Annotated in this window: 210 protein-coding genes, 3 tRNA genes, 2 pseudogenes and 1 riboswitch (1 of these 216 cut by a window edge); of the genes and pseudogenes, 113 read left to right on the top strand and 102 right to left on the bottom strand. The window is 70.7% G+C overall.

What is annotated here, in order from left to right; translation table 11 throughout:
* Positions 1 to 83: 83 nt before the first annotated feature.
* The gene (locus AC2D8W_RS12415) at positions 84 to 2,261 is read left to right on the top strand and encodes a TonB-dependent receptor domain-containing protein (protein ID WP_484671789.1); all 2,178 of its coding nucleotides are present in this window, start codon (positions 84 to 86) and stop codon (positions 2,259 to 2,261) included.
* Between the two features lie 75 nt (positions 2,262 to 2,336).
* On the opposite strand, the gene AC2D8W_RS12410 is transcribed toward AC2D8W_RS12415, so the two are convergent.
* From AC2D8W_RS12410 to AC2D8W_RS12400, 3 genes are all read right to left on the bottom strand, one after another.
* Complete coding sequence (locus AC2D8W_RS12410) at positions 2,337 to 5,543, bottom strand: error-prone DNA polymerase (RefSeq protein WP_484671788.1); 3,207 nt, start codon at positions 5,541 to 5,543, stop codon at positions 2,337 to 2,339.
* 79 nt (positions 5,544 to 5,622) lie between these two features.
* The gene (locus tag AC2D8W_RS12405) at positions 5,623 to 7,197 is read right to left on the bottom strand and encodes a DUF6504 family protein (protein WP_484671787.1); all 1,575 of its coding nucleotides are present in this window, start codon (positions 7,195 to 7,197) and stop codon (positions 5,623 to 5,625) included.
* On the bottom strand, positions 7,109 to 7,903 hold the full coding sequence (locus AC2D8W_RS12400) for an ImuA family protein (protein WP_484671786.1): 795 nt from the start codon (positions 7,901 to 7,903) through the stop codon (positions 7,109 to 7,111). The genes AC2D8W_RS12405 and AC2D8W_RS12400 overlap by 89 nt, the downstream gene beginning before the upstream one ends.
* Positions 7,904 to 8,053: 150 nt before the next feature.
* Here AC2D8W_RS12400 and AC2D8W_RS12395 point away from each other — a divergent pair, with 150 nt between their 5' ends.
* Complete coding sequence (locus AC2D8W_RS12395) at positions 8,054 to 9,172, top strand: WD40/YVTN/BNR-like repeat-containing protein (RefSeq protein ID WP_484671785.1); 1,119 nt, start codon at positions 8,054 to 8,056, stop codon at positions 9,170 to 9,172.
* The gene (locus AC2D8W_RS12390; RefSeq protein WP_484671784.1) at positions 9,169 to 9,432 is read left to right on the top strand and encodes a ubiquitin family protein; all 264 of its coding nucleotides are present in this window, start codon (positions 9,169 to 9,171) and stop codon (positions 9,430 to 9,432) included. The genes AC2D8W_RS12395 and AC2D8W_RS12390 overlap by 4 nt, the downstream gene beginning before the upstream one ends.
* Here the strand turns inward: AC2D8W_RS12390 and serA are convergent.
* Both serA and AC2D8W_RS12380 read right to left on the bottom strand, forming a co-directional pair.
* Positions 9,429 to 11,003, bottom strand: a complete 1,575-nt coding sequence (gene serA / locus AC2D8W_RS12385; protein WP_484671783.1) for a phosphoglycerate dehydrogenase — start codon at positions 11,001 to 11,003, stop codon at positions 9,429 to 9,431. The two genes, AC2D8W_RS12390 and serA, sit on opposite strands and share 4 nt — an antisense overlap.
* Before the next feature lie 77 nt (positions 11,004 to 11,080).
* A complete protein-coding gene (locus AC2D8W_RS12380; RefSeq protein WP_484671782.1) occupies positions 11,081 to 12,250 on the bottom strand; it encodes a phosphoserine transaminase in 1,170 nt (389 codons plus the stop codon).
* Between the two features lie 186 nt (positions 12,251 to 12,436).
* Between AC2D8W_RS12380 and AC2D8W_RS12375 the strand changes: the two genes are divergently transcribed.
* Complete coding sequence (locus AC2D8W_RS12375; RefSeq protein WP_484671781.1) at positions 12,437 to 13,333, top strand: DMT family transporter; 897 nt, start codon at positions 12,437 to 12,439, stop codon at positions 13,331 to 13,333.
* 31 nt (positions 13,334 to 13,364) lie between these two features.
* Here the strand turns inward: AC2D8W_RS12375 and AC2D8W_RS12370 are convergent, their stop codons facing one another.
* Both AC2D8W_RS12370 and AC2D8W_RS12365 read right to left on the bottom strand, forming a co-directional pair.
* Positions 13,365 to 13,823: a hypothetical protein gene (locus tag AC2D8W_RS12370; protein WP_484671780.1), complete on the bottom strand. Its 459-nt coding sequence runs from the start codon at positions 13,821 to 13,823 to the stop codon at positions 13,365 to 13,367.
* A gap of 85 nt (positions 13,824 to 13,908) precedes the next feature.
* Positions 13,909 to 14,244, bottom strand: a complete 336-nt coding sequence (locus tag AC2D8W_RS12365; protein ID WP_484671779.1) for a hypothetical protein — start codon at positions 14,242 to 14,244, stop codon at positions 13,909 to 13,911.
* Positions 14,245 to 14,474: 230 nt separating this feature from the next.
* Between AC2D8W_RS12365 and AC2D8W_RS12360 the strand changes: the two genes are divergently transcribed.
* Together AC2D8W_RS12360 and AC2D8W_RS12355 are read left to right on the top strand one after the other, a co-directional pair.
* Positions 14,475 to 16,388 (top strand): ATP-binding protein, encoded by a 1,914-nt coding sequence (locus tag AC2D8W_RS12360; RefSeq protein WP_484671778.1) that lies wholly within the window; start codon positions 14,475 to 14,477, stop codon positions 16,386 to 16,388.
* Positions 16,389 to 16,533: 145 nt separating this feature from the next.
* Positions 16,534 to 16,944 carry a hypothetical protein gene (locus tag AC2D8W_RS12355; RefSeq protein ID WP_484671777.1) on the top strand — a complete coding sequence of 137 codons (411 nt, stop codon included), beginning with the start codon at positions 16,534 to 16,536 and terminating at the stop codon, positions 16,942 to 16,944.
* A 79-nt stretch (positions 16,945 to 17,023) separates the two neighbouring features.
* Here AC2D8W_RS12355 and AC2D8W_RS12350 read toward each other — a convergent pair whose 3' ends face one another.
* Positions 17,024 to 17,836 carry a PhzF family phenazine biosynthesis protein gene (locus AC2D8W_RS12350; RefSeq protein WP_484671776.1) on the bottom strand — a complete coding sequence of 271 codons (813 nt, stop codon included), beginning with the start codon at positions 17,834 to 17,836 and terminating at the stop codon, positions 17,024 to 17,026.
* 137 nt (positions 17,837 to 17,973) lie between these two features.
* On the opposite strand from AC2D8W_RS12350, the gene AC2D8W_RS12345 reads away from it, so the two are divergent.
* The gene (locus AC2D8W_RS12345) at positions 17,974 to 18,231 is read left to right on the top strand and encodes a hypothetical protein (protein ID WP_484671775.1); all 258 of its coding nucleotides are present in this window, start codon (positions 17,974 to 17,976) and stop codon (positions 18,229 to 18,231) included.
* Positions 18,232 to 18,237: 6 nt separating this feature from the next.
* Here the strand turns inward: AC2D8W_RS12345 and AC2D8W_RS12340 are convergent, their stop codons facing one another.
* Positions 18,238 to 20,595 carry an FtsK/SpoIIIE family DNA translocase gene (locus AC2D8W_RS12340; protein WP_484671774.1) on the bottom strand — a complete coding sequence of 786 codons (2,358 nt, stop codon included), beginning with the start codon at positions 20,593 to 20,595 and terminating at the stop codon, positions 18,238 to 18,240.
* Positions 20,596 to 20,736: 141 nt separating this feature from the next.
* On the opposite strand from AC2D8W_RS12340, the gene AC2D8W_RS12335 reads away from it, so the two are divergent.
* Positions 20,737 to 21,144, top strand: coding sequence for a hypothetical protein (locus tag AC2D8W_RS12335; RefSeq protein WP_484671773.1), 408 nt, complete (start codon positions 20,737 to 20,739; stop codon positions 21,142 to 21,144).
* Positions 21,145 to 21,173: 29 nt separating this feature from the next.
* Here AC2D8W_RS12335 and AC2D8W_RS12330 read toward each other — a convergent pair whose 3' ends face one another.
* Positions 21,174 to 22,046 (bottom strand): dienelactone hydrolase family protein, encoded by an 873-nt coding sequence (locus tag AC2D8W_RS12330; RefSeq protein WP_293482075.1) that lies wholly within the window; start codon positions 22,044 to 22,046, stop codon positions 21,174 to 21,176.
* Between the two features lie 132 nt (positions 22,047 to 22,178).
* On the opposite strand from AC2D8W_RS12330, the gene AC2D8W_RS12325 reads away from it, so the two are divergent.
* From AC2D8W_RS12325 to dnaJ, 3 genes and pseudogenes are all read left to right on the top strand, one after another.
* The gene (locus tag AC2D8W_RS12325; protein ID WP_484671772.1) at positions 22,179 to 22,640 is read left to right on the top strand and encodes a hypothetical protein; all 462 of its coding nucleotides are present in this window, start codon (positions 22,179 to 22,181) and stop codon (positions 22,638 to 22,640) included.
* Between the two features lie 148 nt (positions 22,641 to 22,788).
* Positions 22,789 to 24,747 (top strand): annotated as a pseudogene (gene dnaK / locus AC2D8W_RS12320) (molecular chaperone DnaK); the annotation flags it as partial.
* 182 nt (positions 24,748 to 24,929) lie between these two features.
* Positions 24,930 to 26,084: a molecular chaperone DnaJ gene (gene dnaJ / locus AC2D8W_RS12315; RefSeq protein WP_293482077.1), complete on the top strand. Its 1,155-nt coding sequence runs from the start codon at positions 24,930 to 24,932 to the stop codon at positions 26,082 to 26,084.
* A 207-nt stretch (positions 26,085 to 26,291) separates the two neighbouring features.
* Here dnaJ and AC2D8W_RS12310 read toward each other — a convergent pair whose 3' ends face one another.
* A complete protein-coding gene (locus tag AC2D8W_RS12310; RefSeq protein ID WP_484671771.1) occupies positions 26,292 to 28,205 on the bottom strand; it encodes an outer membrane protein assembly factor BamB family protein in 1,914 nt (637 codons plus the stop codon).
* 131 nt (positions 28,206 to 28,336) lie between these two features.
* On the opposite strand from AC2D8W_RS12310, the gene AC2D8W_RS12305 reads away from it, so the two are divergent.
* The 6 genes from AC2D8W_RS12305 to AC2D8W_RS12280 all read left to right on the top strand — a co-directional run bounded on the left by AC2D8W_RS12305 (position 28,337) and on the right by AC2D8W_RS12280 (position 33,345).
* Positions 28,337 to 28,413 (top strand) — tRNA-Arg (locus tag AC2D8W_RS12305).
* 48 nt (positions 28,414 to 28,461) lie between these two features.
* Entirely contained in the window at positions 28,462 to 28,791 is a 330-nt protein-coding gene (locus tag AC2D8W_RS12300) for a GIY-YIG nuclease family protein (protein WP_484671770.1), read from the top strand.
* A 195-nt stretch (positions 28,792 to 28,986) separates the two neighbouring features.
* The gene (locus tag AC2D8W_RS12295) at positions 28,987 to 31,347 is read left to right on the top strand and encodes a TonB-dependent receptor (RefSeq protein WP_484671769.1); all 2,361 of its coding nucleotides are present in this window, start codon (positions 28,987 to 28,989) and stop codon (positions 31,345 to 31,347) included.
* Positions 31,348 to 31,446: 99 nt separating this feature from the next.
* Complete coding sequence (locus AC2D8W_RS12290) at positions 31,447 to 32,166, top strand: HupE/UreJ family protein (RefSeq protein ID WP_484671768.1); 720 nt, start codon at positions 31,447 to 31,449, stop codon at positions 32,164 to 32,166.
* Positions 32,163 to 32,834, top strand: coding sequence for a hypothetical protein (locus AC2D8W_RS12285; RefSeq protein WP_484671767.1), 672 nt, complete (start codon positions 32,163 to 32,165; stop codon positions 32,832 to 32,834). Before AC2D8W_RS12290 ends, AC2D8W_RS12285 begins: the two co-directional genes overlap by 4 nt.
* Before the next feature lie 34 nt (positions 32,835 to 32,868).
* A complete protein-coding gene (locus AC2D8W_RS12280; protein WP_484671766.1) occupies positions 32,869 to 33,345 on the top strand; it encodes a hypothetical protein in 477 nt (158 codons plus the stop codon).
* A 9-nt stretch (positions 33,346 to 33,354) separates the two neighbouring features.
* Here AC2D8W_RS12280 and AC2D8W_RS12275 read toward each other — a convergent pair whose 3' ends face one another.
* Positions 33,355 to 33,870, bottom strand: a complete 516-nt coding sequence (locus AC2D8W_RS12275; protein WP_484671765.1) for a hypothetical protein — start codon at positions 33,868 to 33,870, stop codon at positions 33,355 to 33,357.
* Between the two features lie 203 nt (positions 33,871 to 34,073).
* Between AC2D8W_RS12275 and AC2D8W_RS12270 the strand changes: the two genes are divergently transcribed.
* From AC2D8W_RS12270 to AC2D8W_RS12260, 3 genes are all read left to right on the top strand, one after another.
* Positions 34,074 to 34,805 carry a PEPxxWA-CTERM sorting domain-containing protein gene (locus AC2D8W_RS12270; RefSeq protein ID WP_484671764.1) on the top strand — a complete coding sequence of 244 codons (732 nt, stop codon included), beginning with the start codon at positions 34,074 to 34,076 and terminating at the stop codon, positions 34,803 to 34,805.
* 192 nt (positions 34,806 to 34,997) lie between these two features.
* A complete protein-coding gene (locus AC2D8W_RS12265) occupies positions 34,998 to 36,380 on the top strand; it encodes a pyridoxal-phosphate dependent enzyme (protein ID WP_293482102.1) in 1,383 nt (460 codons plus the stop codon).
* A complete protein-coding gene (locus AC2D8W_RS12260) occupies positions 36,377 to 37,552 on the top strand; it encodes a cystathionine gamma-synthase (RefSeq protein WP_484671763.1) in 1,176 nt (391 codons plus the stop codon). The genes AC2D8W_RS12265 and AC2D8W_RS12260 overlap by 4 nt, the downstream gene beginning before the upstream one ends.
* A gap of 4 nt (positions 37,553 to 37,556) precedes the next feature.
* Here AC2D8W_RS12260 and AC2D8W_RS12255 read toward each other — a convergent pair whose 3' ends face one another.
* Entirely contained in the window at positions 37,557 to 38,210 is a 654-nt protein-coding gene (locus tag AC2D8W_RS12255) for a PEPxxWA-CTERM sorting domain-containing protein (RefSeq protein ID WP_484671762.1), read from the bottom strand.
* A gap of 392 nt (positions 38,211 to 38,602) precedes the next feature.
* Here AC2D8W_RS12255 and AC2D8W_RS12250 point away from each other — a divergent pair, with 392 nt between their 5' ends.
* Positions 38,603 to 40,108 (top strand): MFS transporter, encoded by a 1,506-nt coding sequence (locus AC2D8W_RS12250; RefSeq protein WP_484671761.1) that lies wholly within the window; start codon positions 38,603 to 38,605, stop codon positions 40,106 to 40,108.
* A gap of 1 nt (position 40,109) precedes the next feature.
* On the opposite strand, the gene AC2D8W_RS12245 is transcribed toward AC2D8W_RS12250, so the two are convergent.
* The gene (locus AC2D8W_RS12245; RefSeq protein ID WP_293482106.1) at positions 40,110 to 40,868 is read right to left on the bottom strand and encodes a hypothetical protein; all 759 of its coding nucleotides are present in this window, start codon (positions 40,866 to 40,868) and stop codon (positions 40,110 to 40,112) included.
* A gap of 22 nt (positions 40,869 to 40,890) precedes the next feature.
* Positions 40,891 to 41,247, bottom strand: a complete 357-nt coding sequence (locus AC2D8W_RS12240) for a VanZ family protein (protein WP_293482107.1) — start codon at positions 41,245 to 41,247, stop codon at positions 40,891 to 40,893.
* 71 nt (positions 41,248 to 41,318) lie between these two features.
* Here AC2D8W_RS12240 and AC2D8W_RS12235 point away from each other — a divergent pair, with 71 nt between their 5' ends.
* The gene (locus tag AC2D8W_RS12235; protein WP_484671850.1) at positions 41,319 to 41,963 is read left to right on the top strand and encodes an HAD-IA family hydrolase; all 645 of its coding nucleotides are present in this window, start codon (positions 41,319 to 41,321) and stop codon (positions 41,961 to 41,963) included.
* Positions 41,960 to 42,253, top strand: a complete 294-nt coding sequence (locus tag AC2D8W_RS12230; RefSeq protein WP_293482108.1) for a 4a-hydroxytetrahydrobiopterin dehydratase — start codon at positions 41,960 to 41,962, stop codon at positions 42,251 to 42,253. Before AC2D8W_RS12235 ends, AC2D8W_RS12230 begins: the two co-directional genes overlap by 4 nt.
* Before the next feature lie 17 nt (positions 42,254 to 42,270).
* Here AC2D8W_RS12230 and AC2D8W_RS12225 read toward each other — a convergent pair whose 3' ends face one another.
* Entirely contained in the window at positions 42,271 to 42,666 is a 396-nt protein-coding gene (locus AC2D8W_RS12225; protein WP_484671760.1) for a Tat pathway signal protein, read from the bottom strand.
* Between the two features lie 89 nt (positions 42,667 to 42,755).
* Between AC2D8W_RS12225 and pseB the strand changes: the two genes are divergently transcribed.
* Both pseB and pseC read left to right on the top strand, forming a co-directional pair.
* Entirely contained in the window at positions 42,756 to 43,808 is a 1,053-nt protein-coding gene (gene pseB, locus AC2D8W_RS12220) for a UDP-N-acetylglucosamine 4,6-dehydratase (inverting) (protein WP_484671759.1), read from the top strand.
* A 1-nt stretch (position 43,809) separates the two neighbouring features.
* Complete coding sequence (gene pseC, locus AC2D8W_RS12215; RefSeq protein WP_484671758.1) at positions 43,810 to 44,973, top strand: UDP-4-amino-4,6-dideoxy-N-acetyl-beta-L-altrosamine transaminase; 1,164 nt, start codon at positions 43,810 to 43,812, stop codon at positions 44,971 to 44,973.
* A gap of 14 nt (positions 44,974 to 44,987) precedes the next feature.
* Here pseC and AC2D8W_RS12210 read toward each other — a convergent pair whose 3' ends face one another.
* Complete coding sequence (locus tag AC2D8W_RS12210) at positions 44,988 to 46,700, bottom strand: hypothetical protein (RefSeq protein ID WP_484671757.1); 1,713 nt, start codon at positions 46,698 to 46,700, stop codon at positions 44,988 to 44,990.
* Between the two features lie 153 nt (positions 46,701 to 46,853).
* Here AC2D8W_RS12210 and AC2D8W_RS12205 point away from each other — a divergent pair, with 153 nt between their 5' ends.
* From AC2D8W_RS12205 to AC2D8W_RS12185, 5 genes are all read left to right on the top strand, one after another.
* The gene (locus AC2D8W_RS12205; RefSeq protein WP_293482113.1) at positions 46,854 to 47,570 is read left to right on the top strand and encodes a two-component response regulator ChvI; all 717 of its coding nucleotides are present in this window, start codon (positions 46,854 to 46,856) and stop codon (positions 47,568 to 47,570) included.
* Positions 47,539 to 49,167, top strand: coding sequence for a stimulus-sensing domain-containing protein (locus AC2D8W_RS12200; protein ID WP_484671756.1), 1,629 nt, complete (start codon positions 47,539 to 47,541; stop codon positions 49,165 to 49,167). The genes AC2D8W_RS12205 and AC2D8W_RS12200 overlap by 32 nt, the downstream gene beginning before the upstream one ends.
* Positions 49,164 to 49,601: an HPr kinase/phosphorylase gene (locus tag AC2D8W_RS12195; RefSeq protein WP_484671755.1), complete on the top strand. Its 438-nt coding sequence runs from the start codon at positions 49,164 to 49,166 to the stop codon at positions 49,599 to 49,601. The genes AC2D8W_RS12200 and AC2D8W_RS12195 overlap by 4 nt, the downstream gene beginning before the upstream one ends.
* A gap of 61 nt (positions 49,602 to 49,662) precedes the next feature.
* On the top strand, positions 49,663 to 50,067 hold the full coding sequence (locus AC2D8W_RS12190; protein WP_484671754.1) for a PTS sugar transporter subunit IIA: 405 nt from the start codon (positions 49,663 to 49,665) through the stop codon (positions 50,065 to 50,067).
* Between the two features lies 1 nt (position 50,068).
* The gene (locus AC2D8W_RS12185) at positions 50,069 to 50,344 is read left to right on the top strand and encodes an HPr family phosphocarrier protein (protein WP_293482986.1); all 276 of its coding nucleotides are present in this window, start codon (positions 50,069 to 50,071) and stop codon (positions 50,342 to 50,344) included.
* A 79-nt stretch (positions 50,345 to 50,423) separates the two neighbouring features.
* Here AC2D8W_RS12185 and AC2D8W_RS12180 read toward each other — a convergent pair whose 3' ends face one another.
* The 6 genes from AC2D8W_RS12180 to AC2D8W_RS12155 all read right to left on the bottom strand — a co-directional run bounded on the left by AC2D8W_RS12180 (position 50,424) and on the right by AC2D8W_RS12155 (position 56,299).
* Positions 50,424 to 51,296 (bottom strand): ParB/RepB/Spo0J family partition protein, encoded by an 873-nt coding sequence (locus tag AC2D8W_RS12180; protein ID WP_484671753.1) that lies wholly within the window; start codon positions 51,294 to 51,296, stop codon positions 50,424 to 50,426.
* Between the two features lies 1 nt (position 51,297).
* Positions 51,298 to 52,122 carry a ParA family protein gene (locus AC2D8W_RS12175; RefSeq protein WP_293485749.1) on the bottom strand — a complete coding sequence of 275 codons (825 nt, stop codon included), beginning with the start codon at positions 52,120 to 52,122 and terminating at the stop codon, positions 51,298 to 51,300.
* Positions 52,106 to 52,801: a 16S rRNA (guanine(527)-N(7))-methyltransferase RsmG gene (gene rsmG, locus AC2D8W_RS12170; RefSeq protein ID WP_484671752.1), complete on the bottom strand. Its 696-nt coding sequence runs from the start codon at positions 52,799 to 52,801 to the stop codon at positions 52,106 to 52,108. The genes AC2D8W_RS12175 and rsmG overlap by 17 nt, the downstream gene beginning before the upstream one ends.
* Positions 52,798 to 54,657, bottom strand: coding sequence for a tRNA uridine-5-carboxymethylaminomethyl(34) synthesis enzyme MnmG (gene mnmG / locus AC2D8W_RS12165; RefSeq protein ID WP_484671751.1), 1,860 nt, complete (start codon positions 54,655 to 54,657; stop codon positions 52,798 to 52,800). Before mnmG ends, rsmG begins: the two co-directional genes overlap by 4 nt.
* Positions 54,658 to 54,734: 77 nt before the next feature.
* Complete coding sequence (gene mnmE, locus AC2D8W_RS12160; protein ID WP_484671750.1) at positions 54,735 to 56,072, bottom strand: tRNA uridine-5-carboxymethylaminomethyl(34) synthesis GTPase MnmE; 1,338 nt, start codon at positions 56,070 to 56,072, stop codon at positions 54,735 to 54,737.
* Positions 56,069 to 56,299, bottom strand: a complete 231-nt coding sequence (locus AC2D8W_RS12155) for a DUF6489 family protein (protein WP_293485757.1) — start codon at positions 56,297 to 56,299, stop codon at positions 56,069 to 56,071. Before AC2D8W_RS12155 ends, mnmE begins: the two co-directional genes overlap by 4 nt.
* A gap of 94 nt (positions 56,300 to 56,393) precedes the next feature.
* Between AC2D8W_RS12155 and AC2D8W_RS12150 the strand changes: the two genes are divergently transcribed.
* Positions 56,394 to 57,089, top strand: coding sequence for a dienelactone hydrolase family protein (locus AC2D8W_RS12150; RefSeq protein WP_484671749.1), 696 nt, complete (start codon positions 56,394 to 56,396; stop codon positions 57,087 to 57,089).
* The gene (locus AC2D8W_RS12145) at positions 57,089 to 58,057 is read left to right on the top strand and encodes a quinone oxidoreductase family protein (protein ID WP_484671748.1); all 969 of its coding nucleotides are present in this window, start codon (positions 57,089 to 57,091) and stop codon (positions 58,055 to 58,057) included. Before AC2D8W_RS12150 ends, AC2D8W_RS12145 begins: the two co-directional genes overlap by 1 nt.
* Before the next feature lie 441 nt (positions 58,058 to 58,498).
* Here AC2D8W_RS12145 and rho read toward each other — a convergent pair whose 3' ends face one another.
* The 4 genes from rho to hemE all read right to left on the bottom strand — a co-directional run bounded on the left by rho (position 58,499) and on the right by hemE (position 62,752).
* Positions 58,499 to 59,890 carry a transcription termination factor Rho gene (rho, locus tag AC2D8W_RS12140; RefSeq protein WP_484671849.1) on the bottom strand — a complete coding sequence of 464 codons (1,392 nt, stop codon included), beginning with the start codon at positions 59,888 to 59,890 and terminating at the stop codon, positions 58,499 to 58,501.
* A 311-nt stretch (positions 59,891 to 60,201) separates the two neighbouring features.
* Complete coding sequence (locus AC2D8W_RS12135; protein WP_293485765.1) at positions 60,202 to 60,672, bottom strand: CopD family protein; 471 nt, start codon at positions 60,670 to 60,672, stop codon at positions 60,202 to 60,204.
* Complete coding sequence (gene hemH / locus AC2D8W_RS12130) at positions 60,669 to 61,706, bottom strand: ferrochelatase (protein WP_484671747.1); 1,038 nt, start codon at positions 61,704 to 61,706, stop codon at positions 60,669 to 60,671. The genes AC2D8W_RS12135 and hemH overlap by 4 nt, the downstream gene beginning before the upstream one ends.
* Positions 61,703 to 62,752, bottom strand: coding sequence for a uroporphyrinogen decarboxylase (gene hemE, locus AC2D8W_RS12125; RefSeq protein WP_484671746.1), 1,050 nt, complete (start codon positions 62,750 to 62,752; stop codon positions 61,703 to 61,705). Before hemE ends, hemH begins: the two co-directional genes overlap by 4 nt.
* Before the next feature lie 494 nt (positions 62,753 to 63,246).
* Here hemE and AC2D8W_RS12120 point away from each other — a divergent pair, with 494 nt between their 5' ends.
* The 4 genes from AC2D8W_RS12120 to coaE are packed head-to-tail and all read left to right on the top strand — an operon-like array spanning position 63,247 to position 66,114.
* Entirely contained in the window at positions 63,247 to 64,101 is an 855-nt protein-coding gene (locus tag AC2D8W_RS12120) for a pyruvate, water dikinase regulatory protein (RefSeq protein WP_484671745.1), read from the top strand.
* Positions 64,098 to 64,688 (top strand): Maf family protein, encoded by a 591-nt coding sequence (locus AC2D8W_RS12115; protein ID WP_484671744.1) that lies wholly within the window; start codon positions 64,098 to 64,100, stop codon positions 64,686 to 64,688. Before AC2D8W_RS12120 ends, AC2D8W_RS12115 begins: the two co-directional genes overlap by 4 nt.
* Entirely contained in the window at positions 64,685 to 65,527 is an 843-nt protein-coding gene (gene aroE / locus AC2D8W_RS12110; protein ID WP_484671743.1) for a shikimate dehydrogenase, read from the top strand. The genes AC2D8W_RS12115 and aroE overlap by 4 nt, the downstream gene beginning before the upstream one ends.
* Complete coding sequence (gene coaE, locus AC2D8W_RS12105; RefSeq protein ID WP_484671742.1) at positions 65,524 to 66,114, top strand: dephospho-CoA kinase; 591 nt, start codon at positions 65,524 to 65,526, stop codon at positions 66,112 to 66,114. The genes aroE and coaE overlap by 4 nt, the downstream gene beginning before the upstream one ends.
* A gap of 599 nt (positions 66,115 to 66,713) precedes the next feature.
* Here coaE and AC2D8W_RS12100 read toward each other — a convergent pair.
* Complete coding sequence (locus AC2D8W_RS12100; RefSeq protein ID WP_293483148.1) at positions 66,714 to 68,126, bottom strand: helix-turn-helix domain-containing protein; 1,413 nt, start codon at positions 68,124 to 68,126, stop codon at positions 66,714 to 66,716.
* Positions 68,127 to 68,286: 160 nt separating this feature from the next.
* Here AC2D8W_RS12100 and AC2D8W_RS12095 point away from each other — a divergent pair, with 160 nt between their 5' ends.
* A complete protein-coding gene (locus AC2D8W_RS12095; RefSeq protein ID WP_293483149.1) occupies positions 68,287 to 68,670 on the top strand; it encodes a MerR family transcriptional regulator in 384 nt (127 codons plus the stop codon).
* Positions 68,671 to 68,697: 27 nt separating this feature from the next.
* On the opposite strand, the gene purH is transcribed toward AC2D8W_RS12095, so the two are convergent.
* From purH to AC2D8W_RS12075, 4 genes are all read right to left on the bottom strand, one after another.
* Positions 68,698 to 70,290: a bifunctional phosphoribosylaminoimidazolecarboxamide formyltransferase/IMP cyclohydrolase gene (purH, locus tag AC2D8W_RS12090; protein WP_484671741.1), complete on the bottom strand. Its 1,593-nt coding sequence runs from the start codon at positions 70,288 to 70,290 to the stop codon at positions 68,698 to 68,700.
* 24 nt (positions 70,291 to 70,314) lie between these two features.
* A riboswitch (ZMP/ZTP riboswitch) is annotated at positions 70,315 to 70,399 on the bottom strand.
* Positions 70,400 to 70,405: 6 nt separating this feature from the next.
* The gene (locus tag AC2D8W_RS12085) at positions 70,406 to 72,073 is read right to left on the bottom strand and encodes a heparinase II/III family protein (RefSeq protein ID WP_484671740.1); all 1,668 of its coding nucleotides are present in this window, start codon (positions 72,071 to 72,073) and stop codon (positions 70,406 to 70,408) included.
* Between the two features lie 11 nt (positions 72,074 to 72,084).
* Positions 72,085 to 72,744 carry a ribulose-phosphate 3-epimerase gene (gene rpe, locus AC2D8W_RS12080; RefSeq protein ID WP_293483152.1) on the bottom strand — a complete coding sequence of 220 codons (660 nt, stop codon included), beginning with the start codon at positions 72,742 to 72,744 and terminating at the stop codon, positions 72,085 to 72,087.
* Between the two features lie 113 nt (positions 72,745 to 72,857).
* A complete protein-coding gene (locus tag AC2D8W_RS12075; protein ID WP_484671739.1) occupies positions 72,858 to 74,093 on the bottom strand; it encodes an RsmB/NOP family class I SAM-dependent RNA methyltransferase in 1,236 nt (411 codons plus the stop codon).
* A 52-nt stretch (positions 74,094 to 74,145) separates the two neighbouring features.
* On the opposite strand from AC2D8W_RS12075, the gene AC2D8W_RS12070 reads away from it, so the two are divergent.
* Entirely contained in the window at positions 74,146 to 74,340 is a 195-nt protein-coding gene (locus AC2D8W_RS12070) for a DUF1674 domain-containing protein (RefSeq protein WP_484671738.1), read from the top strand.
* A gap of 377 nt (positions 74,341 to 74,717) precedes the next feature.
* Here the strand turns inward: AC2D8W_RS12070 and AC2D8W_RS12065 are convergent, their stop codons facing one another.
* The 8 genes and pseudogenes from AC2D8W_RS12065 to AC2D8W_RS12030 form a co-directional block, all read right to left on the bottom strand.
* Entirely contained in the window at positions 74,718 to 75,797 is a 1,080-nt protein-coding gene (locus tag AC2D8W_RS12065; RefSeq protein WP_484671737.1) for a terminase small subunit-like protein, read from the bottom strand.
* Positions 75,798 to 75,895: 98 nt separating this feature from the next.
* The gene (locus tag AC2D8W_RS12060; RefSeq protein WP_484671736.1) at positions 75,896 to 76,882 is read right to left on the bottom strand and encodes a hypothetical protein; all 987 of its coding nucleotides are present in this window, start codon (positions 76,880 to 76,882) and stop codon (positions 75,896 to 75,898) included.
* A 13-nt stretch (positions 76,883 to 76,895) separates the two neighbouring features.
* Positions 76,896 to 77,648 (bottom strand): hypothetical protein, encoded by a 753-nt coding sequence (locus AC2D8W_RS12055; protein ID WP_484671735.1) that lies wholly within the window; start codon positions 77,646 to 77,648, stop codon positions 76,896 to 76,898.
* Positions 77,596 to 78,108 (bottom strand): DUF488 domain-containing protein, encoded by a 513-nt coding sequence (locus AC2D8W_RS12050; RefSeq protein WP_484671734.1) that lies wholly within the window; start codon positions 78,106 to 78,108, stop codon positions 77,596 to 77,598. The genes AC2D8W_RS12055 and AC2D8W_RS12050 overlap by 53 nt, the downstream gene beginning before the upstream one ends.
* A 175-nt stretch (positions 78,109 to 78,283) precedes the next feature.
* A complete protein-coding gene (locus tag AC2D8W_RS12045) occupies positions 78,284 to 78,595 on the bottom strand; it encodes a hypothetical protein (RefSeq protein WP_484671733.1) in 312 nt (103 codons plus the stop codon).
* Positions 78,582 to 78,890, bottom strand: coding sequence for a hypothetical protein (locus AC2D8W_RS12040; protein WP_484671732.1), 309 nt, complete (start codon positions 78,888 to 78,890; stop codon positions 78,582 to 78,584). Before AC2D8W_RS12040 ends, AC2D8W_RS12045 begins: the two co-directional genes overlap by 14 nt.
* Positions 78,887 to 79,558 carry a hypothetical protein gene (locus AC2D8W_RS12035; RefSeq protein ID WP_484671731.1) on the bottom strand — a complete coding sequence of 224 codons (672 nt, stop codon included), beginning with the start codon at positions 79,556 to 79,558 and terminating at the stop codon, positions 78,887 to 78,889. Before AC2D8W_RS12035 ends, AC2D8W_RS12040 begins: the two co-directional genes overlap by 4 nt.
* Positions 79,559 to 79,991: 433 nt before the next feature.
* Positions 79,992 to 80,126 (bottom strand): annotated as a pseudogene (locus AC2D8W_RS12030) (orotidine 5'-phosphate decarboxylase / HUMPS family protein); the annotation flags it as partial.
* Between the two features lie 83 nt (positions 80,127 to 80,209).
* Between AC2D8W_RS12030 and AC2D8W_RS12025 the strand changes: the two are divergent.
* Positions 80,210 to 80,776 (top strand): hypothetical protein, encoded by a 567-nt coding sequence (locus AC2D8W_RS12025; protein ID WP_484671730.1) that lies wholly within the window; start codon positions 80,210 to 80,212, stop codon positions 80,774 to 80,776.
* Between the two features lie 49 nt (positions 80,777 to 80,825).
* Here the strand turns inward: AC2D8W_RS12025 and pyrF are convergent, their stop codons facing one another.
* The gene (pyrF, locus tag AC2D8W_RS12020) at positions 80,826 to 81,551 is read right to left on the bottom strand and encodes an orotidine-5'-phosphate decarboxylase (protein WP_484671729.1); all 726 of its coding nucleotides are present in this window, start codon (positions 81,549 to 81,551) and stop codon (positions 80,826 to 80,828) included.
* A 47-nt stretch (positions 81,552 to 81,598) separates the two neighbouring features.
* Here pyrF and AC2D8W_RS12015 point away from each other — a divergent pair, with 47 nt between their 5' ends.
* On the top strand, positions 81,599 to 82,279 hold the full coding sequence (locus tag AC2D8W_RS12015; RefSeq protein ID WP_484671728.1) for a MarC family protein: 681 nt from the start codon (positions 81,599 to 81,601) through the stop codon (positions 82,277 to 82,279).
* Between the two features lie 572 nt (positions 82,280 to 82,851).
* On the opposite strand, the gene AC2D8W_RS12010 is transcribed toward AC2D8W_RS12015, so the two are convergent.
* On the bottom strand, positions 82,852 to 83,652 hold the full coding sequence (locus AC2D8W_RS12010) for an SDR family NAD(P)-dependent oxidoreductase (RefSeq protein WP_484671727.1): 801 nt from the start codon (positions 83,650 to 83,652) through the stop codon (positions 82,852 to 82,854).
* Positions 83,653 to 85,035: 1,383 nt separating this feature from the next.
* Here AC2D8W_RS12010 and AC2D8W_RS12005 point away from each other — a divergent pair.
* From AC2D8W_RS12005 to AC2D8W_RS11995, 3 genes are all read left to right on the top strand, one after another.
* Entirely contained in the window at positions 85,036 to 86,973 is a 1,938-nt protein-coding gene (locus tag AC2D8W_RS12005) for a potassium transporter Kup (RefSeq protein ID WP_293482385.1), read from the top strand.
* Between the two features lies 1 nt (position 86,974).
* Complete coding sequence (locus tag AC2D8W_RS12000) at positions 86,975 to 87,346, top strand: hypothetical protein (RefSeq protein ID WP_484671726.1); 372 nt, start codon at positions 86,975 to 86,977, stop codon at positions 87,344 to 87,346.
* Between the two features lie 67 nt (positions 87,347 to 87,413).
* Positions 87,414 to 88,643, top strand: a complete 1,230-nt coding sequence (locus AC2D8W_RS11995; protein WP_293482383.1) for an argininosuccinate synthase — start codon at positions 87,414 to 87,416, stop codon at positions 88,641 to 88,643.
* A gap of 12 nt (positions 88,644 to 88,655) precedes the next feature.
* On the opposite strand, the gene AC2D8W_RS11990 is transcribed toward AC2D8W_RS11995, so the two are convergent.
* Complete coding sequence (locus AC2D8W_RS11990) at positions 88,656 to 88,862, bottom strand: KTSC domain-containing protein (protein WP_293482382.1); 207 nt, start codon at positions 88,860 to 88,862, stop codon at positions 88,656 to 88,658.
* A gap of 139 nt (positions 88,863 to 89,001) precedes the next feature.
* Between AC2D8W_RS11990 and AC2D8W_RS11985 the strand changes: the two genes are divergently transcribed.
* The 5 genes from AC2D8W_RS11985 to AC2D8W_RS11965 all read left to right on the top strand — a co-directional run bounded on the left by AC2D8W_RS11985 (position 89,002) and on the right by AC2D8W_RS11965 (position 95,308).
* Positions 89,002 to 89,409 carry an MAPEG family protein gene (locus AC2D8W_RS11985; RefSeq protein WP_484671725.1) on the top strand — a complete coding sequence of 136 codons (408 nt, stop codon included), beginning with the start codon at positions 89,002 to 89,004 and terminating at the stop codon, positions 89,407 to 89,409.
* Between the two features lie 80 nt (positions 89,410 to 89,489).
* Positions 89,490 to 90,068, top strand: a complete 579-nt coding sequence (locus tag AC2D8W_RS11980) for a CC0125/CC1285 family lipoprotein (protein ID WP_293482380.1) — start codon at positions 89,490 to 89,492, stop codon at positions 90,066 to 90,068.
* 150 nt (positions 90,069 to 90,218) lie between these two features.
* Positions 90,219 to 92,264, top strand: a complete 2,046-nt coding sequence (locus tag AC2D8W_RS11975) for a caspase family protein (protein WP_484671724.1) — start codon at positions 90,219 to 90,221, stop codon at positions 92,262 to 92,264.
* A gap of 68 nt (positions 92,265 to 92,332) precedes the next feature.
* Positions 92,333 to 93,793, top strand: coding sequence for an SH3 domain-containing protein (locus tag AC2D8W_RS11970; protein ID WP_484671723.1), 1,461 nt, complete (start codon positions 92,333 to 92,335; stop codon positions 93,791 to 93,793).
* Between the two features lie 381 nt (positions 93,794 to 94,174).
* A complete protein-coding gene (locus tag AC2D8W_RS11965; RefSeq protein WP_484671722.1) occupies positions 94,175 to 95,308 on the top strand; it encodes a PIN domain-containing protein in 1,134 nt (377 codons plus the stop codon).
* A 28-nt stretch (positions 95,309 to 95,336) separates the two neighbouring features.
* Here the strand turns inward: AC2D8W_RS11965 and AC2D8W_RS11960 are convergent, their stop codons facing one another.
* On the bottom strand, positions 95,337 to 95,540 hold the full coding sequence (locus AC2D8W_RS11960; protein WP_484671848.1) for a helix-turn-helix domain-containing protein: 204 nt from the start codon (positions 95,538 to 95,540) through the stop codon (positions 95,337 to 95,339).
* 178 nt (positions 95,541 to 95,718) lie between these two features.
* Here AC2D8W_RS11960 and AC2D8W_RS11955 point away from each other — a divergent pair, with 178 nt between their 5' ends.
* The 6 genes from AC2D8W_RS11955 to AC2D8W_RS11930 all read left to right on the top strand — a co-directional run bounded on the left by AC2D8W_RS11955 (position 95,719) and on the right by AC2D8W_RS11930 (position 101,659).
* Positions 95,719 to 96,210: a hypothetical protein gene (locus AC2D8W_RS11955; protein ID WP_484671721.1), complete on the top strand. Its 492-nt coding sequence runs from the start codon at positions 95,719 to 95,721 to the stop codon at positions 96,208 to 96,210.
* A gap of 179 nt (positions 96,211 to 96,389) precedes the next feature.
* Positions 96,390 to 96,674, top strand: coding sequence for a hypothetical protein (locus AC2D8W_RS11950; protein ID WP_484671720.1), 285 nt, complete (start codon positions 96,390 to 96,392; stop codon positions 96,672 to 96,674).
* Entirely contained in the window at positions 96,674 to 99,292 is a 2,619-nt protein-coding gene (locus AC2D8W_RS11945; RefSeq protein WP_484671719.1) for a hypothetical protein, read from the top strand. The genes AC2D8W_RS11950 and AC2D8W_RS11945 overlap by 1 nt, the downstream gene beginning before the upstream one ends.
* Positions 99,293 to 99,651: 359 nt before the next feature.
* On the top strand, positions 99,652 to 99,948 hold the full coding sequence (locus tag AC2D8W_RS11940; RefSeq protein ID WP_484671718.1) for a hypothetical protein: 297 nt from the start codon (positions 99,652 to 99,654) through the stop codon (positions 99,946 to 99,948).
* An 11-nt stretch (positions 99,949 to 99,959) separates the two neighbouring features.
* The gene (locus AC2D8W_RS11935) at positions 99,960 to 101,213 is read left to right on the top strand and encodes a tyrosine-type recombinase/integrase (protein WP_484671717.1); all 1,254 of its coding nucleotides are present in this window, start codon (positions 99,960 to 99,962) and stop codon (positions 101,211 to 101,213) included.
* The gene (locus AC2D8W_RS11930; protein WP_484671716.1) at positions 101,210 to 101,659 is read left to right on the top strand and encodes a hypothetical protein; all 450 of its coding nucleotides are present in this window, start codon (positions 101,210 to 101,212) and stop codon (positions 101,657 to 101,659) included. Before AC2D8W_RS11935 ends, AC2D8W_RS11930 begins: the two co-directional genes overlap by 4 nt.
* Before the next feature lie 200 nt (positions 101,660 to 101,859).
* Here the strand turns inward: AC2D8W_RS11930 and AC2D8W_RS11925 are convergent, their stop codons facing one another.
* Together AC2D8W_RS11925 and AC2D8W_RS11920 are read right to left on the bottom strand one after the other, a co-directional pair.
* A complete protein-coding gene (locus tag AC2D8W_RS11925) occupies positions 101,860 to 103,344 on the bottom strand; it encodes a hypothetical protein (RefSeq protein WP_484671715.1) in 1,485 nt (494 codons plus the stop codon).
* A 2-nt stretch (positions 103,345 to 103,346) separates the two neighbouring features.
* Entirely contained in the window at positions 103,347 to 105,761 is a 2,415-nt protein-coding gene (locus tag AC2D8W_RS11920) for a phospholipase D-like domain-containing protein (protein ID WP_484671714.1), read from the bottom strand.
* 78 nt (positions 105,762 to 105,839) lie between these two features.
* On the opposite strand from AC2D8W_RS11920, the gene AC2D8W_RS11915 reads away from it, so the two are divergent.
* From AC2D8W_RS11915 to AC2D8W_RS11895, 5 genes are all read left to right on the top strand, one after another.
* Positions 105,840 to 106,661 (top strand): DUF7946 domain-containing protein, encoded by an 822-nt coding sequence (locus tag AC2D8W_RS11915; protein WP_484671713.1) that lies wholly within the window; start codon positions 105,840 to 105,842, stop codon positions 106,659 to 106,661.
* A gap of 89 nt (positions 106,662 to 106,750) precedes the next feature.
* Positions 106,751 to 108,364 carry a class I SAM-dependent DNA methyltransferase gene (locus tag AC2D8W_RS11910; RefSeq protein ID WP_484671712.1) on the top strand — a complete coding sequence of 538 codons (1,614 nt, stop codon included), beginning with the start codon at positions 106,751 to 106,753 and terminating at the stop codon, positions 108,362 to 108,364.
* Complete coding sequence (locus AC2D8W_RS11905; RefSeq protein WP_484671711.1) at positions 108,357 to 109,697, top strand: restriction endonuclease subunit S; 1,341 nt, start codon at positions 108,357 to 108,359, stop codon at positions 109,695 to 109,697. The genes AC2D8W_RS11910 and AC2D8W_RS11905 overlap by 8 nt, the downstream gene beginning before the upstream one ends.
* Before the next feature lie 70 nt (positions 109,698 to 109,767).
* Positions 109,768 to 110,721, top strand: a complete 954-nt coding sequence (locus tag AC2D8W_RS11900) for an SIR2 family protein (protein WP_484671710.1) — start codon at positions 109,768 to 109,770, stop codon at positions 110,719 to 110,721.
* A gap of 22 nt (positions 110,722 to 110,743) precedes the next feature.
* The gene (locus AC2D8W_RS11895) at positions 110,744 to 113,890 is read left to right on the top strand and encodes a type I restriction endonuclease subunit R (RefSeq protein WP_484671709.1); all 3,147 of its coding nucleotides are present in this window, start codon (positions 110,744 to 110,746) and stop codon (positions 113,888 to 113,890) included.
* Between the two features lie 117 nt (positions 113,891 to 114,007).
* On the opposite strand, the gene AC2D8W_RS11890 is transcribed toward AC2D8W_RS11895, so the two are convergent.
* From AC2D8W_RS11890 to AC2D8W_RS11880, 3 genes are all read right to left on the bottom strand, one after another.
* Positions 114,008 to 114,082 (bottom strand) — tRNA-Gly (locus AC2D8W_RS11890).
* 103 nt (positions 114,083 to 114,185) lie between these two features.
* Positions 114,186 to 114,926 carry a DUF6065 family protein gene (locus tag AC2D8W_RS11885; protein WP_293482389.1) on the bottom strand — a complete coding sequence of 247 codons (741 nt, stop codon included), beginning with the start codon at positions 114,924 to 114,926 and terminating at the stop codon, positions 114,186 to 114,188.
* Positions 114,927 to 115,059: 133 nt separating this feature from the next.
* Positions 115,060 to 115,785 carry a PEPxxWA-CTERM sorting domain-containing protein gene (locus AC2D8W_RS11880; protein ID WP_484671708.1) on the bottom strand — a complete coding sequence of 242 codons (726 nt, stop codon included), beginning with the start codon at positions 115,783 to 115,785 and terminating at the stop codon, positions 115,060 to 115,062.
* Positions 115,786 to 116,020: 235 nt separating this feature from the next.
* Here AC2D8W_RS11880 and AC2D8W_RS11875 point away from each other — a divergent pair, with 235 nt between their 5' ends.
* From AC2D8W_RS11875 to AC2D8W_RS11860, 4 genes are all read left to right on the top strand, one after another.
* Entirely contained in the window at positions 116,021 to 116,527 is a 507-nt protein-coding gene (locus AC2D8W_RS11875; protein WP_484671707.1) for a prolyl-tRNA synthetase associated domain-containing protein, read from the top strand.
* Positions 116,528 to 116,599: 72 nt separating this feature from the next.
* Positions 116,600 to 117,508, top strand: coding sequence for a tetratricopeptide repeat protein (locus AC2D8W_RS11870; protein WP_484671706.1), 909 nt, complete (start codon positions 116,600 to 116,602; stop codon positions 117,506 to 117,508).
* Between the two features lie 13 nt (positions 117,509 to 117,521).
* On the top strand, positions 117,522 to 118,178 hold the full coding sequence (locus tag AC2D8W_RS11865) for an LON peptidase substrate-binding domain-containing protein (RefSeq protein WP_484671705.1): 657 nt from the start codon (positions 117,522 to 117,524) through the stop codon (positions 118,176 to 118,178).
* 9 nt (positions 118,179 to 118,187) lie between these two features.
* Entirely contained in the window at positions 118,188 to 118,388 is a 201-nt protein-coding gene (locus AC2D8W_RS11860) for a Trm112 family protein (RefSeq protein ID WP_484671704.1), read from the top strand.
* A 26-nt stretch (positions 118,389 to 118,414) separates the two neighbouring features.
* Here AC2D8W_RS11860 and AC2D8W_RS11855 read toward each other — a convergent pair whose 3' ends face one another.
* Positions 118,415 to 119,662, bottom strand: a complete 1,248-nt coding sequence (locus AC2D8W_RS11855) for a UbiH/UbiF/VisC/COQ6 family ubiquinone biosynthesis hydroxylase (protein ID WP_484671703.1) — start codon at positions 119,660 to 119,662, stop codon at positions 118,415 to 118,417.
* Between the two features lie 153 nt (positions 119,663 to 119,815).
* Between AC2D8W_RS11855 and AC2D8W_RS11850 the strand changes: the two genes are divergently transcribed.
* From AC2D8W_RS11850 to AC2D8W_RS11840, 3 genes are read left to right on the top strand one after another with little or no spacing between them, the layout of a single operon-like run.
* Positions 119,816 to 120,928, top strand: a complete 1,113-nt coding sequence (locus AC2D8W_RS11850; RefSeq protein WP_484671702.1) for an HlyD family secretion protein — start codon at positions 119,816 to 119,818, stop codon at positions 120,926 to 120,928.
* A complete protein-coding gene (locus tag AC2D8W_RS11845; RefSeq protein ID WP_484671701.1) occupies positions 120,925 to 122,547 on the top strand; it encodes a DHA2 family efflux MFS transporter permease subunit in 1,623 nt (540 codons plus the stop codon). Before AC2D8W_RS11850 ends, AC2D8W_RS11845 begins: the two co-directional genes overlap by 4 nt.
* A 15-nt stretch (positions 122,548 to 122,562) precedes the next feature.
* Positions 122,563 to 123,171 carry a TetR/AcrR family transcriptional regulator gene (locus AC2D8W_RS11840; protein WP_484671700.1) on the top strand — a complete coding sequence of 203 codons (609 nt, stop codon included), beginning with the start codon at positions 122,563 to 122,565 and terminating at the stop codon, positions 123,169 to 123,171.
* Positions 123,172 to 123,328: 157 nt separating this feature from the next.
* Here the strand turns inward: AC2D8W_RS11840 and AC2D8W_RS11835 are convergent, their stop codons facing one another.
* Complete coding sequence (locus AC2D8W_RS11835; RefSeq protein ID WP_484671699.1) at positions 123,329 to 125,185, bottom strand: M3 family oligoendopeptidase; 1,857 nt, start codon at positions 125,183 to 125,185, stop codon at positions 123,329 to 123,331.
* A 195-nt stretch (positions 125,186 to 125,380) separates the two neighbouring features.
* Complete coding sequence (locus AC2D8W_RS11830; RefSeq protein WP_293482315.1) at positions 125,381 to 126,103, bottom strand: helix-turn-helix transcriptional regulator; 723 nt, start codon at positions 126,101 to 126,103, stop codon at positions 125,381 to 125,383.
* An 81-nt stretch (positions 126,104 to 126,184) separates the two neighbouring features.
* On the opposite strand from AC2D8W_RS11830, the gene AC2D8W_RS11825 reads away from it, so the two are divergent.
* From AC2D8W_RS11825 to AC2D8W_RS11790, 8 genes are all read left to right on the top strand, one after another.
* Complete coding sequence (locus AC2D8W_RS11825; protein WP_484671698.1) at positions 126,185 to 126,904, top strand: glutathione S-transferase family protein; 720 nt, start codon at positions 126,185 to 126,187, stop codon at positions 126,902 to 126,904.
* 277 nt (positions 126,905 to 127,181) lie between these two features.
* Positions 127,182 to 128,672, top strand: coding sequence for an RNA polymerase factor sigma-54 (rpoN, locus tag AC2D8W_RS11820; protein WP_484671697.1), 1,491 nt, complete (start codon positions 127,182 to 127,184; stop codon positions 128,670 to 128,672).
* Between the two features lie 130 nt (positions 128,673 to 128,802).
* Positions 128,803 to 130,647, top strand: coding sequence for a winged helix-turn-helix domain-containing protein (locus AC2D8W_RS11815; RefSeq protein ID WP_484671696.1), 1,845 nt, complete (start codon positions 128,803 to 128,805; stop codon positions 130,645 to 130,647).
* Between the two features lie 90 nt (positions 130,648 to 130,737).
* Positions 130,738 to 131,697 (top strand): calcium-binding protein, encoded by a 960-nt coding sequence (locus AC2D8W_RS11810; protein ID WP_484671695.1) that lies wholly within the window; start codon positions 130,738 to 130,740, stop codon positions 131,695 to 131,697.
* A gap of 114 nt (positions 131,698 to 131,811) precedes the next feature.
* Entirely contained in the window at positions 131,812 to 132,429 is a 618-nt protein-coding gene (locus AC2D8W_RS11805; protein WP_484671694.1) for a YceI family protein, read from the top strand.
* Between the two features lie 98 nt (positions 132,430 to 132,527).
* Entirely contained in the window at positions 132,528 to 133,223 is a 696-nt protein-coding gene (locus AC2D8W_RS11800) for a DUF2490 domain-containing protein (protein ID WP_293482319.1), read from the top strand.
* A 14-nt stretch (positions 133,224 to 133,237) separates the two neighbouring features.
* On the top strand, positions 133,238 to 133,870 hold the full coding sequence (locus tag AC2D8W_RS11795; RefSeq protein WP_484671693.1) for a hypothetical protein: 633 nt from the start codon (positions 133,238 to 133,240) through the stop codon (positions 133,868 to 133,870).
* Positions 133,871 to 133,984: 114 nt separating this feature from the next.
* Positions 133,985 to 134,548, top strand: a complete 564-nt coding sequence (locus AC2D8W_RS11790; protein ID WP_293482321.1) for a hypothetical protein — start codon at positions 133,985 to 133,987, stop codon at positions 134,546 to 134,548.
* 66 nt (positions 134,549 to 134,614) lie between these two features.
* On the opposite strand, the gene AC2D8W_RS11785 is transcribed toward AC2D8W_RS11790, so the two are convergent.
* The 6 genes from AC2D8W_RS11785 to AC2D8W_RS11760 all read right to left on the bottom strand — a co-directional run bounded on the left by AC2D8W_RS11785 (position 134,615) and on the right by AC2D8W_RS11760 (position 140,948).
* Entirely contained in the window at positions 134,615 to 135,340 is a 726-nt protein-coding gene (locus AC2D8W_RS11785; protein WP_484671692.1) for a response regulator transcription factor, read from the bottom strand.
* A complete protein-coding gene (locus AC2D8W_RS11780) occupies positions 135,341 to 136,981 on the bottom strand; it encodes a sensor histidine kinase (protein WP_484671691.1) in 1,641 nt (546 codons plus the stop codon).
* Positions 136,982 to 137,069: 88 nt separating this feature from the next.
* Positions 137,070 to 137,315: a MoaD/ThiS family protein gene (locus AC2D8W_RS11775; RefSeq protein WP_293480415.1), complete on the bottom strand. Its 246-nt coding sequence runs from the start codon at positions 137,313 to 137,315 to the stop codon at positions 137,070 to 137,072.
* Between the two features lie 2 nt (positions 137,316 to 137,317).
* On the bottom strand, positions 137,318 to 139,603 hold the full coding sequence (locus tag AC2D8W_RS11770; RefSeq protein WP_484671690.1) for a xanthine dehydrogenase family protein molybdopterin-binding subunit: 2,286 nt from the start codon (positions 139,601 to 139,603) through the stop codon (positions 137,318 to 137,320).
* Positions 139,600 to 140,085, bottom strand: a complete 486-nt coding sequence (locus AC2D8W_RS11765) for a (2Fe-2S)-binding protein (RefSeq protein ID WP_293480411.1) — start codon at positions 140,083 to 140,085, stop codon at positions 139,600 to 139,602. Before AC2D8W_RS11765 ends, AC2D8W_RS11770 begins: the two co-directional genes overlap by 4 nt.
* On the bottom strand, positions 140,082 to 140,948 hold the full coding sequence (locus tag AC2D8W_RS11760) for an FAD binding domain-containing protein (protein WP_293480409.1): 867 nt from the start codon (positions 140,946 to 140,948) through the stop codon (positions 140,082 to 140,084). Before AC2D8W_RS11760 ends, AC2D8W_RS11765 begins: the two co-directional genes overlap by 4 nt.
* A 180-nt stretch (positions 140,949 to 141,128) precedes the next feature.
* Between AC2D8W_RS11760 and AC2D8W_RS11755 the strand changes: the two genes are divergently transcribed.
* The 4 genes from AC2D8W_RS11755 to AC2D8W_RS11740 all read left to right on the top strand — a co-directional run bounded on the left by AC2D8W_RS11755 (position 141,129) and on the right by AC2D8W_RS11740 (position 144,817).
* On the top strand, positions 141,129 to 141,752 hold the full coding sequence (locus AC2D8W_RS11755) for an exopolysaccharide biosynthesis protein (RefSeq protein WP_293480407.1): 624 nt from the start codon (positions 141,129 to 141,131) through the stop codon (positions 141,750 to 141,752).
* Positions 141,753 to 141,784: 32 nt separating this feature from the next.
* Entirely contained in the window at positions 141,785 to 142,414 is a 630-nt protein-coding gene (hpf, locus tag AC2D8W_RS11750) for a ribosome hibernation-promoting factor, HPF/YfiA family (protein ID WP_484671847.1), read from the top strand.
* A gap of 69 nt (positions 142,415 to 142,483) precedes the next feature.
* Positions 142,484 to 142,948, top strand: a complete 465-nt coding sequence (ptsN, locus tag AC2D8W_RS11745) for a PTS IIA-like nitrogen regulatory protein PtsN (protein WP_484671689.1) — start codon at positions 142,484 to 142,486, stop codon at positions 142,946 to 142,948.
* 6 nt (positions 142,949 to 142,954) lie between these two features.
* Positions 142,955 to 144,817 (top strand): sulfatase-like hydrolase/transferase, encoded by a 1,863-nt coding sequence (locus AC2D8W_RS11740; RefSeq protein ID WP_484671688.1) that lies wholly within the window; start codon positions 142,955 to 142,957, stop codon positions 144,815 to 144,817.
* A 7-nt stretch (positions 144,818 to 144,824) separates the two neighbouring features.
* On the opposite strand, the gene AC2D8W_RS11735 is transcribed toward AC2D8W_RS11740, so the two are convergent.
* The 7 genes from AC2D8W_RS11735 to AC2D8W_RS11705 form a co-directional block, all read right to left on the bottom strand.
* A complete protein-coding gene (locus AC2D8W_RS11735; RefSeq protein WP_293480400.1) occupies positions 144,825 to 145,082 on the bottom strand; it encodes a DUF1150 family protein in 258 nt (85 codons plus the stop codon).
* A gap of 111 nt (positions 145,083 to 145,193) precedes the next feature.
* The gene (locus AC2D8W_RS11730; RefSeq protein ID WP_293480398.1) at positions 145,194 to 145,616 is read right to left on the bottom strand and encodes an Hsp20 family protein; all 423 of its coding nucleotides are present in this window, start codon (positions 145,614 to 145,616) and stop codon (positions 145,194 to 145,196) included.
* A 109-nt stretch (positions 145,617 to 145,725) separates the two neighbouring features.
* A complete protein-coding gene (locus tag AC2D8W_RS11725) occupies positions 145,726 to 146,118 on the bottom strand; it encodes a GtrA family protein (protein WP_293480397.1) in 393 nt (130 codons plus the stop codon).
* Positions 146,115 to 146,840 carry a class I SAM-dependent methyltransferase gene (locus AC2D8W_RS11720; RefSeq protein ID WP_484671687.1) on the bottom strand — a complete coding sequence of 242 codons (726 nt, stop codon included), beginning with the start codon at positions 146,838 to 146,840 and terminating at the stop codon, positions 146,115 to 146,117. The genes AC2D8W_RS11725 and AC2D8W_RS11720 overlap by 4 nt, the downstream gene beginning before the upstream one ends.
* Positions 146,840 to 147,796, bottom strand: coding sequence for a glycosyltransferase family 2 protein (locus AC2D8W_RS11715; protein WP_484671686.1), 957 nt, complete (start codon positions 147,794 to 147,796; stop codon positions 146,840 to 146,842). The genes AC2D8W_RS11720 and AC2D8W_RS11715 overlap by 1 nt, the downstream gene beginning before the upstream one ends.
* Positions 147,793 to 149,154 (bottom strand): hypothetical protein, encoded by a 1,362-nt coding sequence (locus AC2D8W_RS11710; protein WP_484671685.1) that lies wholly within the window; start codon positions 149,152 to 149,154, stop codon positions 147,793 to 147,795. Before AC2D8W_RS11710 ends, AC2D8W_RS11715 begins: the two co-directional genes overlap by 4 nt.
* A 9-nt stretch (positions 149,155 to 149,163) precedes the next feature.
* Positions 149,164 to 149,724: a hypothetical protein gene (locus AC2D8W_RS11705; protein WP_484671684.1), complete on the bottom strand. Its 561-nt coding sequence runs from the start codon at positions 149,722 to 149,724 to the stop codon at positions 149,164 to 149,166.
* A gap of 230 nt (positions 149,725 to 149,954) precedes the next feature.
* Here AC2D8W_RS11705 and AC2D8W_RS11700 point away from each other — a divergent pair, with 230 nt between their 5' ends.
* Positions 149,955 to 150,644: a glutathione S-transferase family protein gene (locus AC2D8W_RS11700; RefSeq protein WP_484671683.1), complete on the top strand. Its 690-nt coding sequence runs from the start codon at positions 149,955 to 149,957 to the stop codon at positions 150,642 to 150,644.
* A gap of 38 nt (positions 150,645 to 150,682) precedes the next feature.
* Here the strand turns inward: AC2D8W_RS11700 and AC2D8W_RS11695 are convergent.
* Together AC2D8W_RS11695 and AC2D8W_RS11690 are read right to left on the bottom strand one after the other, a co-directional pair.
* A tRNA-Ala gene (locus AC2D8W_RS11695) sits at positions 150,683 to 150,758 on the bottom strand.
* A gap of 152 nt (positions 150,759 to 150,910) precedes the next feature.
* Complete coding sequence (locus tag AC2D8W_RS11690) at positions 150,911 to 151,369, bottom strand: TIGR02300 family protein (RefSeq protein ID WP_484671682.1); 459 nt, start codon at positions 151,367 to 151,369, stop codon at positions 150,911 to 150,913.
* Between the two features lie 124 nt (positions 151,370 to 151,493).
* Between AC2D8W_RS11690 and aroA the strand changes: the two genes are divergently transcribed.
* Entirely contained in the window at positions 151,494 to 152,819 is a 1,326-nt protein-coding gene (aroA, locus tag AC2D8W_RS11685) for a 3-phosphoshikimate 1-carboxyvinyltransferase (protein ID WP_484671681.1), read from the top strand.
* A 173-nt stretch (positions 152,820 to 152,992) separates the two neighbouring features.
* Here the strand turns inward: aroA and AC2D8W_RS11680 are convergent, their stop codons facing one another.
* Positions 152,993 to 153,391, bottom strand: a complete 399-nt coding sequence (locus AC2D8W_RS11680; RefSeq protein ID WP_484671680.1) for an endonuclease domain-containing protein — start codon at positions 153,389 to 153,391, stop codon at positions 152,993 to 152,995.
* A 155-nt stretch (positions 153,392 to 153,546) separates the two neighbouring features.
* Here AC2D8W_RS11680 and cmk point away from each other — a divergent pair, with 155 nt between their 5' ends.
* The 5 genes from cmk (at position 153,547) to mscL (AC2D8W_RS11655) (ending at position 157,633) form a co-directional block, all read left to right on the top strand.
* The gene (cmk, locus tag AC2D8W_RS11675; RefSeq protein ID WP_484671679.1) at positions 153,547 to 154,212 is read left to right on the top strand and encodes a (d)CMP kinase; all 666 of its coding nucleotides are present in this window, start codon (positions 153,547 to 153,549) and stop codon (positions 154,210 to 154,212) included.
* 150 nt (positions 154,213 to 154,362) lie between these two features.
* Entirely contained in the window at positions 154,363 to 156,072 is a 1,710-nt protein-coding gene (gene rpsA / locus AC2D8W_RS11670) for a 30S ribosomal protein S1 (protein ID WP_293480379.1), read from the top strand.
* 186 nt (positions 156,073 to 156,258) lie between these two features.
* Complete coding sequence (locus tag AC2D8W_RS11665) at positions 156,259 to 156,549, top strand: integration host factor subunit beta (protein WP_293480377.1); 291 nt, start codon at positions 156,259 to 156,261, stop codon at positions 156,547 to 156,549.
* A gap of 144 nt (positions 156,550 to 156,693) precedes the next feature.
* Positions 156,694 to 157,134, top strand: a complete 441-nt coding sequence (gene mscL, locus AC2D8W_RS11660) for a large-conductance mechanosensitive channel protein MscL (RefSeq protein ID WP_293480375.1) — start codon at positions 156,694 to 156,696, stop codon at positions 157,132 to 157,134.
* A gap of 88 nt (positions 157,135 to 157,222) precedes the next feature.
* Entirely contained in the window at positions 157,223 to 157,633 is a 411-nt protein-coding gene (gene mscL, locus AC2D8W_RS11655; RefSeq protein ID WP_293480373.1) for a large-conductance mechanosensitive channel protein MscL, read from the top strand.
* A 34-nt stretch (positions 157,634 to 157,667) separates the two neighbouring features.
* On the opposite strand, the gene AC2D8W_RS11650 is transcribed toward mscL (AC2D8W_RS11655), so the two are convergent.
* On the bottom strand, positions 157,668 to 158,225 hold the full coding sequence (locus tag AC2D8W_RS11650; RefSeq protein ID WP_484671678.1) for a hemerythrin domain-containing protein: 558 nt from the start codon (positions 158,223 to 158,225) through the stop codon (positions 157,668 to 157,670).
* 51 nt (positions 158,226 to 158,276) lie between these two features.
* The gene (locus tag AC2D8W_RS11645) at positions 158,277 to 158,834 is read right to left on the bottom strand and encodes a hypothetical protein (RefSeq protein WP_484671677.1); all 558 of its coding nucleotides are present in this window, start codon (positions 158,832 to 158,834) and stop codon (positions 158,277 to 158,279) included.
* Between the two features lie 64 nt (positions 158,835 to 158,898).
* On the opposite strand from AC2D8W_RS11645, the gene AC2D8W_RS11640 reads away from it, so the two are divergent.
* The 5 genes from AC2D8W_RS11640 to AC2D8W_RS11620 all read left to right on the top strand — a co-directional run bounded on the left by AC2D8W_RS11640 (position 158,899) and on the right by AC2D8W_RS11620 (position 164,010).
* Positions 158,899 to 159,543, top strand: a complete 645-nt coding sequence (locus AC2D8W_RS11640) for a phosphoribosylanthranilate isomerase (RefSeq protein WP_484671676.1) — start codon at positions 158,899 to 158,901, stop codon at positions 159,541 to 159,543.
* A 16-nt stretch (positions 159,544 to 159,559) separates the two neighbouring features.
* A complete protein-coding gene (trpB, locus tag AC2D8W_RS11635) occupies positions 159,560 to 160,780 on the top strand; it encodes a tryptophan synthase subunit beta (RefSeq protein WP_484671675.1) in 1,221 nt (406 codons plus the stop codon).
* Positions 160,777 to 161,604, top strand: a complete 828-nt coding sequence (gene trpA, locus AC2D8W_RS11630) for a tryptophan synthase subunit alpha (protein WP_484671674.1) — start codon at positions 160,777 to 160,779, stop codon at positions 161,602 to 161,604. Before trpB ends, trpA begins: the two co-directional genes overlap by 4 nt.
* Before the next feature lie 5 nt (positions 161,605 to 161,609).
* A complete protein-coding gene (gene accD, locus AC2D8W_RS11625) occupies positions 161,610 to 162,530 on the top strand; it encodes an acetyl-CoA carboxylase, carboxyltransferase subunit beta (protein WP_293480361.1) in 921 nt (306 codons plus the stop codon).
* A 142-nt stretch (positions 162,531 to 162,672) separates the two neighbouring features.
* Positions 162,673 to 164,010, top strand: a complete 1,338-nt coding sequence (locus AC2D8W_RS11620) for a bifunctional folylpolyglutamate synthase/dihydrofolate synthase (RefSeq protein ID WP_484671673.1) — start codon at positions 162,673 to 162,675, stop codon at positions 164,008 to 164,010.
* A gap of 248 nt (positions 164,011 to 164,258) precedes the next feature.
* On the opposite strand, the gene trxA is transcribed toward AC2D8W_RS11620, so the two are convergent.
* The 10 genes from trxA to AC2D8W_RS11570 all read right to left on the bottom strand — a co-directional run bounded on the left by trxA (position 164,259) and on the right by AC2D8W_RS11570 (position 178,751).
* Positions 164,259 to 164,588, bottom strand: a complete 330-nt coding sequence (gene trxA, locus AC2D8W_RS11615; protein WP_293480358.1) for a thioredoxin — start codon at positions 164,586 to 164,588, stop codon at positions 164,259 to 164,261.
* An 84-nt stretch (positions 164,589 to 164,672) separates the two neighbouring features.
* The gene (gene addA, locus AC2D8W_RS11610) at positions 164,673 to 168,173 is read right to left on the bottom strand and encodes a double-strand break repair helicase AddA (protein ID WP_484671672.1); all 3,501 of its coding nucleotides are present in this window, start codon (positions 168,171 to 168,173) and stop codon (positions 164,673 to 164,675) included.
* Positions 168,170 to 171,157 carry a double-strand break repair protein AddB gene (gene addB, locus AC2D8W_RS11605; protein ID WP_484671671.1) on the bottom strand — a complete coding sequence of 996 codons (2,988 nt, stop codon included), beginning with the start codon at positions 171,155 to 171,157 and terminating at the stop codon, positions 168,170 to 168,172. Before addB ends, addA begins: the two co-directional genes overlap by 4 nt.
* A complete protein-coding gene (locus AC2D8W_RS11600; RefSeq protein ID WP_484671670.1) occupies positions 171,154 to 171,888 on the bottom strand; it encodes a nucleotidyltransferase family protein in 735 nt (244 codons plus the stop codon). The genes addB and AC2D8W_RS11600 overlap by 4 nt, the downstream gene beginning before the upstream one ends.
* Entirely contained in the window at positions 171,885 to 172,973 is a 1,089-nt protein-coding gene (gene amgK / locus AC2D8W_RS11595; protein WP_484671669.1) for an N-acetylmuramate/N-acetylglucosamine kinase AmgK, read from the bottom strand. The genes AC2D8W_RS11600 and amgK overlap by 4 nt, the downstream gene beginning before the upstream one ends.
* Complete coding sequence (gene tsaE, locus AC2D8W_RS11590; RefSeq protein WP_484671668.1) at positions 172,970 to 173,416, bottom strand: tRNA (adenosine(37)-N6)-threonylcarbamoyltransferase complex ATPase subunit type 1 TsaE; 447 nt, start codon at positions 173,414 to 173,416, stop codon at positions 172,970 to 172,972. Before tsaE ends, amgK begins: the two co-directional genes overlap by 4 nt.
* The gene (locus AC2D8W_RS11585) at positions 173,413 to 174,282 is read right to left on the bottom strand and encodes a 1-acyl-sn-glycerol-3-phosphate acyltransferase (RefSeq protein ID WP_484671667.1); all 870 of its coding nucleotides are present in this window, start codon (positions 174,280 to 174,282) and stop codon (positions 173,413 to 173,415) included. The genes tsaE and AC2D8W_RS11585 overlap by 4 nt, the downstream gene beginning before the upstream one ends.
* Positions 174,283 to 174,307: 25 nt before the next feature.
* Positions 174,308 to 175,876, bottom strand: a complete 1,569-nt coding sequence (gene pgi / locus AC2D8W_RS11580; RefSeq protein WP_484671666.1) for a glucose-6-phosphate isomerase — start codon at positions 175,874 to 175,876, stop codon at positions 174,308 to 174,310.
* A gap of 123 nt (positions 175,877 to 175,999) precedes the next feature.
* Entirely contained in the window at positions 176,000 to 176,620 is a 621-nt protein-coding gene (locus AC2D8W_RS11575) for a thioredoxin family protein (RefSeq protein WP_484671665.1), read from the bottom strand.
* Positions 176,621 to 176,648: 28 nt separating this feature from the next.
* Positions 176,649 to 178,751, bottom strand: coding sequence for a protein-disulfide reductase DsbD family protein (locus AC2D8W_RS11570; RefSeq protein WP_484671664.1), 2,103 nt, complete (start codon positions 178,749 to 178,751; stop codon positions 176,649 to 176,651).
* Positions 178,752 to 178,883: 132 nt separating this feature from the next.
* Between AC2D8W_RS11570 and AC2D8W_RS11565 the strand changes: the two genes are divergently transcribed.
* Positions 178,884 to 179,276, top strand: coding sequence for a hotdog family protein (locus tag AC2D8W_RS11565; RefSeq protein ID WP_484671663.1), 393 nt, complete (start codon positions 178,884 to 178,886; stop codon positions 179,274 to 179,276).
* A 59-nt stretch (positions 179,277 to 179,335) separates the two neighbouring features.
* On the opposite strand, the gene AC2D8W_RS11560 is transcribed toward AC2D8W_RS11565, so the two are convergent.
* The 5 genes from AC2D8W_RS11560 to AC2D8W_RS11540 all read right to left on the bottom strand — a co-directional run bounded on the left by AC2D8W_RS11560 (position 179,336) and on the right by AC2D8W_RS11540 (position 185,296).
* Positions 179,336 to 180,139 (bottom strand): SapC family protein, encoded by an 804-nt coding sequence (locus AC2D8W_RS11560; RefSeq protein WP_484671662.1) that lies wholly within the window; start codon positions 180,137 to 180,139, stop codon positions 179,336 to 179,338.
* 134 nt (positions 180,140 to 180,273) lie between these two features.
* A complete protein-coding gene (locus tag AC2D8W_RS11555; RefSeq protein ID WP_484671661.1) occupies positions 180,274 to 180,801 on the bottom strand; it encodes a GNAT family N-acetyltransferase in 528 nt (175 codons plus the stop codon).
* An 11-nt stretch (positions 180,802 to 180,812) separates the two neighbouring features.
* Positions 180,813 to 181,691: an N-carbamoylputrescine amidase gene (gene aguB / locus AC2D8W_RS11550; protein ID WP_484671660.1), complete on the bottom strand. Its 879-nt coding sequence runs from the start codon at positions 181,689 to 181,691 to the stop codon at positions 180,813 to 180,815.
* Positions 181,691 to 182,680: an agmatine deiminase family protein gene (locus AC2D8W_RS11545; protein WP_484671659.1), complete on the bottom strand. Its 990-nt coding sequence runs from the start codon at positions 182,678 to 182,680 to the stop codon at positions 181,691 to 181,693. Before AC2D8W_RS11545 ends, aguB begins: the two co-directional genes overlap by 1 nt.
* A 123-nt stretch (positions 182,681 to 182,803) precedes the next feature.
* Positions 182,804 to 185,296, bottom strand: a complete 2,493-nt coding sequence (locus AC2D8W_RS11540; protein WP_484671658.1) for a TonB-dependent receptor — start codon at positions 185,294 to 185,296, stop codon at positions 182,804 to 182,806.
* A 206-nt stretch (positions 185,297 to 185,502) separates the two neighbouring features.
* Between AC2D8W_RS11540 and AC2D8W_RS11535 the strand changes: the two genes are divergently transcribed.
* Positions 185,503 to 187,041 carry an ArnT family glycosyltransferase gene (locus AC2D8W_RS11535; protein ID WP_484671657.1) on the top strand — a complete coding sequence of 513 codons (1,539 nt, stop codon included), beginning with the start codon at positions 185,503 to 185,505 and terminating at the stop codon, positions 187,039 to 187,041.
* On the opposite strand, the gene msrA is transcribed toward AC2D8W_RS11535, so the two are convergent.
* The 3 genes from msrA to AC2D8W_RS11520 all read right to left on the bottom strand — a co-directional run bounded on the left by msrA (position 187,016) and on the right by AC2D8W_RS11520 (position 189,101).
* Positions 187,016 to 187,588 (bottom strand): peptide-methionine (S)-S-oxide reductase MsrA, encoded by a 573-nt coding sequence (gene msrA, locus AC2D8W_RS11530; protein ID WP_484671656.1) that lies wholly within the window; start codon positions 187,586 to 187,588, stop codon positions 187,016 to 187,018. The two genes, AC2D8W_RS11535 and msrA, sit on opposite strands and share 26 nt — an antisense overlap.
* Before the next feature lie 134 nt (positions 187,589 to 187,722).
* Positions 187,723 to 188,391 (bottom strand): 3-oxoacid CoA-transferase subunit B, encoded by a 669-nt coding sequence (locus AC2D8W_RS11525; protein ID WP_293480330.1) that lies wholly within the window; start codon positions 188,389 to 188,391, stop codon positions 187,723 to 187,725.
* Positions 188,391 to 189,101 (bottom strand): CoA transferase subunit A, encoded by a 711-nt coding sequence (locus AC2D8W_RS11520; protein ID WP_484671655.1) that lies wholly within the window; start codon positions 189,099 to 189,101, stop codon positions 188,391 to 188,393. Before AC2D8W_RS11520 ends, AC2D8W_RS11525 begins: the two co-directional genes overlap by 1 nt.
* A 107-nt stretch (positions 189,102 to 189,208) precedes the next feature.
* On the opposite strand from AC2D8W_RS11520, the gene AC2D8W_RS11515 reads away from it, so the two are divergent.
* The 5 genes from AC2D8W_RS11515 (at position 189,209) to AC2D8W_RS11495 (ending at position 194,099) form a co-directional block, all read left to right on the top strand.
* On the top strand, positions 189,209 to 191,053 hold the full coding sequence (locus AC2D8W_RS11515; protein ID WP_293480326.1) for a monovalent cation:proton antiporter-2 (CPA2) family protein: 1,845 nt from the start codon (positions 189,209 to 189,211) through the stop codon (positions 191,051 to 191,053).
* An 80-nt stretch (positions 191,054 to 191,133) separates the two neighbouring features.
* The gene (locus tag AC2D8W_RS11510; protein ID WP_484671654.1) at positions 191,134 to 192,066 is read left to right on the top strand and encodes an iron-containing redox enzyme family protein; all 933 of its coding nucleotides are present in this window, start codon (positions 191,134 to 191,136) and stop codon (positions 192,064 to 192,066) included.
* 41 nt (positions 192,067 to 192,107) lie between these two features.
* A complete protein-coding gene (locus AC2D8W_RS11505; RefSeq protein ID WP_484671653.1) occupies positions 192,108 to 192,302 on the top strand; it encodes a hypothetical protein in 195 nt (64 codons plus the stop codon).
* A 68-nt stretch (positions 192,303 to 192,370) separates the two neighbouring features.
* Positions 192,371 to 193,324, top strand: coding sequence for an isopenicillin N synthase family dioxygenase (locus AC2D8W_RS11500; RefSeq protein ID WP_484671652.1), 954 nt, complete (start codon positions 192,371 to 192,373; stop codon positions 193,322 to 193,324).
* 19 nt (positions 193,325 to 193,343) lie between these two features.
* Positions 193,344 to 194,099, top strand: coding sequence for a sulfite exporter TauE/SafE family protein (locus AC2D8W_RS11495; protein WP_484671651.1), 756 nt, complete (start codon positions 193,344 to 193,346; stop codon positions 194,097 to 194,099).
* On the opposite strand, the gene AC2D8W_RS11490 is transcribed toward AC2D8W_RS11495, so the two are convergent.
* On the bottom strand, positions 194,100 to 194,861 hold the full coding sequence (locus AC2D8W_RS11490) for a PEPxxWA-CTERM sorting domain-containing protein (RefSeq protein WP_484671650.1): 762 nt from the start codon (positions 194,859 to 194,861) through the stop codon (positions 194,100 to 194,102).
* Between the two features lie 221 nt (positions 194,862 to 195,082).
* On the opposite strand from AC2D8W_RS11490, the gene AC2D8W_RS11485 reads away from it, so the two are divergent.
* Positions 195,083 to 196,762 (top strand): sensor histidine kinase, encoded by a 1,680-nt coding sequence (locus AC2D8W_RS11485; protein ID WP_484671649.1) that lies wholly within the window; start codon positions 195,083 to 195,085, stop codon positions 196,760 to 196,762.
* Complete coding sequence (locus AC2D8W_RS11480) at positions 196,762 to 197,391, top strand: LuxR C-terminal-related transcriptional regulator (protein WP_484671648.1); 630 nt, start codon at positions 196,762 to 196,764, stop codon at positions 197,389 to 197,391. The genes AC2D8W_RS11485 and AC2D8W_RS11480 overlap by 1 nt, the downstream gene beginning before the upstream one ends.
* A gap of 9 nt (positions 197,392 to 197,400) precedes the next feature.
* On the opposite strand, the gene AC2D8W_RS11475 is transcribed toward AC2D8W_RS11480, so the two are convergent.
* The 5 genes from AC2D8W_RS11475 to AC2D8W_RS11455 form a co-directional block, all read right to left on the bottom strand.
* Positions 197,401 to 199,206, bottom strand: coding sequence for a M2 family metallopeptidase (locus AC2D8W_RS11475; protein WP_484671647.1), 1,806 nt, complete (start codon positions 199,204 to 199,206; stop codon positions 197,401 to 197,403).
* A 110-nt stretch (positions 199,207 to 199,316) separates the two neighbouring features.
* Positions 199,317 to 199,943 carry a carbonic anhydrase gene (locus tag AC2D8W_RS11470; RefSeq protein ID WP_293480309.1) on the bottom strand — a complete coding sequence of 209 codons (627 nt, stop codon included), beginning with the start codon at positions 199,941 to 199,943 and terminating at the stop codon, positions 199,317 to 199,319.
* Positions 199,943 to 200,590 (bottom strand): maleylacetoacetate isomerase, encoded by a 648-nt coding sequence (gene maiA, locus AC2D8W_RS11465; protein WP_484671646.1) that lies wholly within the window; start codon positions 200,588 to 200,590, stop codon positions 199,943 to 199,945. Before maiA ends, AC2D8W_RS11470 begins: the two co-directional genes overlap by 1 nt.
* Entirely contained in the window at positions 200,587 to 201,273 is a 687-nt protein-coding gene (locus tag AC2D8W_RS11460; protein WP_484671645.1) for a fumarylacetoacetate hydrolase family protein, read from the bottom strand. The genes maiA and AC2D8W_RS11460 overlap by 4 nt, the downstream gene beginning before the upstream one ends.
* A 68-nt stretch (positions 201,274 to 201,341) precedes the next feature.
* Positions 201,342 to 201,575 carry a hypothetical protein gene (locus AC2D8W_RS11455; RefSeq protein ID WP_484671644.1) on the bottom strand — a complete coding sequence of 78 codons (234 nt, stop codon included), beginning with the start codon at positions 201,573 to 201,575 and terminating at the stop codon, positions 201,342 to 201,344.
* Positions 201,576 to 201,852: 277 nt separating this feature from the next.
* Here AC2D8W_RS11455 and AC2D8W_RS11450 point away from each other — a divergent pair, with 277 nt between their 5' ends.
* The 6 genes from AC2D8W_RS11450 (at position 201,853) to AC2D8W_RS11425 (ending at position 206,876) form a co-directional block, all read left to right on the top strand.
* Positions 201,853 to 202,050 (top strand): YdcH family protein, encoded by a 198-nt coding sequence (locus AC2D8W_RS11450; RefSeq protein WP_484671643.1) that lies wholly within the window; start codon positions 201,853 to 201,855, stop codon positions 202,048 to 202,050.
* 57 nt (positions 202,051 to 202,107) lie between these two features.
* Positions 202,108 to 203,097 carry a TerC family protein gene (locus tag AC2D8W_RS11445; protein ID WP_484671642.1) on the top strand — a complete coding sequence of 330 codons (990 nt, stop codon included), beginning with the start codon at positions 202,108 to 202,110 and terminating at the stop codon, positions 203,095 to 203,097.
* A gap of 153 nt (positions 203,098 to 203,250) precedes the next feature.
* The gene (locus AC2D8W_RS11440) at positions 203,251 to 203,619 is read left to right on the top strand and encodes a DUF2200 domain-containing protein (protein ID WP_484671641.1); all 369 of its coding nucleotides are present in this window, start codon (positions 203,251 to 203,253) and stop codon (positions 203,617 to 203,619) included.
* Between the two features lie 463 nt (positions 203,620 to 204,082).
* Positions 204,083 to 205,291: a CaiB/BaiF CoA transferase family protein gene (locus AC2D8W_RS11435; RefSeq protein WP_484671640.1), complete on the top strand. Its 1,209-nt coding sequence runs from the start codon at positions 204,083 to 204,085 to the stop codon at positions 205,289 to 205,291.
* Between the two features lie 333 nt (positions 205,292 to 205,624).
* The gene (locus AC2D8W_RS11430; RefSeq protein ID WP_484671639.1) at positions 205,625 to 206,044 is read left to right on the top strand and encodes a DUF350 domain-containing protein; all 420 of its coding nucleotides are present in this window, start codon (positions 205,625 to 205,627) and stop codon (positions 206,042 to 206,044) included.
* A 1-nt stretch (position 206,045) separates the two neighbouring features.
* Positions 206,046 to 206,876, top strand: coding sequence for a S1 family peptidase (locus AC2D8W_RS11425; RefSeq protein ID WP_293479608.1), 831 nt, complete (start codon positions 206,046 to 206,048; stop codon positions 206,874 to 206,876).
* Here AC2D8W_RS11425 and AC2D8W_RS11420 read toward each other — a convergent pair.
* Positions 206,873 to 207,823: an ABC transporter ATP-binding protein gene (locus AC2D8W_RS11420; protein WP_484671638.1), complete on the bottom strand. Its 951-nt coding sequence runs from the start codon at positions 207,821 to 207,823 to the stop codon at positions 206,873 to 206,875. The two genes, AC2D8W_RS11425 and AC2D8W_RS11420, sit on opposite strands and share 4 nt — an antisense overlap.
* Positions 207,824 to 207,915: 92 nt before the next feature.
* Here AC2D8W_RS11420 and AC2D8W_RS11415 point away from each other — a divergent pair, with 92 nt between their 5' ends.
* Positions 207,916 to 208,218: a zinc-finger domain-containing protein gene (locus AC2D8W_RS11415; RefSeq protein ID WP_484671637.1), complete on the top strand. Its 303-nt coding sequence runs from the start codon at positions 207,916 to 207,918 to the stop codon at positions 208,216 to 208,218.
* Positions 208,219 to 208,279: 61 nt separating this feature from the next.
* Positions 208,280 to 208,777, top strand: a complete 498-nt coding sequence (locus AC2D8W_RS11410; RefSeq protein WP_484671636.1) for a hypothetical protein — start codon at positions 208,280 to 208,282, stop codon at positions 208,775 to 208,777.
* 530 nt (positions 208,778 to 209,307) lie between these two features.
* On the opposite strand, the gene dnaN is transcribed toward AC2D8W_RS11410, so the two are convergent.
* The 4 genes from dnaN to hrcA form a co-directional block, all read right to left on the bottom strand.
* Positions 209,308 to 210,426 carry a DNA polymerase III subunit beta gene (gene dnaN / locus AC2D8W_RS11405; RefSeq protein ID WP_293485305.1) on the bottom strand — a complete coding sequence of 373 codons (1,119 nt, stop codon included), beginning with the start codon at positions 210,424 to 210,426 and terminating at the stop codon, positions 209,308 to 209,310.
* 171 nt (positions 210,427 to 210,597) lie between these two features.
* Positions 210,598 to 211,263: a PEPxxWA-CTERM sorting domain-containing protein gene (locus tag AC2D8W_RS11400; protein WP_484671635.1), complete on the bottom strand. Its 666-nt coding sequence runs from the start codon at positions 211,261 to 211,263 to the stop codon at positions 210,598 to 210,600.
* A gap of 293 nt (positions 211,264 to 211,556) precedes the next feature.
* Positions 211,557 to 212,183 (bottom strand): nucleotide exchange factor GrpE, encoded by a 627-nt coding sequence (grpE, locus tag AC2D8W_RS11395; RefSeq protein WP_484671634.1) that lies wholly within the window; start codon positions 212,181 to 212,183, stop codon positions 211,557 to 211,559.
* Between the two features lie 42 nt (positions 212,184 to 212,225).
* Complete coding sequence (gene hrcA, locus AC2D8W_RS11390; RefSeq protein WP_484671846.1) at positions 212,226 to 213,251, bottom strand: heat-inducible transcriptional repressor HrcA; 1,026 nt, start codon at positions 213,249 to 213,251, stop codon at positions 212,226 to 212,228.
* Between the two features lie 161 nt (positions 213,252 to 213,412).
* Here hrcA and rph point away from each other — a divergent pair, with 161 nt between their 5' ends.
* Positions 213,413 to 214,126: a ribonuclease PH gene (rph, locus tag AC2D8W_RS11385; RefSeq protein ID WP_293485183.1), complete on the top strand. Its 714-nt coding sequence runs from the start codon at positions 213,413 to 213,415 to the stop codon at positions 214,124 to 214,126.
* A gap of 359 nt (positions 214,127 to 214,485) precedes the next feature.
* Here rph and AC2D8W_RS11380 read toward each other — a convergent pair whose 3' ends face one another.
* Together AC2D8W_RS11380 and AC2D8W_RS11375 are read right to left on the bottom strand one after the other, a co-directional pair.
* Positions 214,486 to 214,725, bottom strand: coding sequence for a helix-turn-helix domain-containing protein (locus AC2D8W_RS11380; RefSeq protein WP_293485182.1), 240 nt, complete (start codon positions 214,723 to 214,725; stop codon positions 214,486 to 214,488).
* 12 nt (positions 214,726 to 214,737) lie between these two features.
* Positions 214,738 to 215,274, bottom strand: a complete 537-nt coding sequence (locus AC2D8W_RS11375; protein ID WP_293485181.1) for a DUF2975 domain-containing protein — start codon at positions 215,272 to 215,274, stop codon at positions 214,738 to 214,740.
* Between the two features lie 420 nt (positions 215,275 to 215,694).
* Here AC2D8W_RS11375 and rdgB point away from each other — a divergent pair, with 420 nt between their 5' ends.
* The gene (gene rdgB, locus AC2D8W_RS11370) at positions 215,695 to 216,294 is read left to right on the top strand and encodes an RdgB/HAM1 family non-canonical purine NTP pyrophosphatase (protein WP_293481400.1); all 600 of its coding nucleotides are present in this window, start codon (positions 215,695 to 215,697) and stop codon (positions 216,292 to 216,294) included.
* Positions 216,291 to 217,445 (top strand): radical SAM family heme chaperone HemW, encoded by a 1,155-nt coding sequence (hemW, locus tag AC2D8W_RS11365; RefSeq protein ID WP_484671633.1) that lies wholly within the window; start codon positions 216,291 to 216,293, stop codon positions 217,443 to 217,445. The genes rdgB and hemW overlap by 4 nt, the downstream gene beginning before the upstream one ends.
* A gap of 5 nt (positions 217,446 to 217,450) precedes the next feature.
* Here the strand turns inward: hemW and AC2D8W_RS11360 are convergent, their stop codons facing one another.
* On the bottom strand, positions 217,451 to 218,284 hold the full coding sequence (locus tag AC2D8W_RS11360) for an AraC family transcriptional regulator (RefSeq protein WP_484671632.1): 834 nt from the start codon (positions 218,282 to 218,284) through the stop codon (positions 217,451 to 217,453).
* Positions 218,285 to 218,370: 86 nt separating this feature from the next.
* Between AC2D8W_RS11360 and rsmI the strand changes: the two genes are divergently transcribed.
* The 3 genes in view from rsmI to AC2D8W_RS11345 are tightly spaced (at most 23 nt apart) and all read left to right on the top strand, a layout consistent with a single transcriptional unit that may run on beyond the window.
* Positions 218,371 to 219,249 carry a 16S rRNA (cytidine(1402)-2'-O)-methyltransferase gene (gene rsmI / locus AC2D8W_RS11355; RefSeq protein ID WP_484671631.1) on the top strand — a complete coding sequence of 293 codons (879 nt, stop codon included), beginning with the start codon at positions 218,371 to 218,373 and terminating at the stop codon, positions 219,247 to 219,249.
* Complete coding sequence (locus AC2D8W_RS11350; protein ID WP_484671630.1) at positions 219,246 to 219,617, top strand: YraN family protein; 372 nt, start codon at positions 219,246 to 219,248, stop codon at positions 219,615 to 219,617. Before rsmI ends, AC2D8W_RS11350 begins: the two co-directional genes overlap by 4 nt.
* Before the next feature lie 23 nt (positions 219,618 to 219,640).
* Positions 219,641 to 219,754, top strand: partial view of a transglutaminase family protein gene (locus AC2D8W_RS11345; RefSeq protein ID WP_293479622.1) — the start only. It continues 702 nt past the right edge of the window; the window shows 114 of its 816 coding nt (coding positions 1-114); it begins with the start codon at positions 219,641 to 219,643; its stop codon lies beyond the right edge, outside the window.

Here is a 219,754-nt window from a genome sequence, read left to right as displayed (position 1 = left end):
CCCCGGTCCAAAGTCCCGCCCCGGTAAGCGTCGACACTCACGCCCGCGCGGGTGCGAGCCCGGCGGCGTCAGGGGACAGTCTCTTGCTTCAGCGTACCTTCTGGCTCTCCACGGCGGCCTGCATCGCCCTGGCCCTCCCGGCCGCGGCCCAGGCGCCGCCCGCGAGCCCGGCCCGGCCCGAAGCCCCGCCGAACACCGTGGGCGAGGTCAGGGTCGAAGGGACCGCGCCGCCGGTGCGCACCTCGATCGACCGCCAGAGCTATTCGGTCACCAACGACCTGCAGGCGACTGCGGGCTCGATCAGCGACGCCCTGCGCAACGTCCCCTCGGTGGAGGTCGACGTGAACGGCAACGTCAGCCTGCGAGGCGATCCCAACGTCACCATCCTGATCGACGGCAAGCCCTCGGGCCGGTTCCGCGGCGAGGGCAAGGGCCAGGCCCTGCAGAGCCTGCCCGCCAGCCAGATCGACCGCGTGGAAGTGATCACCAACCCCTCGGCCGCCTTCAACCCCGAGGGCAGCGCCGGGATCATCAACCTCGTCACGCGCAAGAGCGCCCCGCCCGGGCTCGGCGGCAGCGTGCGGGCGAACGTGGGCTCGGGCGGCCGCCAGAACGGCGGCCTCAACCTCACGCGCAAGGCGGGGCCCGTCACCCTCAACGGCGGCCTCTATCTGCGGCATGACTCCCTGCAGCAGACGTTCCGCAGCGACCGCCGGTTCCAGGATCCGCTGGCGCCCGGCGACATAACCCAGACGCTGCGGATGGGCAGCGCGGGGACCGTGAACGTGGCCGGGGTGCGGGCCGGGCTGGACTACGACCCGGACCCGAAGACCCGGATCAGCCTCGAGCTCGACTACAGCGGCGTGACCTTCGCCACGGACCTGCTCGAGAACCTGCGGCAGACCACGGCCGCCGGCGCGACGCGGGCGGACTACGACAACAGCGCCGGCCTGAGGCAGGACCGGGACAGCCTGGAAGGCCAGGTGAGCTATCGGCGCAAGTGGGCCGAGGATCATGAGTTCACGGCCAGCCTGTCGCGCGAGCGCAACGACGAGGACCGCACGCGCCCGATCCTGCGCACCTTCCGCACGCCGGCCACGGGCCCGGTGTTCGAGCTCAGCGACAACCGCAACCGCTTCTGGAACACGCGACTGAAGGCCGACTATTCCCGGCCCACGCCCGGCGAGGGCAAGCTGAAGCTCGGCTATGCCTGGGATTCCGATGACAACGACTATCGGCTGCTCTTCATCCGTGGACCCGGAACAGGCCCCTACGTCATCGATCCGGCGCGCTCGAACCTCTTCCGCTTCGACCAGCAGGTGCACGCCGCCTACGTCACCTACGAGCGGCCCCTGGGCGACCTGACCGCGCTCGCCGGCCTTCGCGCCGAGGCCACGCTGATCGATCTCGACCAGCCGACCCAGGGCGTGCGCGCCTCGAACGACTATGTCCGGCTCTATCCCAGCCTGCACCTCAGCCATCAGCTCAGCGAGGCCCAGCAGCTGAAGGCGAGCTACTCGCGGCGCGTCCAGCGGCCGCAGGCGCAGGACTACAATCCGTTCCTGGTCTACGTGAACCCGACGAACCGGTTCCAGGGGAACCCCGACCTCAGGCCGCAGGTCACGGACTCGTTCGAGGCCGGCTACCAGTACCGCAAGCAGGGGACGATCCTGCTCGCCACGGGCTACTACCGGCGCACCCGCGACGGCGTGAACGACGTCTACCGCGACCTGGGCGGCGGCGTGATCCTGCAGTCGAAGGCCAACGTCGGGCGGGCCCAGAGCGCCGGGGTCGAGCTGGTCGCCAACGGTCGGCTGCCGGGGCGCGTCACCTACAACGTCAGCGGCAATGCGCTCTGGAACGAGATCGACGCCCGGGACCTGGGGTTCGGCGCGGGCGTCCGCTCGGCCTACACGGTCTTCGGCCGCGCCTCGCTGAGCTGGCAGGCGACGGACAAGGACTTCCTGCAGCTGCAGGGCTTCATGAACGGCAAGCAGCTCCTGTCGCAGGGCTACCGCAAGCCGCAGGGCGGCCTGAACCTGGGCTACCGGCGCAAGTTCAACGACCAGCTGTCGGGTGTCGTGACCGTGCAGGACCTGCTGAACACCCAGGGCTTCTCGACGGTGATCGACACGCCGCTCTTCCGCGAGCGGAGCCGCGGAGAGTCGGGCAACCGCGCGGTGCTGGTGGGCTTCACCTACACCTTCGGCGGCCGCCAGCGCGACCAGGGCTTCGACTTCGGCGGCCCGGGTCCCTCCTGAGCCGCGGCCGCGCCCTTCCGGAGCCTGCGGCGAGACCGGGACGACAGCGTTTGAGATCGGGGAAACGCCGGCCCGTCAGTGGAAATCGCGGCTGCGGATGAGGCGGCCGGTGACGTTGGAGCGGACGGCGATCCTGGCTTCGTCGTCGCGCAGCTCCGAGAGCCGGGCCGAGAGGTCGGTGAAGCGCTGCGCCACCAGGTGGACGACGCCGTCGACGCTCTGCACCTGGCCGTGGACGACCAGGAACGCGGCGCTCATCACGGTCCTGCGGTTCGCCTCGAAGGCGTCGCGCCAGACGACGACGTTGGCGATCCCCGTCTCGTCCTCCAGAGTCATGAAGACGACGCCCTTCGCGGTCCCAGGCCGCTGGCGCACCAGGACGAGGCCGCCCACGGCCAGGCGGGTGCGGTCGCGCACCGACACCAGCGTGGCGCACGTCACCACCCGCTGCCGGGTCAGATCGGCGCGATAGAAGCTGACCGGGTGCGCCTTCAGCGACAGGCTGGTGGTGCGGTAGTCCTCGGCCACGTTCTGCGGCAGGCTCATGAAGGGCAGCTCGACCTGCGCCTCCTTCAGGCTCTGGCGCAGGAGCAGCGGCGCGGTCCGCTCGGCCCCCCATTCGGGCGACAGCCCCTTCACCGCCCACAGCGCGTCGCGCCGGGTGTAGCCCAGGCTCGCGAAGGCGTCGGCCTCGGCCAGCAGCTCCAGCGCCCGGCGGCTGAGGCGGCCCTGCCGGGCGAAGGCCTCGATGGTGTCCGCGCCCGCCGCCCGGGCGGCCACCAGCGCCTCGGCGTCGTCCTGGCGGAAGCCCTTGATCTCGCGCAGGCCCAGGCGCACGGGGCGCAGCCTCTCGCGCGGATCGTCCTTGGCCTCGAGCGTGCAGTCCCAGTCGCTGAAGCCCACGTCCGGCGGCCGCACCTCGACGCCGTGCTCGCGGGCGTCACGGACCAGCTGCGCCGGCTGGTAGAACCCCATGGGCTGGCTGTTGAGCAGGCCCACCAGGAAGGCGTCGGGGTGATGGCGTTTCACCCAGGCCGAGGCGTAGACCAGGATCGCGAAGCTGATGGCGTGGCTTTCGGGGAAGCCGTAGCTGCCGAAACCCTCGATCTGCTTGAAGCAGCGCTCGGCGAACTCGCGGTCGTAGCCGCGCCGCACCATGCCCTCCACGAACCGGACGCCGTACTCGCCCACCGTGCCCATGTTGCGGAAGGTGGCCATCGAGCGGCGCAGGCCGTCGGCGTCGTTGTCCGAGAACTCGGCTCCCACGATGGCCACGCGCATGGCCTGCTCCTGGAACAGCGGCACCCCGAAGGTCTTGCCCAGGATCGATTCCATCTCGTCCTGCGGATACCCGGGGCCCGGCCGCGGATAGGTGACGGGCTCGATCCCCTGCCGGCGTTTCAGGTACGGGTGCACCATGTCGCCCTGGATCGGGCCCGGCCGGACGATCGCCACCTCGATGACCAGGTCGTAGAACTTCCGCGGCCTCAGGCGCGGCAGCATCGACATCTGGGCGCGGCTCTCCACCTGGAACACGCCCACGGAGTCGGCCTTGCAGAGCATGTCGTAGACCGCCGGGTCCTCCTGCGGGACGTGGGCCACGTCGGTGACGAAGCTGCCGTCCGGCAGCGGCGGCAGGAGGTCGAAGCTCTTCTTCAGCGCCGTCAGCATGCCCAGGGCCAGCACGTCGACCTTCATCAGCGCGAGGGCGTCGATGTCGTCCTTGTCCCATTCGATGAAGGTGCGGTCGGGCATGGCGGCGTTGCCGATGGGGACGGTCTCGTCCAGCCGCCGCTTGGTGAGGACGTAGCCGCCCACGTGCTGCGACAGGTGCCGCGGGAAGCCCAGCAGCTCCTGCGCCAGCGCCGTGGCGCGGCGGATCTCGGGCGCGTCGGGATCGAGGCCGCACTGGCGGATGTGCGCGTCGGGCACGCCGTCGCCGTAGGAGCCCCAGACGGTCCCGGCCAGGGCGGCGGTGATGTCCTCGGTGAGGCCGAGCGCCTTGCCCACCTGGCGGATGGCCATGCGCGGGCGGTAGTGGATCACCGTCGCCACGATGGCCGCGCGGTGGCGGCCGTAGCGGCGGTAGACGTACTGCATCACCTCCTCGCGCCGCTCGTGCTCGAAGTCGACGTCGATGTCGGGCGGTTCGCCGCGGTTCTCCGAGATGAAGCGCGAGAACAGGAGGTCCTGGTCGGGCTTGGTGGGATCGACCGAGGTGATGCCCAGGCAGAAGCAGACGCAGGAATTGGCCGCCGAGCCGCGTCCCTGGCACAGGATGTCCTGCTCGCGCGCCCAGGCGACGATGTCGTGCACCGTCAGGAAGTAGTTCGGGTAGTCGAGCTTCTCGATCAGGTCGAGCTCGTGGGCGACCACCTTGCGCACCTTCTCGGGCACGCCGGCGGGATAGCGCCACGCCGCGCCGGCCCAGGCCAGGTCGCGCAGGTGCTGGATGGCGGTCTTGCCCGGCGGCACCGGCTCGTCCGGGTATTCGTAGCGGAGCTGGGAGAGGTCGAAGCCGATCCGTTCGGCGATCTCGACGCTGCGCTCGGCCGCGCCCGGGAACTTCGCGAACAGGCGCGCCATCTCGTCCGGCGTCTTCAGGTGGCGCTCGGCGTTGGCGAGCAGGCGCAGGCCGGCCTCGTGGACGGTGCAGGTCTCTCGGATGCAGGTGAGCACGTCCTGCAGCGGCCGCCGCTCGGGGCCGTGGTAGAGGACGTCGTTGGTGGCCACCATGGGCGCGCCCGTGCGGTCGGCCAGGGCCGCCAGCCGCGACAGCCGCTGCAGGTCGCGCGCGCCGTAGCGCCGGGCCGCGGCCAGCCAGACGTCGGGCAGCGCGCGGGCGATCCCGCGCAGGCGATCCTCGAAGGCGGCGTCCAGGCGCTCGGGCGGGACCACGAGGACGAGCTGGCCCTCGGCCTCCTGCATGAAGTCCGCCCAGTGCAGCTCGCACTCGCCCTTGGCCGACCGCATCTGTCCGGCGGTGAGGACCCGGGTGAGCCGTCCGTAGGCCTCGCGGTCGGACGGATAGACCAGCAGGCTGGGCGCGCCGTCGGCGAAGTCGAGGCGGCAGCCGGTGAGCGCGCGGACGGACGAGCCCTGCTTGCGCAGGTCCTCCTGCTGGCGCCAGGCGCGCACGACGCCGGCCAGGCTGTTGCGGTCGCAGATTCCCACCGCGTCCAGCCCCAGCGCCTGGGCGCCCACGACCAGCTCCCACGGATGCGAGGCGCCCTGCAGGAACGAGAAGTTCGAGGTGGCCTGCAGCTCGACGTAGCGGGTCATGGGGCCGCGCCTTCCATGCGGCTGTCGGCCCGGTTTCGCGCAGCCAAAACCGGGATGACAGCAGGATGTGGAGGCCGCGTCACGGAAACAGCCCGTGGAGCCACCACTTCGCGGGCTCGCCGGCGTGGTAGAGGCCCGAGCGGAACAGCCAGAAGCGGCCGCCCTCGGCGTCCTCCACCCGGTAGTAGTCGCGCACGTGGCGGACCGAGACGTCGCCGATGTCCTGCTTCCACCATTCCTGGGCGATGCGCTCGGGCCCCTCCGCCCGTCGGATGCGGTGCAGGCGGCCGCGCCAGCGGAACTGGCTGGGCGGGTCGTCGGGGGTCAGCGCGATCACGGCCTCCAGCGGCTCGGGCTGGCGGAAGAGGCGCACGGGGCGCGGCGTCTCGCGGTCCCAGGGCCGGGCCTCGGCGGGCCTCTCCAGGGGCAGGTCGCGGCCGGCGGACAGCTCGGGCACATGGCTCTCGCGCGGGCGGACCCGGAACACCCGCGTAGGGCCGAGGCGGTTCACCAGCCGGTCCACGAGGGGCGCGAGGCCGTCCTCGACCGCGGGGTCCTGGCCCGCGTCCAGCCGCGCCTGCCGACCCGAGACCGCCTCGACGGCGTAGGCGCAGATCGTCACCGACTCCACGCCGAAGCCGGGATCGACCGTCTCGAGCTTGGGCTGGAAGAGCCGCGCGATGCGCTTCGCGTCGCGGCCCGCCAGCGACAGGCCCACGGCCACGGACGGCGCCTTGCCGTCGACGCGGTGGAAGGCGACCTCGAAGCGCCGCGCGCCGCGGCCCTCCCGTTCCAGCCGCGCGCAGAGCTTCGCGGTCACGTCCTGCGTCACCCGGGCCATGTCCTCGGGCGCGCTGATCGGCTCGAAGAACGCCAGCCGCGCCACCCAGGGCGTCGGCGGGCGGCGGAAGGCCAGCGCCTCGGCGCCGCGGCCCAGGGCCTGGTCCAGCCGCTCCAGGACGTGGCGGCCGAACCGGCGGCCGAGCGGCGCGCGCGGGATCTCCATCAGCTGGCCCACCCGGCGCAGGCCCAGCCGGGCGATCTGGGCGGCCGCCTCGGGCTCGAGCCGCAGCGCCTGGGGCGGCAGGGGCGCGAGCAGCTCGCCCTGGCCGTTCGGCGGTGCGATGGTCCCGTCCGCGCCATGGTGGGCCAGGGCCCAGGCGGCGCCGGGCGTGTCGGCGATGGCGAGCCGGAACGGCAGGCCGTTGGCCGCCAGGCGGCTCCGGAGGTCGTCCATCAGCTCGGCCTCGCCGCCCCACAGATGCGCCACGCCCGAGATGTCGAGGAAGACCCCGTCCGGCGCGTCGGCCGCCGCCGCGGGCGAGAAGCGCACGCACCAGTCGACCAGCTCGCGCAGAGCCTGGGCGTCGGCCTGCGGCTCGGCGTCGGCGACCTGCAGCTCGGGGACCAGGGCGGCCGCGTCGGTCGCCTTCTGCCCCACGTGCAGTCCCAGCGCCGCGGCCTCGCAGGACACCGCCGCCAGCCGGCGCGCCTGCTTCACCGTCTCCACGAGCGCGAAGGGGGCAGGCGATGAGGACGTCCCGCCGGCGCCGGGCTGGGCCGCGTCAGGCTGCGCGGCGACGGTCTGCGGGTTGCGCCGGCGCCAGTTCGCGATCGCCCAGGCGGGCGACCAGGCGCAGAGGATGCGCGACATCGCCTGCCTCCCAGGAATAGGCCGCATCGGCCTCGAGGATCCATGCGCCGGGACGTCCCCCGCGGCAGCGCTCCAGCGCCACTTCGAACCGTGGGGGGCCCAGCCCGAACTCGCCCGGCGGCGGTTCCGATCGGGCCGACGCCACCCTCCAGCGACTGGCGGCCACCGAGCCGGCGCGTTCGACCTTGGCCGGCCCGCCGAACGGCCGGCGCTTGATGACGAAGCCCGTCGACCCGCGCCGCTCGCAGGCCAGCTGCAGCCGCCGGCCCGCCGTCAGGTCCACGGCCTCCACCTCGCCGAACACCGCCGCGACGCCCGCGGTGGCCAGCGCGTCCTCCATCACCGCCAGCACCTCGGCCTCGTCGCGGGCGCAGACCTGGATCAGGCGCTCGGGCGGAAAGCCCAGGCCGTCGAGGCCCGGCGCCCAGAGGTCGTCGCGCCGGAAGACCCAGACCGCCTCGCCGCCCTTGGCGAGCGGAGCCGCCGCCAGGGCCGCGAACCCCGCCGGCGCCGCGGAGGTTTCGGCTTCCAGACCCGGCCCGACGATCTCGTGCCAGCGCCCCAGCGAGAGGCCGCCGCCCGGCAGGCAGCCGTCGATCTCGGTCGCTCCGAAAGGCAGCGCGCCGGCCGCCGCGCGCCCGCCCGTCTCGAGCGCCGCGACCTTCGCCCGGATCGCGGCGAGCTTCTGGCCGCGAAAATCGGACATGGCTTCGGGACTCCTTTTGTTCCACTTTCGTTCTAGGCCTGAGAACGCCGGAGTCAAGGCTCGGGTTCGAGGCCGCGGCTCATCGAGATTCCCGTCCGGGGGATGTCGGCCTAGGCTCGCCGCGAACGTCCTTGAAGTGGGAGGTTCCGCATGACCGACGCCATTCGACTGCTGATCGGGACGCGAAAGGGCGCCTGGATCTACGAGAGCCGCGACCGGGCGGCCTGGTCCGTGGAAGGCCCCCTGTTCCTGGGCCAGATCATCAACCACTTCGTCCAGGACCCGCGCGATCCCGGCGTCCTGCTGATGGCCGCCTCGACGGGCCACCTCGGGCCCACCATCCTGCGCTCGACCGACGGCGGGAAGAGCTGGACCGAGGCCAGGACGCCGCCGGCCTTCCCGAAGGGCGAACCGCACGGGCGCTCCGTGGACCACTCGTTCTGGCTGGAGCCCGGACACGCCTCCGAGCCCGGCGTCTGGTGGGCGGGCGTCTCACCGCCGGCCCTCTTCCGCAGCGGGGACGGCGGCGACACATGGGCGGGCGTCGACGGCCTGAACCAGCACCCCATGGTCATGGAATGGTTCCCCCCGGAAGGCGGCACGCCGGACGGCGCGATCCTCAACCAGGTGGTGATCGACCCCCGCGACGCGCGGCACATGTACCTGGCCACGTGCTCGGCCGGCGTGCTCGAGACCCTGGACCAGGGCCGCACCTGGCGCCCGTTGAACCAGAACGTCCGCTGCGACTTCCTGCCCGACCCCTATCCGGAGTTCGGCCAGGACAGCCACTACATCGCGCTGGCGCCCACCGACCCTGATCGCATCTGGCAGCAGAACCATTGCGGGATCTACCGCCTGGACCGCCCCGGGGAGCGCTGGACGCGGATCGGTGAAGCCATGCCGCCGGACGTCGGCGACATCGGCTTCACCATCATCCCCCACGCCCGCGACCGCGACACCGCCTGGGTCTGGCCGATGGACGGGACCGAGGCCTGGCCGCGCACCAGCCCGGGCGGACGACCCGCCGCCTACCGCACCCGCGACGGCGGCGCGTCGTGGGAGCGGCAGGACCGGGGCTTCCCCGCCGCGCAGGGCTGGTTCACCGTCAAGCGCCAGGCGTTCTGCGGGGACCGCGGCGACCCCATGGGCCTCTACATCGGCACGACGGGGGGCGAGATCTGGATGAGCGGCGACGAGGGCGGGAACTGGCGGCAGATCGCAGCCCATCTTCCCGAGATCTACTCGGTGACGGTCGCCACCGGCTCATGATCCGCGTCTCCATCCCCTCGCAGCTCATCGCCTACACGAACGGCGCGACCCGCGTGGAGGCCGAGGGGGCGTCCGTGGCCGAGGTGCTGGACGACCTCGACCGGCGCTTTCCCGGCCTGAAGTTCCGCGTGGTGGACGAGCAGGACCGCATCCGCCGGCACGTCCGGATCTTCGTCGGCCCGGAGGAGGCGAAGACCGTAGACGTACCGGTCGGTACCGGCGCCGAAGTCCTGCTCTTCGGCGCCCTCAGCGGCGGCTAGAACTTCAGGACGCGGGCTTCCTTCACGTGCGGAAGGCCCTGAATCTTGCCCAGCAGCTTGCCGTCGGGCTCCTGGTCCACGCCCACCAGCGCGATCGCGTCGTCGCCGGCGTCGATGCGGCCCAGGTTGAAGGTGGCGATGTTCACGCCCGCCTCGCCCAGCAGGCCGCCCAGCGCGCCGATGAAGCCCGGCTTGTCCAGGTTGTTCACATAGAGCATGCGCGGCAGGAACGGGGCGTCGAGCTCCATGCCCTTCACCTCGACGATGCGCGGCGCGCCGGCCATGACCGAGCCCGCGAACGAGCGCTTGCCCTTCTCGGTCTGGACGGTGATCCGCATCAGGCTCTCGTAGATCGGCGAGTCCTCCTGGCGGCTTTCCGAGACCGTGATGCCGCGCTCCTTCGCCACCGCCGGCGCCGAGACCATGTTGATCTCGGCCAGCATGGGCCGCATCACGCCGGCCAGGGCGGCGGCGCTCATGGGCTTGGTGTTGAGCTTGGAGATCTCGCCCTCGAAGGCGATGTCCACGGCCTTGATCCCGTAGTCGAGCATCTGCCCAGCCAGCGAGCCCAGCTTCTCGGCCAGCGCCACGAACGGCTTCAGGCGCGGCGCCTCCTCGGCGGTGACCGAGGGGCTGTTCAGGGCGTTGGTGACGGCGCCGGTGAGCAGGTAGTCGCTGATCTGCTCGGCGACCTGCAGGGCCACGTTCTCCTGCGCCTCGTTCGTCGAGGCGCCGAGGTGCGGGGTGGCCACGAAGTTGGGCGCGCCGAACAGGACGTTCTCCTTGGCCGGCTCCTTCACGAAGACGTCGAAGGCCGCGCCGCCCACGTGCCCGCTCTCCAGGGCCGCGCGCAGGGCCTCTTCGTCGACGAGGCCGCCGCGGGCGCAGTTGATGATCATCACGCCCTTGCGGCACTTGGCGATGTTCTCGGCCGACAGGATGTTGCGGGTCTTGTCGGTGAGGGGCGTGTGCAGGGTGATGAAGTCGGCGCGCGCCAGCAGGTCGTCCAGCTCGACCTTCTCGACGCCCATCTCCACGGCCCGCTCCTCCGAGAGGAAGGGGTCGTAGGCGATGACCTTCATCTTCAGGCCCAGCGCGCGGTCGGCGACGATGCCGCCGATGTTGCCGGCGCCGATCAGACCCAGGGTCTTGGCGTAGAGCTCGACGCCCATGAACCGGCTCTTCTCCCACTTGCCGGCCTGGGTGGAGGCGTCGGCGGCGGGGAGCTGGCGGGCCAGCGCGAACATCATGGCGATGGCGTGCTCGGCGGTGGTGATGGAGTTTCCGAACGGGGTGTTCATCACCACGACGCCGGCGGCGGTGGCGGCCGGGATGTCGATGTTGTCGACGCCGATCCCGGCGCGGCCGATCACCTTCAGGTTCTTGGCGGCGGCGATGACGTCCTTGTTGGGCTTGGTGTCCGAGCGGACGACGAGGCCGTCATAGTCGCCGATGACGGCGATCAGCTCCTCCTTGGAGAGGCCGGTCTTGATGTCGGTGTCGACGCCGCGCTGGCGGAAGATGTCGACGGCGGCGGGGCTGAGGCTGTCGGCGATGAGAACGCGGGGCATGAGAGTGCTCCTGTGGAAGCGCGCTCCCGGCCGGGCCGGGAGGCTCGATGTCGATGGATGAAGGCCGCGCTGGCGGCTCAGGCGGCGAGGAGTTCGGCGGCGACGGAGGCGAAGGCCCAGTCGAGCCACGGCGTGAGCGCGTCCACGTCGGACGTCTCGACCGTGGCGCCGCACCAGATCCGCAGACCGGGCGGGGCGTCGCGATAGCCGCCGATGTCGAGGGCGACGCCCTCCTTCTCGAGCAGCGAGGCCAGCTTCTTGGCGAAGTCGGCCTGGGCGTCGTCCGAGAGGCCGGCGATCCGCGGATCCACGACCTTCAGGCACACCGAGGTGTTGGACCGCGTGGCCGGATCCTCGGGCAGGAACTCCACCCAGGGGGTCTTGGCCACCCAGTCGGCCAGGATCGCAAGGTTCGCGTCGGCGCGGCGGCGCATCTCGGCCAGTCCGCCGATCGCCTCGGCCCACTTCAGGGCGTCGACGGCGTCCTCGACGCACAGCATGGACGGCGTGTTGATGGTCGAGCCCTCGAAGATCTCGAGGTTGACCTTGCCGCCCTTGGTCATGCGGAAGAGCTTCGGCATCGGCCAGGCCGGCGTGTAGCTCTCGAGGCGCTCGACCGCGCGCGGGCCCAGGATCAGGACGCCGTGCGCGCCTTCCCCGCCCAGGGCCTTCTGCCAGGAGAAGGTCACCACATCGAGCTTGGCCCAGTCGAGCGCCTGGGCGAACGCCGCCGAGGTGGCGTCGCAGATGACGATCCCCTCGCGGTCGGCCGCGATGAAGTCGGCGTTCGGCACGCGAACGCCCGAGGTGGTGCCGTTCCAGGTGAAGACCAGGTCGGCGTCCTTGCGCACCTTGGCCAGGTCGGGCAGCCGGCCGTACGGCGCGGACAGGACCTCGGCCTCGATCTTGAGCTGCTTGGTGACGTCGGTCACCCAGTCCTTGCCGAAGCTCTCGAAGGCCAGGAGCTGGACCGGCTTCGGCCCCAGCATCGACCACATGGCCATCTCGACGGCGCCGGTGTCGGAGCCGGGCACGATGCCGATCAGGAAGTCGTCCGGGACCTGCAGCACGGCGCGCGTGCGGTCGATCGCTTCCTTCAGGCGCGCCTTGCCCAGCTTCGACCGGTGCGATCGGCCGAGGACGGCGTTGGCGAGCGTTTCGGGGTTCCATCCGGGGCGCTTGGCGCACGGGCCGGACGAAAATTCAGGGCGAGCCGGGCGCATGGCCGGCTTCGGCAGGGTGTTCACAGCGATGTCTCCTATCCTCGCAGATAGGCAGCGCCCCGTTGGGAGGGCGTGGCCCGCGGGCCAAAAGCCTCGGTTTGCGCCGCGGCGCAAGCGAAAGTTCGTTCACGAAACCTGAAGCGCGGCCATTTGCGCCGCCGCCGCCCGCGGCGGGGTGGCGGCGGCTACGACGATGTGATCCAAGCCCGCATGCAATCGCGCGCGGGCTTCGACTGGGCGGTGATGGCCCTGCTCGTGGCCATCTGGGGGTCCGGCTTCGCCTTCCTGAAGGTGGCCACCGAGCACATCGATCCGCTCTGGACCTCGGCCATCCGCACGGGCGTGGCGACGCTGACGCTCGCCGTGGCCCTGGTCGTGAAGGGCGATCGGTTGCCGCCGCTCCGGCACCCGGCGTGGCGGGCCTACCTGTTCCTGGGCGCGGTCGGCATGGCGATCCCGCTGGGCTTCTTCGCCTATGCGTCGCAGCGCACGCCCAGCGCCGTGGTGGCCATCTGCAACGGCGCCTCGCCCATCTTCACCGGCGTGCTCGCCCATATCTTCCTGGCCGGCGATCGCCTGACGCCGCGCAAGACGCTGGGGATCGCGATCGGCTTCGCGGGCCTCGTGGCCCTGGTCGCGCCGCGCCTCGCGGCGGGCGCGTCCGTCGAGGCGCTGGCGCTGTCGGCGGCGCTGTTCGGATCGCTGCTGTACGCGATCGCCAACGTGGCCACGCGCACGGCGCCGCATGTGTCGGCCTCGGTGGGCGCGCTGATGATGGTGGGGTGGGCGTTCGTGGTCGCCATCGGCCTGGCGGCGGCGTTCGAGGCGCCGCCGGCCTGGCCCATCCCGACGCCGTCGCTGGCCGCCGTGCTCGTCCTGGGCGCGGTGTCCACCGGCCTCTCGAACATCGGCTACGTCTTCCTCGTCCAGCGGCGAGGACCGCTGTTCATGTCGATGTCGATCTATCTCGCGCCCTGCATCGCCACGGCCCTGGGGATGGCGATGCTGGGCGAGCGGCCCGGGTGGCCGGCGTTCGTGGCGCTGGGCTTGATCCTCGCGGGCGTCGCACTGGCGACGATGACGCCACGGTGGCCGGCGCGGTCGTGAGGACGGAGCGCCGCGGGCGTTCCAGGCGGCGTCAGGCCGCGTCCTGCTGCGCCAGCTGGGTCGCCCGTGCGCGGGCGCGCCGGACGCGCGCGCGCCAGGAGGTCGCCGTGCCGATGATCAGGCACCACACGACCCCATTCCAGTTGATGTTGTTGATGAGCGCGATCCAGTAGTCGACCGGCCGCTCCATCACGATCAGGTACGAATGCAGGGCGAACTGCGCGGCGTAGAAGAGCATCGCGCCGCCCATCCAGGGCGCGCCGAAGCGGAGGGTGATCGCCAGCAGGGCCAGCGCGGCCAGGCCGTCGTTGCCCAGGCGGACGACCTCCCCGAGGTCGGCGAGGTGCCGGCCGGCGAGATAGCCGACGGCGACGTTGACGATCACGACGCCTGCGGCCAGGCGTTCGGCGGCGCCGCCCTTCCAGAAGGCGAAGATCCCGGCGAAAACCGAGAAAGCCTGAAGGGCCAGGTAGAGCAGATGCCCGGACATGATCAAGCGCCCCTAATGCACACCAGGGGCGCCCAACCAGTTAAAGTCTTGCAACGATCGGTCGCGCGACCGGCCTAGCGGCCGATCAGCCGACCTCGCGCATCGTCGTGACGGAGTGGTCGACCGCTTGCGGCGGCTTTTCCATGTTGTCCATCTTCGTACGGATGCCGAGGCGGAGCTTGGCCTCGTTGAGCTCGGTATGGACAGCGACCATGGCGGTGCGAGCTTCGCTCAGCGCCTTGATGGCTTCCATCATCTTGACCTGCACGTCGTCGGCGAAGACCAGCGACGCGTTCACGTCCTTGCGGGCCTTCAGCATTTCGCTGAGCAGCTCGGCGGCCTCAACCATAGCACCGTCCACCGCCGCTTCGGTGATGAACAGCTTCTTGGCCACGCGCTGGGCCACGAAGACCTTTTCCATTGATTGCACCCCTAGAGTTGACCCGACACTCGTTAAGGTAAAGCAGAGGTTACCGCACACGCAACCGATTCAGTGGTTGTTAACCATAATTTTGCCCGCGCAGGGTTGTGCCGTGGCCGAAATGGCACAGCTTTGCCGCCGTTGGCATGGCCGGGCGGCGCCCACGCTGGGTTGCAGTTTGGCCCACGGAAGCGAAGCGTTAGGACTCGGCGCGCTAAGACGGGCGCGTCATGCCGGGCCTGTGGGACAACCCGAACGATAGCGCGGAGCGCGCCGCCGCGCCCACGGCGACGTTCCATGCCCGCGTCGCCGGGGTGGGGCTCATCACCACCGTGGTGGTGCTCGTGGCGGCGTGTCTCACCTTCATGCTGCAGCAGTGGGCCGTAGCCCGCACGCAGTCGCATCGCTTCCACGAGGAACTGGCCGAGATCACGGCGCAGGTCGCGGCGCCGTCCGTCGCCTCGCCCGACCCGCGGGCGCTGGCGGCCGCCCTTGCGACCCTCAAGGTCAGCAAGGACGTGATTTCGGCCAGCGTCGTGGACGCGGAAGGCCGCCGGCTCGCGGCGATCGCCACCCGCGCGCCGCCCAAGGGCGGCGCCACGGAGGTCATCACGCGCACGGTGACGCTCGGAGGCAAGCCTGCGGGGCAGGTCAGCGTGACCGTCGAGCAGCCGTCCCTCGCGCCCATGCTGCCGCAGTTCATCGCGCTGACGTTCGTCCTGCTGTTCGGCGGCGTCGGCGTGGCCCTGTTCCTTGCGCGAAGCCTCGCGCACAACGTCATACGCCCGGTCCAGGCGCTCTCGCAGGGCATGCACGAGGTGGCGGCGACCGGCAGCTTCACGCCCGTCCCGGTCGACGCCTCGGACGAGCTGTTCCAGAGCCTCACCGAGAGCTTCAACCACCTTCTGGCGAAGCTCGCCGAGCGGGAGGACGACCTCAAAGCCGCCATGCGCGAGCTGGAGGTGGCGCGGGACGCCGCCAACGCCGCCAATGTGCTGAAGACGCAGTTCCTGGCCAACATGAGCCACGAGATCCGCACGCCGCTGAACGGCGTGCTGGCCATGGCCGAGGTCATGGCCATGGGCGACCTGGCGCCCGTGCAGCGCGACCGCCTCGACGTGATCCGCCGGTCCGGCGGCCTTCTCCTCGCGGTGCTGAACGACGTCCTCGACCTGTCCAAGATCGAAGCCGGCAAGCTCACGCTGTTCGAAGAGGATTTCGACATCGAGGCCGCGGTGGACGCCGTGCGCGACAACTTCGTCGTGATGGCCGAGGCCAAGAGCCTGGACTTCCAGGTCGAGGTCGACGACGCCGCGAAGGGCTGGTGGCGCGGCGACGCCGACCGCCTGCGGCAGATCATGGGCAACCTGCTGTCCAACGCCGTGAAGTTCACCCCGTCCGGCGCCGTGTCGCTCCAGGTCGACGTCGCGGCCTCGGGCGGCCTCAGGCTGACGGTCAAGGACACCGGCGTCGGCATCTCGCCCGAGAAGCTGCCCAACCTGTTCGAGAAGTTCACCCAGGCCGACAACTCCGCCACCCGCCGCTTCGGCGGCACGGGCCTCGGCCTCGCGATCTGCCGCGAGCTGACCCAGATGATGGGCGGCTCCATCGAGGTGGAGAGCCAGGAGGGCCACGGCTCGACGTTCATCGTCGAGGCGCCGCTGGCGCGCGGCGGACCGGCGGCCTCCCAGGCGTCCGAGTCCGGACCGGGCTCCGAAGACGCCAACCTCCGCATCCTCGCGGCCGAGGACAACCCGACCAACCAGCAGGTCCTGGCCGCGGTCCTGGGCTCGCTGGGCATCGAGGTGCACATCGTTCCCGACGGCAAGGAAGCCGTGGAGGCGTGGCGCACCGGGACCTACGACCTGATCCTGATGGACATCCAGATGCCGGTGATGGACGGCATCGCCGCCGCCGCCGGCATCCGGGCGGCCGAGCGGTCGAGCGGCCGCCGCCGCACGCCCATCGTCGCGCTGACGGCCAACGCCCTCAGCCATCAGGTCGAGGAGTACCTGGCCGTCGGCATGGACGCGCACGTCGCCAAGCCGATCGAGATCGCCAAGCTGTACGACGCCATCTCCGGCGTCCTGAACGCCGCCGCCACCGACGGCGTGTCCCCCAGTCAGGCCGGCGTCGCCGCCTGATCTCGGATTTATTCGCCTCTCCAATTCGTAATGTAGATGAATGACTTCCGACTGGGCGGCTCAGAACTGCTTCAGCCGTCGGGTGTTTTTATCCGCTGCATGGAAGCCGGCTCCCCCCGGCCTCCGCACGGATAGGAGATACGCCATGAAGAAGTTCGCTCTCACCGCCCTCGCCGCCGCGGCCGCCATGACGGCGCTGCCCGCCGCCGCCCAGCCTTATGGCCGCGACCACGACCGTTACGAGCGTTACGAGCGCAGCGACCGCCACGCGAGCGGCTGGCAGCAGCAGCGCGACTGGAACCGCGGTTTCGAGATCAACCAGAGGCAGCGGGTGCTGGACCAGCGGATCGACCGCGGCCTGCGCCGGGGCGACCTGACCCGCAGCGAAGCCGCGCAACTGCGCCAGCGGTTCAACCAGATCGTGCGCATCGAGGCCCGCTATCGCCACAACGGCCTGAGCCGCTGGGAGCGCAATGACCTCGAGCAACGTCTCGCCTCGCTCGAAGCGAACGTGGACCGCAACCTGCGTGACGGCCAGTACGCCTATCGCCGCTAAGGTGTGACGCTCCGCCCGCCGGTCTGGCCAGCGGAGACCGACGCGCCCTCGGGAACTTCCCGGGGGCGCGTTCGCGCGTTCAGAGGCGCAGGCGGCTCTCGACCACCGTCACGGCGCGGCCGCGGATCAGCACCCGCGCCCCCCGATGCTCGCACTCCAGATCGCCGCCTCGGCCCGGGTAGGCCTGGTGGAACCTCACCGTGTCGCGCCCGAGCTTCTGCGAGAACAGCGGGCTCAGGATGCAGTGCAGCGACCCCGTCGCGGGGTCCTCGGGGATGCCGGAGCCGGGGGCGAAGAAGCGGTCGACGACATCGCACGGGGCGTCCCTGCCGGCGATCGCCGCCACGCCCACGTTGCCGCGTCCGCCGGTGGCTGCGCTCGAGACGGCGTTCAGCGCCGCCAGGTCGGGTTTGAGGCCCCGCACCGTCGCTTCGTCGTCGAACACCGCGACGAGATAGGGGCCCGCCCAGACCTCCGAGGGCGTGGCGCCCAGCGCCTCGGACAGGCCGTCCGGGACGTCGGTCCGCACCGGCGGCTGGGCCGGGAAGTCCATCTCGTAGCCGTCGCCGCGACAGGCGACCGTCAGCGGCCCCGACGCGGTGTCGAAGACGAGGCGGTCCGCCGTCAGCCCCAGTTCGGCCAGCAGCACATGCCCGGACGCCAGGGTCGCATGCCCGCAGAGCGGCACCTCCAGAAGCGGCGTGAACCAGCGCAGGCCCAGGCGCGCCGGATCCGGCGTCCGCAGCAGGAACGCCGTTTCGGCCTGGTTGTTCTCGGCCGCGAGCGCCTGCATCCAGGCCGTGTCGGGCCAGGCCTCGAAGGGCTCGACCACGCAGGCGGGGTTGCCGCGAAACGGGGCGGACGCGAAGGCGTCCACGGTCCACTGGCGCACGGGCGGCCTCCTTCGGTTGGCGCCTCGCACTTGCGGCGGCGGCCGCGCTTCGGCAAGGGCCAGTTCCGCGCCGCCGGACCGGGCCGCCGCCCGCCCCCGTCGCTGCACCCTCACGGGCTCGAGGCCGTTACATGCCCATGGACATGATCGAAGACCTGGAACGGCGCGCCGCCGAGGCCGAGGCGGCCGGCGACGCGGAGACGGCCGAGCTGCTGCGCGAGGCGATCGGACGGCTCCGCAGCGGCGATTCCGCCCTGCGCGAGCAGGCGCCGGGGAAGATGGGGCTCGGATCCAGCCAGGAACGCTATGCCGCCGCCGACCGGCGACAGGGCCTGCCGAAGCGGCCCGACCCGCTGACGCGCGGCCACAGGCCCGGCGGGCGCCGCCGCGGCTGATCGCGGCTACGGCGCGGCCGAGACCAGGATCTCGCGCTTGCCGGCGTGGTTCGCGGGGCCGACGACGCCTTCCTGCTCCATGCGCTCGATGAGCGAGGCGGCGCGGTTGTAGCCGATCTGCAGGCGGCGCTGGATGTAGCTGGTCGAGGCCTTGCCGTCGCGGGTGACGACGGCGACCGCCCGGTCGTAGAGGTCGTTGCCGTCCCCGTCGCCGCCGCCGTAGCCGCCCCCGTCGCCGTCGCCGTCCTCGTCGTCGCCGCCGGCGGTGACCTCGTCGAGGTAGGCGGGCTGGCCCTGGTCGCGCAGGAACCTGGCCACGGCCTCGACCTCGCCGTCCGACACGAACGGGCCGTGCAGACGCGTGATGCGGCCGCCGCCGGCCATGTAGAGCATGTCGCCCTGGCCCAGCAGCTGCTCGGCGCCCTGCTCGCCCAGGATGGTCCGGCTGTCGATCTTCGAGGTGACCTGGAAGCTGATCCGCGTCGGGAAGTTGGCCTTGATGGTGCCGGTGATCACGTCCACGGACGGGCGCTGAGTGGCCATGATCAGGTGGATGCCGGCCGCGCGCGCCATCTGCGCCAGGCGCTGGACGGCGCCTTCGATGTCCTTGCCGGCCACCATCATCAGGTCGGCCACCTCGTCGATGATGACCACGAGGTACGGCATCGGCTCGGGCCGGATCTTCTCGCTCTCGAAGATGGGCCGCCCGGCGTCGTCGAAGCCGGTCTGCACCGTGCGCTCGAAATGCTCGCCCTTGGCGATGGCCTCGCGGGCCCGCTCGTTGAACGAGGCGATGTTGCGCACGCCGATCTTCGACATGCGGCGGTAGCGGTCCTCCATCTCGCGGACGGTCCACTTCAGCGCGACGATGGCCTTCTTGGGATCGGTGACGACGGGCGCCAGCAGGTGCGGGATGCCGTCGTAGACCGACAGCTCCAGCATCTTGGGATCGATCATGATCAGCCGGCACTGCTCGGGCGGCAGCCGGTAGAGGATCGACAGGATCATGGCGTTGACGCCCACCGACTTGCCCGAGCCGGTGGTCCCCGCGATCAGCAGGTGGGGCATCTTGGCGAGGTCGGCGATGTAGGGCTCGCCGCCGATCGTCTCGCCCAGCACCACCGGCACCACCTGGCCGCCGCGCTCGTACTCGGGCGCGGCGAGGAGCTCGCGCAGATAGACCGTCTCGCGCCGCTGGTTCGGCAGCTCGATCCCGATGGCGTTGCGCCCGGAGACCACCGAGACGCGGCAGGCGGCGACGCTCATGGAGCGTGCGATGTCGTCGGCGAGCGCCACGACGCGGGCCGACTTCACGCCGGCGGCGGGGACCAGCTCGTAGAGCGTGACCACGGGGCCGGGCCGGATCTGGTCCACCTGGCCGCGGACGCCGAACTCGGCCAGCACGCTCTCGAGCAGCTGGGCGTTCTGGCGCAGGGCGCCCTCGTCGTACTGCGCGGCGCGGGCGGGCGCCTTGGTGAGCATGGACAGCTCGGGCAGCTGGAAGCCGCCCTCCTGGGCGAAGGCGAAGGTGGCCTGCGCCTCCTTGACCTCGCGGGCGCTCTCCTTGGGCGGGGCCTTCGGCGCCTTGACGGTGAGGGTGCGCTCGTCCACGGCGGCCTCGGGCTCGTCGTCGGCCGCCGCTTCGGGGACGACCGGCGGAGCCGCGGCGCGGTCGCGGCGGGCCACCTTGGCGGCCGCCACCGGCTCGGGTCGGGCCGCCTTCAGCTTCGGCTTGGGCGTGAGCGCGTGCGACAGCCAGTCGGCGACCCCGCGCGCGTCCAGCCGCGACAGCCCCAGGCTGTAGCCATAGGCCACGGCCCCGGCGAGGCTCAGGACCAGTCCCGCGATGAGGCCGCCCTGGGGAATCCGGGCGTACCCGATCAGGCCCGACAGGCCGGCCAGGAGCGAGTCGCCCCAGAACCCGCCCAGCCCCTTGGCCAGCGGCCAGGCGGCCGGGACCGGCGCCCAGGCCAGCGCGCCGGCCAGCATCAGCACGCCCAGGGTCCCGATGGCGGCGCGCAGGCGCAGCCGGGCGCGGGAGGCGTCGGGGTCGGGATCGGCGACGCGGGACAGGCCGACCGTCACGATCAGGAGCGCCAGCAGGCCGGCGGCCACGCCCAGCGACTGCACTCCGATGTCGGCCAGCACCGCGCCGCCGCCGCCGAGGGCGTTCGTCGGCTGAAGCGGGCTTGCGGCGTTCAGGCTCGGATCCGCCGCGTTGTAGGTGGCGAAGGCCGCGGCCAGGGCCACGCCGAACGCCGCGGTCACGCCGCCGCGCAGGCGCGCGGTCGCGGGATGCCGCCAGGTGAGACTGCCGATGTGGAGCGCCAGCTCCCAGCCGGTCTTTCGCGCCACCCGCGCCATCGAATCCCCACGCTCCGAACTGCCGAACACCCCTTTCTGCCGCCGCGACCGTTAATCGCGCGTTTACCGTGATCGCGCCGCGGCCGGACGGGCTTCCGCAGGGCGGGCCGGCGCATTAGGGTCCGCGCCATGTCCTGGTCGATGCCCCGTCCCGTCCTGCAGCTCGTGGCGACCGCCCTCGTCGTGGCGTGCCTCGGCGCCTTCGCGCTGGGCGTGTTCACCGCTCCGGCCCGCGGCCGCCTGCCCGGCGACGGTCCCGTGGGCAAGGGCGCGGCCGTGCTGCAGGCCCAGGAGGCCACGCCGCTCATCGACGAGAGGATCGGCGGCGCGCCGACGCCCGAGGAGCTCACGCCCGAGGAGCAGGCCGCGCTCGAGGCCGAGGAGAAGGCCAAGGCCGAAGCCGCCGCCCTCGCCAAGGCCGAGGCCGAGAAGGGCGCTCCGGCCGGCCCGGAAGCCGCGGCGGCCGTGACGCCCGCGCCGCCGCCCGCGGTGGTCGAGGCGGCGCCCGCGCCGACGCCGCCGCCGAAGGTGGAAGAGCCGGTGTTCTAGGCGGCGCAGCGCCGCTCCGCCGCCCGCCCCTACACGCCGTTCTTCTTGAAGAAAGCCAGCATCTTGCCCCAGGCGTCCTCGGCCGCCTCCTTGTTGTACGAGGGCCGATAGTCGGCGTGGAATCCGTGCTGGGCGCCGGGGTAGACGATGATGTCGCTGCCGGTCTTGCCCGCGGCCGCGAGCGCCGCCTTCATCTTCTCGACGTCCGTCAGCGGGATGCCGTTGTCCTTCTCGCCGTAGAGGCCGAGCACCGGCGCCTTCAGCTCGGGCGCGAGGTCGAGCGGATTGCGGTTCGACGCGTCCCCCGGCGACATCCCGGACGTGAGCCGGCCGTACCACGCGACGCCGCACCTGAACTCCGCGAAGCGGGCGCAGGCCTCCCAGGTCACCGCGCCGCCCCAGCAGTAGCCGGTGACCGCCACCCGCTTCGCGTCCGCGAAGGACTGCGCCTTGAGCCAGTCGAGCGCGGCCTTGATGTCGCCGGTCACCTGGGCGTCCGTGGCAGTGGCCACGATCTTCATGATCGCGGGGAAGTCGGTGAGCTTCGACGGATCGCCCGCGCGGACGAAGAAGTCGGGCGCGATCACCACATAGCCGGCCTTGGCGAGGCGCCGGCAGGTGTCGCGGATGTACTCGTGCAGCCCGAACACCTCCGAGATCAGCACCACGCAGGGGAACCGTCCGTTGCGGGCGGGACGGGCGACGAAGGCGGGGATCTCGCGGTCGGCCGCCTTGATCGTCAGCTCGCTCTGCACGAGGTTCGTCCCGTCGGTCCTGATCGGCTCCGCCTGGGCGGACCAGGCGGCGACGGCGTAGCCGCCGGTCAGCGCCAGGGTCAGGCCGCGGCGCGACAGGTGCAGGTCCTCGGGGCGCGTGCCGTCCGGGCGGGTTAGGGTGACCATGGCGTTTCCTCCAGCATTGGGGCCGTCGCCGGCGCCGGTCGGCGGCCCGGACCCCGCAGGACCATCAGGGGCCCGCCGGGAGTTGATGGGTTTCGCCGTCGAACATCAAGGCCGACCGCCATGAGCCTGCGCATGAAACCCCTGGCCGTCCGCCGCCTCACCGCCGGCGAGCGGGCGCTCGGCGCGGAGGTGTTCGGCGAGGCGCTGGATACGGACCGCGTGAGGATCCTCGCGCTGCCCGCCTGGAACCGCGCGTTCGTCACGGGGACGCGGCTGGTGGTGTGGCCGGCCGCCACGGCGCCCCTCGACTTCGCCGACGAGCCGCTCCGCCGGCAGGCCGTGTTCGTCCATGAGCTCACGCACGTCTGGCAGGCGCAGCGGGGCGTGGGGCTGCTCTTGGCGAAGATCAAGGCGGGCGATGGCGCGGCGGCCTACGCCTACGACCTGGAGCGCGGGCCGGGGTTCGCGCGGCTGAACATCGAGCAGCAGGCCATGGTCGTGGAGCACGCCTTCATCGCCTCGCGGGGCGGCGAGACGCCGCACCCGGCCGAGCTCTACGCCGCAGCCGCCACGAACTGGCGGGGCGTCGCATGACAAGCCCCTGTCGAGATTGGGGCTTTGCCCTTGCAGGGCCCCCGAGTTTCCCCATATCCGCTCTCGACACCGGCCTTCGCCCGAAGCAGGGCCGGACGGGACGTAGTCGAACCGGGGGCGTCGCTATTCTCGGGCGCTTCATCAGAAGGCCCACCCGCGGCGTCCGCCAACAGGAGCGAGCAGACGACTGATGAGCAAGATTATCGGCATCGACCTCGGCACGACCAATTCGTGCGTGGCCATCATGGACGGCAAGACGCCGAAAGTGATCGAGAACGCCGAAGGCGCGCGGACCACGCCCTCGGTGGTCGCCTTCCAGGATGACGGCGAGCGCCTCGTGGGCCAGCCCGCCAAGCGCCAGGCGGTCACCAACCCCTCCAACACCCTCTTCGCGATCAAGCGCCTGATCGGCCGCAACTTCGACGACCCCGTGGTGTCGAAGGACAAGGGGATGGTGCCCTATGACATCGTCAAGGGTCCGACCGGCGACGCCTGGGTCAAGGCCCAGGGCAAGGACTACTCGCCCCAGCAGGTGTCGGCCTTCATCCTGCAGAAGATGAAGGAAGCCGCCGAGCAGCACCTCGGCGAGAAGGTCGAGAAGGCGGTGATCACCGTCCCGGCCTACTTCAACGACGCCCAGCGCCAGGCCACCAAGGACGCCGGCAAGATCGCCGGCCTGGAAGTCCTGCGCATCATCAACGAGCCGACGGCGGCCGCGCTGGCCTACGGCCTCGAGAAGAACGACGGCAAGAAGATCGCGGTCTACGACCTGGGCGGCGGCACCTTCGACGTCTCGATCCTGGAGATCGGCGACGGCGTCTTCGAGGTGAAGTCGACCAACGGCGACACCTTCCTGGGCGGCGAGGACTTCGACCTGCGGCTCGTCGACTACCTGGCCGACGAGTTCAAGAAGGAGCAGTCGGTCGACCTGCGGAAGGACAAGCTGGCCCTCCAGCGCCTGAAGGAAGAGGCCGAGAAGGCGAAGAAGGAGCTGTCCAGCGTCACCCAGTACGAGGTGAACCTGCCCTTCATCAGCATGAACGCCTCGGGCCCGCTGCACCTCAACATCAAGCTGTCGCGCGCCAAGCTCGAAGCCCTCGTCGAGGACCTGATCCAGAAGACCGTCGGCCCCTGCGAGCAGGCGCTGAAGGACGCGGGCCTGAAGAAGTCCGACATCGACGAGGTGATCCTGGTCGGCGGCATGACCCGCATGCCCAAGGTCGTCGAGACGGTGAAGGCGTTCTTCGGTCGCGAGCCGCACAAGGGCGTGAACCCCGACGAGGTCGTGGCGCTGGGCGCCGCCGTGCAGGCGGGCGTCCTGGCCGGCGACGTCAAGGACGTGCTGCTGCTCGACGTGACCCCGCTGACGCTGGGCATCGAGACGCTGGGCGGCGTGTTCACCCCGCTGATCGAGCGCAACACCACGATCCCCACCAAGCGCAGCCAGACCTTCTCGACCGCGGACGACAACCAGTCGGCCGTGACGATCCGGGTCTTCCAGGGCGAACGCCCGATGGCGCAGGACAACAAGCTGCTGGGCCAGTTCGACCTGGTCGGCATCCCGCCCGCCCCGCGCGGCGTGCCGCAGGTCGAGGTCACCTTCGACATCGACGCCAACGGCATCGTCCACGTCACCGCCCGCGACAAGGCGACCAGCAAGGAGCAGTCGATCCGCATCCAGGCCAACGGCGGCCTCTCGGATTCGGACATCGAGGCCATGGTCAAGGAAGCCGAGTCCAACAAGGCCGACGACGAGAAGCGCAGGGCGGCCGTCGAGGCCAAGAACCAGGCCGACGCGGTCATCCACTCGACCGAGAAGGCGCTCGCCGAGCATGGCGACAAGGTGGGCGAGGCCGACCGGTCCGCCATCCAGTCGGCGCTCGACGACCTGAAGGGCTCGCTGGAGGGCGGCGACGCCGAGGCGATCTCGGCGAAGACCCAGACCCTCATCCAGGCTTCGATGAAGCTGGGCGAGGCCATGTACAAGGCCCAGCAGGGCGACGACGGCGGCAGCGCCGACGGCGCCTCGTCCCAGGGCGGCTCCTCTGACGACGTGGTCGACGCGGAGTTCGAGGAAGTCGACGGCGACGGCAAGAAGTCGGCGTGACAACGCGCCCCATGGCGTCCGGACCTGCCTCACGGCATGAAGGCGTCATTGGGGTCGTCGCCGCCGCCTTCGCGGTTGCTGAAGCAACAGGTTCCCCCGCCCGCTCGGTCTTGCTAAGCCTTGCAGCCGGGCGGGGGGCCACCCACTTCAATTCACACCAGTTTTCGAGCGCCTGACGACTCATGCGGGACTATTACGAGATCCTGGGCGTGGAGCGCGGCTGCGACGAGGCCGCGCTGAAGTCCGCCTTCCGCAAGCAGGCGATGGAGCACCATCCCGACCGCAATGGCGGATGCGAGGATGCGGCCAGCCGGTTCAAGGAGATCAACGAGGCCTACTCGGTCCTCTCCGATCCCCAGAAGCGCGCCGCCTACGACCGCTTCGGCCACGCCGGCGTCAACGGCCAGGGCGGCATGGGCGGCGGCCAGTTCCACGACGTGGGCGACATCTTCAACGAGGTGTTCGGCGACGTCTTCGGCGACATGTTCGGCGGGCGCGGCCGGCAGGCGCGCGGCGGTCCGGCGCGGGGCAACGACCTGCGCTACGACCTGGAGATCACCCTCGAGCAGGCCTATGCCGGCTCCGAGGTCGAGATCACCGTCCCCGTGACCATGACCTGCGAGCCCTGCGAGGGCTCGGGCGCCAAGCCCGGCACCAGCCCGACCACCTGCACCACCTGCCACGGAGCCGGCCGCGTGCGGGCCAGCCAGGGCTTCTTCTCCATCGAACGCACGTGCCCCCGCTGCGGCGGCTCGGGCCGCATGGTGATGGACCCGTGCGTCGAGTGCCGCGGCGCCGGACAGATCCGCAAGACCCGGACCCTGGCGGTGCGGATCCCCGCGGGCGTCGACGACGGCGCGCGCATCCGCTTGGCCGGCGAGGGCGACGCCGGCCTGCGCGGCGGGCCGCGCGGCGACCTCTACATCTTCGTCTCGGTGAAGCCGCACGAGCTGTTCGAGCGCGACGGCCTCGACCTGCTGTGCACCGTGCCCGTGCCGATGTGCACCGCGGCGCTGGGCGGCGAGATCGAGGCGCCGTGCCTGATGGGCGGCGCGGACTGCGACGGCGCCTGCAAGATCGAGGTCAAGGTCCCCGAGGGCGCCCAGACCGGCCGCACGGTTCGCGTGAAGGGCCGCGGCATGCCGTCGCTGCGCGGACCGCAGCGGGGCGATCTGGTGGTCGAGCTGTTCGTCGAGACGCCCACCCACCTGACCGCGCGCCAGAAGGAACTGATGCGCGAGCTCGCCGGCCTCTGCGGCGAACAGCAGCACCCGAAGGCGGCCGGCTTCACCGGCAAGGCCCGGAAGTTCTGGGACAGCGTCCTGGGCCAGGCCTAGGGTCCGCATTCAGTACCCGCCCATCCCGGCGAAGGCCGGGATCCAGATGGAATGGTTCAGACGCGGGTTCCGCAAGCTTGGAGCCCCTCCAACCACGACCTCGCACCAGGATCTGGGTCCCGGCATTCGCCGGGACGGTCGGAAGCTGTTGAGATCGCGAGCTGCGCGACGACCCCTCCCGCGCCGCGGGAGAGGACGCGAAGCCCCCTACTTTTTCGGCCGGTACGCCACCAGCACATTGCCCCCCGTCTGGCCGAAGCTCGCGTAGCCCGAGGGCACGAACAGCATGCCGTCGCCGGCGAACGGCCCGGCCGCGTCGATCGAGCCGCCCTTGCCGTCGATCCCGTTCACGGTCTTGAACGGAACGGCCGTGTCGTGCGTGGCGAGCAGCTTGCCGGTCGCCGCCTCGAACACGTGGAACCGGCCGTCGAGGCTGCCGGCGAACACCGCCCCGTCCACCACCAGCGGCGGCGCCGAGAGTCCGTGCCGGATCGCGCAGCCCGCCACGCGGGTCTTGCGCTCGCCGGAGCAGTCGGGCGTCGACGTCCACGACCAGGCGAGCTTGCCGCTGGCGATGTCGATGGCGTAGAGGCCCGCCGCGTTCAGCGGGGCCGGGACGCCCGGATCCGAGATCGGCGCGAACACGCGCACGCCGTCGGTGGCGATGCCCCAGTGGACGCCGCCCAGGGCCGAGCCCTTGCCGAACTGGTGGCGCCACACCTTCCTGCCGGTGCCCGCGTCGACCGCCCAGACCTCGCCCGATTTCTGGCCGCCCAGCACGAGGCTCTTGCCCCTGCCCTTCCACAGGAGCGGCCCGCCGCCGAAATCGTGGTCGAGGAGCACGCTGCCCTCGCCGGCGAAGAAGCAGTTGGGGTTGATCTTCTGGCCGGGCTTCGGCGCGCCGATGGGGCAGGCCATGTGCCAGATGTCGTTGGCGAGCGCCTGGAACACCCACTTGGTCTTGCCGGTCTTCAGGTCGATGGCGACGAGGGAGTCGGTGGTGCCCGGGTCGGGCGGCGAGGTGCCCTCCCCCGTCGAGGTGTAGGCCACGCCCGCCTTCAGGTCGACCGAGGGACTGGACCAGATCGGGGCGCCCGAGGGCCCGAACATCTCGACGCCGGCCGAGTTCTTGCGGCCCAGCGGCTTGGCGTCGGGCATGGTGTGCCAGGTCCACAGCAGCTTGCCGTCCGCGGCGCTGACGGCCGCCACCGCCCCGTGCGTCTTGCAGCATTCGTAGCCCTGCCGCATCGCCAGGCCCACGTCGGCGGCCGAGATCGGGACCAGGATGCGATCGCCCGCGAAGAGCGGCGTGCCCGACAGCGGGACCTGCTTGTCGTGCCGCGGATCGACCCGCCACAGCACCTTGCCGTCACGGGCGTCGAAGGCGGTGAGGTGACCGCTGTTGTCGCCGCCCACCAGCGCCCAGGGCCCGTTCGGACCCAGCCGGCCGTAGGCGAGGCTGGCGCGCAGGTTCGACGGCGTCTGGACGGCCCACTTCACGCAGCCGGTCCGGGTGTCGAGCGCCAGCAGGTGCCCGGCCTGGCCGGCCGGATAGAACAGCGTGGACCCGACCACGACGCCCTGCCCCCGGAGGCCCGAGGTGCGCGGCAGGGCCAGCGCCCAGGCGACCTCGAGGTTGGCCGCGTCGCGGGTGCTGAACCCCGCCTGCGCGGCCGTCATCCGCCGGGAGTTGTCGGTGTCGACGCCGAAGCCCACCTGGGCGGGCCTGGCCGAGAGGTCGACGGCGCGCTTGTCCTCGGCGCACCGATTGCCGTCGAGCCAGGCCGTGCCGACCGGCCCCTCGGGCGCGGCGAGATAGGCGACCACGTCGCGGATCTGGCGGCGATCCATGCCGTCGCCGATCGGCTTCATCACGCCGGTGGTGAGCGCCGCGGCGATCTGCTGGGCGCTCATCTTGCGCAGGGCGCTGAACGCCGGCGTGCGGCTGCCGGCCTCGGGCGCGTTGTGGCAGGCGGCGCAGAGCTGGTCGTAGACCGCCTTGCCCGGCGGCTCGAACCCGTCGGTGGCCTGCGCCTGCGCCAGCCCCGCAAGGCCCATGCCCGCCAGCACCGCCGCCGCGGCGGCCACGCCCGCCCCAGCCAGAGGTTTCCAGACGCCCATTGCCGTTTCCCCAACTCTTCTTGGCGCGGAGGCTAGCGTCCCGGACATGCGTCAGGATTGCCCGCCTGAAATCACCGTACCGGTTTGCGGCCGCGCGCCCTTTCAGCTAGAGACACGCCTCCGCTGAAGACGCACCCGTAGCTCAGCTGGATAGAGCGTTGCCCTCCGAAGGCAAAGGTCACACGTTCGAATCGTGTCGGGTGCGCCAGCGGCTTCGATGTTTCATGACGATGGTCCAGGTTGGCTTGGCGAGGCCTTGCGCGCCGCGCGCACGCTGAGGGCGACCACGTGCGGCCTGCCTGGCGCGGGGCATTCGGTCTACGTGGTGCTGCTGCGCGATCGCCGCCGGGCCGAGCCTTGGGGCCTCTACGTGGGCCAGACCGCGCGCGACCCCGACCTGCGGTTCGACCAGCACAAGGCCGGCTACAAGGCGAGCGGCGCCGCGCGGCGTTTCGGCGTGCGGCTGCTGCCGGACCTCACCGCCCATCTGAACCCCATGCGGCGGTGGGAGGCGATCGACCTGGAGGCGGCGCTGGCCGAGGCGCTCAGGCGCGCCGGCGTGGCGTGGGTCGAGGGCGGACACTGAGCGCGCGCCCTCCCGTTAACCTCCTGACAAGGAATTGTGGCGGTGCGGCCACGCTCGGTGAGAAAGCGGCGGCCCGCTCGCGATACGTGTAACGGTGTTGCGCGCATCGCCTAGCGGGGGCGGGGGGCGGCGCGTAGCTGTCCGGCCAATCAGACGGCCCGAGAGCCGTCGCAAAAAGGTCGGAGAGAGAACGAGATGACCCTTCGCAAGCTGATGCTCGCCTCGTGCGTGAGCGGCCTGGCCCTGGCGGTCGGCATGCCCGCCGCGGCGCAGACGGATGTCGCCGAGGTCGAGGAGCTGGTGGTCACGGCGCGCAAGCGCGACGAGGCGCTGATCGATGTCCCCTTCTCGGTGGCGGCGCAGACCGAGCAGGTCATGCGCGACCGCGGCGTGACGAACGTGGAAGAGCTGTCGCGCACCGTCGCGAGCTTCACCGTCCAGAACCTCGGCCCCGGCCAGAGCCAGGTGGCGATCCGCGGCATCTCGGCCGGCCAGATCGTCCGTGACCAGCCGGGCGTGAAGGAACAGGTGGGCGTCTACCTCGACGAGAGCGTGATCTCGCTGTCGCTGTTCACGCCGGACCTGGACCTCTTCGACCTGAACCGCGTCGAGGTGCTGCGCGGCCCGCAGGGCACGCTCTACGGCTCGGGCTCGCTGTCGGGCACGGTGCGCTACATCACCAACCAGCCGACCACCGACCGCTTCGAGGGCGTGATCGAGGGCACGGTCTCCAAGGTCGAGCATGGCGACGTCGGCTACAACCTGAAGGGCACGATCAACGCGCCGATCAACGACATGATGGCGCTGCGGGTGACGGCCTATACCGAGCAGTTCCCGGGCTTCATCGACGCCCTGCAGCCCGGCGGCGGCGTCGAGCGCGACGTGAACGACGGCGTGCGCCGCGGCGTCCGCGCCGCGCTGCTGATCAAGCCGAGCGAGAACCTGACGATCACCCCGCGGGTGCTGTACCAGGACATCGACGTGGACGGCTTCAACCGCGTCGACATCTACAACATCCTCGCCAACGAGTTCACCACCACGCGCCCCCGCGCGCGCCTGGGCGGCCTGAAGCAGTTCACCCAGCTGAAGGAGAAGTTCGAGGACGAGTTCTTCCTCGCCGACCTGAACGTCCAGATGGACTTCGGCGGCCTGCGCCTCACCTCGATCTCGACCTTGACCGACCGCGACGTGCTGGTCCTGCGCGACGCCACCGCGCTCACCGGCTCGATCACCGGCGGCTCCATCGGCCTGCCGCAGGCGGTCTACACGATCGACGCGCCGCTCTACGACACCACCGACGTCCAGAGCTTCACCCAGGAGGTGCGCCTCGCCTCGACCGGCGAAGGCCCGCTGCAGTGGGTGGTGGGCGCGTTCTATTCCGACATCGACCGCGACTACGCCCAGGACCTGCGGGTGGTGGGCTTCAGCGCGGCCACGGGCATCCCGACCGCCAGCGACCGCGCGCCGACGGACAGCCTCTATTTCTCCACGGTTCCCTACAAGCAGAAGCAGATCGCCGCGTTCGGCGAGGCCACGTTCTCGGTGACCGAGCGCCTGGATGTGACCGCCGGCCTCCGCTACGCCGACTACGAGGAAAGCCGCGAGCTCACCTTCGACGGGATCTTCGCCGACAAGACCATCGAGGTCCCGGGCAAGACCAAGGCCGACAGCTGGGCGCCGCGCCTCATCGTCGCCTACGAGGCGACCGACGACGTCACCCTGAACGCGCAGGTGTCCAAGGGCTTCCGTCTGGGCGGCATCAACGACCCGCTGAACCGCCCGCTGTGCACCCCCGCCGACTTCGCCACCTTCAACGCCCTGTCCCAGCCGAGCTTCAAGAACGAGACGGTCTGGAACTACGAGGCGGGGATGAAGGCGCGGTTCGGCGGCGGCGCGGGTTCGCTGACGCTGGCCGGCTTCTACGCCGACATCGACAACCTGCAGGCCACCATCGACGCCGGGTCGTGCTCGTCGCGGATCATCGCCAACGTGCCGTCGGCCAAGTCGGTCGGCTTCGACGCCGAGTTCGCCTACCGGCTGACCGAGAACTTCGATGTCGCCGCGACGGCCTCGTACAACGACGCCGAGCTGACCTCGAGCCTGCTGGACTCGGCCGGCCAGCCGATCCAGGGCCTGCGCGACGGCAACCGTCTCCCGACCGTGCCGAAGTTCCAGGCCTCGCTCAGCGTCGGCTACGAGCGGCCGCTCGCCAGCGGCGCCGAGGTGTTCTCGAACCTCACCGTCCAGCACGTGGGCAAGCGCTACACCCAGGTGTCGGACCAGGAGAACAACCCCCGTTCCGTGGCCCTCTTCCCGAACGTGGGCGGCCAGCCGGCCGCCAGCCTGATCTTCCCGCTGGAGCTGCCGAGCTACGAGGTGGTGAACCTGCGCATCGGCGTCCGGGGCGACGGCTGGGAGGGCGCCCTGTTCGTCAACAACCTGGGCGACGAGCGGGCGAAGCTGGCCATCGACCGCGAGCGCGGCCTGCGGGCCCGCTACGGCTTCCTGACCAACGCGCCGCGCACCTGGGGCGCGACCCTGCGGCGCGAGTTCTAGTCACGCCGCGCCGTCACGGCGCGGACAGACCGACGAGGGCGGGACCAAGGTCCCGCCCTTTGCGTGTCTGGCGCCTCGCCTGCCGGGGCGAAGACCGCTATGGCTGGCGCCATGGGGAAGGGCCAGTCGCGAGCCGCCGCCGTCCTGCTCGGCCTCTCGGCGCTGGCCTGGGCCGGCGCGGCGATGGCGCACAACATCGGCGGGACCGACGCCGCCTTCGTGGCCGCCACGCGGGGCCCCGACCCGATCCCCTTCGCCTACCTCGGCGCCAAGCACATGGTGACGGGCTACGACCACCTGCTGTTCCTGGTGGGCGTCATCTTCTTCCTGTTCCGGCTGAAGGAGATCGCGCTCTATGTGAGCCTCTTCTCGCTGGGCCACTCGATCACGCTGCTGGCGGGCGTGCTGCTGAGGCTGGAGGTGGAGCCGCACCTCGTGGACGCGGTCATCGGGCTGTCGGTGGCCTACAAGGCCTTCGACAACCTCGGCGGCTTCCGGACGGTGTTCGGCCGCCAGCCGGACACGCGGATCGCCGTGCTGGGCTTCGGGCTGATCCACGGCTTCGGCCTGGCCACCAAGCTGCAGGCGCTGAACCTCAACCCCGACGGCCTGGTCGTGAACCTTGTCGCCTTCAACATCGGCGTCGAGCTGGGCCAGATCGCGGCGCTGTCCCTTATCCTGGTGGCGATGACCTACTGGCGGCGCTCGAAAACCTTCCGGCCGATGGCGGCCGGCGCCAACGTCCTCCTGATGCTGGCCGGGTTCGTGCTCGCCGGCGACCAGATCGCCGGCTTCATCCTCGACGGAGCGGTCTCATGAGCGAGCCACCGACCCTCTCGCGCGGCCGCCTGCTGGCCGTCACCGCGGCCACGCTCGCAGCGGCGGTCCTGATCGTGCTGGGCGTGATCCTGCCGGCCGAGTTCAACCGGGATCCGCTGGGCGTCGGCAAGCTCTCGGGCCTGTCGCGGCTCTGGGCGCCCGACGAGGTGGAGGTCGACGCCCGGAGCGGCGGCGCGGCGCGGGCGCGGGAATACGCGGCGCCGTTCCGGACCGACGTCGTCGAGATCCCGCTGGGCGGCTTCCTGGACGGGGTCGAGAAATCCGAGCTCGAGTACAAGGTGAAGATGGCGAAGGACGCCACCCTCATCTACGCCTGGGAGGTGGTCGGCTCGGCCGATGCGCGCGACTTCCACTATGACCAGCACGGCCACACGACGCCCGCGCCGGGACAGCCGATGACGGTGGCCACCTACCGGCAGGCCTTCGGGCTCAGGCAGCAGGGCGCGCTCACCGCGCCCTTCGACGGCATACAGGGCTGGCAGTTCTCGAACTCCAGCGAGAAGCCGGTGGTTGTGCGCCTGCGGCTGGCGGGCTTCTACGAGCTCGTGCCGGCGGGCCAGCCGGGCAACGAGGCCGGGATCGTCGCCAACGTCCCCGCGGCCCAGGCCCGGCCGGATCGGGCCGGGGCTGCAACACCTTCGCCATAATCCGGGCGTTCCGTGGCGGGACAGGAGTTCCCGCATGCGCGTCGCCGCCGTCCTCGCCCTCGCCCTCGCCGCGTCGCCGGCTGCCGCGGCGGAGCCTCCGCAGGCCACGGCCGCGGCCGCCGGCGGCAGCGTCGGCGACCAGATCGCCGAGTTCCTGCGGACCTCGCCCGCCGCGCCGATCGAGGAGGGCGTCGCCGGCGTGACGCCCCGCGACGACGGCGCCGACGATCGGAGAGTCCACGGCGAGGTCGCGGTCGCCGTCGGCACGGGCGGCTACCGGAGCGTCTACATGCGCAGCGAGATGCCCCTGGGTCGGACCGGCCGGCTCAGCCTGGCCTTCGGCGACGAGCGCTCGCGGCGCGGGGGCGTGCGGGGCCCGGACGCCGGGCCGCCCTACGGCGCCTTCGGCGTCGACCGACAGCGCTGCGACCTGGAAGGCCTGACGCCGCCGCGCGCCCTGGACGTGATGGGCGGTCCGCACGGCCGCTGCGTGCGGCCGCCGAGCTGGTAGGCCGGCGCCCTACTTCTTCTCCGGGGCGGCGGGCAGGGGATCGCCCTCCGCCGGCCCCTGCGCCTTCATCTGGGGCTCGATGACGAACTGCTCGTGGCAGGCGACGCAGACCTCGTAGATGCGCCCGCCCTCGTCGAACACCGCCTTCTCGTCGTGCTTTTCGGCCGCGGCCCGGGCCAGCATGGCCCTCTCGCTGAGCATGCGGGAATACTTGTTCCAGTCGGCCTCGGGCGCTCGCGTCCGGCCCGGCATCTGCAGCACGTTGCCGGCCTCCACCAGCATGGTCGCGCCCGTCACCAGGACGTCCCACCCCTCGTCGGTGGTGGGGTAGAGCGAATGCTCGCCCTTCTCGTCGACCATCGTCCCCGAGTTCTTCCAGATCATGAAGGCGGCCGGGTCCACGAAGTGGCCCATGAACTCGTTCATGGGGATCTCGGTGTTGAACTTGGCGCCGGGCGCGCCCCCCTTGCCCGGCGAGCAGGCGGCCAGGGCGGCGGCGGCGGCGAACAGGATCAGGCGTCTCAAGGCGTACTCCATCTCGTCGCGTCGCAGACTAGCGGCCTTGCGCGCGCCGCGCACCGTACTGAACCGTAGCGACGGGGTTACACGGGCGCCGACTCCCGCGAGAGGCGAACATCGTTTCCCGGGCGGCCCTCTGCGCATAGGATGTCTGCGACACGACCATCGCCCGCTGACACGGGGCCGGCGAACCCTGACGGGGAGCTACGATGCGACGTCTCCTGGCTGGCGCCATGGCCGCTTTGGCCGTGGGCGGGGCCGCTCATGCAGCAGACTATGTTGTCGTCAACGTCTCGGGCACGGCCATGCCGTGGCTGTGGGAAGATGGCGGCCTCAACACCGACTACCAGTTCGGGATCCAGGACGGGACCGGACCCGCGATCTTCGACTTCGCCGACCTGGGCATCGGCGAAGGGGACGACTTCGGCATCCTCTTCGTGCCGGGCGGCCTGATCGATGTGTTCGGCAACCCGCCCAGCGTCGACAACCGCGGCGACACGGCGACCGGCATCAAGAACGACGCCCTGGGCTTCTCGGGGACCGCGTTCCCCAGCCTGTACATGTCGGGCGAGTACCAGACCGAAGCCCACGCCGGGGTGCACCTGGGCGCCCTCGTCGGGACCTACGCCGACGACGCCGGCAGCGTCCTGGGCCCCTTCTCGCTGGGCACCGTCTTTGACGACGGGTCCTGGCTGGTCGGGTTCTCGACGTCGCGGGGCGCCGGGATCACCCGCCTGCAGTTCGGCGTCAACGACGACATCTTCGCCGACAACACCGGGTCGTTCCAGGTGTGCGTGGACCGGGCGGACGACGCCTGCTTCAACGCCTTCTACGGCAACGGCGGCGGGGTGGTTCCCGAACCGGGGACGTGGGCCTTGATGATCGCCGGCTTCGGCCTGGCGGGCGCGACTCTGCGCCGGCGGCGAGCCCTCGCCGCCTGAACGCGCGGGGGGAGGCCGGCTGGTCCGCATGGCCGGCCTCCCGACGCGCACTCATGCCCTCGCAAGCTGCGCATGAGGGCAGAATGATGCGCCTTGCGCTGACGCGACGCCTGATGTCTACCTCCGCGGGCTGAAACCTCGGCAAACGGCCGCCGTTTGCCGTAGAGTGCGTCGTCCCCCCGCGAGGCCCCCTTGACCACCCAACCGACGCCGCCCCCCGCGGCCACCGCCCTGGAGCTCATCGGCCGCACGCCGATGGTCGAGCTGCAGGACTTCGACACCGGCCCCTGCCGCCTGTTCGTGAAGCTGGAGAGCGCCAACCCCGGCGGCTCCATCAAGGACCGCATCGCCCGCTCGATGATCGAGGCGGCCGAGGCGGACGGGTCGCTGAAGCCGGGCGGCGTGATCGTCGAGGCCACCGCCGGCAACACCGGCCTGGGCCTCGCCCAGGTCGGGATCCTCAAGGGCTACAAGCTGCTCCTCGTGGTGCCCGACAAGATGGCGCGTGAGAAGATCCAGCACCTGCGGGCCATGGGCGTCGACGTGCGGATCACCCGCTCGGACGTGGGCAAGGGCCACCCGGAATACTACCAGGACATGGCCGCGGCGATCGCGGCCAAGCTGAACAACGCCGTCTACATCAACCAGTTCTCGAACCCGGCGAACCCGCTGGCGCACGAAACCTCCACCGGCCCCGAGATCCTGGAGCAGATGGGCGGCGACGTGGACGCGGTCGTGGTGGGCGTGGGCTCGGGCGGCACGCTGACGGGCCTGGGCCGCTTCTTCCGCAAGGCCTCGCCGAAGACGAAGATGGTCCTGGCCGATCCCGTGGGGTCGATCCTCGCGCCCCTGGTCGAGCGCGGCGAGAAGGTCGAGCCCGGCTCTTGGGTGGTGGAGGGCATCGGCGAGGACTTCATCCCCGACAACTGCGACCTCGACCTGGTGGCCAAGGCCTACGAGATCCCCGACGCCGAGAGCATCGCCACCGCCCGCCTGCTCCTGACCAAGGCCGGCATCCTCGGCGGATCCTCGTCCGGGACGCTGCTCGCGGGCGCCCTGCGCTACTGCCGCGAGCAGACCGAGCCCAAGCGGGTGGTCACGCTCGTGTGCGACACTGGCAGCCGCTACCTCTCCAAGGTCTACAACGACAGCTGGGTCGCCGAGCAGGGCCTGGTCGACCGCGAGCTGCACGGCGACCTGCGCGACCTGATCGCCCGCAGCACGGGCGACGCGGTCACCGTCGGCCCGGACGACACCCTGCTCACCGCCTACAACCGCATGCGCGCCGCCGACGTGAGCCAGCTCCCCGTGCTGGACGACGGGCGCCTGATCGGCCTGATCGACGAGAGCGACCTGCTGGAGGCCGTCGAGGACCGCCGCCAGGACCAGCGCTTCCGCCAGCCCGTCGCCACCGCCATGACGGCCAAGCTGCACACCCTGCAGGCGGGCGAGCCTCTCGACGCCTTGCTTCCGATCTTCGAGCGTGACGAGGTGGCGATCGTGATGGAGGGCCGCGAGTTCCTGGGCCTCATCACGCGCATCGACCTGATCAACTACCTGAGGCGCGCGGCGTGACCGACGAGACTTCCAGGGGCCGCAACCGGCTGGACTTCGCCACGCGGGCCATCCACGGCGGCCAGGCGCACGATCCGACGACCGGCGCCGTCACGGTGCCGATCTACGCCACCTCCACCTACGCCCAGTCCAGCCCGGGCGTGCACCAGGGCTTCGAGTACTCGCGCAGCCACAATCCCACGCGCTTCGCCCTCGAGCGGGGCGTCGCCGACCTGGAGAGCGGGACGCGCGGATACGCCTTCGCCTCGGGGCTGGCGGCCATGGCGACGCTGCTGGACGTGCTGGACGCAGGCGACCACGTGATCGCGAGCGAGGACCTCTACGGCGGCTCGTTCCGGCTGTTCGACAAGGTGCGCGCCCGCTCGGCCGGTCTCGCGTTCAGCTACGTCGACCTGGCCGACGTTTCGGCGATCGAGGCGGCGATCACGCCGCGCACCCGCATGGTGTGGGTGGAGACGCCGACGAACCCGCTGCTGCGCCTCGCCGACCTGGAGGCGATCGCGGACCTCTGCCGCCGCCGCGGCCTGATCGCGGCCGCCGACAACACCTTCGCCAGCCCCTATGTGCAGCGCCCGCTGGAGCTGGGGTTCGACGTGGTGATGCACTCCACCACCAAGTACATCGGCGGCCACTCGGACGTGGTCGGCGGCGCCCTGGCGGTGGGCGACAACGCCGAGCTTCGCGACCAACTCACGTTCCTGCAGAACGCGGTGGGGGCGGTGGCCTCGCCGTTCGACAGCTTCCTCACCCTGCGGGGGATGAAGACCCTGGCCCTGCGCATGCAGCGCCACTGCGAGAACGCCCAGGCCATCGCCGAGTGGCTGGAGGCGCGCCCCGGCGTGGGCCGCGTGATCTACCCCGGCCTGCCCAGCCACCCCCAGCACGACCTGGCGCGGCGGCAGATGCAGGGCTTCGGCGGCATGATCACCGTGGTGCTCGACCGCGACCTCGAGGGGACGCGGCGGTTCCTGGAGCGCACCCGCCTGTTCACGCTCGCCGAGAGCCTGGGCGGCGTGGAGAGCCTGATCGAGCATCCGGCCATCATGACCCACGCCTCGATCCCCGCGGAGACGCGCGAGCGGATCGGCATCTCGGACGGCCTGGTGCGCCTGTCGGTCGGCGTCGAGGACGTGGGCGACCTCATCGCCGACCTGGAGCAGGCGCTGGCCTGAGTCCTCAGGCGGCGGCCGTGCGCCGCCGTGTGCGGACCGCCGTCCCCACGGCGCCGAAGCCGAGGATCATCATCGCCCACGTGGCAGGCTCGGGAACGCCGCCCGTGGGAATGGCCGTCACCTCGAAGGCGATGTTGTCGATCCCCACGTCGTAGGCGTCCGGCCCCCACTGGATCCGGATGCCGTCGGAGCGGGTGAGGTTTGACGCGAACGACTGGTGCGTAAGGCCGATGATCAGGTTGGGGAAGGCGCCCAGCACGTCGCCGTTCCCCCCGAGGAGGGTGACCTGCGAGCGTCGGTTGTCCCCGCCGTAGGAGCCCAGGTCGAAGCCCAGGAGGGTGACCTGGAAACCCGCCAGGGGGCGGAGGAAGACCTCGCTGACCGCGCCCGGATCCCCCCAGGCCACGCCGTGGAGGTCGCTGTAGACGTTCCACCACGACAACGACCCGCCGTTGGGCTGGGACCGCCTGTACTCGACGTCCAGCTGGCCGGCGATGTCGCCATAGCTCTGCAGGATGCTCGCGTAGTTGCTGCATCCGCCCGAGCAGGCGCCCCCGTCGAAGGTGAGCACGTCCGCCGCGGCGATGGTCGGCGCGGCCGCCAGCACCGTTGCGATCGCCGCCCCGATGGCGGTCGCGGTCTTGATCCCGAATGACATGAAAACCCCTGCCTGCTGTCAGCGTCGGGCGATGCTGGCCCGCGGCGGCCGGGCCGCGCATCCTGCAAACGGATGATCCCCAGGAGGCGAGTGCCCGCCTGCACCGGGGCGCCGATCGCCGCTCACGCCCCCGGCGCCGTGATCGTGACCGGGCGCCGCGCGCCCACGTCGATCGCACGAAATCACCCCGGAACCGGGCGTTGAGCCGCGCGATCGTTCGCCTCGGCCAGGATCTGGGGGCGCGCGCTTCCCGCGCCTCCCGCAGCGCCCCGAACGACTACGCCTGTTTCGACGCCGAAACACGGGCGCGGCGCGATTGACGACCCTGCGGGCCTGCGGTTGGCTGACGGGATCGAGCGCCCGCCAGAGGCGCCATCCGGAGGAATGTCGAGATGACCACGGCCCTCGCCGCGGCCGATCGCCTGCCGCTTCGCACCAAGCTCGCGTTCGGCGTGGGAAGCGCCGCCGAGGCGATCGCGCTCTATGCGGTGCTCACCTACGTCATGCTGTTCTACAACCAGGTGCAGGGCGTCCCCGCGCACTGGGTCGGCATCGCCATCTTCTGGAGCCTGATCCTCGACGGGCTGACCGAGCCGATCGTCGGCTCGTGGTCCGACCGCACGAAGTCGAAGCTGGGCCGGCGGCACCCGTGGATGTACGCCGCCCCGTTCCCGATCGCGCTCAGCTTCTACTTCATCTTCGTGCCGCCGGCCGGCCTCAGCGAGCTGCAGCTCGCCATCTGGTGCGGGGTGTGGGTGGCGGTCCTGCGGCAGGTGATGACCTTCTTCCATACGCCGCACCTGGCGCTGGGGGCCGAGCTGTCGCCGCACTACACCGAGCGCTCCAAGGTGATGGCCTACGTCAGCTTCTTCAGCTGGGCGGGCGCATCGTCCATGGCCTGGATCGCGCTGACCTACTTCTTCCCGAGCACGCCCGAGTACCGCAACGGCCTGCTGAACCCCGAGCCGTGGAGCACCTTCGCCCTGGTGTTCGCCATCGCCATCGTGGTGGTGCTGTTCGGGTCGGCGTGGTTCACCCGCGACCGGATCCCGTACCTGCCGCAGCCGGCGGCCGACACGCCCAAGTTCAGCGCCGCGGAGTTCATCAGCGACATCTGGAAGGCGCTGCGGAACGTCAACTACGTCTGGCTGCTGGTGGGCTACTTCTTCCTGTCGATGATGATCGGCCTGCGCGAGAGCCTGCGGATGCACGCCGCGCTCTTCTACTGGCAGTTCACCACCGAGGAGCTGCGCTACTTCATCATCGGCAGCTTCGCCGGCTACGTGACCGCCTTCATCTTCGCCGCGAAGATGCACGGCCGCTACGACAAGCGGCGGACTGCGATCATCTCGTGCCTGATCTACTCGGTGGTCCCGGCGATCCCGCTGGCCCTCGGCATGGCCGGCGTCCTCACGCCACAGACGCCGAACCTGCTCGCCATCCTGATCGCCATGGGCGCCGTCGGCTATGGCGCCGCCGCGGTCATGAGCATCAGCGTGATGTCGATGCTGGCGGACATCGCCGACGAGAACGAGCTGCGCTTCGGGGTGCGCCAGGAGGGCATCCTCTACTCCACGCGGGCGCTGTCGGCGAAGATCGACCAGGCGATCGGCTCGCTGCTGGCCGGCTGGGTGCTGGTGGCCATCGCCTTCCCCGAGAAGGCGAAGCCGGGCGAGGTGGATCCGGGCGTGCTCTACAGCCTGGCGGCCTGGGACGGCGTTCTGGCGGCGATCCCGGGGGTGATCGCGGCGCTCTGCTACGGCCGCTACCGGATCAACAAGGAGACCTACGAGGCCACCCGCGCCGCGCTGGCGGCGCGCCGGGTGACCCCGCCGGCCTCGGCTCCGCCGACCGTGGCGGGCGGGCCCGCGGCGGCGGTCGTCACCCCGGCGGAGTAGTTCAGCCGGGCCGCATCGCTTCCAGCAGGCTGCCGGTGTAGGCGGCGTGGCCCACATGGGTGAGCCGCGCCGAGACGTCCGCCCAGATCTCGCCGCCCAGGTCGCGCCAGCGGCGGCAGAAGGCGTAGTCCTCCGACAGGTACTGGCCGGTCTCGGGCTCGATCATGGTGTCGAACACCATGACGGCCTCGGGCGCCTGGGCGTCGGCCATGTCGCGCATCTTGGCGCGCAGCTGCGGATAGGCGTCGAACAGGCGCTGCATCGCGGCGCGCCGGATCATCAGGAAGCCCGTTCCGCCGTAGGCCACCTGAGCGTAGCCGTCGTTCACCTCGATGCTGTTGTCCGGCGTGGGCAGGAAGCGGACCACGTAGCCGATGGCCGCCGTCTGCAGGTCCTTCACCCCGGCCAGGGCCGCGCGGCGCACCTTCTCCCAGTCGATCTGCTTCAGCGGGCAGACGGCGGCGATGACGTCCTTCTCGGCCTCCAGCAGGCGGAAGACGTTCTCGGGCCGGAAGCCGATGTCGGCGTCGATGTAGAGGATGTGGGTGGCCTGCGGATGCGCCAGGAACTGGGCCGCCAGCCGCGAGCGGCCGCGCGTGATCAGGGCCTCGCCGCCCATCATCTCCACGTGCAGGCCGATCCCCTTCACCCGGCAGGCCTCCTGCAGGTCGAGCAGGGACTTCACGAAATAGAGGTTCAGCTGGCCGCCGTAGCAGGGGACGGCGAGGTAGATGTACGGGGACGGGCTCTGGGACGGCATGGCGGCGACCATAGTGGCGCCCTCAGGCCCGCGCCATACGCCGCACCGCCAGGAAGCCCGCGACGGCCAGCCCCACGCCCAGGGCGTCGGCGGCGAGATCCATGGGATCGGCGTGCCGGCCCGTCGGGGCGAGGCCCTGCAGGACTTCGATGGCCAGGCCGTAGGCGAGGGCGAACGCCGGAATGGCGAGCACCCGCCGCGGGGCCAGCGCATAGCCGGTCGCGGTCAGGACGAACCAGGCGGCCGTGTGCTCGAAGCGATCGCCCGTGCCGGGGTCCGGCAGATCCTGCGAGGGCAGGAGGCACAACACGAGCAGGATCGCCGCGGCCAGGGCGTAGAGGGCGAGCCTGAGGGGTCGCGCGAAACGGTAGGGGAGCATCAGCCTCACTTGCACCGGCAATCATGGCCCCCTAGCGTCCGCGCCGCGAAGAATTGATGCAGGAGCTGTGCGTGGCGGTCGAGGCGGTGATCTGGGATTTCGGCGGGGTCTTCACCTCCTCGCCCTTCGAGGCCTTCAATCGCCTGGAGGAGGAACTGGGCGCGCCGAAGGACCACATCCGGCGGGTGAACGCCACCAACGGCGACCACAACGCCTGGGCCCTGTTCGAACGCAACGAGATCGACACGGCGCGCTTCGACCAGCTGTTCCTGGAAGAGTCTACCGCCCTGGGCTTCCCGATCCGCGGGGCGGACGTCCTGCCGAGGCTGTCCGGACAGCTTCGCCCGCGCATGGTCGAGGCGCTGAAGGCCTGCAAGGTCCAGTTCAAGGTGGGCTGCATCACCAACAACGTGGTGTCCGAGCACTCGCCGGGCCAGGCCGAGGGCCAGCGGATGGCCGGCGCCATGGCGACCGTCATGCCCCTGTTCGACGCCATCATCGAGAGCAGCAAGGCGGGCGTGCGCAAGCCGGACCCGCGCATCTACCTGATGATGTGCGACCTGCTGGCGGTGCAGCCGGAGAACTGCGTCTACCTCGACGACCTGGGCATCAACTGCAAGCCGGCCGCCGGGCTCGGCATGAAGGCCATCAAGGTGGTGGACGTCGACCAGACGCTGGCCGAGCTCTCCGCGGCGACGGGGCTCGAGTTCCCGTGACCCGGCCGGCGAAGATCGGCGCCGAGGCGGCCCTGGCCGGCCTTCCGGGCTGGCGCAGGGTCGAGGGCGACCGCGACGCCATCTGCAGAAGCTTCCGGTTCAAGGACTTCAACGAGGCCTTCGGCTTCATGACGCGCGTGGCGATCCGGGCCGATCAGCTCGACCATCACCCCGAGTGGTTCAACGTCTACAACCGCGTCGACGTGACCCTGGCCACTCACGACGCCGACGGCGTGACCCAGCTGGACGTGACGTTGGCGACGTTCATGAACGAGGCGGCCGGCGGGTAGGCGCGCGGACGACGGCCTCAGTTCACGACGATGGCGCCCAGGAGCACGCGCGCGCCGGGGCGGCCCAGGATCGCGTCGGTGTGCCGCTGCAACTGCTGGGCCAGGTAGTCGGCGTTGGGCAGGGCGCCGGGCGAGAGCCCCGCGGCATAGGCCTGGACCGACTGCACGTAGGCGGCGCGCAGGCGGGGGGCCGACTGCTCGGCCCGCAGGCGCAGCGCCGGGTCCGGCACGTCCAGCCCGCAGTCGACCGACAGCACGCCGCGGCGTCCGCTCGAGCGGATGGTGGTGCCGAGCAGGGTCTGGAGAGGCAGATACGAGCCGCCGCCGGACTTCTTCTTGTCCTCCGCGGCGAGGGCGAGCGCCGGGATCAGGGTCGAGGCGGCCGCGAGGCTGAGGAGTCGGCGGCGTTCCATGGCCTGAAGCCTCGCCGATCATGGTTAGCGGTCTCTTTACGCGCGCCTGCAACAAACGCGGCCAACGCAGGGATTCGCTGGAGCGCCCATTGGGCCGATTCGCGCCGACCAATCTCGACCTCGACGGCAAGGTCATCCTCGTCACCGGCGGCACCGGCTCGTTCGGGCGGCGCTTCATCGAGACGGTTCTGACCCGGGCCCGCCCGCGGAAGCTCATCGTCTATTCCCGCGACGAGCTGAAGCAGAGCGAGATGCAGATCGACTTCGCCGAGCGCTTCCCGCCCGAGAAGCTCATGGCGATGCGCTACTTCCTGGGCGACGTGCGCGACCGGGAACGGCTGTCGCTGGCGCTGCGCGGGGTCGACATCGTGATCCACGCCGCGGCCCTCAAGCAGGTTCCGGCGGCCGAGTACAATCCCTCGGAGTGCATCCACACCAACGTGCTGGGAGCCGAGAACGTGGTGTGGGCCTGCCTCACCAACCGCGTGAAGCAGGTGGTGGCGCTCTCCACCGACAAGGCCTGCAATCCCATCAACCTCTACGGCGCCACCAAGCTCGCGTCGGACAAGACCTTCGTGGCGGCGAACAACCTCGCCGGGGACATCGGGACGCGCTTCGCCGTCGTGCGCTACGGCAACGTCGTCGGATCGCGCGGCTCGGTGATCCCGTTCTTCCAGCGCCTGATCGCCCGCAAGGCCGCGGAGCTGCCGATCACCGACCCCCGGATGACGCGCTTCCTGATCACCCTCGGCGAGGGCGTGGACTTCGTGCTCTCGTCGCTCGACCTGATGCACGGCGGCGAGATCTTCGTGCCCAAGATCCCGTCGATGAAGGTGACCGCGATCGCCGAGACCCTCGCGCCCGACATGCCCACCAAGCTGATCGGCATCCGGCCCGGCGAGAAGCTGCACGAGATGATGATCTCGGTCGACGACGCGCGGAACACGGTGGACCTGGGCGACCGCTACGCCATCGAGCCCGCGTTCGTCGAGTACACCCGCGCGCCCCTGCCCGGCCGCCGCCTCGACGACGAGTTCAGCTACGCCTCCGACACCAACGACGAGTGGCTCGACGGCGCCGGCCTGATGAAGATGCTGGACGAGGACAGGCCGCGCGAGCGGCGGCGCCGGGCGGGCGACTAGCGTGGCCGACAGCGTCCTTCCGTACGGCCGCCAGACCATCGATGACGACGACATCGCCGCAGTGGCCGCCGCGCTCCGCGGCGACTTCCTGACCACCGGCCCGACGGTGGAGGCCTTCGAGCGGGCCTTCGCCGAGACGGTGGGCGCAAAGCATGCCGTCGCCTGCGCCAACGGCACGGCGGCGCTGCACCTGGCCATGCTGGCGCTGAAGGTCCAGCCGGGCGAGGTGGTGATCGCGCCGTCGATCACCTTCCTGGCCACCGCCAACTGCGCGCGCTACGTGGGCGCCGACGTGATCTTCGCCGACGTGGATCCGGCCAGCGGGCTGATGACGCCCGAGACCCTGGCCGCGGCCCTCGACAGGCTCGCCGGCCGGCGCCTGCGCGCCGTGCTGCCGGTGCACCTGCGCGGCGACGCCTGCGAGCTTCCGGCGCTGGAGGCGCTGGCAGGCCGGCATGGCGCCGTCCTCGTGGAGGACGCGCCGCATGCGCTCGGAACCACCGCGACCTTCGGGAACGCCGCCGAGACCATCGGCGACGTGCGCCATTCGGCCATGGCGACCTTCTCGTTCCATCCGGTGAAGACCATCGCCACCGGCGAAGGCGGAATGGTCACCACCAACGACGCCGCCCTGGCCGAGCGCCTGCGGACCCTGCGCTCGCACGGCATGACGCGGCCGCCGGGCGCGGACCCCTGGTGGTACGAGATGCACGAGCCGGGCTTCAACTACCGCCTGCCCGACATCCTCTGCGCGCTGGGCCTGTCGCAGCTGCGGAAGCTGCCGGCGTTCGCGGCGCGCCGCCGCGCGATTGCCGCCGCCTACGTCGAGGCGCTGGCCCCGCTGGCCCCCGTGGTGACGCCCGCCGCCACCCCGACCTGGAGCGACCCCGTGCTCCACCTGATGACCGTGCTGATCGATTTCGAGGGCGCCAGGCTCAGCCGCCGCGCCGTGGTCGAGGGCCTGAGGGCCCGCGGGGTCGGCAGCCAGGTCCACTACATTCCGGTGCACAGCCAGCCGTACTACCGCGGGCTCTACGGCGAGCCGTCGCTGCCGGGCGCCGAGGCCTGGTACGCACGCTGCCTGTCACTGCCCCTCTATCCGGGGATGGCGGACGGCGATGTCGGCCGCGTGGTGGACGCGCTGCGCGAGACGCTGCGGCTGTAGTCAGGCCGCCAGAGTCAGGCCGCCAGCCCCGCCGCCTGGATCAGGTCGCGCACCTGGGCCATCTGCTCGGGCGCGGCGGCGAGTTCGGCCCGGGTCGCGTCCTGCTTGAACAGCTTCAGGACCTCGGCGCGGGCGCGGGCCGCCGCGGGCCCCTGCGGAGCGGCCTCGCCGGCCGCCAGCTTCAGCAGCAGGGTCAGGCGCTGGAGGACGGGCGCATTCGCGTTGGCGACGCTCTGGGCCAGCTTGGCGCGACGCTCGATCTCGCCCCCGATGTCGCCCAGCTTCTCCTGGATCGGGTTGAAGTCCTCGGGCACCAGGCCGCACCGCGCGACCGATCGCGACAGCCCGGCCAGCTGGGACAGCCGCACCGCCGGCGTCTCGTGACCGTCGCACATTTCCTTCTCGAACTTCAGGGAAGCCACGATGGCCTTCAGCCAGCCCGAAGCCTGGCGCTTGTTGGCCGGCCCGATGACGTTCTCCGAGAGCCAGATCATCGCCTCGACCTCTTCCAGGCTCGTGCGCCCGGACCCCAGGTAGGCCTCCACGAAGTCGCCGGTGACCAGCGTCCGCGAGCGCGCGGTGAAGGCGGCCTGCACGTCGTCGTGCGGCAGCAGGTTGCTGGCGGCCGCGGTGAGCGACATGGCCAGCGCCCGCAGCACGTCGATCTCGCGCTCGGCCTCGCCGGGGCAGAGTCGGCGCGGGCCGCTCAGTTCGCGCAGGATCCGCCGGCCGACCGCGGCGCGGGTCTCCTTGAAATGCTCGCCGGCGAGCCATTTCGCCAGCCGCTGGGCCGTGGGCGACAGCTCCGGCATCACCTTCTGGACCGACTTCTCCACCTTGATCAGCGCCTCGACGGCCTCGAAGGCGGTCAGGCGCGTCATCGCCGCGAGGTTGGCGCCCAGGTCGCGCCCCTTGCCCATGATGTCGTTCATCCCGAGCTTGGTCTCGAGGATCTCGGCCAGCGGCTGCTGGATCGTGGACAGCGCCAGGGCGCGGGCCGGGCCCTGCTGCGGCGCGGCGTCGGCGAGGTCGAGGAGGCGCTGGACCTTCTCGGACCAGCTGGCGGCCGGCGCGATGGAGGCGGCCACCCCGGCGCCCAGCAGATAGCCGCGCTCCGGCTCCTGGACCAGCCGCTCGGCCGCGGCGGCGAAGCCCTCGCGGTCCACGTCGGGCAGGACGCCCTTCTTGTGGTCCTTCATCAGGCGATCGACGGCGCGCTCGATGAGCGCGTGAAAGATGCGGATCAGCTCGTGCACGCTCATCGAGCGGGCATGGGCCTCGGGGATCGCGACCTTCTGGATGGCATGCTGGAGGTCCGTGCCCGCCGCCTCGAGCTTCTCGACGAGGTCGGGCCGATGCAGCAGTTCGAACGGCGTCGCGTTGTTGCGCTCGAGCCAGCCTTCCAGCAGGCGGCCGATCCGCTCGCGGGCGTGCAGCGTGTAGAGGTCCTGGGGCGTGACGCAGAGCGGCTGCGGCTCCTCCTTGGGGACCGACTTGGCGGCGGTGTCGGCGGCGCCCAGCTTCTGGATCACCACCGAGTTGAACTCGCGGGTCTCCTCGTCAAAGACCTCCTTGGTGACCTTGACCGCAGCCACGCGCTGCTCGGCCATCAGGTCCTGCGCGGTCTGAAGCGCCGCGGCGCGGTTCTCGGTCGCAAGATCGAGCGTCCACGGGCCGCCGGCGAGCTTCCGGATGTAGACCTCGAAATGCACTGTCATCCCGCTCATGGCGAACGCGGATCCCCCCAAATTCAGGAACCACGTTCGCGGAAACAGCTTAAGGCTGCGTTGACCTTGCCCCGCGTTGGGCGCGGCCCCATTGAGGCCACGGTGAAGGCCCAATAGGTTGCACAGCTTCGGTTAAGGAGAGTTCTACCTCAGATGGCGAAAATTACGCTTGTCGACGATGACGAGAACATCGTCACGTCGGTCAGTCTCGCCCTCGAGAGCCATGGCCACGCCGTGAAGGCCTATTTCGACGGCGCCTCGGGCCTGGCCGCGCTGGAGAACGACCCGCCGGACGTGGCGATCCTGGACGTGAAGATGCCGCGGATGGACGGCATGGAGGTGCTGCGCCGCCTGCGCAGGACCTCGGACATCCCGGTGATCATCCTCACGTCCAAGGACGAGGAGATCGACGAGATCCTCGGCTTCAACCTCGGCGCCGACGACTACATCCACAAGCCGTTCAGCCAGCGGCTCCTGATCGAGCGCGTGAAGGCGGTCCTGCGCCGCGCCGGCCGGGGCGACGCGGACGAGGCGGCCGGCCCCGCGCCCGCGGCCGACGCCGGCGCGCGGGCGCTGAAGCGCGGCAAGCTCACGCTGGACCCCGCCCGGCACGAGAGCCTATGGGACGGCAAGCCCGTGAAGCTGACCGTCACCGAGTTCCTGCTCCTCCAGTCGCTCGCCCAGCGGCCGGGGTTCGTGAAGAGCCGCGACAACCTGATGGACGCGGCCTACGACGATCAGGTCTACGTCGATGACCGCACCATCGACAGCCACATCAAGCGGATGCGGAAGAAGTTCCGCGAGGTGGACCCTGAGTTCGACGCGATCGAGACCCTCTATGGCGTCGGCTACCGGTACCGGGAGTCCTGAGACCCCGGAACCCGAGGTCTTCGTCCGGCCGGTCCGTCAGCGGCCGCCGCGGGGCCTGAGGTTCACCGGGCTCCCCGGGTCGCGGCTCGGTCGCCTGATCCTGGCGTTCAACCTGCTGGGCCTGGCGATCCTGATTTCGGGCGCCCTGGTGCTCAACGAGCTGCGCCGCGGGCTGGTGAACGCGCGGATCGACAGCCTGTCGACCCAGGGCGAGCTCATCGCCTCGATCCTGAACCAGGCGGCCACCGTGGGCGAGCCCGAGCCCCAGATGGACGCCGCGCTCGCGACCGAGCTGCTGCAGACGCTGTCCAATCCGCGGGCCCAGCGCGCACGGCTGTTCGACAGCCGCGGACGCCTGGTGGCCGACTCCGACTGGATGGCCGACGAGGTGGAGAGCCGCGAGCTGCCGGCGGCGCGCGGCCGCGACGACCGCGGCTTCGAGCTGATGCCGCGGGCCGCGCCGCCCACCCAGGAGGAGCGCGAGGCCACGCTCGCCCGCGAGGTCGCCGTCGCCCTTAAGGGCCAGCGCCACGCCGGCCTGCGCCGCAACGCCGACGGGGACCGCGTGGTGTCCGTCTCGCTGCCGATCCAGCATGTCCGGGTGGTGCTCGGGGTGGTCACGCTGGAGGCCAGCGACGTCGACGCCATCATCGCGCGCGAGCGGGCGGCGCTGATCCCCTTCATCCTCATCGCCATCGGCGTGACGGTGGTCTCGTCCCTCCTGCTCAACACTCTGGTGGCGCAGCCCGTGCTGCGCATGGCGCGCGCCGCCGACCGGGTGCGCCATGGCCGGGCGCGCGCGATCTCGCTGCCCGACCTCGCCCGGCGCGACGACGAGGTGGGCGACCTCACCCGAAGCCTCGAGGCCATGACCCAGTCGCTCAGCGAGCGGATGGACGCGATCGAGGCCTTCGCGGCCGACGTGGCGCACGAGATCCGCAACCCCCTCACCTCGCTGCGCTCCGCGGTGGAGACGCTGGACCTGGTGAAGGAGCCGGCGGCGCGCGAGCGGCTGCTCTCGATCCTGAAGAACGACGTGCAGCGCCTGGACCGGCTGGTCACCGACATCTCCAACGCGTCGCGCCTGGACGCCGAGCTGTCGCGCAACCAGCCGAAGCCGGTCGACCTGAACCGCCTCATCGGCGACATCGTCGCGACCTACCGGACGACCGCGCGGCAGGACGACGTCAGCGTGGCGTTCAGCCCTCAGGCGGGCGCGGAGCCGGTGACCGTCATGGGCCGCGAGGGGCCGCTGGGCCAGATCCTGCGCAACCTGATCGACAACGCGCGATCCTTCAGCCCGCCCGGCGACGTGGTGACCGTCGGCCTCTGGCGGGTGAAGGGCGAGGCCATCGCGACGGTCTCGGACAACGGCCCCGGCATCCCGCCCGAGAACCTCGAGACCGTCTTCGAGCGGTTCTACACCTCGCGGCCGAAGGGCGCGGCGTTCGGCGGGAACTCGGGCCTCGGCCTCTCCATCGCGCGCCAGATCGCCCAGGCGCACGGCGGCACGCTGCGCGCCGAGAACCGCACCGGGGCCGACGGCAAGGTCCTGGGCGCGATGTTCACCCTGATCCTGCCCGAGAGCGGGCCGTGACCCTCGTCCATGGCGGCCTCGTCGCCCGGCGGATGGGCGGCCTCTGGCGCGGCGTCCTCATCGAGGGCCCCTCGGGCGCGGGCAAGTCCGATCTGGCGCTGCGCGCGCTGGACCACGGCTTCCGGCTGGTGGCGGACGACCGGGTGATCCTCTGGGTCGCGCAGGGCCGCCTCTACGGCCGTGCGCCGGATACGCTGTCGGGCCTGATCGAGGTCCGGGGCGTCGACGTGATCGCCGCCACGCCCGTCCCCTTCTGCGAGGTGGTGCTGAAGGTCCGTCTCGGCGCCCCCGATCGGATCCCCGATTTCGCAACCGAGACGATCCTTGGGGCGTCAATTCCACTCCTGGCGGCAGACCCGTTCGAAATCTCCGCCCCTGCGAAGTTAGGCCGCGCGATGGAGGCCTTTGACGCGGCGCACAAGAGGCGTATCTAGCTCGGCTCGCGCCGCTCCCTCAGGCGCCGTCTCGGGTGGGGATACCCTTGGATCGTCCGGCATGATCGGCCTCGTGATCGTCACTCACGGCCGCCTGGCGCAAGAGTTCGTGTATGCGATGGAGCACGTTGTCGGCCCGCAGGCGGCGGTCGAGGCGATCTGCATCGGGCCCGAGGACGATATGGAGAAGCGCCGCCTCGACATCCTCGCCGCCTGCGGGCGGGTGGACGTCGGCCAGGGCGTGATCCTGCTCACCGACATGTTCGGCGGCACCCCCTCGAACCTCGCCATCTCGGTGATGGAACAGACCAAGGCCGAGGTCATCGCCGGCCTGAACCTGCCCATGCTCATCAAGCTCGCCTCGGTGCGCAGCCGCGCGCCCCTCGCCGACGCAGTTGCGGCGGCGCAGGAAGCTGGGCGAAAGTACATCTCCGTGGCCTCCTACGTCCTGGCCGGAGAGAAGTGAGCTGAGCGAAGCCTGCCGCACCGTCGAGATCGTCAACAAGCGGGGCCTGCACGCGCGCGCCTCCGCCAAGTTCGTCAAGCTCGCCGCCACCTTCGACGCCGAGGTGAAGGTCACCAAGGACGGCACCACCGTCGACGCCCGTTCGATCATGGGCCTGATGATGCTGGCGGCCGGCCCCGGCTCCGACATCGAGATCACCGCGGAGGGCGAGGAAGCCGACGTCGCCGTCGCCGCGCTGGCCGATCTGGTCGAAGGCCGCTTCGAAGAGGACGAATAGCCCGCGCCGTCCGGTTTCCCGGCAGGCGAACGCAGGGATGGGTCCCGGCCTTCACCCGGAACCAGATGACAGGCCGCAATCAGTTCCGCGTCAGGCGGCGGCAGATCTCGTCCAGCTGTTCCAGGCTGGCGTAGCGGATGCGGACCTCGCCCACGCCGCCGCGGTCGGCCACGTCGACGCTCATGCCGAGGGCCTCTTCCAGGTCGACCTCGAGGGCGGCGGTGTCGGCGTCCTTGGCCTTGCGCGGGCCGGACGTCTTCTTCGGCGGGGCGGCCGCCCCGTTCCCGCGGGCCAGCGCCTCGGTCTCCCGGACCGACAGCCCGCGCGCCACAACCTGTCCGGCGAGGGCCTCGGCGTCCGGGGCGGTGAGCAGCGCGCGGGCGTGGCCGGCCGTGAGCCGGCCGGCGACGAGGTGGTCCTGCACCGCCTCGGGGAGCTGGATGAGGCGCAGGGTGTTGGCCACGTGGCTGCGCGACTTGCCGACGCGGCGGGCCACCTCGTCCTGGGTGATCCCCAGGCGGCCCATCAGCGACCCGTAGGCGCGCGCCTCCTCGATGGCGTTCAGGTCGGCGCGCTGGATGTTCTCGATGACGGCGATCTCGAAGGCCTCGACGTCGCCGAGCTCACGCACCAAGGCGGGGACGGCCCTGAGGCCCGCCCGCTGCGCCGCCCGCCAGCGGCGTTCGCCGGCGACGATCTCGTACTCGCCCGGCTGGCCCGGCGCCGGCCGCACCAGGATCGGCTGCAGCACGCCCTTGTCGCGGATCGAGGCCTCGAGCTCCGCGAGGTCCTCCTCGGCGAAATGCCGGCGGGGCTGCTCCGGGTTGGCGCGGACCAGCTCGATCGGGATCTCGCGCACGCCCTGCGCGGGATCGATGGCGTGGCTGATCTCCTCCGCCTCGCCCAGCAGCGCCGAGAGGCCCCGGCCCAGTCCCCTGCGGTTCTCCGCCATCTCAACTCACCTCGAGCTGGGCCTGCGCCCGCCGCCTGCGTTCCCGCAGCACCACTTCGCGCGCCAGCTTCAGGTACGCCTGGCTGCCCGCGCACTTCAGGTCATAGACCAGCGCCGGCTTCCCGAACGACGGCGCCTCGGAGACGCGCACGTTGCGGGGGATCACCGTCTGGTAGACGGTCTCGCCGAAGTGCCCGCGCACGTCGTTGGCCACCTGCTGCGACAACGAGTTGCGGCGGTCGAACATGGTCAGGACCACCCCCTGCAGCTCCAGCGCCGGGTTCAGGCTGCCGCGCACCAGGTCGATGGTCCGCATCAGCTGCGTGAGCCCCTCCAGCGCGAAGAACTCGCACTGCAGCGGCACCAGGACCGCGTCGGCCGCCGCCATGGCGTTGACCGTGAGCAGGTTCAGCGAGGGCGGGCAGTCGATGAGCACATAGGTGTAGGCGGCGTTCGCACGGAACGGCGCGATCGCGTCGCGCAGCTTGAACGAGCGGCGCGCCTGCTGGCCCAGCTCCAGCTCCACGCCGGAAAGGTCGGGGTCGGCCGGCACCAGGTCGAGCCCGGGCACCGAGGTCTTCACGATGGCGTCGGCCAGCGCCTTCTCGCCCATCAGGACGTCGTAGAGGGTCTTCTTGCGCAGGGCCCGGCCCACGCCGAGCCCGGTGGAGGCGTTGCCCTGCGGGTCGGAGTCGATGAGCAGCACCTTCTCGCCCACGGCGGCCAGCGCCGTGCCGAGGTTGATGGCGGTGGTGGTCTTGCCCACGCCGCCCTTCTGGTTGGCCACCACGAGGACACGTAGGGCCCGGTCAGACCTTCCTGGCACGTCCCAGCCTCCTCACGCGCACGATGCGCCCCCGCGGGTCGCTTCGAGACGGAAGGGTGTCCGCGTCGAAGTCCCAATATCTTGTAGCCTCCTTCAGATCAGCCGCAACATCTTGTCCTTTGAGGAACAAGCCTTGCGCGCCGGCCTGGAGGTATGGCCGGGCATACCCCATCAGCCGGTGGAGCGGGGCGCAAGCCCGCGCGGTCACGATGTCCACAGGCAGGCTGAGGTTTTCCGCGCGCGCGTTGTGGACCGTGGCCGGGAGGTCCACTTCGCGCACGACCTCGGACAGGAACCGGCACCGCTTGGCCATGCTCTCCACCAGGTGGACGTGGAAGCCCGCCCGGCCCTTGCCGAGAATGGCGAGAACCAGCCCCGGAAAGCCGGCCCCGGCGCCCAGGTCGGCCCAGGTGCGCGCGTCGGGCGCGATCTGCAGGAGCTGGGCGGAATCCCAGGCGTGCCGGTTCCAGAAATCCGGGAGGGTCGCCGGACCCACCAGGTTCATCACCGCGTTTCCGGCGGTCAGCATCTCGAGGAAGCGCTGGAGAGCGGCGACCTGAGCCTCGTTCGCGCCGCTGGCCTGGGCGAAGCTCGGCGCGTCCCTGACCCCGTCCGCCTCGCCGCCCTGGCGGCCATCCGCCTCCGCCGGACGGGGAGGACTTGCCGGTTCGCCGGTCATGCCGCGCGGCGGCGGACATGGGCCAGGAGGGCGGTGAGCGCCCCGGGGGTCACCCCCTCGATCCGGGCGGCCTGGCCCAGCGTCAGCGGGCGGACCGCGGCCAGTTTCTCGCGCACCTCGTTCGAGAGCCCGCCGATCCCCGCGTAGTCCAACTCGGCGGGAAGGCGCAGGTCCTCGTCGCGCCGGAAGGCCTCGGCGTCCGCGGCCTGGCGGTCGAGATAGCCGGCATAGGCGGCGTCGATCTCCACCTGCTCCCGCACCGCGGGGTCCCAGGCGCCGATCTGCGGCCAGATGCGGGCGAGGTCCTCGAAGCCGATGGTCGGGTAGGCCAGGAGTTCGCTGAGGCTGCGGCGCTGGCCGTCGGCCTTGACCGGGAGGCCGTGCCGCTGGGCTTCCGCGGGCGTGAGCGTCAGCGCCCGGGCCGCCTCTCGCGCCACCGCAAGCGCCTCATGTTTCACGTGAAACACCTGGCTGCGCCGGGCGCCGACGACGCCGAGCGCGACGCCGCGACCCGTGAGGCGCTGGTCGGCGTTGTCGGCGCGCAGGGTCAGCCGGAACTCGGCGCGGCTGGTGAACATGCGATAGGGCTCGGTCACGCCGCGCGTCACGAGGTCGTCCACCAGCACGCCGATGTAGCCCTCGTCCCGGGCGAACTGCACGGGCTCGGCGCCGGACGCCGCCCGGGCCGCGTTCAGGCCGGCGACGAGGCCCTGGGCGCCCGCCTCCTCGTAGCCCGTGGTCCCGTTGATCTGGCCGGCCAGGTAGAGGCCGGCCAGCCGCTTCACCTCCAGCGTCGGGTAGAGCTCCCGCGGATCGACGTAGTCATACTCGATGGCGTAGCCGTGGCGGCGGACCTTCACCGCCTCCAGGCCCGGGATGGTGCGCAGGAACAGGTCCTGGGTCTCGGCCGAGACGGAGGTCGAGACGCCGTTGGGATAGACGGTGTCGTCGTCCAGGCCCTCGGGCTCCAGGAAGATCTGGTGGCTGGTCTTGTCGCGGAACCGGACCACCTTGTCCTCGATGGACGGGCAGTAGCGCGGCCCGCGCCCGGACACCCGCCCCCCGTACACGGCGCTCTCGCCCAGGCGCTCGGCGATGATCCGATGCGTCTCGGCCGTCGTGGCGGTGATGCCGCATTGGATCTGCGGGACCGTGATCCGGTCGGTGAGGAACGAGAACGGTATCGGGTCGGCGTCGGCCGACTGCATCTCCAGGCGGTCCCAGGCGATGGTCGACCCGTCCAGGCGCGCAGGCGTGCCGGTCTTCAGCCGCCCCATCCGAAGGCCCAGGGCGTACAGGCGGTCCGACAGGCCGATCGCCGGCGCGTCGCCGATGCGGCCCGCGGGAATGCGGCTTTCGCCCTGGTGGATGACGCCCTTCAGGAAGGTCCCGGTGGTCAGCACCACGCGGCCCGCGGCGTAGGCCTGGCCGCTCGCGCCCAGCACCCCGGTGACGCGGCCGTCCGCGACCAGCAGATCCTCGACGGCCTCCGCCCGGATCTCGAGGTTGGGGGTGGCGGCCAGTTCGGCCTGCATGGCCTCGCGGTAGAGCCGCCGGTCGATCTGGGAGCGCGGACCGCGGACGGCCGCGCCCTTCGATCGGTTCAGCATGCGGAACTGGATGCCCGCGGCGTCGGCGAGCCGCCCCATCACGCCGTCCAGGGCGTCGATCTCCCGCACCAGGTGGCCCTTCCCCAGGCCTCCGATGGCGGGGTTGCAGCTCATCTCGCCGATGGTCTCGAGCTTGTGGGTCAGCAGCAGGGTGCGCGCGCCGAAGCGCGCCGACGCCGCGGCCGCTTCGCAGCCCGCGTGCCCTCCCCCGATGACGATCACATCCCAAGTCATGGAGCGCGGCATATAGTCGATCGCGGGCCGGGTTTCACGTGAAACAGTGGCGCGCCCCGGGCGCGCGGCATCGCAGCGACGACCCCGGGCTACTTCCCGATACAGAACGTGGCGAAGATCCGGCCCAGGACGTTCTCGGGGTCGATGCGTCCGGTGATCCGGTCCAGCGCCCGCGCCGCCAGCCGCACGTCCTCGGCCGCGAGCTCCAGGTGCTCGTCGTGCCGCAGCGCGCTCCGCAGGCGGTCGGCGGCCTCGGTCAGGATCTCCTGGTGGCGCAGCCGCGTCGCGGCCGGCGGTTCAGCGCCGGCCAGCGCCTCGACGACCCGCTCCTCGAGGGTGGCCCGAAGCCAGGCCAGATCGCCCGGCCCCCGCGCCGTGAGCTCGGCCACGCCCAGCCCGAGCCAGCGGGCCTGCTGCGCCGCCCAGGCCCCCGCCCGGCCCACCGGAAGGTCCCGTTTCGTGACGACGCAGAGATCGTTGGGGGCCAGCTCCATCGGGACGGCCGGGGTCTCGTCGGACGCGCCGTCGACCAGCCAGAGCCGCAGGTCCGCGCCGGCGGCCCAGGCGCGCGCGCGGCGCACGCCTTCGGCCTCGATCTCGTCGCCCGTTTCCCGCAGGCCGGCCGTGTCGGCCAGCACGGCCTTGTAGCCCGCGAGCACCATGGGGACCTCGATGATGTCGCGCGTGGTCCCGGGCGTCGCCGTGACGATGGCGGCGTCCCGCCCCGCCAGCGCGTTCAGCAGCGTGCTCTTGCCGGCGTTGGGCGCGCCAATCAGGGCGATGCGGAAGCCCTCCCGGACCCGCTCGCCGCGCTCGGCGTCGGCGGCCGCGGCGTCCAGTTCCGCGACCAGCCGCTCCAGCGTCGGCCGGGCGCGCGCCGCGACGTCGGCCGGCACCTCCTCGTCCGGGAAGTCGACGGCGGCCTCCAGCATGGCGAGCGCCTCGAGCAGCCCCTCGCTCCAGCGCGCCTGCACGTCCGACAGCCGGCCGCCCACCTGCTCCAAAGCCTGCCGCCGCTGCGCCTCCGTCTCGGCCTCCACCAGATCGGCGACCCCCTCGGCCTGAGCCAGGTCCAGCTTGCCGTGTTCGAAGGCGCGGCGGGTGAACTCCCCCGGCTCGGCCAGGCGAAGACCCAGCGTGGCCAGAGCCGCGATGACCGCCGCGACCACGGCGGGGCCGCCATGGAGCTGGAGCTCGGCCACGTCCTCGCCGGTGTAGCTGTCGGGGCCCGGGAAATAGAGGACCAGCGCCTGGTCCAGCGCCTCGCCCGCCGCGCCCCGCAGGGTCCGCAGGGCCGCGCGCCGCGCCCGGGGCGCCCCGCCCGCCAGCGCGCGCAGGGCCGGCCGCACCGCCGGCCCGGACATCCGCACCACGGCGACGGCCGCCCGCCCCGGGGCCGTCGCCGGCGCGAAGATGGTGTCGGTCATTTCGGGGTCGTGGCGGCTTCCATGAACTTGCGGAACTGCTCCTGGGCGCCGGCGCCGAAGCTCATCCAGTTCTTCATGAAGTCCTCGGGGTTGAGCAGGCTGATGTTGGCGTCGATCCGCTTGCTCATCTCGCTGACCAGATGGTCGTTCAGCGCGCTCACGTCGGGCAGGCCCAGGAACCGTCGCGCCTCTTCCGGGGAGCAGTCCACCTCGATCGTCATCTTCATGGTCTATGGCCTTCCCTATGGTCTCCGAATATGGCTGCGACCTGACCCGTTCCGCTAGTGCCGCGGCGCGGGCTTTCGACGACGGAGGACGATTATGGGCGAACGCATCAGCATCTCGACGCCGGACGGCGCGTTTTCGGCCTATGTGGCCCGGCCCGCCGCCGCCAAGGCGCCCACGGTGGTGGTGATCCAGGAAATCTTCGGCGTGAACAAGGTGATGCGCGACATCACCGACGGCCTCGCCGGCCAGGGCTTTCTGGCGGTCTGCCCCGACCTCTTCTGGCGCATCGAGCCGGGCGTCGACATCACCGACCAGTCCAAGGCCGAATGGGACAAGGCGTTCGCGCTCTACAACGCCTTCGACGTGGACCAGGGGGTGAAGGACATCCAGGCGACCATCGACGCCATCCGGGCCGACGGCCAGAGCAACGGCAAGGTGGGCGCGGTGGGCTTCTGCCTGGGCGGCCTGCTCGCCTTCCTGTCCGCGACCCGGACCGACGCCGACGCGGCGGTGAGCTACTACGGCGTCGGCATCGAGGGCCGCGTGGGCGAGGCCGAGGGGCTCTCCAAGCCGCTCATGCTGCACATCGCCGAGGAGGACGGCTTCGTGCCGAAGGCGGCCCAGGTGGCGATCCGCCAGGCCCTGGAGGGCCGCCCGCAGGTGGTCATCCACACCTACCCCGGTCGGGACCATGCCTTCGCCCGCGAGGGCGGCGAGCACTACCACGCCGGCGACGCCGCCCTGGCCGGCGGCCGCTCGCTGGCCCTCTTCCGGGAGGCCCTGGCCTGATGCGCGCGATCCAGTTCACCCGCACCGGCGGTCCCGAGGTCCTCGAGGCCGTCGACCTCCCGACGCCGGAACCCCGGCCCGGCCAGGCGCGCGTGCGCCACGAGGCGGTCGGCGTCAACTTCATCGACACCTACCACCGCACGGGCCTCTACCCCGTGAAGCTGCCCTGCGTGCCGGGCGGCGAAGCGGCGGGCGTGGTGGAAGCGGTCGGCGAGGGCGTGACGGCCGTCAAGGCGGGCGACCGGGTCGCCTACTCCGGCGGCTTCGGAGCCTACGCCGAGGCCAACTGCGTGCCCGCGGACCGGCTGGTGAAGCTCCCGGACGGCGTCGATGCCCGTCTTGCGGCCGCGATCCTGCTGAAGGGTATGACCACCGAGGCGTTCGTGCGGCGCACCTACCCCGTGAAGGCCGGCGAGACCGTCCTGGTGCACGCCGCCGCGGGCGGCGTCGGGCAGATCATGACGCAGTGGCTCAAGGCCATCGGGGCGGAAGTGATCGCCACGGTCGGCTCGCCCGAGAAGGCGGCGCTGGTCCGCGAGCTGGGGGCCGACCACGTCATCCTCTACCGGGAGCAGGACGTGGCGGCCGAGGTGCGCCGGATCACGGGCGGCAAGGGTGTGCCGGTCGCCTACGACTCGGTGGGCAAGGACACCTTCGAGGGCACCCTGGCCAGCCTCGCGCGTCGCGGCCTGTTCGTCAGCTTCGGCAACGCCTCGGGCCCGGTTCCGCCTTTTCCGCCCGCCCGGCTCGCCGCCGGCGGCTCGCTCTACCTGACGCGGCCGACGCTGTTCGACTACGTGGTCACGGCCGAGGAGCTCGCGGACAGCGCGGCGGCGGTGTTCGACATGGTGTCGTCGGGCCGCATCCGGATCGAGATCGGTCAGACCTTCGCGCTCGCGGACGCCCGCGCGGCGCACGAGGCGCTGGAGGGTCGGAACACGGTCGGCGCGAGCCTGCTGATCCCCTGATCCGGGATGACCGGGTAGAGCTTGGCTGTTTCACGTGAAACATCGAAGCCCCGGTATGGCCTGGTCCTACCGGCGCCGCTCTCGCGCAGGGAGGCGCGCCCTGACCCGGGCGACGAGCCGCGCTTCGCGACAGGCGCCGTTTTGCCGCGGGACCTTTGATTTCGTTGGGGTTCCGGCGCGTCCGTAGAACTGTGTTCTTCCGGCTTCCGGGGGCGGCGCCGCAGGGTCTGAAATAAACCGCGGAGGACGCAGAGAAGAACGCAGAGAGCGCAGAGACCTCCGCGCCCTCTGCGCTGCCTCCGCGATCTCTGCGGTCAAGGCAGGACGGCTCCGCCGCCCCCCACCCCAGCAGGACTTTCATGTCGATAGCCCTGCCCGGCGGGGAGCATCTTTGGGGTGCTCGCGCCGGGCCAGCCCGGTAGAGGCTGCCCCGAGCGGGCTTCAGGTGTTCATCGACTGGAAGAAGTCGTCGTTGTTCTTGGACTGCCGCAGCTTGTCGAGCAGGAACTCGATCGCGTCCTGCGCCCCCATCGGCGACAGGATCCGCCGCAGGATGTAGGTCTTCTGCAGGTTCGCCGGCGGCGTGATCAGCTCGTCCTTGCGGGTGCCGGACTTCAGCACGTCGATCGCCGGATAGATGCGCTTGTCGGCCACCTTGCGGTCGAGGACGATTTCCGAGTTACCGGTGCCCTTGAACTCTTCGAAGATGACCTCGTCCATCCGGCTGCCGGTGTCGATGAGCGCCGTGGCGATGATGGTCAGCGACCCGCCTTCCTCGATGTTCCGCGCGGCGCCGAAGAAGCGCTTCGGCCGCTGCAGCGCGTTGGCGTCCACGCCGCCGGTCAGCACCTTGCCCGACGACGGCACCACCGTGTTGTAGGCGCGGCCCAGGCGGGTCACCGAGTCCAGCAGGATGACCACGTCGCGCTTGTGCTCGACCAGGCGCTTGGCCTTCTCGATGACCATCTCGGCCACCTGGACGTGGCGCGTCGCGGGTTCGTCGAAGGTGGAGGAGATCACCTCGCCCTTCACCGTGCGCTGCATGTCGGTGACTTCTTCCGGGCGCTCGTCGATCAGGAGGACGATCAGGTAGCACTCGGGGTGGTTGGTCTCGATCGACTTGGCGATGTTCTGCAGCATCACCGTCTTGCCGACGCGCGGCGGCGCCGTGATCAGGCAGCGCTGGCCCTTGCCGAGGGGCGCGACGATGTCGATCACCCGGCCCGACCGGTCCTTCAGCGTCGGATCGTCGATCTCCATCCGCAGGCGTTCGTCGGGATAGAGCGGCGTCAGGTTGTCGAACATCACCTTGTGGCGGACGTTCTCGGGCGCCTCGAAGTTGATCTGACGGACGTTCACCAGGGCGAAGTAGCGCTCGCCCTCGCGCGGGGCGCGCACCGCGCCCACCACGGTGTCGCCGGTGCGCAGGCCGAACTTGCGGATCTGCGAGGGCGACACATAGACGTCGTCCGGCCCCGGCAGATAGTTGGCCTCGGGAGAGCGCAGGAAGCCGAAGCCGTCCTGCACCACTTCCAGCGTCCCCGAGCCCTCGATCTCGACGCCCTCTTCGGCGAGGGTCTTCAGGATCGCGAACATCATGTCCTGCTTGCGCATGGAGTTCGCGGACTCGACCTCCATCTGCTCGGCGAAGGCGAGCAGGTCGGCGGGCGACTTGTCCTTCAGCTCCTGCAGGCTCATGCGGGTCAGGCCCATGGCGGCGATCGCCTTGGCCGCCTCGCTGGGCTCCTCGGGCTCGGCGTCGGCCTCCACGCCCTCCGCGCCGGCTTCTGCCGCCGCGTCCGCCAGGGCGGGGTCCAGGGCGTCGACGTCCATGGCGGGACCGTCTTCGGCGGCCGGGGCGTTGTCTTGGTTTTCGTCGGTCATATTGATTTCACTTCGGATTCCCGCGCCCACGGACGCCGTCCGGGTGCGGTGGGGTAAGCATGTGGACGCCCGCGGGCGCCGATTTGACTTCGTTCTGGGAGCCGGCGGACCGCGCGATGTCGCTGCGGGGCCGGAAAAGATGCGGGGCGCGCCGGAGTCCGACGCGTGGGCCAGGGGAACCACGTCCGGGGGCGCGGGTCAAGGCTGGCGACGGGCCGCTTCCGAGCCTGAGCGCGCTTCGATCCGGAAACCGGCGCCCGTCAGCCGAACTGCAGCGTGACCGCCAGGACCGCCAGGACCGCCAGCAGGAACGGGATCTCGTTCGTGGCGCGCCAGAACTTCCCCGACCGGGGCCGCTCGCCGGCGGCGATCCGGCGGCGCGCGCCCGAGAGGAAGCCGTGCCAGCCCGACAGGACGACGACCACGCCCAGCTTCACGATCATCCAGGGCTGCGCCAGGAACCCCCAGCCGGCGCCGGCGGCGTAGACGTGCCAGAGGATCAGCGTGACCCCGAGCACCCACGTCAGCCCCATGGCCGGGTTGATGATGATCCGCAGGAGCTTGGCCTCCCACACCTTGAAGTGGGCGTCGAACTCGCTGCCCGGCGGGGCCGTCTCGGTGTGGTAGGCGAACAGCCGCGGCAGGTACATCATCCCGCTCATCCAGGCGATGACCGCGATGATGTGCAGACCCCGCAGCAGGTCGTAGCTCAGGAATTGCGGCCAGCTCATGCGGCTTTCCCCCCGTCCCTGCACGCGCACTTGCCATGCGCCGCGGGGCAGAGCCAAGGCCCGAACGGCCGCACGCCGTCCTGCGGCAGGGCGTCCTGCACCGCGTCGGCGAGGGCGCCGATGAACGCCGGCGTGGTCCCTGGGGTCCGCGCCCGCAGATAGGGCGCGACGCCGGCCTCGGCGGCCAGCGCCGCGTACTCGTGATCCAGCTCCACCAGGGTCTCGACGTGCTCGGAGACGAAGGCGATCGGCGAGATGATGACCCCCTTCCCGTCCTCGGCGGCGCGGCGGATCTCGGTCTCGGTGGACGGCTCCAGCCACTTCAGCGGCCCGACCCGGCTCTGGAACGAGACGCGCCAGTCGGGCAGTTCCGGCAGCAGCGCCGCCACGGCGGCGGCGGTCGCCTCGATCTGCGCACGGTAGGGATCGCCCCGGTCCACCACGTTCTGCGGCAGCCCGTGGGCCGAGAACAGCAGCCTCAGGCCGTCCGGCCGTCCGCCCGCCTCCCAGGCCTTGCGGATCTGCTCGGCCACCGCCTGGACCAGGCCGGGCGCCGTGGGATAGCAGCCGACGGTTCGCGACCGGCCCGCGCCCTTGTAGGTGCGCATCCAGTCCGCGAGCGACGACCCCGTCGTGGTGGTGGAGAACTGCGGATAGAGCGGCAGCAGGACCACCTCGTCCGGCGCGAACTGGGCCACCGCGCGCGCGGTCTCGCGGGCGAACGGATGCCAGTAGCGCATGGCGATGAAGACCCGCGCCTCGACCTCGGGCGCCCGGCTGCGCAGCTCGGCCTCGAGCGCGTTCGCCTGGGCCTGGGTCTCCTCCAGCAGCGGGGAGCGGCCGCCCATGATCGCATAGTTGGCCTGAGCCAGCTTCTCCCGGCGGCTCGCGATGAGGCCGGCCAGCGGATGGCGGATCAGCGTCGGCAGGCCGATGATCGCCGGATCGCGGAACAGGTTGGCCAGGAACGGCCGCACGGCCGCCAGACTGTCCGGGCCCCCGAGATTGAAAAGGACGACGGCGACCCGGCTCACGGCGCGACAGGCGCCTCCACGCGCCGACCCGTCACGCGCTCGACCACGCGGGCGATGTTCTCGATCGGCGTCTCGGGCATCACGCCGTGGCCGAGGTTGAAGATGTACGGCCCGTCCGACCACTGGGCGAGCAGCTGCTCGACCCGCGCGTCCAGCGCCGGCCCGCCCGTGGCCAGCAGCAGGTTGTCGAGCGCGCCCTGGATGGCCTTGCCGCCCGACTGGATGCTCCGGCCCAGCGCCGCCGAGGCCTGGGTGTCGAGGGCGACCGCCTGCACGGGGACCTTCGCCGCGTACGAGGCCACCAACGCGCCCGCGCCGCGCGGGAAGCCGATGAAGGGCGCGTCGACGCCGGCCGCCCTGACCTTCTCGACGATGCGCACATGGGGCCCGATGACGATCCGCTCGAAGACGTCCTCGGCCAGGTTGTCCGCCCAGCTCTCGAAGAGCTTCAGCACCTGGGCCCCGGCGCGGGCCTGCATCACCAGGTAGCGGGCCGTGGACTCCACCAGGACGTCCAGCAGCGCATCCAGCGCCTCGGGATGGCGATAGGCGTAGGCGCGCGCCGCCTCGCGCTGGGATCCCCGGCCCTCGAGCATGTAGGTGGCGACGGTCCAGGGGGCGCCGGCGAAACCGATGAGCGCGCGGTCGGGCTCGAGCTCGGCGCGGACCCGCGACAGCGTCTCCCCCACATTGGCCAGCTTCGCCGTCGAGCCTTCGATGGCGTCCTGGAGCGCGGCGATCGGCGGCAGCGCGCCCAGCCGCGGCCCCTCCCCCGCCTCGAACCAGACCTCCTGCCCCAGCGCCAGCGGGATCAGCAGGATGTCGGCGAACACGATGGCCGCATCCATCGGGAAGCGCCGCATGGGCTGCAGCGTCGCCTCGGCCGCCATCTCGGGGTCGAAGCAGAAGGCGATGAAGTCCTTGGCCCGGGTCCGCAGCGCCCGGTACTCGGGCAGCGATCGCCCGGCCTGGCGCATGAACCACACCGGCGGACGCGCCAGGGTCTCGCCCGAAAGCACGCGCAGGAGGTTGGGCGTCTGGCTCATGAGAGCCTTTAAGCCTGCCCCGCCCCGGGGCTCAAGGCGCCGTCGGCCGGACCGCTCTTCTTCTTCTCAAGAAGACTCTTGAAAGAGGTTGGGACAGAGGCGGTAGGGCCTGTCGGCGGCGTGGAAAACCTTGACGATCCCTTAACGGCGCCCCGCTCGTCCCCAGGGTGTCCCAGGGCGGCCGCGCCGGTCCACAGGCCCTGTGAGTCCCGGGGACGCGGGCCCGCGCGCCTTGAGACGCTTGAGGAATCGGCCGGGGTTCCGGGGACAAGCCCGGTATGGAACGGCGGATCCCCGGTCGTCGACAACAGCCGACCATTCGGGCCGCGCAGGCGCCGGCCTGGGGGTTAACAAATGCTTAAGGCGGCAAACCGTCCCCGCCTTCCTCCGGAACGCGCCACATGCGAAAGGCGGGTCCGATCTATCCCCATCGCCGTCCAGCTTCGCTAAGACTGCGTCCACAGGAACCGTCCCCAGGGTTTTTCGGAGTCGCCTTGCCCAACGCCTCGCCGCCCCGTCTCGCCACCTACTTTCACGTCCACCTGGTGTCGGATTCCACCGGGGAGACGCTGAACGCCATGGCGCGCGCGGTCTGCGCCCGCTTCGAGAACGTCCTGCCCATCGAGCACATCTACGCCCTGGTGCGCTCGCAGCGGCAGCTGGACCGCGCCCTCAACGACATCGAGGAGGCGCCCGGCATCGTGCTCCACACGATCGTCGACGAGAAGCTGCGCGCCGCGCTCGAGGAGGGCTGCCGGCGCCTGGACATGCCGTGCCTGCCCGCGCTCGACCCCCTGGTGAGCGCGATGCAGCGCTACCTGGGCGCGGCGACGACCAGCCGGGTCGGCGCGCACCTGCGGCTGGACAACGACTACTTCAACCGCATGGACGCCCTGAACTACGCCATCGGCCACGACGACGGCCAGGGCGGGCAGGACCTGGACCAGGCCGACGTGGTGCTGCTGGGCGTGTCCCGGACCAGCAAGACGCCCACCTGCATCTACCTGGCCCACCGCGGGGTCCGGGCGGCCAATGTGCCGCTGGTCCCGGGCCGGCCCCTTCCCGAGAAGCTGTTCCAGCTCCGGAACACCCTGGTGGTGGGTCTCCTGATCTCGCCCGACCGGCTGATCCAGATCCGCCGCAACCGGCTGCTCAGCCTCAAGGAGACGCGGGACACCAGCTACACCGACCAGGAAGCGGTCCGCGAGGAGATCATCGCCGCGCGGCGGCTGTACGAGCGGCACGGCTGGCCGACGATCGACGTCACCCGGCGCTCGGTGGAGGAGACGGCCGCGGCGGTCCTGAACCTGGTGCACAAGGGCCACGGCCAGGTCGAGGTGCTGGGGTGAGCATCGTCCTGGCTTCCCAGAGCGCCGCGCGCCGCGCCCTGCTGCACGGCGCGGGCGTCCCTCACGACGCGGTGGTGGCGGGCGTCGACGAGGACGCCGTCAAGACGACCCTGCTCGCGGCCGGCCAGGGACCGCGCGAGGTGGCCGACGCCCTGGCCGAGGCGAAGGCCCTCCGCGTCTCGCAGGCCAGGCCGGGCTGGGTGATCGGCGCCGACCAGACCCTCGACCTGGACGGCCGTCTCTACGACAAGGCCCCGGATCTGGCCGCGGCCCGGTCGCGCCTCGTGGAACTGCGGGGAAGGACCCACAGGCTGCATTCCGCCGTGGTGGTCGCCAAGGCCGGGAAGCCCGTCTGGCGGGAGATCGCCACGTCGAGCCTGACCATGCGCGACTTCAGCGATGCGTTCCTCGAGGACTATCTCGCCAGGGAAGGGGAGGCCGCCCTGGGGTCCGTGGGCTGTTACCGCCTGGAGGGGCCCGGCGCGCAGCTCTTCGCGGCCATCGAGGGCGACTACTTCGGCATCCTCGGCCTGCCGCTCCTGGGCCTCCTCGACTTCCTGCGGCGCGAAGGGGCGCTGGCCGCATGATCACGGGCAAGACCGTCGTGGCGGGGGTCGTCGGCCGGCCCGTGGCCCATTCCCTCTCGCCCATCCTGCACAACGCGTGGCTGGCCGCGGCCGGGATCGACGGGGTCTATGTCCCCTTCGCGCCGGACGCCCACGGCTTCGAGCGCCTGGCGAACGGTCTCCGCGGCGGCGCCGTGCGGGGCGTGAACGTCACCGTCCCGTTCAAGGAGGCCGCCCTCGCCGTGGCCGACAGGGCCAGCGAGGCGGCGCGGACCGCGGGCGCGGCCAATGTGCTGATCTTCGACACCAACGGACGCATCCTGGCCGACAACACCGACGGCTATGGCCTGCTGCGGGCGTTCGCGGTCCAGGCCCCGCGCTGGGACGTGGGCCTGGGGCCGGTGACGGTGCTGGGGGCGGGCGGCGCGGCGCGCGGCGCGGTGGCGGCCCTGCTGCTGGCCGGCGCGCCAAGGGTCTGGGTCGTGAACCGGACCCGGGCCAAGGCCGAGGCGCTGGCCGAGGCGCTGGGGCCGAAGGTCTTCGCCCTGCCCTGGAGCCACGCCGCGGGCGCGCTCAGCACGTCCACCGCCGTGATCAACGCCACGAGCGCCGGGCTCGGCGGCGGCGAGGGCCCCGTCGCGCCGCTCGAGATCACCCAGCCCCAGGCGGTGGTGATGGACATGGTCTACAAGCCGCTGGTCACCCCCTTCCTGCGCCGCGCCATGGACCTGGGTCGGCCGGTGGTGGACGGGCTGGAGATGCTGGTCCGGCAGGCCGAGCCGTCGTTCGAAGCGTTCTTCGGGGCGCCGCCGCCGGCGGAGGTGGACGTGCGCGCCCTCGCCCTGGAGCACCTGGCATGAAGATGATCGGTCTCACCGGCTCGATCGGCATGGGGAAATCGACCACCGCGGCGATGTTCCGCGAGGCCGGCATCCCCGTCTACGACGCCGACGCCGCCGTGCACGCCCTCTACGACGTGGGCGGCGCCGCGGTAGGGCCCGTGGGCGAGGCGTTCCCGGGGGTCGTGAAGGACGGGCGCGTGGACCGCGAGGCGCTGCGCCAGCGCGTGCTCGGCAAGCCCGATGAGCTGAAGCGCCTGAACGCCATCGTCCATCCGCTGGTCGGCCAGCACCGCGGCGGCTTCTTCAAGGACGTCGAGGCGAGCGGCGCCGACATGGTGATCCTCGACATCCCGCTGCTGTACGAGACCGGGGGCGACCGCAACATGGACGCCGTGATCGTGGTCTCGGCCCCCGCCGAGATGCAGCGCGCCCGGGTGCTCGAACGCGAAGGCATGTCCCCCGAACGCCTCGAGGCCATCCTCGCCCAGCAGACGCCCGACGCCGAGAAGCGCGCCCGCGCCGACTACGTCGTCGACACCGGCCAGGGACTGGAACACGCCCGCGCCCAGGTCGCCGAGATCATCGCCAAGCTGCGGGGGGGCTGACGGGCCGGCGTGGAATTACAGCGTTTGCGGTGACCCCCCACCCACTCAGCTGTCATCCCGGTTTCCGCGAAAGCGGAAGACCGGGATCCATACGCGCCCGATTGTCGTGGCGGCCCGCCACCGCCGCCGCCGCGCCCTTCCGGACCCACGGAGTCTATGGGTCCCGGTCTTCGCCTCCGGCGAAACCGGGATGACAGCCGTTTGAAGTAGAGCGCCCCCCTCAACCCCCGACCATCCCGGCGAAGGCCGGGATCCAGATGGAATGGCTCTGAAGCGGGTTCCGCAGGCTCGGAGCTCCTCCCACCACGACCCCGCCCGAGGATCTGGGTCCCGGCCTTCGCCGGGACGGTCGGAACTTCGAGTTGAGCCTCTCAGCTGTCATCCCGGTTTCCGCAAAGCGGAACACCGGGACCCATACGCGCCCGATGGCCGAGACGGCCCGCAACCGCCGCCGCCGCGCCCTTTCCGGACCCACGGAGTCTTTGGGTCCCGGTCTTCGCCTGCGGCGAAACCGGGATGACAGCCGCTTGAGATCACAGCGCCCCCACCCTCTCCGCTGTCATCCCGGCCCATACGCGCCCGATGGCGGGGACGGCCCGTCACCCCTCCAGCCGGAACGGGACCGTGCGGCGCTCGTGTTCGGGGACGTTGAGCCTCCGGTCCATGGGGGGGAAGGCGCGCTGGGCGCAGTCGTCGCGCTCGCAGATGCGGCAGCTGACGCCGATAGGCGCGGCCGGGCCCTTCAGGTCGACGCCCTCGGAGTAGACCAGCTCGTGGGCGTGGGCGATCTCGCAGCCGAAGCCCAGGACGTAGCGCCGGTCGGGCGTGAGGTAGGCGTCCGAGCGCTTCACCACCGCGCGGGCGACGCAGAGATAGCGGGTCCCGTCCGGCATCGCGGCCACCTGCACCAGGAAGCGGTCGGGCGCGGCCACGGCGTCGTGGACGTTCCACAGGGGGCAGGCGCCGCCGAAGCGCGCGAACTGGAAGCGCGTGGCGCTGTGCCGCTTGGTGATGTTGCCCGCGTAGTCCAGGCGCACGAAGTAGATCGGTGTGCCCCGCTGCCCGGGCCGCTGCAGGGTCGAGAGCCGGTGGCACACCTGCTCCAGGCTCGTGCCGAAGTGGGCGGCGAGCTGCTCGACGTCGTAGCGCCGCTCGCGGGCGGCGGCGGCGAACCGGCGGTAGGGCATGAACAGCGCCCCCGCCGCATAGTTGCCCAGCCCCACCCGGCAGACGTCCTCGGCCTCGCGGCTGCGGAACCGCGCCACCGCCAGTTCGGCGTCGATCCGGTCGGCCAGGTTTGCGACGGCGAGGTGGTAGGCCATCTGGAACGTCCGGGTGGACGAGGGCTGCGAGGCGTTCAGCCACAGCGTGTTGCTGGCCGGATCGTAGCGGCGCATCACGTCGTCCATGGCCGCGTAGCGCACGGCGACGCCCATCCGCTCGCGCAGGTACATCTCGATCAGCATGTCGGGCGGCCCCGGCTGGTCCAGGCCCACGTCGCCCGCGAGGTCCTCGGCCGCCCGGTCCAGGCCGTCGATGTAGTTGTCCTTGAAGTGGAAGAAGTCGCGCACCTCCTCGTAGGGCAGGAGCGAGCTCGCGGCCGTCGCCTCGTCCAGCGCCACCGCCTCCTCGGTCAGCTTCAGGCGTTCGGCGAGGCGGTGGTTGGCGCGGTGCAGCTCGAGGAACCGGCGGGCCAGGCCCGGCGCCTGCTGCACGGCCTGGCGCAGTTCGCTGAGCGGGATGACGTCGCCCGGCGCGCCGCTCTCCAGGACGGCTTCGCGCAGGTCGGCGATGAGGCGCTGGTCGTTGTCGGCCTCGAACACCTCGGCCGGCGCCCGGAAGGTCTCCATGAGGCCCATGAGCACGCGGTCCGTGACCGGCCGCTGGTTGGCCTCGATCTGCGAGAGATAGCTCGCCGAGATGCCCAGGCGCTGGGCGCACGCCTCGAGCCGCCAGCCGCGCTGCACCCTCAGCGCCCGCACCTTGGGACCGACGAAGAGCTTGTATCGCATTTTACAACTTCACAAACCGGGGCCCGACCATAGCCAATTCTTCGCACGATGTCGGTTGAAACCTGTCCCGTCCCGACGTCAACCTCCCCGCCGCACGGTCCTGGCAGAGCGCCGGCAGCGCTCCGCAACTTTGCGAGCGGCCAGGGAACGGGAGCGAGACATGATGGACGACAACCTTCGCCACCTGCCGCGTCTGGGCATCGCCGGAGCCATGCGGCTCTACGGCATGACCGCGCGCGCGCTGCGCTTCTACGAGGAGCGCGGGCTCATCGAGGCGCGCCGCGACCGCCTCAACGCCCGGTTCTACGACGCCGCCGCCCGCCGGCGCCTGGAGTGGATTTCGCGCCTGCGCCGGGCCGGCGTGGGCCTGCCGCAGATCGAGGAGGTCCTCGAGGCCGAGACCGAGTCCGAGGCGCGCGCCGCCGCCGCGGCCGCCCTGGCCGCGCGCCGCAGCAAGCTCGCCGCCGAGATGGCCGCGCTGGACGCGGTGCTGGCCGAGATGGAGCGCCCCGAGGCGCCCCGGCGGATCGCCGCCCGCGCCTGATCGGGCGCGGCGCGGATCCGCGCCGGCTCAGTGCCGGAAGACGCGGACCCCCGTGAACACCATGGCGAGGCCGCGCTCGTCCGCGGCGTCGATGACCGCCTGGTCGCCGATGGAGCCGCCGGGCTGGATCACCGCCGTGCAGCCCGCGTCGGCCGCCTGGATCAGGCCGTCCGGGAACGGGAAGAACGCCTCCGAGGCGCAGGCCGAGCCCGTGAGGTCCAGGCCGAAATCGGCCGCGCGCAGGGCGGCGATGCGCGCGGAATCCTTCCGGTTCATCTGCCCGGCCCCGATGCCGAGCGTCTGGCCGTCCTTCGCATAGACGATGGCGTTCGACTTCACGTGCTTGGCCACGGTGAAGGCGAAGAGCATGTCGCGCACCTCGGCCTCGGTGGGCGCGCGCCGGGTGACCACCTTGAGGTCGGCCGGGGTCAGGTGCGCGATGTCGCGGCTCTGGACCAGGAAGCCGCCGGACACCGACTTGAACGTCTTGCCCGCGCGCGCCGGATCCGGCAGGCCGCCGGTGACGAGCAGGCGCACGTTCTTCTTCTTGCGGAAGAGGGCCACGGCCTCGTCATCCGCCTCGGGCGCGATCACCACCTCGGTGAAGATCTCCAGGACCTGGGCCGCGGTCGCCGCGTCCAGCCGGCCGTTCAGGGCGACGATCCCGCCGAAGGCGCTGGTGGGGTCGCAGGCCAGCGCCCGCTGGTAGGCCTCCAGCATCGTCCCGCCCGTGGCCAGGCCGCAGGGGTTGGCGTGCTTGATGATCGCGCAGACCGGCCCGGCCTTGGGATCGAACTCGGACACCAGTTCGAAGGCCGCGTCGGTGTCGTTGATGTTGTTGTAGCTGAGTTCCTTGCCCTGCAGCTGGGTCGCCGTGGCGACCCCGGGCGACGCGCCGGGGAAGCGGTAGAAGGCCGCCTGCTGGTGCGGGTTCTCGCCGTAGCGCATGGTCTGGGCCAGCTGCCCGCCGATCGAGAACCGGCCGGGGGCGAACTCGCCCAGCTCGCCGGCGAACCAAGAGGCGATCGAGGCGTCGTAGGTGGCCGTGCGCGCATAGGCCCGCGCCGCCAGCTTCCGGCGCAGCGCCAGGCTGGTGGTCCCGTCCGCCGCGAACTCCGCCAGCAGCTCCTGCAGGTCGGCGATCTCGGTGCAGACGGCCACGTATCCGTGGTTCTTGGCCGCCGAGCGGATCATCGCCGGGCCGCCGATGTCGATGTTCTCGACGCAGGTCTCGAAGTCCGCGCCCGCCGCCACCGTCTGCTCGAAGGGGTAGAGGTTCACGTAGACCAGGTCGATCCCGCCGATCCCGTGCTCGTCCATCGCGGCCTTGTGCGCCGGGGCGTCGCGCACGCCCAGGAGGCCGCCGTGGACGACCGGGTGCAGGGTCTTCACCCGTCCGTCCATCATCTCGGGGAAGCCGGTGAGGTCCGAGACGTCCTTCACCGGCAGGCCGGCGTCGGCGATGGCCTTGCGCGTGCCGCCGGTGGAGACCAGCTCCACGCCGCGTTCGGCCAGCGCGCGGGCGGCGTCGATCAGGCCGGTCTTGTCCGAGACGCTCAGCAGCGCGCGGCGGACATGGACCTTGTCGGGGGCGGGCGGGAAATCGGGCGCAGCCGGCACGGCATTCTCCTCTCAGGGGACAGGAAGAAACGCCCAGGCGCGCGGCAGGATATGGTCCACGCGCTCCCCGGTGGTCGCCCACCTCAAGTCGCCAGTCACGCGGGATGGCGGCGGGTTACGCCTCGGGCGCTCGGGGGTCAACAGGCTGGCGCGCGGGCGCGAGCTTCCACCGCACCCGGGCGCCGGAATCGGCCCGGCGCTGACCGCGCAGGACCAGCTGCGCGCCGCCGCCCGGCCGGGGTTCGAGCACGATGTCCAGGGCGTCGTTGCGCAGGATCCAGCCGTCGGCCTCGCCCTCCAGGCGCAGCAGCACGCTGCGCCGATCCTGCGACACCAGCGCGCGGACGCCGGCGTGCAGCGGGAAGCGGATCGCGTAGGGGATGAAGTGCCGGCCGTCGGGCCCCTGGGCGCGGGCGGTGGGCGTGAGCCGGTCCTCGCCGCGCAGCTCGCCGGCGGCGACGTCCAGGTAGAGCCGGCGCTGGTGCATCAGGCCGTAGCGCGGCATCCAGCCATGGTGGGCGAGGTCGAGCCACAGCGCCCCCGGCGCCTCGTGCCGCTGCACGTCCACGGCGAAGGTCGCGTCCACGAGCCGGGGGCCCAGCACCGCGCCGGCGAACCCGTCCAGCGCCCGCGCCGGCGTCTCGCCCGCCTCGACGGTGGCGGCCGCCTCGATCCCGCGCCCCGCGCAGGCGTCGACGAGGCGACGGCCGCCTACCAGCACCGCGATGGCGAGCGGCGCCGCGCAGGCGTCCGCGGCCCAGGGCCCGGGCGCCGGCGGCGCGACATCGGCGACGACCTGCAGGCGCGGCGCGTCGAGCCGCTGGTAGCCGCTCAGCTCCCCCGGCGTGGCGCGGTCGCCGGTCTCGTCCTGCGCCCGGGCGGCCGCGACATAGGCGGCGGCGCAGGCCCGCCCGCCGTGGAAGGCGGCCAGCCGGCCGTCGGCCAGGGTGAAGAACCGGACGGCGGCGGCCAGCCGGCCGATGGCGCGCTGCACCGCGTCGGGGGCCGCCAGCCCGCGCTGGACCATGGCCTCGTCCAGCGTCTGCAGGTCGAACAGCAGCTCCAGGGCCAGGTCGGGCCGGCGGGTGGCGTGGCCGCCGTCCGCGTCCACGGTCGCCGCCAGGGCGCGGGCGAGCCGCGCCAGCGCGCGATCCAGCAGGCGCCGGCCGGCGGCGCCGCGCAGGGCCGCCCCGGCCACCGCGGCCGAGGCGGCGCGGCTCGCCGCGTCGGCCGGGTCGCCGGGAAGCAGCAGGTCCCGCGCCTGGCGGGCGAGGTCGCCGGCCAGCTGCGCGGTCTCGGCCTCGGACGCCCGGGCCGCCAGGGCCGGACCGGCGCACGCCAGGTTGAAGACCCGCCGCGCCATGACCTGCGGCGACCAGGCGAAGCCGTTCCACCGCCCGAACAGCCGCCGCCACTCCAGCACCAGCCGCAGGGCTTCCGCGGCGCCGTCGGGGCCCGCCGCCACGAGGCCCGGCAGCCAGTCGAACCGGTGCAGCGCCTCGGCGAACGCCCGGCTGGGGCTGGGACGGTCCCAGGGGTCGCCCCGGGGCCTGACGGCCAGCGTCTGGCCCGCCAGCACGAACGCGCCCGCCAGGATCGCCTTGCCGGCGTCGGCGTCGGGCGGCCGGAAGTCGCGGGGCTGGACGCCGAAGCCCTCGGGCTGGGGGCGGGCCGCGGTCCAGCGGCGCAGGCCCGACGCGCGCCACTCCTCCTGCAGCGTCCGGGCCGCGCCCACGGCCAGCGCCAGGGCGGCGTGGCGGCCCGGCAGGCGGACGCCGGCCATCCGACGGGTCCTCAGCCGCGCAGGGCGGCGATGTTGGCGGCGTACCGGTCGCGCCCCCCGCGGAAGACCGCGGTTCCCGCCACCAGCGCCGTCGCCCCCGCCGCGACGCACAGTTTCGCCGTCTCGGGCGTGACGCCCCCGTCCACCTCCAGCGGAATGTCGCGCCCCTCCGCGTCGATCATCCGGCGCAGCGTCTCGATCTTGCGAAGCTGCGAATGCATGAACGTCTGCCCGCCGAAGCCCGGATTGATCGACATGACGAGGATCAGGTCGATCTCGTCCATCATCCACTGGATCACGCTCGGGTCGGTGGAGGGGTTGAAGACCACCCCCGCCTTGGCCCCGACCTTGCGGATCAGCTTCAGCGTCCGGTTCAGGTGCGGCCCGGCCTCGGGATGCACCGAGATGTAGTCGGCGCCGGCCTCGCGGAACGCCTCGATGTACGGGTCCGCCGGCGCGATCATCAGGTGGCAGTCGAACGGCAGCTTCGAGTGGGGCCGCAGCGCCTTCACCACGTCGGGGCCGATGGTGATGTTCGGCACGAAGTGGCCGTCCATCACGTCCACATGCACCCAGTCGGCGCCCGCGGCCTCGATCGCGGCCACCTCCTCGCCCAGGCGCGCGAAGTCGCTCGCCAGGATGGAGGGCGCGATGATCACGGGCTCGGCCATGAAGACGGCTTAGCCTGATGCGCCCCGTCTTGTCGCCCCCTGTCGCACCGTCGCCCGCTGGTCCTCCCCTGGGGAGGACCGGGCCGGCGCCTCGTCCTCCCGGGCTGAGGGCCTCAGCCCCGCCGCAGCCGTGCGACGTAGAAGCCGTCGGTCCCGCCCTCGCGGTGGTGCGGCAGGATCCGCAGGGTCCCGTCGGGCCGCCGCGAGGCCTCGGGCGCGCCGCCCTCGCCCGCGGCCACGGGGTCCAGCGCGAACTCGGGCGCGCGCCTCAGGAACGCCTCGACCTGGCCCTCGCCTTCCTCCGGCTCCAGCGAGCAGACGCAGTAGACCAGCCGGCCCCCCGGCTTCACGCGCCGCGCGGCGGCGTCGAGCAGCCGGGCCTGCACCGCGGCGAGCTTGGGGATCTCGGCCGGGCTCGCCATCCACAGCACGTCGGGGTGGCGGCGGAACGTCCCCGTGGCCGAGCAGGGCGCGTCCAGCAGGACGGCGTCGAAGGTGCGCCCGTCCCGCCACTCGGCGGCGTCCGCCTGCACCACCTCGGCGGCCAGGCCCGTCCGCGCCAGGTTCTCGCCCACGCGCTTCAGGCGGCCGGCCGAGCGGTCCACCGCCACCACGGCGGCCCCCGCGGCCGCCAGCTGCAGCGTCTTGCCGCCCGGCGCCGCGCAGAGGTCCAGCGCCGTCTCGCCCGGCCCCACGTGCAGCAGCCGCGCCGGCACGGCGGCCGAGGCGTCCTGCACCCACCAGTCGCCCTCGGCGAATCCGGGCCACGCCGTCACCTCGCCCTTCTGGTCCGAGCGTTCGGTGGCGCCGGTCGCCTTGATCGTGACGTCGGTGGCGGGCTCCACCGGGATCGTCGCGGCGATGGCCCGCGCGGCGTCGCGGCCGTAGGCGGCCTGCCAGCGCGCGGCCAGCCAGGACGGCAGCAGGAGGTCCGGGTCGTCCAGGTCGGGCGGCTCGCGCGTCAGCCCGCGCAGCACCGCGTTCACCAGGCCCTTGAACGCCGCCCCGCCCTTCTGGGCCGCGGCCAGGTCGACGGTCGAGCCCACGGCGGCGTGGGCGGGCGTCTTCAGCACCAGCAGCTGCGCCGCGCCCAGGCGCAGCACGTGCACGATGCGCTCGGGCGGCGGCTTCTTCAGCCGCGCCTGCAGCGCCGCGTCGATGGCGCCCAGATGGCGCAGCGTCGCCATGGCCAGGGCGCGGGCGAAGCCGCGGTCGCGGGGGGCCAGCGCCGCCAGCGCCGGATGGCTCAGCCCCTCGTCCAGGCCGGCGCGGCGCGACAGGGCGGCGGCCAGCAGCTCGAGGGCCGCGGCGCGGGCCGGCAATCCGGCGATGTGGGGGGTCTCGCTCACCGGCGCGGCGTGCCCGCTTGGAGCGGCGCGCGCAAGGGCTTAAGTCAGGCGCATGGACGACGCCCCGCCCAACGCCGCCCCCGGCAAGGCCCTCACCCCCGCCGCCCGCCGCGCGCTGGAGGAGGCCGAGGCGCGCCGCCGGGCCGAGGTCGCCGCCGATCACCCGCCCGAAGACGGCGGCCCCCGCGGCCCCGAACCCACCCGCTTCGGCGACTGGGAACGCAAAGGCATCGCCGTCGACTTCTGACCTTCCTTTCCCGCTCGCGGGAAAGGGGGACCGTCCGCCGAGCCCGGCGCAGGCCGGCCGGAGACGGAGGGTGGAAAGGGCAAGCGGCCGGCGCGGAGACCGGGGCTTTCCCTCTCCACCACCCGCTCTTCGGCGGGCGGTCCCCCTCTCCCGCAGGGCGGGAGAGGAAGGCGATCCAGCGAGGCCGCGCCCCCACCCTCCCAGCTGTCATCCCGGTTTCCGCGAAGCGGAACACCGGGACCCATACGCGCCCGATGCCCGAGGCGGCCCGCCACCGCCACCGCCGCGCCCCTTCCGGACCCACGGAGTCTATGGGTCCCGGTCTTCGCCTAAGGCGAAACCGGGATGACAGCCGTTTGAGATCGCAGCAGCAGCTCTCACCCCGCCCCGCCCGTCCGTGTGGTCCGTGGTCCATCCACCGCACACGCCGCCGCCCACTCCGCCTCGAACCGTCGGTCCTCCGCGATCATGTCCCGGAAGCGCAGCGCCTCGGCGACCGTCCGGTCGAACGCCGGGTCCCGCCGGCGCCACGCCGCCACGGTGTTGCGGCTCGGCATGTCCGCGTCCCGGCACAGCGCCGTCACGCTGGCGCCCATCGCCAGCCCCCGCCCGATCGCGTCGGCGAGCTCGGGCGTCGGCCCGCCGCGGCGCCGGGCGCGGGCCCGGCGGATCTGGCCGCCCCGCTTCATCTGCGCCAGCACGGCGGCGAAGCCGGGGTCCTGCGCCTTCCAGCGCCGCAGCGCGGTCGGCCCCGGCATGCCCGGCTCGCGCAGGATGTCGGCCAGCCGGTCGCCCCGGTGCACGCGCGCCAGGATGCGGTCGGCCAGGGCCGGGTCGAACGGCCGGCGCGCCCGCGCCTCGCGCGCCAGGCGGCCCAGCCGCTTGGCCTCGGCGTACCGCGCCACGAAGTCCGGGCGCATGGCCTTCCAGGCGCGGATCGTCGCCTGGTCCGGAGCCCGGCCCGCCAGCTGCATCGCCCGCACCGGCTCGCCCGCGCGCACCACCTCCAGGAAGGCGTCCACGCGGCCATAGTCGTAGAAGAACCGCCCCTGGTCGTGCCGCGGCCGGAACTGCCTGCCCCAGGCCCCGGCCCGCGCCAGCCGCGCCTTCAGCGCCGGATCGGCCCGCGTCCGCGCCAGCATCGCGTTGTACGACGGCGCCCAAGGCTCCCGGCACACCTTGTGCAGCGTCCACCCGCGCTCCAGCCATTCCTCGATGCGCGCGGTCACCGCCGCCTCGGCCGCCTCGGCCACAGCCCCCTTCCGCCGCCGGCGCCCCCCGGACGCCGCCGCCAGCCGCGCCCGCACGCCCTCGTCCTCCCGCACCCACCGCATGACCAGGTCATAGCTGGGCATCCCCGGCCCCCGCACCGCGCCCAGCACGCTCCCCCCCGCCTCAAGCACCGCGCACACCCGCGCCAGCACCGCAGCCCGATCGTATTTCGCAGGACGCCCCATGGGCGGGAGATGGGAAGGGGAAGGGAACAGATCAAGAACACAGCCGAGGGGCAAGCGAGGGGCGGGCTGGCTCCTCGGAGAACTTGGGAAGGTCCGCACTAGGGCCGGCGCGTGAACCCAGTAGCGTTGTCTCGCGCTTGGCGCTTCTGTTGGGAGCCCTCCTCCCCCCCAACCGGAGCCGCTGGCCGCGGTAGGCGCATCTCCAGCAGGGTTGCGGTGCGCCGCAACGCCTCAAGCTGCTGCTGCATTACCTCGCGATCAGCTTGCCGCTCGGCAGATGTGGCCTTGGCATCTGCCTTCCGATTGTCCTCCGCCTTGCCCTGTTGGTGAGCCGTCCAGAGCCATGTTCCTGCCGCGACGAGAATGCCGAGCGCGCCAGTCACGACACCAGCGCCCCCAACCCAGAGAGCTCGTCGGGCGTGGTGCTCTGTTCGCTCCGAGCCCACTTTCATCTCGGTGATGGCGCTCTGAGCGTAGTCGTTCAGCGTCGACTGCAGCGCCGCGCTGGCCTCACTCAGGCGGGCCATGCGACTGATGTCCTCCTCAACCCGCTTGAGGATGGAGTTCATATCCAGCATCGGGGTGCGCGGCGGGGGAGGAATATCGACTTGCGGGGGGCGCGCGCCCAGAATCGACTGCATGTGCGAGTTCGCGCTCATGTTGCGCGACAGCGCCTCGTCCATATCCAGCACTGCGCCCTTTTCGAACGGACCCTTGCGGGTTTCGACAGCTTCTCCACCAGCCCTGCGCACGAAGGCCAGCCAGTCCTCTCCGGCTCGGCGTCTACTGGCATCGAATACGGTTGGTTCGTGCTCAGTGAGTGCTTGGCAGAACGCTTGCATGTCGGCTTCGGTGAGGTCTGCCCGCTGAGCTTCGGTGAGGTGTTCCAAGCCCTCCATTCGCCAGCCCATGTGCACCATCAGCTTGCCGATGAATTCCACATCCGAACCAGTGCTTGTGCGGAAGTTCAGGTAAGGAAAGTCGACGCCGTAAACGGCGCGGAACCCGAGTTCACCCATCCGTTCACTCATGATGGTGAACTTGGGCGGAGACTTCTCTTCACTCAGGTCGGCGAGGTCCACCATGGGGAAGGATGCCTCAGAGGAACCGGGGCTGAAAGACCTCATCCATGCGGATGATGCCGAGCAATAACCACTGCTTCGGCCGCTTGGCGACTGTGCCCATGGCGAGCGCCACGCCCTTCTCCATGTACGTCTCCTCGTAGACATCCTTCAGGCGGGTCAACGCTTCGGCTTCGCCGTAGCTTTTGCGCCAGTTGAAGAACGTGGCCGACGTCTCCCAGTCCCCGCACGTCATGTGATGCGGGCCCGCCGCATCCTCGAAACCCACTCGGAGGTGGAAAGGACTGGGCTCAAAGGCTTTGAGCGGTTCGTCGAGAAGGCTCCCCTGAGCGGACGCTGCGGCAAAGGCCATCTTCTCGCCCGCGACCTCGGCGTCGGACTTGCGGCGCCATCGAAAGCTCAGGCTCTTGGGACGCACCAGAGTGAGCGTCTCGCCGCGCCCGGCCGCCTCCGCGTAGGAGGCCCGCAGGAGGGGGTCCAGGAAGGGCGCATGATCCTTACGGGGCAGCTTGCCTGTGATCGCCAAGCTCTGTTCCTCGACCCGCCGGCTCTCCGTTCGCGGGTCGTCCTTGGGCTTGTGCCACTTGTACTCGACCGTGTCCCAGCGGGAGAACTTGGCGTCGCCGCTAAGGTGCCGGAAGCGCACGGGATAGAGGCGCCGCCATTGACCTTCGGGCGTCACCCCGGCGCAGCAGACCGTCTCCTGATAGCGCCGGCTAGGGTGCGGCGCGGCCTTCACCAAGATGACGATCCGTTCGATCCCGCTCATGCTTTCCCATCTCAAATGGTGAAGCTTGAAGATGAGCAACAACCAGTTTGCAACCGTGCGCAACCCTCTCGGCGACGATGGTGCGGTGACACTGCGCGGCGTCGGCCTCGTAGCAGAGCAACGCCGTGCGCTGGCTCCGGGCCAGTTCGGCTAGGCGCGCAAGGCCGCCGAGGGCCTCGGGCGTCGCCAGATGCGCGGAGAAGATTGACTGGAATTCGGCCCAACGGCCCGCGCGCGCGGCGTCACGGCCGGGCTTCGGGTCGCCAAGTTCGCGTAGGTGGATGTAGCGGATGCCCGCACCTGTGAGGCGGTCGGATAAGGCGGTCTTCGCAAAGCCCCGTCGGCGCGAAGCTGCGACGGCGCGTACGTCAACGACAACCTCTACGCCGGCAGCCGCCAGGGCAGCATCGAACGCCTCCGGGGTGCTTCCTTCGTACCCGATGGTGAGCAGCTCTAACATAGTCGCCTCCACCTTCCTGCCGTACCTCCGGGGTGGTTAACGGCTTCCACCCTCGGCCTGACAAAACCGGACGTGGACTATTTTACAGGCGCTTGCGGATGTCCGATTTCCGCAACGGTCCGAAGCTCAGTTCCTGGCACACGGCTGATGTGGTGATCCCTCGACGAGAATCTCGCTAAAGGAGCCTCCGCCGCTCACGCACGATCACGCCATCAACCTCCAACCATTCCGACGGCGTCAGCACCATGATCGACAGCGGCATGTGGAACGCGAGGCCGAAGGCTCCCCGCAGTTCAGCGGCCAGAATTAAGGTGTCCCGCCATCGCGGCTCGCCGGCACCATCGACAGACACCAGGGCCAGGTCGATGTCGTTTGGTTTCGCAGCCGGATTTAGGGACGAGCCGAACTGATAAGCGGCGTACAGCCTGGAAGCGTGAGCGCGCAGCCTTCCCTTCAGCCAAGCCAGTATCGCCTCATCGGACGCCATAGCGGCCGAGGTAACCGAACAGCGACTTGTAGGGCATCAGACTGATTTTCAGCTTCTTGGCGTATTCCTTGGCCTCGTAGGTCCCCTCACCCCAGGTCTCGCTATACGCGACGATAGTCGCCCCTAGCTGGTGGGCCTTGTCGACCACCTCGGCCGTGGCCTTATATTCGCTAGGGTCTGGGCAATAGATGCGCTCGCGGCGGCCGGCGAACTCGATGGACAGCACGGGGTTGCCGGCGTCGGTCACCACACCGCTCATCGTTGAGAGCTGCTTGTTCAGCCAGAAGGTCGTCATAGTTGCGATCCGGTCAGGGCGTGGAAGTCGGCCAGCACGAGGTCGCGCATGTCGGCGATATGTTGGCGAACGTTCTTCGGAAAGAAGAATCCGCGATAACGGTCGGTGGGGATGGTCTGGAACGTCTCATACATCGCGACGTGGATCATGAGATCGTTGTACGCGCCCAGGCTGTCGCGCGCGTACAGCCGATGGGTCCTGGTGCGGAGAATCTCAAGGATGCGACGGTTGTTTTCCAGGATGATCTTCTTGGTCTCAGCCCAAACGAGGGCGGCACCGCCGCGCTCGATCTCGCCTTCCGGGAAGCTGGGCGGCCCGGTCTTGTCGAAAACCTCGCCGTTGATGTCGAGCAGGGCTAGGAGCGGATTATAGAATTCGCTGAGCGAGGCGGAGAGAGCCTCGATCCGGCGCTGGCGCAGGACAGCGTTGAAGCCGCGCGAGGCCTGAAGATAGACAACGCCCACTGCGACGGCGTTGGTGACGACCAGCGCTGCGACGCCACCTACAATCGGCCATGGTCCCTTTTCATACCAGGCTTTGTCGTCAGCCGCTGGCGGCGCGACAGCGATGACCATGGAAGGCCGATCCATCGGGGCCGGCGCGGCCGCCCCTTCTTCGGCGATGGTGACGCACAGCGCGACGCCGGCGGCAATGATCGAGGCAGCCATGCCGCGCGCTACAGCAGATCGAGGGAGGTGGAGCAACACGGCCACGCGACACTCATACCTCGAATTTTCGCCCTTGGCTCAAGCTGCGCCTATTCGGCATACCGAGCGGGCGAGCGCCTTTCGCGGCCAGGTTGGTGCCGCGCTAGCCCTCTCCGGGAGTCCGCTTCCGGATCCGATCCCAAGCTCCCCTCCTGGCCCTTCTGCGACCCCCCTCGCCTCCCCCTGCCCGCCAGGGCAGAGAGGCGTCCTTCGATCCCATGGTTGATTGCGAGCCTGGCGTGGGCGCCTGGTCAAGGACGCGCGCGTGCCGCGCGCGCCGCCCCGCGGCGGCCCTGCGGGCCGTCCTTGAGCAGGCGACCACGCCAGGCAAACTCCGTCCATGGGATGTAAGGCGCAGGGCGGCCGCCGAAGGGCCAAGCCCCTCCCCTACCCCCTAAACCCCCGCCATCTCCCCCGCCACCCGCCGCGCCGCCGCATGCGGATCGTTCGCGGCGGTGATGGGGCGGCCGCAGACGATGTGGCTGGCGCCGGCGCGCAGCGCGTCGGCCGGCGTCGCGGCGCGGGGTTCGCGCGGCTCGGAAGCCGGGCGGTCTTCAATCTTCCTCGAGACGCGCCTTGAAGCCGTCACGCTGGTGTTCAGGATGCTCGTCCATGAAGATCGGCCCACTGCATCGACTGGTCCTGGCCGCCCTGTTCGCAAGCCTCGGCGGCCCGGCGAACGCGGCGCCCAGCTTCGAGGACACATATCGGGTGAGGGTGGTCGCCGGACACTACACCGGGACCTACGAGAGCCTGGCCTTGCGGCAGGTCTGGTCGAAGGCCGGACCGTTCTGGATGGCGGAGCGCCGAACGCGGACCACGGCCGGCATCACGGGGCCTACGCATCGCATCGAGCGGGTCTGGATCGATGGCAGGCGGTGCCCCGCGCTCACCCACGTCGTGCGCAGCGTCCGAGAGATTCCGACCCCGCCGCCCGCTCTGGGGATCGCTCCCTTCCATGGCGCACGGGTGAACCTGGCGACACGAAGGCCCGATGGGACCTATGACGTTCGATCCGACTACGAAGGTCCGGTCGCGAAGTGGTGGCGCGAGGCGGGCAAGGCGCTGGAAGCGTGTTGGGGAACCCCTATCGCGATGGTGGACGACGGGCTGCTTCCCCTGACGTTGGAAACCGATGCGGACGAGGCGCCGTATCGGGCTCTGGAACTCGCCGACTAGGGCAGGTCCGGTTCCGGTCGGACCCGGATGGCCGCTCCCGCCGCCCCCCCTAAACCCCCGCCATCTCCCCCGCCACCCGCCGCGCCGCCGCATGCGGATCGTTCGCCGCAGTGATGGGGCGGCCGCAGACGATGTGGCTGGCGCCGGCGCGCAGCGCGTCGGCCGGGGTCGCGGCGCGGGCCTGGTCGTTCTTCGCCGCCCAGTCGGGGCGCACGCCGGGGGTCACCACCAGGAAGTCCCTGCCGCCCAGGGCGCGGGCCAGCGCGGCCTCGTGGGGGCTGGCGATCACGCCGTCGCAGCCGGCGGCGATCGCCTGGTGGATGCGCCGCTCCACCAGGGCGCGGGCGGTCTCGTGGTAGCCGGTCTCGATCAGGTCCTCGTCCGTGAGGCTGGTCAGCACCGTCACCGCCAGGATCTTCAGCCCAGAGGTCCCGCGGCCGCGCACGGCGCTGGCCATCACCTGCGGCTCGCCGTGGACGGTCAGGAAGTCGCAGCCCGAGCCGGCCAGCACGGCGGCGGCCCGCTGCACCGTGGTGCCGATGTCGTGCAGCTTCCAGTCCAGGAACACCTGCTTGCCGGCCGCCTTCAGCTCGCGCGCCAGCGTCATTCCCTCGCCGCCCGCGAACAGCTCCAGGCCCACCTTGTAGAAGCCCACCGCGTCCCCCAGGGTCTCGACCATCGCGCGCGCCTCGCCCACGCTGGGCAGGTCCAGCGGGATGATCAGGCGCGGGTCGGCCTTGGTGTCGGCTTGCGCGAGCGCGGCGGCGGCGGCCATGGCGTGGCTCCGTTGGGGCGGGTGGCGATTTGGGCTAAGACCCTGGAATGAGCCAGGCCGAGTTCGCGGTCAACTTCTTCGTGGCGCTGTTCGCGCTGATCGACCCGGTGGGCAACGTGCCGCTGTTCGCGGCCGCGACGGCGGGCGTGAAGTCGCGCGACCGGGCCTGGATCGCGCTCTACATCGCCCTGTTCGTCCTGGGCTTCCTCACCTTCTTCTACTTCACCGGCCTGTCGCTGCTGGAGTTCTTCGGCATCTCGCTGCCGGCGTTCCGGATCGCGGGCGGGGTGATCCTGTTCCTGCTGGGGCTGGAGATGGCCCGCGACGACTTCACCGCCACCTTCAGCGAGGCCGCCGACGCGCCGGCCGGGACGGGCCGCGCCTATGTGCGCAAGCGCTTCGAGCGGATGATCGTCCCGTTCGCCATGCCGCTCCTGATCGGGCCGGGCGCGATCTCCAGCGTGGTGATCTACGCCAGCCAGGCGCGGGCGTTCGGCATGGCGGGCGCGGCCGTCGGCGTGGGCGTGATCGCCGCCGTGGCGCTGGCCACGCTCCTCGCCTTCCTGGCCACGCCGCTCATCACCCGCATCCTGGGCCGCATCGGCCTGACCATCGTGGTGCGCGTCCTGGGCCTGATCCTCTGCGCGCTGGCCGTCCAGTTCATCCTCGCCGGCTTCGCCGAAAGCACCATCGGCTTCATCCGCCCCGGCGTCGCCAATCCGTACTAGGGGGAACCACGGAACACACGGACAGCCGCCTCCGGCGCCCGCACGGAAAGCGCCCCCCACCCTCTCCGCTGTCATCCCGGTTTCCGCGAAAGCGGAACACCGGGACCCATACGCGCCCGATTGTCGGGGCGGCCCGCCGCCGCACCCCCTCCGGACCCACGGAGTCTATGGATACCGGTCTTCGCCTCCGGCGAAACCGGGATGACAGGGTTTGAGGTAGAGCCCCCCACAACCCCCGACCATCCCGGCGAATGCCGGGATCCAGATGGAATGGCGCGGAAGCGGGTTCCGCAGGCTCGGAGCCCTTCCCACCACCACCCCCGCCCATGGATCTGGGTCCCGGCAATCGCCGGGACGGTCGGAAGCTGGACCCCTACGAGCGCCCGTCCTCAACGGGCTTCACGCCGCAGGCGCTCTATTGAACCGCGGAGGACGCAGAGAAGAACGCAGAGCGCGCAGAGACCTCCGCGCCCTCCGCGCCTCCTCCGCGACCTCTGCGGTTAACGGGGCGCCCACCGCCCCCCTTCCGCGCGGACGCCGCAGGCGGCCGTCCGCGTCTTCCGCGGTTCCCCCTACGTCTTCCGCAGCCGCCCGCCCTGGCTCGCCATCAGCGCCAGGGCCCAGTCCTCGGGCAGCGCCTTGGCGAACGCCGCGATGGCCTTGTTCACGCCGCCGGGCACGCAGACCGGCCGGTTCGCCTCCACCGCCCGCCAGCCCGCGTCGACCACCGGCCCGGCGTCCATCCAGAGCCAGCGCGGCGTCGAGGCGTCGGCCAGCGCCCGGGTGCCGTTCACGTCGTGGAACTCGGAGTAGGTGAAGCCGGGGCACAGCGCCGTCACGTGCACGCCGCGCGCCCGCCCCTCGAGGTGCAGGCTCTGGGAGAAGCGGACCAGGAAGGCCTTCGAGGCGGCGTACAGCGTGTGCCCCGCCGCCGCCGGCAGCAGCCCCGCCAGCGAGGCGACGTTGACGATGCGGCCGAAGCGGCGCTCGGCCATGCCGCCCATCACCCGGTGCGCCAGCTCGCACGGCGCGGTCACCATCACCTGGACGAAGGCCGCCTGGTCGTCCCAGCCGGTCTCGGCGAAGGTTCCGGGCAGGCCGTAGCCCGCGTTGTTGATCAGCGCGTCCACCTGCCGTCCCTGTTCGCCCAGGCGCTCCAGGATCCGCCCCGGCGCCGCGGGATCGGCCAGGTCCGCGGCGATCGTCAGCGCCTCCACGCCGTGGCGGTCGCGCACCTCCGCCGCCAGGGCCTCCAGCCGCTCGGCCCGCCGCGCCGTCAGCGCCAGGTCGTAGCCTTGGCGGGCCAGGACCCGCGCGAACGCCGCCCCGATCCCCGCCGATGCGCCCGTCACCAGCGCCAGTTTCCGATCCATCGCCGCGAACCTAGAGCGCGTCCCGGCAAGTGGGAACCGCCCCCCACCCTCTCAGCTGTCATCCCGGTTTCCGCGCAGCGGAACACCGGGACCCATACGCGCCCGATGGCGGAGGCGGCCCGCCACCGCCACCGCCGCCCCCCTCCGGACCCACGGAGTCTATGGGTCCCGGTCTTCGCCTCCGGCGAAACCGGGATGACAGCGTTTGAGGCAGCACCCCCACCCAACACCCCATCCCGGCGAATGCCGGGATCCAGATGGGATGGCTGGAAAGCGGGTTCCGCAGGCTCGAAGCCCTTCCCACCACCACCCCGCCCATGGATCTGGGTCCCGGCATTCGCCGGGACGGTCGGAAGCTTAGGGTTGAACCTGGCCCCCTACGAACTCCCACCCTCTCCGCTGTCATCCCGGTTTCCGCGAAAGCGGAAGACCGGGACCCATACGCGCCCGATGGTCGTGGCGGCCCGCCACCGCCGCCGCCGCGCCCCCTCCGGAACCCCGGAGTCTATGGATCCCGGTCTTCGCCTCCGGCGAAACCGGGATGACAGCCGTTTGAGATCGCAGCCCCCCTCAACCCCCGACCATCCCGGCGAATGCCGGGATCCAGATGGAATGGCGCGGAAGCGGGTTCCGCAGGCTCGGAGCCCTTCCCACCATCACCCCGCCCATGGATCTGGGTCCCGGCATTCGCCGGGACGGTCGGAAGCTTTGGGTTGAGCCTGGACCCCTACGAACTCCCTCCCTCTCCGCTGTCATCCCGGTTTCCGCGAATGCGGAAGACCGGGACCCATACGCGCCCGATTGTCGTGGCGGCCCGCCGCCGCCGCCGTGCCCTTTCCGGCACGACGGAGTCTATGGGTCCCGGTCTTCGCCTCCGGCGAAACCGGGATGACAGCGTTTGAGGTAGCGCTCCCACCCACCACCCGACCATCCCGGCGAATGCCGGGATCCAGATGGAATGGCGCGGAAGCGGGTTCCGCAGGCTCGGAGCCCTTCCCACCATCACCCCGCCCATGGATCTGGGTCCCGGCATTCGCCGGGACGGTCGGAAGCTTTGGGTTGAGCCTGGACCCCTACGAACTCCCTCCCTCTCCGCTGTCATCCCGGTTTCCGCGAATGCGGAAGACCGGGACCCATACGCGCCCGATTGTCGTGGCGGCCCGCCAGCATCGCCGCCGCGCCCCCTCCGGACCCACGGAGTCTATGGATCCCGGTCTTCGCCTCCGGCGAAACCGGGATGACAGTGTTGAAGGCAGCGCCCCCACCCTCTCAGCCGGCGGCGGCTGGCTGCGATTGAACGGCGTCTCGTTTGGGTGTATTCGCGCCCGCCGCGACGGCATAGGGCCGCCTTGGGAGCCTCACGGGGCCTCCCGGAGATATTGGATGGCTGAAAAGGCCGTCGACGCCGACAGGGCGTCCGAAGACTCGTCGCAACCCAACGGGCATTCCCAGCACAAGGAAGGCTTCTGGGCGCTTGCGCTCGGATCCATCGGGGTGGTGTTCGGCGACATCGGGACCAGCCCCCTCTACGCCATGCGCGAGGCGCTGGGGCACGCCCGCGGCGGGGGCGGCGGCGAAATGGCCGTGCTCGGCGTCGTGTCGCTGATCACCTGGGCGCTGATCCTGATCGTGACGATCAAGTACGTCGTCTTCCTCATGCGCGCCGACAACAAGGGCGAGGGCGGCACGCTCGCGCTCATGGCGTTGGCCCAGCGGGTCAGTCCCGGCCGGCGCTCGCTGATCATCTTCGTGCTGGGGATGGCCGGGGCGGCGCTGTTCTACGGCGACGGGATCATCACGCCCGCCGTGTCGGTGATGGGCGCCGTCGAGGGCCTGAAGCTCGCGCCCGGCATCGGCTCGCGCCTCGACCAGGGCACGGTCCAGATGGTGGCGGCGGTCATCCTGGTCGCCCTGTTCCTCGTGCAGTCCCGCGGCACCGCCAGCATGGCGAAGTTCTTCGGGCCGATCACCGCGCTCTGGTTCCTGACCCTGGGCGGGCTCGGCCTGCTGCACATCTCGGACGACTTCTCGATCCTGCGGGCGCTGTCGCCGCACTACGGGGTGCTGTTCCTGGTCGACAACGGCTTCCTGGGCTTCGTCATCCTGGGCAGCGTCTTCCTGGCGGTGACCGGCGCCGAGGCGCTCTACGCCGACATGGGCCACTTCGGGAAACGCCCGATCCAGGCGGCCTGGCTGGGCCTGTGCCTGCCGGCGCTGGTGCTCAACTACTTCGGCCAGGGGGCGCTGGTGCTGTCGGACCCTTCGGCGCGGGCGAACCCCTTCTTCGAGATGATCCCCCAGGCGGCCTACTGGCCGGTGCTGGCGCTGGCGACGCTGGCGGCCATCATCGCCAGCCAGGCGGTGATCACCGGGGCGTTCTCGATGACGCAGCAGGCGGTGTCGCTGGGCCTCTTCCCGCGCATCGACATCCGGCGCACGTCCGAGACCCAGGCCGGCCAGATCTACGTGCCCCAGGTGAACACCTTCCTGATGGTGGGGGTGCTGGTGCTGATCGCGATGTTCCGCGACTCCTCCAGCCTGGCCTCGGCCTACGGCATCGCCGTCACCGGCTCGATGTTCGTGGACACGCTGCTGTTCTTCTACATCGTCCGCTACATGTGGAAGCGGCCGGTCTGGCAGGCCGCCGGCGCCTCGCTCGTCTTCGGCCTGATCGACGTGGTGTTCATCACCTCGAACCTGCTGAAGTTCTTCGACGGGGCGTGGCTGCCGCTGGCGCTGGGCGCGGCGCTGATGGTCATCATGTGGACGTGGACGCGCGGGGCCGCCCTGCTCGCCGAGAAGAGCCGGCGCGACAGCGTGCCCCTGGCCGAGCTGGCCGACATCCTGAAGGTGCGGGCGCCGCACAGGGCGCCGGGCACCGCCATCTTCCTGACGTCCGATCCCGACACCGCCCCGGTCGCGCTGATGCACAACCTCAAGCACAACAAGGTGCTGCACGAGAAGAACATCATCCTGACCATCCACACGGCCGAGACGCCGCGCGTGTCGGACGAGAACCGCATCCGCATCGAGCCCATCAACGACGACTTCAAGAAGCTGGTGATCGCCTACGGCTTCATGGAGCAGCCGAACGTGCCCAAGGCCCTCGGCCTCTGCCGCAAGCAGGGCCTGAAGTTCGACATCATGGCGACGTCATTCTTCCTCGGCCGCCGCAGCGTCGTCCCATCGGCGCAGTCCGGCATGCCGCTTTGGCAGGACAAGCTCTTCATCTTCCTGATGCGCAACGCCGCCAACCCCACCGACTTCTACAAGATCCCGCCGGGCCGCGTCGTCGAAATGGGCGCCCAGGTGACGGTCTGAGATGCAACTCGACGTCCTCGCGATCGTGGGCGACGCGGTCTGGATCTTCGTCATGGCGACCATCGCCTCAGCCACCCGGCGCGCGGCGAAGGTGATCCCGCCGGATGCGCGCGTGCCGATGCAATGGAGCCTCCGGGGCCGGACGGTCTGGCGGGCCCCGCGCACCGTGGCCTTCCTGCTCGTGGTGGGGATCCCGCTGGCGCTCGGCCTGATCCTCTCGGCCGCCGCCCGGACGCCGAGCCCCGACACCGGCGGCCCGCTGCTCGTGTTCCTCGTGCGCCTCGCACTCGCCCCCGTGATGGCCCTCGTCCATCTGGTCTGGCTGCGGCGCGCGATGCGGACGCTGGACTCCGAAGGCGTGCTTAAGCCTTGAACCCGCCGCCCGCGTGTCCTTAAAGGCGCGCGACCGATCCAACCCTCGTCGAAAGCCTCCGCCGCCCATGGCCGCTCAGCCCGTCAAGAAGGTCGTCCTCGCCTATTCCGGCGGGCTCGACAGCTCCACCATCGTCAAGTGGCTGCAGACCGAACTGGGCGCCGAGGTGGCGACCTTCACGGCCGACCTCGGCCAGGGCGAGGAGATCGCGCCCGCGCGCGACAAGGCCATCATGCTGGGCGTGAAGCCGGAGTACGCCTTCGTGGAGGACATCCGCGAGGAGTTCGTCCGCGACTACGTCTTCCCCATGTTCCGCGCCAACACGGTCTACGAGGGCCAGTACCTGCTGGGCACCTCGATCGCTCGGCCGTTGATCGCCAAGAAGCAGATCGAGATCGCTCGGGCCATCGGCGCGGACGCCGTGGCGCACGGCGCCACCGGCAAGGGCAACGACCAGGTGCGCTTCGAGGTGGCGTACTACGCCCTCGAACCCGACATCCATGTGGTCGCCCCTTGGCGCGAGTGGAACTTCAAGAGCCGCGAGGCCCTGCTCGACTTCGCCGAGAAGCACCAGATCCCGATCACCAAGGACAAGCGCGGCGAGGCGCCCTTCAGCGTCGACGCCAACCTGCTGCACTCCTCGTCCGAGGGTAAGGTGCTCGAGGATCCCGCCGTCGAGGCGCCCGAGTTCGTGCACATGCGCACGATCGCGCCTGAGGCGGCGCCCGACCGGCCGACCGTCTTCACGATGGACTTCGAGCACGGCGATCCCGTCGCCATCGATGGCGAGCGGCTTTCGCCCGCCGCTCTGCTGACCCGGCTGAACCAACTGGGCCACGACAATGGTGTGGGCCGCCTCGATCTCGTGGAGAACCGCTACGTCGGCATGAAGTCGCGGGGCGTCTACGAGACGCCCGGCGGCACGATCCTGCTCCACGCGCACCGGGGCATGGAGTCGATCACCCTGGACCGCGGGGCGATGCACCTGAAGGACGAGCTGATGCCCAAGTACGCGTCGCTCATCTACAACGGCTTCTGGTTCGCCCCCGAGCGCGAGATGCTGCAGGCGGCGATCGACTACAGCCAGAAGAACGTCACGGGCCAGGTGCGGGTGAAGCTCTACAAGGGCAACGTCACCGTGATCGGCCGCACCTCGCCCTACTCGCTCTACGACCAGGAGCTGGTCACGTTCGAGGAAGGCAAGGTCGCCTACGACCACCGCGACGCCGCGGGCTTCATCAAGCTCAACGCGCTGCGACTGCGGGTAGGCGCCAAGCGCGACAAGCGGGCGGGCTGACGCAGGCCCGCGTCAGGCGTTCAGGCGGTTGTAGGGGTACTGGTCGCGGATCTCGGCCTGGAAGAATCGGCCCTTGGAGTCCGCGTCCACGAACGAGCGGTGCACCTCGCAGGGCACGCCGACGTAGACATAGCTTTCGCCGCTGCTGAAGCGGACGAGGAGCTTCGCCCGGACGGCGTCGTAGTCGATGGCCTGGATGGCGGCGGAGTCCACGTCCATGGCGTGCTCCCGGGTTCGCACGGTCCACAAACGAATTCCCCGCGTCCCGGGCGGTTCCCGCCGGGGCCGGCGCGTGCCAAGCTCTGCCATGAACGGCGCGCCATCCGAGACGCGCCGGCACATCGAGCGAGGACAGCCCATGCAACCGCACATCCCCGTGGCCATCGTCACCCTGCTGGCGCTGCTGGTCTACTTCTGGATGGGCCTGCAGGTCGGGCGCGCCCGCGCCAAGAGCGGCATCGCCGCCCCCGCGACGACCGGCGATCCCGTCCTCGAGCGCACCATTCGGGCGCACTACAACACCCTGGAGTGGCTGCCGCTGTTCCTCGTGCCCCTGTGGCTCTTCGCGATCTACTGGAACGACCTCGTGGCCGCCGCCGTGGGCCTGGTGTGGATCGTCGGGCGCGTCGTCTACCAGCTGGGCTATGTGGCCGACCCGAAGAAGCGGGAGCTGGGCTTCATGATCCAGGCCCTGGCCGTGGCGGTGCTGCTGTTCGGCGCCCTGGGACGGCTGGTCTACGCGGCGGTGGTCACCGGGGGCGTCTGAGCGGCCGCAACCACAATTGCGGCCGAGTGTTCCGCTTCCTACATCCCCCTCGAGGGGCGACCGAGTCCGAGACGAGAGAAATGTTCAGGAAATCCAGCGCCCTCGCCGCCATCGCCCTGTCGCTGGGACTGGCGGCCTGCGCGACGCCCACGCCCTATCAGCCCAACGTCCGCGGCAACGCCACGTCGGGCGGCTACTCCGAGGTTCGGATCGAGCCCAACCGCTTCCGCGTCAACTTCTCGGGCAACTCGCTCACCGATCGCGAGACGGTCGAGGGCTACCTGCTCTTCCGCGCCGCCGAGCTTACGGTGCAGAGCGGCTACGACTGGTTCGAGATCGTGGAGCGCGACACTGACAAGAAGGTGCGCACCTACGTCGAGCCCGATCCGCTGTACCGGCCCTGGTACGGCGCCTACGGCTTCTGGCGGCCGTCCTGGCGCTACTACGGGCGCGGCTTCGGCTGGCGCACCTGGGATCCCTTCTGGGGCGACCCCTTCTGGGCCGACCGGGTGGACGTGCGCACCGTCGAGCGGTTCGAGGCGTCGGCCGAGGTCCTCATGGGCCGCGGAGCCAAGCCGCAGGACAGCCCGCGGGCGTTCGAGGCCCGGGCCGTCATCGACAACCTGCGTCCGCGGATCGTCTACCCGCAGCCGCGATAGCGGCGTGGGCGGCGTCCAAGGCCAGACCTTCCACGAATAGGTGAAGGGGGCCGTCCTCGCGGCGGCCCCGCTTCATCTTGATCGCCGCGGCCCGGTGATGTTGAGTCGTCGGCGAGGTCGGCCGCGCGTGCGGCTGGAGGGTTTGAGTCCATGCTGAGGGCGCCGACGCCCCCCGATCGGCATCGTCCGAAGCGCCGCTGGAGAGCGGTGATCGTGGCCGTGGTGCTGAACGCGGCCCTGGCGCCGGCGGCGTGGGCCGCCCAGCGCGTCGCCCTGATCGTCAGCGTCTCGAAGTACGACAAGGTCCCCAGCCTCGCGAACCCTGCCAAGGACGCGAAGCTCGTCCAGGGCACGCTGCAGAAGCTCGGCTTCCAGGTGAAGGTGCTGGCCGACCCGAACCGCATCCAGCTCATCGAGGGCCTTGGCGAGTTCGAGGAGATGGCCAAGGGCTCCGAGGCCGCGGTGGTCTACTACGCGGGTCACGGCGCCATGATCGACGGCGTGAACTACCTGCTGCCCAAGGACGCGATTTCGACCAACAAGTCGTCGCTGACCGGCAGTTCGGTGGAATCGGCGCGGCTGGGCCAGTCTCTGATGGGCGCCAAGGCCGTGCGCCTGATCATCCTCGACGCCTGCCGCAACAACCCGACGGCCACCCGCAGCCTGGGCGGCAACACCCGCGGCCTCGCCCGCGAGACGGGCCCCACGAGCGTGCAGGTGGTCACCCTGATGGCGGCCGGGCCCGGACAGGTCGCCCAGGACGGGGCCGGTGGCGCCGCCAACAGCCCGTTCGCCATCGCCCTGACCCAGGGCCTTACGCGGCCGGGCATCACCGTCGGCGAGCTCCCCAGCTACGTGCAGGCCGAGGTCGAGCGGATGACCGAGGGCGAGCAGACGCCCGACCTGCAGGGCATCTGGCCGAACGTCCACTGGAGCTTCGACCCCAACGGCCCCGCGCGCCAGGCGTCGGCCGCGCCTGCCGCCGACCTCACGAAGATCAAGTGGGAGAAGGACCAGGTCTTCTGGCAGTCGATCAAGGACTCCGACGATCCGGCCGACTTCAAGGCCTACATGGAGGCCCAGGACCGGGGCGAGATCACCGGCTCGTTCCGCAAGCTCGCATCCAACCGCATGCGGGCGCTGGAGAAGCTGCCGGCCGGGTCGTTCCAGGTGGCGTCCCGCTCGGCCACGCCCGGCCAGGAGCTGGTGGTCGCCGCCCGCGACGCCTTCGCCCGCGGCGACTACCGCACGGCCTTCCGCGACTGGTCGACCGCCGCCCAGCAGGGCAACGGCGCGGCCATGTACAACCTCGGCGTCATGTCGCTGACCGGCAAGGGCGCGCCGAAGGACGTGGGCGCCGCCGCCCGCTGGTTCCGCCAGTCGGCCGAAGCCGGCCATTCCGGCGGCATGGTCAACTGGGCGCTCTGCCAGCTGAACGGGTTCGGCACGGCGAAGGACGAGGGCGCCGGCTTCCAGACGCTGCAGCGGGCGGCCGACCGCGGCTCGGCCACCGCCATGGGCATGCTCGCCGAGGCCTACCTGCGCGGCCGCGGCGCGCCGCAGGACGCTCGCCAGGCCGCGGGCTGGCTGCAGAAGGCGGTGAACGCCGGCGACGGCCCCTCCATCGCCCAGCTGGGCGACCTCTACGAACAGGGCGTGGGCGTGCCCAAGGACGTGCGCCGCGCCTTCACGCTCTATGAACGGGCCGCCGTGGCGGGCGACACCGACGCCATGGTGCGGCTGGGATACGCCTACGAGGACGGCGAGGCGGTGGCCAAGGACGACGTCCAGGCGGCCACCTGGTACCAGCGCGCGGCCGAGCTGGGCAGCGCCGAGGGGATGTCCAGCCTGGCCGTCATGCTCGAGAACGGCGCCGGCCTGCCGCAGGACTACGGCCGAGCCGCGGAGTACTATCGCAAGGCCGCCGCCGCGGGCGACGCGCGCGGCTACCTGGGCCTGGGCAGCCTGACCGCGCGCGGCGCCGGCGTCCGGGCCAACCCGGCCGAGGCGGTGCGCCTGTTCCAGGAGGCGGCCAACCGCGGCAGCGCGGCGGCCATGCGCAACCTGGGGATCATGTACGAGGGGGGCCAGGGCGTGCCCGCCAACCGCGCCCGCGCGGTCGAGTGGTACCGCAAGGCCGCCGCCGCGGGCGACGAGGGCGCGCAGGCCGAGCTGCAGCGGCTGGGCGCGCGGTAGAGGGTTTGAGAGCGCTGAGCCCGCGTCCGCCCCCGCGGATCCGGCCGGGCTCCGGGAGGGATGGGGTGATGGTGCAAGGGCTTCGCGGGCGGGCGTTCCGCCTTTCGGTGAGCGCGGCGGCGCTGCTCAGCATGAGCGTCCAGCCGGTGCTGGCGCAGGGCAAGGACGGTGTGCTCAACGCCTGCGGAACCGAGCGCGCCGGGCTGGTGAAGCTCGACAAGGAATACAAGGACCTCAAGCGCTCCAAGATGGCCTCGGCCGTGGGCGAAGGGCTGAAGCAGGGCGCGGTCGTCCTCGCCAAGGGCGTCATGAGCGGCGGCATCCCCGTGGGCCGGGGCGGCGGCTTCGGCAGCGCGATGGGCGGCATGGGCGGCCTCATGGGCGCGGTCGGCGGCCTGGCGATGCAGCAGGCCGCGCAGGCGCCCCAGCCGTCCGGGGCCGCGCCCGCGCCGGCCCCCGCCATGCTGTTCGGCCAGGACATGCTGTCGGGCGCCATGGGCCTGCAGGTGCCGGGCATCAGCGACGTCGGCCTGGGCGGCGGCGACAACATGAAGGCCTACGCCGCGCTGGCCGTCCTGGTGGCCATCGTCGCCACCGCCGACGCCTATGCGCGCCTGAAGGAGCAGGAGGCCGGCGGAGACCTCAAGAAGGCGTCGTTCAACATCGACCAGGACGCCGGCCGCCAGCTCACGGTGAGCCGCAAGATCGCCGACGACGGCGCGGCCCTGGTGGACTGCCGCGCGCGCCAGCTCACCGATATCAACACCCGCCTCGCGGGCGCGACCAACGACAAGGACCGCAAGGCGATCCGCCGCGAGCGGACCGATCTGGTGGCCGCGCTGAAGAAGGACATCGACCTGACCGGCGGCGTCGTCGACCAGCACACCGGCATGGCCAAGACCTTCACCCAGGGCCGCGCCATGACCGACGGCGCGTCCGAGGCCGAGGTGCTGGGCGGCCAGGCGCCGGCCTACGCCCCCGCGGCCGACACCACCCGGCTCGCCATGCCGAAGGCCGGCGCGGCGCCCGCCGCAGGCCAGCAGCAGGCGGCCGCCCCGCCGCCCGCGGCGCCGCCGTCCAACCTCGTGGCGCTTCGGGCCTCGGCGGTCCGCGCCGCGCCCGTGGCCTCGGCGGACGTGCTGATGAACCTGCCCGCCGGCCGCCAGATCCAGCCCAAGACGGCGCAGCCCGATGGCGGTTGGTGGGAGATCGACGTGGCGGGCTCGCCCGGCTACGTGCGCGCCTCCGATGTGGGCCCGCCCGGATCGGCCCCGGTGCAGCAGGCCCAGGCCGGCGGCGGCGGACGGGGCCAGGCGCAGGGCCGCGGGCGCGGCCAGGCCCAGGCCAAGGCGCCCCCGCCGCCGCCCGTCCCGGCCGGGCCGACGAACATCCGCGCCTACAACCAGTCGGTCATCGCCGCGCGCGACAACGGCAAGGGCCGCCTCTCCAGCCTGATGACCGACGTCCAGGCGGCGCAGCGGCGCGACAACGTGTTCTACGCCTGGCTCGACGGCCTGCGCGGCGGCTGAAACCCGACGACGCCCCGCCGCCAGGCGGCGGGGCCTGCGTCGGCCGAGACGTCGTTCGGCCACACTGTCGATCGAGTGGAAAATGGAGCGGGCGAGGCGATTCGAACGCCCGACCCCAACCTTGGCAAGCGCGGGGACTGGTTGTTCAGTGAATTCAACCGGGTGTTCGTAGCTATCGGGAATTGCAGAAGAGTGCAAAGGGCACCAGCCGAAACAATCTCCAATTGCGACTGCTAACAGTGTGTGATGGCGTCGCGCATCTCCAAATTCTGCGCAACGACGAACTTGTGACCAGGCTGCAACCAGAGCGAATCTTGGGCGGCGCTCGATGGATGGCTTCAGCGGTAAGCGAGGATCGGCCTGATGCCAATTTGGGGGAATGTGGAACTGAGGGCAGCCATAGCGGCTGGCAAGATCGGCGCCATAACCCTCGACACCAACACGTTCGATGCTGCGCAATGTAATCTGACGCGTCCCCTCTTCCTTAGCCTCGGGCAATTCAAGGGCACCGGCGTTCGCTATCTGCTCACCGACGTGGTTGCCGGTGAGGTGCGAGCTCATATTCAGAGAAGAGCCGAGGAAGCAGCGGCGAGGCTAAGGGCTGCAGCGCGGGAATTCGATCTTGCCTGGGGTGTCATCGACGCGTTGCCCAAGGCAATAGCCTCCCTAGCAGCAACTCCAGACGCCCGGAGTTCAGCCCAAGTCACGCTTGACGCCTACATCGCGGCTACGGGCGCAGAGGTTCAATCAAGCGCTGGAAACGTGGACCTGAACGCTTTGTTGGAGAGCTACTTCTCAGCGCGTCCGCCCTTTGCCAACAAGACGGACAAGAAGCATGAGTTCCCTGATGCCCTAGCTCTGATGTCACTGGAAGCTTGGGCGCAAGCTCGGTCGAAGTTTGTCGTCGCCGTCTCCAAAGACAGCGGCTGGAGGAAATTCGCTGCGAACTCGGACTGGATCGTCTGCGTGGACGATCTCCGTGGGCTGCTCGGGAGCTTCAACGAGGAAGACACATTCGTTGCCAAGCGCGTGGTCGCCCAGCTGAACCAGGGAGAATTGGCAGAACTCTCGACGGCGATTGACGAAGCGGTACAGGGCTTCGTGGATGACATGTACCCAAATATAGATGCGTCTACAGCCTTCCATTACTACGCCGAGTATGAGGGATCCTCGCTCGTCGGAAGGAGCGACATAGAACTCGCCACCGTAGATGCCATCTCATCCACAGATGAATCGATTACGATCAGCTTCGACGTGGATTGCACTGTCGAAGCAGATGCATCGTTCACATTCTATGTGCGCGATGAGGGAGACAATATCCCGATCGGCGGCGCGGCTGTGTCTCGTACTATTGACCTGTCCTTACCGATGACGATCGAAGTCGCGCGCGACGATCCTTCCGCCCTATTCGACATAGACGTTTCCGGAGACCCGTTCACGAGTCTGGATTTCGGTCACGTCGAAGCTGACGAGGAAGAGCCAGAGCCGGAAAGCTGGGACGATGGCGAGGAATGACGGCGTCGAGCCGCCACCAGCTCTCCGGCTAGCGCGACGGCTCCTGACTTAACATTTCCGCAGCACTGACCTTAAGTGCCATTGCAATGCGCCCGATATTGTCGAGGGACACATTTCGCTCCGCGCGTTCGATGGAGCCAATGTAGGTCCGGTGAAGCCCGCAAAGATCGGCGAAGGCTTCCTGACTCAAGCCGGCCTCCTTGCGAAGCCGTCTGACGTTCGCAGCAAACACTTTCCTGAGGCTGGTCGCCGGCCCGTCCACGGGGCGGACGGTCGGGAAATGATGACTTTACTTCTACAGACGATACGTAGCATCTGCTTGACGACTATACGTAGCGGCTGCCCGCTTGTCCCTCGCACCCGCCCCACGTCTCGCCGAGAAATACCTGGTCGTCAGGAGTGCGGCCGACGTGGATCGGCATCTCAATCAGATCCGAGCATCTGCGGCGCGCGCCCAGGCGTGGATCGTCTCGCATCGCGGCGACCCGCTCGACCTCCTGCGCCAGATGAAGTTTCAACCGGTCGGCTTCCACCCTGTTGAGGACCGGCCGCTCAACCTGCTGGAACAGCTGAACCAGACGTGGACATATGCGGTCGCCTTGGAGGCGGCCCGCAAACTGCTGGAGCTCCACCCCGAGGCCGGCGGCTTCCACGTCGCGCCAGGCGCCCACATGTCCATTCCGTTAGACATCATGAGCATCGCGCCGGGGCTGGTCGGCGCCGAGACGTTTGCCGTCACGAAGCCCAGCAGCAACAACAAGCTCAACAAGGATCTGGTGAAGCTGGCCGGCCGTGAGGAGACGCACCGCTATATCTTCTTCAGCGCGCCGGGCTTTGACGAGACCAAACGCTTGCCCCGCTACGAGCGCGGCGGCGTCGAGGTGTGGTCGGTCGCCGTCTGATCGAATCGTAGTAGGAAAAGCACGCTCAAGGCGGTTCGCGCCCCAAGAAGTACGGGTGGCCGCTCAACTCCCATCCCTCTCGTTTTAAGCCAGGGGAATGGAGGGGGCACCCTCCTACCCTCCCCCCAAGACGCGCGAATCACCTTTGATGTGTGGGCCTCACTAACCACGAGGCAAACATGTCTAAGACGATCACCAAGGTGCCCGCGAGCCTGCGGCGCGCCAAACCTCCCCATCAGGCCGAGTTGAAAGTGGAAGCCGGGCAGCCGGCTGCCGTGGACTTCAACAAGCTCTACAGCATTCGCCAAGCCGCCGAGATTACGGGACTCCACTACTGGCTCTTGCTGCGGGCGGTGAACCGGGGCGACCTGCCCAGCTACCAATTCGGCAACGCCCGCAAGCGCGTCCGCCTGCCAGACATCGAAGCGGCTATCGCCGTCGCCGGCCTCGGGGGGCGCGCGTGATGAAGAGCCTCAACCTTCCCCCGCTCTCCTTGGTCGATCTGCTGTTCGGCAAGGACTTCGATGGCCACGTCGTGCTTTGGGAAAGCACGACGAAGAAATCCCAATTCTACTCGCCCCTGGCTCTGCCCCAACTCGCTGGTGAGATCGAACGGCTCAAGCCGACTAACGATCTCTATATCGGGGTCGCTACCCAGGAGCGGGAACTCGACCCCAAGCAGCGTGGCGGAAGCAGCTCGACCGCGACCGTCGGGGGCTTCTTTGCCGACATCGACTTTGCATCGAGTAAGAAGAGCCACAAGGCCTATCCGCCCGATGAGGAAACGGCGTTGAGGGTGCTGGACAAGTTCGTCCACCGTCCCACCATGGTCATTCACACTGGCAACGGCCTCCACGCCCACTGGGCGTTTGACAAGCCGATTACGTTCCGCGACGCCAAGGAGAGGAAGGCTCACGAGGCCTGCCGCAGGGCCTTCGCCCGCGAACTCAGCCAAGTCTTCCGGAACGAGGGCTATGAGATCGATGGCGTCCAGGATCTCGCGCGAGTGTGCCGCCTGCCCGGGACCCTCAACCATAAGTCCAAGCCGCCCAAACCTGTCGAAGCGATTATCCTCAATCACGACGCGCGCATCGACCCCTCGCTATACGAAGAGGAACGGAAGCGCGTTGGCGCTAAGCCTCGTAGGAGACGGGACGGGCTTCCGGCTCACCATCTGAAAATCCGCCTGCACTGCGCCTGGTATCGGCACGTGACCGGAGAGGGCGCCGCGACGTGCCCAGAGCCCGATTGGTATGCTGCCGCGTCGATCACGGCGCGCACGAAGGATGGCGAGCAGCACTTCCACGACTATAGCCGGCAGCATCCCGGCTACGAGCCAAGGGAGGCGGACGAGAAGCTGGCGCGCGCGTTGGCAGAGGCCGGTCCCCGTACCTGCGAAGCCATTCGCGATGCGGGCAACGATCATTTCTGCGATGAATGTCCGCACTTCGGCCGAGTGAAATCGCCGATCCAGCTCGGCAGGCGCTACGACCCCGGCGAGCTTGGGCCGATCCCGGTAGGCTTCACCAACTGGGGCGCTTTCGCGCTGATCGATCAGAGGCGCCGGATCCCGGTGTTCCTGACCCCCGGCCAGATCCTCGACTACAAGGTCCTGCTCGGCCTGGCCGAGCGGGACTTCTGGCAGGGCGCTTTCCCCGACGTTGAGCGAGGCTTCGACGCAGGAGCTGCCGGGGAGACACTGATGGCGGCATGCCGCGAAGCGGGACCATTCAATCCTGCGCGTGTGAGGGGCCGAGGCGTTTGGCTCGAAAATGGCCAGGTCGTGATCAATCTGGGTGCCGAGATCCCTCAAGGCCTCAAGAACCTCTACCTCTGCTTCGAACCACTAGATGTCCCGCAGCAGGCCGCCTTCCCGACCGATCGGCTCTTGAGCCTTCTCCAGAAGTTCTCCTGGAGGCGGCCGCAGGACGCGGTTATCCTGTTGGGATGGTTGGCGGTCGCCGCGGTCTGCGGAGCGTTATCGTGGCGTCCGCACTGCTTCGTTTACGGCCCCGCGGCGTCCGGCAAGTCCACCGTCCACCGGCTGGCAAGCTCAATCCTACGTCCGCTCGGCGTGTCCATCGACGGCCAGAGCAGTGAGGCCGGGATTCGACAGGTCTTAGGGTGCGACAGCCTGCCGGTCGTCGTCGACGAGTTCGAGACCGACCAGGGCGTCTCACGGCTGGCCGGGGTCATCCGGTTGGCCCGCAGCGCCTCCTCGGCGGAGTCGCCGGTGCTGAGGGGAACGCAAGGCGGCCAAGCCATCCAATACAGTATCAGGACAGCCTTCTTCTTCTCGGCGATCAACGTCACCGGCATGAACCCGGCCGACGAGACCCGCATCCTGTTCTTGGAGTTGCTGCCCCACGAGGGGGACATCGTGCTCTATCGACACATCCAGGAGGAGCACGCGTTTTTCGAGCCCCTTGGCCCGGCTTGGTGCGGCTGGATGGCGTCCAACGTCCACCACATCGCCACGGCCATCGAGACGTTCCAGACGGCCCTGCACAGCGTTACCAGCCGCCATCGGCAGAACATGGCGACGGTCCTGTCGGGCGCTTTCATCGCCCTCCACGGCCGCCCCCCGGCGGCGCAGGAGGCGATGGCGTGGGCGGCCGAGTATGCCGGTGCGATCGAGCATCACGCTCGCGCCCACGAGCGAAACGACGCGCAGGACGCGCTGGACCACCTCTTCGCCCATGTTGTGCGCGATGAGGTCGGCGGAACCTACCCGCTAGCTCACTGGCTGGGCTGCGAACTGGAACACCTGACGGGCGCTTCCACCTCCAACGACACCGGCGGCGCGGCGCGTATCCTGTCCACCTTCGACATACGAGTCATCACCACCGGAGACCAGCCCGGCCTCATGATTCGGAACGGCTCGGCCGCCATCGACCGCATCTTCGAGGGCACGCGATGGCAGCGGGCAGCTTGGAAGCGCGCGCTGGGCCAGTACCCCGGGGCGTTCTCGCCCGCCAACCCGATCCGCTTCCCGAACTCGGCGGCCAAGTCTCGCTGCATCGGCCTTCCTCTGGAGGTCGTTCCCCCGTCCTTCGAGAAGAGGGTTTCCGATGAGTGGTGAGCACGTGGGACGGGACGGGACATAGAGATGGGTGGGTAGGGGTAGGGGTGCCCCACACCCCTAGGCCGCACGGCATGGCGTCGGCAGGACGTCGGCCACCTCGCGCAGAACGTCCCGTCCCGTCCGCCGTCCCGCTGTGATTTCACCCCTCGCGAGGTTGGAGTCAGCCGCCGCGCAGGGGATCCGCCCCGGGGAAAGGCGCCGCCTTAGTCGCCTCTGCGTGCCCTTGGTTGCAGTCTTGGTTGCAGCTCTTGGGCGTTCCCGATCGCGCGGGAAATTATGCGGCGGCTCTCGTTGTGTTTTAATTTCAATGGGATAGCGATCTGCGTCAGGCGGTCGCTCTCCATGGAGTTCCGCAGATGTCCCGCACTATCCTCGCCCACGCCCTCCCGGCACCCCGGGCGGACGCCATAGCAGCCCACGAGGCGGCGCGCACCGCATGGGCGGGCGCGACCACCGCCGCCGACATCACGGCCGCCCGCGGCCTCAGCAGGGCCGCGGTGTTGCTGGCCGCCATGGATTCGGCATGGCTCGAGCAACTCGACGCCGCCTGCATCGACGCCGAGGCCGAGCATGCCGCGGACCTCCATGCCCAAGCGGCCGACCGCCTGCGGCCCACTCCAACACAAACTCAGGCGCGCCCCGTAGGGCGCTAACGGAAACCGAAATGCACGACTTCCAGATCACCATCACCAAACGCGAGCGCGTCCGCCCGAAGGCGGGCGGCGGCACGGTCACGCAGGTTCGCTACTTCCTGAACTACTGCGACCCCAAGACCGGCCGGCGGATGCAGCCCTCGTTCGCCCGGCGCTCAGATGCCGAGGCAGCGCGCAACAAGATCGTCGCCGCCGTCCACGGCGGCATCTACAATGATCGACGGGGATCGCCCACGATGCGGGCGCTGATCGAGCACTGGGTGCAGTTCAGCGAAGGGCGCGTGAAGCCCAGCACGGTGAAGGGGTACCGGGTTGTCGCCGAGGTGATTACCGGTCCGCTGCTTCGCGGCACGCCCCGCGAGCGGTACATGTACAGTCGCTACGGCCAGGCGCCGAAGGACGCCGTCTTCGAGCCCTTGCTGGGCGACATCCTGGCGGTGGACCTCACCACCTCAGAGATCCGCAAATGGCACACCACGCTCAAGGAGCTGGTGGGCGACTACACCGCGAACCGAGCCAAGTCCGTCCTGAAGAGCGTCCTCGCCCTGGGCGAAGAGGACTTCGGCATCCGGCCTCCCTCTATGCCCACGCTGACGGGTCGCAGGAAGTCGCGGCCGCGGAAGACCATCCTGGCGCCCGACCAGATCGCCATGGTGCTGGAGGCCGCCCAGGCCGACCCTGAGCGCGGCGTCTACTACGCCTTCCCCTTCCTCACGGGCACTCGCGCGAGCGAGCAGCTGGGCCTCTTGTGGGAGGACGTGGACTTCGACGGCGGCGTCATCCGCATCCGCCGCATCCAGGAGCGCGACAATTCCCTCTGCAACATGACCAAGACCGAAGCCGGGATGCGAGAGGTCCCGATGATGCCGATGCTGCGGGAGATGCTGCTGGACTGGAAGGAGCGGTGCCCGCGGGACCCTGACTATCCCGACCGCGTCTTCCCGACGCCGGGGCGGGCGCAGGCTTGGCCCAACCCTCGCCGCATCGAGGGCGGGCGGCCGCTCAACTACCAGAACTTCAGGAGCCGCTTCTGGCGGCCGATCTTCGCCGAGCTGGGCCTGCCCTACGTCAGCCTCCACTCCGCCCGCCACAGCTTCATCTCGACGCTTCAGGCGCAGGGCGTGGAGGTCGGCCTGGTTGCCAAGCTCGCCGGCCACGCCAACCCGGCGGTGACGCTGGGCCACTATACCCAGGCCGTCCGGGGCGGCGGCGAGGCCGTGGAGCGGCTCCAGGAGGCCTACAGCAGCCCAGCGGTGGCCGCATGACGGGCGTCAACGAAGGAGCGGATGTGAACGAGTTTGCCGCGCTGTCCGGCAGCGAGGCAAGCGAGCGGTATCGGCAATTGCTTGATGCCGGTGAGGTCCAGGAGGCCTCGCGACTGCACCAGGCGTATCTTGAGACGCACCGCATCCGGCTTTCGGCTGACCAGCAGGTTGCCGAAGCGAACGCGGCTTCTCATGCACCCGCGATGAGGCCAACCCTGCACGGCTCACGCCAGAGATCGAGGATGCGGCGAGTTGGCGTCGCGCTGTCGATCTTGGGATTTATCATCGCCGCATTCAGCGCCGCGGCCGGCGTCGGGGGCGCAAGCCTCCCCCTCGCCGTCGCGCTGACTAGTGCCGGCTCAATTCTCTGGCTGGCCGGCGTCATCGAGGATCGCCTGATTGAAATATTGGGGGCGATCACTAGCTCGCAGAGTGATGCGGACTAGGGTGAAAGGTGGGCCTCCCGTCGGCCCCCGGCGAGTGGCGCTGGCCGGCGGCATGCCCGGCACGGCCCATGTACCCGTTCGAGCCCCCTCCGTGACGGCTCTCGGGGGGATCCGCCCCCCCTCTATGGCGACCCCTCGGGGAGGGGGCCGGGAGCGGAACAGCTGTGCATATTGTGTAGGTTGTGCAGGCTCCTGAGAGGTTATTGAACCCCCACGAGCCCCGCTTCGGCAGCCAGGGTCAGCATGGTGCCGAGCCGATCCGGCGTGGCGTTCGGGATGCCAGGTTGAGCGCCCGGCGACCTCGCCCAGCCGCCTTCCTCGAGCACCACTCGCAAGCGGAGTAACCGCCGACGGCCCGAGCGCGCATCGGCCAGGCCTCGCCCGACGCTCCAGTACACGTGCTGGCCGAATACCCACGCTTCGATAACATGTGCCATGAGGGCGGCCGGCGAAGCATCGAGACGCAACCGGACTTCCCGCGCCGCCATGGCCAACGGGAGGCGGTCGACGCTTTCGCCCGCTGAACTATCTGGCGCTTCGGCGAAGCACAAAGCTATGGCCCGGCGATAGAGGCCGGGAAACGTCTCCTGGTCTTCCGACCAGATGCAGGCCTGCAACTCCTCCATCAGCTCCACCGGCCCGATCTCGGCGGGCAAGCTGAGCCACGCTTGCGCAGTCGCTTCATCCTCCCCGACGGCTTTCAAGAACATCGCGACAAGGCGCTCTGTGTGCATGGGCGCGTCGAGCTTCCCGACGCACCACGAGAAGAGACCTTCAAGGGCAAGGCGGAAGAGCTGGCGCACCTGAAGCGTGCGCCACGCCCCCGCGGCGCTGGAGCCGTTCTCAGACAGCGTAGGCGACCCGGGTAGATTGCACATCGCCCGACGCAGGATTGCCTCGTCGAGAGTGGCGGAGGCGGCAGCCGTTTGGGTTAGAAGCTCTAGACCGCTCCGGCGGGCCGCGTTAGCCGACGCGCCGCCAAGGAGTTCGGCCATCACGTCCTTCTCTTCGGGGCTAGGATCGTCCAAGGCCCAGGCCTCACTCCAGGCCAGCACCTCAGCGTGTGAGATCGTGACGGGCTCCAACGTAGAAAAGGCCGGATGATCGAGGTGTGGGCGGAGCCGGGCTTCAAACGCGTCAAGTGCGCGATCGACGCCCGCCCCTGGCTTCAGCGCGCCGCTATTGATGACGTCTGAGATCAGCCACCCAAGGGTCCGCGTTGCTGGCCCGTAGTTGATAGGCGCGCTCAGTGCAGTTGAGAGTTCCCGGACGTCCCGGCGCTTGCGCCACTCCTCGCCACCAAACGTGTAGGTGCCCGCTGCGAGAAGGGGCGCGAGGACATCGCGACCGGGCAGATCCGCGCCGGGGTGGCGCGCGAACTGCGACCACACGAACATCACCTCAATTCGATCAACGAAGTCCTGCAACACCTCCGCCGGCGCTTCGACCATCCCCGCTTGCGCGGCCAGTTGGGCTGCGCGCCGCCAGGCCCAAGTGACCACGACGAAGGGCCGAATATGTCTGGCGACATTGTTCACGCCAGGAAACACGCGGTCCATCAAGTCGAAGTTGATTGCCCGCAGTCCTAGGGGGTCCACACCGCCTGGCCTTATCTGGTTTTCTGCCGTTCGGCGGGGCTCAGTGGCTTCCCGCGCCGCGGCGATGAGTTCCGCCACGCTCGCCATGTCTAGAAATCCTCCGAAAGCAGCACATGACCGCAAGGAGTGGTCGCGATTGCAGCGCTCCGGAGTTCAATCCGGACGCCGGTTGGCAGGGCGGAGTAGGAACAGGGGCACCGCAACGTGTCCGCCGAAACAAAGTGGATTTCTCGCCGGGCGCGTGCAGAGCCATCCAACGCGCTCTGCAGCTTGGTCCATTCGGGCCGCGCGCGGAGGATAGGATACTCAGCGCCTGGCACCCCGGTCTCCATCTGCCGCTTGAGAGCCCGCACTTCCTCTTGTGTGGTGGAGCCGCCAACCATCTCCGCCCAGAACTTGTCGGTGTCAGCGTTGGGACAGAGAAGCGCCCGGAACCCTGAAGCGCGGCCTAGGTCGGGAGTTGCGCCCTCTGGCGCCCATCCCTGCTTCAACATCCTCCGGCGCGCGAATCGAGCACGATTTGGCCAGCTGCGGCCAATGTCGCTCATGGCGTCGACGATCACGAGAGCAGTAGCAAGGTCACGATCTGTGTCGCCGCTCTCCGCTATCGCGGCCGTGAGGGTCTGCAGATAGTCGCGAGTACGGTCCTCGCTCGCCCCCAACGCACCGCAAATGTACTGGGTGATGGCGGCCATCGCCTCCAGCCCGCCGTGAGCCGAGGGATTTTCCATAACCCGCGCGAAGTGGCGTTCGAAGTTCGCGAAGGCCTTCCTTTCATTAGCCACCCGTCGCCGACGCCGCTCCTCGGCGCGTTTTCGGGCCGCTTCAAGTTCTTTGGGCGTGAGGCCGTCGCCAGCCTCTTCCTGGTCATCCTCGCCAGCATCCTCGCGGGCCGCGAAGGACTCTCGGGGCGCCGATAGCGCGGCGAACATGTTGTCAAGGAAGCGCCTCCAAGCCGTATCGTGGGCTGAGGACACGTCTGGCGGATGCGTGACGGGCTTGTGCGATCCCGCCGTTGAAAGCAGCTCTTGGATGTTGGCGAGCGGGCGAGGGCGGGCCGCCGACTGCCCCCAGCTGCCACCATTGCCTGGCGCTCTGGACAGCGCGTGAGGATTCTCCCAGACCCAGGCCATGAGGGCGGCGGCATCCTCCGGGGTGTCGGTGTGCGCGAGCACCGCAAGCAGCCGGGCGGCGGCCGACCCCGTTCGCCGACGGATTTCTGCCAGGTCGGCGAACGTCACGAAGCCTTCGGCGATTTTCGCCTGCGTCTCCAACCGCAGCACAACACGGCCGAGAGCCCAGCCTTGGCTCTCCATGCCGTCCGCTAGCCAGGCGAACCGCCCCTCTGGATCGACGTCTGTGTATCCGAGATCCTGCGCCACACCGCCAAACACCACCTGTAGTCGGGCACGCCCGGCCGGATATGACGTCAGGACGCGGCCGTCGATCCGCCCGGCGCTCAGCCGAGCCCGCAAGACGCCGTTGACACGCTGCTCATCGGCGTCGGCGTCTTCCGCCGATGTTGGTGGAACGGGGGCGGACGCGGGAACGCATACCCAGCCGACTTGGGAAGCCCTGGAAATGCGAAGAATGCCGGCCTCGATGTTTCGCCCGCCGCCTAGCGCTGCCGCCGTGCCGTTGGCGCTGCCCGAGAATATCAGCCGCCCACGCTGACATTGGATCTCAAATACTTTCGCGTGGAGATGCCGCTCGTCGGCCGCCAGCCATTCCACGGCCACCGGATGTACCGGTAGCGGGCACGCGCGGGGCCAGTTGTCCGCGCCGCGGCCCTCGACCCACTTCGGATGGGCGTGCACGAAGGCCTCAGAGACACCCAGGCGGGTGCAGAGTGCGGCCAGGGCGGCTCCATCGTCCCAGAAGGGCGAAGCCGCGACCAACCGGGTAGCGCCGCCCAGGCCATCCGCCTCGGCCAACAGCTGACCCGTGAGGTCGTCGGTCACGTTGTGCAGAAGCCGGATGTCGCCGTTGCGAGCGCCCGAAGCTGACGCGCTTTCCAGGGCATCCGCCACCAGTTCGAGCCGTTCACCGGCATCGTGTGTCACGCGATCCGTCCTAGTGGCGAGCGCTCGAAAGAAGCCCGCGGCGTCATCGAAGGCGTCGGCTGCAAAGCTGGGGTGCAGGTGTTCGGCGACCTCAAGATTCCCGCCCCAGCCGCCGAAGGTCAGGTTGCCCGACCCGACGACAAGGTGAGCGTCATCGGCCGACAGCAGCGCCGCGACCTTTGCGTGGAGCACCCCTTGCTTCACGCTGACGGGCTCAATGTTGTAGTCCTTGCCGACGACCCGCGCGCCGTACTCAGCGAGCGCGCCCTGAACACCCATCACATCAGCGAGTATGAGGGGCGGCGCCGAACCAGCACGCACTAGCGCGTCCAGGGCGACGGCCTCGAAAAAGGACAGGCTCAGCGCATAGGTCGTAAAGGCTGCATGCTCCCAGCGAGCCGCTCCCAAGACGTCGAGCGCCGACAGTTCCTGTGCAGCCAAGCGCGCCCCCACGTTCAAGCTACAGCGTGAGGTTGCGCAGAGGAAGCCGCTCGTGTCACTCCTTGCAGCGGGGGAACAATGGTGCAGCCGTTAGTCGAACGCTTCTTTACCTACGAGTATCGACCGCCAGACGGTGGCAACCTTCTTCCTGGAGACGAAGGCGGCTGGAGCCTTGAGGGTGTCGCGCACGCGGCCACCATCACCATGAACTACTTCATCGAAGGCAAGGTCCGCCGCCGAGCGCCGTACGACAATTTTCGTATCTTCATGGCGCCCCCGCGAAATGGCAGCTGGGCCGCAGATTTCCTCGTCCAGCTTCAGAGTCCAGGGACGTGGGCCGGGGTCGTCGCGGGATTGTCCGTGAACGTGCCCACCGTCTTCAAGGTATTCAAGCGTCTCGCCAATAGAGCCACGGGCGTGAGGCCGGCCGGGGATGAATCGGAAGCCTTTGAAGGTCTGCACCAGGGCACCTTCGATGCCTTGGTCGAGGCGGTTGAGCCCGCCCTTGTGCGCGCCCACCGTGTCATTGAAAGCAAGTCGTCCACGCTCACCCTGAGCGCGGGATCCGTTGGTTTCGTCTTCAACTCGGAAACCAAGCGCTACATCGAATCTTCAATCGTGGATCCTGCCCGCACCGTGGCCGTGGGTAACGTCGCCAGCTACAACGTCAATGGCCGGACGGGCCGTATCTTCTTTGACGACCTCGGCCGAACGGTCCCCTTCCGCATTGCCAAAGACGCAGGCCCTGAAACGGAGGTGGCGTTGGCTCGGAGCCTTGAGAACTACGCAAACAAGCGCCTAGCCAACAAGGACATACGGATTTCCTATGTCGCCACTCGCGCGGAAGATGGGTCGATCAAGAGCATTCTGGTAGTCGGGGCGGAGTTCATTTTCACGTAGCACCGGACGGGCTCGCGACGGCGCGCGGTTGCTGGCTCAGTCGAGCGAAGCCCCTTAGACGTGGGGCTCAATAGGGGTCGGGGGCGTGAATGGCGGCGGCGCAGACGAACGGGAACGGGGGCGACCTCGGCTTTGAGGCGGAGCTGTTCAAGGCGGCGGATAAGCTGCGAGGCAACCTGGAGCCCTCCGAATACAAGCATGTCGCTCTCGGCCTGATCTTCCTCAAATATATCTCGGAGGCTTTCGAGGCGCAGCGCGCCAAGCTCGAGAAGGAGGAGTACGCCGACCCCGAGGATCCGGAAGAGTACCTCGCCGCGCACGTCTTCTGGGTCCCGCCGGAGGCTCGTTGGGGGCACCTTCAGGCGAACGCGAAACAGCCAGAAATCACGTTCGTGGACGTGACGACGGGGCGCGAGCGCAAGGGGGATATCGGCGGGCTGATCGACAATGCCATGGAGGCGATCGAGAGGGCCAATGTGAAGGTCCTCAAGGACGTCCTGCCCAAGATCTATAGCCGCCCCCAGCTGGATAAAACCATGCTCGGCGAGCTAGTCGACCTATTCTCGAACGTCGATCTGAAGGGCGGACATGGCGAGGCGAGGGACCTCCTAGGCCGCGCCTATGAATACTTCATCTCGCAGTTTGCTGGTGCTGAGGGACGACGTGGAGGCGAATTCTTCACGCCCCGATCAGTGGTACAAACTATTGTCGAGATGCTGGAGCCCACCAAGGGGCGCGTCTACGATCCCGCCTGCGGCTCTGGGGGCATGTTTGTCCAATCAGAGCGGTTCGTCGAGGCGCACCAGGGTCGTCGCTCCGACCTCGCCGTTTACGGTCAGGAGCGCAACCACACCACCTGGCGCCTGTGCAAAATGAACCTCGCTGTCCGCGGGATCGACGCGGATATCGCGTGGAATAACGAAGGCAGCTTCCTGCGTGATGCCTTCCCCACACTGCGCTTCGACTTCGCAATGGCAAATCCGCCGTTCAACATCTCGGACTGGTGGCAGCCTCAGCTAGAGGGCGACGCTCGCTGGGCCTACGGAACGCCGCCTCAGGGCAACGCCAATTTCGCCTGGCTGCAGCACATCATTCATCATTTGGCACCGCGCGGCACCGCAGGAGTCGTCTTAGCCAACGGATCGATGTCCTCGGAACAGTCCGGAGAGGGCGAGATCAGAAAGGCAATGATCGAGGGCGACATCGTCGATTGCATGGTGGCCTTGCCGGGCCAGCTATTTTACTCGACCCAGATTCCCGCCTGCTTGTGGTTCCTAGCGCGAGACAAGAGCGCGAACGGGCACCGTGATCGCCGCGGCGAAATCCTGTTCATCGACGCACGCAGCCTTGGCCACCTTGTCGATCGGACACGGCGCGAGTTCTCGCGGAACGATATCAAGAAGATCACTCAGGCCTACCATCGCTGGCGCAATCGCGCCGAAGTCAACGAGACACAGGGCCTGCCTGCATACGTGGACGAACCCGGCTTCTGCAAAGCGGCCAAGTTGGCGGAGGTCCGATCCCACGGGCATGTACTTACACCGGGCCGCTACGTCGGGGCGCGAGATGAAGTAGATGATGGCGTCCCCTTCGAGCAAAGATTTGAAGAGCTTCGGGCCGCCCTGATTGAACAGTTCGCGGAAGGCCGCGCCTTGGAGTCTCGTATCGAGGCCGCTCTCGGCGAGGTCGATACTCTTGCCTGAATGGCGGAAGATCACGCTCGGCGAAGCGGCTGACTTGTCAGTAGGCTTTCCGTTCAAGAGCGCCAGCTTCACCGAGGACGCAGACGACATTCGACTGCTTCGAGGTGATAATGTCGCCCAGCGTAGAGTGCGTTGGGACGGCGTCAAACGCTGGCCGAAGGCAGATTTCGAGGCTCTGCGCCAATATCACTTGAGCGTCGGCGACATCATCCTAGCGATGGACCGGCCTTGGATCGAAGCCGGGCTCAAGTGGGCGGTGATTGGGGCCGCCGACTGCCCATCACTGCTGGTGCAACGTGTCTTACGCATACGGGCAAAGCCCGGCGTCGATCAGCGCTTTCTTGCTGGCATCGTGGGTTCGCGCTCATTCACGGAGCACATCCTGGGTGTTCAAACGGGCACCGCTGTGCCGCATGTAAGTGCGAAGCAGGTCGCGGCGTTTTCGTTTCTCCTTCCTCCGCTGGCCGAACAGCAGCGGATTGCGGAAGCGCTTTCGACACTAGACGAAAAGATCGAGCTGAACCGGCGGATGAACGCGACGCTGGAGGCAATGGCTCAGGCCGCTTTCCTAGATTGGTTCGTCGAATTCGGACCCGTCCGCCGCAAGCTATCCGGCGCAACCGTCCCCGTCACGATCATGGGCGGCCTCACTGCCGATGTTGCTAGAGCCGCTGAACTTGCGGCGCTCTTCCCGGATCGCCTCACCCACAAAGGGATTCCGGAACGGTGGGCGGAGCGCGCGATCGGCGACCTTGTCGAAACGATGGGCGGATCGACGCCAAGCACGGCAGACGAAAGTTTGTGGAACCCACCTGAGCATCGTTGGGCCACCCCAAGAGACCTGTCAGGGATGTCGGATCTTGCGCTCCTCGACACCGGCCGCCGCATTAGCGCGGCAGGATTGGCAAGAATCACGTCCGGCCTCCTACCCGTAGGCACCGTACTTCTCTCGTCACGCGCGCCAATCGGCTACCTGGCTATTGCCCAGCAACCTGTAGCCATCAATCAGGGCTTTATTGCCCTTGGGCCCACCTCAGATATTGGCAGCGCTTACCTATATCTGTGGTGCCGGGCGAACATGGACTCAATAATTGCAAATGCAAATGGGTCTACCTTTCAGGAGATAAGCAAGAAGAATTTTCGGCCTATTACATCCATAGTCCCAAACGACCTTTCTGTTGTCCGTGCATTTTGCGAGATCGCTCAGCCTCTAATCGACCGCATCGTCGCCGGAGCGCGCGAAAACAACGCTCTTGCAGATACGCGCGATTATCTCCTGCCTCGCCTGATGTCCGGACAGGTCCGCGTGTCCGCTCGCAACGGGACCGCGTGACAGGATGGAATATTTTCGCCAACGCTTTCGCGATCACCTCAACGAGAACTGGCCGGTTACTATTGGCACAATGCAGTTCGACACCGCTGAGGTATTCGAGCGGATGGCAGCAGACGACTTTGAGGCCAGCTTCGCGGAGTGGTCCCAGGGTGAGCGTCAGCGATGCGGTGAAAGGGCTGCAGAGTTCCTCGAAGAAAACGGATGCCGGGATCGGTTTGACGCTCTTCTCGAACGGTTCGAAGCTAAGCAGGTAATTCCATTCATCGGTGCCGGAATGTCTGTTTCATCCGGCTTCCCGCCCTGGGGCGATTTCCTTCGGTCACTGATGACCGACGCCCCCGACCATAAGGCCGACCTCGAGGCAATGATCGGCGAAGGTCGCTACGAGGAAGCGGCGCAGCTCGCCTTCGACGCTGTAGGGCCGCGAGTGTTTGACGAAGAGATCGGTAACCGGCTTGGCAATCGCCGAAAACAGCCCGCTGGGCCGGTGCGCCTCTTACCCCAGTTGTTTTCGGGTGAGCTACTCACGACGAACCTGGACTACGTGCTCACCAAAGTATTCCAGGAATCACATTCCGGATTTACGGCGGAAATCGCAGGGCCTGCGCTTCGAGACGCACTGGTTCGACTTGGAGCCGATCCACATTGTCTATTGCGCATACATGGCGAAGCGGCATCAAACATCGGCCGGGTCGTAACAGCTGATGAATATACCCGAGCCTACGGCGACGAGAAAACTGTAGCCGCCATCTTGGGTGAGATTTGCGGCCCTCGAAGCATCCTTTTCCTTGGCTGCAGCCTGACGAGCGACCGGACACTGCAAGTCCTGAAGGAAATAAACCTGAATTCTTCGGTCTCACGACCACCGAACTATGCCTTTCTGCCCCTCTCCGCTAACGCAGATAGAGCGTCTCGCAGGAAGGATCTGGCAGAAGCGGGCATTCACCCAATTTACTACCCCGACGGCGACCACGATCAATGCATCGAGGACCTGCTCATATCGCTCATGGAGGGCGGCCTGTGACCACTTCCGCGATCGTCGCCCCGTGACCAGCGGCTTCTCCGAGGACGTAGTTGAGGCAGCCGGCATTGAGATCCTTAAAGATCTGGGCTGGCTGTATCTGCACGGGACCACCATCGCCCCGGACGGGCCGGCGCCGCAACGCGCGGCGTTCACCGATGTGGTCCTGCTCCGCCGGTTAGAGGTGGCCCTTGGGAAGTTGAATGCTGGTGTTCCGGAGGCCGCGCGAAACGAAGCGCTGCGCCAAGTTCTGACCAGCGCAACCGGGTCCCTTGTGGAGGAGAATCGTCGACTTCACCGGATGCTGACAGACGGGGTCGATGTTGAGTATCGGGCCGACGACGGCCGCATCGTGTCCGACAAGATCTGGCTGATCGACTTCGCCGACCCCGACGCGAACGACTGGCTGGCTGTTAACCAGTTCATCGTAGTTGAGGCGGGCTGGAACCGCCGCCCGGATGTGGTCCTCTTCGTCAACGGGCTCCCTTTAGCAGTGCTGGAGCTGAAGAATCCTGGGGACGAGAACGCCACGCTCACCGGAGCCTTCAACCAGCTGGAAACATACAAGGGACAGATACCTAGCTTATTCCGCACGAACACCGTCTTGGTGGCATCCGATGGGATGGAAGCGCGTATCGGGTCTCTCACCGCAGACTTTGAGCGTTTCATGCCGTGGCGGACGATCACTGGGGCTGACGACGACTTCACGCACAAGGGCGCGCCCGAGCTCGAGACGCTTTTGCGTGGGGTTTTCGACCGCGAGCACTTCCTCGCCCTGATCCGAGACTTCACCGTTTTCGGTGACGGCGAGAAGGGCCCGTTCAAAATCATCGCGGGCTATCATCAATTTCACGGCGCGCGAAAAGCCATTGCCGAAGCGATCGACGCTGCCGGGCCGGAGGGCGACCGAAAAATCGGCGTGGTGTGGCACACTCAGGGTTCAGGCAAGAGCCTGCTGATGGCCTTCTTTGCAGGCCTGGTCGTCAAGGCGCCTGAGTTGGAGAATCCAACAATCGTTGTGCTGACCGATCGCAACGACCTGGACGACCAGCTCTTCTCGACTTTTGGTTTGTGCCGAGATCTTATCCGCCAGACCCCCGAGCAAGCCGATACCCGTGAGGATTTGAGGCGGCTCCTGAGCCGTACATCAGGCGGCGTAATCTTCGCCACAGTGCAGAAGTTCGCGCCGGAGCGGGGCGAAGAGCGATATCCGGAGCTAACCGACCGTCGCAACCTGATCGTCATGGCCGACGAGGCGCACCGCAGCCAATACGGCTTCGACGCGCGCCTAAACCAGCAGACCGGAGAACGGCGCTACGGCTACGCCCATTACGTGCGCCAAGCCATGCCGAACGCCTCCTTCATCGGCTTTACGGGCACACCGATCGAGGCCGACGACGTCAATACTCCCGCCGTGTTCGGCGACTACATCGACGTTTATGACATCAGCCGTGCCGTCGAGGATGGCGCAACGGTGCCGATCTACTACGAAAGCCGGCTGGCGCGCATTGAGCTGAACGAGGACGAGAAGCCCGTTATCGACGCGGAGATCGAAGCACTCGTCGAGGACGAGACCCTAACCGAGGCCGAGAAAGCCAAGGCCAAGTGGTCCACGGTGGAGGCCCTGGTCGGTTCGCGCAAACGCCTGAAGCAGATTGCTGCGGACCTCGTACAGCACTTGGAGGCTCGCCTGGAGGCATTGGACGGCAAGGCCATGGCCGTCTGCATGAGCCGCCGGATCTGCGTCGATCTTTACGATGAGATCGTTGCCCTCCGGCCGGAGTGGCATTCCGACGACGACGCCAAGGGTTCGGTGAAGATCGTCATGACCGGAGCCGCATCGGATCCCCTAGCATGGCAGAAGCACATCGGAAACAAGAGGCGGCGCGACCTCTTAGCTAAGCGCGCACGCGATCCGTCAGATCCACTAAGGCTCGTGATCGTGCGCGACATGTGGCTCACCGGCTTCGACGCGCCGTGCATGAACACCATGTACATTGACAAGCCGATGCGCGGACACGGCCTGATGCAGGCGATCGCGCGCGTGAATCGCGTCTTTCAAGATAAGCCCGGCGGACTGATAGTCGACTACATCGGGATCGCGCAGAACCTAAAGACCGCCTTGGGGCAATATACCCAGGCCGATCAGGAGAAGACCGGCATTGACGAAGCCGACGCCATCGCCGCGCTGATGGAGCGGTACGATGTCATTTGCGCCATCTTCCACGGCTTCGATTACACACCTGGAATCACAGGCACTCCGACGCAGCGCCTGGCGTGTTTGGCCGGGGCCGTCGACTGGGTCCTGAAGTGGGGAGAAGCGGAGGCGGCCAGGGTGGCCGGTCCTGAAGAGAAAAAGCGGGCGCACCGCAGGTATCAGGATCTCGTGCTCGAACTGAGCAAGGCCTATGCGCTTGCGTCCGCTAGCGATCCGGCCCGTGAAATTCAGGACGAAGTTGGGTTTTTTCAGGCGATCCGCGCCGCCTTGGCTAAGAGCAGCGCCAAGGGCGGGCTCAGCACTGCGCAGAAGACGCTCGCCGTCCAGCAGCTCATCGACAAGGCAATCGCGTCGGCAGACATCATCGACGTCCTGAAGGCTGCCGGCATTTCATCCCCTGACATCTCCATCCTCTCCGACGAATTCCTGTTGGAGGTGGCTGGGATGGAGAAGAAGAACCTGGCGCTGGAGGCCCTCAAAAAGCTTCTCGCGGGCGAGATCCGGAGCCGCGCCAAAACCAATGTCATTGAGAGCAAGGCCTTCTCTCAGCGCCTCGAAGACGCGGTCGCGCGCTATCACGCGGGAGCCATTTCCGCGCTGGAGATGATCCAGGAGCTGATCGGTCTAGCAAAAGACCTCAAGGCCGCGGAAGCGCGCGGCGAGGAGACTGGCCTCACGCCCGAGGAGCTGGCCTTTTACGACGCCTTGGCTGAGCATGAGCAAGCGGTGGAAATTATGGGGAGCGAAGCGCTGCGCGTGATTGCCCATGAGCTTGTGGACCAGCTTCGAAAGAACGCCACCGTCGACTGGCACCATCGCGAAAGCGCAAGGGCACAGATGCGCATCCTCGTGAAGCGTATCCTGCGCCGTTTCGGCTACCCGCCCGACCTTTCAGACGCCGCAGTGCAGTCGGTACTGGCCCAAGCCGAAGCGCTGCTCCGGGAAACAGCCTGAGGTCTGCTGCAACCAGGCTGCAACCAGGGCCTTACGAAGGCCCCGCAGCCAGCCCCGAGCAAGCGGGCCGAAGGCCCCTAGGGCCTAATTTTCCTTCGTCTTTCGGGATCTCGAATTTGGAGCGGGCGAGGCGATTCGAACGCCCGACCCCAACCTTGGCAAGGTTGTGCTCTACCCCTGAGCTACGCCCGCGCTCCGAGGGGCGATTGTCTGCCCCAAATGCGAGAGGCGGCCTTATGGCAGACGGCATTTCGCATTGCAAGCGGCCGAATGGGGCCTCGATGCGCTTCGCGCGTCAGCGGAACTTCGGCGCCTTCAGCCGGCGCTTGTTGACGTGCCCTTCCGGCGGCGCGGCGACCTCTTCGGGGTACTCGCCCTTGAAGTAATAGCGCTGCCAGGCCTCCTTGGTGGCCTCGGGGTCGCCGCGGAAGATGCGCTGGTTGAACTCGGACCGGTGCTTCTCCCAGACGTCGTACTGGTGGCGCAGCTCGGGGTCGGAATCCATGCGCCGGATCACCGGCTGGATCTCGTGCAGCGTCTTGTCCTGCACGAGGGTGATGAAGCAGAACGGCTCGCCCTTCTCGAACCGCACGCGGCCCGGGCGCGTGAAGATCCAGTTCATCGTGAAGGGGAAGGGCAGCCAGTCTGTCTCCACGACGCCGGCCAGGGGCTGGATGCCGTCCTTGACGTGGTTGGGCGGCCCCATGGCCATCATCGACCAGCCGGGCGGGGTGCGGAACAGGTAGCCCGGGTGCAGCGTGAGGACGCCATGGCTGAAGTGGCTGGTGGCCAGGCGGTGGAAGTCGGGGTTCGGGTAGTCGGGCCGCAGCGTCAGGTCCTGCTGCATCAGGCCGCCGTTCCATTCGGCGGTGAACGCGACCGGACAGAGGATCTCCCAGCCCGACGAGTTGGCCATGCTGAGCGGCAGGCACCGGTAGGGATGCCGGGCGTGGAAGTTGTCCATCCAGGCCCGCTGCGGCCGGCCCGGCACGATCTCGGGCGGCCGCTCGGTGGTCGGGAAGCACTCGAGTTCCATCGGCGGCTGGGTCACGGGCCCTCCAGGCGGGGTTTGCGCGCGACCCTTAAGGCCACGCCCGCAGCGACGTCCAGCGCGCAGACGAAAAGACCCCGCCGCGAGGCGGGGCCTTCGTTGACGCTTGCGCGGCGGCTCAGGCGAGCGCGCTGCGCCGGCGGCGGATCATGGCGCCGGCCATGCCGAAGCCGCCGATCATCAGGGCCCAGGTCGTGGGCTCGGGGACGGCCAAGGCGGCAAGCCCGTCGAATTCGAAGGAGTTGCCCCGGGACCTGAAGGTGATGGACTGCACCCCCGGGCCATCGAAGCTATAGTAGACGCGGCGGCCCCACGACTGGTCGCCGGTCAAGTCCTCCGGCAGATTGGTCCAGAGGTCCTCACCGGAGACGGTCACCGCGCCAGAGGCGCTGGCGAAGGTGAATTCTACGTCGTTGTACTCGTCCGGAGAGCCGAAGTAGAAGCTGAAGCCGCGCATCGCCCGGCCCAACGCAGTGAGCGTGGCTGAGCCCCCGTTCTCCACCGTCCAATACTCGCTATCGCCATAGGCGTAGGCGCCATTGGGATTGTTCGGGTTCACCGGGATGGGTGGCGGAGCGGACTGGCCAGGATCCAGGCCCAGCGAGCCATCGCGCTGATAGGAAAGTGCAGCGTTGTTGAACGACCACGCGTAGCCGGGATCGATCGCGTTGTCGAAATCGTAGATGATCTGGTGACCGTACGCGAGACCACTGTAGAATCCCGGGCCCCCAGTCAGATTGCCGGGCTCGCTCGACAGGACAGTCACAGTGACGGCGCTGGCGGATCCTGCGGATATCGTCGCAAACACAGCCGCAACAGTCGCGGCAAACAGCCGGCGCTTCATGACCTGGTTCCCGTCTCTCATCAGCCGCTCGTGACGCGGCTCCCACGTCGTTAACCCTATTGGAAGGTCGGGCGCCCGACGAATCGAATCGCTTCAAAGGCGAAGCGGGGCCGGAAACGCCTGCGAAAACAGGCTCGGCCATGGGCGGACCTCGCGCCGGACGCGAGGCCTGTCGCCCGCTTCCAGCGCGTCGAAGGTCCTAGGCGCGGCCCTGCGGCTTCGCTATGGCGGCGGCATGCGGACCCGCGACGACCTCCTGGCTTTCCTCGCCGACATCGGCGTGGCGGCCACCACCTACGACCACCCGGCCGTCTTCTCGGTGGGCGAAAGCGGCAAGATCAAGCAGGAAATCCCGGGCGCCCACACCAAGAACCTCTTCCTCAAGGACGCTAAGGGCCAGCTCTGGCTGGTTTCGGCCGAGGCCCATGCCGAGATCGACCTCAAGCGCCTGCACACGGTGGTCGACGGCGCGCGCATGTCCTTCGGCCGCGCCGAGCTGATGGAGGAGACCCTCGGGGTGACGCCGGGCTCGGTGACCGCCTTCGGCCTGGTGAACGACCGTGACCACCGCGTCCGCTTCGTGCTCGACCGCACACTCGCCGAAGCCGAGCTCGTGAACTTCCATCCGCTGACCAACACCGCCACCATCACCGTGAGCCAGGACGGCCTGCGCCGCTTCCTCGCCGCGATCGGGGTGACCCCCATGGTGGTGGATTTCGTTGCAATGCGCCGGGTGGAGTAGCGGCGAGGCCAACTTGCGACCATCTTGGGCGCAGGACGTTTGGTGGCGACCAAGGGACAAGGAAGACCGGGCATGACCCTCATCGGCGAAACCCAGGGCGGGCAGGGCAAGGGCGCCCCCGCCGACCTCATCAAGGACGCCACCGACGCCAGCTTCATGGCCGACGTGGTCGAGGCGTCGAAGACGACGCCCGTGATCGTCGATTTCTGGGCGACCTGGTGCGGTCCGTGCCGTCAGCTGGGCCCGGCGCTCGAAAAGGCGGTGACGGCCGCCAAGGGCGCGGTGAAGCTGGTGAAGATCGACATCGACAAGAACCCTGCCTACGCGGGCCAACTGCGCGTGCAGTCGATCCCGGCGGTCTTCGCCTTCGTCGACGGGCGGCCGGTGGACGGCTTCATGGGCGCGCTCCCGGACAGCCAGGTGAAGGCGTTCGTCGACCGCCTGGCCAAGCAGGGCGGCGCCTCGCCGATCGACGCCGTGCTGGACCTCGCCAGGGAGTCCCTGGAGGTGAACGACCTGGGCGGCGCGGCCCAGGCCTACGCCCAGGCCCTGCAGATGGATCCCGGCAACGCCCGGGCGATCGGCGGCCTGGCGCGGCTCTACCAGCAGCAGGGCGACCTGGAGCGCGCCGCCGAGGTGCTGGAACTGGCCGCCCCAGACGCCAGGGACCCCGACATCGACGCCGTGCGCGCTGCCCTCGCGCTGGCCGCCGACGCGCCGTCCGAGACCGCCGAGTTCGAGCAACGCCTCGTCGCCGACCCGGACGATCACGAGGCCCGGCTCGAGCTGGCGAAGGCCCTCGCGGGCTCGGGCCGGATGATGGAGGCCGTGGACCAGCTGATCGAGTCCATCCGCCGCGACCGCGAATGGAACGACCAGGCCGCCCGCAAGCAGCTCCTGACCATCTTCGAAGCGGCCGGTCCCGTGTCCGAGGTGGCCAAGCAGGGCCGTCGGAAACTCTCGTCGATCCTCTTCAGCTAGAAAGGCGGCCGCCATGGCGCCCTACCGCCAGATCGCCGATCTGCCGCAGCTGATCCCGGTGTTCCCGCTGGACGGCGCGCTGCTGCTGCCCGGCGGCGAGCTGCCGCTGCAGATCTTCGAGCCGCGCTATCTCAACATGGTGGACGACGCCATGGCGGGCGACCGAGTCATCGGCATGGTCCAGACCCGAGGCGGCTCGCGCGCGCGCCCGATCCTGTCCGACGTCGGCTGCGTCGGGCGGATCACCAGCTACGCCGAGACGTCGGACGGCCGATACTTGATCACCCTGACCGGCGTCTGCCGCTTCGAGACGGGCGAGGAGCTGGACCTGCGCATGCCCTACCGCCAGGTGCGCGCCGGCTATGCGCGCTTCGGCGCCGATCTCGACCGGGACCTGGACGTCGAGGTCTCCGAAGCCGCCCGCGCGAGGTTCGGCCAGGCGCTGAAGCGCTACCTCAACCGCCGCGAGCTCGACATCGACTGGGAGACCGCCAGCGCCGCGCCGCTGGAAGCCCTGGTGAACAGCCTGTGCATGGGCCTGCCCTTCGAGCCCGCCGAGAAGCAGGCCTTCCTCGAGGCGCCCGACCTCGCGGCCAGGTTCGAGGTCCTCACCACCCTGCTCGAGATCGACACCACCGAGCCGGATGACGAGCGGCCGCACCTGCAGTAGAGGCGGGGCATGTCCGAAGACGCGCAACAGCACGATGTCGACCCCCGCCTGATCGAGGTGCTGGTCTGCCCGGTGACCAAGGGGCCGCTGGCCTATGACCGGCAGAAGGGCGAGCTGGTGAGCCAGGGCGCGCGGCTGGCCTATCCGATCCGCAACGGCGTGCCGATCATGCTGCCGGAAGAGGCGCGGGCGCTGGGCGAAGGCGAGTAGCGGCCCCCTGGCCGCGCCTGCTCGCTCTACAGCGCCTCGCCGCGCAGGAGCCGCGGCAGGTCGCCCACCGCGCCGCCGGCCTCGTGCATGAAGAAGCGCCGCGCCGGGCCGATCCGGTTGACCACGGCCATGCCGGCGCCGCGCGCCACGCGCAGCAGCGGGTTGTCGTTGGAGAACAGACGGACGAAGGCGTCCATGCCGGCGGACAGCATCACCGTGTCGAACCGTCGCCACGCCGCGTAGCGCTCGAGCACCGCCGCCGAGCCGATGTCCTCGCCCTGCCGCATGGCGTCGACCAGCACCTCCGCCAGGGCCGCCGCCCCCTTCAGGCCCAGGTTCAGCCCCTGGCCTGCGATCGGGTGCACCCCGTGGGCCGCGTCGCCCAGCAGGGCCACACGGGGGGCCGTCAGCCGTTCGGCCAGCTGCAGGCTGAGCGGATAGGTGAAGACCGGGCCTTCCACCGAAATGGCGCCCAGGAACTCGCCGAACCGCCGCTCGAGATGGGCCTGGAACATCTCCGGGCGGGCGGTCTTCAGGGCGGCGGCGCGGGCCGGGCTTTCGGTCCAGACCAGGCTCGCGCGGTTGTCCGTCAGCGGCAGGATCGCGAACGGACCGGACGGCAGGAAATACTCGTGGGCCACGCCCTCGTGCGGTCGCTCCAGGCGGACGGTCGCGACCACGCCGGTGTGGCGGTAGTCCCAGCCGATGACCCCGATGCCGGCTTCGCTCCGGATCACCGAGCCACGCCCTTCGGCGCCCACCACCAGCGGCGCGCTCAGCACCCGGCCGTCGGCCAGGGAGACGTCCGCGCTGCGGGGGCTGAACACGGCGCCGGCCACGCGCGCCGGCGCGACCACCTCGATGCCGGCCGCCTTCACCGCCGCGGCCAGCGCCGCGCGCGTGCGCCGGTTCTCGAGCAGGTAGCCCAGCGGTTCGCCGTCGGACCGGTCCGCGATCTCGGCGGAATCGAAGCGCAGGAAGAATGGCAGCTGCGCCCCCGCGGCCGCGCCGGGGGCCGTGGAATCCGTCACCAGGATCTGCTCGATGCGCTGGGCGTGCGGGTCCAGCGCCTCGGCGAGGCCCAGGGCGCGCCACTGGCGGTAGGCCGCGTAGGCGATGGCCGAGGCCCGGCCGTCGAAGGTGGGCGCAAGCTGGTCGTCGAAGACGACGGGGTCCACCAGAACCGGTGTCAGGCCGGCCCGCGACAACGACAGCGCCAGCGTCGCCCCCGCCATTCCGGCCCCGGCGATGATCACATCGGCTTTCGCGCTCATGGCCGCGATAGGCCACGAACGGGAACGGCCGTCCAGCATCCGAAGAAAGAATGGACCCTTCGGTCCATGTTTCCCTTGAAGGCCCCCGCGGCCGGGTCTATCTCGATCTTGGACCCGTCAGTCCATTTTTGAGTACGGGGGAGTGCTTCCCGAATGGTGCGTGTTCCCATTGTTCCCGCCGTCGTGGGCGGCGTCTCCGCCCTGGCCATCGCGATCGGCGGCGGCCTCTGGTGGGTCGACCGGCAGACCTTCGAGACCACCGACAACGCGTTCGTCGCCGCCGACAAGGTGACCGTGGCGCCGCTGGTGGACGGCTACGTGGCCGAGGTGCTGGTGGACGACAACCAGGCGGTGCAGCCGGGCCAGCTCCTCGTGCGGATCGACCCCGCGAGCCTCAGGGCGCGCCTCGCCCAGGCCGAAGCCAACGCCCGGTCGCTGGAGGCGGGCGTGGCGGCCGTGGACGACAAGGCCCGGCTGGAGCAGGCGATGATCGCCCAGCGCGCGGCCGCGGTGAGCGCCGCGGACGCCCAGGCGCAGTGGGCGGCGGCCGAGATGAAGCGCTATGGGGCGCTTGCACAGGAGGGCTGGGTCTCGCCCCAGCGCGCCCAGACCGCCAGGACGGCGCAGGATCAGGCGCTGGCGGGCGTCAGCCAGGCCCGCGCCGCGCTCGAGGCCGAGCGCCGGACCGCCGAGGCGCTGGGCTCGGCCCGCGCCCAGAGCGTGGCCCAGGCCGCCGCCGCGCGGGCGGCGGCCGAGCAGACCCGCCTCGACCTCGCCCGCACCGAGATTCGCGCGCCGGTGGCCGGCGTCGTCGGCGCCCGGGGCGTGCGGGTGGGCCAGTACGTGCGGCCCGGCGGCGCGCTGATGTCCATCGTGCCGGTCTCGGAGGCCTATGTGGTGGCCAACTTCAAGGAGACCCAGGTCGCGCGGCTGCGGATCGGCCAGCCGGTGACCATCCACGCCGATGCCTTCGGCAAGGCCGCCATCCGCGGCCGCATCGAGAGCTTCGCCCCGGCGACCGGCGCCGAGTTCGCGCTCATTCCCGTGGAGAACGCCGTCGGCAACTTCACCAAGATCACCCAGCGGCTGCCCGTCCGGATCGCCATAGACGGCGACCAGGAGCTGGCCGGGGCGCTGCGGCCGGGCCTGTCCCTGAAGGTGAAGGTGGACGTCACGCGCGACACCGGTCCCACCTTCGCCGAGGCGGGCCGGCTCCCCTCGCGCTACGCCCGCGGCGGCGCGGCGGAGGCGGCCGCGGCCCGGTGACCGACGCGGCGCTCCATCCCAGGCCGGCGGCCGCCGCGCCGGCGGAGCTCGGCGCCGACGGCCAGCCGGTGGACTGGCTGCGGGTGTTCCTGGGCTTCGGCGGCATGGTCGTGGGCCAGTTCATGGCCATGCTCGACATCCAGATCGTGGCGAGCTCGCTCACCCAGATCCAGTCGGGCATCGGGGCCACCGCGGACGAGATCAGCTGGGTGCAGACGATCTACCTCCTCGCCGAGGTCGTGATCATGCCGCTCACGGCCTACCTCACCAAGATGTGGGGGACGCGGTCCTTCTACGTCGTCGCGGTGGTGGGCTTCATCGTGACCTCGGCCGCCGTAGGTCTGTCGACCTCGGTTTCGGCCATGATCTTCTTCCGGGCGCTGCAGGGCCTCTTCGCCGGGGCGATGATCCCGCCTGTCTTCGCCACCGCCATGACGGTCTTCCCGCCCGAACGGCGGGTGACGGCCAACGTCGTGGTGGGCCTGATCGTCACCCTCTCCTCGACCATCGGGCCGACCCTGGGCGGCCACCTCACCGAACTCCTGTCCTGGCGCTGGCTGTTCTTCATCAACATCCCGGTGGGGATGCTCGTGATCTTCCTGGTCGGCCGCTACGCCAACTTCGACAAGGGCGACCCGAGCCTCTCGAAGGGGATCGACTGGTGGGGCCTCGGGCTCATGGCCATTGCGCTGCTGTCGCTTCAGTACGTGCTGGAGGAGGGCGCCAGCGAAAACTGGTTCGAGGACCCGGCCATCCTCTGGCTGAGCGTGCTCGCAATGGTCACCGGCGTGGTCTTCGTCTGGCGGCAGCTCAGCTATTGGCAGCCGATCGTCTCACTGAAGCCGTTCCGCGACATGAACTTCACCCTGGGCATCGTGATGACCTTCGTCACGGGCGTCAGCCTGTTCGGCGGCACCTTCCTGATGCCGATCTTCCTGGGGCAGGTGCGCGGCTATTCGTCGGCCGAGGTCGGCAACGTCATGCTCGTCACGGGCCTCACCATGTTCCTCTCGGCGCCCATCGCCGGCCGCGTGGTCCGCTATGTGGACCCGCGCATCGCCATGGTGGGCGGGTTCGCCCTCGCCGGCTGGGGCATCCAGATCGGCGTGCGGGTGACCGACGACTGGGGGTTCTGGGAGTTCTTCGTGCTGCAGGTCGCCCGGGGCCTGGGCACCATGGTCGCGATGATCGCCGCGCAGCAGATGAGCGTCGCCTCGCTGCCCGTCACGATGATGAAGGACGCCTCCGGGCTGATCAACCTGACCCGCAACGTGGCGGGCGCGATCGGGCTGGCCGTGCTGACCACCATCCTCAGCCACCAGACCGCCGTGCACTACATGGACCTCGTCTCGGCCGCCAGCACCGCCAATCCCACCTCGGCGGCGATGATGGACGCCATGCGGTCGATGATGAGCGCGGGCGGCTCCGCCGACCCGGAGGGCATGGCGATGAAGGCGATGGGCGGGATGATGCACCGGCAGGCCTCCGTGCTGGCCTTCGGCGACGCTTTCGCGGCGCTGGCCATGGGCTGCTGGATCGCCTGCGGCCTCGCGCTGTTCGTTCGGCCGGTGAAGGAGGGCCCCGCCGGCGGGCCGCCGCGGCCGGCAGGCGCGCACTGATGTCCGAGGTGACGCATGCCTAGGGTCGCCGGCCAGATCGACCTCTCCAAGACCGAGGCCATCCTCGACGCCGCCGTGGACGTCATGGCCGAGCGGGGGCCGCAGGCGCCGATGGAGGAGATCGCGCGCCGGGCCGGCGTCTCCAAGCAGACCATCTACAACCACTACGGATCCAAGGCCGAGCTGGCCCGCGCCATGGCCGAGCGCCGCGCCCACCAGGTGGTCGAGACCCTGGCGGCCCCCGGCGCCGTCGAGCGGCCCGAGGAGGCGCTGGCCGCCTACGCCCGCGTGCTGCTGAACTCGGTGGTCAATGTCCGCAGCATGGCCATCTACCGCATGGCGATGGCGGCGACCGCCACCATGCCCGAGGTGGCCCGCGCCATCTACGAGGCGGGGCCCCGGGCCAGCCGGCGCAGCCTGGCCGACTTCCTGCGCGTCGAGAACGCGTCGGGCCGCCTCTCCTGCCCCGATCCCCTGCAGGCCGCCGAATTCTTCGGCGGCATGGTGCTGGGCCGCTACCAGACCGCCGCGCTCCTGGGCGCGCCGATCGAGCTCACGGACGACGAGATCGAGGCCGTCGCGCTGGAGGCGGCCGGCCGCTTCATGCGCGCCTACGCGATCTGAGGGCGGCGCCTCCGGGACCGTGATGCGGCCAGGCGTGAATCCCGTCCCCGCGGGCGAGGGACCGCCGCCGGCTGGGAGTATCTTCGTCTGGCGCACGGCCGCGCGGGCAGTTTCGCCCTGGCCTGGGCGCTCAACATGACGCTCGCCCGGGGGCGCTTTACCCCAGCAGCTTCTCCATGTCGGCGATGGTGCGTTCGAACTTGGTCAGCATGGCGCGGTAGGGCTCGGGCGAGGTCATGTCCACGCCCGCGCGCTTCAGCACGTCGACCGGATAGTCCGAGCCGCCGGCCTTGAGCACCGCCAGGTAGGCGTCGCGCTCGCGCGGCCCGCCGGCGAGGATCTTCTCGGCGAAGGCCGAGGCGGCGGTCACCGAGGTCGCGTACTGGTAGACGTAGAAGTTGTAGTCGAAGAAGTGGCCGGGCAGCGCCCACTCGACGCCGTAGGCCTCCTCGATGGTCATCTTCGGGCCGTGGTAGCGCTTGAGCAGGTCGAGGTAGATGGCCGACAGCCGCTTGCCGGACAGGGCCTCGCCCTTCTCGGCCGCCTCGTGGATGGCGAGCTCGAACTCGGCGAACATGGTCTGGCGGTAGAAGGTGGCGCGCATCATCTCGCAGACGCGGTCCAGGTAGAACAGCTTCTCCTCGCGGGTCTTGGCGCCCTTGACCATGTGGGCGACGAGGAGCTGCTCGTTCACGGTCGAGGCCACCTCGGCCAGGAAGGTGGGATAGCCGGCGAGCTCGAACGGCTGGGCCTTCTGGGCGATGAGCGTGTGCATCGCATGGCCCCACTCGTGGGCGTAGGTCGACAGGCCCTCATAGTTGTCGGTGTGGTTCAGCAGCATGTAGGGGTGCACGTCGTAGGCGGCGCCGAACACATAGGCTCCGCCGCGCTTGCCCTTGGACGGATAGACGTGGACCCAGGGCTGGGCGGTGGCCCGCTCGAACTCGCGCGAGTACTCCGGACCCAGCGGCTTCATGGCCTCCAGCGAGAGGCGGCGGCTGGCGGCCAGGTCGAACCTGGCGTCGAGGCGAGTGACCGGCGGATAGATGTCCCAGTAGCCGAGGTCCGACAGGCCCAGCAGGCGGCGGCGCAGGTCGAAGTAGCGGTGCAGGATCGGCAGGCCGCGGTTCGCCTCCGCCACCAGGGTGCGGTAGACGCCGGTGGGGATGTTCGGCCCGTCGGTGGCCCAGGCCAGGGCGCTGTCGTACTTGCGGGCGCGGGCGTTGAAGAGGTCGCCGTTGACCTTGGCCGCCAGCGCGGCGCCCAGGCTGGATTCGAAGCCCTTGAACGCGCCGAAGAAGGTGTCGAAGACCTTCTTGCGTTCGGCGCGGTCGGCGGCGGTGCGCGCGCGGGTGTACCCCTGCTGGTCCAGGCGGACCGGCTCCCCGGCCACCGTCACGGTGGGCCACGGGATGTCGGAGGCCACGAGCTGGCCGCGGACGGTGGTCGGGCCCGAGAGCGGGTTGGAGGCCGCCGCGAGCAGGGCCTCGCCCTGATCGTCCAGGGTGTGCGGCGCCTGGCGCAGGGTATCCATGAGCCCGAAGCGGAACTTCGCCAGCGCGGGATCCTCGCCGAGCAGGGCCTCGATGCGCGCGCGGCCCACGCGCAGCACCTCGGGGCTCGTCCAGGCGGTGGCCTCGCCGAACTTCGCGCCCAGGGCCTGGGCCCGCTGGCGGCGCTCCTGGTGGACGGCGACCGACAGGTCCTCATCGGCCTTCAGGGTGGCGTAGACCACCAGCCGCAGGAACCGCTTCTGCAGCGCGGAGATCGCCTCCAGCGCGGCCCTGAGGCTGGCGGCGCCCTCCCCGAGCTTGCCCCTGTGCGCGGCCAGGCCGGGCAGGGCGGCCTCGACCGCCCTCGCCTCGGCGTCCCAGGCCGCGGCGTCGGGGTAGAGGGGCGCCAGGTCCCACACGGCGGGCAGCGCGGCGGCGGCGGTCTGGGCGTCGGCGAAGGCGGGCGCGGCGGCGGCTGCGGCGGCCAGCATGAGCGCCTGGCGGCGGCTGAAATCGGTCATCTGGTCAAAGGGCTCCCAAGGTGACGCGAAGCTAGGGAGGCCCGAAGCGGCCCGCAACTTACGGAAGCGTAAGCCGGCGCGGCCTGGAGCCTCACCCGTTCAGACGGAACCGTCTGAACGGGAGAATGAGGCTCTAAATCAAAAGCTTGAGCGCGTTTCGATCCGAAAACCGGTTCCCACTTTTCGGAACGCGCTCTAGCCGGCGGCCGCCTTGCGCGCCTTGTCCATCCGCTCCCAGTGCTCCTGCTGATGGCGCCGCCAGCGGGCGCGCAGGCTGGCCGGGCGGTCGGGGTAGCGCTCGTCGAGGAAGCGGGCCGTCGTGATCCGGTCCGTGCGGAACGAACGGAAGTCGCCCCGCAGTTCGCACCAGGCCATCACCAGCCGCGTGGTCTCGTAGTAGCCGATGGCGAAGGGCCACACGGTGCGTCCGGACTCGCGATCCTGCTCGTCGCGATAGGTCAGGGCGACCTTGCGGCCGTGGCGGATGGCGGCGCGCAACTCGGCCATGTCGAGATTGTCGGGCGCGGCCTTCCAGCTCGGCGCCGCGCGCGTGGCGGGCTCGACCACGAGCGGACGCAGCTGCTCGGGGATCACCGCCCCGATCTTGGCGATCAGGTCCTCGGCCGCGCGGCGCAGGGCGGGATCGCCGCGGGCCGCCACCATCTGCGCGCCGAGCACGGCGGCCTCCACCTCCTCGGGCGTCAGCATGAGCGGCGGCAGGTCGTAGCCGTCCTCGAGGATGTAGCCGACGCCGGCCTCGCCGCGGATGGGCGCCCTCTGGCCCACGAGGTCGGCGATGTCGCGGTAGACGGTGCGCTTGGAGGTCTCGAGCTCCTCGGCGATGGCGTCGGCGGTCACCGGCCGCGTGGTCCGCCGCAGGATCTGGATGATCTGGAACAGGCGATCGGCGCGTCGCATTTTGTTCTCATGCCAAGCTGCTGACAGGATGGTGTCAGCAAGGCCCCGCCAGGATGCTCCTGTCAACGCGGGAGACCTGAGATGATCACGCTCTACGGCATCGGCGCGGGTTTCGGGCTTCCCGAGATCAGCCCCTTCGTCACCAAGACCGAGGTGCAGCTGAAGATGGCGGGCCTCGCCTACGAGAAGCGCATCGCCCAGCCCTCCGACGGGCCGAAGGGGCAGGTCCCCTTCATCGAGGCCGACGGCGTCCGCATCGGCGACTCCACCTTCATCCGCGGCTGGGTCGAACGCACGCACGGCATCGACTTCGACGAGGGCCTCTCGCCCGAGCAGCGCGCCACAGCCTGGGCGGTCGAGCGCATGATGGAGAACCACTTCGCCTGGGCCATGGTGTTCGAGCGCTGGCTGGATCCGGTGAACTTCGCCAAAGGGCCCGCCCGGTTCTTTGCGGGCGCTCCGCAGGCGGCGCGCGACGCGGTGCTGGACGAGGTGCGCGCCAACGTCCGGGCCGGCGGCATGGGCCGGCATTCGGACCTCGAGATCGTGGCGCTGGGCGTGCGCTCGCTGGCGGCGGTGGCCGCGATCCTGGGAGACAGGCGCTACCTGTTCGGCGACCGGCCCTGCGGCGCGGACGCCACGGTGTTCGCCATGCTGGCCGGCGCGCTGACGCCGTTCTTCTCGGGCGAGCTCCGCCGCCGGGCGGAAGGCTTCGGGACGCTGGTCGCCTACGTCGACCGGCTGATGGCGCAGTTCTACCCCGACTTCGCCTGGGACCTCGAACCGGCGAAGGCCGCCTGAACCCCACGCGGGAGCTGTCGCCGCAACCTGGAGCGCGTTCCGAAAAGTGGGAACCGGTTTTCGGATCGAAACGCGCTCAAGTTCTTGATTTAGCGCCTCATTTGTCCCGTCCAGACGGTCCGTCCGAACGGGTGAGGCGCTGGGGCCTCCGCACGAGCGGGGGCCCTCTCTTTCGGGTGGTCCTCGCCGGCCGGAAAGGTTCCGGCGCGCCGTTAACCTGTCGGTGGGGAAGCGCCGGTTAGCTTGGCAAGCAAGAAGCGGGCCAGGGGGATCGGTTTTGGCGCTCAGCGCACGGCTGGAGATTCGGCAGGGGCAGGGGCTGGTCATCACGCCCCAGCTGCAGCAGGCGATCAAGCTGCTGCAGATGTCGAACCTCGAGCTCGAGGCCTTCGTGGAGACCGAGCTGGAGCGCAATCCGCTGCTGCAGCGGGACGAGCGCGAGGCCGAGGGCGAGGACCTGCCGGAGCCGGCGGCCGCGAAGGCCGACGAGCACGCCGCCGACGCCGAGGCGCGCGCCGAGCTCGACACCACCCATGACGAGGCTTCGCCGGGCGAACGCGCCACGGGCGACGCCCCCGAGGCCGCCGACGCCGGCGGCGCCATCGACTGGTCGCGGGCCGGGTCGGGCGGCAGCTTCGACCGCGAGGAGGGCGACTTCGAGGGCGCGCTCGCCCGCGAGAAGACGCTGGCCGAACACCTCCAGGAGCAGGTCGCCGCGGCCGGCCTGTCGCGCGCCGAAGCCGTGATCGCGGGCGTGCTCATCGATGCCGTGGACGAGGGCGGCTATCTGCGCGCCGAGACCGCGGAGGTCGCCGAGCGGCTGGGCTGCGCGGTGGAACTGGTGGAGCGCGTGCTGGGCGTCGTGCAGGGCTTCGACCCCGTGGGCGTCGCCGCCCGCGACGTGCGCGAATGCCTGATGATCCAGCTGAAGGACCAGAACCGGTACGACCCGGCGATGGCGGCCCTGCTCGACAACCTGCCGCTGCTCGCCCGGCGCGACCTGCCCGCGCTGAAGAAGCTCTGCGGCGTCGACGACGAAGACCTGCGCGACATGATCGCCGAGATCCGCGGCCTGACGCCCCGGCCCGGCGCGGCGTTCCCGGGCGGCGAGGCGGCGACGCCCGTGCAGCCCGACGTCCACGTCCGGGAGGGGCCGGGCGGGCTGTGGCACGTGGAGCTGAACTCCGACACCCTGCCGCGGCTGCTTGTCGACCAGCGCTACCACGCACGTGTCTCGGGACAGGCGCGGAACGACCAGGAGAAGACCTTCGTCTCGGACTGCCTGGCGCAGGCCAACTGGCTGATGAAGAGCCTGGACCAGCGCGCGCGGACCATCCTGAAGGTGAGCTCCGAGATCGTGCGCCAGCAGGACGCCTTCCTGGCCTACGGCGTCGAACACCTGCGGCCGCTGAACCTGAAGACCGTGGCCGACGCGATCGGCATGCACGAGTCCACCGTGAGCCGCGTCACCTCGAACAAGTACATGGCCACCCCGCGCGGCCTGTTCGAGATGAAGTTCTTCTTCACCTCGGCCATCGCCTCGTCCGAGGGCGGCGAAGCCCATTCCGCCGAGAGCGTGCGCCACAAGATCAAGCAGCTGATCGACGGCGAGCAGGCCGAGGCGGATGTCCATTCCGACGACCGGCTGGTGGAGATCCTGAAGGCCGCCGGCGTGGACATCGCCCGGCGCACGGTCGCCAAGTACCGCGAGGCCATGCGCATTCCGTCCTCGGTGGAGCGGCGGCGGATGCTGAAGGTGGACGCCTGAGGCGGCGCACGCGGCTTCTCCGCGCGACAGCCGAAGAGGCGCGCTGCGGCGTTGGAGCGGCCGCATTTCGACGTTACCAAACCGAAGCTGAGAGCGGGCCGTAGAGCCATGGACACCTTCGGAGGCGGGCGTGGACGGCGGCGCGGTTGACCTGGCGAAGTTCCCGGACGTGAAGCTGGGAGACCTGACGGTCTCCCCCTCGCGCGGACTGCTTGCATTCCGCGGTCAGACGCAACGGGTCGAGCCTTTGGTGATGCAGGCCCTGCTCACCCTCATGGAACACGCCGACGAGACGGTCTCGAGGGATGAGCTGATCGAGCGGTGCTGGAGGGGCCGCTTCGTCAGCGACGCTGCGGTGGCGCGGGTGATTTCACAGCTACGGCGTATCTCAAAGGCGTGGGGCCCCGACGCCTATCTGATCGAGACGGTGCCGAAGGTCGGGTTTCGCCTCGTCGCCGGGACCAGCAACGAAACGCCGACCTCCCCGCGCCCATCACGTCGCACGCACGCCGGAACCTGGATGGCGGCCGTCCTTGTCCTGGGCGCTCTGACGGCTGCGGTCGCTCTCGCACTGCGGACCACGACGGCGACCGACGAGGTCGAGCTGCTTCCCATCGAGACGGCCGTCGCCGGCGACGCCGAAGCCTCTGCCGCCGCAAAACTCGCGGCGCAGACCCTTGCCGAGGCGCTCGTACAGATCGCCCTGCCGGTGCGCGAAGGGGGTGGTGATCGCGAGGGTCGGTCGGAGTTCCTGCTGCGCGGTGTGCTCTCGAGGGACGGCCCGCGAATGCGCCTGCAGACCAACCTGATCGACCGGCGCAGCGGCCGGGTGCTCTGGAGCGACAGTAGCGAGTCCGAGGGCGCCCGCCTGTTGGCGAACCGGGGAGCGACCCGCGTCAGCTACACCCTGGAATGTGCGCTGAAGGACCGTCGGCGGAGCCGCCCTCGGCTGCCGCCCGAGGCGATGGGCCACTATCTCAAGGCGTGCGCCGGGTTGCTGGAAGGGCGTTCCGAGCCGATGCTCGCCGATGCTCGAAGGCTGGTGGCCCTGGCGCCCACGTCGGCGGGCGCCCAGGCGTTACGCGCCATCGCGGCTGCCCGCGTCGCGGCCGGGGCGGACAATTCCGCTGAGCTTCACCAGGCGCTGGTTCTGGAGGCGAGGACAGCCGCGGAACGCGCTATTCGACAGGATCCGAAGTTCGCGCGCGGCTACACGGCCCGCGCCCTGGCGGCTGGCCGCATGGGCAGCCTGATCGCCCGCGACCGGGACCTTGCAAGGGCGCTGGAGCTCGATCCCGATGACATGCTGGCGCGCACACTGCGGGCCCAATTCCTCTACGACGTGGGGCGTACCCGCGAGGCGGTGGAGTTGGCGCTGCGCAACGCGCGGCTCGGCCGCTGGCGCGGGGCGGCCCTCGATCCCTCGACCGCGGTGTTCCTGTACTCCCTGGGCGATCTTCGGGAGGCCGAGCAGGAGCTGGAGCGTCTGCGGTCCGAAGACCCGGCGGTCTTCGCGCGGGCCCGCTTTACGATCGCCGTGTGGTGGCTCCCCCCGGCGGAGGGGCTGGCGGCGGCGAGGCGCCTGGGCCCGCTTGCGGCCTCTTCGGCAGGTCAGCGTTGCTCCGCGGACTATCTCGGGCGCCTGCAGCGCGCCGGCGATGCCGGGCGCGTGCTCCGCGGTCTCCCGCCGAGCTGCGCGGGAGTGATGCAGGACTGGCGCATTCGGATGCTGTCGCGGCAGGGCGATGTGGACGCCGCCTATCGCCTTGCCGGGGAGCCGCTGAACCGCTCGCGCCAGCGGACGGAGTGGCTGTTCTACCGCGACATGGAGGGGTTCCGCGCCGACGCGCGGTTCATGCCCTTCGCCGCGCAGGCGGGACTGGTGTCCTACTGGAAAGCGTCGGGGCGATGGCCCGACTTCTGCGCGGATCCGGCGCTGCCCTACAGTTGTGCGGAGGCGGCTGCGGCGCTCTGAGCGCAAATCCTCGGCAAATCCTCAGACAAACCTCAAGCGCCGCTGGCGCTCGGCGGGCTAGCCAAGCACAGCGACTGAGGAGGGCTGAAGATGGCTGACTATACCGGCGGCGCCGGCGACGACACGCTGAACGCCGACCCGAACTTCGGGAACGCCTACGTCAACGACCTGATGTCGGGCCTGGGCGGAAACGACAGCATGTTCGGCGGCCACGGCATGGACACCCTGCTGGGTGGGGCCGGAGACGACATCCTTGGCGGCGGCGCCGACGACGACCTCCTGGATGGCGGCGAAGGGTTCGATCTGGCCAGCTACGACTTCGCGCCGGGGAGCATAACGCTGGATCTGGCTTCGAGCGGCGCCCAGTTCACCGGCGTCGCAGGCTTTGACCGGCTGGTGAGCATCGAGGGGGTCAGAGGGTCCTCCAGTCCCGATGTGCTCACCGGGGCCGGCGGCGACAACAGCATCTTCGGGAACGATGGCGACGACGTGATCACCGATCCTGGCGGCGCGAACTACCTGCGCGGCGACGGCGGCAACGACTCCATCGTGGGCGGCGCCGGTTTCGACGACATCAACGGCAACATGGGCAACGATACGGCCTCGGGCGGCCTGGGCGACGACTGGGTCGTGGGCGGGAAGAACGACGATCGCCTGCTGGGGGACGCGGGCGGCGACCTCGTTTACGGGAATCTCGGCAACGACACCTGCCTGGGCGGGGAAGGCGCCGACACGATCCGGGGCGGCCAGGACAACGACTGGCTGGAGGGCGGCGCCGGGGCCGACTACGTGTCCGGCGACCGCGGCGACGACACCATGAGCGGCGGCGCAGGCGCCGACATCTTCCACAGTTTCGGGGATGCCGGGCTGGATCAGGTGACAGACTTCAACCGCGCGGAAGGCGACCGAGTGCTGCTCGACGCTGGCACGACCTACACACTGGCGCAGATGGGTGCGGACACAGTCGTCAGCATGACGGGCGGCGGACGGCTCGTCCTTGTGGGCGTGTCCATGTCTTCCTTGACCGGGGAATGGATCACCGTGGGCTGACTGGAGACCGCTCCGGCGCCGGATTGGAAGCAGTCTTCTGCGCGCAAGAGGCTATCGGCGGCGGCGGCGTGGCCTTAGCTCTAGGCGCAGAATCCTCAAGCGGAGCCCACAGCCTTGCGCACCCTCGCCCTCATCGCCGCCCTCACGGTCGGTCTCGCCGCCGCCCCCGCGCTGGCGCAGTCGCCCAATGCCTCGCCCGCCGCCGCCCGGGCCGTCGCGGCGGGGACCTACAACGTGGACCCGAACCACACGATCGTCACCTGGTCCGTCGACCACATGGGCTTCTCGCGGCTTTCGGGGATGGTCGGCGAGATGAAGGGCGTGCTGAAGCTGGATCCGGCCCGCCCCGAGGCGGCCAGCGTCGAGATCGATATTCCGCTCTCGGGCCTGCGCGTGACCTCGCCCGCCTTCGGCAAGCACCTGGCGACCGGGGACCTCTTCGACACGGCCAAGCACCCGACCGCCCGGTTCGTCTCGCGCAGCGTCAAGGTGAACGGGCTGCAGGCCCAGATCGCCGGCGACCTCACCCTGCGCGGCGTGACGCGCCCGGTCGTGCTGGACGCCCGGTTCTACGGCGCGGGGGCCAACCCCATGACCAAGGCCGCCACCGTCGGCTTCTCGGCCGTCGCCAAGCTGAAGCGCAGCGAGTTCGGCCTGGGCTACGCCGTCCCCGCCGTGTCGGACGAGGTGAACCTCGAGATCGACGCCGCCTTCGAGAAGGCGCCGGGGTAGGGCGCTGTAATCCGGCGTTCATCTGACCGACAGGTGAGGTTCACGGCGGCTCAATAGCTCCCTCGTCCGAGGCTTCGCGCCTCCAGTGGCGAAGGACGATGAGCAGCTTGAAACGCGCAGTCTCGATCCCGGCGGCGTTCGGCGGGGCTGTGGCGCTGGCCGTCTATCCCGCGCCGGCAGCGGCGGCCGACGAGGACGTCCAGGCCTGGACGGTGCTGCAGGCCTCGCGGCCGATTTCGGAACGGTGGGTGTTCAACCTCGACACCCAGGCGCGGTTCAACGAGGACGCCGGCCGGCTGGGCCAGTTCGTGCTGCGGCCGTCGATCGGCTGGCGGCTGGACGGAACGCGCACGCTCTCCCTGGGCTATGTCTACAACCGCTCGAGCCAGCTGGGCCGCGCGCCGGTCCACGAGCACCGGATCTGGCAGCAGCTGGCCTTCCGCATCGCGGGCGACGGCCGCGGGCCGACCCTGACCGGCCGCACGCGCCTCGAGCAGCGACGCGTCGAGAACCGCGAGGGCGCCGGATGGCGGCTCCGCCAGCAGTTGCGCTTCACCGCGCCGCTTGCGGGGGAGGTGCGCGGGGTCGTCACCACCGAGCCCTTCATCGGCCTGAACGGCACCGCCTGGGGCCAGCGCGACGGGCTTGCCGCCTGGCGCAGCTTCGCCGGCGTCTCCATCCCGGTCTCTCCCACCCTGGCCGTGGAGCCGGGCTACCTCCACCAGCACACCTTCCGCCCGGGCGAGGATGCGGTGATCCACGCCGCCTCGGTGACCCTGACCGTCCAGTTCTAGCCGGAGACACGATCATGCGCCTGCGTTCGACGATGCGTTCCCGCCGCCTGGGCTGGGCGGCCGCGACCGTCCTGCTGGCCGTCGGCGGCGCGGCCCAGGCCAGTGCGCCCAAGCCCGTCCCGTCCGCGCTGGCGCGCATGACCCCCGAGGACGTGGCGGCTCGCGTCGAGGTTCGCGACGACCCTCTGGAAGAGCACATCCGGTTCAGCACGAAGCCTGTGCACCGTCGGGGCTCGGCTGCCGACGGCGTGGCGGTCAACGACGGCTATGTGACGGCGCTGCGGTCGCGCGAGGGCGGCGAGGTCCGCTGGCGCGTGAACCACGAACTCTCGTACCTCGGCGCGCGGCGCGACCTTCGGGTGGTGCACCTGCGCACCGCGCAGGGGCTGGAGAAGATCCCGCCCTCGGCCGTACGGCGCTGGGACGACGGCTGCCCCGAGCCCTCGACCTTGTGCCTGCAGCATGTCCGGGTCGAGTTCGAGGCGCCCGAACGGGTGATCCGCGAGATCGCGGCGGCCTGGAAGCCGGGCGGCCGGGAGGCCTGGCCGCTGCGGTTCAAGGACGCCTACGGACAGGATGTGACCGTCGGCCTGGCCCCCGCCGAGGTGGCGGGGCTCGTTCAGGCGGTGGACGCCTGGCGCCGGTGAAGGGCTGCGGCGCGGCTGTAATCCGCCGTTCATTCTCACGACAGTTGAGGTTCACGGTGAAGGCGTACCCCGGTCGCAAGGCGATCATCGCCGGGCAGATCAGGAGAAGCACGCATGACCCCTCGCTCCATCGTCGCAGCCGGCGCCCTGTTCGCCGCCGTGGCGGCCGCTCCGGCCGCATGGGCGAGCACGACCTACACGGGCGCTCTGACCGAGGCCGAAGTGCTGTCGGCGCAGAAGGCCTGGGGCGACGCGCTCGTGGCCATCGCCCGTGAGCACGAGGCGCACGGCCACGCGAAGGCCAAGGCGCTGGCTGTCCAGGTTCTCGACAAGGCCTACGGCTACAACCTGGGTCCGGTGCTCTTCAAGCCGACCCTCACGGTCTCGCCGCAGACGTTCCGGACCACCAAGGAGGGCGCGCTGGCCTACTTCGTGGGCGGGGATGCGAAGTACCCGAACGACAAGGGGTTCGCGCTGCAGGGCTGGCGCAGCGTCGAGATCCGGAACGCCGCCATCCAGATCCACGGCGACACCGCCAGCACGGTGGGCAACGTCATCATGACCGACAAGGACGGCAAGGTGACGGTCGTGGACAAGAGCTGGTCGTTCAAGAAGACCGACGACGGCGCGATCCGCATCGTGGCGCACCACTCCTCGCTGCCCTACGCCGCGAAGTAGGACGCCGGGCTCCCCCGGAGCCGCCGACGCCTCCGCCCCCGCGGCGGAGGCGTTCGCACGCCGGGGTCAGGCCTCCACGAGCTTGCGGGCGGGCACGGGCTCGAGCCGGTAGCCCAGGCCCCGGACGGTCGTGATGAAGGACGCCGCATCGGGCGGATCCACCTTGGCCCGCAGCCGCCGCACGTAGACGTCGACGACGTTCGTCAGCGGGTCTTCGTCGACGCCCCACACATTGGAGAGGATCCGCTCGCGGCTGAGCACGCGCCCGGGGGCGGTCATGAACAGCTCCAGGAGGGCGAGCTCGCGGGCGGTGAGCACGATCTCCTCGCCTCCGCGGCTGACGCGCATGGCGCCGCGGTCCAGCTCGAGGTCGCCGACCGCGAGGGTGCGGCTGGACGCCCGCTGGTCGCGGGGCCGGCGCAGCAGCGCCTCGATGCGGGCCAGCAGCTCCTCGAAGGCGAAGGGCTTCACCAGGTAGTCGTCGGCGCCCATGCGCAGCCCCGACACCCGATCCTCGACGGCGCCGAGGGCGGTGAGCATGAGGATCGGCGTCATGACGCCGGCCGCCCGCAGGGTCTGGCAGACCTCGATGCCCGTCATGACCGGCAGCATCAGGTCGAGCAGGATGACCCCGCTCTGGTCCAGCTCGCGGAGCGTCCGGTCCAGTTCGCGGGCGGCCTCCAGGCCCGTGGCGCCGTCGCGCGCCACCCGGACGCGATACCCCTCGGCCCGCAGGCCGCGATCGAGGAAGTCGGACACGCGCGCGTCGTCCTCGACGACCAGGATGTGCATCTAGGCGGTTTCCTTCATGGCGGGGACGTCGATGAGGTGGAGCGTGAGGACGGCGCGCGTGCCTTCGCCCTCGCGGCTCTCGAGGGTGAGCGCGCCGCCCTGGCGCTCGGTGAGGGTGCGCGCGATCGGAAGGCCCAGGCCCGTGCCGTCGGCGCGGTGGGCGCGCGCCGCCGCGGAGCGGAAGCCGCGCTCGAAGGCGCGCGCGAGATCCTGAGGCGCGATGCCGATCCCCTGATCCGCGATCTCCAGGCGCCAGCGGCGGGAGTTGTCCGGATCGGAACCGGCGCGGACGCGGACCGTCCCGCCCCGGTGCGAGTATCGGATGGCGTTGTCCAGCAGGAGCGCGATGACCTGCTGCAGCCGCTGGCCGTCTGCCTTCACCCACGCCTGTCGATCGTCGATGCGCACGTCCAGCTGCAGCCCACGCTCGTGGGCGACGGAGGAGAGGCTGGCGAGGGCCTCCTCCAGCGGGTCGCGGGGGTCGACATGGGTGAGGTTGAGCTGCAGGACCTCCGCGTCGCTGCGCGCCATCATCAGGAGGTCTTCGATCAGGGCGCCCATCTGCCGCGACGACTGGGTGATGCGGGTCAGGGCTTCCCGGTAGTCGTCGATGGTCTTGCTGCCCCGCAGGGCCACCTCGGCCTCTCCGCGGATCGCGGTCATGGGCGTGCGCAGTTCGTGGCTGATGTCGCCGAGAAGCTGGCGGCGGCGGGCCTCCACCTCGCGCAACTCGCCCAGGACGGTCTCCAGTTCCCGGGTGCGGGACGCCACCTGAACCTCCAGGCCGGCGCGCATCTCGGCCTCCTGCTCGCGCCGTGCGGACAGCTCCTCGGCCATGCGGTTGATGCTGGCGCCGAAGCGGGCGAACTCCTCGAAGCCGCCTACGGGCATGCGGTGGTTGAGCTGGCCGCGCTCGAAGGCCTTTGCGCCGTCGGACATGGCCGCCAGCGGCCGGCGCAGGGCCCGCACGAAGTAGAGCGCCAGGATGAGCGCCGTCAGCCCCAGCGTGCCGGTGGCGGTCCAGGACAGGATCTTCACCCGCTCGAGGTAGACGTCGGCGGCGCGGCGCGTGCGCTGCAGGATCTCGGCTTCGACCCGGATGCGGTCGTTGAGCAGCTCGCGCAGATCCCGCCCGGCGCCCTCGTCGAACACCGACTCGATCTGGCCCCACGCGGAACGCGCGTCCTGGGTGGGCCCCCGGCGGTTGATCTCGGCGATGGGCGCCCGCAGCGCCACCACGCTCTGCGCGAGCAGGGCCAGCGCATCGTCGCGCTGAGCGCCCTCGGGCGAGACGATGCCGACGGCGCGGTCCATCTCCGCCGCCTGGCCGCTGAGCGTCTGGAGGCGCACGACGGTGGCGGCCATCCGCTGGCGCAGCATCTCGCCGTCGCCGGGCGCGTGGTTGGCGCCGATCAGGGCCCGCAGGGACCAGGCGCGCAGTCGCTGCTTGGTGGCCGAAAGCTCCCAGAAGCCGCTCTGCAGGTCGCCGGCCACGCGGCCGCGCAGCACCTGGTGCTCCGCCCGATTGGCGATCCAGGCCGCGACGCCGCCCTGCGCCACGGCGAGCGAGGCCATCAGGGCGAAGGCGATCAGCAGACGCGTCGAGAAGAGCGGGCGAGGCGCCCCGGCTGCGGTTCTCATCGTGGCGGCGGCCCGGCTCCAGAGCGCTGCTGTGGCGCAGGATCTGTGGATCGGATCGCCTTCCCGCAAGGGCCCCCGGGGCCGAAGGCTATCCGCCGCCGATCTTGGGTATCAGGAACACCTCGCTGTCCGGACCGACCGGCGAGAACCAGGCGTCCTGGTGGATCTCGCCGTCGATGGCGAAGGCCATGCGCTTGTCCACGAACGCGCCCAGGCCCGGGAAGCGGGCGTCGAGGGCGGCGATGATCTCGCGCACCGTGCCGGCCTCGACCTCGAACTCCGAGGCGCCGCCGGTGTAGGGCCAGCATTCGCTCCCGGCGACGACCCGGGCCACGGTCAGCCGCCCTTGGCGTCCAGGGCGGCCAGCACCTTGGGCGGCGAGATCGGCAGGTCGGGCATCCGTACGCCGATGGCGCCGCGGACGGCGTTGGCCACCGCGGCCAGCGGCGGCACGATCGGGACCTCGCCCACGCCCTTGGCCCCGAACGGGTGGCGCGGGTTCGGCGCGGTCTCCACGAGGATGGCGTCCAGCATGGGCAGGTCCGAGGCCACCGGCATCCGGTAGTCCAGGAAGCCCGCGTTCTCCATCCGGCCCTCGGCGTCGAAGATGTACTCTTCGTTCAGCGCCCAGCCGACGCCCTGGGCGACGCCACCCTGGACCTGGCCCTCGACGTAGCTGGGGTGGATCGCCTTGCCGACGTCCTGGGCGGCCGTGTAGCGCACGACGCTGACCTGGCCGGTCTCGGGATCGACCTCGACGTCGCAGAGGTGCACGCCGAAGCCGGGGCCCGCGCCCTGGGCGTTGATCGTGGCCTGCCCCGAGATCGGGCCGCCCGTGCGCGCGGACTGCGCCGCCAGCGCCTCGAGGCTCAGCGGCGCGCGGTCCTTGGCGGCGTCGAGGCAGACGGCCTTGCCGCCCTCCCAGGCCACCTGGTCGCGGGGGACGTCCCACAGCTTCGCGGCGCGGGCGCAGAGCTCGCCGGTTACCTTCTCGGCCGCCTGCACGACCGCCATGCCGGTGGCGAAGGTGACGCGGCTGCCGCCGGTGAGCATCGAATAGCCGATCGAGCTGGTGTCGGCGATCATCGGCCGGACCTTGTCGATGGGGAGGCCCAGGGTCTCGGCGGCCATCATCGCCATCGAGGCGCGGCTGCCGCCGATGTCGGGATTGCCGGTCACCACGGCGGCGCTGCCGTCCTCGCCGATGTGCACCGCCGCGGTGCTCTCGCCGCCGACGTTGAACCAGAACCCCACGGCCACGCCGCGGCCCTGGTTGGGGCCGAGCGGCGTCTTCCAGTGCTCGCTCTCGCGGATGGCGGCCAGGGTGTCGAGGTAGCCGATGTTCTGGAATGTGGGGCCGTACGAGGCCTTGGTCCCGTCCTTCACCGCGTTCTTCTCGCGCAGCGCGATGGGATCCATGCCGAGCTTCAGCGCCAGCTCGTCGACGGCGCTCTCGACCCCGAAGGCCGAGATGGGGGCGCCGGGCGCGCGATAGGCGGCTACCTTGGGGGTGTTGGTGACCACGTCCCAGCCGACGATGGAGAAGTTCGGGATGTCGTAGCAGGCGAGCGCGGTCATGGCGCCCGCGCCCACGGGCGAGCCCGGGAAGGCGCCGGCCTGGTAGGTCAACTCGACGTCGGCCGCCACGATCGTCCCGTCGGACTTCGCGCCCAGCCGCACGCGCACGATGCCGCCCGAGGTGGGGCCGGTGGCGCGGAACACCTCCTCGCGGCTCATGACCATCTTCACCGGCCGGCCGCTGGCGCGGGAGAGGGCCAGCGCCAGGGGCTCGAGGTAGACGGTGGTCTTGCCGCCGAAGCCTCCGCCGATCTCGGCCGGCGTCACCCGGACGTCGGAGATGTCGAGGCCGAGGAGCCGGGCGCAGAAGGTGCGGACCATGAAGTGGCCCTGGCTCGAGCTCCAGACGTCGCAGCGGCCATCCTCGCCCCAGGCCGCCACGCAGGCGTGGGGCTCGATGTAGCCCTGGTGCGTGGCCTTGGTGGTGTAGCGGCCCTCGACAACGACGTCGGCGGCGGCGAAGCCCTCGGCCAGGTCGCCGCGGGCGAACCGGTGCTTCTTGGCGATGTTGGACGGCCGGTCGGGCCGGGCCTCGAGCCCTTCGGTGAACAGGTGGTCGTGCAGGACCGGCGCGTCGGGCGACATCGCCGCCTCGACGTCGATGACGTGCGGCAGGACCTCGTAGGTCACCTTGATGCGCTCGAGCGCGGCCTCGGCGATCTCGGTCGAGACCGCGGCGACGGCGGCGACGGCGTGGCCGTGATAGAGCGCCTTGCCGCGCGCCATCACGTTCAGCGACAGGTCGCGCAGGTTGGCCGCGGCCTCGCCGCCCTCCAGCTCCTCGGAGGCGAGGTCGGGGAAGTCGGCGGCGGTGACGACCGCCTTCACGCCGGGGAGGGCCCGGGCCTTGCTGGCGTCGATGGACACGATGCGAGCGTGGGCGTGCGGGCTGCGCAGCACGCGTCCGACCAGCTGCCCGGGCATGTTGAAGTCGGCGCCGTAGGCGGCTCGGCCGGTCACCTTGTCGGCGCCGTCCGGGCGGACCGGGCGGCTGCCCACGATGCTGAGGGCGGCCTTGGCCGGCTTTTCCAGCGTCTCGCTCATGCGGCTCTCTCCTGGCGGAGCTCGGCGGCGGCATCCAGAACCGCGCGGATGATCTTGTCGTAGCCCGTGCAGCGGCAGAGGTTGCCCGCCAGCCAGTACCGCGCCTCGGTCTCGGTGGGGTCGGGATTGGCGTCGAGCAGCGCCTTGGACGCCATCAGGAGGCCCGGCGTGCAGAAGCCGCACTGCAGGGCCGCGTGCTCGAGGAACTTCTGCTGCAGGGGGTGGAGATGGCCGCCCTGGGCCAGGCCCTCCACCGTCTCGATCCGGCGGCCCTCGGCCTCGGGGGCGAGCATCAGGCAGCTGCAGACCACGCGGCCGTCGACGATCACGCTGCAGGCGCCGCAATCGCCCGAGCCGCAACCCTCCTTGGTCCCCGTGAGGTTCAGGTCGTCGCGCAGGGCGTCCATCAGCGTCGCGCCCGGACTGGCCAGGAACTCGACGGGATCGCCGTTGACCGTGGTGGTCACATGGATCTTGCTCATCGCACGCCTCCCGCGCGTTCGAAGGCGATCAGCGCCGCGCGCCGCGCCAGGACTCCGGCGATCCGGGTCCGGTATTCCGCCGTGCCCCGCTTGTCGCTGATCGGACGGCAGACGGCGCGCACCGCCGCCTCCATGCCGGCCAGCGCGGCGTCGTCGAGACGGCCGCCCACGAGGGCCCGGCCCGCCTCGGCCGCCAGCAGCGCGGTCGGCGCCACGGCGCCCACGGCCACGTGCGCCTCGGCCACGCGGCCGCCCTCGTCCAGGACGAGGTTCACGCCCGCGCCGGCGACGGCGATGTCCATCTCGGTGCGCGGGATGAGCCGAAGGTAGGCGTCGCTGGCCCGCGCCGGACGGGGCGGGAGCCGGAACTCCAGCACGAACTCCCCGGGGGCCAGGGACGTCTGCCCGGGTCCGGTGGCGATGGACTCCACCGGCGCCTCGCGGCGGCCGCCGGGTCCGACGATGACGCAGGTGGCGCGGGCGGCGATCAGAGCCGGCACGCCGTCGGCGGCCGGGGAAGCGTTGCAGAGGTTGCCGCCCAGGCTGGCGCGGCCCTGCACCTGGGTGGAGCCGATGAGCGTGGCGCCCTCGACGACGCCCGGCCATGCGCGCGACAGGGCGGCGTGCTCGCCCAGCACGGCCCCCGGCGTCGCCGCGCCGATGACGAAGCCGCCCGACTGTTCGCGGACGCCGATGGCGCCGGCGACGGCCTTGAGGTCGACGACGACCGCCGGCCGGGTCCGTCCGGCGCGAAGCTGCACTAGGAGGTCGGTGCCGCCCGAGAGCGGCCGGGCCCCGTCCCGGGCCAGCGCGGCGGCCGCCTCCTCGGCGCTGGATGGAGCGAGATAGGCGAGCTGAGTCACGGAGCCTCCGCTGCAGGGGGTCGAGTGTCCGACGCCGGCCCCGGCCCGGCCATCGGACGCCACATGATCCCGCGCGACCCAACGTCACGCAAGCGGCGGCGCGAGGTCGGGAACCGGGATCGTCACAATTCGCGTTCCGGCACTTGGCGCAGCTTAGGCGAAGCGCCAGATGGAACAGCGATGGCCGAGTCATTCGAGAAGCAGCGTCCACTTTCCGCCATCCTGGCCGATGTCGCCCACCACGACGGCGCGCGCATCTCGGTGGCGGAGCTGACGCAGCTGTTCGGCGGGCGTGCGATCGGCGCGCTGCTGTTCGTCTTCGGCCTCGCCTGCATGCTGCCGTTGCCGCCGGGGGCCACCACCATCTTCGGCTTCCCGCTGGTGGTGCTCGCGCCGCAGCTGATCATCGGGGCCTCGGCGCCGTGGCTTCCCGCGGGGGTGAAGGACCGGACCATCTCCACCGCGGACCTGAAGAAGACCCTGCCGCGCTTCGTGGGATGGCTGCGTCGGGTCGAGGCGGTCTCCAGGCCGCGGCTGGCCCTCTTGTTCGGCCCGCTGGGCGAGCGGCTGATCGGGGTGGTCTGCCTGGCCCTGGCCCTGGTGCTCATCCTGCCCATCCCCGGCGGCAACATCCTGCCCGCCCTCTCGGTCTCGGCGCTTTCGTTCGCGCTCATCCAGCGCGACGGCGTGATCGCCCTCGTGGGCTACGCGATGGCGATCACCTCGGCGTCCATCCTGGTGCTGGCGGCCCACATCATCGTCCGCACGTTTACCCACTTCTGGGCGGTCATTTCAGGTGCTTGACACCTTTAGGAGCGAGGCGCGTTGTCATGCCCATGCAAGTCCAAGTCACCGGTAAGCACGTCGATGTCGGCGAGGCTCTGAGAAGCCGAGTCGCCGACGAACTCTCCAACTCCATCTCCAAGTACTTCGACCGCGACGGAGGCGGGGCCGATGTCGTGGTGAGCCGCGAGGGGGCCGCCTTCAAGGTGGACTGCGCGGTGACCCTGGCCTCGGGCCAGCAGCTCACGACGCACGGCGTCGGCAACGACGCGCACCTGGCGTTCGACGCCGCCCTCGAGAAGATGTCGAAGCGGATCCGGCGCTACAAGAACCGGCTCAAGGACCACTCCATCGCGGCCAACGCCAAGCAGGCCGAGAGCGCGGCCTACTTCGTGATCGCGGCGACCGACGACGAGGACGAGTCCGACGCCGAGCCGCCGGCCCAGAGCTTCTCCGAGCCCATGATCATCGCCGAGACGGAGAAGCCGATCCGCACGATGACCGTTTCGGGGGCGGTCATGGAGCTGGATCTGACCGAAGCTCAAACAATCGTGTTCCGCAACGCCGCGCACGGCGGCCTTTCGGTGGTATATCGCCGCCCCGACGGGAATATCGGATGGATTGATCCGGAACGGACCAGGAGCCGTAACGGATCAGGAGACGGGTCCGGTCCGGCCCACTAGTTGCATTGCGGCCGCAGGCGGCCCGCGCGTCCGGCGGGCCCTTCGGAATTGGGGTTGCTGTTCAAGACCATGCATATCGGTGAGCTGCTGGATCGCTCGGCGATCTCCATGCGCGCGAGCGCAGGCAACAAGAAGAAGGCGCTGGCCGTGATCGCCGAGATCGCGGCGCGGAACTTCGGCCTCGACGCGGGCGTGGTGCTGGAGGCGCTGGCCGAGCGCGAGGCCGCGGGCTCGACCGGCGTTGGCCACGGGGTCGCGGTGCCGCACGCGCGGCTCGCGGGCCTGCAGCGGATGCGGGGCGTGTTCGTCCGGCTCGAGGCGCCCGTGGAATTCGAGTCCGTGGACGACCAGCCGGTCGACCTGCTCTTCGCCCTGTTCGCCCCGCCGGACGCCGGCGCCGACCACCTGCGGGCGCTGGCGCGCGTGTCGCGGCTGCTGCGGCAGGGCGATCTGCGCGAGCAGCTGCGCAAGGCGCGGTCGGCCGACGCCGTTCACGCGCTCCTCGTCCAGGACGCGCACCGCCCCGCCGCCTGACCGCCGATGGCGGGGGGTCGGCTTTCGCGGCGCTCCCTGCTGGCCGCCACCGCCGCCGGCGCGGCGGCCTCCGGCCCGGCGGCTCACGCGGCCGGGCCCAGGCCCAACATCCTCTGGCTGGTCAGCGAGGACAACAATCCCTACGTCGGCGCCTACGGCGACCGGCTGGCGCACACGCCGACCATCGACAGGCTCGCGGCCGGGGGCGTGCGCTTCGCGAACGCCTTCTCCACCGCCCCGGTCTGCGCGCCCTCGCGCTTTGCGCTGATCACCGGGGCCTATCCCGAGACCTGTGCGCCGGCCCAGCACATGCGCGCCGTCGCCCGGCTGCCGGCGTCGTGGCGCGCCACCCCACAGGTGCTGCGCGACGCGGGCTACTTCTGCACCAACAACGCCAAGACCGACTACAACTGCGACCTCGACCCCACGGCCATCTGGGACGAGCACGGGGGGCAGGCCCATTGGCGCGCGAGGCCGCCCGGCAAGCCGTTCTTCAGCGTCTTCAACTTTGGCGCGACGCACGAGTCGCAGGTCTTCCGGCCCACGCCCGGGCGCGTGAAGCCGCAGGACGTGCGCGTGCCGGGCCATCTGCCCGACACGCCCGAGGTCCGGCAGGACATCGCGTCGTACTACAACCTGATGGAGCGGATGGACGGCGAGCTGGCCAGGCGGCTCGCCGAGCTCGCGGCGGACGGCCTCGCCGAGGACACCATCGTCTTCTATTTCGCCGACAACGGCGGGGTGCTGCCCCGGTCCAAGCGCTACTGCCACGACGCCGGTCTGCGCGTGCCGCTGGTGGTCATGGCGCCGCCGAAGTGGGCGCACCTGCTTCCGGCCCTGCCGGGCGGGACTGTCGAACGCGCGGTGAGCCTGATCGACCTGCCGCCGACCGTCCTGGCGCTGGCCGGCGCGACACCGCCGCCGCAGATGCAGGGCGCGGCGCTGTTCGGGACGCGGGCGCCGGCGGCGGGCCGCCACGCGTTCGGCATGCGCGGGCGGATGGACGAGGTCTACGACCTGGTGCGGACCGTCACGGACGGGCGGTGGCGCTACATCCGCAACTACATGCCCCACCTCGCCGCGGGCCGGCACGGCGCGTACGAGTGGCAGTCGGCGGCCTACAGGTCTTTGGAAACGGAGCATCTGGCAGGCCGCCTGACGCCGGCGGCGCGACGCTTCTTCGAGTCCCGGCCGTACGAGGAGCTGTACGACCTTCGCGCCGACCCCGACGAACTCGAGAATCTGGCGGCGTCCCCTCGCGCCGCAGGGGTCCTGGCGCGGCTGCGGCGGGCGCTGGATGCGCACATGCTGGCCATCCACGACAACGGCTTCATCCCCGAAGGCTCGCCGCTGGAAGGGTTCGCGGAAAGCCGCGCCCCGGGCGCCTATCCGCTGGCGCGGATCATAGCCCTGGCCGCCACGGCGGCGCAGCGCGACGCGAAGAACCTGCCGGCCCTGCGCCGGGGGCTGGCCGACGACAACGAGGTGATCCGCTACTGGTCCGCGTTGGGGATCGCCATGCTGGCGCCTGCGGCGGCAGGGGGCGCACGGGCCGAGGCCGAGGCCCGCAGCCGGATCGAGCCGTCCCCGCAGGTGCGGGTCGCCCTGGCGGCCGCCATCGGCGCCTCGGCGCCCGGAACGGCGGCCATCGCGCTGGCGCGCCTGCTGGACGAGGCGCCCGCGCCGCGCGTCAGACTGCAGGCGCTCAACGCGCTCGAAGACCTCGGCCAGGGGGCGGCCCCCGCGCTGCCGGCCGTGCGCCGGGCCCTGGCGGCGGGCGGCGACGAGTACATCCGCAGCGCGGCGCGACGGCTGGAGCTGCGGCTGACCGGGCGCTATCGGCCCGACAGCCTCATCTTCGGAGGGTAGCTCGGGGTCAGTGCACCGAGACCGGCGCGAGTTCGTGGGCCAGCGCCGCGGCCACCGCCGCGTTGCGGTCGGTCAGGACGGCGAGCCGTTCGCCGTCGGCGCGATGCACGGCGTAAAGGGTCTGCTCGGGGTCGAGCTCGAAACTTTCGATCTGCGCCGCGGGCGTGCTGGCGATGATCTCGGCGGCCTTGATGGGCCGGACATAGACCAGGTTCGGGGCGCCGAGCGCGGCAAACGCTTCCATCGATAGAACAGGTGTCATCATGACCACCTCCGGGGGGCACTAACGCTTCGAAAGGCCACGGGTTCAGTCTGCCTTTCCTTTGGCGGGACCCGGGCAATTCCGGCGTCCCAGGCTTCTAGTCTTCGGTGGAGCTCAACTTCGGGTTCGGATCGGGATCGATTGAACGCGCAGTTCGGGCTCCGGCCGGGCCAGGTCGATGTGGAGCAGGCCGTGCTCCAGGGTCGCCCCCTCCACCACCATGCCGTCCGCCAGGACGAAGCTTCGGACGAAGCCCCGCGCGGCGATCCCGCGGTGGAGGTAGGAGTCCTCGGACTTTCCCGCGGCCCCCTCCCGCTTGCCGGCGACGACAAGCTGGCGGTCCTCGACGGTGACGCTGAGCTGGTCGGGGGCGAACCCGGCCACGGCCAGCGTGATGCGCAGGGCGCCGTCGCCGATATCCTCCACGTTGTAGGGGGGATAGCTCTCGGCGGCCGCCTTGGCCGCCCGCTCGATGAGGCTTCGGGTATGCTCGAAACCCAGCAGGAACGGACTGTCGAAGATCAGGCTACGGTTCATCCAGACGGAGTCCTCGAAAGAAGCGACTCTCCGGTCGAACCGCCCGGTATCGGCTCGGTGCAACCGGACGCTGTTCAGATGGTATGAGGCCCGGCCAATTGCAACGGTCCTACGACCGCAGCCCGAACGCCCACGTGCGCTGGAGGATGAAGGACAGCGCCGGCGTCGCCACCGCCACCACCGCGAGACCTGCCCAGAACGGCCAGCCGAGACGCTGGACGAGCAGCCACGTCAGCGCCTGGGTGAGGGCCAGGCCCGCCAGCGAGACCACCAGGAACCGCACGAACTGCGGCCCGTGCATCACCGGCCGCCGGAAGGTGAGCCAGGCGTTGCCGAAGTAGGACGCGCCGACGGCGCAGAGATAGCCCGCGAGGTTGGCCTGCAGGGGCGCGAGGCCCGCCGCCTCGCGCGCCGTCAGGGCGGCGGCCACATGGATCAGCGTCGCCGCGGCGCCGACAACGGCGAAGAGCGAGACCTGGTGGACCAGCGGCCTTTCGGTCACGGCCGTTCGGCGATCAGCAGGATCGAGACGCCGAACGGAAGGCTCCCGAGCCGGAGCAGCGCCGTCTCCGCGCCGAAGACCCCGCGCAGGAGGCGGTTGGCGAAGGCCGGCGGCAGCGCCTCGTCGTCGCCCTTGAGCCCAGCGGCCCCCTTCAGCGCGCGCACGGCCGCGATGGGCGGGAAGAGCAGGGTGTTGAAGTGGGTGGCGCGGCGCACCTTCAGGCCGGCGGCCTCGAACAGGCGCCGATAGGCCGGCAGCCGGTAGCGGCGCTTGTGGTGATGATGCTCGTCGTGCTCGCTCCACATCCACGGACAGGCCGGGACGGTGGTGACCAGCGCGCCGCCGGGCTTCAGTCGCGCGGCGAGCGCGGCGACGGCGCCGGCGTCGTCGTCCACGTGCTCGATCACGTCGAAGGCGGCGATCAGGTCGAACGGTCCGCCGAGGTCCGGCAGGCCGGCCGGGAGCAGCCCCCCCTGCACGGTCACGCCCGACCGCTCGGCCGCGTAGGCGCGCGACTCGGCGTCGGGCTCGATCGCCTGGACGTCGCCGAAGGCCTTCAGCAGTTCGAGGTTGCCGCCGGTGCCGCATCCGACCTCGAGGATCCGCGCCGGCCTCGGCAGCGGCAGGCGGGCGATCTCGGACGACAGGATCTCGCGGCGCGCGGCGAACCACCAGTGCGTCTGCTCGAGCGCGCGCATCCGATCGTAGACCTGGCGCTCCATCAGTCGAACCCGACGCGGTCGCGCACGAGGTAGATGGGCCGGCCCTTCACCTCCTGGTACATCCGCCCGATGTACTCGCCGAGGACGCCGAGCGCGATCATCTGCAGGGCGAAGGCGAACAGGATCACCACCATCAGCGAGGCGTAGCCGGGGACGTCGCGGCCGACGACCAGCACCCGGATCACGATCGCCAGGGCCGCCAGCAGCGCGACCACGGCCGAGCCCACGCCCACCAGCGTCCAGACCCGCAGCGGCGCGGTGGAGAAGGACGTCATGCCGTCCAGGGCGAAACGGAACAGGCGCCGGTAGGGCCACGAGCTGCTGCCCGCCGCGCGCAGGGGCCGCGTGTAGGGCACGCCCACCTGCCGGAAGCCGACCCAGGCGAAGAGGCCCTTCATGAAGCGGTTGCGCTCGGGCAGGCGCTTCAGCGCCTCGACGACCGCGCGGTCCATGAGGCGGAAATCGCCGGTGGAGGCCGGGATGGCCTGATCGGCCACGACGTTGAACAGCTGGTAGAACGCCCCGGCGCTCCAGCGCTTGGCGCGGGTGTCGGAGGAGCGGTCGGCCCGCACGCCGTAGACCACGTCGTAGCCCTGTTCCCACAGGCTGATGAACTCGGCGATCAGCTCGGGCGGATCCTGCAGGTCGGCGTCGAGCGGCGCCACCATGTCGCCGCGGCACATCTCCAGTCCGGCGGTCAGCGCGGCTTCCTTGCCGAAGTTGCGGGAGAGGCCGATCAGGCGCAGGCGCGGATCGGTCGCGGCGCGGGCCTGCAGGCGCGCCCAGGTGTCGTCGCGGCTGCCGTCGTCGACGCAGACGATCTCCAGCTGGACACCCAGCCCGCCAAGGGTCTCGTCGAGGCGCTGGAACAAGAGGTCCAGCACCGGCGCCTCGTCGTGCATCGGGATGACGAGGCTCAGCGTCTTGCCGTGGCGTGTGCGCAAGGCGTCGCTCATCGCCGCGCTCCCGGACTTGCGAGGAGGCCCAGCGCCGCGACGCCGAGAAGCAGGGCGAGCGCGTTCGACGGGAAGATGTAGCGGGCGTCCGCGGCCGGGCCGGCGACGAAGAGCAGCGCCGGGTAGGCCAGGGCGCCGGCCAGGATCGCGAGCAGCAGCACCGCGTGGGCCCGGGCGCGCAGCGCCGCGGCGAGGGTCAGGACCGCCGCGAAGAGATAGAGCCAGAACGGCCGCCGGGGAAACTCCGGCGCGGCGCGCTCCACATAGCCCGACACCCGCGCGGCGAGCTCGGGGCGTGCGAGGCGCAGGCCGAAGGGGTTGGCGTCGATGCCGCCGTGCACCGGATAGAAGACCTCGGACTTCAGCATGCCCATCTGCTCGGCGGCGACCGCCGAGCGGTGCGCCAGGTAGCAGGCCGGCTCGGCGGTGACGAGCTGCGTCCAGACCCGGCCCACCTGGCCGCCGGCGTCGGTTTCCATCAGCTTCGGGACCCCGGGCTTGGGCTTCAGCGTGAGCAGGAGATGCCGCGGGTCGTAGGCGCGGCGGATCTGGGCGACCGTGATCGGCTGGCCGTTGGTGACGCCGCGGGGCAGGTAGTTGACCCCGGCGCAGGCCGAGACGCCGATCACGTCGAAGAGCTGGGTGCCGGCGATGTTCCGGGCGTCGGGCATCCGCACCAGGTCGGGAAGGCGCCACTGGGTCGAGGCCCAGGCGAGGCCCAGGCTCGCGACGACCAGGGCCAGCGTCGCCGTGCGGGCCGCCAGCGGCGCGGCGTTCGCCAGGAAGGGCCGCCAGACCATCAGGAGGAGGGCCGGGGCGACGAGCACCAGGGCGTTGTAGCGGAGCCCCACCGAAAGCCCGAAGGCCACGACGGCGAGGGCCAGGAGCGGCCATGAGCGCGCGCGCGCCGCCTGCAGCCAGAGACCCAGCCCGAGGACGGCGAACCCGCCGGTGGGCACGTCGCGCCACTGCGCCATCATCGACCCCAGGAGGGTCGGGAAGAAGACGAGGCCCCCCGCGAACAGCGCCCAGAGCGTCCAGGCCAGAAGCCGGCGGGCGACCAGGCTGTGCAGGACCAGCGCCGCGCCGAACAGCAGCGCAAAGGTCTGGAAGAGGAGGACGCCCCAGGTGTCGGCCCCCACAGCGCGGCTGACCACGAACATGTAGGTGTGCAGCGGCGGCCAGAGGCTGGTGCCGACGCCGTAGCGGGCCTGCTCGTAGGCCAGCAGGCTGTCGTACGACATGAAGCCCGGCCAGCTCGGCCAGGCGAACGCGACGGCGGCCAGGGCCGAGAACACCGCCGCGGCGAACCACGGCGCCCGGCTCAGCGCGTCACGGGGGGAGGCGGGCGGCGCCATGCCCGCGGATCAGAATTCGATGTGGCCCAGCGCGCACACAGCGTCGCCGTCGCCCACGACGCCGTAGGCGTCGAGCGGGCCCGCGGCCTGGGTGACGGCGGTCCAGCCGGCGTTCGGGTCCGAGATCTCGGGCAGGGCGGTGGGCACGTCAGGCCGGGACACGCCGCCCTCGCCGGCGCCGATGATCTTCATGCCGACGTCGACCAGCACCACACGGGACACCCGCGCCGCCTTGGCCACATCCCAGCCCCAGCCGAGGATCTGCACGCCCGACGGCTGGCCCGTGAAGCGGACATCCACGACGTCGGTGTTGCCCTTGCAGACGCCGGTCTTGGGGAAACGGGCCCGCAAGGGCTTGCCCATGTGCGCCGTGGCCCAGGCGGGGACCGCCGGGACCGGCTCGGCCTTGGTCGGGATCACCCGCGCCGCGGGCGCGCCGGCGGCGGCGGCGGGAGCCTCGGCGGCCGGCGTCGCCGCATCGCCCTTGTCCCGGAACTTCGGCTGGTCGCAGGCCGAGAGCGCGGCGAAACCGGCGAGAAGGGGCGCGAGGCGCAGAAGGGATGTCCGCATGGCCGGCATTTAGTCCGCGCCGTCGAGGCCGCGCAACCGCCGGTCTTTCCCCATGGCCCGGAGCTCCCCCGACGAAGCGCCCTGGGCCGACCCGCGCCAGGCGAAAAGGGGGGTCTGGGCGCAGGCGCCGATCCGGGACTGTGATCCAAACCCCTAGGCGCGCCGGAAGGCAGGCGCCAGAACCGGGACGGCCAGCGCCGGGCGACGGCGCGCCGCCCGGAAGGCCGCCGATGCGCCTGATCGCTCACCTCCACCCGCTGTCGTCGTACTGCCAGAAGCTCACCATCGGGCTGCGCGAACTGGGCGTGCCGTTCGAGACCCGCATGCCCGACCTCATGGACCCGGACGCCCGGGCGGCCTACGCCGCGCTCTGGCCGACCGCCAAGATCCCGCTTCTGCAGCACGGCGAGCGGATCGTCCCGGAAACCAGCATCCAGCTCGAGTACGCCCAGCGGCTGGCGCCGGACGGCGCCCGCCTGATCCCGGCCGAGGCGGAGGCCGCGCTGGAGGCGCGGCTGATGGACCGGCTCTTCGACGCCTATGTGATGACGCCGATGCAGGCGTTCGTCGCCGACATCCTTCGCCCGGAGGCCGAGCGCGACCCCCGCGCGCTGCCGGACGCCCGCGCGACGCTGGCCATGTCCTACGCCATGCTGGACGGCCGCCTCGCCGGCCGGATGTGGGCGGCCGGGGACGCGTTCACGATCGCCGACTGCGCGGCCGCGCCGGCGCTGTTCTATTCGGGGGTGGTGGCGCCCTGGCCGAAGACGCTCGCGACGCTGGACGCCTACTTCGAGCGGCTGCTGACGCGCCCGTCGGTGCGCCAGGCGCTGGCCGAGGCGCAGCCCTTCTTCGACATGTACCCGTTCCGCGACTCGATGCCCGACCGCTTCCGTCGCGGCGACTTCGGCGCCGCCTGAAACGGCGAAGGCCCGCCGGGGTCGCCGGCGGGCCTCCATGGTGGAGCTAAGCGGAGTCGAACCGCTGACCTCTTGAATGCCATTCAAGCGCTCTACCAACTGAGCTATAGCCCCGAGGTCGGGTCTTCCGGAGGCCGGGGCCCCAGGAAGGCGCGGAACCTATTCAAACCGGTTCCCGCGATCAAGCCCGCTCGACAGGCTTTTTTTGACGCACGTCGCGGGGCGGCCCTGAAACGAAAAGGGCGGCCCGCAGGCCGCCCTCTCGCTCAGTCCTCGTCGCCTTCGTCGGGAAGGCCCTCGATCTCGGACTCGTCGAAGTCGTCCTCGTCCTCGTCCTCGAGGAACGGGACGTCGTCGGCGTCCTCGACTTCGTCGTCGTCGGCGAACTCGCCCAGATCCTCGCTGACGCCCGCGGCGGCGGGTTCGGCCTCGTCCTCGTCGTCGTCGGTGGCCAGCGGCGGCTCGTCGGCCACTTCGTCCAGCTCCGGCGTGACGACCTCTTCTTCCTCTTCCTCGTCGTCCGTCTCCTTGGCCGCGACCTGATCCTCGACCTGGTCGTCCTCGGGCACGATCGTGCGCGCGCGGACGCGGCGGTTGCGGACGGCCTCGTCGGGATCGAACTCGCTCTGGCACTTGGGGCAGTGCGCGGGACGCTTGTTCAGATCGTAGAACTTAGCCTGGCAGGTGGGGCAGATTTGCTTGGTGCCCAGCTCGGGATTGGCCAAAGGCGGCGACCCTCTAAGATTAGGATGTTCGGCGGAAAGGCGGCGTCCCTTGCCACGCGCGGAAGCGCCTGTCAAAGCAATCGCCCGCACGTCCAGCCCTCAGCGAAAGGCGCATTTTCGAGATATGTCGGCGGCCCAACTGACCGCCCGGCGGGGCGGCCCCTTGAGGGGCGTCGTGCGCGCGCCCGGGGACAAGTCGATCAGCCACCGCGCGCTCATCCTCGGTGCGCTGGCGAGCGGCGTCACCGAGATCGAAGGCCTGCTGGAAGGCGACGACGTGCGCCGCACGGCCGCCGCGATGGCGGCGTTCGGCGCCGGCGTGGAGCGGCTGGGCGAGGGTCGCTGGCGCGTGGAGGGGCGCGGCGGGTTCTCCGAACCGGCCGACGTGGTCGACTGCGGCAACGCGGGCACGGGCGTCCGCCTGATCATGGGGGCCGCCGCCGGCTTTCCGATCGCAGCTACCTTCACCGGGGACGGGTCCCTCCGTGGCCGGCCGATGAACCGCGTGCTGAAGCCGCTCGGCCAGATGGGCGCGACCTGGATCTGCCGCGAGGGCGGACGGCTGCCGCTGACCTTGCGGGGCGGGAACCTGAAGCCGATCGCCTACACGCTGCCGGAGCCGTCGGCGCAGGTGAAGTCGGCGGTGCTCCTGGCCGGCCTGAACGGGCAGGGCTGCGAGGTGATCGAGCCCGAGGCCACGCGCGACCACACCGAGCGGATGCTCAGGGGCTTCGGCGCCGAGATCGAGGTGCGGGACGCGGGGAATGGACGCCACATCGTGCTGCCGGGCGGCCAGGCGCTGAAGGGGACGCGGATCCACGTGCCGGGCGATCCCTCGTCGGCGGCCTTCCCGCTGGTGGCGGCGCTGATCGTCCCGGGCTCGGAGGTGACGGTGCAGGGGATGCTGCTGAACCCCTCGCGCATCGGCCTGCTGGACACCCTGGGCGAGATGGGCGCGGACCTGTCGGTGACGAACGTCCGGGACGAGGGCGGCGAGACGGTGGCCGACGTCACCGCGCGGCACTCCGCCCTGGAGGGCGTCGACGTGCCGCCCGAGCGGGCGCCGTCGATGATCGACGAATACCCCATCCTGGCGGTGGCGGCGGCCTTCGCCAGTGGGCGCACGGCCATGCGCGGCATCGGCGAGATGCGGGTGAAGGAGAGCGACCGCATCGCCCTGATGGCCGCCGGGCTCGCCGCCTGCGGGGCCGGCGTCGAAGAAGAGCCCGACGCGCTGACGGTGGTGGGGGCCGTGCGCGCCAACCACGGCGTCGGCGGCGGCGCGCTGGTCACCACGCACGGCGACCATCGGATCGCCATGAGCCACCTGATCCTGGGTCTCGCGGCCGAGGCGCCGGTGCGCGTCGACGAACCCGGCATGATCGCCACCAGCTTCCCGGGCTTCGTGGACCTCATGCGCGGCCTCGGCGCCGACATCGGCGAGGCGTGATGCCGCGCCTGACGATTCCTCTCCCCCCGCGAAGCGGAGAGGGAGAGGGCAGGGAGAGCGCGGCGCGGCGTTGGGCCTTGCGCGGCGATGGTCCGGAAGGGATTCAGCAGCTCCGCCGCCTGGGATCCTTGCCTGGCCGCCGTCGTACGGCTACGGCCGGCGCCGCCCTCTCCCTACCCTCTCCCTCTCCGTTCCGCTTCGCTGCACGGGGGGAGAGGACCGCATGCGGCGAGTATGACCCGGGTGACGTTGCCACGATCCTGAAGGACCTCGTGGTTCCAGAAGCGAAGGACCCGCAGGCCCGCGCGGCCGAGGCGCTCGGTGCGCCGCGCATCGTAAGCGAGCTGATCGGAATGGTGTCCGCCGTCGAGTTCGACCACCAGCGCGGCCTCGACGCAGAGGAAATCGAGGAAGTAGGGCCCCAGCGGCGCCTGTCGTCTCCATCGCCACCCGCCGAGCCGCCGCGCACGAAGAGCATTCCAGAGGATGGCCTCGGCCCGAGTGTCATGCCGCCGCAGTTCGCGAGCGCGTTGAATGCGGGGCGCGCGCTCGATGATGCGGATCTTCGACACGCCACGAACGTGAACATTAGCAGAACATTTCGTCAAGCAGCTCCTCTCCCCCCGCGAAGCGGAGAGGGAGAGGGTAGGGAGAGGGCGGCCCGGCTGTGGGCCTTGCACGACTGCGGCCCCATCGAGCACCTGCACTGCGGCCGCGGGGGAAGAGGATGACGCCCTTCGTCATTGCGGTGGATGGTCCGGCGGCGTCGGGGAAGGGGACCGTTGCGGCGCGGCTGGGGGATCTCTTCGGCCTGCCGGTCCTGGACACGGGCCTGCTCTACCGCGCCGTGGGCGTGCTGACGGAACGGGCCGGGGGCGACCTCGACGATGCGGCGGCCGCGGCGGCCGTGGCCGCGGGCCTGTCCGCGGCGCAGCTCGGCGACCCGGCGCTGCGCACCCGGGCGGCGGGCGAGCTGGCCAGCCGCGTGGCGGTGCACCAGAAGGTCCGCGACGCGCTGCTCGCCTTCCAGCGCGACTTCGCGGGGCAGCCGGGCGGCGCCGTCCTGGACGGGCGCGACATCGGCACCGTCATCTGCCCGGGAGCGCCGGCCAAGCTCTACGTGACCGCCACGCCCGAGGTCCGCGCCGAGCGCCGCTGGAAGCAGCTGTCGGCCCAGGGCGAGCCCGTCGGCTATGCGGACGTGCTCGCCGACATCCGGCGGCGGGATGAACGCGACGGAGCCCGCGACGCCGCGCCGATGACCCAGGCGCCGGACGCGGAGTTGCTCGACACGACCGAAATGACTATAGAGCAGGCCGCCGATGCGGCCCGCCGCATCGTCGAGGCGGCGCGCGCTCGCTGGCAGGCTTCCGAAGGGACGTCCGGCCGGTAGGGCAAATCCAACCGCGCCTTTCCCTCGGACAGCTGCGGGCAAACGTCACCGCGCGGGGTGTCTCCCGCGTCTTCGGTTCAACCTCCAACCCGGTAGGGACCACCGGCCTCAGGCTGCGTGGGCCCCGATCATTTTCGAACGAAAGAACTCATGGCTGACGATCTGAGCCTCAACCCCTCGCGCGACGACTTCGCCGCGCTGCTCGACGAGTCCCTCGGCGGGCGCGATTTCATGGAAGGCCAAGTGGTCCACGGCAAGGTCGTGGCCATCGAGAAGGACTTCGCCATCGTCGACGTCGGTCTGAAGACCGAAGGCCGCGTGCCGCTGAAGGAATTCACCGCCCCCGGCGAGGACAAGCCGCCGCTGAAGGCCGGCGACACCGTCGAGGTGTTCCTGGAGCGCGTCGAGAACGCCATGGGCGAGGCGGTGATCAGCCGCGAGAAGGCCCGCCGCGAAGAGGCCTGGACGCGTCTGGAAGGCGTCTACGAGAAGAACGAGCCGGTGATGGGCGTCATCGTCGGCCGCGTGAAGGGCGGCTTCACCGTCGACCTGGGCGGCGCCTCGGCGTTCCTGCCCGGCAGCCAGGTGGACATCCGTCCGGTGCGCGACGTCGGCCCGCTGATGGGCAAGGAACAGCCCTTCGCCATCCTCAAGATGGACCGCCCGCGCGGCAACATCGTCGTCTCGCGCCGCGCCATCCTGGAAGAAGCCCGCGCCGAGCAGCGCACCGAGCTGGTCAGCCAGCTGCAAGAGGGTGAAGTCCGCGAAGGCGTGGTCAAGAACATCACCGACTACGGCGCGTTCGTGGACCTGGGCGGCATCGACGGCCTGCTGCACGTCACCGACATGAGCTGGAAGCGCGTCAACCACCCGAGCCAGGTGCTGGCGGTGGGCGACACGGTGAAGGTCCAGATCGTCAAGATCAACCCGGACACCCAGCGCATCAGCCTCGGCATGAAGCAGCTCCAGTCCGACCCGTGGGACGGCGTGGAAGCCAAGTACCCGGTGGGCGCGAAGTTCACCGGCCGCATCACCAACATCACCGACTACGGCGCCTTCGTGGAGCTGGAGCCGGGCGTGGAGGGCCTGGTGCACGTGTCGGAGATGTCGTGGACCAAGAAGAACGTCCACCCCGGCAAGATCGTCTCGACGTCTCAGGAAGTCGACGTCGTTGTGCTCGACGTGGATCCGTCCAAGCGCCGCGTCTCGCTGGGCCTCAAGCAGGCCCTGCAGAACCCTTGGGAGAAGTTCGTCGCCGAGCATCCGATCGGCACGGTCGTCGAGGGCGAGGTCAAGAACGCCACCGAGTTCGGCCTGTTCATCGGCCTCGACAACGACATCGACGGGATGGTTCACCTCTCCGACCTCGACTGGGCCACGCCCGGCGAGGAGGCGATCGCCAAGTACGTCAAGGGCGAGACCGTCAAGGCGCGCGTGCTGGACGTCGACGTCGAGAAGGAGCGCATCTCGCTCGGCATCAAGCAGCTGTCCGGCGACCCGCTCCAGGGCGACACCTTCCGCAAGGGCCAGACCGTCACCACGACCGTCACCGAGGTCACCTCGGGCGGCATCGAGGTGAAGTTCGGCGACGAGGAAGCGCCGATGACGGCCTTCATCCGCAAGTCCGACCTGTCGCGCGACCGCGCCGACCAGCGTCCCGAGCGCTTCGCCGTGGGTGACCGCGTCGACGCCCAGGTGACCAACGTCGACAAGGCCGCCCGCCGCATCTCGCTCAGCATCAAGTCGCTGGAGATGGCGGAAGAGAAGGAGGCCATCGAGCAGTTCGGGTCGTCTGACTCGGGCGCCTCGCTGGGCGACATCCTGGGCGCCGCGCTGCGCGAGAAGGCCCAGAAGGAATAGGACGACGTCGAAAGACCGTCTCCAGCGCGGCGGGCCGGGAAACCGGTCCGCCGTGTCCTTTTTCGCCTCACGCGCGAAAGTTGAACGCAACTCGCGGAACAAGCTTCACCACAGGGGCGAAGTCGCCGTTTTGCGCCTTGATCCGCGACCGTGGCTCGGCCATGGTCGCGCCGGTTCGAGGGGATAATGATCAAGTCCGAACTCATCGCGAAGCTCGCGGAGGAGAACCCGCACCTCACGCAGCGCGACATCGAGCGCGTGGTGGGCGTGATCCTCGAGCGGATGATCCAGGCCCTGGAAGAGGGCGGCCGGGTCGAGCTGCGCGGCTTCGGCGCGCTGTCGGTCCGCTCTCGCGACGCGCGCGCGGGCCGCAACCCCCGCACGGGCGAGCCGGTGGACGTCCGCGCCAAGCACGTCCCCTTCTTCAAGAGCGGCAAGGAGCTGCGCGAGCGCCTCAACGTCGAGGACGAGCGCTAGCGCCCGAGCTTGCGTCCGCCGCAAGCCCCCATCGTTGAACCGCAGAGCGCGGAGATGCGCAGGGAGGCCCGTCCGCGCGGGACCTCCGCGGATCCTCGCGACGTCCGCGGTTCCCCCTTCTGACCTCAACCCGGGGAAGTTCGCATGAGCGTGTTCACGGAATTCCGCGAGTTCATCGCGCGCGGCAACGTCGCCGACCTGGCGGTGGGCGTCATCGTCGGCGCGGCGTTCAACGACATCATCAAGAGCCTGGTGGACGACGTGGTGATGCCGCCCATCGGCCTTCTGCTGTCGGGCTTCGACTTCGCCAACCTTCAGTGGGTGCTGAAGGCCGACAATCCCCTGACCAAGGCCAACGAACTGGTGGCGGTGAAGTACGGCCACTTCATCAACGTCTCGCTGAAGTTCCTGATCGTGGCCTGGGTGGTGTTCTGGATGGTGAAGGGCATGAACGCCGTGCGGCGCTGGGAGGTCGAGACGTCGGGCAAGCCGGTGACCCCGCCGGCCCCCCCGCCTCAGGAGCGCCTGCTGACCGAGATCCGCGACCTGCTCAGGACCGAGCGCGGCCCGCCGCCCGCTGCCTGACGTCGGCTTGACGCGCCCGGCGACGCGGTTCCTGCTTCGGCGAACGGCGTGAGGGGAGCCGCCCCTGCGCCCGCCAAGGGAGCGCATCATGGGCATGGTCTCGGAGTTCCGCGAGTTCATCGCGCGCGGCAATGTGGTCGACCTGGCGGTCGGCGTCATCGTCGGCGCGGCCTTCAACGACATCGTCAAGGTGCTGGTGGACCAGGTGGTGATGCCGCCGATCGGCCTGCTGACCTCCGGCGTCGACTTCTCCAAGCTGGCCTGGGTGCTGAAGCCCGACGATCCCGCCACCGAGGCGGTCGAGCTGGTCGCGATCCAGTACGGCGCCCTCATCAACGCCGGCATCAAGTTCCTGATCGTCGCGTGGGTGGTCTTCCTGCTGGTGAAGGCGGTCAACGCCATGCGCCGCGCCCCGCCGCCGGCGGAAGCCGCTCCGCCGGCCCCGCCGCCTCAGGAGGCGCTGCTGGCGGAGATCCGCGACCTCCTCAAGGCGAAGTAGCGCCGCGGGGCCGGGCGGGCCTCTCGGCCCGGTGTCAGGCGACCTTGAAGCCTTCCCAGTTCATCATGGCCGTCAGCCGGGCGCTCTCGGCCTCGGGCAGGGCGGCGTGGAAGGCGGGGAAGATCACGTCCTCCTCCTCCCGGATGTGGGTGCGCAGGTCGTCGTAGAAGCCCTGCAGCGTCGAGCGCCACATGACGTCGCCGGCGTCGATGTTCCGCAGCTCGAAGATGAAGGTCTTGATGCGGCCGTGGTCCTCGATGAGCGCGCGGGCCTGGTCCTCCTGGCCGTGCTGCATCATGGCCGGGTAGATCACGTTCTCCTCCTGGATCGCGTGCTTGGTGAGCGCATAGGCGATCTTGGCGAGCAGCATGTCGCGCTTCATGACGTCGTCTTCGGTGGTCGCGAGCGCCGCCTCGAAGGCCTTCTCGACCAGCCGGTGCTCGGCCTTGAGCGCCTCGGCCCAGTCGCCGGTGGCCGCGGACGGCGCCTGCATCAGCGCCTTGCGGGCGAGGGGAAGCGCGAGACCGGCGGCGAGGCCGATGGCGGCGCCGGCGGCGAGTTGACCGTACTGGCCATTGGTCCGAGTCTGCATGTGGTCCTCCGTGGCCGGTGACAACCGGTCGGAGGCGGCTCTGTTCCGGACCTAGCCGCCGATCGGCGTCTCGATCGGGCTTTCGTCGGCGGCCGCATCGTCGCGCAGGTCCACGCCCCGCTGGATCAGCATCAGCTCCACCAGGGTGAGCAGCTGGCGCGCCCGCCAGGCGAACATCAGGTAGAGCGCCACCACGACGGCGGCGTAGGCTATCCAGAAGTACCAGCGCGCCAGCCCCTCGGCGGCGGCGATCGCCCTCAGCGTGTCGGGCGCGAGTTCGGAAAGCGTCAGCGCCGCCGAGGCCGGCAAAGTGACGAAGCCGATGGCGAACCAGCGCGAAACGGCCTCGTGCCGCCGGTGGTTCACGAGGGCCAGGGCGTGAATCCGGCGCAGGTCGCCGGGACTGAGCGGCTCCAGCACCGCGAAGACGCTGCGGGTGGTGCGGTTGCGAAGCAGGCCCGTCAGGAAGTCCGCCCCGAACAGGCGCCACATGCTGGGCGACGTGATCCACTCCCACGGCATGCGGGACACGGGCAGCGCCCGTATGAGCCGCCGCCATGTGGGCCAGAGGATGTCTTCCGCCGCTGCGCTGCCGCTATCGCCCGTCATGGCGGAACGTTGGCCTGCCCGCGGCCCTTGCGCAACGCCCGCCCGCGCCCCCAAATCCCCGCCCATGGCGGCTCAGACGAAGATATGCGGCGTGACGACCCCAGAGGCCGTGCAGGCGGCGCTGGACGGGCGCACATCCTTCCTGGGCTTCATGTTCTTCGGGAAGAGCCCGCGGAACATCGCCCCCGACGCGGCGGCGCGCCTGGCTCCCCCGGCGCGGGCCAAGGGGGTCAAGCTGGTGGCCGTGACGGTCGACCCCAGCGACGACGAGCTCGACGCGATCACCCGCCACCTGGCGCCGGACCTGATCCAGCTGCACGGCCACGAGCCCCCGGGGCGCGTGCGCGAGGTGCTCGGGCGGACAGGCGCGGGCGTGATCAAGGTGCTGCCCGTCGCCGAAGCCGGCGACCTGGCGGCGGCGGCGGCCTACGAGCCGGTGGTCGAGCACCTCATGTTCGAGACGAAGCCGCCGAAGGACGCCGATCGCCCGGGGGGCCGGGGCGTGGCGTTCGACTGGGCCCTGATGAAGGGGCGGCGCTTCCAGAAGCCGTGGTTCCTGGCAGGCGGCCTTAACCCGTGGAACGTGGCCGAGGCGATCACGGCGTCGGGCGCGCCGATCGTCGACGTTTCCTCTGGCGTGGAGCGCGGTCCCGGACTAAAGGACCCGGCCTTGATCACGGCGTTCCTCGACGCTGTCCGCCGCGCCTGAGACGCCTCCGCCGACCATGAACGCGCCCACTCGCCCGAACGACTACGCCGCCTACCCCGACGCCCGCGGGCGCTTCGGCGACTACGGCGGACAATACGTCCCCGAGACGCTGATGCCGCTGGTTCACGACCTCGACGCGGCCTACGCGGCGGCCAAGTCGGACCCCGCCTTCCAGGCCGAGCTCGCGGGCTACCTTAGCCACTACGTGGGCCGGCCCTCGCCGCTGTACTTCGCGGCCCGCCTGACCGAGCACTTCGGCGGCGCGAAGATCTACCTGAAGCGCGAGGAGCTGAATCACACCGGCTCGCACAAGATCAACAACTGCATGGGCCAGATCCTGCTGGCCATGCGGATGGGCAAGACCCGGATCATCGCCGAGACCGGCGCCGGACAGCACGGCGTGGCCACCGCCACCGTCTGCGCCCGCTTCGGGCTGCCCTGCGTGGTCTACATGGGCGCCGTCGACGTCGAGCGGCAGAAGCCGAACGTCTTCCGCATGAACCTGCTGGGCGCCGAGGTGCGGCCGGTGACGAGCGGCTCGGCGACCCTCAAGGACGCCATGAACGAAGCCCTTCGGGACTGGGTCACCAACGTCCACGACACCTACTACCTGATCGGCTCGGCGGCGGGCATGCACCCGTACCCGGTGATGGTGCGCGACTTCCAGTCGATCATCGGCCGCGAGGTGCGCGAGCAGATCCTGGAGGTCGAGGGGCGGCTGCCCGACGCGCTGGTCGCCTGCGTGGGCGGCGGCTCGAACGCCATCGGCATGTTCCATCCGTTCCTCAACGACGAGGGCGTGAAGATCTTCGGCGTCGAGGCGGCGGGGTCCGGCCTGGACAGCGGCCGGCACGCGGCGGCGATCAACGGGGGCCGCCCCGGCGTCCTGCACGGGAACATGACCTACCTGCTGCAGGACCGCGAAGGGCAGATCGAGGAAGCGCATTCCATCTCGGCCGGGCTGGACTATCCCGGCATCGGGCCCGAGCACGCCTGGCTGCACGACGTGGGCCGCGCGACCTATCTCACGGCCACCGACGCCGAGGCGCTGGACGCCTTCATGCTGCTCTCCAAGCTGGAGGGGATCCTGCCGGCGATCGAGAGCTCGCACGCCCTGGCGCGCCTGCCCGAGATCACCCGCGAGGTGGGCAAGGGCGGGGTCGTCGTGCTGAACCTGTCGGGCCGCGGCGACAAGGACGTGAACACCGTCGCCGCGCACCTGGGGCGGACGATTTGAGCAAGTCACGGATCGAGAAGCGCTTCGCCGGCCTGAAGGCGGAAGGGCGCGCGGCGTTCGTGCCGTACGTGATGGCGGGCGATCCCGACGCCGAGACGGCGCTGGCCATCCTGAAGGGGCTGCCCGCCGCCGGGGCCGACCTCATCGAGGTGGGGTTCCCCTTCTCGGATCCCATGGCCGAGGGCCCGCCGATCCAGCGCGCGGCCCAGCGGGCCCTGTCGAAGGGCATGACGCTCAAGGCGACGTTGGAGGCCATCGCCGCCTTCCGCAGCTCCGACGCCGACACGCCGGTCATCCTGATGGGCTACATGAACCCGCTGGTGACCTGGGGCGTCGAGGCCTTTGCGCGGGACGCCGCGGCGGCCGGCGTGGACGGCCTGATCATCGTCGACTGCCCGCCCGAGGAGGCGGATCCCCTGGCCGACGCGCTCGACGCCCACGACATCTCGCTGATCCGGCTGGCGACGCCCACGACCGACGACGCCCGGCTGCAGGTGGTGGTGCGGCGCACCTCGGGCTTCGTCTACTACGTGTCGGTGGCGGGCGTGACGGGGGTGAAGGAGGCCGACGCGGCGGCCGTGGCGCCTCACGTGGAGCGCGTGCGCAAGGCCAGCGGCCTGCCCGTGGCGGTCGGCTTCGGCATCAAGACGCCCGAGCGCGCCGAGGCGGTCGCCAGGGTCGCCGATGCGGTCGTGGTGGGCTCGGCGCTTGTGGACGAGGTGGCCGAAGCAGTGGAATTGAACGAAGACGTGACCGGCCGGGTGCTTTCCAAAGTGGGTGCGCTGGCTAAGGCTGTGCGCCTCGCGCGGCGGGTCCCGGCCTGAAGACCATGGCGATGGCGGAACAGCGAAACGACAAGCCGGGCCGAGCGCCCAACACCGAGCGTCGGCGGGGGTGGCTCTCGCGGATCGCGCCCGGCGTGCGCGGGCTGACCAAGAAGGACACGCCCGAGAACCTCTGGGTGAAGTGCCCGGACACCGGCGAGATGCTGTATCGCCCCGACCTCGAGGCGGCGCTCTGGGTGACGCCCTCGGGCAACCACATGCGCATCGGCGCCAAGCTGCGCCTGACCTACACCTTCGACGACGGCAAGTACGAGCGGATCGCGACCCCGGTGATCGCCGACGACCCGCTGAAGTTCCCGGACACCACCCCCTACGCCGAGCGCCTGGCGGCGGCGCGGAAGGCCACCGGCGAGCAGGACTCGATGGCCAGCGGCTACGGCCACATCCAGGGCCAGCCGGCCGTGGTGATCGTGCAGGACTTCACCTTCATGGGCGGGTCGCTCGGCATGGCCGCGGGCGAGACCTTCGTGGTGGCGGCCAAGGAAGCCGTGAGGCGCGGGGTCCCGCTGGTGATCTTCACCGCCTCGGGGGGCGCGCGCATGCAGGAAGGCACGCTCAGCCTGATGCAGATGGCCCGCACCACCCTGGCGCTGAACGAGGTGAAGGCGGCCGGCCTGCCGTACGTGGTCGTGCTGACGGATCCGACCACGGGCGGCGTGACCGCCTCGTACGCCATGCTCGGCGACGTCCATCTGGCCGAGCCCAACGCCACGATCGGCTTCTCGGGCCGGCGCGTCATCGAGCAGACGATCCGCGAGACCCTGCCGCCGACCTTCCAGAAGTCCGAGTTCCTCGTGGAGCGCGGCATGATCGACCAGGTCGTCGAGCGCAAGGACATCCCCGAAAAGCTGAGCTCGATCCTCGGCACCCTCATGATGGGGCGCGAGCGTTCCAGGGCGGCGTGATGACGTGTGAACGCTCCCCCTCTTGGGGAGCTCGCGAAGCGGGAAGGGGCCCATGGCCCCGGCGGCTCGCGTCCTGGGCGACACCCCGTTCCTATTGGGTCCGCGACGCTTCGGGCCCGCCCCAGAGAGGAAGGATCGCGGCATGACCCTTCCGTCCGACCCCGGCCACGATCCGATCCGCGCCTCGGATGCGGTGATCCAGCGCCTGCGGGCCAATCACCCGACCCTGATCGACCTCTCGACGGGCCGCGTGGAGCGGCTGCTCGCGGCGCTGGACCATCCCGAGCGCAGGCTGCCGCCGGTGATCCATGTGGCCGGCACCAACGGCAAGGGCTCGACGGTGGCGTACCTGCGCGCCATCGGCGAGGCGGCCGGCCTGCGCGTGCACGCCCTGACGTCGCCCCATCTCGTCCGCTTCGCGGAGCGGATCCGCCTGGCGGGAGACCTCATCACCGACGAGCACCTGCTGGCGCTGACCGAGCGCGTGGAGGCGGCCAACGGCGGCGAGCCGATCAGCTTCTTCGAGATCACCACGGTTCTGGCCTTCCTGGCCTTCGCCGAGACGCCGGCGGACCTCTGCGTGGTGGAGGTGGGCCTGGGCGGGCGTTTCGACGCCACAAACGTGTTCGACGCGCCGGCGGTTAGCGTCATCACGCCTGTGGACTACGACCACCTCGAGATGCTGGGGCCGGGACTGCCGAAGATCGCCTGGGAAAAGGCCGGGATCGTCAAGCACGGCCGTCCGGTGGTGGTGGCGCGCCAGATGGACGAGGCGCTGGAGATGATCGAGCGCGAGGCCGACGACCGCATGGCCCCGATGCTCCTGATGGGCCGCGACTTCGACGCCTGGGAAGAACGGGGGCGCCTGCTGGTGCAGATGCCCGAGCGGCTGCTGGACCTTCCGGCCCCCAGCCTCTTCGGCGGCTACCAGTTCGGCAATGCGGGCGTGGCCGTGGCGGCGGCCCTGACCTTCGACCCCAGCCTGTCGGACGAGGTGCTGGGCCGCGGCGTCGCCAGCGCGGTCTGGCCCGCGCGCATGCAGCGGCTGACCGCGGGACCGCTGGCCGAGCTGGCGAGGGCGCGCGGCGCCGACCTCTGGCTCGACGGGGGGCACAACCCGCACGCCGGCCGGGCGCTGGCCGAGGCGGCGAGCCGGATCGTCGATCGCGACCCGCGCCCGCTGGTGCTGGTCACGGGCATGTTCGCCCGCAAGGACGCGGAGGGCTTCTTCCGGCCCTTCGCCGAGATGCGGCCGCGGGTGATCTGCACCACCTTCGACTCGGCCATCGCGGCCAGCGCCGACGAGCTCGTCACCGCGGCCGTGCGGGCCGGGCTGAGCCCCGAGACGGCGGCCAATGTGTCGGACGGGGTGGCGCGGGCCCTGGAGATCGAGGGCCCTGCGCCGCACGTCCTGATCTGCGGCGGCCTGCATTTTGCCGGCGAGGTGCTCGCCATGAGCCCCGAGACCTGGCCGAGCTGATCGCCGGCGAGGACGGAGCGCAGGCGCTGCCTGACGTGTGCGGCCGCCGCAGGCGCTCGATCGAACCGCGGAGGACGCAGAGACGAACGCAGAGAGCGCAGAGACCTCCGCGTCCTCCGCGCCGCCTCCGCGATCTCTGCGGTCAGAACGGGGCGGCTCCACCGCCCCTCGGTCGCCGGACCTTCATGTGCGACAGCCCTACCCTCTCAAGGGCAGGGAGCCACGCGCGGTAGAGAACGCTTCGCGCCTTACGCCGCGACGCCGGCTTCGGTGAGCCACTCCAGGATCTTCTGCTTGGGCATGGCGCCGACCTTCATCGAGGCCATCTGGCCGCCCTTGAACAGCATCATGGTGGGGATGCCGCGAACGCCGTAGCGCGAGGGCGTGGTGGGGCTCTGCTCGATGTCGAGCTTGGCGATCTTCACCTTGCCGGCCAGCTCGTCGGAGAGCTGCTCGAGCGCGGGGGCGATCTGCTTGCAGGGGCCGCACCACTCGGCCCAGAAGTCGACGAGCACGGGCTGCTCGGACGCCAGGACGTCGGTCTGGAAGGATTCGTCGGTGACCTTCACGGTGCTCATCGGGAAACTCCTGTCGCGCGGCTGAAACGGCAACGCCGATCCGCGCCTCTAGGTTCGGCCATGTAGGCGGGGTCAGGTCCTGTATCAACCGGCACGGCGGAGCTCGGCAAGGGTGTCGGCGATCAGCTTTTCTGGAACCGGCATCAGCTTCGGCCCGTCGGTCCAGACGATGGCGGCCTCGATCAGGCGGCCGGGGAAGATCTCGGACAACACCGCGGCGTAGAGCGCCATCTGCCGCAGGTAGGCGGGATCGGCGGCCTCGATGGCCGCCGGCGAGGGCCGGTTGGTCTTGAAATCCACCACCAGCACCCGGTCGGCCAGGGTGACCAGGCGGTCGATGCGACCGGAAATGCGCAGGTTGGGCGGCAGGGCGGCGGCGGTCCCGGCGATCGCCACCTCGGCGCGCGAGCCCGGGCCGAAGACCTCGGCGAAGCGGGGGTCCTCGAGCACCGAGAGGGCGGCGGCGGCCATCTCGGCGCGCTGCGGGTCGGTGAGGTCGGCTTCCCGCGCGAGCAGGGCCCGGGCCCCCGCGGCCCACTCGCTCGGCGGCAGATCGGGCAGGAGCTGCAGGAGGCGGTGGATCAGGTCGCCCCGGCGGAAACGGCCTAGGCCGGCGGTTTCCGCGAGGGGGGAGGCGGAGGCCGACGTGGCGTCCGCGCCGAGGTCCGACGGCGAGGCGTAGCGGGCGAAGGCCTCGGGCGCGGCCGGCGCAGCGGTCCAGGCCGGCGCCGGGGCCAGGGACGACCCGGAGGCCGGCGCCGGGCGAAGGCGCTCGGGGTCGGGGCCGAAACGGCGGAAGCGGGCGCCGTCCTCGTGCCGAAGTTCGCGCACCTCGTCGGCGAGGCCCGCGTGGCCCAGGGCGTCGCGCACGGCGCCCCACCAGCCCGCGAGCTTGACCTCGTCGGTGCGCTCGGCCCGCCGGCCGCAGAGGATCAGTCGGTCGCGGGCGCGGGTCAGGGCCACATAGAGCAGGCGGTAGGCCTCGGCCTCCTCGCGCTCGCGGCGCAGGCGCCGCGCCTCCCCGGTGGGCGGGCAGTCGCCGGCCGAACGGGGGCACCACAGGAAGCCCACGCCCTCGGGGCCCCGGTCGACGCGCAGCAGGGGCGACCCGCGCTGGGTGTTGGCGAGGTTGGTCTCGGGCAGGATGACGATGGGCGCCTCCAGGCCCTTGGCGCCGTGCGCGGTCATCACGCGGACCTCGTCGCGCGCGCCTTCCATCTCGCGCTTCACCACGATCTCGAGGCCCGAGAGCGCGTCGGCCAGGCTCTCCAGGTCGTGCGCGCCCCGCTCCTCGGCGGCCATCGCCTGGCTCAGGAACTCGTCCAGGGCGTCGGCCGCCTCGGGCCCCAGGCGGGTCAGAAGCCGCTGCCGCATCGAGCGGCCGTCCAGCCCCACATGGTCGATCAGCCGCACGAAGAACTCGAACGGCCTCGCCGACTTCGCCGTGTCGAGGACCAGCCGCAGGAAGCCGGCGGCTTCGGACCAGCGGGCGTCCTCGTCGGCGCGTGCGCGCAGCGTGCTCCACAGGCGGCGCTCGCGCCCGTGGGCGAGGCGGTAAAGGCTGTCGTCGTCCAGGCCGCAGAAGGGGCTCTTGAGCAGCGCGGCGAGGGTCAGGTCGTCGCCGGGGAAGAGCGCGAAGCGCGCCAGCGCCAGCAGGTCGTCGAAGAGGATGTGGCTGGACAGCGAGAGCCGGTCGGCGCCGGCCACCGGCAACCCGGCCTGCTTGAGCGCCCGCAGGATCTCCTCGAACAGCGCGCCCCGGCGGCGGACCAGGATCAGCACGTCGCCGGCGGTGGCCGGCCTGAGCTCGCGCAGGCGCGGGTCGTGGACCGCCTCGCCGTCGGCGATCAGCCGCCGGATCTCGCCGGCGATGCGGCGGGCGAGCTTCTTGTTCGCGCTGTCCTCCGCCTCCACGTCCAGCGGCAGGTCCCAGGCGTCGCGCTCGGGCCCCTTGCGGTCCACCTCCATGTCCCAGAGGTCGACGCAGCCGTGGTGGGGCGCACGGGGCGGGGCCACCTGGTGGCGGACGGGATCGCCCGGCTGCACGGCGTCGGACAGGTGCGGCGGCGTGAACACCGCGTCCACGAAGCGCAGCACCTCGCGGGTGGAACGCCAGGACTTCAGCAGGTCGATGCGCCGCACCCGCCGCCCCGCCCCGGCGGCGCGCTCGCGGTAGGCCAGGTACTTCTCGGACAGGAGCTCGGGCCGGGCCCCCTGGAACGAATAGATCGACTGCTTGCGGTCGCCGACCACGAAGACGCCGCGGTCCACCCGCCGGGCCTCCCGCCGCCCTTCGCCCGAGAAGAACTCGTCGGTGAGCGCGTCGATGATCGCCCACTGTTCCGGCGCGGTGTCCTGCGCCTCGTCCAGCAGGATGTGATCGACGCCGCCGTCCAGCTTGTAGAGCACCCAGGCGGCGGCCGGCCTGTCGCGCAGCAGGGCGCAGGTCTTCTCGACGAGGTCGGCGAAGTCGAGCGCGCCCCAGGCGTCCTTCTCGATCTGGTACGCCTCGAGATAGGCGTGGGCGAGCTTCAGGGCGTCGACGCTGTCGTGCCCCACCTTGGCCGCGCGCATGCGCTCCCGGACGGCGTGCAGGCGCTCCTGCTCGGCGAGCAGGAAGGTGCGTAGCGCCGGCTCGTCCTGCAGGCGCTTGGCCGTCTCGACCCACTTCCGCGGCTCGTCCTCCTTGGTGAACAGCAGCGCGACGGCGTCCTCCAGCGAGGGCGATCCTGCGGCCGCGAGCGCCGCCAGGGCTGCAGCCCGGTCGGTGTCCTGCTTGCCCGGCTTGCCGCCCCCTCGCAGCGCCTCGGCGCAGCGGCGGTAGAGGTCGCGGTCGATGCGGGCCATGGCCTCGGCCGCCAGCGCCTCGGGATCCGTGCCCTCGGGAACGTCGACCGTGCGCCAGACCCAGGCGACCGCGCCGTCCAGGCCGCCCCGGCCCTCGAAGAACTCGCGCAGCTCCCCGCGCCGGGCCTCGAACTCGGCGAACATGGCCTGGAAGCGGCGGAAGTCGAGCGAGACCGCCAGGCGGCCGTAGGCGTCGGCGAGGTCGCCCGGCACGTTCAGCACGTGGTGCGCCACGAGCTTGCGCGCGGCGGCGGCGACGGCCGCGGAGTCGGCGTCGTCCATGACCCGGAAGCCCGGCGGGACGCCGGCCTCCAGCGGGAAGCGCTTCAGGACCTTCTCGCAGAAGGCGTGGATGGTCTGGATCTTCAGGCCGCCCGGGGTCTCGAGCGCCGCGGCGAACAGGCTGCGGGCTTCCGAGAGGTCCTGGGCGTCGAAGCTGGCCCGCGGGCGCGAGCGCAGCTCGCCCAGTTCCTGGCGCAGCCTCGCGTCGCTCGCCACTGACCAGCCGCCGAGCGTGTCGTACAGCCGCCGCTGCATCTCGGAGGCGGCGGCCTTGGTGTAGGTGACGCAGAGGATCGTCTCGGGCTTCGCCTTGGCGAGCAGAAGGCGGGCCACCCGGTCGATCAGCGTCTTCGTCTTGCCCGACCCGGCGTTCGCGGTGACGAACACCGACAGCGTGGGGTCGGCCGCCTCCAGCTGGTCGTCGCGTTCCGGCGGGAAGAGATCGACCACGGTCATTCGTCGTCGTCCTCGCCGCTGGTGGACCACTCGAAGACCCGGGCCAGATGATCGTAGTCCGAGACGTAGCTCTTCACGAACTGCGGCGCGGTGCGCGAGGTGTAGCCGACCGAAGGGTCGTCGTAGCGGCGGATCAGCCGCTCCAGGCCCTCGACGGCGTCGTCCACGGCCTGACGGGTCACCAGCACCTTGTCGCCGTCGCCATGCGGCGCGGCCCGCACCTCCTCGCGCCCGGGCTGGGGACGGCGGCCGCTGATCTCGAGGTAGGTGAGCTCTCCGGCCGTCGCGCGGCCGATGTCGGCGAAGCCGCCGCGCTCCAGGATGGCCGCCGTGAGGGTGAGCTGCGGCGAGAAGCCGGTCTCGACCATCTTCTTCGTCGGCGCCCGTCCCGTCTTGTAGTCGATCACGTGCGCCAGGCCGTCGGGCGAGACCTCGATGCGGTCGGCCTTGGCGGCGAGGACGAAGGGGCGGCCGTCGATGTCGAGCGTGGCCTGACCCCGCCGCTCCACGTGCAGGACGCGGCCGTCGGCGCGCCGGCGGCGCTCCAGGTCCGCGACCCAGGCGGCGGCCTCGCCCGCCAGCGGGCCCTCGCGCGCCAGGGCGTCGAGCGGCATGCCGGCCGCCTTCAGCTCGTCCAGATAGAGATCGCGGAAGATCGCCGCGGCGTCCGGCGGCAGGTCGCCCGGCCAGTCGGTGACGAACCGCTCGAAGGCCGCGTGGATCGCCGTGCCCCGCGCGCGGGCCTCGATCTCCTCGTCGGGCCGCTCCAGCAGGCGAAGCCCCAGGATGTCGCGCGCCCAGACGGCGTAGGGGTCCCGGGTCAGGGTCTCGACCCGCGTGACGTAGAGTTCGCGCGGCCGATGCTCGACCGGCGGCTTGGGCGAGGGGCGCTTCACCGGCTCGTAGGGGCCCGGCGCGTCCAGCGCCCGGACCCAGCCCATCACCTCGGGCCGGCCGGGTATCGAGAGCCCCGCACCCTTGGCCAGGGTCTCCAGCCGCCAGAGCCAGCGCGACTTCACGGTGGGCTGGCCGTTGCGCCGCTCGGTGTGCAGCAGGACCACCTCGGGCGCGCAGACCGCCTGGGCGAAGTCGTGGGCCGCGAGCCCGATGCGCCGCTCGGGCGAGGGCAGGCCAAGGTCGCTGCGCATGGGCCGCGAGAGGAAGGGGTCGGTCGGCGCGGCGGCGGGCCAGACGCCCTCCTCCAGGCCCGCCACGACGAGGCGGTCGGCGCGCACCAGCCGGGCCTCGATGGCGCCCAGGATGCGAAGCCGCGGGTGCGTCGCGCCCCCGATCCGGACGGTCTCGCCCTCCATCAGGCGCTGCAGCAGGTCGGCGAACTGGCGCGGCGTCACGAGCGGCAGGTCCTCGCCCTCCCGGATCAGGCCCGAGAGCAGGCGCGACATCGCCTCGCCGGCGTGCCCGCCCCAGAGGTCTCCCGTGCGTCCCTCCCCGTCGGCGGCCAGCGCCTCCATGGCGGCGACGATCCGGCGCGCGGCTGCCGACGGCGCGTCGACCTCGCCGGGCCAGGCGAGGCCGCGAACGAGGGCGGCGAGGCGCTCGGCCAGGGGGATCGCTTCGTCGGCCCTGCCGCGGAGGCGCTCGAACAGGGCGTCCCAGGTGCGGGCCCGCGGGCCGCGGAGGCCGTAGCGCTCCAGCAGCGTCGCATCGCCCAGGCGGCTGAACGGATGCTTCAGCAGGCCCAGCAGGACCACCGGGTCGACGGGATCCACGGCGGCGCGGGCGAGCAGGCCGGCCAGGGCGCCGCAGGGCGAGCCCGCCAGGCTCTCGCCGGCGGAAGAGTCCGGGACCACGCCCCAGCGGGCGAGCTTGGCAGTGACCCGGCGGGCCAGCCGCTGGTCGGGCGTCACCAGGGCGGCGGTTCGGTCCGGGGTCTCGAGCGCCTCGCGCAGCAGGAGGGCGGCGGCGGTCGCGGCGTCTTCCTCGGTACGCGCGGCGATGAGCGAGAGGCCCCTCAGCGCCTCGGCCACCGCGTCCTTGTCCTCGCGGCGCAGGTCCTCGATCACGTGCAGCCAGTCGGCGGTCTCCTCCGCCGGCCGGAGCGCCTCGTTGACCACCCGGCGCCGCCAGCGCTGCGCCGGCGTCTCGGACGCGGAGGCGGGCCACGTTCGAACGTCGCCCCGCGCGACCTCCGCGGTTTCCAGCAGGCGCTTCAGGGCCCCTTGCGGGTGCTGGACGTCGATCTTGGCCCAGGCCCTGTCGGCGAGGTTCAGGTCGACCCCCGGCAGCACCACGGCGCCCCGCGGCGCGGCGGCGATGGCGATCATGAGCGCGCGGGTGGCGGGCGCGGTCCCCGTGGAGCCGGCGGCCACGAGCACCCCCTTCGGCGGCCGGTCGGTCCAGGCCTGGGCCAGGCGGCGCAGGAGCTGGACGCGCCGCTCGCTCACGTCGACGACGCCCAGCGCCTCCAGCCGCCGGGGCCAGAGCGCCAGCGCCTGGTCGAGGAAGCGCCGGGAGACCTCCCAGTGCGCGGCGAGCTCGGCGGGCGCGGCGCCGGCGAGGGCGCGCCGGACATCCACCTCCTCGATCTGGAGGCCGTCGAGGAAGCCGCCCAGGGCGTCGGCCAGATCGAGCGCCTGGCCCGCGCTGCCGACCCCGCCGGGCACATGCTCGGCCAGCTCGGCGACCAGCCGCACCAGCTCGAAGCGGCGGCGCAGGGGATCGATGGCGGCGGGCAGGTCCAGCGCCAGGTCCCCGGGCTCGAACGGCGGCTCGCCGGCTTCCAGGTCGCCGAGCGGGCGCATCTGCGGCGGCAGGACGGCCTTGCCGCCGGCGGCGTGCAGGAAGGCGTCGGCCAGGGCGCGCGCGCCACGCCGCGTGGGGGTGAGGATCACGGCGTCGGCCAGCGCCTCGGGCCCCTGGGGGATGAGCGCCTCGTACAGGCCGCGCGCCAGGTCTTCCGCGAACGGCCGGTGCGCGGGGATGTTGAACCACCGTGGACCGGGCTGTTCGAAGAAGGCGATCACGAGACGCCGCCCTCCCGCGCGAGCTCGGCTTCCACGGCGTCTCGGGCGGCGGGATCCCCCACGTGCATCCAGGGCGCCTCCATCACCGCGCCGTGGAGCCGTCCGGCGGCCTGCAGGCGGCGCCAGGTGGGGTGGATCGGAAACGCCGCGTCGGGCTCCCCGTCGAGGACCTTGGGGTCCATGATGCCGAAGCCGATGTTCACGTAGGGCGTGACGACGTCCGGATCGCCGGAATGGGTGAGCCGCCCGGCCGGGTCCATGAAGAACCCCAGCGGGCCCTCGAAGCCGATGCCGTTGCCGCGCGCCACCAGCAGCAGCAGGAGATCCATCTCCGCGGGGTTCCAGGCGGCCTTGAGGAGCTCCAGCGGCGGCCGGCCGCGGTTGAGCCACAGCGAGTCGATGTTGGCCAGGAAGATGGGGTCGCGCCCCAGCTTGTCGGCCGCGTGGCGGATGCCTCCGCCGGAGTCCAGCAGCTGGGCCCGTTCGTCCGAGATCAGCACCTCCAGGTCGCGGCGGCCGGCGAGGTGCGCTTCCATCTGGTCGGCGAAGTGATGCACGTTGACGACGGCCCGCGTGACCCCGGCGTCCCGCAGGCGGTCGAGGACATGGTCGATGAGCGGCTTGCCCGCCACCGGCACGAGGGCCTTGGGCCGGGTGTCGGTGAGCGGCCGCATGCGGGTGCCGAGGCCGGCGGCCAGCACCATGGCGGTGGTCGGTCCCGCCGCGGTCACGCGCGCGCCTCGGCAGGCGCATGGCGCTCGAGCCAGGCCTTCAGCCCGCCCAGCGCCGGGTCGGCCAGGCAGCGGTCGAGATAGCCCCAGAGCCGCGGCATCAGGGCGGCGTAGCGCGGCTTGCCGTCACGGGTCGTGAGGCGGGCGAAGATGCCCAGGATGCGCACGATGTTGAGCGCCCCCAGGCTGTGGAAGTCGGCGAGGAACGCCGCCCGGTCCAGCTCGGGCCGAAGCCGGAAATAGAGCGCCAGGCAGGCCGCCTCGCGCTCGGGCGTCACCTGCCGGCGGGCGTCGTGCAGCAGCATGGAAAGGTCCCACGCCGGGTGCGCCTTCACCGCGTCCTGGAAGTCGATGAGGCCCACCCGGGCAGGGCCTGCGCGCTCGGGCAGCCAGAGCAGGTTCTCGGCGTGGTAGTCGCGATGGCAGAAGACGCTGGCGTTGGCGGCGCCGTACGCGCGGATGGGGCCCCACACGGCGTTCCAATCGTCGACGGCGTCGGCGTCGAAGGCGAGCCCGGGAAGCAGCTTCGGCAGCCATTCGACGAAGATGCCGTCCGCGGTGGCGAGCGCCGTCTCGTCATAGGTGAGAAGCGGCCACTCGGCGCCGTCGTAGCTGAGGACGTCGGGGGGCGAGGCCTCGTGCAGGCGCGCCAGGGCGGTGATCGCCGCATCGTAGAGGGGGGCCTCGTCCTGCCCGCCCTCGATCAGCCGGGCGAACAGGTCGTCCCCGAGGTCCTCCAGGACCGCCAGGCCCGCCCCGGCGTCGGCGGCGACGACGGCCGGCGCCGAGAGGCCCTGTGCGCGCAACCAGCCGGCGGTGGCGATGAAGGCGTCGACCCGTCCGGCGGCCAGGCGCGCGAGCGCATTGTAGCCCAGCGCCGCCCGCTGCTGCGGCGTGGCGTCGGGCGGGCAGGGCGCCGTCTCCAGCGACGGGGGCTGGTCCATGAAGATGAGCGTGCCCCGGCCCGTGTGCAGCCGCTCGTAGGCGCGCGTCGAGGCGTCGCCGCTCAGGGGTTCGCGGCGCGCGTCGGCGAGCCCTGCGCCCCGCAGGAACTCGCGCTTCAGGGCCTCGCGGTCCGAACTCACGTCGCCAATCCTTCCACGCGTCCTTCCCAGGCGCCGTGCGGGACGAACCGGGCTTCACGGCCGCCGTCCGCGGCGAGGGCGATCTCTATATCGAGTCGGTCCGGCGGCAGGGCGCCCTCCAGCCGCTCAGGCCATTCGATCACCGCCGCGCCGTCCTCCAGCGCCTCGTCCAGCCCGATCTCGTAGGCCTCGTCGGGCGAGGTCAGCCGGTAGAGGTCGAAGTGGGCGACCGCAAGCCTCGGGCCCTCGTAGAACTGGACGAGGGTGAAGGTGGGGCTGGGGACGTCCTCGTCGGGGGTCGTGAGCGCGCGGATCAGCGCGCGGGCGATGGTCGACTTGCCGGCCCCCAGCGGGCCGGAGAGACAGACCGCCTCGCCGGGCCGAAGGCGCGCCGCCACGGCCGCGCCCAGGCGCGACGTCGCCGCCTCGTCGGGAAGCTTCATGCGAACGGCCGCGCCGGATCGGCCGGCAGCGTGTGCTCGACATACGCCTTGAGGCGCTCGGTGACCCGCACGGGGTCGCCCTCGAGCGCCACGGGCGGAATGAGCGGACCGGCGGTGAGCGAGAAGGCGCGCCCGCGCTTGTTGAGCAGTTCGTGGAACAGGGTGATGTCGCGCAGCTCGTCCGAGCGGCCGTGGAACAGGTGGAAGAGCGTCGACCAGGGACCGGCCACGTGCATGGGCACGACAGGGGCCTCGTGGCGGCGCGCGATCGATATGGCCGAGGACATCCATGTGGGGTCGGCCAGCCGGCCGTCCGCCGCGCGGCGCGCCAGCCGCCCGGCGGGGAAGATGACCAGGCAGCGTCCGGCGTCGAGGGCCGCCTTGGTGAGCTGCAGCGTCAGGCGCGTGCGGTCGCGGGTCCGCTTGGACTCGACCCATTCGACCGGGATCAGCACCTCGCCGAACTGCGGGACGACGCGGTGCGCGTCGGCGTTGGCGTAGAAGCAGATGTCGGGGCGCAACCGCTTCAGGGCGTCGAACACGGCCACGCCGTCGGCGATGCCGGTCGGATGGTTGCAGATCACGACGACCCGGCCCTCCGCGGGCACGCGGTCGAGGCCGGTCGCGCTGACGTCGAGCGCCAGCAGGTCCGAGACGTGGTCCAGCGCGGCGCGGCCGGGCATGGGCGCGATCGCGTCGGCCATCCGCCGCGCCTTGGCGTAGTCGAGCAGGGCGTAGAGCAGCGGCCGGAGCAGCGGCCACGCCGGGCTGCCCGACAGCCGGGGAGCCCGCTCGGCGATCAGCACGTCCACGATATGATCGCGTGCGCCGGTCCGGTTGCCGGCCGCGGCCGTGGCGAAGGTCATGGCGGGGAGATTGGCCTGTGAGGGCTCAGGACTTCAACCGCGCGATCAGGGCGGCGGTGGACGGGTCGTGCGCGCCCGCCGCGCCGCCCTCGAGCTCGGCCAGCACGCGGGTCGCCAGGGTCTTGCCCAGCTCCACGCCCCACTGGTCGAAACTGTCGATCTCCCAGAGCACGCCCTCGACGAAGGTCTTGTGTTCGTAGAGCGCGATGAGCGCGCCGAGACGCGCGGGATCGAGACGGTCGAGCAGGATGAAGCTGGAGGGCCGGTCGCCGGGGAAGGCGCGGTGGGCGTCCGGGGTCTCGGCGGGGGGCCGGCCGACCATCAGGGCCTCGGCCTGGGCGACCGCGTTCGCGAGCAGCTTGCGCTGGGCGGCCGGGTCGCCCTCGGAGCCCTCGCGCACCGCCAGGATGTCGATGGGCACGACGTCCGTGCCCTGGTGCAGCAGCTGGAAGAACGCGTGCTGGCCGTTGGTGCCCGCGTCGCCGAAGACGCTGGCGGCGGTGGCGTGCGCGACGGGCCGGCCGTTGGCCGTCACCCGCTTGCCGTTCGATTCCATCTCCAGCTGCTGCAGGAACGGTGCGAACAGGCGCAGCCGCTGGGCGTAGGGTACGACGGCCCGGATCGGGCGGCCGAGTCCGTTGCGGTTGAACACGTGCGCCAGCGCCAGCAGCACCGGCGCGTTGCGCGGGAGCGGCGCCGACTGGAAGTGCTGGTCCATCGCCCACGCTCCGGCGTGGAAGGCGGAGAACGCATCCCAGCCTAGGGCCACCGCGCAGGACAGGCCCACCGACGACCAGACCGAGTAGCGTCCGCCGACCCAGTCCCAGAAGCCGAAGACCTGGTCCGCCGGAACGCCGAAGGCCTGGGCCTTGTCCGGCGCGGCCGAGACGGCGACGAGGTGCGTGTCCGAGGCGGTTCCCAGGGCCGCACGGAGCCAGGCCCGGGCGGCCTCGGCGTTGGTCAGGGTCTCGAGGGTGGTGAAGGTCTTGGAGACGGTGACCAGCAGGGTCTCGGCCGGATCGAGACCGGTCAGCGCCTGGGCGAGCTCGGCCGGATCGACGTTCGCCACGAACCGCAGCTCGATCTGCGGGTCCAGCGGTTTCAGGGCCTCCCACACCAGCCGGGGGCCGAGGTCCGACCCGCCGATGCCGATGTGCACGATGGCCCGGAACGGCCGGCCGGTGCAGCCCCGCTTCGCGCCCGACCGGACGGCCTCGGCGAAGGCGCGCATGGCGTTTCGCACCGCCTCGACCTCGCCCGAGATCGGCTCCCCCTCGGCCCTCAGGTCCGCGCCATCGGGGGCGCGCAGCGCCATGTGGAGCGCCGGTCGGCCCTCGCTCACATTGACGATCTCGCCCGCGAACAGCCGCGCGCGGGCGGCTTCGACGTCAGCGGCCCTCGCGAGGTCCAGCAGCGTCTCCACGTCGGCCCGCGACCAGGGCTGCTTCGAGAGGTCGAGGATGAGCCCGGCGGCCTCCAGCGTCAGGCGCTCCAGCCGGTCCGGCTCGGCCGCGAACAGCCCCTCGATGCGTCGGTCCGCGGCGCCCCGCGCGGCGGCGGCAAGGGCCGCCCAGGCGGCGTCGGTCTGTCTCACGCGGGTCACCTCGATCTGGAGCGCGTTTTCGGATCCAAACGCGCTCATGTCATTGATTCCGGAGCCTCATGTTCCCGCTCGGACGGTTCCGTCTGAACGGGTGAGGCCCTAGGGGCGCGGCCGTCACTCGGCCGTGGCGTACTTCACGGCGCAGCCATAAGGCCGGCTGGCGGCTTCGGCCACCGGGCGCCCGGCTTTCAGGTCGGCCAGGGCCGCGGCCACGTAGTTCTTCGCGCCCTCCAGGCTGGCCGGGTCCGAGGAGGGCCGGTCGTCGATGCCGCCCATGTAGGCCAGGCGCCCGGCCTTATCGATGACGAACATGTGCGGCGTCGCCCTGGCGTCGTAGGCGCGCCCGACTGCGCCCGATGGGTCCAGCAGCACGTCGCTGGAATGGGCGCCGGCGCTGGCCTTCCACCTGCGCGCCTGCGGACCTGTGAGGTGCCCCTGGAAGCCGGGGGCCGACGAGATGATGGTCAGCCAGACGACGCCGTCCGCGGTGGCCCGCTTCTGCAGCGCCTGCATGTTCCCCGAGTTGTAGTGCTTCTGCACATAGGGGCAGCCGTTGTTGGTCCACTCTAGCACCACGGTCCGGCCGCGGAACTCGGCCAGCGACCGGCGCTTGCCGGCGGCGTCGAGGGCGGTGAAGGCGGGGGCGGGCTGCCCGAGGACGGGCGCCGCGGCCGCGAGGCCCGGCGCGGCCGTCAGCGCGATGGCGGCGACGATCAGGGCGCGGCGGTCGAACATGCTTCGCTCCGGGGAACGCGGGCGGCGACTAGCTCCGGCCGGCGGCGTCGATGGCCTTGACGACCATGCCTTCGGTGAGGAGCGAGGGCAGGATTACGGGCTCGCCGCCCTTCGCGCCATAGACGAGATAGAGCGGCACGCCCGCGCGGCCGAAACGGGCGAGCTCGGCGGCGATGCCGGGATCGCGCTTCGTCCAGTCGGCCTTGAGGTAGACGGCGTTGTTGCGCTTCAGCGCCTCCGACACCGCCTGGGTGGACAACGCCACGCGGTCGTTGACCTGGCAGCTCACGCACCAGGCCGCCGTGTAGTTCACCAGCACAGGCCGCCCCTCCGCCTGGAGGGCCGCGAGCTTCTCGGGCGTGTAGCCCTGGTCCTCGAGCTTCGCCGAGCCCGACGGCTTGCCCGACGCCACCGCGTAGGCGGGCCAGAAGGCGCCGCCGACGATCGCCACGGCCGCGAGCCCCGCCGCCCCGGTCGCCAGCGCGGCGGCCCGCCCGCCGATGGCGCGCCGCCGCTGGGCGGCCCCGGCGATCCAGAGCGCCAGGGCCAGCACGATGCCCGCGCCCAGGATGCGCGGCACGGCGTCGGGGCCCACCTGCACCGTCAGCACCCACACCAGCCACGCCACGGCGCCGTACATCGGGAAGGCGAGGACCTTCTTGAACACGTCCATCCAGGGCCCGGGCCGCGGCATCGCGCGCACCAGGGCGGGCGCGAAGGCCAGGGCCACGAACGGCAGGGCGAAGCCGACGCCGAGCGCGAGGAACACCACGAGGGCCGCCGCGGGCGGCTGGGTCAGCGCCCAGCCCAGGGCCGGGCCCATGAAGGGCGCCGTGCAGGGCGCCGCCACCACCACCGCCAGCACGCCCGTGAAGAACGAGCCGGCGAGGCCGCCCCTGGACGCGAAGTCCGAACCCACGCCCTGCAGAGAGGTCCCGATCTCGAACACGCCCGACAGGTTCAGCGCCACGGCCAGCATCAGCAGCGCGAGCGCGGCGACCACCGGCGGGTCCTGCAGCTGGAAGCCCCAGCCGACGGCCGAGCCGCCGGCGCGGAGCGCGATCAGCAGTCCGGCGAGCGCCAGGAACGTGGTGAGCACGCCGGCGCCGAAGGCCAGGCCCTGGCTTCGCGCCGCGGCCTGCTCGCCGCCGTGCCCCGCGAGCGAGGCCGCCTTCATGGCCAGCACGGGGAAGACGCACGGCATGAGGTTCAGGATGAGGCCGCCCAGCAGGGCGCCGAACGCCGCGGCCACGAGGCCGAGGTCGGGGGCGTCCGGCTTCGCCGCGGGCGAGCCCAGGCCGCCGGCGGCCGCCGGCAGGGGGCCGGCCGCGGCGGCGACCTCGTAGGCGCGCCCCTCGAGCGCGAGCACGCCGCCGATCTCTTCGGGCGCGCCGGTCTGGAAGGCGAACCCGGGCGTGAGCGTCAGCGTCAGTCCCTCGGGGCCGCGCTCCACGGCCTGCGGCTTGGCGTGATCGATCACCGAGCCCGAAAACGGGAAGAAGTAGGCCCCGGCGACATCGGCGCCCTTCAGCGCCGGTCCGACGATGGCCAGCTTCACGACGTCGCCCTCCTTCCGGAAGGCGGCCGTCAGGCCCGCCGGCTTGGGCGCCTCGGCCAGCGTCCGGGCGATCCTGCTGCCCCACTGGGCGTCGGCGGGGGCCGGCTGTTCGGTGACGGGAAGGTCGAGCGTGAGCGTGGCGCTCTCGGGCACGCAGATGTCGGCGCAGACCAGGAACTGGACCTTGGCGGTCAGCCGGGCCGTCTCGCCGGGACGCGCGCCGGCCGGCGCCGTCACCGAGAGCGGGAGCAGGACCTCGCCCTTGTAGCCGTAGTTCACGAGCGGGCCGAACGGCAGGCGCTCGGGCGTGGGCCAGGTGAAGTCCGAGACGGTCCAGCCGGCCGGCAGCGTCCACGCCGCCGCGGTCGCCTCCCCGGAATCGCCCGCATTGCGCCAGTAGGTGTGCCAGTCCTTCTGGATCTGCTGGCGAAGCGCGATGTGGACCGTCTGCCCCGGCGCCACGCCCCGCGTCGCCGGCACGAGCTCGGCCACGAGATGGCCCGTGTTGACGGGCGCGGCGAGCGCGAGGCCGGAGAAGAGAAGGGCGAGAAGTCCGCCCAGCAGCAAGCGCATCGTCACCTCAGAGCCCGGACCCCGATTGTACCGCCGCTATATGGCCTGCGGATGCCGGGACGCAAAGCGGCTCGACAGCGCAGACGGGGCCGCCATGATCGGCGAATCCCCTGTCCCGGCTGGAGTCCGCCGTTGCCTGCATCCTTCGACGATCTCTCGATCGGCCAGGTCGAGAACCTCGGCGTCGCCGCCGTCGACCCCGAGGCGCTGAAGACATTCGTGTCCGCGTTCACGCCGGGGTGGAGCGTGGACCGCGGCGCGCCCGACGCCATGGTCTTTGCGATCTGGGCGCGGCTCGACGCGATCGCGGCGACGGACTGGCCCCAGACCAAGCGGCTGGGCGTGGACGCCCTGCGCTGGATGCGCAACCCGCCCGCCGGAGAACTGCTCCGCGGGCGGATGACGGTGATGGCGAAGGACCCCGTGGGCGAAGACAAGGGCATCGTCATCGCCCAGCACGACCTGCTCGACGAGGCGGGACGGCTGGTCTTCTCCTGCCTGACGCGCAGCGTCTTCACGCGCTGAAGCCCCCTCCCGCTTCGACTTCGCCCCAAGGGAGCGAAAGGGAGAGGGCGGCGCGCCCGCTAGTTCAGGTTGGCGGCGGGCTGCTGCTCGGCGGCCCTGGTCATGGCGAGGGCGATCAGGCGGTCCCAGCCCACGAGGCTGTGGATGTGGGCGTAGATCTGGCCCAGCGCGCCGTTGTCGCGCAGTTCCACGAACTTTTCCGCGGGCACCTTGTTCAGCTTCTCTTCCGACACGCCGAAGTACTCGGCGATCTTCTGCGGCTCGCCGGCCGTGCCGTCGGGGTTGGCGGGCGTGAAGGTGGCTTCCTTGGTCTCGAACAGGTCCAGGTCCTTCAGGAGTTGCACGAAGCTCATGGTGCGCTGCCGCTCGACCTCGAAGTTGTTGCAGAACTCGATGCAGTTCTTCGTGTACTCGGTCGGCTCGCCGTTCGCCTCGAAGAAGGCCATGTCATAGCCCTTGTCGGTGATGAACTCGGCGTTGCGGTCGATGCACAGCACCATCTGCTTGTTCTGCTCGTCGTTGGCGAAGACGAACGGATAGCGGCGCACGTAGGCCGGGATGTAGATGCCGCTCTCGAAGGTGCCGTCGTCCTTCACGAACATGTTCTCGCCGGCGTTCAGGCCCATGACGGCGATCGGGAGCTTCTCCTCGCCCACGAAGATGATCGGGCCGGTGACGGCGGCCAGCGGGAACTCGCCCACGGTCAGCGGGATGGCGTGGCCGGCCTTGGCGAAGCCGAACGGGCCGTCCATGCGCTTCACGCCGAGGTTGGAATGCAGTTCCTTCGCCAGCGGCTCGGGCTTCGAATAGAACAGGACGTTGCCGGAGAGTTGGCCCGGGGCCTGCGGGGTCGTGGTGGTCATCGGGAACCTTCGAAAATCTGGTGTGCGCCGCGCCGGGCGTGCGGCCTGCGGGCAAGGTCGCCTCCTCTAGCCGATCCGTGTTTCGGCGGCAAATGCGACGCGCGGCCGGCCCCCTCCGTCGGGCGCTTGCGCCGTCAGGGGCGCCTGGCGGCGAAGACCACGTGCTGGCGCAGCGGATGGCCCTCGGGCAGGCCGGTGTGGACGAAATCCCGCGAGGGATCGGCGGCCATGCCGATCCGGCGCATGACGGCCTGGGAGCGGACGTTCGTGGACGCCGTCCAGGCCAGGATCTCGTCCGTGTCGAGATTGGCGAAGCCCCAGTCCAGGCAGGCCTGCGCCCCCTCGGTGGCGAGACCGGTCCCCTGCGCCTCGGGCGACAGACGCCAGCCCAGCTCGATGGCCGTGGGGGCCGGGGGGCCGACGTTGCCGCGGATGCCGATCATGCCGATGAGCTTGCCGTCGGCCTTCCGCTCCGCGGCGAAGAAGCCGTAGCCGTCGCGGGCCATCTGCTCGCTGATCCGGTCCATCAGGGCGTCGCTGGCGGCGCGGTCGATCGCTCCGCCCAGCCAGTCGCCGACGCGCGGGTCGCCGTTGAGGGCCGCGAAGGCCTCGCGGTCCGCGTCGCGCCAGGGCCGCAGGATCAGGCGCTCGGTCTCGATCATGCCCTTGCCTCCTATTGGGGGCGCGGACCCGTCAGCGCGCCGTAGAGGTCGGTGCGGCGGTCGCGGAAGAAGCCCCACGCGGCGCGGTGCGTGGCCAGGTAGTCCAGGTCGAAATCGGCGGCGAGCACGCCCTCGTCCTCGCGGCCCAGCGCAGCCACCAGGTCGCCGCGGTGGTCGGCGATGAAGCTGGAGCCGTAGAACTGCTGGCCGCCGTTGGGATAGCCGGCCCACGGTTCGAAGCCCGTGCGGTTGGCCCCCACCACCGGGATCACGTTCGACACGGCGTGGCCCTGCATCGCCCGCCGCCAGGGCGCGGCGGTGTCCAGCGTCGGGTCGTGCGGCTCGGAGCCTATGGCGGTGGGGTAGAACAGCACCTCTGCGCCCATCAGGGCCATGGCCCGCGCGCACTCCGGGTACCACTGGTCCCAGCAGATCCCGACGCCCAGGCGGCCGAAGCGGGTGTCCCAGACCTTGAAGCCCGTGTCCCCCGGCCGGAAGTAGTACTTCTCCATGTAGCCGGGGCCGTCGGGGATGTGGCTCTTGCGGTAGACGCCCATGAGCGAGCCGTCGGCGTCGGCCATCACCAGGCTGTTGAAGTAGTGCGGGCCCTCGCGCTCGAAGATCGAGATCGGGATCACGACGCCCAGCTCCCCCGCCAGCGGCGCCAGCGCCGTCACGCAGGGGTGCTCGCGCCACGGATGGGCGGTGGCGAACCAGCGCTCCTCCTGCGCCACGCAGAAGTAGGGCCCCTGGAACAGCTCGGACGGCAGGACCACCTGCGCGCCGCCGGCGGCCGCCTGGCGGACGAAGTCCTTCGTCTTCTCGATGTTGGCCGCCAGGTCCTCGCCGTACGAGGTCTGGATGGCGGCCACCTTGATCGTGCGGGGCATCAGGCCGGCTCCTGCTGGGTGATGCAGTGAAAGGACCCGCCGCCGGTGAGGATGGCGGAGGAGGGCAGGCCGATCACCGCGCGGTCGGGGAAGACCTCCTTCAGCACGCCCACGGCGAAGTCGCCCGGCTGCTTCTCGTAGATCGGCACGATCACCGCCCTGTTGGCGATGAGGAAGTTCATGTGGCTGGCGGGGATGGGGCCGTCCTCGCCGTCGATCCAGCCCGGCGAGGGGATGCGCACCACCTTCAGCGTCTCGCCGTCGGCGTCGGTCATGCCCGAGAGGCGGCGCGCGGCGTCGTCGTAGGCCTCGGCGTTCGGGTCGCCCCGCCCCCAGGCCACGGGCACGGCGACCGTGGCCGGCGCGACGAACCGCGCGAGGTTGTCCACGTGACCGTCGGTGTGGTCGTTGCGAAGGCCCTCGCCCAGCCAGAGCACCTTGCGCGCGCCGAGGCTCTGCGCCAGCGCGGCCTCGGCCTCGGCGGCGGTCCAGCCGGGGTTGCGGTTGCGGTTCAGCAGGCACTGGTCGGTGGTGAGCACCGTGCCGCGGCCGTCGTGGTCGACCGCCCCGCCTTCCAGGATGAAGTCGTGGGCGACGAGCGGCGCGCCGGCCGCCTCGGCGATCTGCTGCGCGACCGTGTCGTCGTGCTCCAGGGCGTACTTCCCGCCCCAGCCGTTGAAGCGGAAGGCGAGCGCCTTGCCGTCCGCGAAGATGGGCCCGGTGTCGCGCAGCCAGATGTCGCCGAAGCGGCCGGGGACGATCTCGATCCCGTCGACGCCGGCCAGCATCGCGCGGGCCGCCGCCTCGCCGTCGGGATGCCCCGTCATCAGGCGCACCCGCTCCCCGCCCGGGCCGGCCAGGGCGCGCGCCAGCGCTGCGACCTCGCCCTGCGCGGCCGCGAGGTCGTCCTGCCACAGCTCCGCGTGGCTGGGGAAACCCAGCCACATGGCGCGGTGCGGCGCCCACTCGGGCGGAACGACGAAGCTCATCGTGGGTCACGTCTCCCAAAGGCGTGCGCAGATGGCCCCCGCCGTCCCCTGCGTCAAGCGCGCAGCGAAAAGGGCGGCCGCGTCGCCGCGGCCGCCCCTTCCAGCTTCGATCCGGCTTCGAGCCTAGAACTCGAAGTGCAGCGTCGCGATGAAGCTGCGGCGGTAGCCCGGCTGGCCCAAGGCCGTACCCGAGATGTTGGGCGTGATGTCGCCCAGGTAGCGCTCGTTGAACGCGTTACGGACGTTGAGCTGGAGGTAGGTGTCCTTCAGCCCCACGCTTTCCATGGACGGCAGGCTGGTCAGCTTGAAGCGCACGTCGAAGTCCACGAGCTGGTAGCCGCGGAATTTCTCGGTGTTCACGAGGTTGGTGTAGCGGTCGCCCACCCACTTCACCTGCGCGCCGAGGCTCAGCCAGTCCATCGGGTCGTACTGGACGCGGGCGCCGCCCTGGTGCCTGGGCGTCTCGTACACCTGCTTGCCCGTGGTGGGCAGAAGCACGTTGGACTCGCGGATGTCGTTCTGAATCTCGGAGTCGATGAACGAGTAGGACGCGTAGAAGCTGAACTCGTCGGCCGGCTTCCAGCCGAACTGGAAGTCGAAGCCCTTGTTGTCCACATCGCCGACGTTCTGCGAGAACGAGACGTTGGAAGCTTCGTCGAGCACGCGCTCGATCCGGTTCTTGAACTGGGTCAGATAGACGGCGGCCGAGACCATGAACACGTCGTCCTGGTAGCGGAGGCCCACGTCGTAGGTCCGCGAGGTTTCGGGGTCCGGGTCGACCAGAACCTGATCGTAGAGGTCGTCGGTTCGCGGAACCGAGATCGTCTCGGCGTAGCTCGCATAGACCGACAGGTTGTCGGTGAAGTCGTAGCTGGCGCCGACGTTGGGCAGGATGTCGTCGTACTTGCGCTTGAACGAACGCGGCTGGCCATAGCGGAACGTCGCGTTGGTGTTCAGCGCGGCGGCCGGGAAGGTGACCAGCGGGCGGCCGGCGCCGTCGTTGGTGCCGGGAACCGGAGTGCCGACCTGGGTCGTGCAATAGGCGTTGAAGGTGTTCTGCTGGAAGCAGTAGTTGTTCAGGTCGCGCTTGAAGAAGGGCGCCCGGACGCCGACGTTCAGCAGCAGCTTGTCTTCCAGGAAGCGGCCGCGCCACTCGGCCGCAACCTGGTTCAGCATGGCGATCGAGAGGCGATCGCGGCGGCGCAGGTTGGTGCCGTCGGGCAGCGTCACTTGACGCCCCTGGCCGTCCTTGCCCCCGAAGACGTTCTCGGGAATGCCGTTCTGGTCGATGAAGCCGACATCGCCGGTCTGACGGTGCTTGGCGCGGTCGAAGGTGTAGGCCAGGCGCACGCTCTGGTTCTCGGCGTACTTCCAGATCAGCGAGGTGGTGACGCCGTAGCGCCGCGTGTTCGTGGTGTTCGGGCGGTAGAGGAACACACGGTCCAGGGTGTCGCCGTCGCCGTTCAGGTCGACGCCCGCCGCGGTGGAGTTCCCGCGCAGCTGTGGATCATTCTCGGGAAACACCTGTGCGCCGCCGCCATTTGCCAGCACGTACTGAAACGACGGGTCGACGGTGAGCGTGAGGGTGTCAGACAGGTTCCAGCTTGAGAGGCCGCGGATGTTGCCGGTGTTCGACGGGTTGATGGTGAATTCATAGAAGCCGGTCGGGCAGGTGAATGCGCCGGAGTTGTCCACCTGGGCCGTGCCGCCGGCCGGCGTCGGGCGAAGGCAGACCGAGGGCGCGACCATGCTCGTGTCGGGCGCGCCCGCAGCGGTCCGGCCCTGGCGCTGGAACGTGGCCAGGTTGATCCGGTTGATGAAATTGTTGCGGTTTTCGTTGTAGTTGAAGATCAGGCTGGCCTGGCCGAAGTCGCCGAAGTCCTGGTCGATACGGCCGTTGAACTGCTTCTTCTCGATGCCGCCCGGCGCCGGGATCGGCGAGTTGATCGGGCGGAAGTGGTCGTACTTCTGGTACATGCCCGAGATCCAGAGGCGGGTCCCGAAGGGGCCGATCTCGCCGCTGTTCACCGTGACGTAGTAGCGCTGCATGTCTTCCGAGCCGTAGCCCAGCTCGCCGCGGACGCCGAACTCGCGGGTCGTGCGCTTGGTGACGTAGTTGATCGTGCCGCCCGCGGCCGCGGCCGTGGGGCTGTCGACGTCGGTGGTGCCGAGGTTGACCGTCACGCGCTCGATCAGGTCGGACTCGAGCTGCTGGTTCGGGAACACGGCGTAGTTGCCGCTGTCGTTCAGCGGAACGCCGTCCTGCAGCACCGCGACCCGCTGCGAGTCGAAGCCGCGGATGACGAAGTCGCCGCCGGCCGAGCCGTAGGCGTCGTTGTTGGTGAAGTTGACGGCCGGCAGCAGGTTGATGGTGTCGAGCACCGACTGGCCGGGCGTCTGCCGGCTGATGAACTCGGCGGTGATCGCCGCACGGGACTTGGGCTCTTCGATCGCCACGATGGCGCCGTCGAGGTTACGCGGGCCGGTGGAGCCGGTGACGACCAGTTCCTCGACGATCGCGGTGCCGGTGGACTGCGCGAACGCCGCGCCCGAGATCAGCAGGCCCGTGGCGAGCGCCGTGGTCGCGCAGAGCGCGCGGCTGAGTTTGATCTGCATTCAGTAGCCCCTTCAGAGAGATCCCTGCGATGGGGCTCCCCTCCGGCGCCCCTGGATCTTGCGGCGCCATATAGCGCGTAAATCGGGGCTGTTGGTGACGGTTTTGCTACGGTGTGCCCGAGACCGTCACACTGCGGCCTAAACGCATCAGTCTTTGTGCGTTTCGGCGGCAGCCGCTAACGTCCGCGGCCTGTCGGAGTGGCGGTATGACGCAGCCTGAGACCGGCCGCGCGGCGGCGAGCGACCTGCGCGCGGCGGCGGTCCTGGTGATCGGCCTGTCCCTCGCCCGCCTGGGCGCGCTGTTCCTGACGCCGCTCGAGCTCTATCCGGACGAAGCCCAGTACTGGCTTTGGTCGCGGACGCTGGACTTCGGCTACTATTCCAAGCCGCCGATGATCGCCTGGGCGATCTGGGCGACGACGGCCATCGGCGGCGACGCCGAGCCGTGGGTGCGGCTGTCGGCCGTGCTGTTCCAGGGCGCGGCCACCTTCGTCGTCTTCCTGATCGGCCGCCGGCTCTACGGCGGCGCCGTGGGGCTGGCGGCGGCGGCCCTCTACGGCCTCATGCCGGGCGTGCAGGTCTCGGCCCTCGTGGCCGCCACCGACGCGCCGCTGCTCTTCTTCCTGGGTCTCACCGTCCTCGCGTATATCCACCTCCTGGACGCCGGCGGGCGGCGGCGCGTCGCCCTCGCGGCGGCGATGGGCGTGGCCCTCGGCCTCGCTTTCCTGTCGAAGTACGCCGCGATCTACGCGGTCGCCGGGCTTGCGCTGCACGCCGCCCTCTCGACGCGGGCCCGCGCCGCCTGGAGGTGGGCGCCCCTGGCCGCTGGACTGGCGACGCTGGCCTGTGTGCTGGCGCCCAACGTGGTCTGGAACGCCGCGCACCAGTTCGCCACCGTGCAGCACACCGCCTCCAACGCCGCCTGGAACGGCGTCCAGCTGTTCAACCTGGCGACCGTCGCCGAGTTCGTGGGCTCGCAGTTCGGGGTCTTCGGCCCGATCCCGCTGGCCGTCCTGCTGGCCGGCGTGATCCTGGCCCTGCGCGGCCGGCGGCTGTCGGACGCCGACGTCACGCTGCTGTGCTTCACGCTGCCGCCGCTCCTGATCGTCACCGCGCAGGCCTTCATCAGCCGCGCCAACGCCAACTGGTCGGGCGCGGGCTACCTGACCGGTTCGGTGCTCGCCGCGGCCTGGCTCGTCCGCTGGCGGGCGCGCCGGTGGCTGGTCGCGGCGCTGGCGCTGCAGGGCGCGATCGCGGCGTTCTTCCTGGCGGCGCTGGTCTCGCCCGCGCTGGCCGACAAGGCGGGGCTGTCCAACGGCCTCAAGCGCCTCCGCGGCTGGAGCCAGACGGCCGACCTGATCCTCGACCGGGCCGAACGCGAGCCGGGGCTGACGGCCATCGCCGTGAACAACCGCTTCCTCTTCTACGCCACCGCCTACTACGGCCGCGACCGCTTCGCGGCCGGCGCGCCGCCGCTGACCGCCTGGCTGCTGATGGAGGGCCCGCGCAACCAGGCCGAAACCGCCGCGCCCCTGACGCGCGAGCTGGGGCGCCGCGTGCTGATGGTCAGCTACGAGGGCTGGCGGCGCGCCGAGATGGAGGCCGACTTCGCTCGCGCCTCGGGCCTCGAGATCGGCAGCGTGCGGCTCGACCGCAAGCGCAAGCGGCGGGTCGAGATGTTCGTCGGCGAGGGCCTGGACCCGCGGCCGCGCGACGCGGCTACCGGGCTCCCCACACCACCCTGAGCGTGCGGTCCCAGCCGCAGCCCTGGCGGTAGCGGCCATAGTGGGCCGGGTTCTTCTTGGCGAAGTCCTGGTGATAGGCCTCGGCGGTCCAGAACGGCGTCGCGCTGCGGGTGGTCACCGTGATCTTGCGGCCCAGCTCCTTCTCGTACTTCACCCGCGCAGCCTCGGCGATGGCCCGCTCCTCGCGGTTCGCCGTGAAGACCGCGGTCCGGTAGGACGGGCCCTTGTCGCACATCTGCCCGGTCGGATCGGTGGGGTCGATGTTGTGGTAGAAGGTGTCGACCAGCTGGGCGTAGCTGATCTTCGCCGGGTCGTAGGTGACCTTCACCGCCTCCAGGTGCCCCGCGTGGTTCTCGTAGGTGGGGTTCGAGCTCGTGCCGCCCGAGTAGCCCGACACGGCCGAGGTCACGCCCGGGGTCGCCTCGAAGAACTTCTCCACAGACCAGAAGCAGCCGCCGGCGAACACGGCGGTCTTGGTGGCGGCGGTCGCGGTCGAGCCCAGCAGGCCCGCGACGGCCAGGGCGGCGGCAAAGGTCAGCGTCTTCATGGTCGGCAGCATTCCTCACGTCTCGCCGGTCCGGCAAGTCCATGCGTCAATACGTGAGACGGCGCCCGCAAGGCTTCAAGCGAGGCCGCGATGCGGCCTGCGCATCGACGCGATGTCCGCGCCGGCGGCTGACCCTAGGCTCCGACGCCCTCCGCCACCCGGAACGCGGCCTCGGTCTTCGCGCGCACCTCGTCGACCGTCACGCCGTCGGCCAGTTCGAGCAGCGTCAGCGGCGATTTCCCGCGGTTCACCTCGAAGACGCCCAGGTCGGTGATCACCAGGTCCACCACGCCCGCGCCGGTGAGCGGCAGGGTGCAGGCCTTCAGCAGCTTGGGCGCGCCGGTCTTTTCGGTGTGCTCCATGACCACGACCACGCGCTTGACGCCGGCCACCAGGTCCATGGCGCCGCCCATGCCCTTCACCATCTTGCCGGGCACCATCCAGTTCGCCAGGTCGCCGTTCTCGGCCACCTGCATGGCGCCCAGGATGGACAGGTCGATGTGGCCGCCCCGGATCATCGCGAACGAGTCGGCCGACGAAAAGAACGAGCTGGAGGGCAGGGCCGTGATGGTCTGCTTGCCGGCGTTGATGAGGTCGGCGTCGACCTCGTTCTCGGTGGGGAACGGCCCCATGCCCAGCATGCCGTTCTCGCTCTGCAGCGTGACGCTGACGCCCGAGGGGATGTAGTTGGCCACCAGGGTCGGGATGCCGATGCCCAGGTTCACGTAGAAGCCGTCGCGCAGCTCGCGCGCGGCGCGGGCGGCGATCTGGTCGCGGGTCCAACCCTTGCTGTCCTGGGCCATCACGCCGCTCCTTCCAGCTTGCGCGTGGTGCGCTGCTCGATCCGCTTCTCGTGCGTCCCCTGCAGGATCCGGTCGACGAAGATGCCGGGGGTGTGGATCTGGTCGGGGTCCAGCGCGCCGACCTCGACCAGCTGCTCGACCTCGGCCACGCAGACCTTTCCGGCGGTGGCCATCATCGGATTGAAGTTCCGCGCGGTCATCCGGTAGACGAGGTTGCCCTCGGCGTCGCCCTTCCAGGCCTTGACGATCGACAGGTCGGCGGTGAGGCCCCGCTCCATCACATAGAGCTCGCCGTCGAACTCGCGGACCTCCTTGCCCTCGGCCACCAGGGTGCCGACGCCGGTCTTGGTGAAGAAGGCGGGGATGCCCGCGCCGCCCGCCCGGATCCGCTCGGCGAGCGTGCCCTGCGGGTTGAACTCCAGCTCCAGCTTGCCCGACAGGTAGAGCTCGGCGAACAGCTTGTTCTCGCCCACGTAGCTCGAAATCATCTTGCGGATCTGACCGCCGGCCAGCAGCACGCCGAGGCCGAAGTCGTCGACGCCGCAGTTGTTCGAGACCACGGTCAGGTCCTTGACCCCGGAAGCCCGGATCGCCGCGATCAGGTTCTCCGGGATGCCGCAGAGGCCGAAGCCGCCCGCCATGATCGTCATGCCGTCGAAGAGCAGCCCTTGCAGCGCCTCGACCGCGTCCTTGCGCACCTTGTTCGCCATGTCCGCCCAATACGCCCCAACGGCGCGATTGAGAACCGGTCGCGGAAAATAATTCACCCAATGATGATTTGGGACGGACCGCCAGCTTTCCGGTCTAGAGTGGCGGCATGCATGCCGACAACGCCCTGACCCAGGCTCTCGTCTACCTCGCGGCCGCGGTGCTTTCGGTGCCGATCGCCAAGCGGCTGGGGCTGGGCTCGGTGCTGGGCTACCTCATCGCCGGGGCCCTCGTGGGGCCCTTCGTTCTCGACCTCGTGGGCGAGCCGGCCGACGTGATGGCCTTCGCCGAGTTCGGCGTGGTCATCCTGCTCTTCCTGATCGGGCTCGAGGTCAGGCCAGCCCTGCTCTGGCAGATGCGCAACGCGATCTTCGGCCTGGGCCTGCTGCAGATGACGACCAGCGCCGCGGTGATCGGCGGGATCGTCCTGGCCCTGGGAGCCACGCCGGCGGTGGCCGTAGCGGCCGGGCTGATCCTGGCCCTGTCGTCGACGGCCATCGTGCTGTCGAACCTGGAGGAGCGGGGCCTGCGCCAGGGGGCCGTGGGCCGCGCCTCGTTCGGCGTCCTCCTGTTCCAGGACCTGGCGGTGATCCCGCTCTTCGCGCTGCTGCCCCTGCTGAGCGCCGACGGGGCGGCGGCGGGCCCGTCGGCGCACGCCGGCGTGCTGGGCGGCCAGCCGGAATGGGTGCGGGTGCTGGCCACCTTCGGCGCGGTGGCCATCGTGGTCGTCGGGGGCCGCTACCTGATGCGCCCGATGTTCCGCTTCATCGCCGCGGCCCGCCTGCGCGAGATCTTCACGGCCTCGGCCCTGCTGCTGGTGGTGGCGGTGGCCGCCCTGATGGAGCTGGTGGGCCTCTCGCCCGCGCTCGGCGCCTTCCTGGCGGGCGTGGTCCTGGCCGAGAGCGAGTTCCGGCGCGAGATCGAGACCGACATCGAGCCGTTCCGCGGGCTGCTCCTGGGTCTCTTCTTCATCACGGTTGGGGCCGGGCTGAACCTGGGCCTGGTGGCCGCGCAGCCCGTGCTGATCTTCGGCCTCACCCTGGCGCTGATGGTCGCGAAGTTCGCGGCGATGTTCGGCTCCGGGTTCTTCCTGGGCAAGAACCGGCGCGAATGCGGCATGGTCGCCGTGGCCCTGGCCCAGGGCGGCGAGTTCGCGTTCGTGCTGCTGGGGTTCGCGGCCGGCGCGCGCGTGTTCACGGCCGGGGAGGCCGAGCTGGCTACGGCGGTGGTCGCGCTCTCGATGGCCCTGACGCCGCTCGCCTTCACCGCCTACGACCGGCTGGTGATGAGCCGGGCCACCGCGCGCCCCGAGCCCGAGCGGCTGCCGTTCGACGAGGGTGCGCCCGAGGTGATCGTGGCGGGCTTCGGCCGCTTCGGGCAGATCGCCACCCGCCTGCTGATCGCCAACGGCTTCCGGGTCGTCCTGCTGGACTCCTCGATCGAGCAGCTGGACCTGATCCGGCGCTTCGGCTGGCGGGTCCACTACGGCGACGCCAGCCGGCTGGACCTCCTGCGCCAGGCCGGCGCCGACAAGGCGCGGCTGCTCATCGTGGCCATCGACGACCGCGCCAAGGCCCAGGAGGTGGTCGAGCTCGCCAAGGAGGCCTTCCCCGATCTGGCGGTGATCGCGCGCGCCTACGACCGCCGTCACGCCTACGAGCTGCTCGCCGCCGGCGCCGACGACGTGGAGCGCGAGACCTACGAGAGCGCGCTGAACTTCGGGCGCCGCGCCCTGGTGAGGCTCGGGTTCACGGACCGGCGGGCGCTGCGCTCGGCGGTGATCTTCCGCGAACACGACGAGGCGCTCTTCCGCCGGCTGCAACCCACCTATGCCGAGGAGGACCGCTACATCGAGGCGACCCGGGCCTCGCGCGAGACCTTCGAGCGCCTGATCCAGACCGAAATGGCCCGGCTGGAGGCCGAGGAAGAGGAGGCGGCGCCAACGGCGTCCTGACGATCGCGGAGACCGTGAGAGTCGGAACAAGGCGTGCCCAGGGGGGTTCTACCGGCCCTCGAAGCAGCTCTAGGACGACCATGTTTCCGGCCCTGCGACTGGCGAATCTGGGGGAGTTCACGCCCCGCGTACCCGACGCCGAGGCCCTGCACCGGGCGCTCGCACACTGGAACCGCGAGCGGCTCGAGCCGCGCCTGCCCACGCCCGACTGGAAGGCCGAGCTGGAGCGGGAACACCAGATGCTGCGGCTCGAGGGCGCCTTCATCGAGGCCTTCCGCCGCCACGTCGCCCCGCTGGTGGCCAACGTTCCCACCGAGGCCGAACCCTTCGTCGCCTGGTTCGAAAGCCTCAAGGACTCGGGCCCGGGGCAGTGGGATCCGCTGTTCGATTGGCTCGCGACGAGCGCCAGCCGCGAGCAGATGAAGTGGTTCCTCACCCAGGAGGCGGCCGGGGAGGCCGGGTTCGACGACCTGGTGGCGTACACCCAGGTCAAGCTGCCCCAGCGGCCCAAGCTGGAGCTCGCGCGCAACTACTGGGACGAGATGGGGCGTGGCGCGGCCGGCGGCATGCATGGCCCGATGCTCGAGCGGACCGTCGAGGAGCTGGAGCTGGCGCCCGACATCGACGGCACCTGCTGGCAGGCGCTGGCGCTCGCCAACACCATGACCGCGCTCGCGACGACGCGGCGCTACACCTACCAGTCGGTGGGGGCCCTGGGCGTCGTGGAGCTGACCGCGCCCACGCGGGTCGCCAGCATCGCCGACGGCCTGAAGCGCCTCGATTGCCCGCCGATCGCGCGGAAATACTTCCAGCTGCACGCCAACCTGGACGTCGAGCATTCGCGGGCCTGGAACGCCGAGGCCCTCGCGCCCCTGGTCGAGGAGGACGGCCGCCGCGCGCGTCCGCTCGCCGAAGGGGCCATGATGCGGCTGATCTGCGGGGAGCAGTGCTTCGAAGCCTACCGGGCCTACCTCTGGGCCCACGCGCACCCGCTGGTCTACGCGGCCGAGTGACCGGGCGCAGCGCCCGACCCCTGTGCAAGCGAGTAACGAGCATGCCCGACCTCAAGCCCTTCGCCTTTTCGATCTGCCCTGACGGCCCCTCGCACTGGACGTGGCGGGCGCTGAAGGACGACGGCCGCGTCGAGCAGGGCGCGGCGCCCACCCGCGCCGCCGCCGCCGCCTGCGTGATCAGCATCCTGGCGCGGAGCCAGCTCGCGGAGCCCGCAGCGCCGAACCGTCGCTCATAGAGCCGCGCCCCTCGCGATCGGACGCCGCAGCAGTGGCCGACGGTCGGACCCGGGTGTAGAAGGCGGCCATGAGCCAGGCCCTGCACCTTCAGGACTCCATCGAGCCCGTCTCCTTCACCCTGTTCGACAGGGACTTCGACACCTTCAGCCGCAACCTCGGCGACAGCTATGTCCGCTGGGGGTTCGCGGTGATCGGCGACCACGGCCTGCCGCAGGACCGGATCGACGCCGCGCTGGGGCAGATCAAGGCGTTCTTCGCCCTGCCCGAGGCGACGAAGCTCAAGTACAAGCTGGGGGTCGGCGGACAGCGCGGCTACACGCCCTTCGGCATCGAGACGGCCAAGGGCCACACCCACTACGACCTCAAGGAATTCTGGCACGTGGGCCGCAACCTGCCCGCCGGCCACCGCTTCCGCGACCACATGGCCGACAATGTCTGGCCCGACGCCGAGCTGCCGCAGTTCCGCGAGGCGGTGCAGTGGCTGTACGACGCGCTCGACGCCATGGGCCTGAAGGTGCTGGAAGCGATCAGCGTCTACCTCGGCCTGCCGCGCCACTTCTTCGACGACAAGGTGGACGTGGGCAATTCGATCCTGCGCCTGCTGCACTATCCGCCGGTGCCCCAGGACGGCCCGCACATCCGCGCCGGCGCCCACGAGGACATCAACGTCATCACCCTGCTGCTCGGCGCCGAGGAGGCGGGGCTGGAGGTGAAGGACCACGACGGGCGCTGGATCGCCATCAACCCGCCGGCCGGCAGCCTGGTCTGCAACATCGGCGACATGCTGCAGCGGCTGGTGAACCACAAGCTGCCGTCCACGACGCATCGGGTGGTCAACCCGGCGCCCGAGCGGCGGGGCTTCCCGCGCTATTCGACGCCCTTCTTCCTGCACTTCAACTCGGACTACCTGATCAAGACGCTGCCGGAGACGATCGACGCCGAGCACCCCGATCGCTACCCAGAGCCGATCACGGCCGACGGCTACCTCCAGGAGCGCCTGAAGGAGATCAAGCTCACCTGAGCGGCGTCCGCCCCGGGGCATGATCCAGGATCCGATCTTCTACGCGCTGGCCGTGCCGGCCGTGGTGCTGATGGGGCTCGCCAAGGGCGGGTTCTCCGGCGTCGGCGCGGTATCCATGCCGCTGCTCGCCATGGCGGTCTCGCCCGTGCAGGCCGCGGCGATCCTGCTGCCCATCCTGATCGTGCAGGACAGCGTCAGCGTCTGGGCCTTCCGCCGGGACTGGGACCGGGGCGTGCTGATGGTGATGCTGCCGGGCGCGGCGGCCGGCATTCTCCTGGGCTACCTGCTGGCGGCGAAGGTCTCGGCGGCGGCCGTCCTGGGCGTGCTGGGCGCGATCTCGATCCTGTTCGCGCTGCACCGGCTGTGGATCGCGCGCGGCGGCCGGGTCCAGGCGCCCGCATCCTCGCCTCCGGCGGTCGGCGTCCTGTTCGGCGTCGTTTCCGGCTTCACGAGCCAGATCGCCCACGCCGGCGGGCCGCCGTTCCAGATGTGGGTGATGCCGCGGGGGCTGACGCCGGGGGCGCTGGTGGGCACCACGGCCATCTTCTTCGCCGCCGTGAACTGGCTGAAGGTCCCCGCCTATGCGGCGCTCGGCCAGTTCACCCGCGAGAACCTCCTCACGGTGGCGGTCCTGCTGCCCGTGGCGATCGCATCGACCTTCGCCGGCGTCTGGCTGGTCCGCCGCGTCCAGGCCGAGCGCTTCTACACCCTGGTGTACCTGCTGATGATCCCGGTCGGGGTCCAGCTGATCTGGAAAGCGGTGACGACGGGCTGATCAGGCGGCGGCCAGGCTCGCGCGCCGGCGGCGGATCATCGCGCCGGCGCCCAGGAAGCCCACGATCATCAGCCCCCAGGTGGCCGGTTCGGGAACGTACGCGGTCGGACCCGGGTCGGAGCCGAACGATCCGGTCGCGCTGGCCTTGAACGTGTTGAGCGCCTTGCCCGGCAGGTGGCCGATGCTGGGCGAGCCGACGATCGAGCCCAGCGTCAGCGTCATGTTCTCCAGGCCGCCCGGAAACTGCAGGAAGTCCGAGGTGAAGCTGATCGACTGCGTTCCAGTGTCGGCCACGGTGAAGGAGCCGGCGTTGCCGAGGCCCTTGATGATCCCGTTCGTGAACGACCCCGACAGCAGGTTCGTGCAGGCGTTCTGGCAGCCCGAGGCCGCGATCTGCGTCGGCGTCAGCGCCTGGTTGAGCGTGAAGGCGAAGGTTCCGGTCACGCCGGCCTGGGTCCAGCCTTCCGCGGTCGTCATGGCCGGGCTGTTCACCGCCGTCCCGTCGAGCACGAAGTTGGCCTGCAGCCCGAACAGGCCGAGGGCGACCAGCAGGTCCGGCTCCTGGAAGTTGAAGATCACGGCCTGGGGCGCGGGCTGGGTCGCGGACGCGCCGCCGGTGATCAGCCGCCCGCCGGTGTTGTTCTTGATCCAGCGGACGTTCGTGGCGCCGGACCCGGGCTTCTTCGTGAAGTCCACGAACGTCGCCGCCGACGCGGTCGAGCCGCCGAGGAGGGCCAGGGCAAGCCCTACGGCCGAAAGCATCCTTGCAGACTTCAACATCCTGATCCCCTCGCGCCGCGGCGCGCTGACTGAGACAGTTTGCTGCCTCGCACTAAGGCCGATTATCTGGGACGAGCCGGCGCAGACAATCTGGCGTGAAGGCGGGAGCGGACCCCTATCGTTCGATCAGGCGCCCAGGCGCCGGCGGATGGATCATGCTGGGTGGATGCGTCCCTTGGTCCGGATGCGCGAGGGGCTGGCGGGTGAGCGGGGCGCAACTCTATTCGGTGCGGGGCGCGCGGCTGGTGGCCGCCGGTCGCGCGGTGCTGGCCGCCTTCCTGCTGGTGTCGGTGACGCTGGGCGCCCTGGAGGAAGGCGACCACGGGGCGCTGGTCCGGCTCCTGCTGGGCCTTTACCTCGTCTACGGCCTCGCGCTGCTGCTCACGCTGCGGAGCCGGATGGCCAGCCACTGGCTCACGGTGGCGCCCTACGCGCCCGCCTGCGTGGACCTCGCCGTCTTCACCGCCCTCCTCTACCTGACGAAGGGGGCGGAAAGTCCGTTCTTCAGTCCGCTTCTCTTCCTCGTGCTGAGCGCCACGGTGCAATGGGGCTCCCGGGGCGCCCTGGTGATGGGCGCCGCCGCCGTGGCCGCGTTCTTCCCCGCGGCCCTCAGCGCGCTGGGAGACGGCGACCGCGCCGCCCTGACCACTGTGGTCCGGCTCGGAACCGTGACGGTGGTGATCGGCCTCCTCACCGCCTTCGCGCGCCACCAGGAGCGCGTCGTCGAGGAACTGGCCCGGCTCTCCGATCCCATGAACGACACGGCGCACGACGCCGACCCTCCCGTTCGCGAGGGGCTCGCCCATGCGCTCAACGTGTTCCGCGCGCGCCGCGGGGTCTTCCTGTGGGCCGAGGACGACGAACCGTACGTCCGGGCCGTGCAGACCGACGGCGACGGCTTCACCGAGCGCTGGGCGCCGCCGACGGAGGACGAGTGGCTGGTGCATCCCGAGCTGGCCGCCTCGGTCTTCCTCTACGATCGGAACACCGGCCGCACGGCGTCCCGCCTGGGCGGCTTCGCGAAGCTGGGCGCTTCGCCCCTGTCGCCCACGGTCACCGGAGCGACGTCGTTCGACCGCGCCCTGGTGATCCCGGTGCACGCCGAGCCCATCTCCGGCTGGATCATGGTCCTGGACCACGAGGAGCAGGCCAGCGAGGACCTCGCCGTCGGCGCCATGGTGGGCGCCCAGGTCTCGGTCGGCCTCGGCCGCTGGCAGGCCCAGCGGGTGCGGCGGGAGAGCGCCGCCTCGGAGGAGCGGATGCGCATGGCGCGCGACCTCCACGACGGCGTCCTGCAGTTCCTGGCGGGCGCCAGCCTCCAGCTCGAGGCGATGCTGCGCAGCGGGCAGCTTCCGGACGCCGCCCAGGCCCGGCTCGCGACGCTGCGGGTGGCCCTGGGCGACGAGCAGCGCGAGCTTCGCGGGTTCATCTCGGCCATGCGTCCGCGGCGTCCGGACGAGGCGTCCATCATGGTGCGGCTGGACGAGGAGCTGGGTGCCCTGGCCCAGCGGCTGTCGCGCCACTGGAGCACGCAGGTCTCCGCCGAGGTGACCCCCCGGACCCTGACGGTGACCGAGCGCACCGCCTATGACATCGGACGGATCGTGCGCGAGGCGGTGGCGAACGCCGTGCGGCACGGCCAGGCGGCGCATGTCTCCATCACCACCCTCGGGGTTCAGGGCGGGCTGACGGTCCAGATCGACGACGACGGGCAGGGCTTCGCCTTCGCAGGCCGGCGCAGCGACGAGGAGCTCGCCGCCCTGGGCGTCGGGCCGCGTTCGCTGCAGGAGCGCGTCCGCGCGCTGCAGGGTCGGCTGACCGTCGAGAGCTCCCCCGAGGGCGCAAGCATTACGATCGAAGTTCCGATCGCGGAGATGGCCTGATGCACAGCGTCGTGATCGCCGACGACCACCCCCTGATGCTCAAGGGCGTGGCTGGCCTGCTCGAGGGCGGCCCGTACCAGGTCGCCGCCCTGTGCGGCGACGGCCTGCAGGCCCGCGCGGCGATCCTCGAGCATCGCCCCGACCTGGCGATCCTCGATGTGAACATGCCGAAGCTGTCCGGCCTGGACCTGCTGCGGCAGGCGCGGGCCGAGGGGTGGCCGACGCGGGTGATCCTGCTGACCGCGGGCATCGACCAGGGCCCGCTGGTGGAGGCGGTGACGCTGCGCGTGGACGGACTGGTGCTGAAGGACGCGGGGGGCGAGCTGCTGCTGCGCTGCATCGAGCGGGTGCTGGACGGCGAGCAGTGGATCGACCGCGAGGCGATGAAACAGGTCATGGCCGCCGTCGCCACGCCGGCGGGCGGGCAGGCGCGCGCCGCCGAGCTCACGCCGCGGGAAAGCGACGTCGCCCGCCTCGTGGCGCAGGGCCGCCGCAACAAGGAGATCGCCCGCGACCTCGGCATCTCCGAGGGCACGGTGAAGATGCACCTGCACAATCTCTACGAGAAGCTCGACGTCTCGTCCCGGACCGAGCTGGCGCTCCTGGTGCGGGAGCGCCAGCTGGCCTGAGCCGTCAGGCTACCAGCCGCACTGCTGGCCCCGGTTCTGCTTCACGAGCCAGGCGTCCAGCGGCTTGAAGTAGTCGGCCACCGCGCTGGCGTCCGAGCGGGTCTCGCCGGTGAAGACCTTCAGCGTCTCGGGCCAGGGCTGGCTCTGGCCCAGCCGCATCATGCGGTCGAACTTCTCGCCCACCGCCTTGTCGCCATAGACCGAGCAGCGGTGCAGCGGGCCCTTCCACCCGGCCTGGGCGCAGGCGGCCCGGTGGAACTGGAACTGGTAGATGTGGGCCATGAAGTAGCGCGCGTAGGGCACCCCGGCCGCCACGTGGTACTTCGCGCCCGGATCGAAGGCGTCGGCGGGGCGCGGGCCCGGAGGGGCGATCCCCTGGTACTTCAGCCTCAGCGCCCACCAGGCGTCGTTGTACTGCGCGGGCTGCACCGTGCCGTCGAAGACCTGCCAGCGCCACTTGTCGACCATCAGGCCGAACGGGAGGAAGGCGATCTTGTCGAGCGCCATCTTCAGCAGGAACGGGATGTCCTCGGACTCGCCGGGGACGGTGTCGAGCACGCCGATCTGCTTCAGGTAGGTGGGCGTGATCGCCGACAGCGCGACGAAGTCGCCGATGGCCTCGTGGAAGCCCTCGTTCGCGCCGTTCTTGAACAGGAACGGCTGATCGGCGTAGGCGCGCTGGTAGTAGTTGTGGCCCAGCTCGTGGTGGACGGTCTGGAAGTCCTCGGCGTTCACCTTCGTGCACATCTTGATCCGGATGTCGTTCCGGTCGTCGAGGTTCCAGGCCGAGGCATGGCAGACCACCTCGCGGTCGCGCGGCCGCGTGATCAGCGAGCGCTCCCAGAAGGTCTCGGGCAGGGGGGCCAGGCCGAGCGAGGTGTAGAAGCCCTCGCCGGTCTTCACCATGCGGACGGCGTCGTAGCCCTTCTCGGGAAGCAGCTTGTCCAGGCTGTACGAGCTGGACGCGCCCTTCGGCTCCACCACGTCGTAGATGTTGCCCCACTGCTGGGCCCACATATTGCCCAGCAGGTCGGCGCGGATGGGGCCGGTCTTCGGCTGGACGGCGTCGCCGTACTTCGCGTTGAGCCGGGCGCGCACGTAGCAGTGCAGGTTGCGGTAGAACGGCTCGACCTGCTTCCAGAGCCGGTCCTCCTCGGCGGCGAAGGCGTCGGGCTCCATGTCGTAGCCGCCGCGCCAGAGGGCGCCGAGGTCCTTGTAGCCCATGCCGCGGGCGCCCTCGTTGAGGAGGCCGGCGAGCTTGGCGTAGTCGCCCTTCATCGGCGTGGCCACGGCGTGCCAGCCTTCCCAGACGGCCTTGAGCTGCGCCGGGTCGCGGCTCTCGGCCAGGACGTCCTCGGCGTCGTTCAGCGTGAGCGTCTTGCCGCCGACCTGGAGCTTGCCGGTCGAGTAGATGGAATCCAGCTTGGTGGTGAGCTGCGCCACCTCCGCGGCCGCGCCCGGGCGGTCGGGCGCCGGGAGCGACAGGAACAGCTTGAGGAGCTTGAGCTTGCGCGCGGTGGCGGCGTCGGCGGCGACCCCGTCGAACCGCGCGGCCTCCTTCGCGAGCCGGGTGAACAGCTCCTTCTGCTCGCCGCCCACCTTGGCCTCGATCCACTGGGTGTCTTCGGTGATGAAGTTCGCGCGGATCCACTGGGCGCGGTTGGCGTACTCGTTCATCGCGGCGAGCTCGGCCTCGGCGCGCTCGATGAACGCCTTGGCCTCGGCGGGGGCCGGTCGGGGGGCGGATTGCGCGGCGGCGTGGCCGGCGCACATCAGGACGGCCGCGGCGGCCGCGGCCAGGAGTTTCGCTTTCATCGGTCTTTCCAAGCGTTTCCGTCTTGGCGGGCCTCAGACCCGCCGCTGGCGGCAAAAGAATGGCCGCCGTCCGCCCGCGTCAAGACGACGGCGGCCTCGCGCCGTCCGCGTCAGTCCGAGAACTCGGCGAGGTCCTCGGGGCAGGCGACACTGACGTTCAGGTCGGTGACGATGCCGGTGCCCAGCGTGTAGACCCAGCCGTGGACGCACAGCGACTGGCCCCGCTTCCACGCCTCCTGCACGAAGACGTCCGAGGCGACGTTGCGCACCTGCCGGATCACGTTCAGTTCGACGAGCCGGTCCCACTTGGCCTTCTCGTCGGGCAGCGCCTGGAGTTCGTGCCGGTGCTCGTGGTGCACCTCGCGGATCGGGTGCAGCCAGTGGTCGACGAGCCCGCGGCGCTGGCCGTCGACGGCGGCGGCCACGCCCCCGCAGCCGTAGTGGCCGACCACCAGGATGTGCTTCACCTTCAGCACGTCGACGGCGAACTGGAGCACCGACAGGTAGTTGGCGTCCTGCGGCGGGGCGAGGTTGGCCACGTTGCGATGCACGAAGAGTTCGCCGGGATCGAGGCCCACGATGTCGTTGGCCGGCACGCGGCTGTCGGCGCAGCCGATCCACAGGTACTCGGGCGCCTGCTGGCCCTCCAGCCGTTTGAAGAAGCCGGGATCCACCGCGATCTTGCCGGCGGCCCAGGCCTTGTTGCGGGCTTTCAGGTCATCGAGGGATCGGGGCATCAGGCAGGCACCGCGTCTGGCTGGTTGTCGGGATGGGCGGCGACGAACGCCGGATGCGCGACCGCCCGGTCGGCGGCGGCGACGAGCTTGGGCCACGGCGAGACGTCCAGCCTGAAACGCCGCGCCGAATAGAGCTGGGGCACGAGGCAGCAGTCGGCGATGGTCGGGCTGTCGCCGAAGGCGAAGGCGCCGCCGTGCGCGGCCACCAGCGGCTCCAGCGCGTCGAAGCCGTCGGCGATCCAGCGGTGGATCCAGTCGCTGACGACCACCTCGTCCGGGACGCCCAGCCTGCGCAGGGTGGCGGCGACGCGGGTGTTGTTCAGGGGGTGGATGTCGCAGGCGATGATGCCGGCCATCCGCCGCACCACGGCGCGGTCGAGCGGCGCCCTGGGCAGGATGGCGGGCTCGGGGATCGTCTCCTCCAGCCACTCCAGGATGGCGAGGCTCTGGGCCAGCACGGTTCCGTCGTCCAGGACCAGGGCCGGGGTCAGCCCCTGCGCGTTCACGGCGCGGTAGCCGGGCTGGCGCTGGTCGCCGCGGATCAGGTCCACGGGGGCGTAGTCGTAGGCCGCGCCCTTCAGCTGCAGACCAATCCGCACGCGATAGGGCGCGCCCGCGCGCCAGGCCGAGTGGAGCGTCCAGGTCATCCGCCGGCCACCGTGAAGCCGATGGTTCCCACGCCCTCGACCCCGCCTTCGACGCGGTCGCCGGGCCGCAGCGGGCCGACGCCCTCGGGCGTGCCGGTGAAGATGAGGTCGCCGGGCGCCAGCGCCCACAGCTTCGAAGCCTCGGCCACGATCTCGGGGACGTTCCAGATCATGTCGGCCAGCCGGCCGTCCTGCTTCACCTCGCCGTTCACCGAGAGCCAGATGCGGCCGGCCGGCGCGGCGGCCCCCGCCGGGGCGATGGCGGAGATCGGCGCGGACTCGTCGAACGCCTTGCCGGCGTCCCAGGGGTGGCCCTTGTCCTTGGCGGCGTTCTGCAGGTCCCGGCGCGTGAGGTCGACGCCCACGGCGTATCCGTAGATCAGGCTCGGAGCCTCTTCCGGGGCGACGTCGCGCCCGGGGCGGCCGATCGCCACCACCAGCTCGATCTCGTGGTGCAGGTTGGCCGTGCGCGGGGGGTAGGCCGGATCGCGGCCGGGCGCGACCACCGCGTCGGCGGGCTTGGTGAAGAAGAACGGCGGCTCGCGCGTGTCGGCGCCCATCTCGCGCGCATGGGCGGCGTAGTTGCGGCCGACGCACAGGATCCGCCGCACCGGGAAGCCGCCTTGGCCGCCCGCGACGGGGACCACGGCGAGCGGCGGCGGGGCGATCACGAAATCGGCCATGCGCGCATCTAGGCCCGGCCGGCGGGTCTGTGAACCCCACGCAGGGTTAGGCGCCGCTGCGGCCAACGTCAGCGCACGAGCCGCAGCGCGGGATACTTCTGGCGGCGGCGCCAGGCGCGGGACCGCAGGCGCGGGGCCAGGGCGACCGCGATCGGCGCGGCCACGGCGAAGGTCCCGGCGATGACGGGCGGGAACAAGGCGTCCGGCGCGCGCGAGGCCATGAGGACCAGGAAGGCCGCGCCGAAGACCACCGCCTGGACCATGGGGAAGATCAGGGCGGCGATGGCGAGATTCGTGCGCATGGCGGAGCTCCCGGTGGAGCCTCGGAAACGCGGTCGAGGGCTTAGCGATCCGCGCCCGCCGCGCCGGCCGCCCGGCGGCGCGGGAATTTTCCGGCGCAGGCCTTGCGGGGCCGACGGGGCCTCCCAATCTCAGGTGCTGCGGGACCGGGCCCCTCTGACGATCGCAGTCGATCGTGATGTCGGACCGCACAGGTGCGCCTGGGGGTCTGGTCTGGTCGCCTCTCCCCCCTAAGCAGCCCAGCCGGCTCCCGGGCGCGCCTCCAATCGGAGGAGCACAATGAATCACTACAAAATCTGGCGTCTTCGCAGCCTGCACAGGGAGCTGGAGCAGCGTATCCGGGACGAGCGGCGCAGGCTGCATCCCGACGAGCTGGTGATCCAGGACCTGAAGCGGCGCAAGCTGCAGGTGAAGGACGAGCTGTTCATGGCGGAAGCGGGTCTCGTGCCGGTGACGGCCCGCATGGGCCGCGCCTGACGCGACCCGGAGGCGCGGCGCGGCCGCGCCTCCCCCTTTCCTCATCCGGAATAGACAATGAACGAACTTCTCACGGCGGCCGTGCTCGGCCAGCCGCTCTGGATGTGGCTGGCCTTCGCGGGGCTGGTCACGCTTCTGCTGGCGCTCGACCTGGGCGTCCTTCACCGCGACCAGCACGAGATCGGCGTGCGCGAAAGCCTGCTGCTGTCCGCCGGCTACCTCTCGCTGGGCCTCGCCTTCGGCGGCTGGGTCTGGTTCGAGCTCGGCCGGCAGTCCGGGCTCGAGTATGTGACCGGGTTCCTGATCGAGAAGAGCCTGGCGCTCGACAACGTCTTCGTCATCGCCACGATCTTCGCCGCCTTCGCCGTGCCGCGGGCCTACCAGCACAGGGTGCTGTTCTGGGGCGTGCTGGGCGTGATCGTGCTGCGCGGGATCATGATCGGCTTCGGCGCGGCCATGGTGTCAAACTTCGAGTGGGTCCTCTGGGTCTTCGCCGCCTTCCTGATCGTCATGGGCGTGAAGATGTTCAAGGCGGACTCGACCCCCAAGGATCCGCACGACAGCCCGGTCTACCGCTGGCTCGCCAGGCGGATCCGCCTGACCGAGGGCTTCCACGGGCACCGCTTCTTCGTGAAGCTGCCCGGTCCCGGCGGCAGGCTGGTGTGGTTCGCGACCCCGCTCTTCATGGCGCTGGTGATGGTCGAACTGGCCGACGTGGTGTTCGCGGTGGACTCTGTGCCGGCCATCTTCTCGATCACCACCGACCCCTACATCGTCTACACCTCCAACATCTTCGCGATCCTGGGCCTGCGGGCGCTGTACTTCGCGCTGGCGGCGGTGGTGGCCCGCTTCGCCTACCTGAAGCAGGCGCTGGCGGCGCTCCTGATCTTCATCGGCGGCAAGGTGTTCTTCGCCGAGCTGATGGGCTGGGAGAAGTTCCCCGCGCCGGTGTCGCTGGGCGTCACGGCGGCCCTGCTCGCCGCAGGCGTCAGCTGGTCGCTGTGGAAGACGCGGGCGAATGCGCCGGCGCCGGCCGCCGCGCCGTGAGGCGCGCTGGCGCTGGCGGCCGGGCGTGGCAGAGCCTCTCCCGTTCAGACGGAACCGTCTGAACGGGAGAATGAGGCTCTGAATCAAGACCTTGAGCGCTTCTCGATCCGAAAACCGGTTCCCACTTTTCGGAACGCGCTCTAGCGTCCGGCCATGTCCGCACCCGGCCACAGGATCTATCGCGCCAGCTTCGCGAGCATCTATCCGCTCTACGTCGCCAAGGCCGAGCGGAAGGGCCGCGCCAGGGCGGAGCTGGACGAGATCCTGCGCTGGCTCACCGGCTACAGCCAGGCCGGCCTCGAGGCGCAGATCGCGTCGAACTGCGACCTCGAGGCCTTCTTCGCCCAGGCGCCCCGGATGAACCCGGCGCGGACCGAGATCCGGGGCGTGGTCTGCGGCGTCCGGGTCGAAGCCATCGAAGAGCCGCTGATGCGTGAGATCCGCTACATGGACAAGCTCGTGGACGAGCTCGCCAAGGGGCGGGCGATGGCGAAGATCCTGCGAAGCCCGGTCGGGGCCTGAGGCGCCGCCCGGCGTGGAATTCGGCAGAACCGGTCTGCGAAATCGGGCAGTGCGGCGGAACGCGGGACCGGCCACCCTGGCGGCGGAAGAAAGGAGCCCGCCATGACCCTCGGCCTCAGCCTGATGACCCTCGGTTTCGCCGTCGTCATGGCGATCCCGCTGTTCGGCCCGATGCTGATCGCGGCGCTGTAGGGCTCAGGCCCGATTCGATATCGGCAACACCCTCCGACCGTCCCGGCGAAGGCCGGGACCCAGATCCACGGGCGGGGTCGTGATGGGAAGGGCTCCCGAGCCTGCGGAGCCCACATCTGAGCCATTTCATCTGGGTCCCGGCCTTCGCCGGGATGACCAGGGATTGAGACCCTAGGGCGGCTCGCGCCGGGGGCCCTGCAATTCCGTTTGCGGCCGCCGCAAACCAGAACGGGCTTCACGGCGGCGCGGGCGGACCGCTAAACGCTGCGCCATGACAGACGCGCAGCCTTCCGGCCCCCTGGCCGACCTCGTCGTGATCGAAATGGGGACGCTGATCGCGGGCCCCTTCTGCGGCCAGATCCTGGGCGACTTCGGCGCCGAGGTGATCAAGATCGAGGATCCCAAGACCGGCGACCCCATGCGCCAGTGGGGCCGCAGCCTGCCGAAGGGCCTCTCGCCCTGGTGGCCGGTGATCGGGCGCAACAAGAAGTCCGTAGGCCTCGACCTGCGCAAGCCCGAGGGCCAGGCGCTGGCCAAGGAACTCATCGCCGGGGCAGACGTGGTGATCGAGAACTTCCGGCCGGGCGCCATGGAGAAGTGGGGCCTCTCGTACGAGGCGCTTTCGGCCGTCAATCCGCGGCTCATCATGGCGCGCATCTCGGGGTTCGGGCAGACCGGCCCCTATTCGCAGCGGGCCGGCTACGGCCTGATCGGCGAGGCGATGGGCGGCCTGCGGCACGTGACCGGCGAACCGGATCGTCCGCCCGCCCGCGCCGGCATCTCGATCGGCGACAGCCTGGCGGCCATGCATGCGGTGATGGGGATCACCATGGCGCTGCATCACCGCGAGCGGTCCGGAAGGGGCCAGGTGATCGACGCGGCGCTCTACGAGAGCGTGCTGGGCGTGATGGAGAACCTGATCACCGAGTACGACATCACGGGCTACGTCCGCGAGCGCTCGGGCTCGATCCTGCCGGGGATCGCGCCGTCCAACGCCTACCCGTGCCGGAACGGCGAGATGATCCTGATCGGCGGCAACGGCGACAACGTCTATGCGCGGCTGACCGAGGCCATGGGCCGGCCCGACCTGAAGACCGATCCGAAGTTCGTCGACCACGCCAGCCGCGGCGTGAACCAGGCCGAGCTCGACGGCGTCATCGCGGCGTGGACGGCGACGTTCGATCTGCCGGCGCTGCTCGCGCTGCTGGAGGAGAAGGGCGTGCCGGCCAGCCGCGTCTACCGCGCGCCCGACATGCTGGAGGACCCGCAGTTCGCCGCGCGTGAGGCCGTGGTCACCGTGGACCACCCGGTGTTCGGGCCGGTGCGGATGCAGAACGCCTTCCCGAAGCTGTCGGCGACGCCGGGCCGGGTGCGCTGGCCGGGGCCGGCGCTGGGCCAGCACACGGACGAGGTCCTGGCGGCGCGCGCGGCGTGCTCGCCGCAGAAGCTGGCCGAACTGCGCGCCGCCGGCGTGATCTGAGCGAGGGCGCGAGCCGGCCCGCGACCTTTGCCGCGGACCGATCGCCGAAGTCCGGGTCGCCTGCTTCCGGGCGAGGTCCCTTGGCCGCCGGTCCGGCCCCCGCGGCGTCCGCGGGCCTTCGTGGCGCGACGGATAGGCCTCGCGCGCCCCAAAGCAGAGGTGACGGGTTGTCCCAGCGCGCTCCCGCCGCGCGACGTTCCGACGCAGGGGCGGCTGAAGCGCGTTCCGCACGTGCGGCGGCGGCGAGACGCGTGGCCGCCGTGGCCGCGGGCCGCGTTCTGCAAAGCTCTGCCGCCGTGCTAACGGTGCGCCCGGCAAATCAGGGACGTGCGCATGCCCACACCTTCGCCCGAGATCCAGGCCTTCGCGGCCGGCTTCCCGGTCTTCCTGCTCCACGTCTCGGTGACGATGGCGATCCTGGTCGCGGCCGCCGCGGCCTATGTGCTGCTGACGCCGCACAAGGAGATCACCCTGATCCGGCAGGGCAACACGGCGGCGGCGCTGTCGCTGGGCGGCGTCCTCCTGGGCCTGGCGATTCCCCTGTCGGCCTCGCTGAAGGCCTCGACCAACGTGATCGAGATCGGCCTGTGGGGGGCGGTGACGGTGGTCGTCCAGCTGCTGATCTTCCGGCTGGTGGACCTGATCCTGCGCGGGCTGCCGCGTCGGATCCAGGACGGCGAGGTGTCGGCGGCGGCCCTGCTCGTCGGCGCCAAGCTCGCCACGGCCATCATCCTGGCGGCCGCGCGCTCGTAGCATGAAGTTCCCGCGGCTGCCGGACTGGGTGGTCTACGCCGCGATCATCGTGGTGGTGCTGGCGGCTGCGCTGGGCCGCAACGAACGCACCGACGCGCCGCCGCCGCCGCCCAAGAGCGCCGATCCGCTGGGCGAGGCCCTGGGGCCCGCCTCGCCCTTCGACCCGGCGATCGTGGTGGACGTGCCCGATCGGCCCGGCCCCGCGGCGGGCACCGCCTTCTCCATCGCCCGCTCGGGCGTGTGGCTGACCGCGCGACACGTGGTCGACGGCTGCCGCCGCGTGGCCCTGGTGGTGGGGCCGGGCACGGGCGTCGCCGTGACCGTGCGCATCGATCCCAAGGGCGAGGCGGCGCTGCTCTACACCGAGGGCGGCGCGGCGCCCCTGCCGCTGGCGCTGTCCGAGCCCCTGCGCCGCGGCCAGCGCGCCTTCCACCCCGGCTTCCCCCAGGGCGAGCCGGGCGAGGCCTCGTCGCGCCTGCTGGGCCGGGAGAACCTGGTCGTCCGCGGGCACGGCGCGCGCACCGAGCCGGTGCTGGTCTGGGCCGAGACGGGGCGGACCGAGGGCCTGAACGGCACCCTGGGCGGCCTGTCCGGCGCGCCGGCGCTGGATGCGCAGGGCCGCGTGCTGGGGGTCACGATCGCCGAGAGCCCGCGGCGCGGGCGCATCTACACCACCGCGCCCGAGATCGTCAGCGCCACGCTCACCACCGCCGGGCGCCGCGCCGACGCCAGCGCGGCCAGCGAGGTGATCACGCCGCAGAACTACTTCTACGTGGCCGACGATCTGCGCCGCGAGCTGCAGGTGGCGCAGGTGGTCTGCCTGGAAAACTAGACGTGCGCGGGCGCGTCGGCCGAGGTGAGGGCGACGAAGACGTCCTCGAGGTCCGGGTCCTCGGTGGAGATGTCCTTGATGTGCAGGCCCGCGGCGCGGATGGCGGCGAGCACCTGCTCCACGCTGGACTGTCCGGTGCGGTAGCTGACCGAGAAACCGCCGGCCTTGATCAGCCGGGTCTCGAAGCCCGGCAGGTCGGGCGCGGCCTCCACCGGCTCCTCCGGCGTCACCAGGACGTGGCGGGTGTCCATCCGGCGCAGCAGGGTGGTGGTGGGCTCGCAGGCCACCACCAGCCCGCGGTTGATGATCGCGATCTGGTCGCAGAGTTCCTGCGCCTCTTCGAGGTAGTGGGTGGTGAGGACGATGGTCACGCCCTTGCGGTTCAGCTCGAGCACATAGTTCCAGAGCTGGCGGCGGAGCTCCACGTCGACGCCGGCCGTCGGCTCGTCGAGGATCAGCACCGGCGGGTTGTGGACCATGGCCTTGGCGACCATCAGGCGGCGCTTCATCCCGCCCGAGAGCTGGCGGACGTAGGCCTTGGCCTTGTCGGCGAGCCCCAGCGCGGCCAGCAGTTCGTCCGACCGCCGCTCGGACTTGGGCACGGCGTACATGCCGGCGGCGACTTCCAGCGCCTCCTTGGGCGTGAAGAAGGGGTCGGCGGCGATCTCCTGCGGCACCACCCCGATCGCGGCCCGGGCGTCGCGCGGCTGGCGGTCGATGTCGCGGCCCCAGATCGCGACCGTGCCGGTGGTCTTGCGGCAGAGGCCGGCCAGGATGTTGATGAAGGTGGACTTGCCCGCGCCGTTGGGTCCCAGCAGCCCGAAGATGGAGCCGCGCGGGATGGCGAGGTCGATGCCCCTCAGCGCCTGCATTTCGGGCGTGGTCTTGGTGGCGGCGTAGGTCTTGGTCAGGCCCCTGGCCTCGATGGCGTATTCGGGGAGGTCCATGGGGGTCCGTCGTTGACGCGCGAAGGTGCGCTCGCATACCTAGGCGCGCCGCGCGCGTGAGCCAAGACGCGCGGCGCCGAGGTACCTGCTGCATGGCCCGCAAAGCCGCGTCCACCACCGCCCAGCCGCCCGCCGCCGAGCCCATGCCGGCGAAGCCCGCGCTGACGCCCGACCTGCCCGCGCCGGAGGTGATCACCGTGCGCAGCGGCCGCATCGCCTGCGACGGCGTGGGCGGCGCCCTGGGCCACCCGCGCGTGTGGCTCGAGATGGGCGAGGCGACCTTCGTCGAATGTCCCTACTGCGACCGGCGCTTCGTGCTGGCGGCCTCGGCCGGCGAGGGCGCCGAGGACGAGCGGCTGGCCCCCGGCGTCTACGAAGGCCCGCACGGCCACTGAAACCCGACCGTTCGCCGCAGCCGCGTTGCGGCGGGCGATGTCTGACGGGAGCGTGGATGACATGCGCGCGCTCGTCCTCGTCCTGGCCCTGACGCTTCCGGCGGCGGCCTCGGCGCAGGCGCCTGGGCCCGCGAAGCCCGCCTGCGCCGCGCCGGAACACCGGCAGTTCGACTTCTGGGTGGGCGAGTGGGACGTCGTCCGGACCGGCCAGGACCAGGTCGTGGCCCGCAGCCTGATCGAGAGCCTCTACAATGGCTGCGGCGTCCGCGAGAACTGGATGCCCAGGTCGGGCCAGACCGGCGGCAGCCTCAACATCTGGGTGCCCGGCGAGAAGGCCTGGAGGCAGACCTGGATCGACTCGGCCGGGACGCGGGCCGACTTCACGGGCGGCTGGACCGGGCGGCAGATGGTGCTGACCGGCCGCTGGGGCGGCCCGCTGGTGCGGATGACCTACACGCCGAACGCGGACGGCACGGTGCGGCAGGCGGGCGAGCAGTCGGTTGACGACGGCCGCACCTGGACGCCCAGCTTCGACTTCACCTACCGCCGCGCCCGCTGAACCCTTCCCTTCCCGCTCGCGGGAAGGGGGGACCGCCCGCCGAGCGGAGCGAAGAGCGGGTGGTGGGAAGGGCAGACGGCGGGCAGGGGATGTCTCGAACGCGGGGACTGGGGCTTACCCTTTCCACCCCTCGCTCTACGCCCTTCGGGCTCGGCGAGCGGTCCCCCTTTCCCGCAGGCGGGAAAGGAAGGGGGGCGCGGGTTTCACCTTCCCTTCCCTCACGCGGGAAGGGGGGACCGCCCGCCGAGCGGAGCGAAGAGCGAGTGGTGGGAAGGGCAGGGGGCGGACAGGGGACGTCTCGAACGCGGGGACTGGGGCTTACCCTTTCCACCCCTCGCTCTACGCCCTGCGGGCTCGGCGAGCGGTCCCCCTTTCCCGCAAGCGGGAAAGGAAGGGGGCGCGGGTTTCACCTTCCCTTCCCGCGAGCGGGAAGGGGGGACCGCCCGCCGAAGAGCGGGTGGTGGGAAGGGCAGGCGGCCGGCAGGGGCGCGCGTCTTGAGCGCGGAGACGGGGGCTTCGGGAAACGAAGGTTACACCCGCAGCGGCATCAGGATGTACTGGACGTCGGCGTCGGCGGGGTCGAGGACCAGGGCCGGGTCGTTCGGGCCGCCGAAGCGGAATTCGGCGGTCTCGCCCGAGATCTGGTCGGTGATGTCCAGCAGGTAGCGGGCGTTGAACGACAGTTCGAAGGGCTCGCCGTCGTAGTCGACTTCGAGCTCCTCGACGGCCTGGCCGGCCTCCATGTTGCGGACGGTGAGGACGACGCGGCCGGCGTCGATGGCCATGCGCACCGAGCGGCTCTTCTCGGCCGAGATGGTGGCGACGCGGTCGACCGCCTGGGCGAACAGCTTGGCGTCCACGAGGACGGTGCGGTTGTTGTCCTTGGGGATCACGCGGGCGTAGTCGGGGAAGTTGCCGTCGATGACTTTGGAGGTCAGCGCGGCGCCGTTCATCTCCAGGCGCACCTTCTGCGGGCTGATCTGCAGGGTCACCGTCTCGCCGGCGTCGTCGATCAGGCGGCGGAGTTCGCCGATGGTCTTGCGGGGCACGATGACGCCCGGCGCGCCCGCGGCGCCCTCGGGCGCGGGCATGTCGGCCAGGGCGAGACGCGAGCCGTCGGTGGCCACGGCGCGCAGGCGCGGCGCGCCGTCGACGTTCACCGCGTGCACGTAGAGGCCGTTCAGGTAGTAGCGCGTCTCCTCGGCGGAGATGGCGAAGCGGGTCTTGTCGATCAGCCGGATGAGGTCGCCGACGTCGATGGTCATGGACCCCGAGAAGCCCTCGGCGCTCATCACCGGGAAGTCGCCCGCGGGCAGGACCGGCAGGTTGAAGCGGCTGCGGCCGGCGGCCACGGTGAGCCGCGGATCCTCGCCCGTGAACGACAGCGAGACGTCGGCGCCCTCGGGCAGCTTGCGGACGATCTCGTAGAGGGTGTGGGCGGGGGCGGTGATCTGGCCGGGCTGGTCCACCTGGGCCAGCGCCTCGTCGATGATCTCGAGGTCCAGGTCCGTCGCCGAGAAGGTCAGCCGGTCGCGGTCGGCCGCCAGCAGCACGTTGGACAGGATCGGAATGGTGTTGCGGCGCTCCACGGCGCTCTGCACGTGGCCCAGCGCGCGAAGCAGCGCGGCGCGTTCGATCGTCAGCTTCATATCGGTCCCGGCTCGCCTTACGCGCGCGTACGAATCACCCGCGTCTGCGCGCGCCCCCGGTTCGAGGGACTAGCGACATTAGCGATTTCGTCGCCTTGCGAAAGGCCCGGCCAGACAGCAGGACGCCCCGCCGCGGGGACGGGGCGTCGAGGTTGTGGATATCTGGAAGACTCAGGCCAGGCGGAGGGCGTGGCGACGGCCGCGGATCATGGTCCCGACCCCACCAAAGCCAAGGATCATCAGCGCCCAGGTTCCGGGCTCCGGGATACCGGGACCGACCACAGGCTCGTTCACCTGCGCGGAGAAGGAGACGTTGTCCAGGCCGAACGCCTCGTCGCCGAAGCCCTGAAGGTTGGGATAGAGGAACTGGAACGTGTTGGCGCCCAGCACCGCGGTGAACGGCACGGTGATGGTGCGGGTCTGCCCCGAGCCGGTCACCGTCGTCCCGGCAGGGCCGGAGAAGCCCTCGCCGCCGCTGCCGCCCAAATTGAAGGTCCCGGTGAACACCGTCGCGCCGTTGATGACGAGGTTCAGGGTGTCGGTGCAGCAGTTGAACCCGTCGAGGGTGCGGAACCCGAGCAGGTCGAACGTCAGGGTCCCGTTGTTGGCCGACGTCGAGGCGCCGACGGAGTTCTGGGTGAGCGTGGCCGACGCAGCGCCGTTGCTGGACAGCTCGCCGAGAATGCCCGCGGCGCCGGAATTGGAGTCAGCCGAGATGGCCCACTCGGAACCGACGCCGGCGCCGAAATCCGTGCTGTAGGAGAACGTGGCCGCGCCAGCCGAGCCTGCGGCTGCGCTGAGAGCTATGGCGGCGATCCCGCCGATAAGACGCTTCATTGAACACCTCCCTGAATAGGCCGGTGTGTCCTGCCAGCCGAAGACGAACCCTCACGCCTTCGGACGCAGACCGTCAACGGATGTCGCCTCTCGGGGGAAAACACGCTCGCGGTCGCCGCGCAGCCGGAAATGCGGGAGCGCGCCGAAACGAAGAACGCCCCCCGGGTGGCCGGAGGGCGTTCCGTACGCGTTACTCAAGCCGGCGCCAGGGGCGCGGAGGCTCGCCCGCACCAGACAGCGGTAGCCGGATAAAATCAAGCAATTCAATCAGATGTGTCGGCTTCCCGACGCAGTCAGGCCCGCGTGTCGAGGCTGCCGCCCTGATCGCCGTCGCTGCCCGCGCCGCCGTCGTAGGGGTTGGCGGCGGGCGCCGCGGCCGCCTCGGCCTTCGGGGCGTTGGCGCCCGAGCCCTTGGCCGCGACCACCACCATAGCGGGCCGGACCAGGCGGCCGAGCAGCTCGTAGCCGGCCTGCAGGGTCTGGATGACCGAGCCGGCGGCGACGTCGGCGTCGACCTGCTCCATCATGGCCTGGTGCTTGTGCGGGTCGAACTTCTCGCCCTTGCCGGGGCTGACCTTGGCCAGGCCGTTCTTCTCGAAGGCCGACAGGAGCTTCTTCTCGGTGAGCTCGACGCCCTCGATGAAGCTCTTCAGCTTGGAATCGCCGGAATCCGGCGGGTTGGAGGCGATGGCCAGCGAGAGGTTGTCGGCCACGTCCAGCAGGTCGCGGGCGAACTTGGTGATGGCGTAGGCCCGCGCGTCGTTCATCTCCCGCTCGGCGCGGCGCCGGGTGTTCTCGGCCTCGGCGGCGTAGCGCAGGACCTGTTCCTTCAGGGCCTGGACCTCGGCGAGCAGCGCCGGGACGTCGGCGTCGCCGGCCTCCTCGGGCGCACCGTCCACGGGGGTGTTGTCTTCGGACATCTCTTCTCTTCGGACCCTTGGTTCACTCGTGGCGCACGGCGCCTATGCCTTCATCACCTGGCCAAGCACGCGGGCGGTGTAGTCCACCAACGGAATGATCCGGGCATAGTTCAGCCGGGCAGGGCCGATGACGCCGATGGCGCCGACGACCCTCTGCGCGCCCGTCATATAGGGCGCCGCGATCACAGCGGAACCCGAAAGGGAGAACAGGCGCGTCTCGGCGCCGATGAAGATGCGCACGCCCTCGCCGTCGCGGACGCCGTCGAGGAGCTGGATGAGCTGCTCCTTCTGTTCCAGGTCCTCGAAGAGCGAACGGACGCGCTCGAGGTCCTCCAGGGCCTCGCGGTCCTCGAGCAGGTTGGCTCGGCCGCGCACGATGAGGGCGCGGTCCTCGGCCTCGCCTCCGCTCCAGGCGGCCAGGCCGTCCTCGACCAGCCGCGCGGCCGTCTGGTCGAGCTCGCGCCGCGCCCGGTCCAGTTCGGCGCGCAGGTCGGTGCGCGCCTCCACCAGCGTCCGGCCCCGGAGCCGGGCGTTCAGGAAGTTGGACGCCTCCTGCAGGGCCGACGGGGTGACGCCGGCCGGGAGCCGCATGATGCGGTTCTCCACGACGCCGTCGTCGAAGACCATGATCGCCAGCGTGCGGTCGCCGGAGAGCCGCACGAACTCCACATGGGTCACGCCCGCGTCCCGCATCGGCGTGACCACGATCCCGGCGCCGCCGGCGAGGCCCGAGAGGATGGCCGAGGCCTCGTTCAGGGCCTCCTCGTAGTTCCGTCCGTGCGCGCCCAGCCGGGCCTCGATGGAACGCCGGTCCTCCTCGGCGATGTCGCCCACCTCCAGCAGGCCGTCCACGAAGAGCCGCAGCCCCGCGTGGGTCGGCTGGCGTCCCGCGCTGACGTGGGAGGCGCCCAGGAGGCCGAGCTGCGTCAGGTCCTGCATGGTGTTGCGGATCGACGCGGGCGAGAGCGAGACCCCGCCCTTGGAGAGCGTGCGCGAGCCCACCGGCTCCCCCGTCTCCAGGTAGCTCTCGACGATCCGGCGGAAGATGTCGCGGGCGCGTGCGTCCATGTCGGCGAGCGAGGGGCCGCGGTTCAGGAACGGGGGGGTCACGGCGAGCGGTGTCTGCTGTGGGCCATGGTGCGTGTCCGTATAGTAGGATAAGCGCGGGTCCCGCCGGCGCAAGCTCGCGCCTGCCCCAAGTCCTCCGAGACCGAGATCCCCCCAAGACCATGCGACCGTCCGAACGCGCCCCCGACCTCCTCCGCCCGCTGACGCTCGAGACCGGCGTCACCCGCTATGCCGAGGGCTCGTGCCTCATCAGCGCCGGCCACACCCGGGTGCTGGTGACCGCGAGCCTCGAGGAGGGCGTGCCCGGCTTCCTGCGGGGCAAGGGCCAGGGCTGGGTCACGGCCGAGTACGGCATGCTGCCCCGCGCCACCCACACCCGCGGCCGCCGCGAGGCCGCGGCCGGCAAGCAGAGCGGCCGCACGCAAGAGATCCAGCGGCTGATCGGCCGCAGCCTGCGCGCCGTCACCGACCTGAAGGCCCTGGGCGAGCGGCAGATCACGGTGGACTGCGACGTGCTGCAGGCGGACGGCGGCACCCGCACGGCCTCGATCACGGGCGCCTGGGTCGCCCTGCGGCTGGCCACGCGCTACCTGCTGGACGAGGGGGTGATCGCCACCGATCCGATCCTGGACCAGGTGGCCGCGGTGAGCTGCGGCATCTTCGCCGGCACGCCGGTGCTCGACCTCGATTACGAGGAGGACTCCAACGCCGAGGCCGACGCCAACTTCGTGCTGACGGGATCGGGCGACATCGTCGAGGTGCAGGCGACGGGCGAGAAGCGCGGCTTCAGCCAGGCCGAGTTCGACGCCCTGTTCTCCCTGGCCCGCAAGGGCATCGGCGAGCTGTGCGCCCGGCAGCGCGACGCGACGGCCTGAGACCCCGCGGCGGCTGACGCCGGATACGCAAACGGCGCCGCCCTCCCGGGTCGGCGCCGCCGGCGCTCGCAGATCCGGCCGAAGCCGGACGGTGCGCGATATCAGAAGAACACGCCGAAACGCATGGCCTGCGGAGGCAGGCGCTCGAGCTCGCGGGCGAGCGGGGCGAACAGCGCGTCCAGGAACTTTTCGATCCAGGCAGCCATTTTCGTGCTCCATGTTGCAGTGCAACGTGAGCGTCAGATAGGTCGCCCCTCGCGGAAATCAAGGATTTCCTCCCCGGGTGAATAAATTGCGCTGCAATGCCGCAGGGATCGGGTGCGATGCAGCAATGCCGGCGCCCCGGGTCCGGGCGGCCCCTACTCCTCCATGTCGTCGGCGAGCGCGTCGTCGGGGCCGGGCTCGTAGACCAGGAGGTCGCCGGGCTGGCAGTCGAGTTCGCGGCAGAGGGCCGACAGGGTCGAGAAGCGCACGGCGCGGGCCTTCCCGGTCTTCAGGATCGAGAGGTTGGCGATGGTGACGCCGACGCGGTCGGCCAGCTCGGTCAGCGACATGCGGCGTTCGAGCAGCACGCGGTCGAGGCTCACGCGGATGGGCATGGTCGTGCGGCCTCAGATGGTCAGTTCGGCTTCGCGCCGCAGCCGCGCGCCTTCGCGGAACACCTCCGCCAGCACGAAGACCACGAGCACCGAGAACCAGGCGGTGAGGCTGAGGGTGGGCTCCTCCCGGTCGACGCCCGGCAGCCAGGCGGACACGATCCAGAAGGCGTAGCGGCCGACCTCGAGGCCGGCGAGCATCAGGCCGATCAGGCGCAGGCGCGCCACGTTGTCGGGGTGGAAGGGGTCGCCGACGGTCAGCGTCGAGAAGATGCGGCGCAGCGCCGCCACGATGACCAGGACGCCCACGAGGTAGAGCGCGGCGCCGAACACGCCGGCCGCCATCGAGGGGCCGTTGTTGCGGATGAGGTCCGGGAGCGCCTTGGCGTCGCCTTCGGCGATCCGCGGCAGGACGTCGGGGTTGAAGCTCAGCAGCAGCGCCGCGAGCGCGATCAGGGACAGGACGCCGACGCCGATCCACAGCGCGGCGAAGACGACGTCGAGGATGATCTTCAGGAAGCTCGAAACCGAGCCCGGACCCAAGGCGCGCATGCCCGTCAATGCCCCACGATTGAAGGGTTCGTCTGGATCCGCCGCGGCCGGGGCTCGCCCTTCGAAGGGCGCTCTCCAGCCCAGGCCGGGGCGGATCGGACGATCCTCATGACTCGTTGCGCCGAGTCTTAGAGGAAGGCGGCGCGGGCGGCGATGCTGAGGATCGGCGCGGCGGCCAGGACGACGATGAAGCTCATCGCGGTGCGGTCGAGGATGTTCATGGTCTTGGCGAACATTTGTGGTCTCCGTCTGTGTGCTGCGGTGCAGCGGGTGGTGGGTCGAAGCCCTGTGCTTCGATGTGATTATCGATACGGCCATATCGTTTTCCGATCACGTGAATATCGAGTAACGATATTAAACTTTTGCAATGCAGCGGGTCCGCCGGGAGGCTAGGGTCGCGGCGCGCCGAGGAGTGACGTCATGGCCCTGAAGCTCGAACCCGGGACCCGCCTGGTGGTCGCGACCCACAATCCCGGCAAGGCGCGCGAGCTGGCCGAGATTCTGGAGGGCCGTTTCGAGCTGGTGGCCGCCGGCGAGCTGGGCCTGCCGGAACCCGACGAGACGGAGTCCACCTTCACGGGCAACGCGCTGCTGAAGGCGCGCGCGGCGGCCGAGGCCTCGGGGCTGGTGGCGCTGGCCGACGATTCGGGCCTGTCGGTGCGGGCCCTGGAAGGCGCGCCGGGGATCTATTCCGCGCGCTGGGCCGGACCCGCGAAGGACTTCGCCATGGCCATGCGCAAGGTCGAAGAGCGCCTGGAGGAGGCGGGCGCCGAGGACTTCGCCGCCTGGTTCACCTCCGCGCTGGCGGTGGCCTGGCCGGGCGGCCCGGCGGTGGTGGTCGAGGGCCGGATCGACGGGACCCTCAGCTTCCCGCCGCGCGGCGACAAGGGCTTCGGCTACGACCCGATCTTCGTGCCGCAGGGCATGGACCGGACGTTCGGCGAGCTCGAGCCCGAGCACAAGGACGGCATGAGCCACCGCGCGCGCGCGTTCGCCAAGCTCAAGGCGGCGCTGTTGTGACCCAGCCCCCGCCGCTGGGGGTCTATGTCCACTGGCCGTACTGCGCGCGGATCTGCCCCTACTGCGACTTCAACGTCTTCCGGGCGCGGGGCCGTGGCGCGGAGGCGGCCGAGCTGGCGCGGGCCATCGTGGCCGACCTGACGGCGCAGCGGGCGCTGACGGGGCCGCGGTCGCTGGTCTCGGTCTTCTTCGGCGGCGGAACGCCGTCGCTGATGGATCCGGACTGGGTCGCCGAGGTCGTGGAGACGGCCCGCCGGCTCTGGACGCCGGCCGGGGACCTGGAAGTCAGCCTGGAGGCCAACCCAACCGACGCGGAGGCCGGCCGGTTCGCCGCGCTCGCGGCCGCGGGCGTGAACCGGCTGTCGCTGGGGCTGCAGTCGCTGGACGACGCGGCGCTGGCGTTCCTGGGGCGCAACCACGACGCGTCCGAGGGACGGCGGGCCGCCGCCGCGGCCGCCCGCGCCTTCCCGCGGCTGTCGGTGGACCTGATCTACGCGCGGCCCGGCCAGACCCCCGCCGCCTGGGCCGGCGAGCTGCGCGAGGCCGTGGGGATCGGGGCCGAGCACATATCGCCCTACCAGCTCACCATCGAGGACGGCACGGCGTTCGACCGCGCGGTGCGGCGCGGCCGCTTCTCGGTCCCGGCCGACGACGCCGCCGCCGACCTCTACGACACGACCCAGGACGTGCTCGAGGCCCAGGGCTTCGAGGCCTACGAGGTCTCGAACCACGCGCGCGGGGCGGCGGCCCGGTCGCGGCACAACCTCGTCTACTGGCGCGGCTGGGACTACGTCGGCGCAGGGCCGGGCGCGCACGGGCGCATCACCCGCGACGGCCTGCGCGAGGCGACCGCGGCGGCCGACCGGCCGGACGACTACCTGCGGCGCGTCGCGCAGACGGGCCTCGGCTTCGCGAGCCGCGAGACCCTGAGCCCGGTCGAGGCCGCGGAGGAGCGGCTGCTCACCGGCCTGCGCATCGCCGACGGCGTCGCCTTCGCCGAGCTGACGGCGCTGGGCCTGTCCCCCGCGCACCCCGCCGTCCGGGAGCTGGCCGACCTCGGCCTCGTCGCCGGGGACCCCGTCCGCCTGCGCGCGACGCCGGCCGGCCGCCGCCTGCTCGACGCCGTCACCGCGCGGCTGGCGGGGGCCTGAGGCCCTCAGCCCTCCACCGGCAGCCAGATCTCGAAGCCGCCCTCGCCGGTCATTGGATCGAAGGCGGCCGGGTAGAGTTCGAAGAACGGCGCGTCGGCCACGCGGGCCCGCTGCTGCGGAACCCAGCCGCCCCAGATCGCCGCCCAGACGCTGCGGATCTCGGACACGTGGCCCGCGTGGCTCCAGACGGCGTAGCGCCGGGCGCCGACCCGCAGGCGCGACAGGGCCGGCGGCAGGTCGGAGAAGTCGGCGACCTCCACGGCCGCGAGGTAGTCCGTGGCCCCGTCGTCGTCGCCGTTGAAGACCACCCCGTAGGTCGCCTGCGGGACCTGGCCCGGAATGGCGCCGAGCCAGGGGGCGAAGCGCTGCCACTGGCCCGGAATCCCCGACATGTCGCCGTCGCGGTAGTGCTCCAGCAGGCCCGCGAACAGCAGGGGGCCGCGGTCGACGAAGCGCGGCGGGGCGAGTTCCAGGCCGATGATCTGTTCCAAGGTGAGGGGCTCCACGAGCGCGAGGTCGGTGATGCGGCCTGCCGCGCGGACCTGCTCCGGGGTGGCCCCGAACTGGTCGCGGAAGGCGCGGGTGAACGCCTCGTGGGAGCCGTAGCCGGCGTCGAGCGCCACCGACAGGATGTCCGGGGCCCCGGCCGCCAGCGCGCGGGCGGCCTCGGTGAGCCGGCGCGCGCGGACGTAGCGCATCACCGACCGGCCGGTGACCTGGCCGAAGGCGCGGACCATGTGGTGGCGCGACAGGCCGGCCACCTGCGCCACGTCGTCGAGGGTGATCTCCTCGCCGAGGTGGCCTTCGACGAACCAGATGGCGCGCTGCACGGGGTCCATGGCGACTCCTACGAAACGCCGACCTTCTCGCCCGCGCCAGTCCGCGCCGCTTGATCGCGGTTGCGTTTCCGGCGAACCCTCGCGCCATGGCCCGCGCGCTTCCGCCCCCGACGCTCGACGACGCGCCGCTCGCGCCCGGCCTGTACGTGGTGGCGACGCCGATCGGGAACCTGCGGGACATCACCCTGCGCGCCCTGGACGTGCTGGCCCAGGCCGACCTGGTGCTGGCGGAGGACACCCGGGTGACGGGCAAGCTGCTGTCGGCCTTCGGGCTGTCGGCGCGGCTGGAGCGGCACGACGAGCATGCGGCCGAGCGGGCTCGGGCCAAGGCCATGGCGCAGCTCGGCGACGGCGGCCGCGTGGCCCTGGTGAGCGACGCCGGGACGCCGCTGATCTCGGACCCGGGCTACCGGCTGGTGCGCGAGGCCGCCGCGGCCGGCCACGCGGTGCATCCGATCCCCGGCGCCTCGGCCCTGCTGGCGGGGCTTTCGGCGGCAGGCCTGCCGACGGACCGCTTCCTGTTCCTGGGCTTTCCGCCGCCGCGGTCGGCCGCCCGCCGCGCCTTCCTGGAGGAGGTGGCGGGACTGCGCGCCACCCTGGTGTTCTTCGAGGGCGGCTCGCGCCTGGCCGAATGCCTGGCGGACATGGCGGCGGTGCTGGGCGCGCGCGAGGCGGTGGTCTGCCGCGAGCTCACCAAGCTGTACGAGACCTTCTACAGGGGGCCGCTGGCGGAGCTGGCCGCCGACCCGCGGCTCGACGCGCCCAAGGGCGAGATCGTGATCCTGGTGGCGCCGGGCCGCGAGGCGGAGGCCACCGCCGCCGACGCCGACGCCGCCCTGGCCGAGGCGCTCTCGCGGCTGAAGCCCGCCGACGCGGCCGCGGAGGTCGCCAAGGCCCTGGGGCTGCCGCGCCGCGAGCTCTACCGGCGGGCGCTGGACATGAAGCCCGGAGGACCGAGGCGATGAACGTGCGGGTGGCGCGCGGCGCCCAGGCGCGCCGGTCGGGCCGCCGGGCCGAGGCGTGGGCGGCGGTGTGGCTGATGGCCAAGGGCTACCGCATCCTGGGCTTCCGCCTGAAGACGCCGCAGGCCGAGATCGACCTCCTGGCGAAGCGCGGGGACGTGCTGGCGGTGGTGGAGGTGAAGAGCCGCACCAGCCTGCAGGCGGCGATCGAGACCGTGACGGCCGACCAGCGCGAGCGGCTGCGCCGCGCCGGGGCGGGGATCGCGGCGAATCGTCCTGGGCTCAGGGGGTGCGGCGTTCGGCTCGATCTGCTGGCCCTCGCGCCCGGCCGCCTTCCCCGTCATATTCCCGACGCCTGGAGAGGCGGCTGAGTCCGTCGGTGGGCCTGGGGAACATGGACCGCGAGGAAGCCGAGACCATCCTGTCGCAAGCGGGGGCCGCGCCCGACGCGGAGTTCCCGCTGCTGGAAGCCGCCATCGCCTGCGCCATCCACGAGGACCCGGTGCGC

Source organism: Phenylobacterium sp. T106 (genome assembly GCF_057219735.1).
This window is presented reverse-complemented; position numbering and strand designations above follow the sequence as displayed.

Excerpts from the sequence above, each read along its gene's own strand:
- AC2D8W_RS11350 (WP_484671630.1), top strand. The coding sequence starts at position 219,246 with ATGAACGTGCGGGTGGCGCGCGGCGCCCAGGCGCGCCGGTCGGGCCGC.
- AC2D8W_RS12370 (WP_484671780.1), bottom strand. The coding sequence starts at position 13,823 with ATGTCCGGGCATCTGCTCTACCTGGCCCTTCAGGCTTTCTCGGTTTTC.
- rdgB (WP_293481400.1), top strand. The coding sequence starts at position 215,695 with ATGGCCCTGAAGCTCGAACCCGGGACCCGCCTGGTGGTCGCGACCCAC.
- AC2D8W_RS12335 (WP_484671773.1), top strand. The coding sequence starts at position 20,737 with ATGCCCCGTCCCGTCCTGCAGCTCGTGGCGACCGCCCTCGTCGTGGCG.
- AC2D8W_RS11755 (WP_293480407.1), top strand. The coding sequence starts at position 141,129 with ATGGCCGAGTCATTCGAGAAGCAGCGTCCACTTTCCGCCATCCTGGCC.
- AC2D8W_RS11475 (WP_484671647.1), bottom strand. The coding sequence starts at position 199,206 with ATGAAAGCGAAACTCCTGGCCGCGGCCGCCGCGGCCGTCCTGATGTGC.
- AC2D8W_RS11700 (WP_484671683.1), top strand. The coding sequence starts at position 149,955 with ATGCGCCTGATCGCTCACCTCCACCCGCTGTCGTCGTACTGCCAGAAG.
- AC2D8W_RS11455 (WP_484671644.1), bottom strand. The coding sequence starts at position 201,575 with ATGCGCACGAATCTCGCCATCGCCGCCCTGATCTTCCCCATGGTCCAG.
- AC2D8W_RS11945 (WP_484671719.1), top strand. The coding sequence starts at position 96,674 with ATGAAGAGCCTCAACCTTCCCCCGCTCTCCTTGGTCGATCTGCTGTTC.
- AC2D8W_RS11830 (WP_293482315.1), bottom strand. The coding sequence starts at position 126,103 with ATGCGACGCGCCGATCGCCTGTTCCAGATCATCCAGATCCTGCGGCGG.
- AC2D8W_RS12240 (WP_293482107.1), bottom strand. The coding sequence starts at position 41,247 with ATGCTCCCCTACCGTTTCGCGCGACCCCTCAGGCTCGCCCTCTACGCC.
- grpE (WP_484671634.1), bottom strand. The coding sequence starts at position 212,183 with ATGTCCGAAGACAACACCCCCGTGGACGGTGCGCCCGAGGAGGCCGGC.
- AC2D8W_RS12330 (WP_293482075.1), bottom strand. The coding sequence starts at position 22,046 with ATGGTCACCCTAACCCGCCCGGACGGCACGCGCCCCGAGGACCTGCAC.
- AC2D8W_RS11795 (WP_484671693.1), top strand. The coding sequence starts at position 133,238 with ATGCGCCTGCGTTCGACGATGCGTTCCCGCCGCCTGGGCTGGGCGGCC.
- pyrF (WP_484671729.1), bottom strand. The coding sequence starts at position 81,551 with ATGGCCGCCGCCGCCGCGCTCGCGCAAGCCGACACCAAGGCCGACCCG.
- AC2D8W_RS11785 (WP_484671692.1), bottom strand. The coding sequence starts at position 135,340 with ATGCACATCCTGGTCGTCGAGGACGACGCGCGCGTGTCCGACTTCCTC.
- AC2D8W_RS12285 (WP_484671767.1), top strand. The coding sequence starts at position 32,163 with ATGAGCGAGCCACCGACCCTCTCGCGCGGCCGCCTGCTGGCCGTCACC.
- AC2D8W_RS11990 (WP_293482382.1), bottom strand. The coding sequence starts at position 88,862 with ATGGACGTGGACTCCGCCGCCATCCAGGCCATCGACTACGACGCCGTC.
- AC2D8W_RS12255 (WP_484671762.1), bottom strand. The coding sequence starts at position 38,210 with ATGTCATTCGGGATCAAGACCGCGACCGCCATCGGGGCGGCGATCGCA.
- AC2D8W_RS12085 (WP_484671740.1), bottom strand. The coding sequence starts at position 72,073 with ATGGCCGGCGTCCGCCTGCCGGGCCGCCACGCCGCCCTGGCGCTGGCC.
- AC2D8W_RS12390 (WP_484671784.1), top strand. The coding sequence starts at position 9,169 with ATGATCCGCGTCTCCATCCCCTCGCAGCTCATCGCCTACACGAACGGC.
- AC2D8W_RS11480 (WP_484671648.1), top strand. The coding sequence starts at position 196,762 with ATGCACAGCGTCGTGATCGCCGACGACCACCCCCTGATGCTCAAGGGC.
- AC2D8W_RS12410 (WP_484671788.1), bottom strand. The coding sequence starts at position 5,543 with ATGACCCGCTACGTCGAGCTGCAGGCCACCTCGAACTTCTCGTTCCTG.
- AC2D8W_RS12180 (WP_484671753.1), bottom strand. The coding sequence starts at position 51,296 with ATGGCGGAGAACCGCAGGGGACTGGGCCGGGGCCTCTCGGCGCTGCTG.
- AC2D8W_RS11915 (WP_484671713.1), top strand. The coding sequence starts at position 105,840 with ATGGTGCAGCCGTTAGTCGAACGCTTCTTTACCTACGAGTATCGACCG.
- AC2D8W_RS11420 (WP_484671638.1), bottom strand. The coding sequence starts at position 207,823 with ATGGACCTCCCCGAATACGCCATCGAGGCCAGGGGCCTGACCAAGACC.
- mnmE (WP_484671750.1), bottom strand. The coding sequence starts at position 56,072 with ATGACCGACACCATCTTCGCGCCGGCGACGGCCCCGGGGCGGGCGGCC.
- dnaJ (WP_293482077.1), top strand. The coding sequence starts at position 24,930 with ATGCGGGACTATTACGAGATCCTGGGCGTGGAGCGCGGCTGCGACGAG.
- AC2D8W_RS12355 (WP_484671777.1), top strand. The coding sequence starts at position 16,534 with ATGAAGAAGTTCGCTCTCACCGCCCTCGCCGCCGCGGCCGCCATGACG.
- AC2D8W_RS11665 (WP_293480377.1), top strand. The coding sequence starts at position 156,259 with ATGATCAAGTCCGAACTCATCGCGAAGCTCGCGGAGGAGAACCCGCAC.
- accD (WP_293480361.1), top strand. The coding sequence starts at position 161,610 with ATGGCGATGGCGGAACAGCGAAACGACAAGCCGGGCCGAGCGCCCAAC.
- AC2D8W_RS11800 (WP_293482319.1), top strand. The coding sequence starts at position 132,528 with ATGAGCAGCTTGAAACGCGCAGTCTCGATCCCGGCGGCGTTCGGCGGG.
- AC2D8W_RS11525 (WP_293480330.1), bottom strand. The coding sequence starts at position 188,391 with ATGGCCCAGGACAGCAAGGGTTGGACCCGCGACCAGATCGCCGCCCGC.
- AC2D8W_RS12270 (WP_484671764.1), top strand. The coding sequence starts at position 34,074 with ATGCGACGTCTCCTGGCTGGCGCCATGGCCGCTTTGGCCGTGGGCGGG.
- AC2D8W_RS12060 (WP_484671736.1), bottom strand. The coding sequence starts at position 76,882 with ATGGTGGACCTCGCCGACCTGAGTGAAGAGAAGTCTCCGCCCAAGTTC.
- trxA (WP_293480358.1), bottom strand. The coding sequence starts at position 164,588 with ATGAGCACCGTGAAGGTCACCGACGAATCCTTCCAGACCGACGTCCTG.
- AC2D8W_RS12405 (WP_484671787.1), bottom strand. The coding sequence starts at position 7,197 with ATGTCGCGCATCCTCTGCGCCTGGTCGCCCGCCTGGGCGATCGCGAAC.
- AC2D8W_RS11710 (WP_484671685.1), bottom strand. The coding sequence starts at position 149,154 with ATGGCGCCGCCCGCCTCCCCCCGTGACGCGCTGAGCCGGGCGCCGTGG.
- AC2D8W_RS12050 (WP_484671734.1), bottom strand. The coding sequence starts at position 78,108 with ATGTTAGAGCTGCTCACCATCGGGTACGAAGGAAGCACCCCGGAGGCG.
- msrA (WP_484671656.1), bottom strand. The coding sequence starts at position 187,588 with ATGAAGACGCTGACCTTTGCCGCCGCCCTGGCCGTCGCGGGCCTGCTG.
- AC2D8W_RS11495 (WP_484671651.1), top strand. The coding sequence starts at position 193,344 with ATGATCCAGGATCCGATCTTCTACGCGCTGGCCGTGCCGGCCGTGGTG.
- AC2D8W_RS11555 (WP_484671661.1), bottom strand. The coding sequence starts at position 180,801 with ATGATCGAGACCGAGCGCCTGATCCTGCGGCCCTGGCGCGACGCGGAC.
- AC2D8W_RS11770 (WP_484671690.1), bottom strand. The coding sequence starts at position 139,603 with ATGAGCGAGACGCTGGAAAAGCCGGCCAAGGCCGCCCTCAGCATCGTG.
- AC2D8W_RS11520 (WP_484671655.1), bottom strand. The coding sequence starts at position 189,101 with ATGGCGAACAAGGTGCGCAAGGACGCGGTCGAGGCGCTGCAAGGGCTG.
- AC2D8W_RS11875 (WP_484671707.1), top strand. The coding sequence starts at position 116,021 with ATGCGGACCCGCGACGACCTCCTGGCTTTCCTCGCCGACATCGGCGTG.
- AC2D8W_RS11840 (WP_484671700.1), top strand. The coding sequence starts at position 122,563 with ATGCCTAGGGTCGCCGGCCAGATCGACCTCTCCAAGACCGAGGCCATC.
- AC2D8W_RS12345 (WP_484671775.1), top strand. The coding sequence starts at position 17,974 with ATGGACATGATCGAAGACCTGGAACGGCGCGCCGCCGAGGCCGAGGCG.
- AC2D8W_RS12150 (WP_484671749.1), top strand. The coding sequence starts at position 56,394 with ATGGGCGAACGCATCAGCATCTCGACGCCGGACGGCGCGTTTTCGGCC.
- cmk (WP_484671679.1), top strand. The coding sequence starts at position 153,547 with ATGACGCCCTTCGTCATTGCGGTGGATGGTCCGGCGGCGTCGGGGAAG.
- AC2D8W_RS11910 (WP_484671712.1), top strand. The coding sequence starts at position 106,751 with ATGGCGGCGGCGCAGACGAACGGGAACGGGGGCGACCTCGGCTTTGAG.
- AC2D8W_RS11925 (WP_484671715.1), bottom strand. The coding sequence starts at position 103,344 with ATGGCGAGCGTGGCGGAACTCATCGCCGCGGCGCGGGAAGCCACTGAG.
- trpB (WP_484671675.1), top strand. The coding sequence starts at position 159,560 with ATGAACGCGCCCACTCGCCCGAACGACTACGCCGCCTACCCCGACGCC.
- AC2D8W_RS11435 (WP_484671640.1), top strand. The coding sequence starts at position 204,083 with ATGACAGACGCGCAGCCTTCCGGCCCCCTGGCCGACCTCGTCGTGATC.
- rho (WP_484671849.1), bottom strand. The coding sequence starts at position 59,890 with ATGGACGTCGACGCCCTGGACCCCGCCCTGGCGGACGCGGCGGCAGAA.
- AC2D8W_RS11570 (WP_484671664.1), bottom strand. The coding sequence starts at position 178,751 with ATGCGCTTGCTGCTGGGCGGACTTCTCGCCCTTCTCTTCTCCGGCCTC.
- AC2D8W_RS12280 (WP_484671766.1), top strand. The coding sequence starts at position 32,869 with ATGCGCGTCGCCGCCGTCCTCGCCCTCGCCCTCGCCGCGTCGCCGGCT.
- hemE (WP_484671746.1), bottom strand. The coding sequence starts at position 62,752 with ATGAGCCAGACGCCCAACCTCCTGCGCGTGCTTTCGGGCGAGACCCTG.
- AC2D8W_RS11885 (WP_293482389.1), bottom strand. The coding sequence starts at position 114,926 with ATGGAACTCGAGTGCTTCCCGACCACCGAGCGGCCGCCCGAGATCGTG.
- AC2D8W_RS11765 (WP_293480411.1), bottom strand. The coding sequence starts at position 140,085 with ATGAGCAAGATCCATGTGACCACCACGGTCAACGGCGATCCCGTCGAG.
- aguB (WP_484671660.1), bottom strand. The coding sequence starts at position 181,691 with ATGCCCCGCACGATCAAGGTGGCCGCCATCCAGACCTCGTACGGCGAG.
- hpf (WP_484671847.1), top strand. The coding sequence starts at position 141,785 with ATGCAAGTCCAAGTCACCGGTAAGCACGTCGATGTCGGCGAGGCTCTG.
- AC2D8W_RS11585 (WP_484671667.1), bottom strand. The coding sequence starts at position 174,282 with ATGACCTTCGCCACGGCCGCGGCCGGCAACCGGACCGGCGCACGCGAT.
- AC2D8W_RS11470 (WP_293480309.1), bottom strand. The coding sequence starts at position 199,943 with ATGCCCCGATCCCTCGATGACCTGAAAGCCCGCAACAAGGCCTGGGCC.
- maiA (WP_484671646.1), bottom strand. The coding sequence starts at position 200,590 with ATGACCTGGACGCTCCACTCGGCCTGGCGCGCGGGCGCGCCCTATCGC.
- AC2D8W_RS11535 (WP_484671657.1), top strand. The coding sequence starts at position 185,503 with ATGACGCAGCCTGAGACCGGCCGCGCGGCGGCGAGCGACCTGCGCGCG.
- AC2D8W_RS12015 (WP_484671728.1), top strand. The coding sequence starts at position 81,599 with ATGAGCCAGGCCGAGTTCGCGGTCAACTTCTTCGTGGCGCTGTTCGCG.
- hrcA (WP_484671846.1), bottom strand. The coding sequence starts at position 213,251 with ATGGACGCACGCGCCCGCGACATCTTCCGCCGGATCGTCGAGAGCTAC.
- AC2D8W_RS11950 (WP_484671720.1), top strand. The coding sequence starts at position 96,390 with ATGTCTAAGACGATCACCAAGGTGCCCGCGAGCCTGCGGCGCGCCAAA.
- aroE (WP_484671743.1), top strand. The coding sequence starts at position 64,685 with ATGATCACGGGCAAGACCGTCGTGGCGGGGGTCGTCGGCCGGCCCGTG.
- AC2D8W_RS12395 (WP_484671785.1), top strand. The coding sequence starts at position 8,054 with ATGACCGACGCCATTCGACTGCTGATCGGGACGCGAAAGGGCGCCTGG.
- AC2D8W_RS11825 (WP_484671698.1), top strand. The coding sequence starts at position 126,185 with ATGATCACGCTCTACGGCATCGGCGCGGGTTTCGGGCTTCCCGAGATC.
- AC2D8W_RS11360 (WP_484671632.1), bottom strand. The coding sequence starts at position 218,284 with ATGGACCCCGTGCAGCGCGCCATCTGGTTCGTCGAAGGCCACCTCGGC.
- AC2D8W_RS11415 (WP_484671637.1), top strand. The coding sequence starts at position 207,916 with ATGGCCCGCAAAGCCGCGTCCACCACCGCCCAGCCGCCCGCCGCCGAG.
- rpe (WP_293483152.1), bottom strand. The coding sequence starts at position 72,744 with ATGGCCGAGCCCGTGATCATCGCGCCCTCCATCCTGGCGAGCGACTTC.
- AC2D8W_RS11740 (WP_484671688.1), top strand. The coding sequence starts at position 142,955 with ATGGCGGGGGGTCGGCTTTCGCGGCGCTCCCTGCTGGCCGCCACCGCC.
- aroA (WP_484671681.1), top strand. The coding sequence starts at position 151,494 with ATGTCGGCGGCCCAACTGACCGCCCGGCGGGGCGGCCCCTTGAGGGGC.
- tsaE (WP_484671668.1), bottom strand. The coding sequence starts at position 173,416 with ATGAAGCTTCCCGACGAGGCGGCGACGTCGCGCCTGGGCGCGGCCGTG.
- AC2D8W_RS12250 (WP_484671761.1), top strand. The coding sequence starts at position 38,603 with ATGACCACGGCCCTCGCCGCGGCCGATCGCCTGCCGCTTCGCACCAAG.
- AC2D8W_RS11400 (WP_484671635.1), bottom strand. The coding sequence starts at position 211,263 with ATGAAGCGTCTTATCGGCGGGATCGCCGCCATAGCTCTCAGCGCAGCC.
- AC2D8W_RS11935 (WP_484671717.1), top strand. The coding sequence starts at position 99,960 with ATGCACGACTTCCAGATCACCATCACCAAACGCGAGCGCGTCCGCCCG.
- serA (WP_484671783.1), bottom strand. The coding sequence starts at position 11,003 with ATGCCCCGCGTTCTCATCGCCGACAGCCTCAGCCCCGCCGCCGTCGAC.
- AC2D8W_RS12010 (WP_484671727.1), bottom strand. The coding sequence starts at position 83,652 with ATGGATCGGAAACTGGCGCTGGTGACGGGCGCATCGGCGGGGATCGGG.
- AC2D8W_RS11650 (WP_484671678.1), bottom strand. The coding sequence starts at position 158,225 with ATGCAGACTCGGACCAATGGCCAGTACGGTCAACTCGCCGCCGGCGCC.
- AC2D8W_RS12205 (WP_293482113.1), top strand. The coding sequence starts at position 46,854 with ATGGCGAAAATTACGCTTGTCGACGATGACGAGAACATCGTCACGTCG.
- AC2D8W_RS11980 (WP_293482380.1), top strand. The coding sequence starts at position 89,490 with ATGTTCAGGAAATCCAGCGCCCTCGCCGCCATCGCCCTGTCGCTGGGA.
- AC2D8W_RS11510 (WP_484671654.1), top strand. The coding sequence starts at position 191,134 with ATGTTTCCGGCCCTGCGACTGGCGAATCTGGGGGAGTTCACGCCCCGC.
- AC2D8W_RS11640 (WP_484671676.1), top strand. The coding sequence starts at position 158,899 with ATGGCGGCTCAGACGAAGATATGCGGCGTGACGACCCCAGAGGCCGTG.
- AC2D8W_RS12225 (WP_484671760.1), bottom strand. The coding sequence starts at position 42,666 with ATGGAACGCCGCCGACTCCTCAGCCTCGCGGCCGCCTCGACCCTGATC.
- AC2D8W_RS11490 (WP_484671650.1), bottom strand. The coding sequence starts at position 194,861 with ATGCTTTCGGCCGTAGGGCTTGCCCTGGCCCTCCTCGGCGGCTCGACC.
- AC2D8W_RS11985 (WP_484671725.1), top strand. The coding sequence starts at position 89,002 with ATGCAACCGCACATCCCCGTGGCCATCGTCACCCTGCTGGCGCTGCTG.
- AC2D8W_RS12045 (WP_484671733.1), bottom strand. The coding sequence starts at position 78,595 with ATGGCGTCCGATGAGGCGATACTGGCTTGGCTGAAGGGAAGGCTGCGC.
- AC2D8W_RS11715 (WP_484671686.1), bottom strand. The coding sequence starts at position 147,796 with ATGAGCGACGCCTTGCGCACACGCCACGGCAAGACGCTGAGCCTCGTC.
- AC2D8W_RS12155 (WP_293485757.1), bottom strand. The coding sequence starts at position 56,299 with ATGAAGATGACGATCGAGGTGGACTGCTCCCCGGAAGAGGCGCGACGG.
- AC2D8W_RS11720 (WP_484671687.1), bottom strand. The coding sequence starts at position 146,840 with ATGGAGCGCCAGGTCTACGATCGGATGCGCGCGCTCGAGCAGACGCAC.
- AC2D8W_RS11445 (WP_484671642.1), top strand. The coding sequence starts at position 202,108 with ATGAACGAACTTCTCACGGCGGCCGTGCTCGGCCAGCCGCTCTGGATG.
- AC2D8W_RS11995 (WP_293482383.1), top strand. The coding sequence starts at position 87,414 with ATGGCCGCTCAGCCCGTCAAGAAGGTCGTCCTCGCCTATTCCGGCGGG.
- AC2D8W_RS11810 (WP_484671695.1), top strand. The coding sequence starts at position 130,738 with ATGGCTGACTATACCGGCGGCGCCGGCGACGACACGCTGAACGCCGAC.
- rsmI (WP_484671631.1), top strand. The coding sequence starts at position 218,371 with ATGGCCCGCGCGCTTCCGCCCCCGACGCTCGACGACGCGCCGCTCGCG.
- AC2D8W_RS12025 (WP_484671730.1), top strand. The coding sequence starts at position 80,210 with ATGAAGATCGGCCCACTGCATCGACTGGTCCTGGCCGCCCTGTTCGCA.
- AC2D8W_RS11735 (WP_293480400.1), bottom strand. The coding sequence starts at position 145,082 with ATGATGACACCTGTTCTATCGATGGAAGCGTTTGCCGCGCTCGGCGCC.
- AC2D8W_RS12340 (WP_484671774.1), bottom strand. The coding sequence starts at position 20,595 with ATGGCGCGGGTGGCGCGAAAGACCGGCTGGGAGCTGGCGCTCCACATC.
- AC2D8W_RS12055 (WP_484671735.1), bottom strand. The coding sequence starts at position 77,648 with ATGAGCGGGATCGAACGGATCGTCATCTTGGTGAAGGCCGCGCCGCAC.
- dnaN (WP_293485305.1), bottom strand. The coding sequence starts at position 210,426 with ATGAAGCTGACGATCGAACGCGCCGCGCTGCTTCGCGCGCTGGGCCAC.
- AC2D8W_RS12375 (WP_484671781.1), top strand. The coding sequence starts at position 12,437 with ATGCAATCGCGCGCGGGCTTCGACTGGGCGGTGATGGCCCTGCTCGTG.
- rph (WP_293485183.1), top strand. The coding sequence starts at position 213,413 with ATGCGACCGTCCGAACGCGCCCCCGACCTCCTCCGCCCGCTGACGCTC.
- AC2D8W_RS12005 (WP_293482385.1), top strand. The coding sequence starts at position 85,036 with ATGGCTGAAAAGGCCGTCGACGCCGACAGGGCGTCCGAAGACTCGTCG.
- AC2D8W_RS11880 (WP_484671708.1), bottom strand. The coding sequence starts at position 115,785 with ATGAAGCGCCGGCTGTTTGCCGCGACTGTTGCGGCTGTGTTTGCGACG.
- AC2D8W_RS11835 (WP_484671699.1), bottom strand. The coding sequence starts at position 125,185 with ATGACCGATTTCAGCCGCCGCCAGGCGCTCATGCTGGCCGCCGCAGCC.
- AC2D8W_RS11545 (WP_484671659.1), bottom strand. The coding sequence starts at position 182,680 with ATGAGCTTCGTCGTTCCGCCCGAGTGGGCGCCGCACCGCGCCATGTGG.
- AC2D8W_RS11440 (WP_484671641.1), top strand. The coding sequence starts at position 203,251 with ATGTCCGCACCCGGCCACAGGATCTATCGCGCCAGCTTCGCGAGCATC.
- AC2D8W_RS11430 (WP_484671639.1), top strand. The coding sequence starts at position 205,625 with ATGCCCACACCTTCGCCCGAGATCCAGGCCTTCGCGGCCGGCTTCCCG.
- AC2D8W_RS11865 (WP_484671705.1), top strand. The coding sequence starts at position 117,522 with ATGGCGCCCTACCGCCAGATCGCCGATCTGCCGCAGCTGATCCCGGTG.
- rpsA (WP_293480379.1), top strand. The coding sequence starts at position 154,363 with ATGGCTGACGATCTGAGCCTCAACCCCTCGCGCGACGACTTCGCCGCG.
- AC2D8W_RS12290 (WP_484671768.1), top strand. The coding sequence starts at position 31,447 with ATGGCTGGCGCCATGGGGAAGGGCCAGTCGCGAGCCGCCGCCGTCCTG.
- AC2D8W_RS11860 (WP_484671704.1), top strand. The coding sequence starts at position 118,188 with ATGTCCGAAGACGCGCAACAGCACGATGTCGACCCCCGCCTGATCGAG.
- AC2D8W_RS11560 (WP_484671662.1), bottom strand. The coding sequence starts at position 180,139 with ATGACCACCACGACCCCGCAGGCCCCGGGCCAACTCTCCGGCAACGTC.
- AC2D8W_RS11375 (WP_293485181.1), bottom strand. The coding sequence starts at position 215,274 with ATGCGCGCCTTGGGTCCGGGCTCGGTTTCGAGCTTCCTGAAGATCATC.
- addA (WP_484671672.1), bottom strand. The coding sequence starts at position 168,173 with ATGACCGTGGTCGATCTCTTCCCGCCGGAACGCGACGACCAGCTGGAG.
- AC2D8W_RS11425 (WP_293479608.1), top strand. The coding sequence starts at position 206,046 with ATGAAGTTCCCGCGGCTGCCGGACTGGGTGGTCTACGCCGCGATCATC.
- AC2D8W_RS11450 (WP_484671643.1), top strand. The coding sequence starts at position 201,853 with ATGAATCACTACAAAATCTGGCGTCTTCGCAGCCTGCACAGGGAGCTG.
- AC2D8W_RS11930 (WP_484671716.1), top strand. The coding sequence starts at position 101,210 with ATGACGGGCGTCAACGAAGGAGCGGATGTGAACGAGTTTGCCGCGCTG.
- AC2D8W_RS12210 (WP_484671757.1), bottom strand. The coding sequence starts at position 46,700 with ATGAGCGGGATGACAGTGCATTTCGAGGTCTACATCCGGAAGCTCGCC.
- AC2D8W_RS12310 (WP_484671771.1), bottom strand. The coding sequence starts at position 28,205 with ATGGGCGTCTGGAAACCTCTGGCTGGGGCGGGCGTGGCCGCCGCGGCG.
- AC2D8W_RS11900 (WP_484671710.1), top strand. The coding sequence starts at position 109,768 with ATGCAGTTCGACACCGCTGAGGTATTCGAGCGGATGGCAGCAGACGAC.
- mscL (WP_293480373.1), top strand. The coding sequence starts at position 157,223 with ATGGGCATGGTCTCGGAGTTCCGCGAGTTCATCGCGCGCGGCAATGTG.
- AC2D8W_RS11410 (WP_484671636.1), top strand. The coding sequence starts at position 208,280 with ATGCGCGCGCTCGTCCTCGTCCTGGCCCTGACGCTTCCGGCGGCGGCC.
- AC2D8W_RS11540 (WP_484671658.1), bottom strand. The coding sequence starts at position 185,296 with ATGCAGATCAAACTCAGCCGCGCGCTCTGCGCGACCACGGCGCTCGCC.
- AC2D8W_RS11780 (WP_484671691.1), bottom strand. The coding sequence starts at position 136,981 with ATGAGAACCGCAGCCGGGGCGCCTCGCCCGCTCTTCTCGACGCGTCTG.
- AC2D8W_RS12095 (WP_293483149.1), top strand. The coding sequence starts at position 68,287 with ATGATGGACGACAACCTTCGCCACCTGCCGCGTCTGGGCATCGCCGGA.
- AC2D8W_RS11790 (WP_293482321.1), top strand. The coding sequence starts at position 133,985 with ATGACCCCTCGCTCCATCGTCGCAGCCGGCGCCCTGTTCGCCGCCGTG.
- AC2D8W_RS11645 (WP_484671677.1), bottom strand. The coding sequence starts at position 158,834 with ATGACGGGCGATAGCGGCAGCGCAGCGGCGGAAGACATCCTCTGGCCC.
- rsmG (WP_484671752.1), bottom strand. The coding sequence starts at position 52,801 with ATGACCGGCGAACCGGCAAGTCCTCCCCGTCCGGCGGAGGCGGATGGC.
- AC2D8W_RS12245 (WP_293482106.1), bottom strand. The coding sequence starts at position 40,868 with ATGCCGTCCCAGAGCCCGTCCCCGTACATCTACCTCGCCGTCCCCTGC.
- AC2D8W_RS12190 (WP_484671754.1), top strand. The coding sequence starts at position 49,663 with ATGATCGGCCTCGTGATCGTCACTCACGGCCGCCTGGCGCAAGAGTTC.
- AC2D8W_RS12035 (WP_484671731.1), bottom strand. The coding sequence starts at position 79,558 with ATGGCTGCCTCGATCATTGCCGCCGGCGTCGCGCTGTGCGTCACCATC.
- AC2D8W_RS11380 (WP_293485182.1), bottom strand. The coding sequence starts at position 214,725 with ATGCCCATCCGCGTGAGCCTCGACCGCGTGCTGCTCGAACGCCGCATG.
- AC2D8W_RS11460 (WP_484671645.1), bottom strand. The coding sequence starts at position 201,273 with ATGGCCGATTTCGTGATCGCCCCGCCGCCGCTCGCCGTGGTCCCCGTC.
- AC2D8W_RS11705 (WP_484671684.1), bottom strand. The coding sequence starts at position 149,724 with ATGCGGACATCCCTTCTGCGCCTCGCGCCCCTTCTCGCCGGTTTCGCC.
- AC2D8W_RS11730 (WP_293480398.1), bottom strand. The coding sequence starts at position 145,616 with ATGAACCGTAGCCTGATCTTCGACAGTCCGTTCCTGCTGGGTTTCGAG.
- AC2D8W_RS11855 (WP_484671703.1), bottom strand. The coding sequence starts at position 119,662 with ATGAGCGCGAAAGCCGATGTGATCATCGCCGGGGCCGGAATGGCGGGG.
- AC2D8W_RS12070 (WP_484671738.1), top strand. The coding sequence starts at position 74,146 with ATGGACGACGCCCCGCCCAACGCCGCCCCCGGCAAGGCCCTCACCCCC.
- AC2D8W_RS12065 (WP_484671737.1), bottom strand. The coding sequence starts at position 75,797 with ATGGGGCGTCCTGCGAAATACGATCGGGCTGCGGTGCTGGCGCGGGTG.
- AC2D8W_RS11850 (WP_484671702.1), top strand. The coding sequence starts at position 119,816 with ATGGTGCGTGTTCCCATTGTTCCCGCCGTCGTGGGCGGCGTCTCCGCC.
- AC2D8W_RS12145 (WP_484671748.1), top strand. The coding sequence starts at position 57,089 with ATGCGCGCGATCCAGTTCACCCGCACCGGCGGTCCCGAGGTCCTCGAG.
- AC2D8W_RS11505 (WP_484671653.1), top strand. The coding sequence starts at position 192,108 with ATGCCCGACCTCAAGCCCTTCGCCTTTTCGATCTGCCCTGACGGCCCC.
- AC2D8W_RS12000 (WP_484671726.1), top strand. The coding sequence starts at position 86,975 with ATGCAACTCGACGTCCTCGCGATCGTGGGCGACGCGGTCTGGATCTTC.
- AC2D8W_RS11870 (WP_484671706.1), top strand. The coding sequence starts at position 116,600 with ATGACCCTCATCGGCGAAACCCAGGGCGGGCAGGGCAAGGGCGCCCCC.
- AC2D8W_RS12325 (WP_484671772.1), top strand. The coding sequence starts at position 22,179 with ATGAAACCCCTGGCCGTCCGCCGCCTCACCGCCGGCGAGCGGGCGCTC.
- AC2D8W_RS11970 (WP_484671723.1), top strand. The coding sequence starts at position 92,333 with ATGGTGCAAGGGCTTCGCGGGCGGGCGTTCCGCCTTTCGGTGAGCGCG.
- ptsN (WP_484671689.1), top strand. The coding sequence starts at position 142,484 with ATGCATATCGGTGAGCTGCTGGATCGCTCGGCGATCTCCATGCGCGCG.
- AC2D8W_RS11515 (WP_293480326.1), top strand. The coding sequence starts at position 189,209 with ATGCATGCCGACAACGCCCTGACCCAGGCTCTCGTCTACCTCGCGGCC.
- AC2D8W_RS11575 (WP_484671665.1), bottom strand. The coding sequence starts at position 176,620 with ATGTTCGACCGCCGCGCCCTGATCGTCGCCGCCATCGCGCTGACGGCC.
- AC2D8W_RS12365 (WP_484671779.1), bottom strand. The coding sequence starts at position 14,244 with ATGGAAAAGGTCTTCGTGGCCCAGCGCGTGGCCAAGAAGCTGTTCATC.
- AC2D8W_RS12360 (WP_484671778.1), top strand. The coding sequence starts at position 14,475 with ATGCCGGGCCTGTGGGACAACCCGAACGATAGCGCGGAGCGCGCCGCC.
- AC2D8W_RS11620 (WP_484671673.1), top strand. The coding sequence starts at position 162,673 with ATGACCCTTCCGTCCGACCCCGGCCACGATCCGATCCGCGCCTCGGAT.
- AC2D8W_RS11975 (WP_484671724.1), top strand. The coding sequence starts at position 90,219 with ATGCTGAGGGCGCCGACGCCCCCCGATCGGCATCGTCCGAAGCGCCGC.
- coaE (WP_484671742.1), top strand. The coding sequence starts at position 65,524 with ATGAAGATGATCGGTCTCACCGGCTCGATCGGCATGGGGAAATCGACC.
- AC2D8W_RS12200 (WP_484671756.1), top strand. The coding sequence starts at position 47,539 with ATGGCGTCGGCTACCGGTACCGGGAGTCCTGAGACCCCGGAACCCGAG.
- AC2D8W_RS12295 (WP_484671769.1), top strand. The coding sequence starts at position 28,987 with ATGACCCTTCGCAAGCTGATGCTCGCCTCGTGCGTGAGCGGCCTGGCC.
- AC2D8W_RS12040 (WP_484671732.1), bottom strand. The coding sequence starts at position 78,890 with ATGACGACCTTCTGGCTGAACAAGCAGCTCTCAACGATGAGCGGTGTG.
- AC2D8W_RS12100 (WP_293483148.1), bottom strand. The coding sequence starts at position 68,126 with ATGCGATACAAGCTCTTCGTCGGTCCCAAGGTGCGGGCGCTGAGGGTG.
- AC2D8W_RS12400 (WP_484671786.1), bottom strand. The coding sequence starts at position 7,903 with ATGTCCGATTTTCGCGGCCAGAAGCTCGCCGCGATCCGGGCGAAGGTC.
- mnmG (WP_484671751.1), bottom strand. The coding sequence starts at position 54,657 with ATGCCGCGCTCCATGACTTGGGATGTGATCGTCATCGGGGGAGGGCAC.
- AC2D8W_RS11500 (WP_484671652.1), top strand. The coding sequence starts at position 192,371 with ATGAGCCAGGCCCTGCACCTTCAGGACTCCATCGAGCCCGTCTCCTTC.
- mscL (WP_293480375.1), top strand. The coding sequence starts at position 156,694 with ATGAGCGTGTTCACGGAATTCCGCGAGTTCATCGCGCGCGGCAACGTC.
- AC2D8W_RS12135 (WP_293485765.1), bottom strand. The coding sequence starts at position 60,672 with ATGAGCTGGCCGCAATTCCTGAGCTACGACCTGCTGCGGGGTCTGCAC.
- AC2D8W_RS11940 (WP_484671718.1), top strand. The coding sequence starts at position 99,652 with ATGTCCCGCACTATCCTCGCCCACGCCCTCCCGGCACCCCGGGCGGAC.